At 72.2% G+C, this 227,009-nt stretch carries 215 protein-coding genes, 1 pseudogene and 1 riboswitch (1 of these 217 running past the window's edge); of the genes and pseudogenes, 78 read left to right on the top strand and 138 right to left on the bottom strand.

The window, feature by feature from the left end; genetic code table 11:
- Both ACYVLT_RS39410 and ACYVLT_RS39405 read right to left on the bottom strand, forming a co-directional pair.
- Nucleotides 1–66 carry the 5' end (the start) of a 3-dehydroquinate synthase II gene (locus ACYVLT_RS39410; protein ID WP_360449484.1) on the bottom strand. Its footprint begins 1,008 nt before the window's first position, so only the first 66 of its 1,074 coding nucleotides appear in the window; its start codon is at nt 64–66; its stop codon lies beyond the left edge, outside the window.
- A gap of 91 nt (nt 67–157) precedes the next feature.
- Entirely contained in the window at nt 158–958 is an 801-nt protein-coding gene (locus ACYVLT_RS39405; protein WP_461125259.1) for a 2-amino-3,7-dideoxy-D-threo-hept-6-ulosonate synthase, read from the bottom strand.
- A 212-nt stretch (nt 959–1,170) separates the two neighbouring features.
- Here ACYVLT_RS39405 and ACYVLT_RS39400 point away from each other — a divergent pair, with 212 nt between their 5' ends.
- Entirely contained in the window at nt 1,171–2,127 is a 957-nt protein-coding gene (locus ACYVLT_RS39400; protein ID WP_461125412.1) for a LysR family transcriptional regulator, read from the top strand.
- Between the two features lie 155 nt (nt 2,128–2,282).
- Here the strand turns inward: ACYVLT_RS39400 and ACYVLT_RS39395 are convergent, their stop codons facing one another.
- The 5 genes from ACYVLT_RS39395 to ACYVLT_RS39375 all read right to left on the bottom strand — a co-directional run bounded on the left by ACYVLT_RS39395 (nt 2,283) and on the right by ACYVLT_RS39375 (nt 5,803).
- Nucleotides 2,283–2,999 (bottom strand): AfsR/SARP family transcriptional regulator, encoded by a 717-nt coding sequence (locus ACYVLT_RS39395; RefSeq protein WP_461125258.1) that lies wholly within the window; start codon nt 2,997–2,999, stop codon nt 2,283–2,285.
- Nucleotides 3,000–3,085: 86 nt separating this feature from the next.
- A complete protein-coding gene (locus ACYVLT_RS39390) occupies nt 3,086–3,451 on the bottom strand; it encodes a cupin domain-containing protein (protein WP_461125257.1) in 366 nt (121 codons plus the stop codon).
- A gap of 169 nt (nt 3,452–3,620) precedes the next feature.
- Nucleotides 3,621–3,962, bottom strand: coding sequence for an MmcQ/YjbR family DNA-binding protein (locus ACYVLT_RS39385; RefSeq protein ID WP_461125256.1), 342 nt, complete (start codon nt 3,960–3,962; stop codon nt 3,621–3,623).
- 6 nt (nt 3,963–3,968) lie between these two features.
- Nucleotides 3,969–4,436, bottom strand: coding sequence for a hypothetical protein (locus tag ACYVLT_RS39380; RefSeq protein ID WP_461125255.1), 468 nt, complete (start codon nt 4,434–4,436; stop codon nt 3,969–3,971).
- The gene (locus ACYVLT_RS39375; protein WP_461125254.1) at nt 4,433–5,803 is read right to left on the bottom strand and encodes a hypothetical protein; all 1,371 of its coding nucleotides are present in this window, start codon (nt 5,801–5,803) and stop codon (nt 4,433–4,435) included. Before ACYVLT_RS39375 ends, ACYVLT_RS39380 begins: the two co-directional genes overlap by 4 nt.
- A gap of 76 nt (nt 5,804–5,879) precedes the next feature.
- On the opposite strand from ACYVLT_RS39375, the gene ACYVLT_RS39370 reads away from it, so the two are divergent.
- The 3 genes from ACYVLT_RS39370 to ACYVLT_RS39360 all read left to right on the top strand — a co-directional run bounded on the left by ACYVLT_RS39370 (nt 5,880) and on the right by ACYVLT_RS39360 (nt 10,743).
- Entirely contained in the window at nt 5,880–7,283 is a 1,404-nt protein-coding gene (locus ACYVLT_RS39370; RefSeq protein WP_461125253.1) for an SDR family NAD(P)-dependent oxidoreductase, read from the top strand.
- Nucleotides 7,284–7,606: 323 nt separating this feature from the next.
- Nucleotides 7,607–8,446: a hypothetical protein gene (locus ACYVLT_RS39365; RefSeq protein ID WP_461125252.1), complete on the top strand. Its 840-nt coding sequence runs from the start codon at nt 7,607–7,609 to the stop codon at nt 8,444–8,446.
- The gene (locus ACYVLT_RS39360) at nt 8,443–10,743 is read left to right on the top strand and encodes a hypothetical protein (protein WP_461125251.1); all 2,301 of its coding nucleotides are present in this window, start codon (nt 8,443–8,445) and stop codon (nt 10,741–10,743) included. The genes ACYVLT_RS39365 and ACYVLT_RS39360 overlap by 4 nt, the downstream gene beginning before the upstream one ends.
- 138 nt (nt 10,744–10,881) lie before the next feature.
- Here the strand turns inward: ACYVLT_RS39360 and ACYVLT_RS39355 are convergent, their stop codons facing one another.
- The 4 genes from ACYVLT_RS39355 to fxsA form a co-directional block, all read right to left on the bottom strand.
- On the bottom strand, nt 10,882–12,075 hold the full coding sequence (locus ACYVLT_RS39355; RefSeq protein WP_461125250.1) for a hypothetical protein: 1,194 nt from the start codon (nt 12,073–12,075) through the stop codon (nt 10,882–10,884).
- A 31-nt stretch (nt 12,076–12,106) separates the two neighbouring features.
- Nucleotides 12,107–13,072 (bottom strand): hypothetical protein, encoded by a 966-nt coding sequence (locus tag ACYVLT_RS39350; RefSeq protein WP_461125249.1) that lies wholly within the window; start codon nt 13,070–13,072, stop codon nt 12,107–12,109.
- Nucleotides 13,073–13,091: 19 nt separating this feature from the next.
- Nucleotides 13,092–16,826, bottom strand: a complete 3,735-nt coding sequence (gene fxsT, locus ACYVLT_RS39345; RefSeq protein WP_461125248.1) for an FxSxx-COOH system tetratricopeptide repeat protein — start codon at nt 16,824–16,826, stop codon at nt 13,092–13,094.
- Nucleotides 16,827–16,917: 91 nt separating this feature from the next.
- Complete coding sequence (fxsA, locus tag ACYVLT_RS39340; RefSeq protein WP_158851598.1) at nt 16,918–17,085, bottom strand: FxSxx-COOH cyclophane-containing RiPP peptide; 168 nt, start codon at nt 17,083–17,085, stop codon at nt 16,918–16,920.
- A gap of 232 nt (nt 17,086–17,317) precedes the next feature.
- Here fxsA and ACYVLT_RS39335 point away from each other — a divergent pair, with 232 nt between their 5' ends.
- The 6 genes from ACYVLT_RS39335 (at nt 17,318) to ACYVLT_RS39310 (ending at nt 25,505) form a co-directional block, all read left to right on the top strand.
- Nucleotides 17,318–18,448: an FxsB family cyclophane-forming radical SAM/SPASM peptide maturase gene (locus tag ACYVLT_RS39335; RefSeq protein ID WP_461125247.1), complete on the top strand. Its 1,131-nt coding sequence runs from the start codon at nt 17,318–17,320 to the stop codon at nt 18,446–18,448.
- Complete coding sequence (locus ACYVLT_RS39330; RefSeq protein ID WP_461125246.1) at nt 18,445–19,581, top strand: aKG-HExxH-type peptide beta-hydroxylase; 1,137 nt, start codon at nt 18,445–18,447, stop codon at nt 19,579–19,581. Before ACYVLT_RS39335 ends, ACYVLT_RS39330 begins: the two co-directional genes overlap by 4 nt.
- A 280-nt stretch (nt 19,582–19,861) precedes the next feature.
- A complete protein-coding gene (locus ACYVLT_RS39325; protein WP_461125245.1) occupies nt 19,862–23,314 on the top strand; it encodes a TM0106 family RecB-like putative nuclease in 3,453 nt (1,150 codons plus the stop codon).
- A 71-nt stretch (nt 23,315–23,385) separates the two neighbouring features.
- A complete protein-coding gene (locus ACYVLT_RS39320) occupies nt 23,386–23,934 on the top strand; it encodes a snapalysin family zinc-dependent metalloprotease (protein WP_461125244.1) in 549 nt (182 codons plus the stop codon).
- A gap of 155 nt (nt 23,935–24,089) precedes the next feature.
- Complete coding sequence (locus ACYVLT_RS39315) at nt 24,090–24,755, top strand: LPXTG cell wall anchor domain-containing protein (protein WP_461125243.1); 666 nt, start codon at nt 24,090–24,092, stop codon at nt 24,753–24,755.
- Nucleotides 24,756–24,860: 105 nt separating this feature from the next.
- Complete coding sequence (locus tag ACYVLT_RS39310; protein WP_461125242.1) at nt 24,861–25,505, top strand: LPXTG cell wall anchor domain-containing protein; 645 nt, start codon at nt 24,861–24,863, stop codon at nt 25,503–25,505.
- Between the two features lie 51 nt (nt 25,506–25,556).
- Here the strand turns inward: ACYVLT_RS39310 and ACYVLT_RS39305 are convergent, their stop codons facing one another.
- From ACYVLT_RS39305 to ACYVLT_RS39280, 6 genes are all read right to left on the bottom strand, one after another.
- On the bottom strand, nt 25,557–26,546 hold the full coding sequence (locus tag ACYVLT_RS39305; protein WP_461125241.1) for a zinc-dependent alcohol dehydrogenase family protein: 990 nt from the start codon (nt 26,544–26,546) through the stop codon (nt 25,557–25,559).
- Nucleotides 26,543–27,343: a carbohydrate ABC transporter permease gene (locus tag ACYVLT_RS39300; RefSeq protein WP_461125240.1), complete on the bottom strand. Its 801-nt coding sequence runs from the start codon at nt 27,341–27,343 to the stop codon at nt 26,543–26,545. Before ACYVLT_RS39300 ends, ACYVLT_RS39305 begins: the two co-directional genes overlap by 4 nt.
- A complete protein-coding gene (locus tag ACYVLT_RS39295) occupies nt 27,340–28,302 on the bottom strand; it encodes a carbohydrate ABC transporter permease (RefSeq protein ID WP_461125239.1) in 963 nt (320 codons plus the stop codon). Before ACYVLT_RS39295 ends, ACYVLT_RS39300 begins: the two co-directional genes overlap by 4 nt.
- A gap of 31 nt (nt 28,303–28,333) precedes the next feature.
- Nucleotides 28,334–29,677: an ABC transporter substrate-binding protein gene (locus ACYVLT_RS39290; RefSeq protein WP_461125238.1), complete on the bottom strand. Its 1,344-nt coding sequence runs from the start codon at nt 29,675–29,677 to the stop codon at nt 28,334–28,336.
- A 73-nt stretch (nt 29,678–29,750) separates the two neighbouring features.
- Nucleotides 29,751–30,512, bottom strand: a complete 762-nt coding sequence (locus tag ACYVLT_RS39285) for a DeoR/GlpR family DNA-binding transcription regulator (RefSeq protein WP_461125237.1) — start codon at nt 30,510–30,512, stop codon at nt 29,751–29,753.
- Nucleotides 30,513–30,908: 396 nt separating this feature from the next.
- A complete protein-coding gene (locus tag ACYVLT_RS39280; protein WP_461125236.1) occupies nt 30,909–31,973 on the bottom strand; it encodes an alkene reductase in 1,065 nt (354 codons plus the stop codon).
- Between the two features lie 108 nt (nt 31,974–32,081).
- Here ACYVLT_RS39280 and ACYVLT_RS39275 point away from each other — a divergent pair, with 108 nt between their 5' ends.
- A complete protein-coding gene (locus ACYVLT_RS39275; protein ID WP_461125235.1) occupies nt 32,082–32,594 on the top strand; it encodes a MarR family winged helix-turn-helix transcriptional regulator in 513 nt (170 codons plus the stop codon).
- On the opposite strand, the gene ACYVLT_RS39270 is transcribed toward ACYVLT_RS39275, so the two are convergent.
- The 6 genes from ACYVLT_RS39270 to ACYVLT_RS39245 all read right to left on the bottom strand — a co-directional run bounded on the left by ACYVLT_RS39270 (nt 32,578) and on the right by ACYVLT_RS39245 (nt 38,910).
- A complete protein-coding gene (locus ACYVLT_RS39270) occupies nt 32,578–34,098 on the bottom strand; it encodes a glycoside hydrolase family 13 protein (protein ID WP_461125234.1) in 1,521 nt (506 codons plus the stop codon). The genes ACYVLT_RS39275 and ACYVLT_RS39270 overlap by 17 nt on opposite strands.
- 24 nt (nt 34,099–34,122) lie before the next feature.
- Nucleotides 34,123–34,962, bottom strand: coding sequence for a carbohydrate ABC transporter permease (locus ACYVLT_RS39265; protein ID WP_461125233.1), 840 nt, complete (start codon nt 34,960–34,962; stop codon nt 34,123–34,125).
- Complete coding sequence (locus ACYVLT_RS39260; protein ID WP_461125232.1) at nt 34,959–35,828, bottom strand: carbohydrate ABC transporter permease; 870 nt, start codon at nt 35,826–35,828, stop codon at nt 34,959–34,961. The genes ACYVLT_RS39265 and ACYVLT_RS39260 overlap by 4 nt, the downstream gene beginning before the upstream one ends.
- Complete coding sequence (locus ACYVLT_RS39255) at nt 35,828–37,183, bottom strand: ABC transporter substrate-binding protein (RefSeq protein ID WP_461125231.1); 1,356 nt, start codon at nt 37,181–37,183, stop codon at nt 35,828–35,830. Before ACYVLT_RS39255 ends, ACYVLT_RS39260 begins: the two co-directional genes overlap by 1 nt.
- Before the next feature lie 186 nt (nt 37,184–37,369).
- Nucleotides 37,370–38,371 (bottom strand): LacI family DNA-binding transcriptional regulator, encoded by a 1,002-nt coding sequence (locus ACYVLT_RS39250; RefSeq protein ID WP_360449415.1) that lies wholly within the window; start codon nt 38,369–38,371, stop codon nt 37,370–37,372.
- Entirely contained in the window at nt 38,368–38,910 is a 543-nt protein-coding gene (locus tag ACYVLT_RS39245; protein ID WP_461125230.1) for an enoyl-CoA hydratase/isomerase family protein, read from the bottom strand. Before ACYVLT_RS39245 ends, ACYVLT_RS39250 begins: the two co-directional genes overlap by 4 nt.
- Nucleotides 38,911–38,991: 81 nt before the next feature.
- Between ACYVLT_RS39245 and ACYVLT_RS39240 the strand changes: the two genes are divergently transcribed.
- The gene (locus ACYVLT_RS39240; protein ID WP_461125229.1) at nt 38,992–39,537 is read left to right on the top strand and encodes a hypothetical protein; all 546 of its coding nucleotides are present in this window, start codon (nt 38,992–38,994) and stop codon (nt 39,535–39,537) included.
- 27 nt (nt 39,538–39,564) lie between these two features.
- On the opposite strand, the gene ACYVLT_RS39235 is transcribed toward ACYVLT_RS39240, so the two are convergent.
- On the bottom strand, nt 39,565–40,482 hold the full coding sequence (locus ACYVLT_RS39235) for a helix-turn-helix transcriptional regulator (protein ID WP_461125228.1): 918 nt from the start codon (nt 40,480–40,482) through the stop codon (nt 39,565–39,567).
- 216 nt (nt 40,483–40,698) lie between these two features.
- Here ACYVLT_RS39235 and ACYVLT_RS39230 point away from each other — a divergent pair, with 216 nt between their 5' ends.
- From ACYVLT_RS39230 to ACYVLT_RS39210, 5 genes are all read left to right on the top strand, one after another.
- The gene (locus ACYVLT_RS39230; RefSeq protein ID WP_461125227.1) at nt 40,699–42,525 is read left to right on the top strand and encodes a S8 family serine peptidase; all 1,827 of its coding nucleotides are present in this window, start codon (nt 40,699–40,701) and stop codon (nt 42,523–42,525) included.
- Between the two features lie 313 nt (nt 42,526–42,838).
- Nucleotides 42,839–45,631, top strand: coding sequence for a type 2 lanthipeptide synthetase LanM family protein (locus tag ACYVLT_RS39225; protein ID WP_461125226.1), 2,793 nt, complete (start codon nt 42,839–42,841; stop codon nt 45,629–45,631).
- Nucleotides 45,628–45,840: a hypothetical protein gene (locus ACYVLT_RS39220; RefSeq protein WP_461125225.1), complete on the top strand. Its 213-nt coding sequence runs from the start codon at nt 45,628–45,630 to the stop codon at nt 45,838–45,840. The genes ACYVLT_RS39225 and ACYVLT_RS39220 overlap by 4 nt, the downstream gene beginning before the upstream one ends.
- A gap of 84 nt (nt 45,841–45,924) precedes the next feature.
- A complete protein-coding gene (locus ACYVLT_RS39215) occupies nt 45,925–48,864 on the top strand; it encodes an ATP-binding protein (protein WP_461125224.1) in 2,940 nt (979 codons plus the stop codon).
- A gap of 63 nt (nt 48,865–48,927) precedes the next feature.
- Nucleotides 48,928–49,665 carry a peptidylprolyl isomerase gene (locus tag ACYVLT_RS39210; protein WP_461125411.1) on the top strand — a complete coding sequence of 246 codons (738 nt, stop codon included), beginning with the start codon at nt 48,928–48,930 and terminating at the stop codon, nt 49,663–49,665.
- 18 nt (nt 49,666–49,683) lie between these two features.
- Here the strand turns inward: ACYVLT_RS39210 and ACYVLT_RS39205 are convergent, their stop codons facing one another.
- Nucleotides 49,684–50,409, bottom strand: a complete 726-nt coding sequence (locus ACYVLT_RS39205) for a hypothetical protein (RefSeq protein WP_461125223.1) — start codon at nt 50,407–50,409, stop codon at nt 49,684–49,686.
- Nucleotides 50,410–50,502: 93 nt separating this feature from the next.
- On the opposite strand from ACYVLT_RS39205, the gene ACYVLT_RS39200 reads away from it, so the two are divergent.
- Entirely contained in the window at nt 50,503–51,162 is a 660-nt protein-coding gene (locus ACYVLT_RS39200) for an MOSC domain-containing protein (protein ID WP_461125222.1), read from the top strand.
- Between the two features lie 13 nt (nt 51,163–51,175).
- On the opposite strand, the gene ACYVLT_RS39195 is transcribed toward ACYVLT_RS39200, so the two are convergent.
- Together ACYVLT_RS39195 and paaZ are read right to left on the bottom strand one after the other, a co-directional pair.
- The gene (locus ACYVLT_RS39195; protein WP_461125221.1) at nt 51,176–52,015 is read right to left on the bottom strand and encodes an aldo/keto reductase; all 840 of its coding nucleotides are present in this window, start codon (nt 52,013–52,015) and stop codon (nt 51,176–51,178) included.
- Nucleotides 52,016–52,135: 120 nt separating this feature from the next.
- A complete protein-coding gene (gene paaZ, locus ACYVLT_RS39190) occupies nt 52,136–54,160 on the bottom strand; it encodes a phenylacetic acid degradation bifunctional protein PaaZ (protein WP_461125220.1) in 2,025 nt (674 codons plus the stop codon).
- A 137-nt stretch (nt 54,161–54,297) separates the two neighbouring features.
- Between paaZ and ACYVLT_RS39185 the strand changes: the two genes are divergently transcribed.
- The gene (locus tag ACYVLT_RS39185; RefSeq protein ID WP_461125219.1) at nt 54,298–55,533 is read left to right on the top strand and encodes a family 16 glycosylhydrolase; all 1,236 of its coding nucleotides are present in this window, start codon (nt 54,298–54,300) and stop codon (nt 55,531–55,533) included.
- 227 nt (nt 55,534–55,760) lie between these two features.
- The gene (locus tag ACYVLT_RS39180; RefSeq protein ID WP_461125218.1) at nt 55,761–56,729 is read left to right on the top strand and encodes an MsnO8 family LLM class oxidoreductase; all 969 of its coding nucleotides are present in this window, start codon (nt 55,761–55,763) and stop codon (nt 56,727–56,729) included.
- Nucleotides 56,730–56,766: 37 nt separating this feature from the next.
- On the opposite strand, the gene ACYVLT_RS39175 is transcribed toward ACYVLT_RS39180, so the two are convergent.
- The 3 genes from ACYVLT_RS39175 to ACYVLT_RS39165 all read right to left on the bottom strand — a co-directional run bounded on the left by ACYVLT_RS39175 (nt 56,767) and on the right by ACYVLT_RS39165 (nt 59,159).
- Entirely contained in the window at nt 56,767–57,111 is a 345-nt protein-coding gene (locus tag ACYVLT_RS39175) for a chorismate mutase (RefSeq protein WP_461125217.1), read from the bottom strand.
- 169 nt (nt 57,112–57,280) lie between these two features.
- On the bottom strand, nt 57,281–58,180 hold the full coding sequence (locus ACYVLT_RS39170; protein ID WP_461125216.1) for a proteasome assembly chaperone family protein: 900 nt from the start codon (nt 58,178–58,180) through the stop codon (nt 57,281–57,283).
- Between the two features lie 19 nt (nt 58,181–58,199).
- A complete protein-coding gene (locus tag ACYVLT_RS39165; protein WP_461125215.1) occupies nt 58,200–59,159 on the bottom strand; it encodes a TetR/AcrR family transcriptional regulator C-terminal domain-containing protein in 960 nt (319 codons plus the stop codon).
- Nucleotides 59,160–59,432: 273 nt separating this feature from the next.
- Between ACYVLT_RS39165 and ACYVLT_RS39160 the strand changes: the two genes are divergently transcribed.
- The 4 genes from ACYVLT_RS39160 (at nt 59,433) to ACYVLT_RS39145 (ending at nt 62,840) form a co-directional block, all read left to right on the top strand.
- A complete protein-coding gene (locus ACYVLT_RS39160) occupies nt 59,433–61,283 on the top strand; it encodes an ABC transporter ATP-binding protein (protein WP_461125410.1) in 1,851 nt (616 codons plus the stop codon).
- A 67-nt stretch (nt 61,284–61,350) separates the two neighbouring features.
- A complete protein-coding gene (locus ACYVLT_RS39155) occupies nt 61,351–61,473 on the top strand; it encodes a hypothetical protein (RefSeq protein ID WP_461125214.1) in 123 nt (40 codons plus the stop codon).
- Nucleotides 61,474–61,514: 41 nt separating this feature from the next.
- Nucleotides 61,515–62,198: an aspartate/glutamate racemase family protein gene (locus ACYVLT_RS39150; protein WP_461125213.1), complete on the top strand. Its 684-nt coding sequence runs from the start codon at nt 61,515–61,517 to the stop codon at nt 62,196–62,198.
- Nucleotides 62,199–62,297: 99 nt separating this feature from the next.
- A complete protein-coding gene (locus ACYVLT_RS39145) occupies nt 62,298–62,840 on the top strand; it encodes a hypothetical protein (RefSeq protein ID WP_461125212.1) in 543 nt (180 codons plus the stop codon).
- On the opposite strand, the gene ACYVLT_RS39140 is transcribed toward ACYVLT_RS39145, so the two are convergent.
- Nucleotides 62,837–63,580 carry an SDR family oxidoreductase gene (locus tag ACYVLT_RS39140; RefSeq protein WP_461125211.1) on the bottom strand — a complete coding sequence of 248 codons (744 nt, stop codon included), beginning with the start codon at nt 63,578–63,580 and terminating at the stop codon, nt 62,837–62,839. The genes ACYVLT_RS39145 and ACYVLT_RS39140 overlap by 4 nt on opposite strands.
- Before the next feature lie 491 nt (nt 63,581–64,071).
- Here ACYVLT_RS39140 and ACYVLT_RS39135 point away from each other — a divergent pair, with 491 nt between their 5' ends.
- Nucleotides 64,072–65,280, top strand: coding sequence for a DUF6801 domain-containing protein (locus ACYVLT_RS39135; protein WP_461125210.1), 1,209 nt, complete (start codon nt 64,072–64,074; stop codon nt 65,278–65,280).
- Between the two features lie 128 nt (nt 65,281–65,408).
- On the opposite strand, the gene ACYVLT_RS39130 is transcribed toward ACYVLT_RS39135, so the two are convergent.
- Complete coding sequence (locus ACYVLT_RS39130) at nt 65,409–66,569, bottom strand: lipase family protein (RefSeq protein WP_461125409.1); 1,161 nt, start codon at nt 66,567–66,569, stop codon at nt 65,409–65,411.
- Between the two features lie 269 nt (nt 66,570–66,838).
- Here ACYVLT_RS39130 and ACYVLT_RS39125 point away from each other — a divergent pair, with 269 nt between their 5' ends.
- Nucleotides 66,839–68,167, top strand: coding sequence for a PucR family transcriptional regulator (locus tag ACYVLT_RS39125; RefSeq protein ID WP_461125209.1), 1,329 nt, complete (start codon nt 66,839–66,841; stop codon nt 68,165–68,167).
- 61 nt (nt 68,168–68,228) lie between these two features.
- Here ACYVLT_RS39125 and ACYVLT_RS39120 read toward each other — a convergent pair whose 3' ends face one another.
- The gene (locus ACYVLT_RS39120) at nt 68,229–69,419 is read right to left on the bottom strand and encodes a lipase family protein (RefSeq protein WP_461125208.1); all 1,191 of its coding nucleotides are present in this window, start codon (nt 69,417–69,419) and stop codon (nt 68,229–68,231) included.
- A 128-nt stretch (nt 69,420–69,547) separates the two neighbouring features.
- On the bottom strand, nt 69,548–70,072 hold the full coding sequence (locus ACYVLT_RS39115) for a hypothetical protein (RefSeq protein WP_461125207.1): 525 nt from the start codon (nt 70,070–70,072) through the stop codon (nt 69,548–69,550).
- Nucleotides 70,073–70,159: 87 nt separating this feature from the next.
- Between ACYVLT_RS39115 and ACYVLT_RS39110 the strand changes: the two genes are divergently transcribed.
- Both ACYVLT_RS39110 and ACYVLT_RS39105 read left to right on the top strand, forming a co-directional pair.
- The gene (locus tag ACYVLT_RS39110; protein ID WP_360449355.1) at nt 70,160–70,480 is read left to right on the top strand and encodes a YciI family protein; all 321 of its coding nucleotides are present in this window, start codon (nt 70,160–70,162) and stop codon (nt 70,478–70,480) included.
- Nucleotides 70,477–71,736 carry an RNA polymerase sigma factor gene (locus ACYVLT_RS39105; protein ID WP_461125206.1) on the top strand — a complete coding sequence of 420 codons (1,260 nt, stop codon included), beginning with the start codon at nt 70,477–70,479 and terminating at the stop codon, nt 71,734–71,736. The genes ACYVLT_RS39110 and ACYVLT_RS39105 overlap by 4 nt, the downstream gene beginning before the upstream one ends.
- A gap of 3 nt (nt 71,737–71,739) precedes the next feature.
- Here the strand turns inward: ACYVLT_RS39105 and ACYVLT_RS39100 are convergent, their stop codons facing one another.
- A complete protein-coding gene (locus ACYVLT_RS39100; RefSeq protein WP_461125205.1) occupies nt 71,740–72,558 on the bottom strand; it encodes a TIM barrel protein in 819 nt (272 codons plus the stop codon).
- 274 nt (nt 72,559–72,832) lie between these two features.
- Between ACYVLT_RS39100 and ACYVLT_RS39095 the strand changes: the two genes are divergently transcribed.
- Nucleotides 72,833–73,423, top strand: a complete 591-nt coding sequence (locus ACYVLT_RS39095) for a TetR/AcrR family transcriptional regulator (RefSeq protein WP_461125204.1) — start codon at nt 72,833–72,835, stop codon at nt 73,421–73,423.
- A gap of 6 nt (nt 73,424–73,429) precedes the next feature.
- On the opposite strand, the gene ACYVLT_RS39090 is transcribed toward ACYVLT_RS39095, so the two are convergent.
- Nucleotides 73,430–74,515 (bottom strand): Gfo/Idh/MocA family protein, encoded by a 1,086-nt coding sequence (locus ACYVLT_RS39090; RefSeq protein ID WP_461125203.1) that lies wholly within the window; start codon nt 74,513–74,515, stop codon nt 73,430–73,432.
- Nucleotides 74,512–75,246 carry a sugar phosphate isomerase/epimerase family protein gene (locus tag ACYVLT_RS39085; protein WP_461125202.1) on the bottom strand — a complete coding sequence of 245 codons (735 nt, stop codon included), beginning with the start codon at nt 75,244–75,246 and terminating at the stop codon, nt 74,512–74,514. The genes ACYVLT_RS39090 and ACYVLT_RS39085 overlap by 4 nt, the downstream gene beginning before the upstream one ends.
- Nucleotides 75,247–75,395: 149 nt before the next feature.
- On the opposite strand from ACYVLT_RS39085, the gene ACYVLT_RS39080 reads away from it, so the two are divergent.
- Together ACYVLT_RS39080 and ACYVLT_RS39075 are read left to right on the top strand one after the other, a co-directional pair.
- A complete protein-coding gene (locus ACYVLT_RS39080; protein WP_461125201.1) occupies nt 75,396–76,178 on the top strand; it encodes a MerR family transcriptional regulator in 783 nt (260 codons plus the stop codon).
- Nucleotides 76,179–76,196: 18 nt separating this feature from the next.
- Entirely contained in the window at nt 76,197–77,378 is a 1,182-nt protein-coding gene (locus ACYVLT_RS39075; protein WP_461125200.1) for an alpha/beta hydrolase, read from the top strand.
- On the opposite strand, the gene ACYVLT_RS39070 is transcribed toward ACYVLT_RS39075, so the two are convergent.
- From ACYVLT_RS39070 to ACYVLT_RS39035, 8 genes are all read right to left on the bottom strand, one after another.
- Nucleotides 77,286–77,876 (bottom strand): HAD domain-containing protein, encoded by a 591-nt coding sequence (locus tag ACYVLT_RS39070; protein ID WP_461125199.1) that lies wholly within the window; start codon nt 77,874–77,876, stop codon nt 77,286–77,288. The genes ACYVLT_RS39075 and ACYVLT_RS39070 overlap by 93 nt on opposite strands.
- Before the next feature lie 63 nt (nt 77,877–77,939).
- Nucleotides 77,940–79,040 (bottom strand): polyprenyl synthetase family protein, encoded by a 1,101-nt coding sequence (locus tag ACYVLT_RS39065; protein WP_461125198.1) that lies wholly within the window; start codon nt 79,038–79,040, stop codon nt 77,940–77,942.
- 99 nt (nt 79,041–79,139) lie between these two features.
- A complete protein-coding gene (gene lipB / locus ACYVLT_RS39060; RefSeq protein WP_461125197.1) occupies nt 79,140–79,835 on the bottom strand; it encodes a lipoyl(octanoyl) transferase LipB in 696 nt (231 codons plus the stop codon).
- A complete protein-coding gene (locus ACYVLT_RS39055; protein WP_461125196.1) occupies nt 79,832–80,275 on the bottom strand; it encodes a 3-hydroxyacyl-ACP dehydratase FabZ family protein in 444 nt (147 codons plus the stop codon). The genes lipB and ACYVLT_RS39055 overlap by 4 nt, the downstream gene beginning before the upstream one ends.
- Nucleotides 80,269–80,607 (bottom strand): hypothetical protein, encoded by a 339-nt coding sequence (locus ACYVLT_RS39050; protein WP_461125195.1) that lies wholly within the window; start codon nt 80,605–80,607, stop codon nt 80,269–80,271. Before ACYVLT_RS39050 ends, ACYVLT_RS39055 begins: the two co-directional genes overlap by 7 nt.
- On the bottom strand, nt 80,597–81,577 hold the full coding sequence (locus ACYVLT_RS39045) for a beta-ketoacyl-ACP synthase III (RefSeq protein WP_461125194.1): 981 nt from the start codon (nt 81,575–81,577) through the stop codon (nt 80,597–80,599). The genes ACYVLT_RS39050 and ACYVLT_RS39045 overlap by 11 nt, the downstream gene beginning before the upstream one ends.
- A gap of 13 nt (nt 81,578–81,590) precedes the next feature.
- Entirely contained in the window at nt 81,591–82,802 is a 1,212-nt protein-coding gene (locus ACYVLT_RS39040; RefSeq protein WP_461125193.1) for a beta-ketoacyl-[acyl-carrier-protein] synthase family protein, read from the bottom strand.
- Nucleotides 82,799–83,032, bottom strand: a complete 234-nt coding sequence (locus ACYVLT_RS39035; RefSeq protein WP_461125192.1) for an acyl carrier protein — start codon at nt 83,030–83,032, stop codon at nt 82,799–82,801. Before ACYVLT_RS39035 ends, ACYVLT_RS39040 begins: the two co-directional genes overlap by 4 nt.
- Before the next feature lie 199 nt (nt 83,033–83,231).
- On the opposite strand from ACYVLT_RS39035, the gene ACYVLT_RS39030 reads away from it, so the two are divergent.
- Nucleotides 83,232–83,855 (top strand): DUF4230 domain-containing protein, encoded by a 624-nt coding sequence (locus ACYVLT_RS39030; RefSeq protein WP_461125191.1) that lies wholly within the window; start codon nt 83,232–83,234, stop codon nt 83,853–83,855.
- Here ACYVLT_RS39030 and ACYVLT_RS39025 read toward each other — a convergent pair.
- Nucleotides 83,839–84,495, bottom strand: coding sequence for a TetR/AcrR family transcriptional regulator (locus tag ACYVLT_RS39025; protein ID WP_461125190.1), 657 nt, complete (start codon nt 84,493–84,495; stop codon nt 83,839–83,841). The genes ACYVLT_RS39030 and ACYVLT_RS39025 overlap by 17 nt on opposite strands.
- A 90-nt stretch (nt 84,496–84,585) precedes the next feature.
- Between ACYVLT_RS39025 and ACYVLT_RS39020 the strand changes: the two genes are divergently transcribed.
- Complete coding sequence (locus ACYVLT_RS39020) at nt 84,586–85,158, top strand: DUF4386 domain-containing protein (protein ID WP_461125189.1); 573 nt, start codon at nt 84,586–84,588, stop codon at nt 85,156–85,158.
- A gap of 346 nt (nt 85,159–85,504) precedes the next feature.
- Complete coding sequence (locus tag ACYVLT_RS39015; protein WP_461125188.1) at nt 85,505–86,407, top strand: pseudouridine synthase; 903 nt, start codon at nt 85,505–85,507, stop codon at nt 86,405–86,407.
- Here ACYVLT_RS39015 and ACYVLT_RS39010 read toward each other — a convergent pair.
- A complete protein-coding gene (locus ACYVLT_RS39010; protein ID WP_461125187.1) occupies nt 86,404–86,976 on the bottom strand; it encodes a DUF305 domain-containing protein in 573 nt (190 codons plus the stop codon). The two genes, ACYVLT_RS39015 and ACYVLT_RS39010, sit on opposite strands and share 4 nt — an antisense overlap.
- 89 nt (nt 86,977–87,065) lie before the next feature.
- Complete coding sequence (locus ACYVLT_RS39005; protein WP_461125186.1) at nt 87,066–87,806, bottom strand: lytic polysaccharide monooxygenase; 741 nt, start codon at nt 87,804–87,806, stop codon at nt 87,066–87,068.
- A gap of 134 nt (nt 87,807–87,940) precedes the next feature.
- Between ACYVLT_RS39005 and ACYVLT_RS39000 the strand changes: the two genes are divergently transcribed.
- Together ACYVLT_RS39000 and ACYVLT_RS38995 are read left to right on the top strand one after the other, a co-directional pair.
- Entirely contained in the window at nt 87,941–89,017 is a 1,077-nt protein-coding gene (locus ACYVLT_RS39000; RefSeq protein ID WP_461125185.1) for a C40 family peptidase, read from the top strand.
- Nucleotides 89,018–89,028: 11 nt separating this feature from the next.
- A complete protein-coding gene (locus ACYVLT_RS38995) occupies nt 89,029–89,826 on the top strand; it encodes an alpha/beta fold hydrolase (protein ID WP_461125184.1) in 798 nt (265 codons plus the stop codon).
- A gap of 79 nt (nt 89,827–89,905) precedes the next feature.
- Here ACYVLT_RS38995 and ACYVLT_RS38990 read toward each other — a convergent pair whose 3' ends face one another.
- Together ACYVLT_RS38990 and ACYVLT_RS38985 are read right to left on the bottom strand one after the other, a co-directional pair.
- A complete protein-coding gene (locus ACYVLT_RS38990; RefSeq protein WP_461125183.1) occupies nt 89,906–90,145 on the bottom strand; it encodes a hypothetical protein in 240 nt (79 codons plus the stop codon).
- A 266-nt stretch (nt 90,146–90,411) separates the two neighbouring features.
- A complete protein-coding gene (locus ACYVLT_RS38985) occupies nt 90,412–91,479 on the bottom strand; it encodes a glycoside hydrolase family 19 protein (protein ID WP_461125182.1) in 1,068 nt (355 codons plus the stop codon).
- A gap of 165 nt (nt 91,480–91,644) precedes the next feature.
- Here ACYVLT_RS38985 and ACYVLT_RS38980 point away from each other — a divergent pair, with 165 nt between their 5' ends.
- The 4 genes from ACYVLT_RS38980 (at nt 91,645) to ACYVLT_RS38965 (ending at nt 97,288) form a co-directional block, all read left to right on the top strand.
- Entirely contained in the window at nt 91,645–92,430 is a 786-nt protein-coding gene (locus ACYVLT_RS38980; RefSeq protein WP_461125181.1) for an AraC family transcriptional regulator, read from the top strand.
- Between the two features lie 117 nt (nt 92,431–92,547).
- Nucleotides 92,548–93,174, top strand: a complete 627-nt coding sequence (locus ACYVLT_RS38975; RefSeq protein ID WP_461125180.1) for a hypothetical protein — start codon at nt 92,548–92,550, stop codon at nt 93,172–93,174.
- Nucleotides 93,175–93,293: 119 nt separating this feature from the next.
- On the top strand, nt 93,294–93,803 hold the full coding sequence (locus tag ACYVLT_RS38970) for a carboxymuconolactone decarboxylase family protein (protein WP_461125179.1): 510 nt from the start codon (nt 93,294–93,296) through the stop codon (nt 93,801–93,803).
- 593 nt (nt 93,804–94,396) lie between these two features.
- Nucleotides 94,397–97,288 (top strand): glycoside hydrolase family 9 protein, encoded by a 2,892-nt coding sequence (locus ACYVLT_RS38965; protein WP_461125178.1) that lies wholly within the window; start codon nt 94,397–94,399, stop codon nt 97,286–97,288.
- A gap of 127 nt (nt 97,289–97,415) precedes the next feature.
- On the opposite strand, the gene ACYVLT_RS38960 is transcribed toward ACYVLT_RS38965, so the two are convergent.
- Together ACYVLT_RS38960 and ACYVLT_RS38955 are read right to left on the bottom strand one after the other, a co-directional pair.
- On the bottom strand, nt 97,416–98,147 hold the full coding sequence (locus tag ACYVLT_RS38960; protein WP_461125177.1) for a maleylpyruvate isomerase family mycothiol-dependent enzyme: 732 nt from the start codon (nt 98,145–98,147) through the stop codon (nt 97,416–97,418).
- Nucleotides 98,148–98,199: 52 nt separating this feature from the next.
- Nucleotides 98,200–98,835, bottom strand: coding sequence for an alpha/beta fold hydrolase (locus ACYVLT_RS38955; protein WP_461125176.1), 636 nt, complete (start codon nt 98,833–98,835; stop codon nt 98,200–98,202).
- A gap of 42 nt (nt 98,836–98,877) precedes the next feature.
- Here ACYVLT_RS38955 and ACYVLT_RS38950 point away from each other — a divergent pair, with 42 nt between their 5' ends.
- Complete coding sequence (locus tag ACYVLT_RS38950) at nt 98,878–99,834, top strand: helix-turn-helix transcriptional regulator (protein WP_461125175.1); 957 nt, start codon at nt 98,878–98,880, stop codon at nt 99,832–99,834.
- Here the strand turns inward: ACYVLT_RS38950 and ACYVLT_RS38945 are convergent.
- On the bottom strand, nt 99,788–100,495 hold the full coding sequence (locus tag ACYVLT_RS38945) for an SDR family oxidoreductase (protein ID WP_461125174.1): 708 nt from the start codon (nt 100,493–100,495) through the stop codon (nt 99,788–99,790). The two genes, ACYVLT_RS38950 and ACYVLT_RS38945, sit on opposite strands and share 47 nt — an antisense overlap.
- A gap of 98 nt (nt 100,496–100,593) precedes the next feature.
- Here ACYVLT_RS38945 and ACYVLT_RS38940 point away from each other — a divergent pair, with 98 nt between their 5' ends.
- Nucleotides 100,594–101,634, top strand: coding sequence for a serine hydrolase (locus ACYVLT_RS38940; protein ID WP_461125173.1), 1,041 nt, complete (start codon nt 100,594–100,596; stop codon nt 101,632–101,634).
- Between the two features lie 79 nt (nt 101,635–101,713).
- Nucleotides 101,714–102,295 (top strand): DinB family protein, encoded by a 582-nt coding sequence (locus ACYVLT_RS38935; protein WP_461125172.1) that lies wholly within the window; start codon nt 101,714–101,716, stop codon nt 102,293–102,295.
- On the opposite strand, the gene ACYVLT_RS38930 is transcribed toward ACYVLT_RS38935, so the two are convergent.
- The gene (locus tag ACYVLT_RS38930; RefSeq protein WP_461125171.1) at nt 102,285–102,479 is read right to left on the bottom strand and encodes a DUF397 domain-containing protein; all 195 of its coding nucleotides are present in this window, start codon (nt 102,477–102,479) and stop codon (nt 102,285–102,287) included. The two genes, ACYVLT_RS38935 and ACYVLT_RS38930, sit on opposite strands and share 11 nt — an antisense overlap.
- Before the next feature lie 23 nt (nt 102,480–102,502).
- Nucleotides 102,503–103,357 (bottom strand): helix-turn-helix domain-containing protein, encoded by an 855-nt coding sequence (locus ACYVLT_RS38925; protein WP_461125170.1) that lies wholly within the window; start codon nt 103,355–103,357, stop codon nt 102,503–102,505.
- Between the two features lie 178 nt (nt 103,358–103,535).
- Here ACYVLT_RS38925 and ACYVLT_RS38920 point away from each other — a divergent pair, with 178 nt between their 5' ends.
- The gene (locus ACYVLT_RS38920; RefSeq protein WP_461125169.1) at nt 103,536–103,805 is read left to right on the top strand and encodes a hypothetical protein; all 270 of its coding nucleotides are present in this window, start codon (nt 103,536–103,538) and stop codon (nt 103,803–103,805) included.
- Here the strand turns inward: ACYVLT_RS38920 and ACYVLT_RS38915 are convergent.
- A complete protein-coding gene (locus ACYVLT_RS38915; protein WP_461125168.1) occupies nt 103,750–104,934 on the bottom strand; it encodes a sugar efflux transporter in 1,185 nt (394 codons plus the stop codon). The two genes, ACYVLT_RS38920 and ACYVLT_RS38915, sit on opposite strands and share 56 nt — an antisense overlap.
- 106 nt (nt 104,935–105,040) lie before the next feature.
- Entirely contained in the window at nt 105,041–105,844 is an 804-nt protein-coding gene (locus ACYVLT_RS38910; protein WP_461125167.1) for a PP2C family protein-serine/threonine phosphatase, read from the bottom strand.
- 181 nt (nt 105,845–106,025) lie between these two features.
- Between ACYVLT_RS38910 and ACYVLT_RS38905 the strand changes: the two genes are divergently transcribed.
- On the top strand, nt 106,026–107,354 hold the full coding sequence (locus tag ACYVLT_RS38905; protein WP_461125166.1) for a Dyp-type peroxidase: 1,329 nt from the start codon (nt 106,026–106,028) through the stop codon (nt 107,352–107,354).
- Here the strand turns inward: ACYVLT_RS38905 and ACYVLT_RS38900 are convergent.
- Genes ACYVLT_RS38900 through ACYVLT_RS38890 form a run of 3 tightly spaced genes read right to left on the bottom strand, consistent with a single transcriptional unit; the run spans nt 107,351 to nt 110,451 of the window.
- Nucleotides 107,351–108,184, bottom strand: coding sequence for a sugar phosphate isomerase/epimerase family protein (locus tag ACYVLT_RS38900; RefSeq protein ID WP_461125165.1), 834 nt, complete (start codon nt 108,182–108,184; stop codon nt 107,351–107,353). The two genes, ACYVLT_RS38905 and ACYVLT_RS38900, sit on opposite strands and share 4 nt — an antisense overlap.
- Nucleotides 108,185–108,196: 12 nt before the next feature.
- Nucleotides 108,197–109,315: a dihydrodipicolinate synthase family protein gene (locus ACYVLT_RS38895; RefSeq protein WP_461125164.1), complete on the bottom strand. Its 1,119-nt coding sequence runs from the start codon at nt 109,313–109,315 to the stop codon at nt 108,197–108,199.
- Nucleotides 109,312–110,451 carry a Gfo/Idh/MocA family protein gene (locus ACYVLT_RS38890; RefSeq protein ID WP_461125163.1) on the bottom strand — a complete coding sequence of 380 codons (1,140 nt, stop codon included), beginning with the start codon at nt 110,449–110,451 and terminating at the stop codon, nt 109,312–109,314. The genes ACYVLT_RS38895 and ACYVLT_RS38890 overlap by 4 nt, the downstream gene beginning before the upstream one ends.
- Nucleotides 110,452–110,570: 119 nt before the next feature.
- Between ACYVLT_RS38890 and ACYVLT_RS38885 the strand changes: the two genes are divergently transcribed.
- The 3 genes from ACYVLT_RS38885 (at nt 110,571) to ACYVLT_RS38875 (ending at nt 114,240) form a co-directional block, all read left to right on the top strand.
- Nucleotides 110,571–111,611: a LacI family DNA-binding transcriptional regulator gene (locus ACYVLT_RS38885; protein ID WP_461125162.1), complete on the top strand. Its 1,041-nt coding sequence runs from the start codon at nt 110,571–110,573 to the stop codon at nt 111,609–111,611.
- A 167-nt stretch (nt 111,612–111,778) separates the two neighbouring features.
- Complete coding sequence (locus tag ACYVLT_RS38880; protein WP_461125161.1) at nt 111,779–113,209, top strand: hemolysin family protein; 1,431 nt, start codon at nt 111,779–111,781, stop codon at nt 113,207–113,209.
- Complete coding sequence (locus tag ACYVLT_RS38875; protein WP_461125160.1) at nt 113,206–114,240, top strand: hemolysin family protein; 1,035 nt, start codon at nt 113,206–113,208, stop codon at nt 114,238–114,240. The genes ACYVLT_RS38880 and ACYVLT_RS38875 overlap by 4 nt, the downstream gene beginning before the upstream one ends.
- A 77-nt stretch (nt 114,241–114,317) precedes the next feature.
- Here ACYVLT_RS38875 and ACYVLT_RS38870 read toward each other — a convergent pair whose 3' ends face one another.
- Nucleotides 114,318–114,992 carry an LmbU family transcriptional regulator gene (locus tag ACYVLT_RS38870; RefSeq protein ID WP_461125159.1) on the bottom strand — a complete coding sequence of 225 codons (675 nt, stop codon included), beginning with the start codon at nt 114,990–114,992 and terminating at the stop codon, nt 114,318–114,320.
- 155 nt (nt 114,993–115,147) lie between these two features.
- Between ACYVLT_RS38870 and ACYVLT_RS38865 the strand changes: the two genes are divergently transcribed.
- From ACYVLT_RS38865 to ACYVLT_RS38855, 3 genes are all read left to right on the top strand, one after another.
- Nucleotides 115,148–115,726, top strand: a complete 579-nt coding sequence (locus ACYVLT_RS38865) for an RNA polymerase sigma factor (protein ID WP_461125158.1) — start codon at nt 115,148–115,150, stop codon at nt 115,724–115,726.
- A complete protein-coding gene (locus ACYVLT_RS38860; protein WP_461125157.1) occupies nt 115,719–116,657 on the top strand; it encodes a CU044_5270 family protein in 939 nt (312 codons plus the stop codon). The genes ACYVLT_RS38865 and ACYVLT_RS38860 overlap by 8 nt, the downstream gene beginning before the upstream one ends.
- 61 nt (nt 116,658–116,718) lie before the next feature.
- A complete protein-coding gene (locus ACYVLT_RS38855; RefSeq protein WP_461125156.1) occupies nt 116,719–116,991 on the top strand; it encodes a hypothetical protein in 273 nt (90 codons plus the stop codon).
- A 15-nt stretch (nt 116,992–117,006) separates the two neighbouring features.
- On the opposite strand, the gene ACYVLT_RS38850 is transcribed toward ACYVLT_RS38855, so the two are convergent.
- Together ACYVLT_RS38850 and ACYVLT_RS38845 are read right to left on the bottom strand one after the other, a co-directional pair.
- Nucleotides 117,007–118,224: an MFS transporter gene (locus ACYVLT_RS38850; RefSeq protein ID WP_461125155.1), complete on the bottom strand. Its 1,218-nt coding sequence runs from the start codon at nt 118,222–118,224 to the stop codon at nt 117,007–117,009.
- An 83-nt stretch (nt 118,225–118,307) separates the two neighbouring features.
- Complete coding sequence (locus tag ACYVLT_RS38845) at nt 118,308–119,513, bottom strand: MFS transporter (protein WP_461125154.1); 1,206 nt, start codon at nt 119,511–119,513, stop codon at nt 118,308–118,310.
- 114 nt (nt 119,514–119,627) lie between these two features.
- On the opposite strand from ACYVLT_RS38845, the gene ACYVLT_RS38840 reads away from it, so the two are divergent.
- Nucleotides 119,628–120,512: a 3-methyladenine DNA glycosylase gene (locus ACYVLT_RS38840; protein WP_461125153.1), complete on the top strand. Its 885-nt coding sequence runs from the start codon at nt 119,628–119,630 to the stop codon at nt 120,510–120,512.
- A gap of 96 nt (nt 120,513–120,608) precedes the next feature.
- Nucleotides 120,609–122,390, top strand: a complete 1,782-nt coding sequence (locus tag ACYVLT_RS38835) for a substrate-binding domain-containing protein (protein WP_461125152.1) — start codon at nt 120,609–120,611, stop codon at nt 122,388–122,390.
- Here ACYVLT_RS38835 and ACYVLT_RS38830 read toward each other — a convergent pair.
- From ACYVLT_RS38830 to ACYVLT_RS38815, 4 genes are read right to left on the bottom strand one after another with little or no spacing between them, the layout of a single operon-like run.
- Nucleotides 122,387–123,355: an NAD(P)-dependent alcohol dehydrogenase gene (locus tag ACYVLT_RS38830; RefSeq protein ID WP_461125151.1), complete on the bottom strand. Its 969-nt coding sequence runs from the start codon at nt 123,353–123,355 to the stop codon at nt 122,387–122,389. The two genes, ACYVLT_RS38835 and ACYVLT_RS38830, sit on opposite strands and share 4 nt — an antisense overlap.
- A gap of 2 nt (nt 123,356–123,357) precedes the next feature.
- The gene (locus ACYVLT_RS38825) at nt 123,358–123,633 is read right to left on the bottom strand and encodes a hypothetical protein (RefSeq protein ID WP_360449211.1); all 276 of its coding nucleotides are present in this window, start codon (nt 123,631–123,633) and stop codon (nt 123,358–123,360) included.
- A complete protein-coding gene (locus ACYVLT_RS38820; protein ID WP_461125150.1) occupies nt 123,630–123,983 on the bottom strand; it encodes an ArsR/SmtB family transcription factor in 354 nt (117 codons plus the stop codon). Before ACYVLT_RS38820 ends, ACYVLT_RS38825 begins: the two co-directional genes overlap by 4 nt.
- Nucleotides 123,984–124,032: 49 nt before the next feature.
- Entirely contained in the window at nt 124,033–124,992 is a 960-nt protein-coding gene (locus tag ACYVLT_RS38815) for a helix-turn-helix transcriptional regulator (RefSeq protein ID WP_461125149.1), read from the bottom strand.
- 50 nt (nt 124,993–125,042) lie between these two features.
- On the opposite strand from ACYVLT_RS38815, the gene ACYVLT_RS38810 reads away from it, so the two are divergent.
- Nucleotides 125,043–125,480 carry a DUF3224 domain-containing protein gene (locus tag ACYVLT_RS38810; RefSeq protein ID WP_461125148.1) on the top strand — a complete coding sequence of 146 codons (438 nt, stop codon included), beginning with the start codon at nt 125,043–125,045 and terminating at the stop codon, nt 125,478–125,480.
- An 85-nt stretch (nt 125,481–125,565) separates the two neighbouring features.
- On the opposite strand, the gene gcvP is transcribed toward ACYVLT_RS38810, so the two are convergent.
- The 8 genes from gcvP to ACYVLT_RS38770 form a co-directional block, all read right to left on the bottom strand.
- Nucleotides 125,566–128,454: an aminomethyl-transferring glycine dehydrogenase gene (gene gcvP, locus ACYVLT_RS38805; RefSeq protein WP_461125147.1), complete on the bottom strand. Its 2,889-nt coding sequence runs from the start codon at nt 128,452–128,454 to the stop codon at nt 125,566–125,568.
- A 153-nt stretch (nt 128,455–128,607) separates the two neighbouring features.
- Nucleotides 128,608–128,698: riboswitch (glycine riboswitch) on the bottom strand.
- 130 nt (nt 128,699–128,828) lie between these two features.
- Nucleotides 128,829–129,395 (bottom strand): MerR family transcriptional regulator, encoded by a 567-nt coding sequence (locus ACYVLT_RS38800; RefSeq protein WP_360449198.1) that lies wholly within the window; start codon nt 129,393–129,395, stop codon nt 128,829–128,831.
- Between the two features lie 712 nt (nt 129,396–130,107).
- Complete coding sequence (locus ACYVLT_RS38795) at nt 130,108–130,581, bottom strand: bifunctional nuclease family protein (protein ID WP_053720858.1); 474 nt, start codon at nt 130,579–130,581, stop codon at nt 130,108–130,110.
- A 145-nt stretch (nt 130,582–130,726) separates the two neighbouring features.
- Entirely contained in the window at nt 130,727–131,410 is a 684-nt protein-coding gene (ftsR, locus tag ACYVLT_RS38790; RefSeq protein WP_461125146.1) for a transcriptional regulator FtsR, read from the bottom strand.
- 14 nt (nt 131,411–131,424) lie between these two features.
- Nucleotides 131,425–131,886, bottom strand: a complete 462-nt coding sequence (gene garA / locus ACYVLT_RS38785) for a glycogen accumulation regulator GarA (RefSeq protein ID WP_360449193.1) — start codon at nt 131,884–131,886, stop codon at nt 131,425–131,427.
- A 116-nt stretch (nt 131,887–132,002) separates the two neighbouring features.
- Nucleotides 132,003–132,386 carry a glycine cleavage system protein GcvH gene (gene gcvH / locus ACYVLT_RS38780; protein ID WP_360449191.1) on the bottom strand — a complete coding sequence of 128 codons (384 nt, stop codon included), beginning with the start codon at nt 132,384–132,386 and terminating at the stop codon, nt 132,003–132,005.
- A gap of 59 nt (nt 132,387–132,445) precedes the next feature.
- Complete coding sequence (locus tag ACYVLT_RS38775; protein WP_461125145.1) at nt 132,446–133,033, bottom strand: CDP-alcohol phosphatidyltransferase family protein; 588 nt, start codon at nt 133,031–133,033, stop codon at nt 132,446–132,448.
- 74 nt (nt 133,034–133,107) lie between these two features.
- Nucleotides 133,108–133,350 (bottom strand): hypothetical protein, encoded by a 243-nt coding sequence (locus ACYVLT_RS38770; protein WP_461125144.1) that lies wholly within the window; start codon nt 133,348–133,350, stop codon nt 133,108–133,110.
- Between the two features lie 442 nt (nt 133,351–133,792).
- Between ACYVLT_RS38770 and ACYVLT_RS38765 the strand changes: the two genes are divergently transcribed.
- Nucleotides 133,793–134,212, top strand: coding sequence for an STAS domain-containing protein (locus tag ACYVLT_RS38765; protein WP_461125143.1), 420 nt, complete (start codon nt 133,793–133,795; stop codon nt 134,210–134,212).
- 25 nt (nt 134,213–134,237) lie between these two features.
- Here the strand turns inward: ACYVLT_RS38765 and ACYVLT_RS38760 are convergent, their stop codons facing one another.
- Complete coding sequence (locus ACYVLT_RS38760) at nt 134,238–134,993, bottom strand: ATP-binding protein (RefSeq protein WP_461125142.1); 756 nt, start codon at nt 134,991–134,993, stop codon at nt 134,238–134,240.
- Nucleotides 134,994–135,118: 125 nt separating this feature from the next.
- On the opposite strand from ACYVLT_RS38760, the gene ACYVLT_RS38755 reads away from it, so the two are divergent.
- Nucleotides 135,119–135,550 (top strand): ATP-binding protein, encoded by a 432-nt coding sequence (locus tag ACYVLT_RS38755; protein ID WP_461125141.1) that lies wholly within the window; start codon nt 135,119–135,121, stop codon nt 135,548–135,550.
- Entirely contained in the window at nt 135,547–136,338 is a 792-nt protein-coding gene (locus tag ACYVLT_RS38750; protein ID WP_461125140.1) for a SigB/SigF/SigG family RNA polymerase sigma factor, read from the top strand. The genes ACYVLT_RS38755 and ACYVLT_RS38750 overlap by 4 nt, the downstream gene beginning before the upstream one ends.
- Nucleotides 136,339–136,631: 293 nt before the next feature.
- Here the strand turns inward: ACYVLT_RS38750 and ACYVLT_RS38745 are convergent, their stop codons facing one another.
- The 5 genes from ACYVLT_RS38745 to ACYVLT_RS38725 form a co-directional block, all read right to left on the bottom strand.
- Complete coding sequence (locus ACYVLT_RS38745) at nt 136,632–136,922, bottom strand: WhiB family transcriptional regulator (protein WP_461125139.1); 291 nt, start codon at nt 136,920–136,922, stop codon at nt 136,632–136,634.
- Nucleotides 136,923–137,067: 145 nt separating this feature from the next.
- Nucleotides 137,068–137,262: a hypothetical protein gene (locus tag ACYVLT_RS38740; RefSeq protein WP_461125138.1), complete on the bottom strand. Its 195-nt coding sequence runs from the start codon at nt 137,260–137,262 to the stop codon at nt 137,068–137,070.
- Entirely contained in the window at nt 137,259–138,242 is a 984-nt protein-coding gene (locus tag ACYVLT_RS38735; RefSeq protein WP_461125137.1) for a TIGR03557 family F420-dependent LLM class oxidoreductase, read from the bottom strand. Before ACYVLT_RS38735 ends, ACYVLT_RS38740 begins: the two co-directional genes overlap by 4 nt.
- A 9-nt stretch (nt 138,243–138,251) precedes the next feature.
- On the bottom strand, nt 138,252–140,036 hold the full coding sequence (locus ACYVLT_RS38730; RefSeq protein ID WP_461125136.1) for a thiamine pyrophosphate-requiring protein: 1,785 nt from the start codon (nt 140,034–140,036) through the stop codon (nt 138,252–138,254).
- 45 nt (nt 140,037–140,081) lie between these two features.
- Complete coding sequence (locus tag ACYVLT_RS38725; RefSeq protein WP_461125135.1) at nt 140,082–140,738, bottom strand: M50 family metallopeptidase; 657 nt, start codon at nt 140,736–140,738, stop codon at nt 140,082–140,084.
- A 62-nt stretch (nt 140,739–140,800) separates the two neighbouring features.
- Here ACYVLT_RS38725 and ACYVLT_RS38720 point away from each other — a divergent pair, with 62 nt between their 5' ends.
- Nucleotides 140,801–141,745 (top strand): aldo/keto reductase, encoded by a 945-nt coding sequence (locus ACYVLT_RS38720; protein ID WP_461125134.1) that lies wholly within the window; start codon nt 140,801–140,803, stop codon nt 141,743–141,745.
- 109 nt (nt 141,746–141,854) lie between these two features.
- Here ACYVLT_RS38720 and ACYVLT_RS38715 read toward each other — a convergent pair whose 3' ends face one another.
- Together ACYVLT_RS38715 and ACYVLT_RS38710 are read right to left on the bottom strand one after the other, a co-directional pair.
- Entirely contained in the window at nt 141,855–142,607 is a 753-nt protein-coding gene (locus ACYVLT_RS38715) for a DUF4383 domain-containing protein (RefSeq protein WP_461125133.1), read from the bottom strand.
- Between the two features lie 494 nt (nt 142,608–143,101).
- The gene (locus ACYVLT_RS38710) at nt 143,102–143,668 is read right to left on the bottom strand and encodes a class I SAM-dependent methyltransferase (protein ID WP_461125132.1); all 567 of its coding nucleotides are present in this window, start codon (nt 143,666–143,668) and stop codon (nt 143,102–143,104) included.
- A 112-nt stretch (nt 143,669–143,780) separates the two neighbouring features.
- Here ACYVLT_RS38710 and ACYVLT_RS38705 point away from each other — a divergent pair, with 112 nt between their 5' ends.
- Nucleotides 143,781–144,737: a zinc-binding dehydrogenase gene (locus ACYVLT_RS38705; protein ID WP_461125131.1), complete on the top strand. Its 957-nt coding sequence runs from the start codon at nt 143,781–143,783 to the stop codon at nt 144,735–144,737.
- Nucleotides 144,738–144,782: 45 nt separating this feature from the next.
- On the opposite strand, the gene ACYVLT_RS38700 is transcribed toward ACYVLT_RS38705, so the two are convergent.
- Nucleotides 144,783–145,484: an anti-sigma factor family protein gene (locus tag ACYVLT_RS38700; protein ID WP_461125130.1), complete on the bottom strand. Its 702-nt coding sequence runs from the start codon at nt 145,482–145,484 to the stop codon at nt 144,783–144,785.
- The gene (locus tag ACYVLT_RS38695) at nt 145,481–146,032 is read right to left on the bottom strand and encodes a sigma-70 family RNA polymerase sigma factor (RefSeq protein WP_461125129.1); all 552 of its coding nucleotides are present in this window, start codon (nt 146,030–146,032) and stop codon (nt 145,481–145,483) included. Before ACYVLT_RS38695 ends, ACYVLT_RS38700 begins: the two co-directional genes overlap by 4 nt.
- Nucleotides 146,033–146,543: 511 nt before the next feature.
- Between ACYVLT_RS38695 and ACYVLT_RS38690 the strand changes: the two genes are divergently transcribed.
- The gene (locus tag ACYVLT_RS38690) at nt 146,544–146,939 is read left to right on the top strand and encodes a hypothetical protein (RefSeq protein ID WP_461125128.1); all 396 of its coding nucleotides are present in this window, start codon (nt 146,544–146,546) and stop codon (nt 146,937–146,939) included.
- 13 nt (nt 146,940–146,952) lie between these two features.
- On the opposite strand, the gene ACYVLT_RS38685 is transcribed toward ACYVLT_RS38690, so the two are convergent.
- The 3 genes from ACYVLT_RS38685 to ACYVLT_RS38675 form a co-directional block, all read right to left on the bottom strand.
- Entirely contained in the window at nt 146,953–147,861 is a 909-nt protein-coding gene (locus ACYVLT_RS38685) for a DUF1996 domain-containing protein (RefSeq protein ID WP_461125127.1), read from the bottom strand.
- Between the two features lie 101 nt (nt 147,862–147,962).
- A complete protein-coding gene (locus tag ACYVLT_RS38680) occupies nt 147,963–148,469 on the bottom strand; it encodes a hypothetical protein (RefSeq protein ID WP_461125126.1) in 507 nt (168 codons plus the stop codon).
- A 227-nt stretch (nt 148,470–148,696) separates the two neighbouring features.
- Nucleotides 148,697–150,757, bottom strand: coding sequence for a PQQ-dependent sugar dehydrogenase (locus ACYVLT_RS38675; protein WP_461125125.1), 2,061 nt, complete (start codon nt 150,755–150,757; stop codon nt 148,697–148,699).
- Nucleotides 150,758–151,074: 317 nt separating this feature from the next.
- Between ACYVLT_RS38675 and ACYVLT_RS38670 the strand changes: the two genes are divergently transcribed.
- Nucleotides 151,075–152,133: an ABC transporter ATP-binding protein gene (locus tag ACYVLT_RS38670; protein WP_461125124.1), complete on the top strand. Its 1,059-nt coding sequence runs from the start codon at nt 151,075–151,077 to the stop codon at nt 152,131–152,133.
- Between the two features lie 23 nt (nt 152,134–152,156).
- On the opposite strand, the gene ACYVLT_RS38665 is transcribed toward ACYVLT_RS38670, so the two are convergent.
- The 6 genes from ACYVLT_RS38665 to ACYVLT_RS38640 form a co-directional block, all read right to left on the bottom strand.
- Nucleotides 152,157–153,542, bottom strand: coding sequence for an alpha/beta hydrolase family protein (locus ACYVLT_RS38665; RefSeq protein ID WP_461125123.1), 1,386 nt, complete (start codon nt 153,540–153,542; stop codon nt 152,157–152,159).
- A gap of 122 nt (nt 153,543–153,664) precedes the next feature.
- On the bottom strand, nt 153,665–154,243 hold the full coding sequence (locus ACYVLT_RS38660) for an ArsR/SmtB family transcription factor (protein ID WP_461125122.1): 579 nt from the start codon (nt 154,241–154,243) through the stop codon (nt 153,665–153,667).
- Nucleotides 154,244–154,283: 40 nt separating this feature from the next.
- A complete protein-coding gene (locus tag ACYVLT_RS38655) occupies nt 154,284–156,326 on the bottom strand; it encodes a PhoX family protein (protein ID WP_461125121.1) in 2,043 nt (680 codons plus the stop codon).
- Nucleotides 156,327–156,372: 46 nt separating this feature from the next.
- The gene (locus ACYVLT_RS38650) at nt 156,373–158,103 is read right to left on the bottom strand and encodes an AMP-dependent synthetase/ligase (protein WP_461125120.1); all 1,731 of its coding nucleotides are present in this window, start codon (nt 158,101–158,103) and stop codon (nt 156,373–156,375) included.
- A gap of 11 nt (nt 158,104–158,114) precedes the next feature.
- A complete protein-coding gene (locus ACYVLT_RS38645) occupies nt 158,115–160,217 on the bottom strand; it encodes a molybdopterin-dependent oxidoreductase (RefSeq protein ID WP_461125119.1) in 2,103 nt (700 codons plus the stop codon).
- A gap of 305 nt (nt 160,218–160,522) precedes the next feature.
- Nucleotides 160,523–163,309: a helix-turn-helix transcriptional regulator gene (locus ACYVLT_RS38640; protein WP_461125118.1), complete on the bottom strand. Its 2,787-nt coding sequence runs from the start codon at nt 163,307–163,309 to the stop codon at nt 160,523–160,525.
- A 114-nt stretch (nt 163,310–163,423) separates the two neighbouring features.
- Between ACYVLT_RS38640 and ACYVLT_RS38635 the strand changes: the two genes are divergently transcribed.
- Nucleotides 163,424–164,617: a serine hydrolase domain-containing protein gene (locus ACYVLT_RS38635; RefSeq protein ID WP_461125117.1), complete on the top strand. Its 1,194-nt coding sequence runs from the start codon at nt 163,424–163,426 to the stop codon at nt 164,615–164,617.
- A gap of 33 nt (nt 164,618–164,650) precedes the next feature.
- Here the strand turns inward: ACYVLT_RS38635 and ACYVLT_RS38630 are convergent, their stop codons facing one another.
- Nucleotides 164,651–165,283, bottom strand: a complete 633-nt coding sequence (locus tag ACYVLT_RS38630; protein WP_461125116.1) for a TetR/AcrR family transcriptional regulator — start codon at nt 165,281–165,283, stop codon at nt 164,651–164,653.
- A 115-nt stretch (nt 165,284–165,398) separates the two neighbouring features.
- Here ACYVLT_RS38630 and ACYVLT_RS38625 point away from each other — a divergent pair, with 115 nt between their 5' ends.
- A complete protein-coding gene (locus ACYVLT_RS38625; protein ID WP_461125115.1) occupies nt 165,399–166,382 on the top strand; it encodes a PHP domain-containing protein in 984 nt (327 codons plus the stop codon).
- A 64-nt stretch (nt 166,383–166,446) separates the two neighbouring features.
- Here the strand turns inward: ACYVLT_RS38625 and ACYVLT_RS38620 are convergent, their stop codons facing one another.
- Nucleotides 166,447–167,451 (bottom strand): radical SAM protein, encoded by a 1,005-nt coding sequence (locus ACYVLT_RS38620; protein WP_461125114.1) that lies wholly within the window; start codon nt 167,449–167,451, stop codon nt 166,447–166,449.
- Between the two features lie 175 nt (nt 167,452–167,626).
- Here ACYVLT_RS38620 and ACYVLT_RS38615 point away from each other — a divergent pair, with 175 nt between their 5' ends.
- Nucleotides 167,627–168,250: a helix-turn-helix transcriptional regulator gene (locus ACYVLT_RS38615; protein WP_461125113.1), complete on the top strand. Its 624-nt coding sequence runs from the start codon at nt 167,627–167,629 to the stop codon at nt 168,248–168,250.
- 218 nt (nt 168,251–168,468) lie between these two features.
- The gene (locus ACYVLT_RS38610; protein ID WP_461125112.1) at nt 168,469–169,140 is read left to right on the top strand and encodes an NPCBM/NEW2 domain-containing protein; all 672 of its coding nucleotides are present in this window, start codon (nt 168,469–168,471) and stop codon (nt 169,138–169,140) included.
- 41 nt (nt 169,141–169,181) lie between these two features.
- On the opposite strand, the gene ACYVLT_RS38605 is transcribed toward ACYVLT_RS38610, so the two are convergent.
- The 7 genes from ACYVLT_RS38605 to ACYVLT_RS38575 form a co-directional block, all read right to left on the bottom strand.
- Nucleotides 169,182–169,979 carry a caspase, EACC1-associated type gene (locus ACYVLT_RS38605; protein WP_461125111.1) on the bottom strand — a complete coding sequence of 266 codons (798 nt, stop codon included), beginning with the start codon at nt 169,977–169,979 and terminating at the stop codon, nt 169,182–169,184.
- Between the two features lie 103 nt (nt 169,980–170,082).
- Complete coding sequence (locus ACYVLT_RS38600) at nt 170,083–171,375, bottom strand: ABC transporter substrate-binding protein (RefSeq protein WP_461125110.1); 1,293 nt, start codon at nt 171,373–171,375, stop codon at nt 170,083–170,085.
- 13 nt (nt 171,376–171,388) lie between these two features.
- Nucleotides 171,389–172,489 carry a branched-chain amino acid ABC transporter permease gene (locus ACYVLT_RS38595; RefSeq protein WP_461125109.1) on the bottom strand — a complete coding sequence of 367 codons (1,101 nt, stop codon included), beginning with the start codon at nt 172,487–172,489 and terminating at the stop codon, nt 171,389–171,391.
- Complete coding sequence (locus ACYVLT_RS38590) at nt 172,486–173,373, bottom strand: branched-chain amino acid ABC transporter permease (RefSeq protein ID WP_461125108.1); 888 nt, start codon at nt 173,371–173,373, stop codon at nt 172,486–172,488. Before ACYVLT_RS38590 ends, ACYVLT_RS38595 begins: the two co-directional genes overlap by 4 nt.
- Nucleotides 173,370–175,223 (bottom strand): AMP-dependent synthetase/ligase, encoded by a 1,854-nt coding sequence (locus ACYVLT_RS38585; protein ID WP_461125107.1) that lies wholly within the window; start codon nt 175,221–175,223, stop codon nt 173,370–173,372. Before ACYVLT_RS38585 ends, ACYVLT_RS38590 begins: the two co-directional genes overlap by 4 nt.
- Nucleotides 175,220–176,038 (bottom strand): ABC transporter ATP-binding protein, encoded by an 819-nt coding sequence (locus tag ACYVLT_RS38580; protein WP_461125106.1) that lies wholly within the window; start codon nt 176,036–176,038, stop codon nt 175,220–175,222. Before ACYVLT_RS38580 ends, ACYVLT_RS38585 begins: the two co-directional genes overlap by 4 nt.
- Entirely contained in the window at nt 176,035–176,820 is a 786-nt protein-coding gene (locus ACYVLT_RS38575; protein WP_461125105.1) for an ABC transporter ATP-binding protein, read from the bottom strand. Before ACYVLT_RS38575 ends, ACYVLT_RS38580 begins: the two co-directional genes overlap by 4 nt.
- A gap of 190 nt (nt 176,821–177,010) precedes the next feature.
- Between ACYVLT_RS38575 and ACYVLT_RS38570 the strand changes: the two genes are divergently transcribed.
- The 4 genes from ACYVLT_RS38570 (at nt 177,011) to ACYVLT_RS38555 (ending at nt 179,764) form a co-directional block, all read left to right on the top strand.
- Nucleotides 177,011–177,394 carry an ATP-binding protein gene (locus ACYVLT_RS38570; RefSeq protein ID WP_461125104.1) on the top strand — a complete coding sequence of 128 codons (384 nt, stop codon included), beginning with the start codon at nt 177,011–177,013 and terminating at the stop codon, nt 177,392–177,394.
- Between the two features lie 79 nt (nt 177,395–177,473).
- Entirely contained in the window at nt 177,474–178,220 is a 747-nt protein-coding gene (locus tag ACYVLT_RS38565; RefSeq protein ID WP_360460389.1) for a SigB/SigF/SigG family RNA polymerase sigma factor, read from the top strand.
- Nucleotides 178,221–178,277: 57 nt separating this feature from the next.
- Nucleotides 178,278–178,655 (top strand): hypothetical protein, encoded by a 378-nt coding sequence (locus ACYVLT_RS38560; protein ID WP_461125103.1) that lies wholly within the window; start codon nt 178,278–178,280, stop codon nt 178,653–178,655.
- Nucleotides 178,656–178,840: 185 nt separating this feature from the next.
- The gene (locus tag ACYVLT_RS38555; protein WP_461125102.1) at nt 178,841–179,764 is read left to right on the top strand and encodes a baeRF2 domain-containing protein; all 924 of its coding nucleotides are present in this window, start codon (nt 178,841–178,843) and stop codon (nt 179,762–179,764) included.
- Nucleotides 179,765–180,197: 433 nt separating this feature from the next.
- On the opposite strand, the gene ACYVLT_RS38550 is transcribed toward ACYVLT_RS38555, so the two are convergent.
- Nucleotides 180,198–181,160: a DNA topoisomerase IB gene (locus tag ACYVLT_RS38550; RefSeq protein WP_461125101.1), complete on the bottom strand. Its 963-nt coding sequence runs from the start codon at nt 181,158–181,160 to the stop codon at nt 180,198–180,200.
- Nucleotides 181,161–181,304: 144 nt separating this feature from the next.
- Between ACYVLT_RS38550 and ACYVLT_RS38545 the strand changes: the two genes are divergently transcribed.
- A complete protein-coding gene (locus ACYVLT_RS38545) occupies nt 181,305–182,393 on the top strand; it encodes a carboxylate-amine ligase (protein ID WP_461125100.1) in 1,089 nt (362 codons plus the stop codon).
- A gap of 87 nt (nt 182,394–182,480) precedes the next feature.
- Nucleotides 182,481–182,810: an STAS domain-containing protein gene (locus ACYVLT_RS38540; RefSeq protein WP_461125099.1), complete on the top strand. Its 330-nt coding sequence runs from the start codon at nt 182,481–182,483 to the stop codon at nt 182,808–182,810.
- Nucleotides 182,811–182,842: 32 nt separating this feature from the next.
- On the opposite strand, the gene ACYVLT_RS38535 is transcribed toward ACYVLT_RS38540, so the two are convergent.
- The 3 genes from ACYVLT_RS38535 to ACYVLT_RS38525 all read right to left on the bottom strand — a co-directional run bounded on the left by ACYVLT_RS38535 (nt 182,843) and on the right by ACYVLT_RS38525 (nt 186,412).
- Nucleotides 182,843–183,193 carry a hypothetical protein gene (locus tag ACYVLT_RS38535; RefSeq protein WP_461125098.1) on the bottom strand — a complete coding sequence of 117 codons (351 nt, stop codon included), beginning with the start codon at nt 183,191–183,193 and terminating at the stop codon, nt 182,843–182,845.
- Between the two features lie 74 nt (nt 183,194–183,267).
- A complete protein-coding gene (locus ACYVLT_RS38530) occupies nt 183,268–183,696 on the bottom strand; it encodes a nucleoside deaminase (protein ID WP_461125408.1) in 429 nt (142 codons plus the stop codon).
- A gap of 100 nt (nt 183,697–183,796) precedes the next feature.
- Entirely contained in the window at nt 183,797–186,412 is a 2,616-nt protein-coding gene (locus ACYVLT_RS38525; protein WP_461125097.1) for a CHAT domain-containing protein, read from the bottom strand.
- A 76-nt stretch (nt 186,413–186,488) separates the two neighbouring features.
- Here ACYVLT_RS38525 and ACYVLT_RS38520 point away from each other — a divergent pair, with 76 nt between their 5' ends.
- The 4 genes from ACYVLT_RS38520 to ACYVLT_RS38505 all read left to right on the top strand — a co-directional run bounded on the left by ACYVLT_RS38520 (nt 186,489) and on the right by ACYVLT_RS38505 (nt 190,621).
- Entirely contained in the window at nt 186,489–187,691 is a 1,203-nt protein-coding gene (locus ACYVLT_RS38520; RefSeq protein WP_461125096.1) for a S8 family peptidase, read from the top strand.
- A 214-nt stretch (nt 187,692–187,905) separates the two neighbouring features.
- On the top strand, nt 187,906–188,538 hold the full coding sequence (locus tag ACYVLT_RS38515; protein ID WP_461125095.1) for an RNA polymerase sigma factor: 633 nt from the start codon (nt 187,906–187,908) through the stop codon (nt 188,536–188,538).
- Nucleotides 188,504–188,968: a hypothetical protein gene (locus ACYVLT_RS38510; RefSeq protein WP_461125094.1), complete on the top strand. Its 465-nt coding sequence runs from the start codon at nt 188,504–188,506 to the stop codon at nt 188,966–188,968. Before ACYVLT_RS38515 ends, ACYVLT_RS38510 begins: the two co-directional genes overlap by 35 nt.
- An 84-nt stretch (nt 188,969–189,052) precedes the next feature.
- Nucleotides 189,053–190,621 carry a diguanylate cyclase domain-containing protein gene (locus tag ACYVLT_RS38505; RefSeq protein ID WP_461125093.1) on the top strand — a complete coding sequence of 523 codons (1,569 nt, stop codon included), beginning with the start codon at nt 189,053–189,055 and terminating at the stop codon, nt 190,619–190,621.
- On the opposite strand, the gene ACYVLT_RS38500 is transcribed toward ACYVLT_RS38505, so the two are convergent.
- From ACYVLT_RS38500 to ACYVLT_RS38480, 5 genes are all read right to left on the bottom strand, one after another.
- The gene (locus ACYVLT_RS38500) at nt 190,575–191,327 is read right to left on the bottom strand and encodes a class I SAM-dependent methyltransferase (protein WP_461125092.1); all 753 of its coding nucleotides are present in this window, start codon (nt 191,325–191,327) and stop codon (nt 190,575–190,577) included. The two genes, ACYVLT_RS38505 and ACYVLT_RS38500, sit on opposite strands and share 47 nt — an antisense overlap.
- A gap of 100 nt (nt 191,328–191,427) precedes the next feature.
- Entirely contained in the window at nt 191,428–192,024 is a 597-nt protein-coding gene (locus ACYVLT_RS38495; protein WP_461125091.1) for a GTP-binding protein, read from the bottom strand.
- Between the two features lie 46 nt (nt 192,025–192,070).
- Entirely contained in the window at nt 192,071–192,493 is a 423-nt protein-coding gene (locus ACYVLT_RS38490) for a roadblock/LC7 domain-containing protein (RefSeq protein ID WP_461125090.1), read from the bottom strand.
- Nucleotides 192,490–195,585: a sensor histidine kinase gene (locus ACYVLT_RS38485; protein ID WP_461125089.1), complete on the bottom strand. Its 3,096-nt coding sequence runs from the start codon at nt 195,583–195,585 to the stop codon at nt 192,490–192,492. The genes ACYVLT_RS38490 and ACYVLT_RS38485 overlap by 4 nt, the downstream gene beginning before the upstream one ends.
- A gap of 360 nt (nt 195,586–195,945) precedes the next feature.
- Nucleotides 195,946–196,923, bottom strand: a complete 978-nt coding sequence (locus ACYVLT_RS38480) for an ABC transporter substrate-binding protein (protein WP_461125088.1) — start codon at nt 196,921–196,923, stop codon at nt 195,946–195,948.
- A 231-nt stretch (nt 196,924–197,154) separates the two neighbouring features.
- On the opposite strand from ACYVLT_RS38480, the gene ACYVLT_RS38475 reads away from it, so the two are divergent.
- On the top strand, nt 197,155–198,360 hold the full coding sequence (locus tag ACYVLT_RS38475) for a 4-hydroxybenzoate 3-monooxygenase (protein WP_461125087.1): 1,206 nt from the start codon (nt 197,155–197,157) through the stop codon (nt 198,358–198,360).
- 545 nt (nt 198,361–198,905) lie between these two features.
- Here the strand turns inward: ACYVLT_RS38475 and ACYVLT_RS38470 are convergent.
- The 13 genes and pseudogenes from ACYVLT_RS38470 to ald form a co-directional block, all read right to left on the bottom strand.
- Nucleotides 198,906–199,787, bottom strand: coding sequence for an ABC transporter ATP-binding protein (locus ACYVLT_RS38470; RefSeq protein ID WP_461125086.1), 882 nt, complete (start codon nt 199,785–199,787; stop codon nt 198,906–198,908).
- Entirely contained in the window at nt 199,784–200,587 is an 804-nt protein-coding gene (locus ACYVLT_RS38465; protein WP_461125085.1) for an ABC transporter permease, read from the bottom strand. Before ACYVLT_RS38465 ends, ACYVLT_RS38470 begins: the two co-directional genes overlap by 4 nt.
- Entirely contained in the window at nt 200,584–201,351 is a 768-nt protein-coding gene (locus ACYVLT_RS38460) for an ABC transporter permease (protein WP_461125084.1), read from the bottom strand. Before ACYVLT_RS38460 ends, ACYVLT_RS38465 begins: the two co-directional genes overlap by 4 nt.
- Before the next feature lie 160 nt (nt 201,352–201,511).
- On the bottom strand, nt 201,512–202,219 hold the full coding sequence (locus ACYVLT_RS38455; protein ID WP_461125407.1) for a WD40 repeat domain-containing protein: 708 nt from the start codon (nt 202,217–202,219) through the stop codon (nt 201,512–201,514).
- Between the two features lie 481 nt (nt 202,220–202,700).
- Nucleotides 202,701–205,301: pseudogene (locus ACYVLT_RS38450) on the bottom strand (nSTAND1 domain-containing NTPase); the annotation flags it as partial.
- 193 nt (nt 205,302–205,494) lie between these two features.
- Nucleotides 205,495–206,256: a pseudouridine synthase gene (locus ACYVLT_RS38445; RefSeq protein ID WP_360460435.1), complete on the bottom strand. Its 762-nt coding sequence runs from the start codon at nt 206,254–206,256 to the stop codon at nt 205,495–205,497.
- Nucleotides 206,249–207,133: an SMC-Scp complex subunit ScpB gene (gene scpB / locus ACYVLT_RS38440; protein WP_461125083.1), complete on the bottom strand. Its 885-nt coding sequence runs from the start codon at nt 207,131–207,133 to the stop codon at nt 206,249–206,251. Before scpB ends, ACYVLT_RS38445 begins: the two co-directional genes overlap by 8 nt.
- Nucleotides 207,130–207,963, bottom strand: coding sequence for a segregation and condensation protein A (locus tag ACYVLT_RS38435; RefSeq protein WP_461125406.1), 834 nt, complete (start codon nt 207,961–207,963; stop codon nt 207,130–207,132). Before ACYVLT_RS38435 ends, scpB begins: the two co-directional genes overlap by 4 nt.
- A 56-nt stretch (nt 207,964–208,019) precedes the next feature.
- The gene (locus tag ACYVLT_RS38430) at nt 208,020–208,346 is read right to left on the bottom strand and encodes a hypothetical protein (RefSeq protein WP_461125082.1); all 327 of its coding nucleotides are present in this window, start codon (nt 208,344–208,346) and stop codon (nt 208,020–208,022) included.
- The gene (locus tag ACYVLT_RS38425; protein ID WP_461125081.1) at nt 208,343–209,317 is read right to left on the bottom strand and encodes a ParA family protein; all 975 of its coding nucleotides are present in this window, start codon (nt 209,315–209,317) and stop codon (nt 208,343–208,345) included. Before ACYVLT_RS38425 ends, ACYVLT_RS38430 begins: the two co-directional genes overlap by 4 nt.
- A gap of 103 nt (nt 209,318–209,420) precedes the next feature.
- Complete coding sequence (locus tag ACYVLT_RS38420; protein ID WP_461125080.1) at nt 209,421–209,798, bottom strand: ArsR/SmtB family transcription factor; 378 nt, start codon at nt 209,796–209,798, stop codon at nt 209,421–209,423.
- Between the two features lie 84 nt (nt 209,799–209,882).
- A complete protein-coding gene (xerD, locus tag ACYVLT_RS38415; RefSeq protein ID WP_461125079.1) occupies nt 209,883–210,764 on the bottom strand; it encodes a site-specific tyrosine recombinase XerD in 882 nt (293 codons plus the stop codon).
- A gap of 215 nt (nt 210,765–210,979) precedes the next feature.
- Nucleotides 210,980–212,089, bottom strand: a complete 1,110-nt coding sequence (ald, locus tag ACYVLT_RS38410; RefSeq protein ID WP_461125078.1) for an alanine dehydrogenase — start codon at nt 212,087–212,089, stop codon at nt 210,980–210,982.
- 67 nt (nt 212,090–212,156) lie between these two features.
- On the opposite strand from ald, the gene ACYVLT_RS38405 reads away from it, so the two are divergent.
- Complete coding sequence (locus tag ACYVLT_RS38405) at nt 212,157–212,756, top strand: DUF1707 domain-containing protein (protein WP_461125077.1); 600 nt, start codon at nt 212,157–212,159, stop codon at nt 212,754–212,756.
- Here the strand turns inward: ACYVLT_RS38405 and ACYVLT_RS38400 are convergent.
- The 13 genes from ACYVLT_RS38400 to ACYVLT_RS38340 all read right to left on the bottom strand — a co-directional run bounded on the left by ACYVLT_RS38400 (nt 212,745) and on the right by ACYVLT_RS38340 (nt 225,347).
- Nucleotides 212,745–213,116, bottom strand: coding sequence for a DUF2752 domain-containing protein (locus tag ACYVLT_RS38400; protein ID WP_461125076.1), 372 nt, complete (start codon nt 213,114–213,116; stop codon nt 212,745–212,747). The genes ACYVLT_RS38405 and ACYVLT_RS38400 overlap by 12 nt on opposite strands.
- A 184-nt stretch (nt 213,117–213,300) precedes the next feature.
- A complete protein-coding gene (locus ACYVLT_RS38395) occupies nt 213,301–213,879 on the bottom strand; it encodes an NUDIX domain-containing protein (protein WP_461125075.1) in 579 nt (192 codons plus the stop codon).
- A 38-nt stretch (nt 213,880–213,917) separates the two neighbouring features.
- Nucleotides 213,918–215,609, bottom strand: coding sequence for a CTP synthase (locus ACYVLT_RS38390; protein ID WP_461125074.1), 1,692 nt, complete (start codon nt 215,607–215,609; stop codon nt 213,918–213,920).
- A gap of 388 nt (nt 215,610–215,997) precedes the next feature.
- Nucleotides 215,998–216,936, bottom strand: a complete 939-nt coding sequence (locus tag ACYVLT_RS38385; RefSeq protein WP_461125073.1) for a copper transporter — start codon at nt 216,934–216,936, stop codon at nt 215,998–216,000.
- Entirely contained in the window at nt 216,933–218,117 is a 1,185-nt protein-coding gene (gene steA, locus ACYVLT_RS38380) for a putative cytokinetic ring protein SteA (protein WP_461125072.1), read from the bottom strand. The genes ACYVLT_RS38385 and steA overlap by 4 nt, the downstream gene beginning before the upstream one ends.
- A 94-nt stretch (nt 218,118–218,211) precedes the next feature.
- Complete coding sequence (locus ACYVLT_RS38375) at nt 218,212–218,952, bottom strand: hypothetical protein (RefSeq protein ID WP_461125071.1); 741 nt, start codon at nt 218,950–218,952, stop codon at nt 218,212–218,214.
- 140 nt (nt 218,953–219,092) lie between these two features.
- Nucleotides 219,093–219,767: a hypothetical protein gene (locus ACYVLT_RS38370; RefSeq protein ID WP_461125070.1), complete on the bottom strand. Its 675-nt coding sequence runs from the start codon at nt 219,765–219,767 to the stop codon at nt 219,093–219,095.
- A complete protein-coding gene (gene recN, locus ACYVLT_RS38365; RefSeq protein WP_461125069.1) occupies nt 219,764–221,545 on the bottom strand; it encodes a DNA repair protein RecN in 1,782 nt (593 codons plus the stop codon). Before recN ends, ACYVLT_RS38370 begins: the two co-directional genes overlap by 4 nt.
- 65 nt (nt 221,546–221,610) lie before the next feature.
- On the bottom strand, nt 221,611–222,513 hold the full coding sequence (locus ACYVLT_RS38360) for an NAD kinase (RefSeq protein ID WP_461125068.1): 903 nt from the start codon (nt 222,511–222,513) through the stop codon (nt 221,611–221,613).
- A gap of 71 nt (nt 222,514–222,584) precedes the next feature.
- Complete coding sequence (locus ACYVLT_RS38355) at nt 222,585–223,391, bottom strand: TlyA family RNA methyltransferase (RefSeq protein WP_461125067.1); 807 nt, start codon at nt 223,389–223,391, stop codon at nt 222,585–222,587.
- A gap of 3 nt (nt 223,392–223,394) precedes the next feature.
- On the bottom strand, nt 223,395–223,568 hold the full coding sequence (locus ACYVLT_RS38350) for a hypothetical protein (protein WP_360466744.1): 174 nt from the start codon (nt 223,566–223,568) through the stop codon (nt 223,395–223,397).
- A 5-nt stretch (nt 223,569–223,573) separates the two neighbouring features.
- Entirely contained in the window at nt 223,574–224,368 is a 795-nt protein-coding gene (locus ACYVLT_RS38345; protein WP_461125066.1) for an HAD-IIA family hydrolase, read from the bottom strand.
- Between the two features lie 115 nt (nt 224,369–224,483).
- Nucleotides 224,484–225,347 (bottom strand): hypothetical protein, encoded by an 864-nt coding sequence (locus tag ACYVLT_RS38340; RefSeq protein WP_461125065.1) that lies wholly within the window; start codon nt 225,345–225,347, stop codon nt 224,484–224,486.
- Here ACYVLT_RS38340 and ACYVLT_RS38335 point away from each other — a divergent pair.
- Entirely contained in the window at nt 225,288–226,862 is a 1,575-nt protein-coding gene (locus ACYVLT_RS38335; protein WP_461125064.1) for a hypothetical protein, read from the top strand. The two genes, ACYVLT_RS38340 and ACYVLT_RS38335, sit on opposite strands and share 60 nt — an antisense overlap.
- Nucleotides 226,863–227,009 lie beyond the last annotated feature (147 nt).

The following is a 227,009-nucleotide window of genomic DNA, read 5'->3' as shown; positions in this document are numbered from 1 at the left end:
GGCGTCCACGACGGCCTCGCGGTGCGCCTCGGTGACGGTTCGGAGGTCGATCCAGGCGAACTTCAACGGTTCTCCAAGGGGTGGTGAGTGCCCGATCGGCAGGCGACGGCCGAGGCCCGGCCGGTCCGGTGGCCGACGGCGGACGTCGGCGGCGTGGTCATGACGAGGCCACGACACCCGTCATCGCGCGGACCAGGTCCGATCCGGTGTGGTGGTGGACGATCGACGCCAGTTCCGCGACCAGCGGCATCGGCGCGGGCGCGGTGAACACGCGGCGGCCGACGGCCAGGCCCGCGCAGCCCACCGCCATCGCGGTGCGGGCGTGGTCGACCACGCTGCCGCCGCCGGTCGCCGGACCGCCCGCGACCAGCACCGGGATCGGGCAGCTGGCGATGACCTCGGCCATCCGCTCGGCGGGCAGGGCGAGGTTGGTCTTGACGATGTCGGCGCCCAGGTCGACCGCGATGTTGACCACGTGCGCGAGCAGCGCGGGGTCGTTGGGGTCGGCGATGCGCGGGCCGCGCGGGTAGACCATGGCGATCAGCGGCACGTTCCACTCGTCGCACGCCTTGGCGACCACGCCGAAGTCGGTGAGCTGGCGCTCCTCGGTGTCCGACCCGATGTTGACGTGCACGCTCACCGCGTCGGCGCCCAGCCGCAGGGCCTCGTCCACCTCGCCGACCAGCACCTTGGCGTTGGTGTCGGCGGCGTGCGCGGTGCCCGCGCTGAGGTGGACGACCAGCCCGCAGCCCGCCAGCACGTCCGGGTCGATCGTGCGCACCCGTCCTTTGTGGACGATGATGGCGTCGGCGCCGCCCACGACGACCGCGTCGATGAGCTCGTGCCACCGGTCGCGCGGCACCACCGGACCGTCCGAGACGCTGTGGTCGAGCGGGACGAAGAGGTACCTGTCGTCGCGCGGACGGGAAAGGCGTCGCAGCCGCAACGCTTTCCTCATGTCGCTCACTCCTCCTCGGCATTCGGCGATGGCCAGTCAGCAGAGTGGTCGAACCAGCGAGCGCGGCGGGAGGTGTGAGGTGGCGATAACTCGCCAGTTATGCACCTGTTGGAGCAACGGGACCCCGCGGCCCGGCGACGCGGCGTAGCCTCCTACTCCACACGCACGGAGACGCTCGGTTCGTTCGGTTGCCCTAGGCTGCCGCAGTGAACATGGAGCTCAGGCACCTCCACGTCGTGCTGACCGTGGCGGAAGCGGGCAGCATCAGCCGAGCCGCGTCACTGCTGAAGATCGCGCAGGCCGGTCTGACCGCTCAGCTGCGCCGCATCGAACGAGGGTTCGGAGGCCCGTTGTTCGTGCGGCGCACCGACGGCGTCGAACTGACCGAACTCGGCCGCCACGTCGTGCTGCGATCCCGTGACCTGGTGGAACGGTTCGACGACCTGCTGGTCACCGCGCGCAAGCTGGCCGCGGAGAGCGACGTGACGGGCATCCGGCTCGGCGGTGTCGCCGGATCGCTGACCCCGCTGCTGGTCGGCGTGGTGCGCTCGTTGCTGCCCACGCACCCGCAGACCACGCACATCGAACGCACCAGCGACGCGGTGCTCGACCTGGTCCGCACCGGGAAGCTCGACCTCGCGCTGGTGACGGAGTTCCCGCAGAGTCCACTGCGGATTCCCGAACAGGTGGACTGCCGCACCGTGGTGACCGAACCGATGTTGGTCGGGATCGCCGCCGGGCACCGGTTGTCCACGCGCGGTGAGATTCGGCTGTCCGAACTGGCCGACGAGGAGTGGGCCGTGCCCGACGAGAGCTACGGCGGCGGGCGGCTCAACCTGCACCTGGCCTGCGAGGCGGCCGGGTTCACGCCGCGGTGCGCGCACTTCGGCGTCGACCCGGCGTCGGCCGCGGAGCTGGTGCGCTCGGCGCGCACGGTGGCGTGCTTCTTCCCGACCGGGCACGACCTGCCGGGCGTGGTGCTGAAGCCGATCGTGGGCAACCCCGTGCACCGGCGCGTCACCGTGGTCTGGCGGCGCGACGGCACCGCGGCCGAGTACGTCGACGACGTCCACGCGGCGCTGCTGCGCGCCTACCAGGAACGGACCTGGGGTCACGGCGCGCGGACGGCGAAGCTCGCCGCCACCGGGTTGACCGTGGCGGCCAGCTGACCGTGCTCGTCGGCTGACCGTGCCCGCCGGGTGACCTTGCTCGTCGCGAGGTCCGGGCCGTGGGCCTTGTGCCGCCCAGCACCGACCCACGACCCGGGTCCTCGTTCACCGGGCATCCGGCGGCGCGAAGCTAACGACCTGCGGTAAAGCGGCGCCTAAACGCCCAGCGCATCGCGGTAGAGCTCGCGCAGCTGCGGCCCCGGCGGCACGCCGAGCTCGGCGGCCAACGTGCGGCGGGTGTCCTGGAAGACGCGCAGCGCCTCGGTCCGCCTGCCGCAGGCCAGCAGCGCCGTCATGAGCTGGTGGCGCAGGTTCTCCGAGAACGGGTGCTCGGCCACCAGCGGGGTCAGCGCCTCCACCGCCTGGGCGTACCTGCCCAGCGCCAGGTCGGTGTCGATGGCCGCTTCGAGGGTGGCCAGGTGGTGGGCCTCCAGCGGCGCGCAGAGCCAGGCCCGCAGCGGTTCGGACTCCGCGCCCGCCAGCGGCGTGCCGCGCCACAGGGCCAGGGCGCGGGTGTAGAGCTCGCGCCGGTGTTCGAGGTCCGCGGTGCCGGCGGCTCGTGCGGTCAGGTCGCGGAACCGGACGGCGTCGACCTGGTCCGGCTCGGCGCGCAGCACGTAACCCGCGTCCTGGTGCGTCACGGGCACGCCCGCGCCGCGCAGCGCGGAGATGTGCACCTGGAGCGACTTGCGCGCACGGGGCGGCAGGCCGTCGCCCCACACCAGGTCGAGCAGCCGGTCCACCGGCACCCGCTTACCGCAGTGCACCGCCAGCACGGCCAGGACCTGGCTCGGCTTGCGGCGCAACGGCAACGCCTGCCGCTGCGCGCCACCCGGCCGGACCTCGACCGGGCCCAGGATCCGGAACTCCACTCCGCCCCCAGCCGCGTTGAAGCTTCACCAACACTGACGCGACTGTGACGACACTTCCCTTGCCGTGGTTCCGCCGGACGGGCGATTCAGGACGCGTCCTCGTCGCGGGCGCTGAAGCGCTCGGCCATCTCCACGTCCCACCAGGCGGCGAAGAACTGGAAGTCGGCCTCGCCGTCGTTGACCAGCCGGTGCCGCTCGTACGGCCGGAAGTGCACGATGTCGCCGGCCGCGAACGGCACCCGGCCGTCGTCGGTGACGATCTCCGCCGCACCGGACACGGCCACCCAGACCTCGTGCTCGCGGTGGGCGTGCGTGCTCGACGCCGCGCCCGGCTGCACCACGCACCACGAGCCGTCGAACGGCGCGTTGACCAGCGGCCACGGCATCAGCCTGCGGGCCACCAGCCCGCTGTCCCGGACCAGTTCCGCGGGATCGAGTCGGCGGATCTCCACGGCTATCGCCCCACCTCGGCGGCAGGCTCCACGTGTTCCACGGCGCTCCCCCGGCGTCGACCGATTCCGACGTTGCAATTGGCGAACGCTCGGGCGTGGCCGCCGGAGATTATCGCCACGGCACGTCGGGGCGGGAAACCACTGCCACCGAACGGCCCATCGCCAGAACCTATAGACCGAGGTGCTCGGCGGCCACACGCTTGGGCACGCACATTCGCCAAGCGTCCACCACGAGTTCGGTCAGCTCGTCCGACCCGATCTCCGCCAGGGTGCACTCGACCCAGTTGTAGCGCAGGTCGGACGCGGCGGGCAGGTGGAACTTGGCCGGTTCGGCGGCCACCAGCGCGGCCCGCTCGTCCTTCGGGAACGCGAAACCCAGCGTCCGCTCGTCGCGCGACAGCGCCAGGTACACGATCCGCCCGATCCGGAACTTCACCCGGTCCCGGACGACCGCCTCCTCGGTGCGCGGCAGGGACCGCGCGATGCGGCGCACCTCGTCGACGGTCGCCACCACCGACTACCGCCCCGAGTGCCGGAGCACGCTCTCCACCTCGGTGCGGAACGCGTTGACGCCGTCCTCGCCCTCCGGCGCGCCGTGCGCCTGGAGCAGGTGCAGCAGCGCCACCCCGTTCGCGGAACGGCGGGAGAGCGACCGGAACGAGAACGCGGACTCGTAGCCGGTGATCGCCGTCGCCAGGGCGGCCGCGACCGTGGCCAGGAACGCCCAGAGCGCGCGCTGCCGATCGTCGGCCACGGCGACCGCGCCGAGCGCCGCGGCGGCCGTGAACAGCAGCACGGTGAGGCCGGTGGTCCAGCGGCGGGCGGCCGTGTAGCGGGCCTGGGCCTGCTCGAACCCGGCGAGCCGTTCACCGATCCGGTGGCGCAGGTAGGCGCGGAGGAACTGCTCGCGGTGGTCGTCGACCACCGTCGGCGGAGCCGACGATCCGACCACCGTCGGCGGAGCGGGGGATCCGACGCGGGTCATGAGCGGCTCACCGATTCGTGGCGGTACCGCGCCACGGCCGTCGCCAACTCCCGCGAGCGCTCCTCGCGCTCGGCGTCGTCGGCGGCGGGTGGTGCGGCGAGGTGGTCGAAGTACAAGGCGCGCAACTGCTCGGCGCGGACCTGCGCGTCCGGGTCCTCACCGCCGCGGGCCACGACCGCGAGCACCGCCGCGGCCGCGCCGGACACCGCGAGCAGCACGCCGGGCCACGGCGCGTCCCGCAGCCAGACCTGCAACGCGGCGAACACCGTGGTGCCGAACCCGGCGGCCAGGGCGAGCACCACCAGCAGGCGCGCGCGTTCCCGTGACCTGAGGGCGGCGACCTCGCACTCGTGCAGCACGGGCGCGACCACCTGGTTGGCCTCGTGGATCGCGTCCGCGAGCAGCGGGTAGTCCAGCACGTAGCCGGGGTCGATCACGGGGTGCGGCTCGGGTGCCCGGAACCGCACCCTCGGCCACACCGCCGGCGGCGGCACGTCGGCGTGCAGCTTGGCGCCGGGCCGGTTGCCCAGCACCCGCCGCAGCACCGCGACCACCTTGTCCGCGCCCTCGTCCAGGTGGACCACGGCCACCTGACCGCTCCGGACCAGCACGGCGAGGTCGTCGTCGCGCGCCGCGGCCGCGGTGTGCTGCGCGGTCGCGACGGCGGTGTCCACCGTGACGTCGGCGGCCGGGTCGACGACCTCGGTGGCGGCGCTGCCGGCGTCGGTCCGCACGACCGCGCCGACCTCGGTGTCGCCGACCTGGGTGTCGCGGGCCTCGCCCAGCGCGATCTCGTCGGCGAGCGCCCCGGTGCCGGCGAGCACGAGCAGCGGCCGGTCGCGGCCGAGGTGGTCCACCAGGGCCGCCCGCGCCACGTCGCCACCGCCGATCAGCAGCGCGAGCGCCGGCCGCTTCGAACCGGTCACGGCGTCCACCGCGCGGAACAGAGCGGGCAGTTCCTCGCCCCACTTCGAGCCGGGCACGACCACCGCCGTGTCGTGGTTCACGTTGAGCCGTACCTCACCCTCCGCCGGCTCCGCGTCCTCCGCGGCGACCCGGCCGGACGGGGCGACGCCCACGAGCCGGGGCCACCGGCCGTCCAGCGACTCGGCGGCCAGGCCGACCAGGTGGGTGACGCCGACGTCGGCGCCCGCCGTGACCACGACCGCGTCCGCCCTGGCGGCCGCGGCGAGCACCGCACGCAGCACCGGGAGCACGGTGGCGGCCAGTCCGGTGTCCAGGGCGTCGGCCGAGCCGAACACCGCGAGGACCGGGCGGCCGCGGGGCAGGCCGAGGGCACGCGCCCGGATGTCGGCGTCCGGGTGGGCCAGTCGCCGCACCCGTGGGCCGGTACCCGCTGTAGGCATGCCGGGCACCCTAGCGGTGCCTCACGTGAATTTCACCCGTCCGGGGGCGAATTTCGTCGCAGGTAGAGTGCTGGGCGTGTCGATTGACCCCGCCGAACTGGAAATCGCCCTAAGGGTGCTCGCCCAAGTGGACGAACTGGACACCGAGCACCCCGACGCGGTAGCCGTCCGCCGGGCCACCGCCGGCATCTGGAAGAGCCTGCGCAAGCGCCGCAAGGCCGACCGCCGAGCCTCGGTCAGCGCCGCCGACCGCGCCGTCATCGAGGCGACCGCGACCGGCTCGCCGTCCCGCATCGACGACGAGACCCGCGGCCTGCTGCTGCGCGAGCCGGAGCCCGGCGCGATGGCGGGCACGCTGCTGCGCGCCCGGTCCTGCTACACGTGCAAGAAGCGGTACACCGAGGTGGACGCGTTCTACCACCAGCTGTGCCCGGACTGCGCGGCGCTGAACCGGGCCAAGCGCGACCAGAGCGCGGACCTGACCGGCAAGCGCGCCCTGCTCACCGGCGGCCGCGCCAAGATCGGCATGTACATCGCGCTGCGGCTGCTGCGCGACGGCGCGCACACCACCATCACCACCCGGTTCCCGCGCGACGCGGTGCGCCGGTTCGCCTCCATGCCCGACAGCGCCGACTGGCTGCACCGGCTGCGCGTGGTCGGCATCGACCTGCGCGACCCGGCCCAGGTCGTGCAGCTGGCCGACTCGGTGGCCGCCGCCGGGCCGCTGGACATCCTGATCAACAACGCCGCGCAGACCGTGCGCCGGTCGGCGGGCGCCTACGCGCCGCTGGTCGCGGCCGAGTCCGAGCCGTTGACCGCGGGGCACCTGCCGTCCGGCGCCCTGCCCGAGCTGGTCACGTTCGGGCACACCATGTCCGCGCACCCGGTGGCGTTGGCGGGCACGTTGGCCGAGACCATCCCGGCGGTGACGGCGCTGGCGCTGACCGCCGGGTCCCGGGAGATCGACGCGGGCGGCCTGGTGCCCGACGAGGCGGCGGTCAACAGCTGGGTGCAGCGGGTGGAGGAGGTCGACCCGGTGGAGCTGCTGGAGGTGCAGCTCTGCAACAGCACCGCGCCGTTCATCCTGATCTCCCGGCTGCGCCCGGCGATGGCCGCCGCGCCCGCGCGCCGCAAGTACGTGGTCAACGTCTCGGCGATGGAAGGCCAGTTCAGCCGCGCCTACAAGGGGCCGGGCCACCCGCACACGAACATGGCCAAGGCCGCGTTGAACATGCTGACCCGCACCAGCGCCGAGGAGATGCTGACCACCGACGGCATCCTGATGACCGCCGTCGACACCGGCTGGATCACCGACGAGCGGCCGCACCCGACCAAGATGCGGCTGGCCGCGGAGGGTTTCCACGCGCCGCTGGACCTGGTCGACGGCGCGGCCAGGGTGTACGACCCCATCGTGCGCGGTGAACTGGGCGAAGACCTGTACGGCTGCTTCCTGAAGGACTACGCACCCGCGGCTTGGTGAGGCGATCACCCGACTATTCCGTCCATTCCCGACAGTAGTAATGCGAATGGGCCGATCGGGTATCAGGGCTCACGGAATCGCGCCGGTGTGCGACTCTGCGTCGGTAAGGTGAAGCTTTCGGTGTGCCGCCGCGAGGCGACGGGGGTGGGCATGGACCGCGGGCGGGCCGGTCGAGCCGCCGCGCTGCCGCGCGTGACCGGGACGGGGGCGTCGTGGTGACCGGGTCGCGCGTCAACCCCTTCCCGCTGCCCGGGTGGGAAAGCACGCCGATGCGCCCGTTACGCCCTTGGCACCGGCCATCGCACCGCGACTACTACGTGGCCGTGGACGGCGCCGAAGAGGCGTTCCAGCAGTTCCGGCAGGACATGGGCGACCTGGCCGTGCTGCTGGAGTATGGCCGCCTGGTACTCGTCACCGGCGAGTCGGGCTGCGGCAAGACCGCGCTGGTCAACCGGTGCGCGGACTGGGTCGCCGGCGAGCTCGCGCGGCGCGGGATGCGCGGCGTCGTGCTCGACCTGACCGGCTGCCTGCCGACCGACCAGGAGCTCTCCATCGACGAGCGCACGGTCGAGGTCTGCGACCAGATGTTCGACCTGCTCGTCGACCACGACGCGCTGCGGCCCGAGGCGGCCGACCGGCTGGCCGACGACCGCAACGTGCCGCGCCGCGTCTTCCCCCGGCTGGGCCGGGCGTTGCGCGCGGAAGTCGCGCTGATCGTGCTGCTGCCCAGTCCGAACGAGCTGGTGGACGAGGTGATCCGCTATGCGCGGGTGCTCAGCAACGCGAAAGTGTTGTTCCTGACCGAATCCGCGTACCTGGGCACGGACGAAGTGGCGGACGTCGTGCGCCAACTGGAAACCTGGGTGCCACCGATCACGCTGCACGTGGGTCCGCTCGATCCCGGTGACGCACAGCGATTCGCCGAAGACCGGCTGTCACGTCACGCGGCAGCGGGAACTTATCCACGGATGAGTGATGACGCGATCGAATTGGTGGCCAAGCACTGCCAATCGGTCGCGATGCTGCAAAGGTTCCTGCACGGCACCTACGAGCACAAACTCGAAACGGGGCTAGGCTACACCGAAGCCGATCTGGTGACCGTCGAGGACATCAGAGCGTTCTTGAACACGAAGTCCCGGAATGGACTGGGGAATGGGCCATGAGCGGTAGCAGCGATCTCCCGCCCCCGCGGAAGAACCCCTTCTCGCCGATGGCGGTCGCCCGGATCACGGACTTCGACGCCGACCCCGACGCGGTCGACGTGGCGATCACCACCGACGCGACGCGGCAGGCGCTGGCGCACCTCACCTCCTACCTCGACGCGCCACCCGCGCGCGGCGGGCGCGACCGCACCGGGACCGTGGTGGCCGTGCTCGGCGACTACGGCACCGGCAAGACGCACCTCGCCGTGCGGCTGGTCCGGCACGCCAGGCAGGTGCTGGCCGACCCGACGCACGCGCTGTACCTCGACGCGACGGCGGAGAGCTTCATCGAGCTGTACCGGCGGTTCATGCAGAAGCTCGGCCGCGAGGGGGTGCGCGCGCAGGTCAGCGAGTACTACGCGGACATCGTCGCCGACTCGCTCCAGAGCAGCGGGCTGACCAGCGACATGCTGGAGTGGCTCGGCAGCAGGCAGCTGGAGCCGCAGGAGGTCGTCGAGCGGCTTGGCCTGATGGAGAGCGCGCTGCTGCGCAAGGTCCAGGACACGCTGCGCGAGGTCACCAACAACAAGGACTTCGGCACCGCGCTCACCCTGCTGCTGCGGCCGGGGTTCGAGCACTCGGTGTGGTCGTGGCTGCTCGGCGGCGCGCCGGACCAGGTGCTGGTGGAGCGGGGCATCGCCACGCCGATCGACACCGAGGTGGCCGCGCTGGAGGCGATGGGCGTGTTCGCCCTGCTGTTCGGCGGCAGGCAGCGGCGGTTCGTGCTGGCCGTCGACGAGCTGGACAAGATCTTCTCCGCGGACAGCCGCCCGCAGGCCCGCACCATGGCCGCGTTCCAGACGTTGCTGCAGGTGTTCGCCAAGGCCGGGGCGTGCCTGGTGCTGTGCGGACTGCCGGACTTCACGTCCGTGCTGCCGCCCGCCGTGCGGCAGCGCATCCCGTACACGGTGGTGATGTCCGGGCTGAGCCAGGGCGAGGTGCGCGAGTTCGTCAGGCTGGCGCAGGAGCAGGTGTTCGGCGCACCGCAGCTCACGCCGTTCACCGTGGACACCACGCGGTACCTGCGGGACATCGCGCGGGGCAACGCGCGCAACGTGATCCGGTTGTGCCACCGGGTGTTCCGGATGGCCGACGACCTGTCCCGCGCGCCGGGGCACGAGTTCGCGGTCACCGAGGACATGGTGCGGCAGGCGGCGCGCGACCTGTTCGGCTCGTTGAGCGCGGACGACATCGACGGCGTGGTGCGCAGGCTGCTCGACGCCAACGGCTGGGACTACCTGCACCGGCACCTGCTCGGCGTGGCCGCGGAGTCGCTGGTGGACTTCTGGGTCACCTTCCCCGAGCACACCGGCGGGTGCGCCGTGCTGATCACCCGGTCGTTGCTGGACAACACCGACCTGGGCGTCGTGCTGCGGCGGGTCTCGGCGGTGCGCGAGGCCGACCCGGACGCCGAGCTCATCCTGGTGGTCAACGGCGTGGTGGCGGACGGCGTGGCGATCCAGCTGCGGGAGCTGCTCGGCCGTGAGCCGCTGGTGTACGTCGACCGGACGTTCGCCGACGACTTCAAGGCGCTGGTGGGCGCGACGAGCAGGCGGTTGGGCGGGGAGGCGGACCCGTTGACCGCGCTGCGGTTGCGGATGGAGCAGTTGGCCAAGCAGCAGTCGAGCATCTACGGGTTCATCGAGCACCTGACCGAGCACGTGGACGGGGTGCGGGCGTCGTCGGACCGGCAGCTCGGCGCGATCCAGCGGCAGCTCGGGGTGCTGGTGAGCGGCACGTCGACGCGGGAGGGGTCGTCGGCGGCCTCGTCGTCGACGAGCAGGCTGCCGGGTGAGGTGGAGCGGCTGTTCCGGGACGCGGTGGACGCGTTGGAGGACCTGACGCAGGCCGACGCGATGTTCCAGGAGGCGTTCGACCACGGGCCGTCCGACACGCAGGAGGCGGTGCACCGGCGGCTGCGGACGCCGGAGTTCACGCTGGCCGCGACGCAGGCGGTGTTCCTGCAGAAGGCCGTGCAGGCGTTCCGGGCGGCGGTGTCGCAGTGGTACCAGTCGCCCGGGGACACCGACGCGGAGGACCGGCTGGAGGAGCTGTGCGGCATCTACGACGGGATCGTGGAGTTCCTGCCGCTGTTCCTGCTGGAACCGCTGTTCAAGCTGCCGCCGTGGTCCGCGCGGGTGGGCGGCCTGGTGGCCGAGGTGAGCCAGGGTTCCCGCCGGACCCGCGTGCAGCAGGCGTTGCGCGACCTGAGCCCCCGCGTCCGCCGCGCGGTCTTCCGCTCGTCCCGCCTGACCTGAACGTTGAACTCGGGGTACCTGAACGTAGGACACGCGCGTTCCGAACGTAGGACACGCGCGGCGTGAACGTAGGACTCTCGCGAGAGTCCTACGTTCGGGGGGCGAGAGTCCTGCGTTCGGGATAGGTGAGTTCGACGTTCAGGGCGTGGGTTTGACCTGGTAGGGCGCGGCGATCTGCGGTGCGGGAGCCGGGTTGAGCGGCACGCGGGGTACCGGCCTCGACCGGCGGACGGCGGGCGTGGCCGAGACGTCGAAGTCCCGCTGGGCGACCGCGGGCGGGAAGGGCAGGCGGTCGTAGGCGCCGTTGGCCAAGGCGTGCAGCAGGTTCACCACGACGACGGCGGGCGCGACCACGGCGATGGCGCCCGGGAACGTCGGTTCCAGCAGCAACGCCAGGATGATCGCGGTCAGCCCGTTCTGCTGGCCCAGCGCCAACCGCACCCGGTCGCCGCGCCACCGCTTCGGCACCGTCAGCCCGAACGCCACCACGGCCTGCGCGCCGAACGCCGCCACGCCCAGCACCGCGCCCACCCCGGCCAGCACCCAGCTGAACTCGGCGGCCAGCACCAGCCCGACCGCGGCGATGGCCAGGAACATGCCCGCCTCCGCCAGCCCGTCGACCCACCGCCCCAGGTTCGGCCGGAAGAACAGCCCCAGCAGCGCCAACGCCAGCAGCAACGCGTACTGCACCGCGACGAAACCGACGGCCAACACCGCCACCACCATCACCGCGCGCACCGCGTACCGGACCGCCCGACCGCCCGCCTCGGCCCGCCGCACCCGCCCGCGCACCAGCGTCCACAGCATGAACGCCACCCCGGCCAACGCCAGGTTCAGCACCAGGTTGACCGCGAACGACCCCGCGCCGCCCACCGCCCCGCCCCGCAACGCGAACGCGGTGATGTACACGGTCAGCAGCACGGTGATCGGGTCGTCGAACGACGCCCACGCCGACAGCAGCGCCTTCGCCGAGTCCGACATCCGCGACTTGGCCCGCATCGCGGCCACCGACAGCGGGTCGATCTGCGCCACCGCCACGGCCAGGATCAGGTGGTTCGGCTCGCGGAACACGAAGAACATCACGCCGAAGATCAGCGCCACTTTCGCGAGCACCCCGAGCGTGACCGCGATGACCACCGTGCGCAGTTGTCTGCGGAATTCCGCGATCACAATACCGCTGGTGCTCGCGTACAAACCGAAACCGAGCAGCGCGGTGATGAAAAACCCGTACACCGGTGACTGGTCGACCTCGTGGAGTCCGAACTGCCACGCGGCGAGCCACCCCGCGCCAAGGGCCGAGAGGAGCGCGGCCGAACGGATCACGGGCGTCACCATTCCACGGTAGGCAGGCGTGTGCGGGCGTTCAAGGACCGATTGGAGTGAGTTCGACGGCCAACGCGGACATTCGATCATCCGCCGCCCGCACCCGTGCCTGGTCGATCGTCACGCCTACCAGGTATTCCCCGGCGCGCAACCGGTAGTAGTAGATCGCGCCCATCTCGACGTCCAGCACGAACCGTTCCATCAACCCGCCGACCACGGGCTTCACCGCCCGGTTCAGCTTGGTCGTCAACGCGCCCAGCTCCTGCACGAACCCGTGGTAGAACCGGCGCCGCGCGTCCACGGTGATCTGCTTGAAGAACGGCGCCAGCGACGGGTCGGCCAGGCAGTCGACCATCGCCCGCACCTCGCCGTCGACGACGTGCGCGACCAGGTGCAGGTCCTGCGGCCGCACGGCGGCCAGGCACGCGGTCAGCGGCCCGTCGCCCGCCGTCACGTGCGGGTGCACGTCCTCGTCGGTGGTCGACACCGGCACGACGTCCACCGCGCTCTCCCACCCGCCCGGGTTGAGCGAACCGAGGCTGAGCTGGGCGCGCAGCCGGGTGGCCAGTCCGGCCACGGCGCGGTCCGCCTCGTCCACCGCCGGGTGCCCGAACAGCGGCCCCGCGCCGGCGTGGTCGAGCACCAGGCCGACGACGTGCTCGGTCGGCACCACGGAGTCGCAGAACAGCGCGCCCTCCTCGGTGTGCAGCACGGCGCGGATGAGCCGGCCCGTGCGCACCTCCTGCAACGTCCGGTCCACCGTGGCGACCTGGAACGTCAGGTGCCTGCCGAGCCGCTTGAGCTCCTCGCGGCGGGTGCCGCCGGGCAACGCGTCCGGCGCGGGCGCCGGGTCGCCGAGGGCGTCGACGCCGAAGTCGAACACGCCGCTGCTGTAGTGCGCGAGGTAGTGCAGCGCCGGGCTGTCGGTGATCGTCTCCCGGCACGCCTGCCTGGCCAGGTCGAACTCGGGGCCGACGTGCTCGGCCTGGTCCTCGTGCAGCTCCACGCCGGTCCCTCCTGCGCGCTCAGGTGTGCGGGATGTCGACATCGCACTCCCGCCAGTCCTGGTCGGTCGGGTGCGCCGCGAGCCGCGCGTCGTGCGCCGCCACGGCGGTGTGCGGGTGATCCTGCCCCAGGAACTCCAGGCAGTCGGTGTGGGCTTCGGCGATCAGCTCGGCGGCCCGGTCCGCCTCGCCGGCCGCGGCGAGCACCCGTGCCTCGTCGACGGCCGCCGCCAGCGTCCACGGGTGCGTGTCGCCGAGCCGCGCGCGCAAGGTCCGCGCCGCGGCCTCCACCTGGTCGACCGCGCCGGTGACGTCGCCCGCCGCGCGCATCGCCAGGCCGAGGCCCAGCTTGCACAGCGCCACGAACGGGTGGTCGTCGCGCAGCCCGACGTGCTGCTGGAACCCGTTCAACGCGGTGCGCGCGAGCTCGACCGCCAGCTCGGGGTCGACGCCGACCCGGCGGTGGTCGGCGGCGAAGCTCAGCGCGCAGCCCAGCGTGTACGGGTGGTGCGGGCCGAGGAGCTCGCGGTAGTCCCGCAACGCCTTGCCGGTGCGTTCCTTGGCCTCCTTGGCCCGGCCCACCAGCCGCAACGCGATCGCGCGGTTCCACTGCACGCCGATCTGGACCTGGTTCAGCTCGTGCCGCAGCGCCTGCAACTGCTGCGACGCGAACAGCAGCGAGTCCAACGCCTCCGGGTAGCGGCCCAGTTCCCGCTGGTACAGGCCGATCTGCGCGAGCGTGGCCCACGTACGCACGTCACCCGTGCCGAACAGGCGGCGGCGCCTGCGGTAGTTGTCCTCCTCCAGCGCGAGCGCACCCGCCGCGTCACCGGACAGGAACATCGAGGACGCCAGGTTGTTCGCGGCGCGGCGGGTGTCCGGGTGGTCCTCGCCGAGCACCGAGCGCAGACCCTCCCAGGTGGCCTGGTCCTCGGCCAGCGCCTCGGCGAACAGGCCGAGCCCGCGCAGGTCGCCACCGCGGCCGCGGGCGGTGATCAGCGGACGCGGGTGGGTCAGGTCCAGCGCGCGCCGCTGCTGGGCCAGCGCCAGGTCGTCCAGCCTCAACGCCTCGGCCGGGTCGCCGAGCACGCGGTGCACGTTGGCCAGTTCGGTGGCCAGCCGGTTGCGCAGCGGGTCGGCGGTGCCGAACTTCCCGGTCCACTCCTCCAGCAGGTCGCGCGCCGGCCCCAGCGCGGCCCGGCGCACGCCCGCGCCGCCGTCGGTGAACAGGAACCGCACCTGGTTGACCAGCCAGCGACGCACCTTCGGGTCGTCGCTGCCCAGCGCGCCGGACGGGATGACGTGCTTCTGCAGCTCGGTGAACCGGGCCTTCCTGGTCGGCGAGGTGTCCTCCACCTCGGTCGGCGCCAGCGCGGCCAGCGCGCCGAGCACGTCGGCCCGCCGCTCCTCCCGTTCGGCCGGGGTCATCCGGCCGCGCAGCGCGCGCTGCACGACACGGTGCGGGCGCAGCGAGTACTGGTCGCCCCAGTCGACCCGGAACAGCCCGTACCGCGCGCCGTACCAGAGCACGCGGTCGATCTCGGCGGCGTCGAGCTCCAACGGCTCGGCGTCCACGCCGCCCGCCGCGATCACCCGGGCGAGGAACGCGGGCGAGCGCACCAGCGCCAGGTCCGCGCCCTCCGGTGACAGGAACGCGCACAGCTGGGCGACCAGCACCGCCAGCCGGCCGGTGGCGTTGGCGCGCAACGCGTCCACGGCGACGTCGACGACCCGCGCCACACCGTCCACTTCGGACCGACCGAGGCGTTCGAACAGGGTGCGGGTGGCCCAGGTCGCGGCGTCGGCGTCCCGGGAGCCCGCGCCCACCTCGGCCCGCGCCGTGCCGGCGAGCCAGGACGACACCAGGTCCAGCGCCAGCGGCAGGTGGTCGACGGCGTCCGCGACCCGTCGCGCGTCTTGCGCGGTCAACCCCGACACGCGGTCCAGCAGCAGGCGCACGCTGTCGTCGGCGCGCATCGGCACCAGTTCGACGGCCGGCCCGGTCGCCGGCCCGGAGGTGATCAGCACGTGCCCGGTGGCGCCCGTCGGCAGCAGGTCCGCGATCAGGTCGGGGTCGTCGGCGTTGTCGTAGACGAGCAGGAACCGCGCGTACGCCGGGTCGTCGGACAGGCGTTCCAGCGCGGACAGGGTGCCGTAGTCGGTCGAGCCGGGTTGGCGCAGCCGGACCGCCAGCTCGGCCAGGCCGCTCAGCACGGACTGCCGGTCGTGCGCGGACAACCACCACACCGCGGCGTAGTCCGACGAGAACCGGTAGGCGTACTCCAGCGCCAGCTCGCTCTTGCCGACGCCGGGCACGCCGTTGACCGTCACCACCGCCCGCGCGTCGCCCGCCCGGGCGAACCGGTCGCGCAACGCCTCCAACTCCTCGTCACGGCCGACGAAACCGGGGTGGCGCGGTGGCAGGTCGAACACGGTCGGGTCGCTGCCGGGCACCCTCATACCGGGCTCGTGCACCGTGCCGGGCCGGTCGATCAGGCCGAAGTGGCTGAGCAGCCGGGCGCTCAACGTGTCCGGGGTGTGGTCGTGCACGGCCAGCGCGCCCGCCGCGGGCTCGTCCTCCGACAGCTGCAACCGCAGCACCGTCAGCGGCACGGCGGGCAGCTCCACCGGGCCCAGGTGCGGCGAGGACAGCACCACCACGCCCGGCGGCACGTCGGCCTCGAACCACTCCCCCGCGTCGGGCAGGCGGCGGACCTGCGCGCCCGCGCGTTCCAGCTGGCCGCGCACCCAGTCCGCCCAGGGCCGGTCACGCGGGGCGTGCACGACGACCACGCGGTCCGGCTCGGTCGTCGACGTCAGCCCGAACACCCGCCGGTAGCGGGCGCGCAGCACCGGTGACACCGGGACGACCTCGGTGACCGCGCCGTCGGTCACCGCCGCGGCGAGCCGGCCGTACTGGGCTTCCAGCGCGCCGCCGCTCGTCGGCTCCTCGACCAGGATCGCCAGCAGCGGGTCGAACGCGTCGAAGGGCCGGTACGGGATCTCGATCGTGCCGCCGTCCGGCACCCGTTTCGCCTGGCCCGCGAGCAGTTCGGCGAACGCGGCGTGGATCGCCGACCGGATGCGCTGCGCCCGTGACAGCTCGTCGGCGTCGTCGAACAGCGTGGCCACCGGCACCACGTCGATCCGGATCGGCGCGCGCTTGCGCAGCCGTGCGGCCAGGTCCGCCGCGTCGGCGATGGCCCGGGGACGCGGGCGGAAGCACACCACGGCCAGCTCGCACAGCGTCGCGATCAGCGTCAGCGACTCGTCCCCCGCGCCCGTCGGCGCGTCGATCAGCACCTGGTCGTACTCGGACTCGGCCAACCGCGCGCGCAGTTCGGCGATCACGCCCGCGTCACCGTGCCTGCTCTCCGGCTGCGGGCGGCCCGCCGCGTCGGTCGGCATCGGCGACACCACGTCGACGTGACCCGGCTCGGCGACGTCGCCCGCGGGCGGCGCGAACCGCTCGACCGCGGGCACCGACTCCTCCTCGCGCAACGGCTCCGCCCGGTACGCGGCGAGCAGGCCGCGACCTAACGCGTCCGGCAGTCCCCGCCGTGCCACCAGGAACGGCTCCAGGTACTCGCGCACCCGCGGCACCTCCGAGCCCCAGTCCACCACCAGGACCCGTTGCCCGGCCGCGGCCAACGCCCACGCCAGGTTCGCCACCGCGCTGGTCCGGCCGGTTCCCCCGGTCGCGGACAGGAAGGCGGTGACCCCGGTGTGGCCCGAGGTGGTGCGCGGGGTGCTCATCTGCTGCTCCAAGGCGGCGGGGGACTCGGGAATACCGGGAACGCGGGTCGCGCGTCCGCGACTCAGCCGCGTTTCACCCGATCGGCAGCAGTCACAGGGAACTCTCGAACGCGGCGAACCGGTTGGGCAGTTCGGCGTTCTCCGCGAGGATCCGGTGCAGCGCGGCGCGCAGCGCGGTGTCCGGCAGATCCGCCAGTCGGGCCAGGTCCACGCCCGTGACGTCCAGCAGTTCGGACTCCAGGACGGGTTCGGAAGCCATGTGCGACGTACCCCCTCACCGCAATGCTGCGGGTTTCCCCGCTCCTCGCCTGATTGCCGGCCGACACCGGTGGCGCACTTCCATCGTAGTGAACGACAACGGTCACCGTCGGGAATCCTCCGATCGGCGGAGGCAGCGGGCGGCGGGCCGTGTTTGATTGCAGGTGGGTCTTGATTGCCGGCGGATCTCGATTGCCGGTGGCGTGGCCGGAAAACGCGGGGGGTTGCCGACTGTGAACCCGGGGAATGGGTTGCCGTTCCGCCAGTTCGTCCTGAAGGTGCACGGCAGGTGCAACCTGGCGTGCGACTACTGCTACGTCTACGAACTGGCCGACCAGCGGTGGCGTTCCCGGCCGAGGGCGATGTCGCCCCGGATCGTCGCGCACACCGCCGAACGGGTGGCCGAACACGTGCGCGGGCACGGGTTGTCCGAGGTGGAAGTGGTGTTGCACGGCGGTGAGCCGCTGCTCGCCGGACGTGCCGCGATCGAATCGCTGGTCGGGGCGTTCCGCTCGGTGGTGCCCGCGCGGGTCCGGTTCACCGTGCAGACGAACGGGACGCTGCTGGACCGCGAATTCCTGGACTTGTTCTCCGCGCTCGACGTTCGGGTCGGGGTGAGCGTGGACGGCACGCCCGAAGCGCACGACCGGCACCGCGTGCGGCCGGACGGCACCGGGAGTTGGGCGTCGGTGCGCGCGGCGTTGACGTCGTTGCGTTCGTTCCCGGAGGTGTACGGCGGTTTGCTGTGCGTGGTCGACGTGCGGGACGACCCGGTGCGCGTCTACGAGTCGTTGCTGGAATTCTCGCCGCCCGCGGTGGATTTCCTGCTGCCGCACGGCAACTGGTCGGCACCGCCGCCGGGCCGGGTCGCGGGTGCCGGCTCGACGCCGTACGCGGAGTGGCTGATCGCCGTGTTCGACGTCTGGTACGGCCGGCCGCGGACCCGCGTTCGGCTGTTCGAGGAGTTGTTGGCGGTGCTGCTGGGCGGGCGTTCCGGGGTGGAGGGCATCGGGTTGACCCCGTCGGCGCAGGTCGTGGTGGAGACCGACGGCACGATCGAGGCGTCGGACATCCTGGCGTCGTCGTCACCCGAGGCGTCGGCGACGGGGCTGCACGTGGCGCGCGATCCGTTCGACGCGGCGTTGGACCTGCCGGACGTGCGCGCCGGTCGTTCGGGGTTGGCCGGGTTGTCCGACGAGTGCCGGCGGTGCCCGGTGGTGTCGGCGTGCGGCGGCGGGTTGCGGGCGCACCGGTTCCTGGAGGGGGCCGGGTTCGACCGGCCCTCGGTGTACTGCGCGGACCTGGCGCGGCTGATCGGGCACGTGCGGTCGCGGGTGGCCGCGGACCTGGCGGCGCTGGCGTGACGGTCGCGCCGTTCCGGGTCTCCGCCGCGGACTTCGCCGCCCTCGCCCGCGGCGGGGGTGGGCCGTCGGTGGTGCGCACGTTGCGGCTGGCGCGGCGCAGCCGGACGTTGCTGCTGATCCGGTCCATCGCGGCGGATCCGGCGGCACGGCCCGCGTTCTCGCTGTTGCGCGAGGTGGCGCGGGTGGCGCCGGGTGCGGTGGACCGGGTGCTGGACCACCCGTCAGTCGGTGCCTGGGCGACGCGGACGGCGTTGGCGGGTGCCGCGGCCCGTCCGGCGGAGTTGGCGTTCACGGCGGCCGCGGCGGCGGTGCGGGCCGGGGTGGCGGTGGAGCTGGAGTTCCCGCCGGTGGAGGTGTTCTCGCTGCCGTCGTTGGGCGTGGTGGTGGGGCCCGGGTTGGCTTACGAGCCGTTGCCGGAGATCGACCTGGGCGGTGTGGCGCTCCAGGTGGACCTGTGGGCGGGCGGCGGGGTGCCGGACGGGCTGCCGGTGGCCGCTTCGGTGGACCTGCCGTGGTGGCGTGACGCGGTCGGTTCGGCGTGGGGGTTGCTGCGGCGCGACCACCCGGCCCTGGCCGCGGAGTTCGCGGAGGTCGTGTCGGTGCTGACGCCGATGCCGTCGTCGCCGACGGGTACGAGCAGCGCGACGTTGGCCGACGCGTTCGGGTGCGTGTTCCTGTCGCCGATGCCGGACGCGGAGACGTTGGCCGTGACGCTCGTGCACGAGGCGCAGCACAGCAAGCTGGTGGCGTTGATGGACCTGTTCGCGCTGGTCGAGCCGGGTCGGGAGGCGTTGTTCTACGCGCCGTGGCGGGAAGACCCCCGGCCGGCGGCGGGCCTGCTGCACGGCACGTACGCGCACCTGGGCGTGGCCCGGTTCTGGCGCTCCCGGCCCGGTGCGGCCGCGCGGGTCGAGTACGCGCGCTGGCGCTCGGCCGCCCTGATCGCCGCCGAGACGCTCCTGGCCAGCGGCCGGCTGACCCCGACCGGCACCGCGTTCGTCACCGAGATGGCCACCGTCCTGCGCGCCTGGTGCGCCGAACCCCTGCCACCGGCGGCCCTGGCCGTCGCCGAAGCCGAGGCCACCGCCCACCACACCCGCTGGCAAGCCGCCCACGGCCACACCCGAACGTAGAACTCGGGGTACGCGAACGTAGGACTCTCGCGTTCCGAACGTAGGACACGCCCGACCTGAACGTACGACTCACCCCCGCCGAACGTAGGACTCTCGCGCGTGTCCTACGTTGGGAACGCGCGTGTCCTACGTTCAGGACGCGAGAGTCCTACGTTCAGGACGGGTGAGTTCTGCGTTCGGGGTGGGTGGGTTCTGCGTTTGGGGTGGTGGGGGTCGCAGTCGGGCGACTCGCCGGGTGTGGTCCGCCGGGTTGGCGGGGTCGGCCGCGATACTGCCCGCCATGCTCAACGCCGACGGCCACAAGGTGCACTCCCCGGCCGACCTGGTGGACCTGTTGGAGTGCGAACACCGCACCCGGTTGGCGCTGGCCCTGGCGGCCGGGTTGCCCGGCGCACCCGTGCCGGACGAGCGGACGAACGGCCTGGCCACCCGGCACGGCATCGCGCACGAGCAAGCCGTCCTGGCACGGTTGCGCGCCGAGCACCACGTGGTCGAGATCCCGCAGCCCGCGCCGACGCACGAAGCGCTCACCCGGGCCGCCGAGCAGACGAACGAAGCCATCACCGCCCGGGCACCGGTCATCTACCAGGCCGTCTTCTACGCCGACGGCTTCCACGGCCGCGCCGACTTCCTGGTCGCCACCGACCGCGGCTACGAGCCGCACGACGCCAAGCTCGCCCGGCACGCCACCCCGGCCGCCGTCGTCCAGCTCACCGCCTACGCCAACGCGCTCAAGCACCACGCGGGCCCCGCCATGCACCTGCTGCTCGGCGACGGCACCACCAAGACGTTCCAGGTCGCCGACTTCCTCCCGCTGGTCCGCGACCTCCAGACCCGCCTCACCGCCCGCCTCGCCGCACCCGCCACCCTGCCCGAACGCCTGTGGGACGACGAACGCCCCGCCTGCGCCACGTGCCGGTTCGGCAGGCACTGCGCCACCGGCCGGGACACCGACCGCGACCTGTCCCTGGTCGCCGGCATCCGCACCGACCAGCGCCGCAAGCTCGTCGCCGCCGGCCTGGGCACGATCGACGCCCTGGCCAACGCCACCCGCGCCGACCGCCCCGCCACGATGTCCGCCGCCACGTTCACCGGCCTGCGCGCCCAGGCCGCGCTCCAGGTCATCCAGGACGACTCGCGCACCGAGGACGACCCGATCGGCAAGGTCGCCTACGAGGTCGTCGCCCCGGAAGCCCTGGCCGCGCTGCCCGTGCCGAGCCCGGGCGACCTGTTCTTCGACATGGAGGGCGACCCGTTCGCGCTGGGTGGCGAGGGCCTGGAGTACCTGTTCGGCGTGGTCGACGCGGACGAGAGGTTCACACCGTTCTGGGCGCACACCCGGCCGCAGGAGAAGGCGGCGTTCGAGCGGTTCGTCGACCTCGCCACGACGACCCTGGAACAACACCCGGAAGCGCACGTCTACCACTACGCGCCTTACGAGGTGAACGCGCTCAAGAAGCTCGCGGCCCTGCACGGCACCCGTGAGGACGCCGTCGACCACCTGCTGCGGTCCGGCGCGCTGGTCGACCTCTACTCCGTCGTGCGCAAGGCGCTGCGCGTGTCCCAGCGGTCGTACTCGATCAAGTACCTGGAACCGCTGTACATGCCGCGGGCACGGGCGGGCGAGGTCACCAACGCCGTCTCCAGCATCGAGGCGTACGAGGAGTTCCTGGCGTTGCGCGACGTCGACCCGGCGCGCGCCGAGGAGGTCCTCACCGGCATCGCCGACTACAACACCTACGACTGCGCCTCCACGCTGCGGCTCTACCGGTTCCTGCTGGAGGTGCGCGCCGAAGCGGGCATCGAGCCGCACGTGCCGGAGCCCTCGTTCACCGAGGAGATCGAGGACGAGATCGCCGCGCAACGCCGCGCCGAACGCGCCGAACGCCTCGCCGCCGTGGTCGACCCGCTGCTGGCGGGCCTGCCCGACAACCCGGCGGAGGCGACCGACGACGAACGGGCGCGGGCGTTGCTGGCCGCCGCCGTCGGCTACCACCGGCGGGAGACGAACCCGGCGTGGTGGGACTTCTTCCGGCAGATGGCTGCCCCGTTGAGCGAGCTGGAGTCCGACAGCGCGTGCGCGGTGCCGGTGTCGGTCCGGGCGCAGGACTGGGCGATGCCGTCCGGGCGGGTCCGCAAGGCCAAGCGCGAGGTGCGCTTGTGGTGCGACCCGGACCGGCCGCACCCGTTCGCGGCGGGTGACCAGGTCCGGCTGCTCTACCCCGGCACGCCCGCGAACGTGACCCGTGACGCGGTGGTGCTCGCCGAGTCGGCCGAGGACATGGTGGTGCTGGAGAGCGTCGCCACCGACGAGGTGCACGGCGAACGGCCCGTCGCGGTGCTGCCGGGCAGCCCGGTCCGGCCCACGCCGAAGGACGAGGCGGTCTACGACCTGGCGCGCGACGTGGTGGACGGGTTGCCCGAGCTGCCGCCGCACCCCGGCATCGACCTCGTCCGCCGCACGCCGCCGCGCCTGAAGACCGGTGCGCTGCCCCGTGGCGACGACCTGATCGCGGACGTGATCGCGGCGGTGGACGCCCTGGACGGCTCCACGCTGGCCGTGCAGGGTCCGCCGGGCGCGGGCAAGACCTACCTGGCGGGACGGCTGATCGCGCACCTGATCCGCGGCGGGCGCAGCGTCGGCGTGACGTCGACCAGCCACAAAGCCGTGGAGAACGTGCTGAGCGCGGCGTTGGCGGCCGGTCGTGAGCTGGGCGTGCCGATCCCGACGGCCAAGCGCGCGAAGGGCACGCCCGCGAAGGACTGCGCGTGGGAGCAGCCGCGCGACAACCCGGCCCTGGTGCGCTGGCGCAACGACCAGGGCGGCGGGCACCTGGTCGGCGGCACCGCGTGGACGTTCGCCAACACGGCGTTGCGCGAGCAGCCGTTCGACGTGCTGATCGTGGACGAGGCCGGGCAGTTCGCGCTGGCCGACGCGCTGGCCGTGTCGACGTGCGCGCGCAACCTGGTGCTCCTGGGCGACCCGCAGCAGCTGCCGCAGGTGGTGCAGGGCACGCACCCGGCCGGTGCGGAGGCCTCGGCGCTGGGGCACCTGATCGGTGACGCCGACGTGATCCCGGCGGAGCTGGGCTACTTCCTCGACCAGACGCGGCGCATGCACCCGGCGGTGTGCGCGCCGGTGTCGAACCTGTCGTACGCCGGGCTGCTGCACGCGCACCCCAGTGCCGCCGAGCGCGGGATCGCCGGTGTGCCGTCGGGTGTGTACCTGCACTCGGTGCCCCACTCGCACAACACCACGTCGTCGATCGAGGAGGCGACGGCGGTGGTGGGCGTGGTGCGGTCGCTGTTGGGTCGCATGTGGACGGACGGGCCGAACGCGCGGGCGCTGGACGACTCGGACGTCCTGGTGGTGGCGCCGTACAACCTCCAGGTGCGCCTGGTGCGGCGTGAGCTGGAGAAGCACGGCTACGAGCACGTGCGGGTCGGCACCGTGGACCGGTTCCAGGGCCAGGAGGCGCCCGTGGTGATCACCACGATGACGTCCTCGGCGGCGGTGGACCTGCCGCGCGGGCTGGACTTCCTGTTGTCCCGCAACCGGTTGAACGTGGCGCTGTCGCGGGCGCAGGCCGTGGCGGTCGTGGTGTGCTCGCCGCGGTTGGTGGAGGCCGACATCCGCGACGTCGACCAGCTGCGCCTGGTCTCGGGGATGATCGGCCTGATGGCCGACGCCGATCGGTGGGACATCGACGGCGTCTATGCCCAAACCCTATGACCCCGGAGGTTCATCCGCTCTTAATGTCGTAGCACACGAGAACCTTCCTACCCTGCACCGAAGGAGATCGTGTGACCAGAAAGGTGCCGCGCCTCGTCCTCGGGGCGTTGATCACGACCCTCGCACTGGTGGCGACCGTCCTGGTCGGTCCGGCGTCGGCAGCTCCCGCGCCGCCGTCGGCCCTGGCCAGGACCGTCTACTACAGCGCCTCCGGCTACTCGGCGGAAGCCGACCAGGCCGCGCAGATCTGGAACTCCAGGGTGCCGAACCTGCGGATGGTCCGCAGCGGCAGCGCCACCATCCGGATCTACGCGACCACCGGCGGCGGTTCCCGGGCCTATCCCTGCGGGCTCGGGTGCGCGACGATCTACATCGACTCGCGTGACGTCGCGGCGGGTCACTCGTCGCTGCGGATCGTGGCGCACGAGATCGGGCACGGCCTCGGCCTGCCCGACACCTACAACGGCATCTGCTCGTACCTGATGTCGGGCGGCAGCGCGGGCACGTCCTGCCGCAACCCGTACCCGAACGCCCAGGAGGCGAACCGGGTGAACCAGCTCTTCGCGGGCGGCTTCGGCACCTCGACGCCGATGACGACCGACGTCTACGCGAAGGGCTGACGACGGCGGGCGGTGTGGTGCCCGGTCGCACTCCCGGCCACCACACCGCCCGGTGTCACCCGAATTGACCAAGCTCCGGTGTGAACACTTGGTCCGTGGCGTCCGTATAGGGGGATGCGTTCCCCGCCGCGCCACCGCCGTTCACAGGAGCAACCATGCAGTTCGCACGGTCCGTCCGGGCACCCCTCTGCGTCGCGGCGGTCGTCGCGGCGGTGGGCCTGCTGGCCGCCGTCCCCGCCGCCGCCCACACCCCGTCGCTCAAGACGGGCTGCCTGGACGGCAACGCCGTGCTCACCGTCGGGCTGACCCGGTACGACGGTCGCCGGCCCAATTCGGTCACCGTCGAAGACAACGGGCAGATCATCGACAACCTGAGGTTCGGCGGGTCGTTCCACAAGTCCTACAGCAAGCCCGGGACCGCGGAGCACGCCTTCACCGTCACCGTGTGGGCGTGGGACGACCCGCGCTGGGAGCGCGGCTGGTCGTTCAGGAGGACGCTGACCGTCCCGGCGTGCGTGAGACCGACGACCACCACCACTGTCCCGACGACGACAACGACCACTCCGGTCCCCGTCACGACCACCACGACCGTCACGACGACTCCCGTGGAGACCACCACCACGACGACCACGACCACCACCACGCCGTTGACGTTCGACTGGCCCACCACGCGGCCGAAGGCGGTCGTGGTGCCCGCGGCGAACGACAGCGACCTGCCGGACACGGGCGCGGACGTGACCGTCCCCCTGGTGCTCGGCGTGCTGCTGCTCAGCGGCGGTGTCGTGGTGCTCGTGGTGTTGCGCCGAAGGCTGCGGCGCTAGGTAACGGATCTACGGAAAGTAGTTACCGAACCCCGGATCGTGTTGTTACAAACCCCCCGATATGGTGGCGCGGTTCTCCTCAGCCCTTCCCTCAGGAGTCTTCACATGCAGTTCGCCAGAGTCGGTGCCCTGGTCGGCGCCGCAGTCGCCGCCGTCGCCGCGACTGTCTTCGCCGCTGTTCCCGCCTCCGCACACACCCCCGTGCTCATCGCGAAGTGCGAGGACGGCAAGACCAGCCTCAGCGTGAAGCTCACGGCCTACGCCCAGAGCACCGAGCAGAAGTCCAACCACGTCAAGGTCACCCTTGACGGCACGGACGAGTTGGAGAACAAGGACTTCGGCCGGACCTTCGAGGGTTCCTACTCCGCCAGCGGCGACGTCAAGCGCGTGTTCGTGGTCGAGGTGACCGCGCACGACGACTCCAAGTACTCCTTCAAGGAGACGAAGACCGTCGAGGCGTGCGTCGTGCCGACGACCACGACCACCACGACGACGACTACCACCACCACGACCACCACGACCGTCGGCACGCCGACGACCGGCGTCACGACCGAACTCCCGTCGGAGACGACCGACGCCCCGGCGCCGACCACCACCACCACGACCGTCGCGGTGGTGCCGGTCGGTGACACGAGCCCGCTGGCCAACACGGGTGCGAGCATCGCGGTCCCGCTGGTGATCGGCGTCGTCCTGCTCGGCGGTGGCGCTGCCCTGCTGGTCGTGCTGCGCCGGCGCGCGGCCAAGGACTAGCACCGACCGACTCGGCCCCGGTCGCGACCACGCGACCGGGGCCGAGTCGTGCTACGGCACCACTTGGATCTTGCGCCCCTGCCCCGCCCGGAACCGCGCCAGGGCGGGCGCGTAGTCCGCCAGCGGCAGGCGGTCGCTGATGAACACCTCGGGGTCGAGCACACCGTTGGCGAACAGGTCGGCCGCCCGTTCGAACGAGTGCAGCACCGCCATCGACCCGGTGATGGTGATCTCCTGGTTGTAGATGCGGTACGGGTCGATGGTCACGCGCGCCGCGTAGTCGGAGACGCCGAACTGCAGGAACGTGCCGCCCTTCGCGACCCGGCCGAGCCCGTCCTGGATGGCCTCGGCGTTGCCGGTGGCGTCGATGACCACGTCCCACCCCTGCGGCCGGTCCAGCTCGTCGGGCGACGTCGCGGTGGCCGTGACACCCAGCCGCGCGGCGGTGGCCAGGCGGTCCGGGTTGAGGTCGACCACCTCGATGGACGACGCGCCGGTCAGCTTGCCGAGCTGGAGCATCATCAGGCCCATCGTGCCCGAGCCGTAGATCAGCACCCGGCTGGCCAGCCGCGAGCGCAGCACGTCGTACCCGCGCACCGCGCACGACAGCGGCTCGATCAGCGCGGCGTCCTCCGTGCGCACGTGGTCGGGCAGCCGCACGCAGTTCGCCACCGGCGCCACCGCGTACTCGGCCGCCCCGCCACCGGTCGTGACGCCGATCGCGGCCCACCGCTCGCACAGGTTGCTCCGCCCCGACCGGCACATCCGGCACTCGTGGCAGTACAGCGACGGGTCCACCGCGACCCGGTCGCCGACCACGACCTCGGTGACCCCGGACCCCACCTCGACGACCACGCCCGCGAACTCGTGCCCCGGCACGACCGGCAGCGTCGGCGCGAACTCGCCCTGCAGGATGTGCAGGTCGGTGCCGCACAGCCCGCACGCCGCGACGTCCACGACGACCTCGCGCGGGCCGGGCGCCGGGTCCGGCACCTCGGCGACCTCCACCGCGCCGACCCCGGTGATCACGGCTGCTCTCACTTCACGGCTCCCAGCGAAAGGCCCTGGACCAGCTTGTCCTGGGCGGCGAACCCGGCGACGAGCACCGGCAGCGACACCACCACGGCGGCGGCGCACACCTTGGCCAGGAACAACCCCTGGCTGGTGACGAACCCGGTGAGGTGGACCGGCGCGGTGCCCGCGACCACGCCGGTGAGCACCCGGGCGAACAGCAGCTCGTTCCAGCTGAAGATGAAGCAGATCAACGACGTCGCCGCGATGCCGGGCAGGGCGACCGGCGCGACCACCCGGCGCAGCGTGGTGACCAGGCCCGCGCCGTCCAGCGCGGCGGCCTCCAGGATCTCGCCCGGCACCTCGGCCAGGAACGACCTCATCAGCCACACCGCGATCGGCAGGTTCATCGACGTGTAGAGCACGACCAGGAACGAGATGTTGTCCAGCAGCCCGGTGTGCTGCGCGACCAGGTAGATCGGCAGCAGACCGGCCACCACCGGCAGCATCTTGGTGGACAGGAAGAAGAACAGCACGTCCGACCACTTCTCGACCTTCTTGATCGAGAGCGCGTACGCCGCCGGGATCGCCAGCAGCAGCACGAGCAGGGTCGAGCCGATCGACGCGCTCAGCGAGTTGATCAGCGGCGGCCACGGTTGCGAGTCGAAGAACTCGGCGTAGCCGTCGAACGTGATGGGCGCGGCCAGGGACGGCGGGTTCGTCGCCGCGTCCGGCTCGCTGTGCAGGGAGGTGAGCACCATCCACGCCACCGGCGCGAAGAACAGCAGGCCCGCGGCCCACGCGGCCAGGCCGAGCAACCGCCTCATCCCCGCACCCCCGTCCGATTGACGGCTCGGCCGCCGTCCTCTCTCAGCAGCGACGACACCACGCGCAACGCGAACGTGGCGATCACGATCGACCCGACCACCACGACCACACCGGCGGCGGACGCCTGGCCGTAGTCGTGCGCCTGGTAGAAGGTCTGGTAGATGGTGTAGGGCAGGTTCGCCGTGCCCAGGCCGCCGGAGGTGATGGTGAAGACGGCGTCGAAGTTCTGCACCACGTAGATCGAGCCGAGCAGCGCGCCCAGCTCCAGGTACTGCCGCAGGTGCGGCAGCGTCAGGTAGCGGAAGACCTGCCACGCCGTGGCGCCGTCGATGCGCGCGGCCTCGACCGCGTCCTGCGGGCGGCTTTGCAAGCCGGCCAACAGGATCAGCATCATGAACGGCGTCCACTGCCACACCAGCGACGCCTCGACCGCGAGCAGCGGCATGCCGCTGATCCACTCCGGCTGCGGCGCGCCGTCGCCGAACAACCACGTCAGCACACCGTTGAGCAGGCCGTACTCGGGGTTGTAGAGCGCGTGCTTCCACAGCAGCGCGGCGGCGACCGGCACCACCAGGAACGGCGCGATGAGCATCGTGCGCACGACACCGCGCCCGGCGAACTCCCGGTCCAGCAGCAGCGCCAGCCCCAGCCCGAGGGCCAGGCTGACCAGCACCACGGTGGCGGTGAGCACGACCGTGGTGCCGATGGCGCCGCGCAGGTCCGGGTCGGTGAACACGGCGGTGTAGTTGTCGATGCCCGCGAACCCCCGGTTGGCCGGGTCCAGGGAGTTCCACCGCAGCAGCGAGATCACCAACGTGGCGACGAACGGCAGCTGGGTGACCACGATGGTGAAGACGAGGGCCGGCAGGAGCGGGGCGCGCCGTGCCCAGCGCGCCGCCGCCGACAACCGTGCGGCCCGCGCCGGGGGCCTGACCGGCGCCTCCCGCACCGCGGTCACCGGGTGCTCCCGAGGGGGGTGGGGTTGCCCATCAGTTGCCCCGGTACTTCTTGGCGACCACCTCGGCCAACGCCTGGCTCTCCGCCAGCGCGGCGTCCACCGTGGTGGCGCCGGCGATGGCCGCGCTGATCTTCTGCGACACCTGCGTGCCCAGGTCGGTGAACTCCGGGATGCCGACGAACTGGATGCCGCTCGCGGGCCGTGCCTGCACACCCGGGTCGGTGGGCCGGGCGCCCGCGATGGCCGCCTCCGCCTGCTCGGCGAACGAGCCGCCCGCGGCCAGGTACTCGGGCCGCTGGTAGGTCGACTTCCGCTTGCCGTCGGGCAGCTTGGACCAGCCCAGCGTCTTGCCGACCAGCTCCTCGTAGCCCTTGCCGGACGCCCAGGACACGAACTTCCACGCGTTGTCGGCCTTCTTGCTCGCCTTCTGGATCCCGAACGCCCACGTGTACAGCCACGCCGAGCTCTCCGTCTTGACCACCGGCGCCTGGGCGAAGCCCAGCTTGCCCTTCACCGGCGAGTCGTCGGCCTCCAGCAGACCGGCCGCGACCGTGGCGTCGTACCACATGGCGACCTTGCCCTGGGTCATGTTGTTCAGGCACTCGGCGAACCCGGCCTGCGGCGCGCCCGCCTCGCCGTGCGCGCGGACGAGGTCCACGTAGAACTGCGTGGCCTCCTTGAACTCCGGCGCGTTCAGCCGGGCCTGCCAGTCCTCGGTGAACCACGTGCCGCCGAACGTGTTGACCACCGTGGTCAGCGGCGCCATCAGCTGGCCCCAGCCGGGCTGGCCGCGCAGGCAGATGCCCTTCATGCCGGGCCGTGCGCCGTCGACCTGCGCCGCGATCTCGGCGACCTGCGGCCACGTCGGCCTGTCCGGCATGGTCAGGCCCTTGGCGTCCAGCACGTCCTTGCGGTACATGAGGAACGACGACTCGCCGTAGAACGGCTGGGCGTACACCTTGCCGTCGGCGGCGGTCAGCGACTGGCGGATCGGGTCGAGCACGTCGTCCTGGTCGAAACCGGTGTCCTCGGCGACGTGGTCGTCCAGCGGGGTGAGCCAGCCGTTCCCGGCGTAGATCGGCGTCTCGTAGTTGCTGATCGTGGCCACGTCGTACTGGCCGGCCTGGCTGGAGAAGTCCTGGCTGATCTTGTCGCGGACGTCGTTCTCGGGCAGCACGGTGAAGTTGACCGTGATGCCGGTGTCCTTGGTGAAGTGGGCCGCGGTGAGCTTCTGCAGGTCCTGCATCTGCGGGTTGTTCACCATCAGGACGTTGACCGAGTTCCCGGCGCCGCCGCCCCCGCCTCCCGCGCCGGCGCACGCGGTCGTGGCCAGGAGCACCGCGGCCAGCAGGCCGCCATACCGCAATGACTTCATCGTCTTGCCTTCCTACGCGCGAGCGGAACCAGACCCCTGGTGCGTCGGGGCCTTCGGGTTGGCAGGTGTGCGGTTAGGTCCGGACCACCTTGGGTCCGAGCAGGGCGTAGCGGTGCGCCTCGCCCGCGGGCAGCACGGAGTCGGTGACGACCGCTTCGAGGTCGGCGATGCCACCGAACCGGTGGAAGCTCGCCACGCCGAACTTCGTGTGCACGCCGACGAAGATCCGCCTGCGGGCCGAGGCCAGGGCCTGCGCCTTGACCGCGCCCACCGCCGGGTCGGGCGTGGTGAGGCCGTACTCGCGGGAGATGCCGTTCGCCCCGATGTAGGCCAGGTCGATCACCATCTCCGACAGCATCCGGGTGGCCCAGTGATCCACCGTCGCGAGCGTCCGGCCACGCACCCGACCGCCGAGCAGCAGCACGGTCGCGGACGGCACCTCGGACAGCACGGCGGCGGTCGGCAACGACGCCGTGATCACGGTCAGCGGCCGGCCGACGGGCAGGGACTCGGCGACGAGCTGGGGCGTGTAGCCCTCGTCGATGAACACCGTCTCCGCGTCACCGAGCCGGTCGGCCGCGGCGCGGGCGATCCGCCGCTTCTCCGGCACCATCGAGGCGGACCGGAACTTCAACCCGGTCTCGTACCCGGCGCTCTCCACCGGGAACGCGCCACCGTGCGTGCGGTGGACCAGGCCGTGCTCGTCCAGCAGGCGAAGGTCACGCCGCACGGTCTCCGGCGCGACCTCCAACTCGGCCGCGATCTCGGCCACGTCGACCCGGCCGTCCGCCCGAGCCCTGGCCAGGATGCGACGCTTGCGCTCGTCCGCCCGCACATCGCCTCCCTGCCCACTCGGACCACCACTGCCCGTTCGGGCCGCGCTTAAGGTCTAACACCGCGCAATTGGTGTGGCCACCACCACAGCCGGCCAACCGATGCCCGACTTCCGCCCGCTTCCCCTGACCGAACGCACACGCCCGGTCCCGAACGTGCCCGAACCACCCCTGATCGCTGCCCGATCGCACTCGCTCATGCACACGAAACGGCCCCCGAGTCGCGTGACTCGGGGGGCCGTTTCGCCGTTCTGAACGTTCAACTCGGGTGTTCCGAACGTAGGACACGCCTGACCTGAACGTAGGACACGCGCGAGAGTCCTACGTTCGCGCCGCGCGTGTCCTACGTTCGGAACGCGCGTGTCCTACGTTCAGGTACCCCGAGTTCAACGCTCGGGTCAGCCGGTGAGGGCCGGGTAGTCGGTGTAGCCCTTCTCGGTGCCGCCGTAGAACGTGGCACGGTCCGGGGTGTTGAACGGGCCGCCGGTGGACAGCCGGGTGGGCAGGTCCGGGTTCGCCAGGAACATCGAGCCGAAGCTCAACGCGTCCGCGGTGCCGTCGTCCAGCAGTTCCAGGTGCTCGGGGCCGGTGACGCCGTCGGGCGTGAACGGGTTCAGGATCAGCGTGCCGGAGAAGCGCTCGCGCAGCCGCAGCGTCAACGACCGCGGGCCGACCTCGCCGATGTGCAGGTACGCCAGGCCGACCGGGTCGATCGCGTCCACCAGGGTCGGGTAGAGCTCGTGGTGGGACTCCTCGGCGATGTCGTTGTACGGGTTGGCCGGGGAGATCCGCAGGCCGACGCGGTGCGCGCCGATCGCCTCGGCCGTCGCCCGCACGACCTCGACCACGAACCGGATGCGGTTGTCCACCGAGCCGCCCCACTCGTCGGTGCGCAGGTTGGTGTTGTCGGCGAGGAACTGGTGCAGCAGGTAGCCGTTGGCGCCGTGCAGCTCGATCCCGTCGAACCCGGCGTCGACCGCGTTGCGCGCGGCGGTGGCGAAGTCGGCGATGGTGGCCTCGATGTCCGCCGGGCTCAGCTCCACCGGCGTGACGAAGTCCTCCATCCCCTCACCCGTGAAGACCTTGCCCTGCGCGCGCACCGCGGACGCGCCCACCGGCTGCAACCCGTCGGGCAGCAGGGTGGGGTGCCCGACCCGGCCGGTGTGCATGAGCTGCGCGAAGATCCGCCCGCCCTCGGCGTGCACCGCGTCCGTGACACCGCGCCAGGCCTCGACCTGCTCGTCGCTGTGCAGGCCCGGCGTGTGCGGGTAGCCCTGGCCCACGACAGACGGCTGCGTGCCCTCGGTGATGATCAGCCCGGCACCGGCCCGCTGGCGGTAGTACTCGGCCATGGCGGGCGTCGGCACCGTGCCGTACGCACGGCTGCGGGTCATCGGCGACATCACGATCCGGTTGGGCAGCTTGGTGCCGGCCAGGTCCAACGGCTCGAAGGCGGTGCTCATGACTTCCTCCAGATGGCTGTTTACCTGTTCGAACAGCTATCTGGCCCGAGTTCATTCCAACCTGCCGATGTGACCGCGCTCACGATGCCGGGCAGCTAGACTGGAACCATGGCCACGACTCGACAAAACCCCACGTCACTGCCGGTTCCCCAGACCGCCGAGCACGGTCGGGTCAGCCACACGATCTTCCGCATCGCCCGGCTGCACCGCCTGCTGGCCGCACAGCTGCTCAGGCAGGCAGGTCTGCACCCCGGGCAGGAACTGGTGATGATGCACCTCTGGGACTGCGGCCCCCAGCGGCTGGCCGACCTGTGCGGCGTGCTCGGCACGGACTCGCCGACCATGACCAGGACCGTGCAGCGCCTGGAACGCGCGGGCTTCGTGCGCCGCTCGCCCGACCCGACCGACGGCCGTGCCGTGCTGGTCGAGCCGACCGCCGCCAGCCAGGCGCTGCGCCACGAGGTCGAGCGCATGTGGCGTGAGCTGGAGGAGGCCACGCTCGGGGACATGGACGAGGACCAGCAGGCCGAGACCATGAGGGTGCTCGGCCTGCTGGAGTGCAACCTGGCGGTCCGGACGAACCGGTACGCACCGCCCGACGGCGCTACCGGGCCTGCCTGATCCAGGCCGCGGTGTCCGGCGGCACGGCGCCGTCGACCAAGGGCCCGCTGGTCAGCAGCACGGCATCGTGCGCGGGCAGGGCGACGGGCCGCGCGGACAGGTTGAGCACGCAGGCGAAGTCGTCACCGCGGCGGAACGCGATCACGTCCGGCCCCAGGTCCAGCCACTCCATCGGGCCGTCGCCCAACGACCGCTCCGACCGCCGCAGCTGCAGCACGGTGCGGTAGTGCGCGAGCATCGAGTCCGGGTCACCGGTCTGCGCGGCCACCGACAGCGAACGCCAGTGCGCCGGCCGCGGCAACCACGACGGCCCGTCGTCACCCCACGGGATCGGCACCCGGCACCCGTCGCGTCCCCGGTCGGTGTGGCCGGAACGCACCCACACCGGGTCCTCGCGCAGCTCGTCGGGCAGGTCGTCGACCTCCTCCAGCCCCAGCTCCTCCCCCTGGTAGACGTACACGCAGCCGGGCAGCGCGGTGGTCAGCATGATCGCCGCACGGGCCCGCTTCGCGCCCAGCTCCAGGTCCGTCGGCGTGAGGTGCTGCCGCCGGCCGAAGTCGAACGACGTGTCCTCCCGCCCCATCCGCGACACGTGCCGCGTCACGTCGTGGTTGGACAGCACCCACGTGGGCGGCGCGCCGACCGGTGCGTGCGCGGCGAGCGTGCCGTCGATGACCCGCCGCAGCTCGCCGGGCTCCCACGGGCAGCACAGGAAGTCGAAGTTGAACGCCGAGTGCAGCTCGTCCGCGCGCAGGTAGCGGGCGAACCGCTCCGGGTCGGGCAACCACATCTCGCCGACGAACACCCGCTCGTCCGGGTACTCGTCCAGCACCTCCCGCCAGGACCGGTAGATGTCGTGCACGCCGTCCTGGTCGGAGTACGGCAGCTCGGCGTCCGGCTTGGCGAAGTCCTTGACGAGGCCGTCGGCGACGTCGATGCGGAACCCGTCCACGCCCCGGTCCAGCCAGAACCGCAGGATCGACTCGAACTCGGCCCGCACCCGCGGGTTGGTCCAGTTCAGGTCCGGCTGCTCGGGGCTGTACAGGTGCAGGTACCACGAGCCGTCCGGGGCCTGGCTCCACGCGGGTCCGCCGAACCGCGACTGCCAGTCGTTCGGCGGCTCGTCGCCCTCGTGGAACCAGAACCGGTCGCGCCCGTGGCCGGCCAACGCCTCCTGGAACCAGGGGTGCCGGTCGGAGCAGTGGTTGGGCACGATGTCGATGATCACCCGCAGGCCGACCGCGTGCGCCTCGCCGATCAGCTTCTCCGCCTCCACGAGCGTGCCGAACACCGGCTCGATGTCGCGGTAGTCGGCGACGTCGTAGCCGCCGTCCGCCAGCGGCGACGGGTACCAGGGGCTGAGCCAGATCGCGTCCACACCCAACTCGGCGAGGTAGGGGAGCTTCTGGCGAAGTCCCGCCAGGTCCCCGATCCCGTCGCCGTTGCCGTCGGCGAAGCTGCGCGGGTACACCTGGTAGATGGCCGCACCGCGCCACCAGTTCATGTGGATCCTCCCTCGGTTGTGGCGTCAGCCCTTCACGCTGCCGGCGGTGAGCCCCGCCAGGACGTGCCGCTGGAACACCAGGAACAGGCCGATCACGGGCACGCTGGACAGCACCAGACCGGCCAGCAGCAGGTTGACCGGTGTGTCGGGGGCGAAGCGCTGCAACGCGACGCTGAGCGTCTGCCGCGCCGGGTCGGAGAACACCAGCAGCGGCCAGATGAAGTCCTTCCACGCGGCCACGACCGCGAAGATGGACACCACCGCCAGGATCGGCCGGGACAGCGGCAGCACGATCCGCCACAGCATGGTGAGCTGACCGGCGCCGTCGATCCGCGCCGCCTCCAGCACCTCGACCGGCAGCTGGTCGAAGAACCGCTTGAGCAGGAACACCGTGAACGCGTTCGCCGCGCCCAACAGCCACAGCGCCACCGGGTTGTTGAGCAACCCGAGGTCGGCGATGGTCAGGTAGGTGGGCACCAGCAGCACCGCGGCGGGCATCATCAGGGTCAGCAGCATCATGCCGAGGATCCCCTTGCCCAGCACGGGTCTGAGCCGCGACAGCGCGTACGCCGCGGGCACGTCCACCGCGAGCTGCACCGCCCACACGCCCACCGCCACGACGATCGTGTTGAGGAAGTACCGACCGAGGTCCATCAGGTCCCACGCCTCGGCGTACGTGCCCGGCGTCCACGTCCGCGGCAGGATCGTCGGCGGCACGCGCGCCAGCTCCGCCGCCGGTTTCATGGCCGACAGCACCACCCACACCAGAGGCACCACGAAGACCGCGGTGAGCACGACGGTGGTGAGCACGAGCGCGACCTTGTAGCCGACACCGGCCCGTCCCGGCGCGATCAACGTCCTCACGCGTCCGCCTTCCGCGTCACCCGCAGGTACAGCGCGGTGAACGCGCCGAGCACCAGCAGCAGCAACAGGCTCAGGGCACTCGCGGTGCCGAAGTCGTTGTAGTAGAAGGCGTACCGGTACAGCAGGAGCAGCACGGTGACCGTGGAGTCCTCCGGACCGCCGCCGGTCATCACGTACGGTTCGGTGAACACCTGCATGGTCGCCACGACCTGCAACAGCAGCAGCACCAGCAGCACGAACCGGGTCTGCGGGACGGTGACGTGCCACAGCCTGCGCAGCACGCCCGCGCCGTCCAACTCCGCCGCCTCGTACAAATCGCCCGAGATGCCCTGCAACGCGGCCAGGTAGATCAACGTGGCGGTGCCCAGGTTGGCCCAGGTCGACACGATCACCAGCGACAACATCGAGGTGTCGGAGCTGTCCAGCCACGGCGCCCCCGCCAGCCCGAGCCCGCGCAACGCGGTGTTGAGCAGGCCCGGACCGGGGTCGTACATCCACTTCCAGATCAGCGCCGCCACCACCGGCGGCAGCATCACGGGCAGGTACACCACGAGCCGGAAGTACGCCTTGAAGTGCCGCAGCTCGTTGAGCACGACCGCGAGCAGGAACGGGACCACGAAGCCGAACACCAGCGCCAACGCGGTGAACAGCAGGGTGTTGCGCCACGCCGTGGCGAACAGGGGGTCGGCGAAGAGGCGTTCGAAGTTCTCCCAGCCGACCCACGTGGGGTCGGTGACGAAGTCGACCTGCTGGAAGCCCAGCACGGCCCCACGCGCGATGGGGTACCAGGAGAACACCGCGAAGCAGATCAGCGCGGCGGACAGGAACCCGTACGCGGTCAGGTTCTCCGCGACGCGGCGGCGCATCACTTGACCTGGGCCAGGACGGGGTTCACCTTGGCTTCCGCGTCGGCCAGGAGCCGGCTGACGTCCGCGTCGCGGTCGGTGAGCACGGCCTGCATGACGTTGTCGAGGATCGCGTACACCTGCTGGGCGTTCGGCGGCTCGATCCGCCCCTTCGGCGTGGCGTCCACGTAGGACTGGAAGTTGGCGACCGGCACCGTGGCCAGTTCTTCCTTCAGCTCGGACTGCCTGGCCGCGATGTCACCGGTCCAGAGGTCGGCGACCGGGGGCACGGGCAGGCCGATCGGCTGGCCCTGTTCCTTGTACCGCTTGAGGTTCTTCTCGAACCGGTCCGGGTTGAGGTACTTCCACTGGATCCACCTCAAGCCCGCCTTGATCTTCTCCGGCGTGGCCTTCGGGTTGATCATGTAGCCCTCGCCGCCGATGAGGGTGCCCTCGCCGTCGGGGATGCCGGTCAGGCCGTAGTTCGCGTAGTCGCCCTTGAACTGGTTGACCAGGGTCGGCACGTTGTCCGGCGCGGCCAGGTACATGCCGAGCTGGCCCGCGCCCATCATCTGCTGGACGTCCTCGATGACGAGCAGCTGCTTCTCGCCCATCGTGTTGTCGGTCCAGCGCATGTCCTTGAGGTGCTGCAGCGCCTCGCGGCCCTTGTCGTTGTTGAAGTCCGCGACCCACTTGTCGCCGTCCTGGCGGGCGACCTGCCCGCCGACGGAGTACATCCACGCGGTGAAGTGCCAGCCGCCCTGGTTGTTCTTGCTGTACTCGGCGAAGCCGACCTTGCCGTCGCCCAGCGCGGCGATCTTCCTGGCCGCCTCGCGGACCTCGGCCCACGTCTTCGGCGGCTGGTCCGGATTCAGGCCCGCCTGGGTGAACAGCGCGCGGTTGTAGAGCAGGCCCATCGAGTAGTTGGCCGTGGGCACGCCGTAGACCTTGCCGTCCTTGCTGAAGACGTCACGCAGCTCCGGCCGGATGGCGTCGTAGTGCGGCACGTCCTTGACGTGCTCGGTGATGTCCGCGGCCTGCCTGCGGGCGATGAGGTTCGCCGGGTCGGTGAAGTAGGCGTAGAAGACGTCCTCCAGCTGACCGCCGGCGAGCTTCGCGGAGAACGTCTTGGGGTCCATGAACCCCTCGTGCGGCTCGATGTCGACGTCGGGGTTGGCGGCCTCGAACTCGGCCACGTCCTCGTCGAAGATCTTGCGCTCGAACGCCTGGGTCTGCGGCGGCTGGCCGTTGACCGAGATCGTGACCTTGCCGCCGGGGGCGGCGCCGTCGTCGGCCTGCGAGCACGCGACGGCGGTCAGGCTCAGGCTGCCTGCCAGCAGCAACCCCGCCGCTCTGCGGAGGCTGAATGAGTTCATGGGGGCGGACCCTCCTCGGCTGTGGTGTGGCGCACACGGTAAGTCGCCCCACCACGGGTGCGCAAGATGTCTACTAAACCTCGCAACTTGTCGACATCAGTTTGTAAGCTCCGCGGGCACGACCCGAATCCACGCAGGCGAAAGCTGCCGCCCACCGAACGGTGGACGGCAGCCGAGGAGTGCGGACTAGCGCGGAGCGGGCGCGGTGGAGGAGCGGACGACCAGCTCCGGCTCGAAGAGCAGTTCCTCGTCCGGGACGGGGGTGCCCGCGATCTGGTTCGCCAGCAGCTCGACCGCGGCGCGGCCCATGGCCTCGATCGGCTGGCGGACCGTGGTCAACGGCGGCTCGGTGCACGTCATGAGCGGCGAGTCGTCGTAGCCGACGACCGAGACGTCGTGCGGCACCTTCAGGCCGTGCCGCCGCACGGCGCGCACCGCGCCCAACGCCAACGGGTCCGACGCGCAGACGACCGCCGTGACGCCGCGGTGCAACAGGCGGGTGGCCGCGGCCTGCCCGCCCTCCAGCGAGAACATCGCGTGCTCCTCGAACAGCTCCACGCCCGCGGCCGCCGCGCACGAGGTCAACGCGGTGAGCTTGCGCCGCGAGGGCATGTGGTCCGACGGCCCGAGCACCGCGCCGATCCGCACGTGCCCCAACGCCACCAGGTGGCCGAACGCCTGCTCCACGGCCACCGCGTCGTCGCACGACACGCGGGGGAAGCCGAGGTCGTCGATGGCGGCGTTGACCAGCACCGCGGGCAGCTTGCGCCGCGTCATCTGCCGGTAGTGGTCGTGCGAGGCGTCCGCCTGGGCGTACTGCCCGCCGGCGAACACGACCCCGGACACGTGCTGCTCGAACAGCAGCTCCAGGTAGTCCGCCTCGGTCACGCCGCCGGCCGTGCGGGTGCACAGCACCGGCGTGAAGCCGCGCTGGGCCAGGGCGTTGCCGACCACGTCGGCGAACGCCGGGAAGATCGGGTTCTGCAGCTCCGGCAGCACCAGCCCGACCAGCCGGGCCCGTTCGCCGCGCAGCTGCGTCGGCCGTTCGTACCCGAGCACGTCCAGCGCGGTGAGCACGGCCGACCGCGTCGCGTCGGACACCCCGGGCTTGCCGTTCAGCACCCGGCTGACCGTCGCCTCGCTCACCCCGACCTTCGCGGCCACCTCGGCCAACCGCCGTTGCGTCATGGAGCAACTATACGGCAGGACTTACGTTCCGCTTGCGTTGATTTGCACTCGTTTGCGAGCTGGACGGCGGTCGGCACCACCGCGGCCGGCGGCACGACCCGGTCCACGAGCCCGGTGCGCAACGCCTCGTCAGCGGTCACTCGGCGTGCCACCAGCACCCGACCGCCGGTCACCCGCCCGTCTGTCACCCATCCGAGCCCGCCGTTCGCGGCCAACACCCGGCGGTCGCACGCCATCGCCAACTCCGCCGCCTCGCCGAACGGGCTGCCGTCGATCGCCGCGACCACCGGCACGGGCAGGTTCGCCACCTCGTCGCGCACGCCCCGCACCGCCGCCGCGAACGCCTCGCGCTGCGCCGTCGACACCCGGACCAGCCGTTTGATGTCGACGGCGCACAGGTGCGGTCCGACCAGGAGCACGACGGCGCGTGCGTCGGCCACCGCGGGCAGCAGCGCTCGCACCGCGGGCAGGACGGTGTCCGACGGCTCGTCGATCCGGATGACCGCGATCCCGTCGCAGCTGTCGAGTGAGACGGTCATGAGGCGGTAATCGTGGCCGAGGGTTACCCCGTTTGTCATGTTCCGCCCCCCTATCGAGTGACGGCGGGGTACAAATCCCCTGTGAAGCGGTGGTGGGTGGCGGTGGCGTTGGTCGGCCTGACCGGGTGCGCGGTGCCGGTGGCGGGGCAGCCGACGCCCGGCCCGACGTCGTCGGTCGCCGCGGCGGAGCCCGAGGTCGTGCGCTGGTTGAACAACTTCTGCGGCGTGGCGAAGTACATGGTCGCCTCAGGCGGGGTGCAGCTCGACGAGACGCAGACCGACCCGGCCGCGGCGAAGAAGTCCGTCAGCGACTCCCTCGGTCGCGTGGTCGACGTGCTCAACGTCGTGCTGCACGACCTCGACGGCCTGACCCCCGCACCCTCGCCCGCCGCCGACACCGCGGTCGAGGTCATCAGCGAGCCGCTGACCAGGGCGAGGGACAAGTTCGTCAAGGCCAAGGCGAGCGTCGACGCCGCACCGGAGATGACCGTCGACACCTTCTCCGCCGTGATCCAGGACATGACCGAGGCCGTCACGGTGATGAACGAGGCCGTGGAGAAGATGGCCGTGGTCTCCCTGCCGGACGACTTCCGCGCCGCCGCCGCCCAAGCGGAGAACTGCGCCTGATCGCCGCCGGTGGTCGCCGGCCGTCGGCTACAACCAGCCCTTGCGCATCGCTTGCACGCCGGCCTGGAACCTCGTCCGCGCGCCGCACCGGTCCATCAGCTGCCGCACCCGCCGCTGCACGGTGCGCGGGCCCAGGCCGAGGTGGCGGGCGATGCTCTCGTCGGTCAACCCCGCCGCGAGCAGCGCCGGCAACCGCGTGTCGACCTCGCCCCCGGACCCGTGCGGGCTGAACGGGATCGCGTTGTCCCAGTACAGCTCGAACATCGACACCAGCACGTCCAGCAGCGGTGACGGGCGGATCAGCAGCACCTGGTCCACCAAGCCGCGCACGGCCACCGGCAGCACGGCCACCCGCGCGTCCACCACGCCCAGCTTGAACGTCAGCGTCGGCGTGACCCTGGCCCGCTCCCCCGACGCGACCAGCTCACCGATCTCCGCCGGCCGTCCCGGCAGCTCCACGCTCGACCGGTCGTAGATGACCCGCCACTGGACGTGCCGCCGACGGGTGTCGACCTCCATCGCGGTGTGCTCCTCCACCGGCGACAGGTACGGCGGCTGGTCGAGCACGCACACCTCGGACCGCGCACCGGCCAGCAGCGCCTGCCACACGTCCCGCACCGCGCCGGCGCCGTTGACCACCTCGACCATCGACGTGTCGTGGTGCTGCTCGGCGCGGTTGCGCAGGTAGACCTCCATCAGCGGGGCCGCGGACGCCCGCGCCCGCCGGTGCCCGTCCTCGCGCGCGGCGATCAGCACCTCCACCGCCAGGTCGGGCGGCACGGCCTGCCACACGTCGTCGCCCAGGCGCCGCACCACGCCCAGCCGCACCAGCTCGTCGAGCACGTCGGGTGACGCGCCGGCCTCCCTCGCGGTGCACGAGCCCGTGCGGACCAATCGCTCGTAGACGCGCGCCTGCTCGGCGGAGGCACCCAGGTGTTCGAACACCACCGCATTGTCCCCGATACCCCCGACAGCCCAGTCACCGTAGGCCGTCCGGCCCAGTGCGATGACGGAAACACGTCAGTGACGCGAAACTGCCGCGTTCCGGCCCTGGGCCGGGCCCCGTCCGCGTGCCTACCTTTCACGCACTTCGCAGCCGGTTCAGACCCCTGACTCCCTCGACGGCAGGCGAAGTCCCTGTAGTCGGAAGGAACCACCCCCGTGAACGGATTGCGACGCACCGCGCTGTGCGCGGCGGCCGTCTCGGTCACGCTGCTGTCCGGCGTGACGACGGCCGCCGCCGCACCCGCGACGTCCCCGGTCGACCCGTTGGCGCAACCCGCCGCCGGCGACGCCCGCCCCTACGAGCGGCTGATCGTCGGTTACCGGGCGACCGCCGCGGAGGCGAGCTCGGACACCGCCGCCGCCCAGGACGCCGAGGCCAAGGGCGACAAGGTCGGCCGGGACCTCACCCTGCGCCGCCGCCTGGGCACCGGCGCCACCGTGGTCGACCTCGGCGGCACGGACGGCTCGGCCGCGGCCGCGGCGATCGAGGAGTTCAGGGCCGACCCCGACGTGGCCTACGTCGAGCCGGACCTGATGATGCAGCCGCTGGCGGACCCGAACGACACCGACTACGCCAAGCAGTGGGACCTGTTCGAGCCGACCGCGGGCATGAACGTGCCCGGTGCGTGGGGCACGGCCACCGGCCAGGGCGTCACCGTCGCGGTCATCGACACCGGCTACGTCGCGCACTCCGACCTGGCGAACAAGGTCGTGGCGGGCTACGACTTCGTCTCCGACGCACCCCGGGCGCGCGACGGCAACGGCCGCGACGCGAACCCGGCCGACAACGGCGACTGGGTGAAGGCGGGCGACTGCGGCACCGACCTGTTCGGCAACCCCGTGCCGCCGAAGGACCAGAACTCCAGCTGGCACGGCACGCACGTGGCGGGCACGATCGGCGCCGCCACCGGCAACGCCAAGGGCATCGCGGGCATCGCCCACGACGCGAAGGTCCAGCCGATCCGGGTGCTGGCCCAGTGCGGCGGCAGCACGTCCGACATCGCCGACGCGATCGTGTGGGCCTCCGGCGGCGCGGTGTCCGGCGTGCCCGCCAACGCGACCCCGGCCAAGGTGATCAACATGAGCCTGGGCGGCCAGTCCGCGTGCTCCTCCACCTACCAGAACGCGATCGACTCGGCGGTCGGCCGGGGCTCGACGGTCGTCGTCGCGGCGGGCAACTCCAACGCCGACGTCGCCGGCTTCACCCCGGCGAGCTGCAACAACGTGATCGCGGTCGCGGCGAGCAGCCGCGAGGGCAACCGCGCGTTCTACTCGAACTACGGCACCAAGGTCGACATCGCCGCACCCGGCGGCGAGACCCGGCGCGGCACCGACACGCCCGGCACCATCACCACGCCGCAGAACGGCATCCTCTCCACGGTGAACGCGGGCACCACCACGCCGGGCGCGGAGAGCTACGCGCCGTACCAGGGCACCAGCATGGCCGCGCCGCACATCGCCGGCCTGGCCGCGCTGCTCGCGCAGGCCAACCCCGCGTTGACCCCGGCGCAGGTGGAGGCGCTCATCAAGAACAACGCCCGCCCGCTCGCCGGCACCTGCACCGGCGGTTGCGGCGCGGGGCTGGCCGACGCGGCGAAGACGGTCGCGGCGGCGGGCGGCGGCACCACGCCACCGCCCGGCGGCACGTTCGAGAACACCACCGACGTGCGGATCGTCGACCGGGGCACGGTGACGTCGTCGATCGCGGTGACGGGCCGGACCGGGAACGCGCCGTCGACGCTGAAGGTCGGCGTCGACATCAAGCACACCTACCGCGGTGACCTGGTCCTCGACCTGCTCGCCCCGGACGGCACGGCGTACCGGCTGAAGAACTCGTCCTCCGGCGACGGCGCGGACGACGTGGTGGCCACCTACACCGTGAACGCCTCCACCGAGGTCGCGAACGGCACGTGGCGGCTGCGCGTGCAGGACGTGTACTCCGGCGACACCGGCCACGTCGACGCCTGGAACCTGACCTTCTAGACCGGCCGAGGGGGTGTGGTGCCCGGTCCCGCCTGCACGGGGCCGGGCACCGCGCCGTCGAGACCCGTTCACCGCCCGGCCGTGCGCCGGTGACCTGCGGTCCGACGATCTCCGCACATGTGCGGTCCGCGCGCCCGTCCGCCCGCAAATCTGGGGGCGGTGCCCCCATGTGCGCCACCGGACGCCATGACACGTTGTGCGCGTGTTCCCCTCCGCCGTAGACCGGCCCCCGGCAACGTGGTGGCACAGCGGTGTGCACGGGAACGCCCGAGAGCTGGTCGTCCCCCGTGGACGGCCCTCATGGGCCGCGTTCGTGGAACGCGCCACCACGACCGCGGCCCGTGCAGACTTACCCGGCGACAGCTGGGACGCCGACGACCCGACCGAGGCGTTCGCGTTCGCGCTGAGACCGCTGGTGCACGCGGCCGCGGCCCTCGACCCCCGGCTGGACGCGGACTTCGCCCGCGCGCTGGGCAGGCGGCTGGCCCGGATCGCCGCACGCACCCTCGTGCTGGAGCTGAACCTCGAACGGGTCGGCGGGCGGCTCGCCGGTGACACGCCGCGGGAGCGGTTCGCCGACTTCGTCCGCCAGGTCGACCTGCCCGCGCTGTTCGCCAGGTACCCGGTGCTGGCCCGGCTGCTCGGCCAGACCTGCCTGCACGCCGTGGACGCGCACCGCGAGCTGCTGGACCGGTTCGCGCTGGACCGGCCGGAGATCGTGCGGACCCTGCTCGACGGCCGCGACCCCGGCCCGGTCGCGCACGTGGAGACCGGTCGGGGCGACCCGCACGCGCGGGGCCGTTCGGTGGCCGTGCTGACCTTCGCCGACGGGCGCCGGGTCGTCTACAAGCCCCGGCCGGTGGCCCTGCACCAGGCGTTCGCGGACCTGGTGACGTGGTTCGACGGGCACACCGGCCTTGGCCTGCGGCTGCCGCGGGCGCTGGCCCGACCCGGGCACGGGTGGCTGGAGTTCGTGGCGCACCGCCCGTGCGCCGACGTCACCGAGGTCGGCCGGTTCTACCAGCGGCTCGGCGCGCTGATCGCGCTGCTGTACGCGGTGGACGGCACCGACATGCACTACGAGAACCTGATCGCGGCGGGCGACCAGCCGGTGCTGGTCGACGTGGAGACGTTGTTCCACCCCACGGTCGACGTCCCGGCGGACCCGGCGGTCCGCGCGCTGGCCCGGTCCGTGCACCGCACCGCCGTGCTGCCGCGCGTGCTGCTGGGCGAGCACGGCGCGCTGGACGTCGGCGGCATGGGCGGCGACCACGGCGAGCGGCCGCCGTCCGACGGGGTGGCGTGGCTGCACCCCGGCACCGACCGGATGCGGCTGGTGCGCAGGCCCGCGCCGCTGCCGCCGGCGCACAACCGTCCCGTGGTGGACGGTCGCGAGGCCGAGCCCGCCGACTACCAGGGCGCGCTGCTGGCCGGGTTCCGGATCGGCTACGACGCGCTGTACGACCACCGCGCCGAACTGCTCGGCCCGGACGGCCTGCTGCACGCCTTCGCGGACCTGCCGGTGCGGTTCGTGCCGCGGATGACCCAGCTGTACGCGACGTTGCTGGACGAGTCGACCCACCCGGACGCGCTGGGCTGTGCGTCGGCCCGCCAGGACGTGCTCGACCTGCTGTGGGACGGCGTGGTGGCCGACGAGGTGCTGCACGCCCTGGTGCCGCACGAGATGCGCGACGTGTGGGCGGGCGACGTGCCGCTGTTCACCAGCCGGCCGGGCAGTCGCGACGTGTGGACCTCCGCCGGGCAGCGGCTGCCCGACCTGCTGCCCGCGTCCGCGCTGGACGCGGTCACGGCCAAGGTCGCCGCGCTGGACGAGGTGGACAAGCACGACCAGCAGTGGCTGATCAGCGCCGGGCTGGCGAGCAGGCCGCGCCCCGTGGACCACCGCACCGGCCGGGGCGTGTCCGCGCCGGTCGAGGCGGGCGTCCCCGACCCGCAGCGGCTGCTGGTGGCCGCGTGCGGCATCGCCGACGAGGTGCTGGCGCACGCCACGACCTCCGACGGCCGGGTCAACTGGGTCGGTTTGGAACTGGTGGACGACCGGCACTGGGCGGTGGCCCCGATGGGCGCCGGGCTGTCCAACGGCTACACCGGCGTCGCGTTGTTCCTGGCGCAGCTGGGCGAGCTCACCGGTGCCGCCCGCTACACCGGGTTCGCGCGGGACGCGCTCGCGCCGATCCCCGGTCTGCTGGCCGCGTTCGCGCGGGACGCCGAGATGGCGGCGGCCGTGGGCAGCGGCGCGTTCCACGGGCTCGGCGGCATCTGCTACGCGCTGGCCCGGCTGGCGAACCTGCTGGGCGACGCCGAGATCACCGACTGGCTTGGCGCCGCGCTGGACGTCGCGACCGCCGTGTCGGCCGCGGGCGACGAGCCGGCCAACGTGGTCGAGGGCTGGGCGGGCGGCCTGGCCGCGATGCGGGCGGTGCGGGCGGAGAGCGGATTGCCCGCCGCCTCGGCGTTGGCCCGCGCCTACGCCGACCGGCTGCTCACGGCCGCTCCCGGCGGTGACGGCTTCGCCCGCGGCCGCGCGGGTGTCGGCTGGTCGCTGCTGCGGTACGCGCGAGCCGTGGGCGACGACCGCTACGGTGTGGCGGGCCGCGCGCACCTGCGCTCGGACCACGCGCTGCGGCAACGCCTGCTCGACGTGACCGAGGCCGACCACAGCTGGTGCTCCGGGTTGTCCGGCGCCGTGCTCGCGCACTGCGCCCACCCGGGCCAACCGGTCGACGCGCACACGCTGCACCTCGACCGGTGCCTGAACGCCCTGGCGGTGCACGAACCGCTGCGCGACCTGAGCCTGTGCCACGGTGAGCTGGGCGTGGTCGAGGCGCTGACCGTCGTCGCGGAACGCGGGCACGGCATGGCGGCGGCCATGCGCAACCGGCGCGCCGGGTTGGTCCTCGGCGCGCTGGACCAGTACGGGGCGCGCTGCGGCACGCCCGGTGGCGTGCCGTCGGCCGGTCTGCTGACCGGGCTGTCCGGCATCGGCTACGGCTTGCTCCGCCTCGGTTTCCCCGAGCAGGTTCCCTCCGTGCTCCTGCTCGGATCAACGCACGACATCCACCCCCGCGAGGAGAACACCCGATGATCGACGCCAACCACGACGAGGTCCCCACCTGGCGCGAAGACCAGGACGGCGACCACCCCGCCGGTGAGATGGCGCTGTCCCGCAAGGCGAAGGCGGGCGCCCGCGCCCGCGCGCTGGCGGGGCTGACCATGGCCGTCGGCGCGTACGCCGCGGTTGCCGTCAGCGAGAGCACGATGACCACCGTGAGCGCGCCGGGGCTGCCCCTGTAACGAGCCGCGCCCACCGCCGAACTGCCCGCACTGGGGGTGTGGGCAGTTTGGCATGCGGCCGATCGGCTTGACTAAGGTCGGCGCATGCACACCCGCGCGCCGGTCGTGGTCGGCCGCGACGAAGAACTCCGCGTGCTCGAGCGAATGCTGGCCGACGCAGGCCGCCACCGCGGCCGCGCCGTGTTCCTCGTCGGCGAGCCGGGCATCGGGAAGACCCGGTTGGCGCGCTTCGCCGCCGGCGCCGCGTTCGACCGCGGCATGCGGGTGCTGCGCGGTCGCGGCAGCACCATCGGGCCGATCGTGCCGTTCCGGCCGCTGGCCGAGGCCCTGATGTCGTTGCTGCGCTCCAGTGACGGCATCGACCTGCGCGAACTCGGCCCCTACCAGCCCGCGCTCGGCCGGTTGGTGCCCGAGTGGAGCCCGGAGACGGGGTCACCGGAGGACCAGCGGCCAGCGCAGTCGGTGCTGGTGCTGGCCGAGGCGGTGCTGCGGCTGCTGGCCGTGGTGGGCCGGTCCCAGCCGTGCCTGGTGGTGCTGGAGGACCTGCACGACGCGGACGCCGAGACGCTGGCGGTCGTCGACTACGTGGTGGACAACCTCGACCAGGCGCCCGCCGCGCTGCTGGTGACCACCCGTGCCGACCCCGGCCCCACCCTGGACGTGGTCCGGCTGGCCGCCCAACGGCAGGCGGGCGTGCTGCTGGAGCTGCGCCGGTTGGACGAGCGGCAGGTGCGCCGGATGGTGGGGCTGTGCCTGGAGGCGGAGGACCACGAGGTGCCCGCCGAGGTCGTGCAACGGCTGTGGGCCGACAGCGCGGGCAATCCGTTCGTGGTCGAGGAGATGGTGCACGGCCTGGTCAACGGCGGTCTGCTGGTGCGCGGGCCGGGCGGCTGGCAGGTGCTCGGCGAACTGCGCATCGACGTGCCGTCGGCCGTGGTGCGGTCGATCGCGCACCGCACCGACCGGCTGGGGCCGCAGGGCCGCGAGGTGCTGTCGGTGGCCGCCGTGCTGGGCCACCGGTTCCCGCTGTCGGTGCTGCGGCGGGTGACCGGCATGGACGACCGGGGCCTGCTGTCGCACCTGCACGCGGGCGTCGCCGCGCAGCTCGTGACGCCGGACGAGCCGGTGCCCGACTGGTACGCGTTCCGGCACCCGCTGACCGCCGAGGCCCTGCTGGCGCAGATGCCGCCGCCGCACCGGGCGGAGCTGGCGCGGCGGACCGCCGACGCCGTGCACCAGCTGCACCCCGACCTGTCGGGTGAGTGGTGCGCGTTGGTGGCGTCGCTGCGCCTGGACGCCGGGCAGACCGCCGAGGCGGGCGCGCTGCTGGCCGAGGCGGGACGGCGGGCGCTCGCCGGTGGCGCGGCCGGGTCGGCGGTGCGGCTGCTCGACCACGCGCACCGGCTGCTGGCCAGCGAGGTCGACGTGTCGATCCGCGCCGACGTGCTGGACTCGCTGCTGCCCGCGCTGGCCGAGGCGGGCCAGTTCGAGCGGGCGTTCGCGCTGGTCGACGCGGTGACCGAGCTGAGCGCCGCAGGGCTGAGCCGGGTCCGGCGGGCCGAGCTGCACACCAAGCTGGCGCAGGTGGCCAACACCGCGGGCCGGTGGACCGACGGCATGGCGCACGTGGAGACGGCACGCGCGCTGCTCGGCGCGGACGCGGCCGACGAGCACACCGCGCGGCTCGACGCGGTGGCGGCGTTCCTGACGTTGAACCTGGAGGCGCCGGACCGGATCTCCTCGGCCGAGTTCCTGGCCCGTCGCGCGGCCGACGCGGCCAAGCGGGTGCCGCTGCCCGAGGTGGGCTGCGAGACGTGGCAGCTGCTGGGCGTGCTGGCCCGGGACCGCGACCTGGACGAGGCGGCCGAGTGCTTCAGCCGGGCGCGGGCGCTGGCCGAGGAGCACGGGCTGCCGATCCAGCGGGTGTACGCGGTGATCCGGCAGGCCGGGCTGGACTGGCTGGCCGAGGGGAAGTCGGTGGAGCTGGCCGAGGCGCGTGAGGAGGCGTTGCTGATCGGCGCGATCAGCGTGGCCTACAACGTGGACGCGATCCTCGGGCTGGACGCCGTGCTGCGCGGTCAGTACGCGGTCGCGGCGGAGCGGCTGGTGCACACCGTCGCGGACACCCGGCGGTTGCAGCTCAAGCACCTGACCCTGTACGGGTTGATGGCGCAGGCGACGGCGGCCGCGCACCAGGGCAGGCGGGCCGAGATGGACGCCGCGATCGAGGCGTTCGACCAGGTGGGCGGGGTCGGCTCGCAGGAGCGACCGCTGTGCTTCGGGTTGGCCCGGGCGTTCTGCGCGCTGCTGGAGGAGGACCGCGCGGCGGCCGGGCACGACCTGGCGCGGGCGATGGCGCACGAGTCGGAGACGCCCACGGTGTACCACCTGTCCGGCAGGCACGGGCTGCGGTTGCTGCTGGACGCGCTGTCCGGGGCGTTGGACCTGGACGGCTACCTCGCGGTGACGCGGTCGGCGGCGGCCCGGATGCGCTGGAACCGGGGGTTCGCGCAGTTCGCGCTGGCCGTGCTGCTGGGCAGGCTCGGCCGGGAGGCGGAGGCGGCGCAGGCCGTGCGCGCGGCCCGCGAGGCGGCGGCGATCCACCCGCTGGCCCGCAACCTCGGGCTGCGGCTGGTGGCCGAGGCGGCCGTGGCCGACGGGTGGGGCGAGCCGGTGGCCTGGTTGCGCAGCGCCGAGGAGTACTTCCACCAGGCCGGTCAGCCCGCGGTGGCCAGCGCGTGCCGCGGGCTGCTGCGGCAGGTGGGCGCGTCGGTGCCGCAGCGGCGGACCGGGTCCGACCAGGTGCCGCGCGAGCTGCGGGCGCTGGGCGTGACCGTGCGCGAGTTCGAGGTGTTCCGGCTGCTGGCGGGGCGGTTGGGGAACAAGGCGATCGCCACCCGGCTGCACATCTCGCCGCGGACGGTGGAGAAGCACGTGGCCAGCCTGATCACCAAGACGGCCCAGCCGGACCGGGAGTCGCTCAGCGCGTTCGCGGCGTCGCTCGGACCCGCCGACCGGCCCTAGCAAGGCGGTCGCGGGTCCGTTAGACCTGGTGCGGTGAGAATCCTGGTGGCAGTGGCGCTGACGATGGTCCTCGGCGGCGGGGTGGCGCAGGCGTCGCCGGCCGCTCCGGAGGCGACGGGCACTGAGACGACGAGCACCGAGACGACGGAGACGGAGGCGGTGGGGACGGATGCGACGGGCACGACTCGCGGTCCGTGCGCGTACACCGTGACGCCGGACGAGCCCGCCGCACGCCCCGTGCCGCTGCCGCCGGACCCCCGGCACACGCCGGACCGCGGCCACCCCGAGGTGCTGCTGAAGACCAACCAGGGCCCCGTGCCGCTGGTGCTGGACCGCGCGAAGGCGCCGTGCACGGTGCAGAGCTTCCTGCACCTGGTGCGCAAGAAGTTCTACGACGACACGACGTGCCACCGGCTCACGGCGTACCCGACGCTGAAGGTGCTCCAGTGCGGCGACCCGTCCGGCACCGGTGAGGGCGGTCCCGGTTACCGGTACAAGGACGAGCTGCCGACCGACCTCGCGCCGGCCCCGAACGACCCCACCGGCCTGCGGCGCATCTACCCGCGCGGCACCCTGGCCATGGCCAACGCGGGCCCCGACACCAACGGCAGCCAGTTCTTCCTGGTCACGTCGGATTCCGTGCTGCGGCCCAACTACACCGTGTTCGGCCGCGTCACCGCCGCCGGGCTCGCCACCCTGGACCGGGTCGCCGCGGGCGGCATCGCGCCGAACCCGGACAGCGAGGTCGACGGTCGACCGGCCCTGACCACGGACATCCAGCGCGCCAAGCGCACCTGCTGAGCCTCGGCGGACCGCGCCTCAGGAGACGGGCGCGGTCACGCGGATGTCGGCGTTCCAGTCGGTGAAGCGGTGCAGGCTGCTATGGAAGACGTTGTCATCCAACGTCTTCAGCACCTGCTCCACCCGCACCGGCAGGTCGCCCGGGCCCACCCACACGGTGGCGGAGGCGGTGAACCCCTTCTCGTAGGCCGCCAGCAGTTGGGCGCGCCGCGAGCTGTCGGCGGTCCGCTCGGCCTGCTGCCTCAGGTCGACGAGCATGGTGTAGCGGTGCGTCGGCACGCCGTCGAGCTCCTCGTCGCCCTTGGCCACGACCAGGCCGCCGGCGAGGGACTCCACCACCGACACCGGGTCCACCTCGTCGGCCAGGCCCGCCACCGTGGTGTCCGCCCGCACGGGCACGCGTTGGGTCAGGGCGAGCCTGGTCCACGCGCCGCCCTCGGTGCGCGAGTAGCCGGCGTCGGCCAGCACGACGACGTCGGTGGACGAGCCCTGCCGCAGCGACAGCAGCCGGCCCTCGCGGGCGCGCAATAGGCCGCCGGAGAGCGTCACCCGCAACCCCGACGTGGTCGTCTCGGCGTCGAACCGGACCGACCGCTGCTCGTCGGCGCGGGCGGCCAGCGAGGTGATCAGCGTGGCGCTGTCGTCCACCGCCGGGCCCAGGGTGGGCGTCGGCAGGGCCGTCCGCTCCGCGCAGCCCGCCAGTGCCACCGCGGCCAGCACCAACGCGACGACGGACCTGCGCATGACTCCCCCCACGGATGGTGAACCCACATCTTCCCGCACCCGCGACCGATAAGGAGTACGAACCCCGAAAGTGCCTCGGCTACCGTCGGGGCCATGCCCCACGTGCTCTCCGTCAACGTCGGCTCCCGCACCGAGTTCGACCAGGCCGACGTCGGCCACACCGGCATCGGCAAGCGCCCCGTGCCCGGTCCCGTGGACGTCCGCGCACCGGGCCCGCGCGGCACGGGCGGCAGCGGCGTCGTCGGCGACCACATCTCCGACCTGCGCCACCACGGCGGCGCGGACCAGGCCGTCTACGCCTACGCGCGGGAGGAGCTGGACGAGTGGTCGGTGGAGCTCGGCCGCGACCTGCCGCCCGGCCTGTTCGGCGAGAACCTCACCACGGTCGGTCTGGACGTGTCCGGCACGCGCATCGGCGAGCGGTGGCGGATCGGTGCCCTGCTGCTCCAGGCGACCAGCCCGCGGGTGCCGTGCCGGACGTTCGCCGGCGTGATGGAGGAACGCGGGTGGGTGAAGACGTTCACCCGACGAGGGCTTCCCGGGGCGTACTTCCGGGTCTTGGAGCCCGGCACGATCACCACCGGTGACGAGATCACGGTCGAGCACCGGCCCGACCACGACGTCACGGTGGCCCTCGCGTTCCGCGCCCTGACCCTGGAGCCCGCGCTGCTGCCGGACCTGCTGCTGGTCGGTGACGACCTGCCCGAGGACCTGCGACGCCGGGTCGAGCGGCGGACGTTCGACCCGGCGTAGCGGTCGGCGGCGCTCAGGCCAGCGCGGACAGCTTCTCGAACTCCTCGTCGGTCAGCTCGATCCCGGCCGCCGCCACGTTCTCCTCCAGGTGCGCGACGGAGGACGTGCCGGGGATCGGCAGCACGACCGGCGACCGGCGCAGCAGCCACGCCAGCGCCAGCTGCGCGGGCGTGGCGCCGTGCTCCTTGGCCGCCGCGTCGAGCACCCCGCCCGGTCGGGCCAGCTCGCCGGTCGCCACCGGGAACCACGGGATGAACGCGATGCCCTGCTCCGCGGTGCGCTCCAGCACGGCCTCGTGCCCGCGGTTGGCCAGGTTGTACAGGTTCTGCACGCTCGCGATCGGCGCGACCGCCTGGGCGGCCTCCAGCTGGGCGACGTCCACCTCGGACAGCCCGATGTGCCGGATCTTGCCCTCCTCCTGGAGCTTGCGCAGCTCGCCGACCTGGTCCTCCAGCGGGTAGTCCGGGTCGATGCGGTGCAGCTGGTAGAGGTCGATGCGCTCGACGCCCAGCCGGACGAGGCTGGTCTCGACGGCCTGGCGCAGGTAGGCGGGCTTGCCCAGGACCGGCCACTCGTTCGGGCCGGTGCGCAGCAGGCCGCCCTTGGTCGCGATGACCAGGTCGTCGGCGTACGGGTGCAGCGCCTGCCGGATCAGCTCCTCGTTGACGTGCGGGCCGTAGGCGTCCGCGGTGTCGATGAAGTTGACGCCCAGCTCGACCACGCGGCGCAGCACGGCGATCGCGTTGTCGCGGTCGGCGGGGTATCCCCAGATGCCCTCACCGGTCAGCCGCATCGCGCCGTAGCCGAGGCGGTTGACGGTCAGGTCCCCGCCCAGCGAGAAGGTCTCAGACACCTCTGGTGCTCCTTGGAACTCGGGTGACGCTCGGATCTCCTCTCGCGCCAACCCGGCGGAGCGCGTCGGTTGTTCCCGGTCGGGCGAACCGACCGACGCGCGTCCACCTGGTGGAACCCGCTACTGCTTGGCGACCAGCGTGAGCACGTCGTACTTGGCCACCGACTCGCCCTTCTGGTTGACCAGGTCGGCGTCCCAGCGGACCTCGCCGTAGTCCTGGTCCTCACGCGGCGTGATCTGCTTCGCGGTCAACGTCACGGTCAGCTCGTCGCCGGGGAACGTGGGCGTGAGGAACCGCAGGTTCTCCAGCCCGTAGTTGGCCAGCACCGGCCCCGGCTCGGGCGAGACGAACAGGCCCGCCGCGAACGACACCACCAGATAGCCGTGCGCGACCCGGCCGCCGAAGAACGGGTTCGCCGCGGCGGCCTCTTCGTCCATGTGCGCGTAGAACGTGTCGCCGGTGAACTCCGCGAAGTGCTCGATGTCGGCCAGCGTCACGGCCCGCGGCCCGGCCACGACCGTGTCGCCGATCCTCAGCTCCCGCAGCGACTTGCGGAACGGGTGCACGTCCGACTCGGTGCGCGGCGCGCCCGCCACCCACCGCCCGGTGACCGCGCTCAGGATCCTCGGGCTCGCCTGCACGGCCGTGCGCTGCATGTGGTGCAGCACACCGCGGATGCCGCCCATCTCCTCGCCACCGCCCGCGCGGCCCGGCCCGCCGTGCACCAGCATCGGCAGCGGTGAGCCGTGGCCGGTGGACTCCTTGGCGTCGTCGCGGTCGAGCACCAGGACGCGGCCGTGCCACGGCGCCACGCCCAGCACGACGTCCCGCGCGAAGTCCTCGTCGTGCGTGACGACGGAGCCGACGAGGCTCCCCGCACCCCGTGCCGCCAGCTCGACCGCGTGGTCGGCGTCGCGGTAGGCCATCAGGGTCGACACCGGCCCGAACGCCTCCACCTCGTGCGGCTGGGCGTGGTCCGGGTCGGCCTTGAGCAGCACCGGCGACAGGAACGCGCCGCGCTCGGCGTCGGCGTCCACCACGTCGACCCGGTCGAGCGAGCCGTACACGACGTCACCGACCTCCAGCAGCGCCTTCAGCGACCGCCGGACCTCCTCGCGCTGCTCCAACCCGGCCAGCGCGCCCATCCGCACGCCCTCGTTCGCGGGGTTGCCGATGACGACCTTGGCGAGGCGCGCGCTCGCCGCGTCGGCGACGGCGTCCAGCAGGGAGGCGGGGACCAGGGCGCGCCGGATCGCGGTGCACTTCTGGCCGGCCTTGGCCGTCATCTCGCTGACGAGCTGCTTGACGAACAGGTCGAACTCGGGTGTGCCCTCGACCGCGTCCGGGCCGAGGATCGAGCAGTTCAGCGAGTCGGCCTCGGCGTTGAACCGCACGCTGTTGCGCACCACGGTGGGGTGGGTGCGCAGCACCTGGGCGGTGGACGCGGAGCCGGTGAAGCCGACCAGGTCCTGCCCGGTCAGGTGGTCGAGCAGGTCGCCCGCGCTGCCGGTGACCAGCTGCAACGAGCCCTCCGGCAGCAGGTCCGAGGCCAGCATCAGCTCGACCAGCTTCTCGGTGACGTAGGCCGTCTGGGAGGCGGGCTTGATCAGCGACGGCACGCCCGCGATGAACGCGGGGGCGAACTTCTCCAGCGGGCCCCACATGGGGAAGTTGAAGGCGTTGATCTGGACCGCGACACCGCGCAAGGGGGTGGCGATGTGCTGGCCGACGAACGTGCCGCCCTTGCTCAGCGGCTCGACGTTGCCGTCCACGTGCACCTTGGCGTTGGGCAGCTCGCGCTTGGCCTTGCTCGCGTAGCCGAACAGCACGCCGATGCCGCCGTCGACGTCGATCAGCGAGTCGGTCCTGGTGGCGCCCGATCGGGCGGACAGGGCGTACAGCTCGTCGCGGTGTTCCCGCAGGTTCGAGGCGAGGGCCTTGAGCAGGGCCGCGCGCTGGTGGAACGTCAGCTCCCGCAGCGCGGGTCCGCCGACGCGCCTGCCGTGGTCCAGCGCCGCCGCCATGTCGATGCCGTGCGACGAGATGCGGGTGATCTCCTCGCCGGTCACCGCGTCGTGCAGCGGCACGCCTTCGACGGACGGAACGTGCCAGCGACCGGACACGTAGCTGCGCAGCATGGCCATCGGGGGTCGACCTCCTCGTCGGGCCGGTGGGTGTCCCGGCATGACCCGACAGTAGAGCCTCCCTACTTTCATCGTGACTTGATTCAACCCATGCAGTAACTTCTGCCTGGCCGCCGCCTCCAGTGAAGGGAGTGTCGATGAAGACACGAACCGTGGTGGGCGCGATCGTGCTCGCCTTCAGCGGGCTGGTCGTGCCTGCCGCACAAGCCGCCCCGGCACCGGCCGCCGACGTGGGCACGATGGCGGTGACGTTCGCCGAGGAGTTCAACGGCCCGGCGGGCACGCGGGTCGACGGTGCCAAGTGGAACACCGAGGTCGGCGACAACAACGGCAACAACCGCGAGCACCAGTACTACACGACGTCGGCGAGCAACGCGGCCATGGACGGCGCGGGCAACCTCGTCATCACCGCCCGCCGCGAGAACCCCGGCAACTACAACTGCTGGTACGGCCGCTGCCAGTACACCTCGGCCCGGATCAACACCGCGGGCAAGTTCACCACGACCTACGGCAAGGTCGAGGCTCGGATGAAGATGCCGCGCGGCAAGGGCATCTGGCCCGCGTTCTGGATGCTCGGCCAGGACATCAACTCCGGCAACCCGTGGCCGGGCAGCGGCGAGATCGACATCATGGAGTTCTTGGGCCACGACCAGGACACCGTGTACGGCACCATCCACGGTCCGGGGTACTCCGGTGCCGGCGGTATCGGCATGGCGTACAACGGGCCGAACTTCGCCGACGGCTTCCACACGTTCGCCATCGAGTGGTCGCCGAGCGGTATCGCGTGGTCCGTGGACGGCAACGTCTACCAACGCCGCACGCCCGCCGACGTCGGCGGCAACCAGTGGGTGTTCAACAAGCCGTTCTTCATCATCCTCAACCTGGCGGTCGGTGGCGAGTGGCCGGGCTACCCGGACGCGAGCACCACGTTCCCGCAGCAGTTCGTGATCGACTACGTGCGCGTGTCGACGCTCGACGGCAACCCGCCCGCAGGCGGTGGCCGGATCACCGGCATCGGCGGCAAGTGCGTGGACGTGGCCGGCGCGAACTCGGCCAACGGCACGCCCGTGCAGCTGTGGGACTGCAACGGCACGGCCGCCCAGCAGTGGTCGCGCCCCGGTGACGGCACGATCCGCGCGTTGGGCAAGTGCCTGGACGCGACGTCGGGCGGCACGGCGGACGGCACGTTGGTGCAGTTGTGGGACTGCAACGGGACCGGCGCGCAGCGGTGGGCGGTGAGCGGTGCGAACGACATCGTGAACATCCAGGCCAACAAGTGCCTGGACGCCCAGAACAGCAGCTCCGCCAACGGCACGAGGCTGCAACTGTGGACCTGCTTCGGGACCGCGAACCAGAAGTGGACCGTCGCGTGAGCAGCGCGGCGTGAGCGGGGTATGCGGACCCTGAACGGGCCGGAAGCGACCGAAGCCGACCACGACCGCCGACTCTCCCCGGCGATTGTGACGGCCGCAGGTCGAGGCGGGCGCGACGCGACTGCTCGCGCCCGCCTCCTTCTACGGCGGTACCCCGACGACCGTGATCCCGGCCCGGCGCACCCCTCAGTCGGAATGTCACGCCGCCCCTGGCGGTTGACCTCGTCGTGAGGCTTTCCGTGCTGGACCGGTCGCGAGTGCGGGCCGGGCACAGCCATGCCGAGGCGCTGCGCGACACGGTCGCGTTCGCCCGCCAAGCGGAGCAGCTCGGCTACCACCGCTTCTGGGTGTCCGAGCACCACGGCGTGCCCGGCGTGGCGGGCTCCGCGCCCACCGTCCTGGCCGCCGCCGTTGCCGCCGCGACGTCCCGGATCAGGGTCGGCACCGGCGGCGTGATGCTGCCCAACCACCAGCCGCTCGTCGTGGCCGAGCAGTTCGGTGTGCTGGAGTCGCTGTTCCCGGGCCGGATCGACATGGGCCTGGGCCGTTCGGTCGGCTTCATCGAGGCGGTCCGCCGGGCGTTGGGGCACGACAAGGAGGACGCCGCCGAGTTCGGCCCACGGCTCACCGAGCTGCTGGGCTACTTCACCGGCGACCAGGCGGTGCGTGGCTACCCGGCCGACGGCCTGCGCGTGTCCCCGTTCGTCCTGGCCACCGGCGCCGGTGCCCGCGTGGCGGCGGCACACGGCGTCCCACTCGTCATCGGCGCGTTCCGCGGCGAGGACGCCATGATCGACGCCATCACCACCTACCGCGCCGAGTTCCGCCCCTCGACCTGGGCGGCGGACCCGTACGTGGTGGTCTCGTCGACGGTCGCCGTCGCGGACACCACCGAGGACGCCTGGCGACTCCTCGTGCCGGAGGCGTGGTCGATGGCCTACTCACGCACGCGGGGCGAGTTCCCACCCCTGAGCGCGCCGCACGACATCCTCGCCCAGCCCATGACGGACCGTGAGAGGACGCTGTTCGAGCAGTCGTTGCAGGGACAGATCTACGGCACACCGTCGGAGGTGGCCAAGGCCCTGGACACCCTGATCGACCACACCGCCGCCGACGAGGTCCTGGTCACCACCAGCACCCACGACCGCGCCGCGATGCTCGACTCGTACCGCCGACTGGCCGAGCTGTACCCCTGACCGATCCACCCCCGACCGATCCACCCCTGACCGAGATCTACCCCTGGCCGCGCTCGACCAGCCCTGGCCTCGCCGGCGCCGAACCTTGAGCGTGTTGAGCCAGCTCGACCTCGATGAACGCGCCGATCATCGCCCGCCACACCGCTTCCGCGACCGCGGGCTCCAACCCGGCGTCCAACGCCCGCTCCCGCACGGAAGCGATCACCTGGGCGACCCGGTCGGGCGCCCGGACCGCCTTGTCGTCCGCCTTGAACGACGCCGCGGCCCGCACCAGCCCTTGCCGTTGGGCCAGCAGGCGCACCAACTCCGAGTCGATCAGGTCGATGCGCGCACGGACCTCCGCCAGCGACGTGGGTGGTGAGGACGATGCGGGTTCGGACACGCCCGCCATCATCCACGACCCACACCACAGGCGGCCACCACAGGCAGGCACCAGCAGCGATCGCCACCGGTAACCATCGCCGGCGACGCACCCAGGTCAGTGGTCGCTCAGTGGTCGCGCTGCCGTTCGACGCGCCCGAGTCGGTGGTCGCGTCGCAGTGGTCGCGTTGTCAGTGGTCGCGTTGCTGTTCGGCGAGGAATCGCTCGAACTCCGCGCCGAGCTCATCCGCGCTGGGCAACGGCTCGTCGTCGGCCACCAGCAGGTTCTCCGACGCCTCGGTGAACGCGTCGTACTGCCGCTCCAGCGCCTCGACCACCTGCCCGACCTCCGCCGACTCCGCCACCTGGCGGGTGATCTCGGCGTCCGTCCGCCGAGCCGCCTCGTTCAGGGCGGCGGCCTGGATGACCAGCCCGGTCGACTTCGTCAGAGCCTGGAGCAGGCCCAACGCCGCCGCCGGGTAGGTGCCCTGCGCGAGGTAGTGCGGGACGTACGCGGCGAAGCCCATCGCGTCCAGACCCGCCTGCCCCAGCCGGAACTCCAGCAGCGCCGACAGGTTGCCCGGCACCTGCACCCGGCTGAACGGCGAGCCGTCCACGACCAGTTCCGGCCTGGTCGCGTGCGAGATCACCGACAACTTCCGGGTGTGCGGAACGCCCATCGGGATGCCGTGGAAGCTGACGGCAAGACGCAGACCCCACCGCTCGATGAGCGACTTGACCGCCGCCACCACCGCTTCCCACCGGCGATCCGGCTCAGGGCCGGTCATCAGCAGGAACGGCGTGCCCACCGCGTCGTGCAGCAGGTAGACCACCAACTCCGGGGTGTCGTAGGACTCCCACCGGTCGGTTGCGTAGGTCATCGTCGGCCGCCGGGCGCGGTAGTCGATCAGATCGTCGACGTCGAACCGGGCGATCACCCGATGCTCGTGCACTTCGAGCAGGTGGGCGACGAGCGCCCCGCCCGCCGCACCGGCGTCCATGAAGCCGTCGAAGTGGTGCAACAACACCGCTCCGGTCAGGTCCGGGACGTCGGAGTCGACCTCGTACAGATCCTCCGGGTCCAGCGCCACCGCATGCCTCCCCAAGTGCTCACATGACAGTCCTCCCCTCCTCCAACGTCGAGTGACCACTGATCCATTCCCCGATCCCGTCGAGCATCCGGGCGAGACCGAATTCGAAGAGCGTGTCCAACTCCATGTCCAGCTCAGCGCCCACGGCCCGGCTGAACCTCGGGAACCTCCCGGAGGCGGCGATGTCCAGCAGGGCCGGCGCCTGCCAACTCACCCACTCGCCCCCGGTGATCCCGGTGTCCCGCCGCTGTTCGGCTCCGCGCCCGACGGGCTCGACGGGCCCGACGGGCTCGATGTTCACCGCGACACCTCGCACGAAGCCGAACACCGTCACCGCGGCGCGCATCATCTCCTCCAGGCTCAACCCCTTCCCGTCGAGCGCACTCAACATCCACTCGGTGTGCGCGACCGCGCTGGGCAGCAGTTGCGGCCTCGTCATCGACATGGCCGGCGCCAGCCACGCGTGCTTCCGGAACAACTCCCACTGCACCCTCGCGCACACCTCCAGCCGCTCCCGCCAGGTCTCGGGCGCGGGGTCGGGCAACTCCTCCTCCCGCAACACGTGGTCGATCATCCGAAGGACCAGTTCGTCCTTGTTCTCGACGTGCCGGTACAGCGACATGGTCGCCACGTCCAGCTGTGACGCCACCCTCCGCATCGACACCCCGTCGAGCCCGTCCGCGTCCGCGACGCGGATGGCGGTGAGGACCAGCCGCTCGCCGGTGAGGTCGGTCTCCTGCGCGCGCGGCCGCGCAGCTTCCCCACCCTCCGGCGACACGACCGTGCCCACACCGGCCACGGGACGCACGAGGCCCTCGGTGCGCAAGGTGACCAAGACCTTGGTCGCCGTGGCCATCGCGACGTTCCACTCCACGGTGATCTCGCGCGTCGACGGCACCCGATCACCGGGGCGCAGTTGGCCCGACTCGATCCGATCGCGGATCTCGCGCGCTATCCGCTGGTAGATCGCGTCAGTCATGCCCGCCTCCTCGAAGGTAGTGCACCAGAGCCTAGCGCACTAGTGCACCATCGGGTGATTGCCGAGATCAGCCCGCAATGTACGGTGTACATGTGAACAGCGTACAAATCAGCCGCCAAGCATGCCCGGCCCCTCACGACCAGAGCAGTGGGCGTCCGCGGCCCGATGCCGAAGTCGTGGACGAACGGAGCGAGGACCGCCGCCCGCGGAGCTTGACCTCCAGCTCACTGCAGGTCTTACGTTCCCGGCATGGACATGGAAACCACCGCCTGGATGTCGCTGTACCACGTGACGAACGCGCAGGACGACAAGCGGCCGTTCTCCGTCGCCACCTTCCGCCGGATCTGGCTGTTCGCCCGCCCCCACCGGGCGCGGCTGGCCCGGTACCTCGGGTTGAGCGTCGTCGTGGCGGTGCTGGCGGTGGTGACGCCGGTCCTCGCGGGCCGGATCGTGGACGCGATCGTCAACGGCTCGACCTACCAGGTGGTGCTCGGGCTCGCGGCCGTGATCGCGGGCATCGCGATCGCCGAGGCGGGGTTGGGCCTGGTGACGCGGTGGTTGTCGGCCGGCATCGGCGAAGACCTGATCCTCGACCTGCGGACCACGGTGTTCGACCACGTGCAACGGATGCCGATCGCGTTCTTCACCCGCACCCGGACCGGGGCGCTGGTGAGCCGGCTCAACAACGACGTGATCGGCGCGCAGCGGGCGTTCAGCGACACCCTGTCCAGCGTGGTCGGCAACCTGGTCACGCTGGCGCTGACGCTGGCCGTGATGATCAGCCTGTCCTGGCAGATCACGCTGCTCGCGCTGGTGCTGCTGCCGGTGTTCGTGGTGCCCGCACGGCGGATGGGCACGCGGCTGGCGCGGCTGGAACGTGAGGCGGCCAACCACAACGCGGCCATGGGCACCCAGATGACCGAGCGGTTCTCGGCGCCGGGCGCGACGCTGGTGAAGCTGTTCGGCCGGCCCGCGCACGAGTCGGCGGAGTTCGCGAACCGGGCGCGGCGGGTGCGGGACATCGGTGTGCGCACGGCCATGGTGCAGACCGTGTTCCTCACCGCGCTGACGCTGGTGTCGGCGCTGGCGTTGGCCGTGGTGTACGGGTTGGGCGGGTTCTACGCGCTGCGCGGCGAGTTGGACCCGGGTTCGGTGGTGGCGCTGGCGTTGCTGCTGACCAGGTTGTACGCGCCGCTCACGGCGCTGGCCAGCGCGCGCGTCGAGGTGATGAGCGCGTTGGTGAGCTTCGAGCGGGTCTTCGAGGTGCTCGACCTGAAGCCGTTGATCGCCGAGAAGCCCGACGCGCGGTCGGCGCCGGACGGGCCGGTGTCGGTGGAGTTCGACCACGTCCGGTTCGCCTACCCCGCCGCGGACAAGGTGTCCCTGGCGTCGTTGGAAGAGGTCGCGGTGCTCGACAACCGCGGCGGGGTGGAGGTGCTGCACGACGTCTCGTTCCGGGCCGAGCCGGGCCAGGTGGTGGCGCTGGTCGGCTCGTCGGGAGCCGGGAAGTCCACGATCGCGTCCCTGCTGCCCCGGCTGTACGACGCGGACTCGGGTGCGGTGCGGCTGGCGGGGGTGGACGTGCGCGACCTGACGGCCGACTCGATCCGCGACGTGCTGGGCATGGTCACCCAGGACGGCCACCTGTTCCACGAGTCGATCCGGTCGAACCTGCTGCTCGCGCAGCCGTCGGCGACGGAGGAGGACCTGTGGGACGTGCTGCGCCGGGCACGGCTGGCCGACCTGGTGGAGTCGCTGCCGGACGGGCTGGACACCGTGGTCGGCGAGCGCGGCTACCGGCTGTCCGGTGGTGAGCGGCAGCGGTTGACGATCGCCCGGCTGCTGCTGGCGAAGCCGCGCGTGGTGATCCTGGACGAGGCCACCGCGCACCTGGACTCCACCTCCGAGGCCGCGGTGCAGGCCGCGTTGGGTGAGGCGCTGCACGGGCGGACGGCGGTGGTCATCGCGCACCGGCTGTCGACGATCCGGGCGGCCGACCTGATCCTCGTGGTGGAGGGCGGTCGGGTGGTGGAACGCGGCACGCACGCCGAACTGCTCGCCGCGGGCGGGCGTTACGAGGAGCTGTACCGGACCCAGTTCGCGGAGGAGGCACAGATGTCGTAGTGCGAGCAGTCCACGACGAGGCCGCGTGCACAGCTCGCGGGGCGTGCCATGCGGCACGGTGCGGCCGGTGTCCGGGTCGACGGCCTCGACCTCCACGACCGCCCGCAACGTGGCGGCGGGCTCGAACGCCGGGGCGGGGAGCACGACGCACGCGCCGAACAGCTTGCCGACGAAGAAGACGTGGTCGTAATTCCGGTTGCCCGGGCACGGCGGTCGTCGACAATCGTCGCCATGCGGACCATCGGGTTGATCGGCGGGATGAGCTGGGAGTCGTCGGCCGAGTACTACCGACTGCTCAACGAGGAGACGCGGCGGCGGCTCGGTGGCCACCACTGCGCGCCCAGCCTGCTGCTGACCGTCGACTTCGCCGAGATCGAGCAGTTGCAGCGGACCGGGCAGTGGCGGCTGTCGGGCGAGCTGCTGGCCGAGGCCGCGCGCAAGCTCGAAGGCGCGGGCGCCGAGCTGGTGCTCTTGTGCACCAACACCATGCACAAGGTGGCCGACGCCATCACCGACGCCATCAAGGTGCCGTTCGTGCACATCGTGGACGCCACCGCGGCCAAGCTGACCGACTACCGCAAGGTCGGCCTGCTCGGCACCCGGTTCACCATGGAGCAGGACTTCTACCGCGACCGGATGCGCGAGCACGGCATCGAGCTGATCGTCCCCGACGAGCCGGACCGCACGCTCGTGCACGACGTGATCTACCAGGAGTTGACCAGGAACCGGGTGGAGCCCGCTTCCCGCGCCGCGTACCGGGAGGTGATGGCACGCCTGGTCGACCGCGGCGCGGAGGCGGTGATCCTGGGCTGCACCGAGATCACGTTGCTGGTCGACCGGTCCGACAGCACCGTGCCGCTGGTCGACTCCACCCGGCTGCACGTGGAGGCGGGCGTCGACCTCGCGTTGACCTGACCGTCGTCACCGGGATCCCGTTCACCGGCCCGGACGGGGATCGGTCCGTCAGGGATGTCCCTGAGGTCTGGAACGGCCGCATGCGGCAGAGTGGACGGCATGGAGCTGACCCCGCGCGCCCTGTTCGGTCTGGCCAGGACCACCGTCGAGACCGCCGTGTCCGTGCCCGGCCGGGTGCTCGACCTGTTGGGCGCGGCCGAAGCCGTCGTGCGCCGCGCGGACGAGCTGGTCACCCGCACCGAACGCGTGCTGGGCGAGACGGAGGCGCTGGTCGGGCGGGCCAAGGCGGTCACCGCGGTGGCCGAGGGCGTGACGACCGACGTGGGCCGCACCGCCCGCATGTCGCGCGAGCTGCTCGACGACTACGCGCCGATCGCGCGCAAGGCGCAGCCGTTGGCCCAGCGGTTCGTGGACGACCTGTCGCCGCACGAGGTGGACGCCGCGGTGCAGCTGGTCGACCAGCTGCCGGTGCTGACCAAGCACTTGATCGACGACGTGCTGCCCATCCTGGCCACGCTGGACCGCGTGGGACCGGACATCCACCAGCTGCTGGAGGTCACCAACGACGTCCGGCAGGCGATCCTGGGCATCCCCGGCTTCACGTTCATGCGCCGTCGCGGTGAGGCCAAGCAGGAGGACTAGAGCGCGCGCTTGATCAGCCGCAGGGGTGCGTGGCTGATGATCGGCGCGAGGAGTCGCCACGGCCACGCGGGCACGCACGCGCTCGTCACCTCGCGTTCGACGGCGCGCACCATCGCCCGCACGCCCGCCGCCGTGTCCACCAGCAGCGGCGCGCGTTGTTCGGGGTTCATCTCCGACCTGATGTAGCCGGGCAGGATCGCGCTGACCTTGATCGGCGTGCCCAGGGTGTCCGCCCGGATGCCCTCGGCCAGCGCCGACACCGCCGCTTTCGACGCCGCGTACGCGGTCATGGACCTCGGCATTCCACGCACCGCGCTCACCGACGAGATCAGCACCAGGTGGCCGTGCCGCTGGCGGTAGAACAGTTCCATCGCGGCCTCGCACTGGGCGAGTGCGGCGACGAAGTTGGTCTCGGCGGTGCGCCGGTTGGCGTGGAAGCCGCCCGTGCCGATGGGGCGGCCCTTGCCGATCCCGGCGTTGACCACGACCCGGTCCAGCGCGCCGAACTCCTCGGCGAACGACCGGAACACGTCGAACACCGCGTCGTGGTCGGTCACGTCCAGCCGGCGGGTCGAGACCTTGACGCCGGGGTTGGCGGCGGTGAGTTCGTCGCGCAGGGCGTCCAGCCGGTCGGTGCGCCGGGCGCACAGGGCCAGGTCACGGCCCATGGCGGCGAACTGGCGGGCCATCTCCGCACCCAGGCCCGCGCTCGCGCCGGTGATGAGGATCGTTGCGCGCACGCCGGCCAGCCTAGCAACGCGGCGAACCCGTTGTGCGGCAGCGGGAACCGGTGACCGTCCACTTGGTACCCCGATCGCGTCAAGCTGCTTGTGCCCCGACGAACTCCGCCGCCGCGGGCACCCGGAGGCGTGGACCGGTGACGAGGCGTCCAGCACGACAGCGGCCACGGCGGCGGTGCGCGGTCGCCGGGACCGAGGGCGAGCGCGCCCCGCCGCACGACGTGATTTCGCGTGTTCCGCACCGGACCGCGCCGAAGTCGTGGGGGTTCTTCGGAGAGGGCGGGGTCGCCGGGAAAATTCGCTTGTCCACGAGTGGCGCGCGCCGCGTTCTTGTCACATCGTGAGTGTCGCGACCAGCACCGGCTCAATGTCCGACACGGCGTTTAGCGGATTTCGAAGGTTTTTCGGAGAACCCTTGCCCGCTCTCCGCGCACCTCGTTAACTTCCGCCGGGTCGGCATATTTCCGGCTGATTTCGAGGAAGGAACACCCGTGAGGCTGAAGACAATACTGGGCGCGGGCGTGACGACCGGGCTCGTCGTGGCCGGTCTGCTGGCGGGCGTCGGCAACGGCGCCGCGGCGCCCGTGCGGGTCGACAAGACGCTGACGTTCACCTGCCCGTTCCCGCTGATCGGCAACCAGGTGCTGTCGACCCGGATCCGGGCCACGATCGACGCGCCGACCACGGTCGGCGGCGAGTTGAAGACCACGGACTTCTCCGCGACGGTCACCGTGCCGCCGACCGCGACCCAGGGCCTGACCCTGGTCGGGGCCGCGACGGTGGAGGGCTCCGCCGAGGCGGGCGTGACGCTGGACAACGCCGGCAGCAAGCTCGACATCAAGATCCCCGGCCTGACCGTGCCGAAGACCCCCGTGCCCGCCGAGGGCGCGTTCGACGTGGTCGCGAGCGGTCCGGTGCCCACCGCGGTGATCCCGAAGGCGGGCACGACGACCGTGACGGTCGGCAACTACGCCACGACGCTGACGCCGAAGAAGGCCGACGGCACCGACACCGGCCTGGGCACCTTCACGTCCAACTGCACCCTCGACCCGGGCCAGAACCCCGAGCTCATCCGGTTCGACGTGACGGGCGGCGGTCCGACCACAACGACCACGACGACCACCACCACCGCCACTACGACCACCACCACCGTGCCCACAACCACGACCACCACGCAGCCTCCCGGCGGCATCAAGTACGCCTACGCGCTCAACGGCACCTCGATGATCAAGAAGCTGGGCGGTTCGGTGGCGCTCGGCCCGGGCAGCCTGAACGCCGACCTGGAGCTGGCCACCGGCAAGTTCACCGGTGATCTGGTGCTGCCGCCGACCTCGGGCAAGTTCACCCTGTTCGGCATCGTGCCGGTGGAGTCCAAGATCGAGTTCGTGCCGGAGGGCAAGACGACCGGCACGCTCGCCGCGGGCGCGGTGAGGTCGACCTCGAAGGTCACCATCAAGCTGCCGTCGGTCACCGCGTTCGGCATCCCCATCAGCAACGACCCGAACTGCAAGACGACCACGCCCGCGGACATCGCCCTGGCCTCGGCGGCGGGCTTCGACCCGCTCAAGGGCGGCAAGCTGGCGGGCACGTACACGATCCCGCCGTTGGCCGGCTGCGGTCCGCTCAACGACTTGGTCAGCGGGTTCGCCGCGGGTCCCGACAACACGATCGACCTGACGCTCACCGCGAAGTCCGCGTAGACCCGACGCGAACCCCGGAACATGAACCCCGGAACGTGAACCCCGGAGGAGGGGAACGCCCCGCCACAACGGGCTGAGCACCGGAGACCGCCGCGTCCGACCGCGGCGGTCTCCTCGTGCACCGGGCATCAGCAGTCGGACGGCACCGGCCGGCCCGCGATCCGGTCCGCGGTGAACGCCTGCGCCGCCGCGTTGCCCACGTACACGGCGGTGATGTGGTCGGTGGCGTAGGTCTTCCACTCCACCGGCACGCCCAGCCCGCAGTACGCGTCGCGCAACGCCTTGGCCTGGGCGAAGTCCACCAGGTCGTCCCCGGTGGCGTGGTAGGCGTGCACCGGCACGCGGATGGCCGTGCCGCCGAGCTTGTTCTCCGCGACCCGGGCCAACCACGGCGGGGTGAGCACCGGGCTGGACGTGGTGTAGTCGGCCAGCCTGCGGCCCTGGTAGTCGACCAGCAGCTCCAGCGTGCAGGCCTCGCGCTGGATGCGGGCGAACTCGGCGCGACCCGCGTCGTTGAGGTAGTCCTCCAGGTCGAGCTCCGGGTAGGCGTTGTCCAACCCGATCAACGAGTAGGCGAGCAGGCCGAAGCCCTTGCGGCCGTCCAGCGGCAGCGCGACCTGCACCAGGTCCGCGGGCACGCCGCCGCCGACCACGCCGACCAGGTCGAGCTCCGGCGCGTACTCCGGCTGGAGCTGGCCCGCCCACATCGCCGCGCCGCCGCCCTGCGAGTAGCCGCGGAACACGACCTTCGCGGCGCGGGACAGCCCGGTGTCCGGCAGCCGTTGCGCGGCGCGGACCACGTCGATCACCGCGCGGCCCTCGGACCGGCCGGTGACGTAGGTGGTCCTCGGGTCGGGCCGGTAGCCCTCGTAGTCGGTGATGGCCACGGCGTAGCCCGCGCGCAGCAGGTCGTTGACCGCGGGCTGCTCGTAGAGCGCTCCGATGCGCACCATCTCCGACGGCGTGCACTTGAACGCAGGCCCGTGCGTGCCCACGGCGAACGCCACCACCGGCGCGGTGGCCGGGTCGACGGACCGGGGCACGAGCACCGTGCCGGTCACCGCGTTGGGCTGCCCCAACGCGTCGGTCGACCGGTACATCACCTGCCACGCGCGCACGGCGGAACCCAGGGCTCCCGCCTGTGACGCGCGGAAGCGGATGACGTCGCCGGGCGCGCCCGCGGGCAGCGGGCTCGGCGGCACGTAGAACGACTCGTCCGCCGCCGCCGAGGGCGCGAGACTCGTGAGGCCGGCGGCCAGCACGACCCAGACCGCCGATAATGAGAACATCTTTCGCAAACCGACACCTCCCAGATAAATACGACCGCAGACAATGCACAGTGCATTAGCCCGGACCGGCCGGTCCAGGCCGATCGACCGACTTGTCACCGAGGTGCGCATTTCCGAAACCGAAGTTGTAAAGCTCGTACAACAAGCATCATCACTCGAAAGAGTGAACGCATCAGGATGGCGCGAATAATATTTGACACACCATCGCGGATGATTTTATGGTCAGCCGGGCGAAGTCCCAGGGCGGTACTTCGCGCGGCGGAGGCAGCATGACGATCCCACTGAACGGCGGGTTGGTGCGGCAGCGGACGTACAGCGCGGCGCGGCAGCTGTGGTCCACCATCCCGGGCGACCTGGCCGAGAAGATGGCACCGCTGTCCGGCGTCCTGGTGCGGGACGTGGTGCGGGAGATCCGCCGGACCGTGCCGGCCTACGCGCAACCGTTGGAGGGCAAGTTCCGCGAGGTGCTGGTCGGCGCGGTCGAGATGGCGATCGTCAAGTGCTTCGACAACATCTGCAACCCGGACGCGGCGCAGGCCGACTGGCAGGCCGTGCTGCGCTACAGCGGGCGGATGGAGTACCTCGAAGGCCGCACGATGGACTCCCTCCAGACCGCGGTGCGGGTCGGCGCACGGGTCGTGTGGCGGCACCTGAGCGAGCACGGCCGCGAGATGAACGTGCCCACCGACACCCTGTTCGTGGTCGCCGACGCGATCTTCGCGTGGGTGGACGAGCTGTGCCGGGTCGCGATCGAGGGCTACTCGGAGGCGCGGGCCAACGCCAGCGGCGCGTTGGAGCGCAGGCGGCGCCAGCTGCTCAAGCTGGTGCTGGCCGAGCAGCCGCCGTCACCGAGGTCGCTCGCCGACCTGGCCGGGACCACGGACTGGCCGTTGCCGGAACGGGTCGCGGTGGTGGCGCTGGAGTACCGCGAGGACCAGCACCAGTTGCCGTCGGTGACGCTGGCCCGTGACGTGCTGGTCGACCTGGAGAGCTCCACGCCGTGCCTGGTCGTGGCCAACCCGCCGGCCCGGCTGGAGCTGGAGCTGCGCGGGCGGCGTGCCGCGGTGGGGCCGACGGTGCCGTTGGCCGAGGCGCGGCAGTCGTTGGCGTGCGCGCGGCGGGCGCTGGGGTTCGTGCGGCGCGGTCTGCTGCCCGCCGTCCCGGTGACGTGGTGCGACGACCACCTGGCCACGTTGGCGCTGCTGTCCGACGAGTTCCTGGTGGGCGAGCTCAGCAGGCGTGCGCTGGCGGCGTTCGCCGGGTTGACGGTGAAGCAGCGGGAACGGCTGGAGACGACGTTGCTGGCGTGGTTGGAGACGCGCGGCGGCATCGGCGAGATCGCCAACCGGCTCGACGTGCACCCGCAGACCGTGCGGTACCGGATGCACCAGCTGGAGGAGTTGCTCGGCGACCGGCTCGCGGACCCGGACGAGCGGCTGACGCTGGAGATCGCGTTGCGCGCCCGCCGGCTGCTCGGCCGGGCCCGCGACGCCCAACCCCAGCAGGGCCAGTCCCAGCACGGCCAATCCCAGCAGGGCCGGCCCCAACCCGCACAGCCGCAACCCGCACCGCCCCAGCCCTCGGTCAAGCGGGCCTGACCGGGCGAACGCCCGCTCGCGGTGTCCGGGCGGAAGACACCGCGAGCGGGCGTTCGAGCGGTCAGCAGGTGCCGCGTGCGGGCACGCCGGTGAAGCGGGCCTCCAGCCAGGCGAACGCCTCCGCGTAGGCCGCGACCATCGCGGCCGCGTGCGTCGGCACGAACGACGTGCTGAACCTGACGTTCGCGCCCAGCGCGCACCACCGCCGCACCATCTCCGCGCCCTGCGCGTAGGGCACGATGTCGTCCAAGGCGCTGTGCACCACGAGCACCGGCGCGCCGGGCCTGCGCACACCGATCCGCTGCTCCTCCACGCGCGAGGCGTACGGCTCCTCGTCCAGGTACGCGGCCAGCGGCCGACCGTCCGCGGTGAGGTCGACCGACCTGCGGAACGCGTGCGCGAGGAGCGCTTCACCGGTGCACTGGTGCGCCACCCGGGCCAACATCTCCCGTCCCGCGTCGTTCAGCAGGCCGGGGATGTCCAGCTCCGGGTACGCCGCGTCGAGGCTCAGCAGCGAGTACCCCAGGAACCCGGCCGCGTAGTGGCCGTCGAGGTGGCGTGCCACCACGCCGAGGTCGGCGGGCACCGCGCCCGCGTACGAGCCCTTCAGCGCCAACTCCGGCGCGTAGGTCGGGTGCAGTTCGGCGGCCGCCGCGGACGCGCCGCCGCCCTGCGAGTAGCCGGCGGTCGCCACCGGCCCGTCGTCCGGCAGGTCCGCCTCGGGCAGCCGTTGCGCGGCCCGGATCGCGTCCAACACCGCGTGCCCCTCGGCCGCGCGGTTGACGTAGGTGTGCGTGCCGGGCGTGCCGAGGCCCTCGTAGTCGGTGATCACCACGCCGAAGCCGCGGGCCAGCAGACCGGCCAGGAACGGGCCCTCGTACTCGGTGCCCATCGCCATCAGCCGGGACGGCGCGCACTCGTCGCCGACGCCCTGCGTGCCCGGCGCGTAGCCCACGACCGGCCTCGGCCCGGGACCGGACCACCGCGCGTGCGGGGTGAGCACGGTGCCGCTGACGTCGATCGGCCGGTCGTGCGTGTCCGTGCTGCGGTACAGGACGCGGCGCGCGGTGGCGGGTGCGCGCAGCAGCTTGGCCGGGTCGAGGAAGAAGTCGGTGGCCTCGGACCGCAGCACGTCGCCGTTGGCCGGCGCGGAGCGTTGTGCCGAGTGGGACATCTGGGCGGTGGCGACGGCCGTGCCGGACGCCATCAGGGCGGCGCTGAGCGCGACGGCCCACCCGCGGTGCAATCGCATCGGTTGCTCCTCGTCGAGCTCGGGCGAATACCGCCGAACCATTGCGCGAGCGGTTCGCGCAGGTCAAGCGGCCTGTGAATTCTTGTCACCCGAGCGCAAAAAGGAGAGCCAACAATTGCACCGTGGTGCTATTCCGGCCCGGCTTCCGCCAGCAGGAGCGCCCGCATCGACCCCATGCCGTACCGGTCGACGTCGCTGGACATCGCCGCGACCTCGCGCAGGATCGGGCCGATGTCCACGCCCGCTCGGCGCGCCTCGTCGCAGACGTCCCGCAACCGCAGGATCTCGTCCCGGGTGTCCCGGCCGTGGTCGCGGACGGAGAGGTGCAGCAGGTCGGTGCGGCCCCCTTCGGGCGTCGCGGCGGACGGGAGGTGGACTCCCCAGGCGAACGAGCCGTACCGGTCGAACATCGCGCGCAGCGCCGGCCGCGCGGCCTCGTCCTCGGCGTACCGGGCGAGGATCTCGGTCAGCACCGCCTCCGCCTCGGCGCGGACACCCGCCTGGTCCATCGCGCTCGGCTCGGCCCGCATCTCGGCGACCCACCGGTCGAAGTCGTCGAGGCGGCTGATGTCCACCGGGGCCTGGGCGATGGGCTCCAACGCGGCGTCGAGGTGCGCGACGTCCTCCTCGATCGCGGCCAGGTCTCTCGTCATGGCGCGAAGGTTATGCCGCGCGGGTGTCCTCCGGGGGCGGTTCCGTTCGTCGTAGTGGTGGAATGCACCGGAGGACAGGAGTCACCCATGAAGTACATGCTGCTGATCTGCGTCGACGACGCCATCGAGCCCACCGAGGGCGACCCGACGATCGAGCAGTGGCTGGCCGAGGTCGAGGGCAAGCGGCTGGACGGGTCGCAGCTGCGGTCGGTCCAGGACGCCACGACCGTGCGCACGCGCGGTGACGAGGTGCTGCTCAGCGACGGGCCGTTCGCCGAGACCAAGGAGCAGATCGTCGGCTACGACGTGGTCGACTGCGCCGACCTGGACGAGGCGATCCGGATCGCGTCGCGGCACCCGTGCGCGCGGTACGGCTCGGTCGAGGTCCGGCCCTTCTACCCGGGATGACGGTCGACGCCGAGGTCGCGGAGCTGTTCCGGGCCGAGCGGGGGCGGATCGTGGCCACGTTGATCCGCCTCACCCGCGACTGGGACCTCGCCGAGGAGTGCGTTCAAGACGCTTTCGCGCGGGCGCTGGAGTGCTGGCCACGCGAGGGCGTGCCGCGCCGACCGGGCGCGTGGCTCACCACGACCGCGCGCAACCGGGCGCTGGACCGGTTGCGGCGGTCGGGCGTGGAGGCGGCGAAGCTGCGGGAGGTGGCGGCGGTGCCCGACGACGAGCCCGCGGAGATCGACGGCTTCCGGGTCGACGGCTCCGGCGACCGCTCCGGCGAGGAGGGCTTCGGGGACGACCTGCTGCGGCTGATCTTCACGTGCTGCCACCCGGCGCTGACGTTGGAGGCCAGGGTCGCGCTGACCCTGCACACCGTCACCGGTCTGACCACGGCCGAGATCGCGCGGGCGTTCCTGGTGCCGGAGGCGACGATGGCCAAGCGGCTGGTGCGGGCGCGGCGGAAGATCCGCAACGCCCGCATCCCCTACCGGGTGCCGCCCGCGCACCTGCTGCCCGAACGCACCGGTGGCGTGCTGGGCGTGCTGTACCTGCTGTTCAACGAGGGGTACGCGGCCGGCGGTGGCGCCGACCTGGTGCGCCGCGAGCTGTGCGCGGAGGCGATCCGGCTCGCCCGCACGCTGGTCGACCTGATGCCCGACGAGCCGGAGGCGGTGGGGCTGCTCGCGTTGACGCTGTTGCAGGACTCGCGGCGGGAGGCGCGGTTCGACGGCGCGGGCGATCTGGTGCCGCTGGACGAGCAGGACCGGTCGCGCTGGGACGGCGGGCAGGTCGAGGAAGGCGTGGTGCTGCTCGACGCGGCGTTGCGGCGGGGCCGGCCGGGGCCCTACCAGGTGCAGGCCGCGATCGCCGCGTGCCACGCCACGGCCGCGCGGGCGGCGGACACGGACTGGCCGCAGATCGCGCTGCTCTACGGCGAGCTGGTCAAGCTGGTGCCGTCACCGGTGGTGCGGCTCAACCGGGCGGTCGCGGTGGCGATGGCGGACGGCCCCGCGGCGGGTCTGGCCCTGGTCGAGGACCTGGCGGGCGAGCCGACCGGCCACCTGCTCCCGGCCACCCGGGCGGACCTGCTGCGCCGCCTGGGCCGGACCACCGAGGCGCGGGCCGCCTACGAGCAGGCCCTCGCCTCGGCCCCGACCGACGTCGAACGCCGCCACCTCGCCCGCCGGATCAGTCGCCTCGACCGGGCGTGAAGCTCAGAACCGGAGGTTCCTCAGGTAGTCGTAGCCGATCCGCGCCGTCGCGAGGGCGTCACGCGGTTGGTCGTTCTCCACGATGTACTCGGACACGTTCGCGGCCCGGAAGATGGCCGCGAAGTCGATCGTGCCCGTGCCGGGGTCGGCGAACGACCCGTCCGCCGCGCGGTCCTTGACGTGGAACTGCCGGACCCGGGGGAAGTTCGCCCGGTACACCGCCACCGGGTCGACGCCGCCGGCCACCGCCCAGTACAGGTCCAGCTCCAGGTGCACGTTGCGCCGCGTCGTCCCGGCCGTGATCACGTCGAACGGCCGCTCGCCCTCCACGAGCGCGAACTCGTGCGCGTGGTTGTGGTAGCCGAGGCTCAGCCCGGCCCGCCGCAGCCGGTCCCCCGCCGCCTCCAGCCGGGTGGCGAACGCCCGCCACTCGGCCAAGGTCGGGTAGTCCACCCACGGCACCACGACGTACTTGTTGCCGAGCGTGCGCGCGTCCGCGATCACCTTGTCGAGGTCGCCGTCGATGCCGGTGTGGCTCGACGTCGCCCGCAGCCCGCACCGCCGCAGCACGGTCGCGAACTCCGCGGCGCTGCGGCCGTACGTGCCGGCCAGCTCGACCTTGCGGTAACCGATGTCGGCCAACGCCGACAGCACGGGCTCCGGGTCGTCGCCGATGATGCCGCGCAACGTGTAGAGCTGGATGCTGATCGACTCCCTCGGCACCCGGCGGCACGGGCGCCCGGAGGCGGACGCGGTGGCGGGCAGGGCGACGGCCGCGCCGGTGGCGAGGGCGCTGCTCAGGAACGTGCGGCGGGACGGCATGGGTGGCTCCTCGGTCAGCCGGCCCCGGTCATCTGGCCCCGGTCATCCGGCCTGGGGTGTCTGGACGGTTCCTCGGCACCGCCGGAACGCCTGCTGCCCGGTGTCGTCGAGGAGTCGCCGACTGCGGAAGCGCAATTCTGTTCAGGCCTGACCGAAGATGGCAAGACTTCTGCCGATTTTCGACAAAAGTCGAGCTGACCCGCGCCGGACGACGGGCGGCCGCGGTCGACGCCGTGCGGCATGATGTCCGCGTGCGCGAGACGACGGCGGGCCGGTGACCGGCGGTTACCTGAAGGGCCGGATCCGCCGCGAGGACATCATCACGGCGGCGGTCGCGGTCTACGGCGAGGCCGGGTATCACGGGTCGTCGCTGCGCGAGATCGCCAAGCGCGCCGGCATCACGCACGCCGGGCTGCTCTACTACTTCCCGACCAAGGAAGCGCTGCTCGCGGCCGTGCTGGAGCGCCGTGACGCGGAGGACGCCGAGCGCGAGCAGCTGCAAGCCACCCCCGGCCTCGACGTCCTGCGCCACTTCCTGGCCCTGGCCGAGCACAACGTCCGCCACCCCGGCATCGTCGACCTCTACTCGCGGCTGGCCGCGGAGGCCGTCGCGGCGGACCACCCGGCGCACGACTACTTCGTCCGCCACTACCGCGGGGCGCGCGACGGCGTGGTCGGCTCGTTCCAGGCCCTCGCGGACCGCGGCCAGTTGCGGCCGGACGTCGACCCGGCGGCCGCGGCGCTGGCGTTCATCGCGTTGATGGACGGCTTGCAGGTCCAGTGGTTGACCACGCCGGACGAGGTGGACCTGGTCGGCTCACTGCGGTTCTACCTGCGCACCCTGCTCACCGTCCCGCTCGACTGAGCGTCGTCACGCGTACGGGTCCCAGTCCGCCGGCAACGGGGGCGGCGGCTCGACCGTGCTGCCGACGTCCACCGGACGTCCCGCCTCGATGGACTCCTGCACCGCCAGCATCGCGTCGAGCACGTGGTAGGCGAGCTCGCCGGACGCGCGTTCCGGCTCACCGGCCCGGATCGCCCGCGCCAGCTCCAGCACGCCCGTGCCGCGCGTCGCGGAATGGCCCTGCGGCGCAAGCGTTTGCACGCCGTCGAACAGGTGCAGCGCGGTCTCGCCGTCGAACCGGTTGGGGTCGGGCGGCACGACCGTGCCGAGCGTGCCGGCGACCTCCACGAAACCCGTCCGCGGCAACGCCGAGTCGAAGCTGAACACCGCCTGCGCGGACCCGCCGCGCTCGAACTCCACCAACGCGCTCACCGTGGTCGGCACGGTCACCTCGAACTCGACGCCCGCACGCGGTCCGGACCCGATCACCCGTGTGTCCCGCGACCGGCCGCCGGTGGCGGTGACCCGGCTGATCGGGCCGAGCAGGTGCACCAGCCCGGTCAGGTAGTACGGCCCCATGTCCAGCAACGGCCCGCCGCCCGCCTGGAACAGGAACTCCGGCGCCGGGTGCCAGCGCTCCGGCCCCGGCGTCTGGAAGAGCGCCAGCGCGGTGCGCGGCGCACCGATCCGACCGGCGTCGACGGCCCGCCGCGCGGTCTGCCAGCCGGCGCCGAGCAGGGTGTCCGGGGCGCACGCGACCCGCAGACCCCGTTGCGCGGCACGGTCGAGCAGGTCCCGGGCACCACGCCGGTCCAGCGCCAGCGGCTTCTCCACCCACACGTGCTTGCCCGCCTCGATCGCGGCCGTGCTCACCGCGACGTGCGCCGCCGGCACGGTCAGGTTGACCACGATCCCGATGCCCGGGTCGGCCAACAGCTCGTCCACAGTGGACGATCGGGGCACGCCGTGCCGTGCCGCCCGTTCGGCCGCGCGCGCCGCGTCGAGGTCCGCGACCGCCAGCACCCGCACGTCCGGGAACGCGGTGAGGTTGCGCAGGTACTCCTCGCTGATGACGCCGGTGCCGACGACACCGACCCCGGTCGGCGCGCTCACGCCCCGACCTCGCCGAGGAACGCGTGGCTCGCGGCCAGACCGGCGAACACGTCGCCGTCGTAGGCGTCGAACTCGACCACGCGCAACGCGTCCGGCGCGGCGGCCAGCACCTCCGCCACCGGCACGCGCCCCTGACCGGCCGGCACCTGGCCCGAGCCGTCCCGCGCGAGACCGCCGTCCTTGACGTGGATCGCGTGCACCCGCGAGCCGAGGCGGCGCAGCAACGAGGGCGCGTCCTCGCCGCCGACCGTCGCCCAGTAGGTGTCGACCTCCAGCACCACCTCGGGGTCGAGCCGGTCGGCCAGCACCTCGAACGCGCTGCGGCCGTCGACCCGGGACGCCAACTCCCACCAGTGGTTGTGGTAGCCGACGCGGACGCCGTGCCCGGCGGCGAGCGCGGCGGCGGCGTTGAGCGCGGCCGCGGTGGCGGCGATGTCCGCGGGGTCGTGCCACTTCTCCGCGCCCACGTGGGGGTCGATGACGACCTCGATGCCGCAGTCGGCCGCGGCGGCGAAGACGGCGTGCTGGTCGGCGCCGATGAGCTGCGCGTGCGCGGTCGGCGCGGTGAGGCCGTGCTCGGGCAACGCGGTGCGCAGCACGTCCGCGTGCTCCACGACCCCGTAGGGCTCGACGTGGGTGAAGCCGATGGCGGCGAGTCGCCGCAGGGTGTCGGTCGGATCGGCCGCGAACGCGTCGCGGACGGAGTAGAGCTGGACGGACGTTCCGCTCATCACGGGCTCCTGACGTCGGCGTCGGCGTGCATGGAAGCGCTCCCATAAATCTCTACCAGGTGGTAGAAATTCACGCCAGAGCCTAGGCGCTCACTCGTCGGGGGAACAGACTTGAACCTGACGTCGCGTGAGGTTCTAGGGTCCGTCCCATGAGCGCTGAGGGGGGCTTGGACCAGCCGCGGTGGAGCGTCGGGGCGCTCGCCAAGGTCGCCGGGATGACGGTGCGGACGCTGCACCACTACGACGAACTCGGCCTGTTGCGGCCGAGCGAGCGCACGCCCTCCGGCCACCGCCGCTACACCGAGGCCGACCTGCACCGGCTCTACCAGGTCCGGCTGCTGCGGCGGCTCGGCATGTCGTTGGACGAGATCGGCGGCGTGCTGGCCGACGTGGCCGACCCCGGACCGCTCGCCCGGGTGCTCGCCGGGCACCTGGAACAGCTGGACGAGCAGGTGTGGCGGCTCAACGCGCTGCGTCGCCAGACGAGGGGTCTGCTCGTCCAGCTGAACGGGCCGACCCGACCGGATTCCGACCGGCTCCTCGCGCTGCTGGGCAGCACCACGCTCTTCGACCGGCACCTCACCCGGGACCAACGCGACTTCCTCGACCAGCACGCGTTCGACATCGGCCCGCAAGCCCGGGAGCGACTGGACGAGGAGTGGCCCGAGGTGCTCGCGAAGGTCGTCGAGCACTACCGCGCGGGCGACCCGGTCGACGGTCCGGAGGTCCGCCGCACCGCGCGGCGCCTGGTCCACGTCGGCGAGACGTTCGCCGCCGGCGACCGGGAGATCCTGCGCTCGATGGGCGCGTTCTTCCGCGAGCACGGCCGGGGCGTGCTGCGCGACGTGCTGCCGGGTCAGCCGCTGGACGACCTCGGCGACGGCCTGTGGGACTACGTGGCCCGGATGTACGGCGCGCTGTCAGCCGAATAGATCAATTGGGGGGAAGAGATGTCCCATCGGACGACCGCCGCACTGGCGGCCCTGGTCCTCACCGCCGGCCTGACCGGCGGCCCGACCGGCGTGGCCGAGGCCGAACCCGACCTCACCCTGCGCCTGCCCGCGCCGACCGGCCCGCACCGCGTCGGCGTCACCACGCTGCACCTGGTGGACGGCGCTCGCCCGGACCCGTGGCCGGCTCCCGTGAGTCGGCCGCGTGAGGTGGTGGTCTCGGTGCACTACCCGGCGCTGGACGTCCGCGACCACCCGGTCGCACCGCAGCTGACGCCGGGTGCGGCGGCGGCGCTGCCGGCGGTCGTGCCGTGGGTGTACCCGAACCTGCCGCCGAGCGGCGTGGACTGGGGCGCCACCCTCACCCACTCGCACGTGGACGCCCCCGCGCGCCCCGTGCGACGACCGGTCGTGCTCTACAGCCCCGGTCTGGTCGACCCGCGGGCCTTCGGCACCACCACCGTCGAGGAGCTGGCGAGCCGCGGGTACGTCGTGGTGACGATCGACCACCCCGGCGAGACCTTCACCGTCGACCTGCCCGCCGGGCCGCGGCCGATCGGGTTGCCCGGCCTCCCCCACACGGATCCGCAGCTGTACCGGGCCGTGATCGCCACCAGGCTCGCGGACACCGACTTCGTGCTCGACCGGCTGGAGTTCCTGGCGGCGGGCGGCAACCCCGACGCCGAGGGCCGCCCCCTGCCGACGAACCTCGCCCGTGCCCTGGACCTGCGCCGGGTCGGCGTCTACGGCCACGGCTTGGGCGGCACGATCGCGGCCGAGGCGATGTACGAGGACCGGGACCGCATCGACGCCGCGATCAACCTGGAGGGCTTCCTGGACTACCACCCGGATGAGCCGGGCCAGGACGGCGAACTGCTCCCCGTGGCCCGCTACGGCGCCGACCGACCGTTGCTGCTGCTGGGCACGGAGGGCTTCCAGAACGACCGCTACCGGCGCGCGTGGTCGGCGGCGCTCTCGCACGGCCGCGTCCGCCACCACGTGATCGCCGGCGCGAACCACTGGGCGCTGACCGACTTCGCCGCCATGGCGCCGCAACTGCACGCGGCCGGGCTGATGGACGACGCCGGACTAGCCGCCATGGTCGGTGCCCTCGACCAGACCGCCTCGGTGCGGGCCGTGCGCCGGCACGTGGTCGCCTTCTTCGACCGCCACCTGCGCTGACCGGTCAGGACCCAGCGCCGCCTCCACGGCGGCCAGGTGGTCGGCCGTGATGCCGGTGGCCGGGTCGACCGCGATCAGCGCGGTGAGGTCGCGGCGGCGGTCGAGGAACGCTCGGCGCGCGGTCGGGAACAGGTCGAAGTCGTCGTCCAGCCAGGCCAGCGGCCTACCCCTGGCGAACCGGCCGACCGCGCCGAACTTCCAGTCCGCCTTGCCCTCGTAGGCACGCACCCCGACCACCGGCAGCGGTGGCAGGCCGAGCGCCGGTCCGACCGTCGTGTTGGCCCGGTGCTCCCACGTGGTGGCCCAGGCCAGCTCGGCGCCGGTCCGCCGGGCCAGGGCGAGCAGCGCCGGTCCGTGCGCGGGGTTCAGCCAGGCCCGCTGCACCGACCGCCCCCACCGGGACAGCCGCCACCGGTGCTCCGCGTAACCGGGCGGCGGGGTGCGGGCGGCGAACGGGTGCAGCGGCCCGTCGATGTCCACCAACAGCAACGGCCTCACCCGATCGACGTTACCCCGGCGGTGGCCCCGCGCGGCCGTCGAAGTCCGGTGTGGACATGTCGTTCACGCGGCGCGACGGGTCGCGTGGGCGACCAGCTCCGCCAACGGGGCCTTGGCGGCCGGGTCCATCGACGACGCGCGCAACGCGCTCAACGCCCGGTCCACGCGGATGGCGATCAGCCGCTCCACCCGTTCGGCGGCCCCGGTCGCGATCACCACCTCCCGCAGGCGTGCGGCCGCGTCCTCGTCCAGGTCGGGATCGCCGTGCCGGGACGAGATCAGCTCCCGCTGCTCCGGGGTCGCGTGCTGCCACGCCAACGCCATCAGCACGGTCGGCCGGCCGCCGCGCAGGTCGTCCGGGGCCGGCTCGCCGGTCACCCCCGGGTCGCCGAACACGCCGAGCAGGTCGTCGCGCAGCCGGAACGCCTCGCCGACCGGCCGGCCGTAGGCGCCGCACGCCCGCATCAGCGCCGCGTCGGCCCCGCCCAGCGCCGCGCCGATGCGCAACGGCAGCTCCACCGTGTACCGGGCGGTCCTGAGCCGGATCACCCGCCACGCCGACCGCACCGGGTCCGCCGTGGACCGCGGGTCGCCGCCCAGGTCCAGGTACTGCCCGGCGATGAGCTCGGTGCGCATGGTGTGCAGCAGCGACCGCACCTCGCGCCACCGCGCCCGGTCCGCCACCTCCGCCCGGTCCAGCATCTCGTCGGTCCAGGCGAAGCACAGGTCGCCCACCAGGATGGCCAGGTTCACGCCGAACCGCTCGGCCGCACCGCCGCCGCCGTCGTCGCCGTGGTCGCGGAAGCCGCCGGCGAACCGCTCGGCGAGCACCCGGTGCACGGTGGGACGGCCGCGACGCGACGCGCGGCGGTCCATGATGTCGTCGTGCACCAACGCGAAGGTGTGGAACATCTCCAGCGCGGCACCGGTCCACCCCACCGCGCGATCGTCGGGCGAGCCGCCCGCGGCGAGGAAGCCGCAGTGGCAGAACAACGGCCGCAATCGCTTGCCACCGGCCATGAACTCGCGCAGCACGTCGACCAGCGGCGGCAGGCACGGGTCCGGCGCGGTGCGCGCCTTGCCCGCCAGGAACCGGTCGAGCGTCGCGTCCACCTCGGTGCGGACCCCGGCGAGGTCGCCGCGCACGGTGTCGATGGCTGTCATGGTGCTCACCTCCCGGCGATCCGAAGCTAACACCGGTGGGCGCGACCGGCGGTCCACGACCGGTGGCACTCGGTTGCCCGATCGGGTGGAACGCGGCGGTCACCGGTGATCGGTCGCGAACACCCTCGTCAGGTGGCGCTCCACCACCGGCACCACCTCGGCCACCCCGACCGGGCGGCCGAGCTCGGCGGACAGGGAGGTCACGCCCGCGTCCTCGATGCCGCACGGCACGATCCGGTCGAACGCGGTCAGGTCCGCGTCGCAGTTGAGGCCGAACCCGTGCAGGCTGGTGCACCGCTCGACGCGGACGCCGATCGCGGCGATCTTGCGGTGCTGCCCGTGCTCGCGGGCGGCCGACGGCGGCACGTCCGGCGCGGGCGGGCGGTCGCCGAGCACCCACACGCCGCTGCGCCCGGCCAACCGGGCCGCCTCGACGCCGAACTCGGCGCACGTCCCGATCAGCGCGTCCTCCAGCTTGCGGACGTGGCCGACCACGTCCAGCGGCACCGGCAGCCGCACCACCGGGTAGCCGACGAGCTGACCGGGGCCGTGCCAGGTGATCTCACCGCCGCGGTCCACGGTCAGCACCGGGACGTCGTCGGCCGGGAACGCGGTGGGCTTGGTGCGCTTGCCCGCGGTGTAGACCGGGAGGTGTTCCTGGAGCACGCACACGTCCTGGATCTCGTCCGCGACGCGCAACGCGTGCAGCCGCCGTTGTTCGGCGTACCCCTGCTCGTACGACACGGCGTCCGGGCCGAACCCGGCGTGCACGAAGCGCAGCGCGGCACCGGTCACGAGTCCGCGCCCCCGGGCCGGAGGTCGGCGGCGGCACGTGCGGTGGTCACGACCCGGCCGACCGTCATCACCACCTGCCCGTTCGCCTCCGACCGCCCGGTGAACGCCACCACGTCGCCGCGGGCGTCCAGGACCCGCACCGAGTGCCGCACCACGCAGCCCGGCGCGACGGGCCGGAGGAACTCCACGTCCGTGATCGCACCCAGCAGCACCACGCGGTCGCGGTCGGGCTCCTCCCACGACGAGAGCAGCACGGCGGCCTGGCACCACGACTCCACCAGCAACGTCGACGGGAAGTCACCGGGTTCCGCGCACCAGGGCTCGTTGGCGCTGACCGCCTTGAGCGCGGTCAACGACTCCCCCGGCACCACGTCCACCACCCGGTCCACCAACAACATCGGGTAGCGGTGCGGCAAGCGGCGCAGGACGTCGGTCAGCACGCCGCGTCCTCGTACCGGAGCCCGACCCGGGCCACCACGCCGTCGGCGTCGCTCACCACCGCGGCACACCGCCCGCCCTCCAGGGTCAACCGGACGGTCAGCTCGGCGCCGGGGAACGCGGGGCGCAGGAAGCGGGCCGACTCGATCGCGGCCAGTCGCGCCGTGCCCCGTGCCGCGACCCGGTGCGCGAGCTCCACCACCGACAGGCCCGGCAGGATCGGCAAGCCCGGGAAGTGGCCCGTGAACACGGGGTCGTCGGCGGCGACCACCACCCGGGCCACGACGGTGGTGTCGGATCGCTCCAGCACCTCGACTCGCGCCTCACGCGTCACCCCGCACCCCCAGCGTGCCGAAGTCGGCCGTCACGTCCGGCCACACCAGTGTGGCCGCACCCCAGGTCAGCCCGCCGCCGAAGGCGACCGTCAGCACCCGGTCGCCGGCCTTGAGCCGACCCTGCGCGGCGGCGTCGGCGAGCAGCACGGGGATCGACGCGGCGGCCGTGTTGCCGACCGCTTCCAGGTCCGACAGCACCCTCGCCCCGTCGATCCCGAGGTCGCGCGCGACCGCGTCGCAGATGCGCCGGTTCGCCTGGTGCGGCGCGAGGTGGTCCACGTCGTCGGGTCCGAGGCCGGTGCGCGCGAGCGCCTCCAGCGCGACCTCCGACATCCGTTCGACCGCCTGCCGGAACACCTCCTTGCCGTTCATCCGGAAGTGGTCCTCGCCGGCCGGGACCTGGATGAGGTCGGCGCCGGTGCCGTCGCTGCCCAGCACGCACGGACCGATCCCGCCCACGCCCTCACCGACGACCACCGCCCCCGCACCGTCGCCGAAGATCACCGCCGTGCCGCGGTCGGCCGGGTCGAGGATGGTGGAGAACGTCTCGGCGGCGATCAGCAGCACGGTCCGCGCCGCGCCGCTCGCGATCAGGCCCACGGCGTTGGCCAGGCCGTACAGGAAACCGGTGCACACGGCGGCCACGTCGTGCGCGGGCACGCCGATCATGCCGAGCCGGGCGGCCACGGCGGGCGCGACCGCCGGGCACGACCGGTCCGGTGTGGTCGTGGCCACGATCACCGCGTCCACCGCCGCGCGCCCGGCGGAACGCAGTGCCCGCGCACCGGCGTCCGCGGCCAGATCGGAGGTGGTCGTGCCGGGGTCGACCCACCTGCGGGCGCCGATACCGGTGCGCGACCGGATCCACTCGTCGGAGGTGTCCAGGCCGGTGGCCAGGTCGTCGTTGGTGACGACCCGTGCCGGCAGGCTCGCGCCCACCCCGAGGATCACCGCACCGCGGTAGGTCATCGTCCCTCCCCGCTCACGCCCTGGCGATGGCGAGCACCGCGTTCTGCCCGCCGAACCCGAACGAGTTGCTCAACGCCAGGTCGACCTCACGCGGCACGGCGGCGGTGGCCACGTCGAGGTCCAGCCGCGGGTCCGGCGTCTCCAGGTTCGCCGTCGGCGGCACCACACCACGCTCGACCGCGAGCACCGTGAACACCGCCTCCGCCGCGCCGGCCGCGCCCATCATGTGCCCGGTCACGCCCTTGGTCGAGGTGACCAACGGCCGCGACGGCAGCAGGTCCGCCAGTACCCGCCCCTCCGCCAGGTCGTTGAGCTGCGTCGAGGTGCCGTGCGCGTTGACGTGGTCGACTTCCTCGGGCATCGCGCCGGCGTCCGCCAACGCCGCACGCACCGCCGCGCGCACGCCTCGTCCTTCGGGGTCGGGATTGGTGATGTGGTGGGCGTCGGCGCTCGCGCCGTACCCGACGACCCGCGCCCGGACCCGCCGCCCGTCGGCTCGCGCGTCCTGCGCGCGCCGCAGCACGAGCACCGCCGCGCCCTCCCCCGCGACGAACCCGTCCCGGTCGGCGTCGAACGGCCGCGACGCCGTCGCCGGGTCGTCCCGCCGCGACAACGCGCCCATGCGGGCGAAACCCGCCATGGTCAACGGGGTGAGCAGCGCGTCGACGCCGCCCGCCACCACCACGTCGCAACGCCGTGCGGCGAGCAGGTCGCAGGCCACGCCGATCGCGGTGGCGCCGGACGCGCAGGCGGTCGACACCACCAGGTTCGGGCCGTGGAAACCGAACTCCATCGCGATCTGGCCGGCGACCATGTTCGGCAGGTGCATCGGCAGCAGCAGGGGCGACACCCCGGTCGGACCGTCGGCCAGCAGCACGCCGTGCTGCCGCTCGACCGTCTCGCCGCCGCCTGCGGAGGTGCCGATCACCACGCCGACCCGCGCCGGGTCCCAGCCGGCGCGGTCCTCCTCGGCGAGCGCCTCCCGTGCCGCGACCAGGGCCAACCGGGTGAACCGGTCGAGCCGGACCGCGCGGCGCGCACCGAGCAGCGCGTCGGCGTCGAAGTCGGGGACGCGGCAGGAGATCGTCACCTCGTGGCCAGCCAGCACCGGGTCGTGCGCGGCGGTCGAACGGCCCGCGAGTACCGCCGACCACCCGGCCTCCACGCCCACGCCGCCCGGTGTGACCAGGCCCAGCCCGGTGACCGCGACGTCGAGGCCGGTCACCGGTCGGTCCCGGCCCGCTCCTCCATCAGCGCCACGATGTCGCCGACGGTCTCCATGTCGAACAGCTCGTCGTCGCTGATGTGCAGGTCGTGCTCCTTGCCCAGCACCATCGACAGCTCCACCAAGGCGAGCGAGTCCAGGTCCAGGTCGTCCTTCGTGGCCTCCGGGGTGATCTGCTCCGGCGCGACCTTCAGCGTGTCCACGAGGATCTGCTTCAACGTCTCGTACACGGTCTCTCCTCGCTCACCCGGTCCTCCCGCCATCGAACCTCATCGGTGGGACCGGCGGCCAACCAGGTGCGCCCGTCACTACGGCACCTGGCGGCGGGCGTCGTCGGCCGATCCGGGTCGTGCTGGGCCGTGGGGACCAACGGGATCTTCCGCGACGGCGAGCGGGTTCCCCGGTGGCGCCGCTGGGTATCCCGCCGGCATGAAGTGGCGCATCGGTGTGGCGGCGGCGGTGCTGGTGGTGGTCGGCGTGCTGGTCGCGGCGGTGGTGGTGGTGCCGCGGTTCTTCGCGGGCACCGACACGATCGACCGCAGCCAGCCCGCGTTGTTGCAGTCGTTGCGGGACTTGAGCCAGTACCACGCATCGGCGGGCGAGTTCCAGGTAGTGCTCGACATCGAGCGCGACGTCCGGTACGTGCCGTCGGCGTTGGCCGGACAGCGGACGTTGTTCGTCGCGGCCGGGACGGTGAACGCCTACGTCGACTTCGGCGGGATGGCCGAGGACGCGTTGCAGGTGTCGCCGACGAACGCCTCGGGCGAGGCGCGCAAGGTGCGGTTGGCGTTGCCGGGGGCGGTGCTGGACAAGCCGAACCTCGACCAGGAGCGGTGCTACGTGTTCGCGCAGGAGCGCGGGTTGTTCGACCGGCTGGCGTCGTTGGTCGAGACGCAGGACCAGCAGCCGTTCTACGTCGCGGCGGAGCAGAAGATCGCGGACGCGGCGCGGGAGTCCGGGCTGGCGCGGCGGGCCGACGACAACACGCGCAAGATGCTGACCGGCATGTTCGGCGCGCTCGGGTACCAGGTGGAGTTCACGAACCTGGACTGATCCAGCCGGCCACGGCGTCGAGGATCACGTCGAGCCCGAACCCGAACTCGTCGGCGAAGTCGTTGCCGGGTCGCAGGACGTGCTCGGTGGCCATCTCCACCAGGTACGGGTAGTCGTCCCGCGCGAGGTGCGCCAGGATGTCCTCGGTCACCTCGGTGGCGGAATCGGGGCCGTTGAAGGGAAGCGCGGCCTCTTGCAGCGCGAACCCGTACACGTAGCTGTCCAGCAGGGCGTAGGCGTGGGCGGTCATGGCGACGGAGAAGCCCGCGCGGCGCAACGTGCCGATGGTCGCGTCGTGGTGGCGCAACGTCGCCGGGCCGGGCGCGGTCCGCGACTCCAGCAGGCCGATCGCCCAGGGGTGGCGCTTGAGCACGTCACGCGCGGAGTGCGCCCGCTTGACCATCTCGTGCCGCCAGTCGCCGCCCGGGGTCGGCAGTGCGATGCGGCTGAAGACCAGGTCCACGATGCCGTCGAGGATCTCGTCCTTGTTCGCGACGTGGTGGTAGACCGACATCGGCTTGACCCCGAGCGCGTCGGCGAGCGACCGCATGGTCAACCCCCCGATCCCGCCCGCGTCGGCGATCGCGACGGCGGCGCGCAGCACGCGTTCCCGGCTCAGTGGCGCACCCGACTTCGACATCCGACCTCCGGCGGTGACAGCTTCGTACTTAGTACGGTACCGTTCGCCTTACTTAGTAAGGCTGGCGCGTCGCGGTCGAAGGGAAGACCCATGTCATCGAGAGCCACCGGACGGTCCGTGGGGGCGCTGTTCCTCCTCGCGTTCGTCGTTTACGGCGGCGGCAGCGCCCTGGTCGACGCGGGGTCCAACGCGGCGGGAGGCCTGCTCATGCTGGTGAACTCGGGCATGGTCGCGGGCATCGGCGTGCTGGTGTTCCCCGTGCTGAGGCCGCACAGCGAGCTGACCGCGCACGCGTACCTGGTCGGCCGGGCGGTGGAGGCGGCGCTGCTGGCCGTCGGCGTCGTGTTCGTGCTGCTGCCGGAACCGGTGGCGGCGGGCAACCACTACAGCTACCAGGTCGCGATGATGGCCGTGGCGACCGCGGGCGTGCTGTTCTGCCGGGTCCTGCTGCGAGCCGGCCTGGTCCCCCGCGCCCTCGCGGTGTGGGGCGTGATCGGCTACGCCGTGTTCCTGGTGGGCGCGGCGCTGGAGGTCCTCGGCCACGGCGTCGGCGTGCTGCTCTCCGTCCCGGGCGGCCTGTTCGAGCTCGTCCTGGGCGTGCTGCTGATCGTCAAGGGCTTCGCCGCGCCCGCCACCCACCCCGAGGTGGCCGTGGCGCGCTAGCGGATCGTCGCGCCGCCCGCCCTGGCCGCGACGAGGACGGCCTCGTCGGCCCGGAACAGCAGTGCGACCAGAGTCCGTCGGCAGCAGCCGGTGGGCGGCCTGATGAGCGGCGGCGCCGGGGATCCCGCCTTCGAGCAGGCTCAGGTGCTCCATCAGCGCGGCACGCGGCGAGACCGCGCGCCGGGCGGTCAGCCGCTCCTCGTCGGTCGCCGAGCGCGGTTCCCGGTCGGCACCCGGTTCCCCGGTCATGGCGCCGCTCCCCGTCCGGACGCCCCGACCGCGTCGAGGACCAGGGTGCCAGAGAACACCGGGGCGCCCGCGCGGCTCGGGCGTATGCTGCCCGACGATGAGGCGCAAGCTCCGGCCGCCGCTCGACCAGCGCCACGGCCTCGACCCGGCACGTCTGCGGTTGCCCGACGAAGGGCCGTGGACGACCGTGCGCGACCACCTGGTCGAGCGGTTGCCCCGGGTGGCGCCCGAGCGGATCGACCTGATGCTCGCCGAGGGCCGCGTCTACGACCTCGCCGGACCGATCGCGCCGGACGCCGCGTTCACGCCCGGCGGCTCGGTGTGGTTCCACCGCGACCTGCCCGACGAGGTGGCGGTGCCGTTCGAGATCCGGGTCGTGCACCGCGACGACGCCATCGTCGTGGTCGACAAGCCGCACTTCCTGGCCACCATCCCGCGCGGCAAGCACGTGGTGGAGACCGCGCTCGTCCGGCTGCGCCGCGACCTCGGGCTGCCGCACCTGAGCCCGGCGCACCGGCTGGACCGGGTGACCGCCGGGCTGGTCATGTTCGTGGTCGAACCGACCCTGCGCGGCCGGTACCAGACGCTGTTCGCCGACCGCGCGGTGCACAAGGAGTACGAGGCGATCGCGCCGCACGACCCCGCGCTGACCCTGCCGACCCGCGTGAGCAGCCGGATCGTCAAGGTCAAGGGCGTCATCACGGCCCAGGAGGTACCGGGTCCCCCGAACGCCGAGACGCTGGTCGATCTGGTCGAGCACCGCGCCGGGTGGGGCCGGTACCGGCTCGTGCCCGCCACCGGCCGCACGCACCAGCTCCGCCTGCACATGGCCTCGCTCGGCGTGCCGATCCGCCACGACGACTTCTACCCGGTCCTGCGGGAGAAGCCGTTGGACGACTTCACCGACCCGTTGCAACTGCTGGCGAAGGTGCTCGCGTTCACCGACCCGGTGACGGGCGAGCACCGCCGCTTCACCAGCAACCTCCGACTCGACCTCTAGTCGAGGTAGCCGAGCATCTGCGCGATCTGCGCGGTGCGGGAGTCGAAGATCCGCGCCGCCAGGTCTTTCGCCTGCGGGTTGATCCCGCCCTCCTTCTCCAGCTTCGCCATCGCCACCGCGTTGTGCTGGTGGGCGATGAGCAGGTTCAGGAACGCCTTCTCGAACTCGCCGGACCCGGTCGCGGCCAGTTCCGCGACGGCCTCCGGGCTGGTCGAGTGGTCACCACCGTGACCGGCGTGCAGCTGCGGGTTGTCGCCAGCCGACTCCGGCTGCCCCCAGTCCGCCAACCACTTGGTCATCGAGTCCACTTCGGACAGCTGGGTGACCTCGATGGCCGCGGCCAACGTCTTCACCTCCGCGCGCACGGCCCGGTCCTCGGCCAGGCGCACGATCTCCAGGCCCGCCCGGTGGTGCGGCACGGACATCTGGAGGAACATCACGTCGGTCTCGTTGAACTCGTTGCTCTCCACCGGGGTCGACGCCGGCGGCGGGGTCGTCGCGGCGGGTGAAGGGCCGCCGCATCCGGCGAGTACGAGCAATCCGGCCACCAGGGCCGCCAGACGTCGCAAGGTCGTCCTCCTTCGCCGAGGCGGCCCGCCCGCGCCGTCACAGGGTCGGCGCGGACGGGCCGCGGTCACATCGGCTCCACGTCAGGGTTTCAGAGCCGCTGCCACAGCGACGCGGTGTTCGGCGGTTCCCAGCCCACGAGGGACGTGTGGGCCTGGATGCAGCGGTAGTTGACGCCGCCGTAGCTCACCTGCGAACCGACCGAGTACGCGGTGTTGGGCGCCCACGTGCCGCCCACCGGGGGTGCGGTCGTGGTCGTCGTGGGCCGCGTGGTGGTCGTCGGCGTGGTCGTGCTGGTCGGTGTGCCGCCACCGGAACCCACCTGGAGGTCGACGCACGAGTAGAACGCCATGGGCGTGTCGGCGATGTTCCAGACGGCCAGCAGCTTGATCCGGCCGGTGCGACCGCCCAGGCTCACGTTGTGCGTCACGGTGGCCGCGGGCTGGCGACCGCCGTCGTTGAACTCGGCGATCTTCGAGCCGCCGACGAAGTACTGCCACGTCGAGGTGGAGTGCCGGGCGGTGAGCGTCCAGTTGAACGTCACGCTGTTGCCCACCGAGGTGGTGGGCCACGGCCGGCTGTCGTCGTTGAGCTGGGCGAACTGGCTCAACCCGGCGTGGCAGTTGGACTGCCCCTTCGGGCCTTCCACGCTCTGCGGCTCGTAGACGATGGGGCCGCAGTTCGAGACTCGGCCCTGCGCGCACATCGCTTGCCTGCTGGGCGGCGACGAGATGTAGCCGTGCGCGCTCGCCGTTCCCGCCGACACCACGACGATGAACGGGGCGATGCCCACGCCGGCGAGAACCGCCGCGAGCTTGCGTTTCAGGCTCATGTGTCCAGCTCCTTCGGAGGAGACCCGGAGGGGGTCTCCAAGGCAGGGTCCATTTCCGCGGCGGCCGGATCACGCGGTGCGTGACGCACGGAGAGCAGTGCGTCACGCCTCGCGATGTGGTCTAGACCATAATCGTGAACGTCATCCGGGTCAAGGATCTGAACCGACTGGTCCAGCCACCCGTAGCCCTCACCGTGAACGGACATCCCGGTAGGCGTGCCGCCGCACTGGCCGCGGCCGTCGTCGCGGTGCTGACCGTGCCGACGCCCGCCGTCGCGCAGCCGAACGCCTCGGACGCGCTGGCGAGGTACGAAGAGCTGTCGCGCGAAGCCGAACGGCTGCACGAGGAGCACCTCAGAGCGCAGGACGACCTCAAGGCCAAGCAGGGCGAACTCGACCGGGCCAACGCCGACCTCGCCGAGGCCACCCGGCTCGGCGACCAGGCCCGGGCCGACCAGGAGGCGTTGCGCGGCCAGGTCGACCTGCTCACCGAGGCCTCGTTCGAGGGCGCCCGGTTCACCCAGCTGTCCGCGCTGCTCGTCAGCGACTCACAGCAGGACTTCCTGAACCGGATGAGCGCGTTGGGCGTGCTCGCGGCGGACAACGACGAGGCGTTGGACCGGATGTCGGTCGCCGTCGACACCGCCGAGCGCGCCACGGCGGGCGCGCGGGACGCGCAGGAACGCGCCGCCTCCGCGGCGGGCGAGGCGGACCGGCTGGTCACCGACCTCGCCGACCGCGGGACGGCGGCGGACCGGCAGGTCGCGGACGCGCGGGCGCAGTACCGCTCGCTCAGCGCGGCCGACAAGGCGGTGCTCGCGGCGCCCGGCGACACGTCGAACGTCGCCGTGCCGTCGGGCGCCGCCGGCGTGGCGCTGAACTTCGCCCTCGCCCAACGCGGCGAGCGGTACGTGTTCGGCTCCAACGGGCCCGACACGTGGGACTGCTCCAGCCTCACGCAGGCCGCCTACCGCGAGGCGGGCGTGACCATCGGGCGCACCACCTACGTGCAGGCCACCGCCGGTCGAGCGGTGACGAGGGCGCAGGTCCAGGCCGGTGACCTGATCATCTACTACGCCGGCCAGTCGCACGTGGCGATGGCCGTGGACAACGTGCGGGCGGTGCACGCGTCGACCGAGGGCGTGCCCGTGAAGATCGCCGACATCGACTCGATCGGCCCGATCAGTGTGATCCGACGCCTGGTTGGCTGACACTGGTCCGCATGGAGGAGCACAAGGTCATCGCGGACGACGGCCGCGTGTTGTGGGCGGCCGAATCGGGGCGCGGCGTGCCGCTGGTGCTGTGCCACGGCGGCCCCGGGTTGTGGGACATGTTCGACGGGCTCGCCGCACTGCTCGCCGACCGGGTGCGGGTGATCCGCTGGGACCAGCGCGGCGGCGGCCGGTCCGCTCACGGCGGTCCGTACACGATGGACCGCACGCTGGCCGACCTGGACGCCGTGCGAGTCCACTTCGGACTGTCCAGGATGGCGCTGCTCGGCCACTCCTGGGGTGCGGAGGTGGCGCTGCACTACGCGTTGGACCACCCCGACCGGGTCTCGTCGCTGGTCTACGTCTCCGGCACCGGCTTGGGCCGGGACTGGCACGAGGAGTACCGGCGCAACCTCGCCGACCGGCTGGGCGACCAGCCGCCGGGCGTGGGCCGGGACGCGGCGATCCGACTGTGGACCGCGGACTTCGCCGACCCCTCGACGGCCCGACAGCACGCCGAAGACCTGGCCACGCCGTGGTTCGGCGTGAACGAGGACGCCAACGCCGCGCTGAACGCCGAGTCGCACGCGCGGGACGAGGCGGAGCTGATCGCACGCTGCCGCGCGCTGGCCGTGCCGACGCTGATCGTGGACGGCGCGGCGGACATCCGGCCCCGCTGGGCGGTCGACTCGCTGGCCGAGGCCCTGCCGGACGTGGCACGGGTGGTGCTGCCCGGCGCGGGCCACGTGCCGTGGGTCGAGTCGCCGGGGTCGTTCGGGTGGGCCGTGCTCGCGCACCTGACCCGGTGACGGGGAGGGGACGGGAGCCGCGCGGCGGACGTGGACCTGACCGGGAGGGCGTCGGATCCGACTCGTGGTGCCGGTTCGGTCAAGCGGAGCGGCGAGTTCTCCTCGATCCCGACTCCGCCGGTTCGACCGCGACGGATCGGTTGTCGCCCGCCTCGGCCACGGTCCGGATCTCGATCTTCGGCGGCAGCAGGTGGACCTTGACCTCGGTACCCGCGCGCCTGGCGTGCACCACCAGCCCGACCAGCAACAACGCGAACAGCATCACCAGCACGGCGAAGGCCAGGAACCCCCAGACCGGTAGACCGGTAAGTGCGCTCATGCCACGAGCGTAAGGCTCGAAATCGGCCGACCAGCCCGGGCACAAAACATGAAAGATATTTCCTGTACCGGCCCGCGGTCGCCCTGACTGAGGGATACGACCACTCCCGGATCATGACGCGTTATCAAACTACTGCCCGCTGCTTTCACCCGACGGGACGAACCACCGATGTCGGTCGCACGACCGCACAGGGCCAGACCGTTACCGAAACGTTCCCTTCACCGAGGACGGGGACGGGAGCCGCGGGCGCCCGTCCCCCGCCACCGTCAGCAGTACAGGTTGTTGCCCGCCGGCACGCCGAGGATGCCGACGAACCGCTGGTAGGCGTTCACCCGGCTCTGGACCTGCGCCGGGTTGCGCCCGCCACACTCCAGCGATCCGTTGATGCTGCGGATCGTCTCACCGAACCCGTGCCCGTTGACCATCGCGTTGTGCGGGGTCATCGTGCCGGGGCCGGACTGGGTGTTCCAGTACCAGAGGGCGGTCTTCCAGGCCACCGAGGCGTCGTTCTGCACCAGCCACGGGTTGGTCAGCAGCGGCAGGCCCAGCGCGTCGCCCGCCGCCTTGTAGTTGAAGTTCCAGCTGAGCTGGATGGGACCGCGGCCGTAGTAGGCCGCCTGACCCGCGGGGCACCCGTAGGGCTGGCCCGGGTCGCAGTAGTGCGGGTAGTTCGCCTGGTTCTGCTCGACGACGTGCACCAGGCCGCCGGTCTCGTGGTTGGCGTTGGCCAGGAACGCCGCCGCCTCCTGCTTGCGGACGGTGTCCGTGCCGGTCTTGGCGAACCCGGGGTACGCGCCGAGCGCGGCCGTGAGGCCGGCGTAGGTGTAGAAGGGGTTGCGGTTCGGGAACATCTGCCGGAACTGCGCCTCGCTCACCACGAACCCGCCCGGCGCGGGTGTGCTGGTCGTGGTGGTCGGAGTGGAGCCGCAGTCGTGGGGGTTCCAGTACCAGGTGCTGATGATCGGGTCGTAGCCCGGGTTGTCGTGCTCGGCGATGTAGTACCTGCCGTCGGTGTAGCGCACGATGCTGCCGGCGGTGTACCACTGGCCCTGCACCCACGCGGGGTAGTCGCAGGCCGGCGGCGGCGTGGTGCCACCGCCGCAGACCCCTTGATCGGCCCAGACCGCGGCCGAGCCGGGTGTCTCGTTCTGGGTCCACCACTTGGCCTGCCAGTTGTGCCCGCCGTGCGAGGCCGTCGTGCCGCCGGTGTAGACGGCCGACGGGCTCCAGGCGGCCGCACAGGCGGCCGCCGCGGCGGTGTTGGCCACCACGACGGTCAGTGCCGCCCCGACCACGAAAGCGGCGATCGCCGCCACTACGCGGAATCTCGACACAAAGATCACTCTTTTCCGTTCGAGCGCCCTCGGACGTGTGACGGGGCCCACTCAACCGGAAATGGTCTATACCAGTCAAGACTGAAGGTGGAATTCCTCTCACGTTCCGCCGGCATGCCGTCGATTACGCGTGGCAGGTCTTGAACACCAGTGGGCGGTGTTTGAATGGCAGGCGTGCAGTGGACGCGGTACTGGCGCGCGGCCGATCGACCGGTCGAGGCGATGCACGCCCACTTCACCTCCCACCGGTACCACCGGCACAGCCACGACGCGTACTCGTTCGGCGTGACCGAGCAGGGGGCGCAGGCGTTCCGGTGCCGGGGCGGCACGCACACCAGCGCGGCGGGCATGGTGCTCGCGTTCAACCCCGACGAGGTGCACGACGGCCGCACCGCGACCGAGGACGGCTTCACCTACCGGATCGTCCACATCGGACCGTCGCTGGTCGCCGAACTGCTACCGCGCCTGCCGCTGTTCCGCGACCCGGTGGTGCACTCACCGCGCCTGGCCGACGCCCTGCGCCACCTGCACACCGCGTTGCAGGACGGCACCAGCCTCGCCCGCGACGAGCACTTGATGCACACCGTGCGCGCGATGGCCGCCCACGTCACGCCCCTGCCCACCACGACCAGGGCCCCGGCCGACCCCACCGCCGCCCGCGACCTGATCGAGGCGCACCACGCCGACGACGTCACCACCGAGGAGCTGACCGCCGCGACCGGCCTGAGCCGCTTCGCGCTCTACCGGGCCTTCCGCGCCGAGTACGGCCTGTCCCCCAGCGACTACCAGCGCCAACGCCGGTTGCGCTCGGCCAGGCGACTGCTCGCCACCGGCCACTCGGCGGCCGAGACGGCCGCGCTGACCGGCTTCGCCGACCAGGCCCACCTGACCCGCTGGTTCCGCCGCTGCTACGGCATCACCCCGGCCGCATACGCCCGCGCTGTGACCTGAGCCACAGCAAGGAACGCCAACCGCGACCGCCCGTCTCCTTGTTGTTGACGCGATCGCGTCGGGGGGAACCGGTGCCACGAGGTGTCTTCGTGGTGCCCGAAATCAGGGGGATCCATCGTGTTGAAGGCATTTGCGCCCGCGTTCGCACTCGTCGCCGCGGTCCCGGCACTGTGGGGCGCGCCGCCCGCGGCGGGCGACCAGTCCGTCACCGCGGACCTCGACGGCGACGGCCGGGCGGACCGGGCCTGGGTCCGCGTGGTCGAGGGCGACCCGGACAGGCAGGAACTCGTCGCCGCCATCCGCCACTACCGGATCACCGCCCGCATGCCGCTGTACAGCAGGACCGGCGTGCTGCCGCTGCGCGTGGTGGACCTGGACGACGACGGCCGCGACGAGGTGGTGGTGACCGAGTCCGCCGGGGCCAACACCGACCTCTTCACGGTGTGGGGCGTGCGCGGGATGCGCCTGCGGACCGTCACCACACCCGAAGGCGGTCCGCTCGCGCTCGCCGAGGGCGGCGGTGTGAACGCGATCAACCGGTACGGGTGCGAGGTCGTCGACGGCGCGCGCCACCTGGTGACCGTCACGGGCCAACTGGTGTGGCCGAGCGATCCGATGGTCTACGAGGGCACTCGGGTCACCTACGCCGTCCACGAAGGAGTCGCCACGGCGACCTCCACCACCCCTGTGCTCGGCGAGCGGATCGACCCCGTCTACCAGGTCGATCCGCAGGCGTGCGCCTGATCCATGGGCCGTACGGGTGAGTCGAGTCGGCGATTCGGGCGAGCACGTCGCATAACTGTGTTGTGTATTCGTCCGATCGCCGCTCGACCAGCGGTTCTCCGGTCGGGACACTGATCACTATGCCGCACATCGAGTTGGACAACACCCTGCCCGGGATCGCCGGGCTGATGAACTACCGCCCCGAGACGGGCCGACCGCTGACCGAGATCGTCGAGGTGCTGCTGCGCGGCCCGAGCGACCTGTCCCGCGGTGAGCGCGAACTGATCGCCACCCACGTCTCCGAGTTGAACAAGTGCAAGTTCTGCGCGGGCTCGCACGCCGCCTTCGCCGCCGCGCAACTGCCCGAGGACTACACGCACACGCCGAAGCTGCTGGCGCTGATCGACATCGCCACCGCCGTCACCGACAGCGGGCGCTCGGTGACCGCCGAGCTGATCGCGAAGGCCAAGGAGCAGGGCGCCACCGACGTCGAGGTGCACGACACCGTGCTCATCGCGGCGGTGTTCTGCGCCGCCAACCGCTACGTCGACGGACTGGCCACGTGGGCACCGGACGAGCCCGAGGCCTACGAGCGGATGGCCGACCGGATCGTGCCCAACGGCTACCCCTCGATCATCGGCATCAGCTGATCACAACGCACCGACGTCACCAGCAAGCGCACCGAAGCCGCCGCGGGCCAACGCCCGTCCCGCGCACCCCGCGTTTAATCCACCAACTACCACTCGACCACGGTCTCTCCCCTCGCACCCCCCTTGCCGCCTGCGGACCTGTGGACGCTTCCGTTCACCGCACGCCCTCTCGATGAGGGTTTCGTGTCATCCCGCCGACCTGGCCCCGCCCAACCGCGCGTGTCAAGGGGGCACTCGCGACCAGACCGCACCTGACGCTGGTACGGCCCCCTTGACACGTGTGGTTGCCCTTGTGGAGGTCGGCGGGATGACACGGAACCCGACCCACGACGCAGCCGCACCGACGGTGCCATCCCCGTCATCCTGCTGATCTGCCCGTCCGGCGAGGACTCTTTAAATCCTTTCAGCCTCAAATCCCTTCACGCCCTTGTTAGCGCTCACACCACTAACAGCGCGTCACCTCCGCCTAACTGGAGGTCAAAGTCACCCTTGTGAATGTGCGCGGAGTCACCCTAGAGTCCCTGGGAGCGCTCCCAGGGAGCGCTCCCAGAAGCGTCGTCAACCGTCAGAGCAGACGGAGGAGACCCAAGTCCATGAGATCGCTTCCTTCTCCCCGGTGGCGCCGCCAGGCCACCGCGGCACTCGCAGTCGTGGCGGTGAGCGGCGCGCTTGCGTCCGGAACGGCTCACGCAGCCGACTACCAACGTCTGGTCAACGGCACCTTCAGCAACGGCTCCGCCGACCCGTGGTGGGCCAGCGCGGGCGTGTCCAACCGGGTCACGAACGGCGAGTTGTGCGCCACCGTCACCGGCGGCACGGTCAACCCGTGGGACGCCCTCATCGGGCAGAACGGCGTGCCGTTCGAGGCGGGCCAGTCCTACACGATGACCTTCGACGCCTACGCCTCGGTCGCCCGGCCGGCGGCGGCGGTGGCCGGTGAGGGCGTCAGCCCGTACCGGCAGATCGCCAAGCACGACGTCGCGCTGACCACGACGAAGCAGCGCTTCACCTTCACGTTCACGTCGGAACTCGACTTCCCGGACGCGGGGCCCGGGCAGGTGACGTTCCACCTGGGCGCCCAGGCGGCCGACACGACGGTCTGCGTGGACAACATCACGCTCATCGGCGGTGTGAAGCCGCCGGGCGGCGACACGGGCCCGCCGGCGAAGAAGATCAACGTGGACCAGGTGGCCTACGTCCCCGGCCTGCCCAAGCAGGCGACGCTGACCTCCGACGCGACGGTCGCGCAGACGTGGACGTTGAAGAACTCCGCCGGCACCACCGTGGCCACCGGCCAGACCGTGCCCAAGGGCTCCGTCGACCCCGATTCGGGCGACTCCACGCACCTGATCGACTTCTCGTCGTTCGACACCGCGGGCACCGGGTACACGCTGACGGTCGGCGCGGAGACGAGCTTCCCGTTCGACATCGCCACCGACGAGATCAAGCAGCTGCGGTACGACTCGCTGGCGTACTTCTACCACAACCGCAGCGGCATCGAGATCGAGGCGCAGTACGTGGGCGCCCAGTACGCGCGCCCGGCCGGCCACCTCAACGTCGCGCCGAACCAGGGTGACAACAACGTCCCCTGCCTCGCGACCGTCCCCTGCGGTTACACGCTGGACGTGCGCGGCGGCTGGTACGACGCGGGCGACCACGGCAAGTACGTGGTCAACGGCGGCATCTCGGCGTGGCAGGTGCTCAACACCTACGAGCGGGCGAAGCTGATCGGCGACGCCGCCGCGCTGGGTGACGGCAAGCTGGCCATCCCGGAGAAGGCCAACGGCGTGCCGGACATCCTGGACGAGGCGCGCTGGGAGGTCGAGTTCCTGCTGAAGATGCAGGCGCCCGACGGCATGGTGCACCACAAGATCCACGACCAGAACTGGACCGGGCTGCCCCTGCTGCCCCACCAGGACCCGCAGGCCCGGCGGCTGTCCGCGACCAGCACGGCCGCGACGCTGAACACGGCCGCGGTGGCCGCGCAGGCGGCCCGCATCTGGAAGACGATCGACCCGGCGTTCTCGGCGAAGGCGCTCGCGGCGGCCACCAAGGCGTACGCGGCGGCGAAGGCCAACCCGAACAAGATCGCCGACCCGAACGACGGCACCGGCGGCGGCGCGTACAGCGACCCGACGTTGACCGACGAGTTCTACTGGGCCGCGGCGGAGATGTTCACCACCACCGGTGAGGCCGCCTACCGGACCGACCTGACCTCGTCGACGCACTTCAAGGGCGCGAGCCTGACCGCCCGCGGCTACGACTGGGGCTCCACGGGCCCGCTGGGCGACATCACGCTGGCGCTCGTGCCCAACGGTTTGCCCGCCGCGGACATCGCGGCGATCAAGTCGGCGTTCACCGCCGTGGCCGACCAGCACCTGTCGCAGATGGCGGGCCAGGCCTACCCCGCGCCGTACCGCCCGACCCAGGGCTACGAGTGGGGTTCCAACGGCCTGATCGCGAACAACATCTCGGTGCTCGCGCTGGCGCACGACTTCACCGGCGCGGCGAAGTACCGGCAGGGCGTGTTCCAGGGCCTGCACTACCTGCTGGGCCGCAACCCGCTGTCGTACTCCTACGTCACCGGGCACGGCGACCAGGCGGTGAAGAACGTGCACCACCGGCACTGGGCGAACCAGCTGGAGCCGACCCTGCCGAACGCGCCCGCGGGTGCGCTCTCGGGTGGTCCGAACAGCTCGTTGCAGGACCCGATCGCGGCGCGGCTGCTCGAAGGCTGCGTGTCGCAGAAGTGCTTCGTGGACCACATCGAGGCGTACTCGCTCAACGAGGTCACGGTCAACTGGAACTCCGCGTTCGCGTGGATCGCCAGCTGGGCGGCCGAGAAGGTCACGACCGCGCCGCCGGTCGACACCACGCCGCCGTCGACACCGGGCGCCCCGCTGGCGTCCGACGTCACCACGACCGGCATGAAGCTGTCGTGGACGGCGTCCACCGACCCGGAGAGCGCCATCAAGGAGTACGACGTCATCGCCGTCGAGGGTGACGCGCTGCGCGTGGTCGCCACGGTCACCTCCCCGTCGGCGACGCTGACCGGGCTGCGGCCGGACACCGCGTACAACTTCGCCGTGGTGGCGAAGAACGTCGCGAACCTGCGGTCGGCGATGTCGCCGCAGACGACCGTGCGGACCAAGCCGGTCGTGGTGGCCAACTACTGCAAGGTGGTGTGGCGGGCCTCGACCTGGCCTGACGGCATGTCGGTGAACATCACCTTGACGAACACGAGCAACCAGACGTGGAACGGCTGGAAGCTGGAGTTCACCATGCCGGGCACGCAGAAGATCTCGCAAGGCTGGTCGGCCACGTGGACCCAGTCGGGTCAGGCGGTGACGGCGACGAACGCGTCGTGGAACGGCACCGTGCCGCCGAACGGCTCGGTCGGCATCGGGTTCAACTCGTGGGGTTCGGGTTCGAAGGCGCAGCCGACCGACTTCCGGGTGAACGGGAACCCCTGCACGGTGGGGTGACCTCGTGATCGGGCGGCCCACGGGCTGACCCACGCCACCGGTGGCGCGCTCCCCACGGAGCCCGCCACCGGTGGCTTTTTCGTGGCTTCAGCGCTTCCCGGGCCCCACACCCGGTTCACGCACCGGTTCACGAACCGCCGACGGCGTTCCTGGAGCGGCGGTCGGCCGAGATCGGGTCCACCACGACCTTGACCACCGTCATCAGCCGCTCCAGCGCGCCGCGCGGCGGCGGTGCGGCGACGCGTTCCCGCAGCAGCGGCAGGCCGTCACCCTCCAGCGCGTCGAGCCCGACCGCCCGGCCGCTCATCGCCAGCACCAGCGACTCCGCGTTGCCGCGCACCACCGCGCCGTTGCCCGAGGTCCACCCCGTGTCCACGGCCTCCAGCCGCAGGCCCGCCAGCCGGGAGCCCACCGCGTAGCCCGGCGACGGCTTGGCCGCCAGGTGCTGGAACGCCACCCACAGCCGGTCCTCGGGCATGTCGCGTTCGATGCCCAGCGGCACGCGCACGTCGTAGTCGTGCAACAGGATGTCGGTCAGGAGCGGGTCGTAGCCCGACCTCGGGATGGTGGTCTTCGAGGTCGCCCAGCGCCGCAACCGGGAGGTGAGCTCCGCGGTGGACTTCCGGGCCGCACGCGCGGTCATCTCCCGGTTGAGCCGGTCGAAGTCGGCCGTCTTGGTGGCGATGCCCCAGTAGATCTTGGCCTGACCGAACTTGAGGTACGTGGTCAGATGCGCGCCGACGTCGTGCACCGTCCACCCCCGGGACAGGCTGGGGGTGGCCAGTTGGCCCTCGTCCAACCCGTCGAGGAGATCCGCCATCCGCCGCCGCTCTTCGACGAGCATGTCGTGGACCTTCATCCGTTCACGCTATGAGCCGCCCTTCACCCGGTGCTACTCCCGACTTGCGGACTCAACAGGACAGCAGCACGCCGAGGAACCGCTCCTTCGCGTCGCGCACCACGTTGTGCCCGGCGGACCACGCCTCGACCCGCCAACCGGGCTCGTCGCGCAGCCGTTCGTACGTCCTCGCCAGCGGGCTGTCCGGGAAGTCGGCCATGAACAGGTACCGGCGGTCGGCCACCCGGTCCACCGCGCCGGTGATCGACGCCCGCTGGAGCAGGGTGGCCAGCGGGTGGGACGTGGCGCGCTCGTCGAAGATCGGCAGCGGCGCCATGGAGAACCCGTCGCCCATCGCGCCCTCGACGTACCACTTGCGCCAGTCCCCGTGCACGATGTCGTACGCCGACTCACCGTCACGCGGCACGAACGCGTCCACGTACACCAGCGACCTGACCCGATCGGGCACGCGGTCGGCCGCTGTGGTGATCACCATGCCGCCGTAGCTGTGCCCGACGAGCACGACGTCGCGCAGGTCCAGCCGTTCGAGCAGGCCCAGCACCTCGGCCACGTGGTCCTCCAGGTTGACCCGCCCGGTGCTCAACGTGACCGCGTGCACCTCGTGGCCCTCGGCGCGCAGCGGTTCGGAGATCGGGTCGAAGTACCAGCCGCCGTGGCAGGCGCCGGGGATGAGCACGTAGGTCGTCATGAGAACCACGCTAGGAGGCCTTTAGGACATAGGATGTCCGTGATGACGATGCCCGGGAGGATGCTCCGCCTGCTGTCCCTGATGCAGGGCAGGCGTGACTGGACCGGACCTGAGCTGGCCGAGCGGTTGGGCGTGACGGACCGGACGGTGCGGCGCGACATCGACCGGTTGCGCGAGCTGGGCTACCCGGTGGACGGCACGACCGGCACCGCCGGTGGTTACCGGCTCGCGTCGGGCCGCAACCTGCCACCGCTGCTGCTGGACGACGACGAGGCGGTGGCGGTGGCGGTCGGCCTGCGCACGGCGGCGGGCGTGCACGGCATCGAGGAGTCCTCCACCAGGGCGTTGGCGAAGCTGGAGCAGGTGCTGCCGTCCCGGCTGCGGCAGCGGATCGCGGCGGTGCGGGACGCCATCGCGGTGATGTCGGTGGACGGACCGGTGTCCGACCCGGCCGCGCTGGGCGTGCTGGCGGCGGCGTGCCGGGACCACGAGGTGGTGGCGTTCACGCACCGCGGGCAGGAGCGGCGGGTGGAGCCGCGCAGCCTGGTGACCGCCTACCGGCGCTGGTACCTGCTGGCCTACGACCCGGCGCGGGAGGACTGGCGGACGTTCCGGGTGGACCGGCTGGACTCGCCGCGCGCCACCGGCCGCCGCTTCACGCCGCGCGACCTGCCCGCCGACCCGGCCGAGTACGTCGCGCGATCCCTGACCACCGCCCCCTACCGGTACACGTGCACCGCGGTCGTCGCCGCGCCCGCACCCGTCGTCCGGTCACGGCTGGTGGTGGCCCTGCCGGGCCGGGTGGAACCGGTCGACGACCGGACGTGCCTCGTTCGACTGGGCGCGAACGCCATCGAGCACGTGGCCGCGGACCTGCTGCTGCTCGGCGCGGACTACACGCTCGACGCCCCGCCCGAGGTGCTCGCCGCGTTGCGGGACGTCGCATCGGGGCTCACCGGTAGGCGTCCTGACCCACCGGCCGCACCAGGATCTCGTTGACGTCCACCGTGGGCGGCTGGCCCACCGCGTACATCACCGCGCGGGCCACGTCCTCCGGCGCGAGCTTCGGGTCGGCCTTCCGCGACGGCGGGATGCCGCCGGTGTCGGTCAGGCCGGGCTGCACCAGCGTGACGCGGACGCCCGTGCCGACGCACTCCGCGCGGATCGCCTGCGCGAGCCCCGTCACCGCCCACTTGGTGGCCGCGTAGAGGTTCCCCGGCCGCACACCGCGCCCGGCGGCCGACCCGGTCAGCACCAGGTGCCCGCCGTGGCGCGTCAACGCGGGCATCGCCGCCCGTGCCGTGAACGCGGGGCCGCACACGTTGGTCAGCACCATGTCGCTCCACTCGGCGGGCGGCGCGCCGTCGGTCGTCGTGAACGAGGTGACCACGCTCGTGCCCGCGTTGGCGAACACCACGTCGAGGCTCCCCCACTCCTCCTCGACCCGGCCCACGAGCGCCGCGACCTGCTCGTACGCCCGCACGTCGCACGACGCCACCCACACCCGGTCCGGACCGCCCAGCCGCGCGGCGAGCTCGGCGAGGGACGACGCGTCCCGCGACGCCAGGACCAGCCGGTACCCGGCCTCGGCGGCCAGTCGCGCGGTCGCCGCGCCGATGCCGCGGCCAGCCCCCGTGATCAGGAATACCCCTCGTCGCATGGCCGCAGATTACCGCTGGTTAGATCGGATTCACTGGATCGGAGCAACGCCAGAGCTCGCTGTGGCGTCGTAAAGGCGTATCCACTGATTGGGGGCACATGAACATCAACCGCAGGTTCGCGCTGGGGCTGGGCTCGGTCGCGGCGGCGAGCGCCGTGCTCGGGTCGACGGCCGGGACGGCTCAGGCGCAGACCACCGAGGCGGAGTGGGACGCGTTGATCCCGACGACGGCCGACCAGGCCCGGCGCAAGATCGCGTGGAAGTACTCGGCGCTGACCTCCCGGGCGGGCGGCACGTGGTCGTCCTACATCGGCGTGGCCGACCCGGACGGCACCGTGAAGCCCGCCGTGGAGGCCGAGGCCGACCGCGTGGTCGAGGCGTACAGCGTGAACAAGATCGCGGTCGCGGTGGCCGTGCTGGACAAGGTCGACCGCGGTCTGATCACGCTGGACCAGCGGGTCGAGGTGACGCAGTCGATCGTCATCCAGGACACCGACGGGATCTTCGGGCTCGACGGCGCGTACCCGAGTTCGGTCACCGTGGGGCACGCGCTGGCGGCGTTGCTGACGGTGTCGGACAACACGGCGGTGCGGCTGTCCGGCCTGGTCGTGCCCGCGTTGGAGCTCAACGAGATCCTGCGCTCGAAGGGTTTCGTGCACACGCAGGTCGTGCCGGTGGCCAACCCGAACCGGTTCTTCCTGGGCACCACCACGCCTCGGGAGACGTTCACGCTGCTCCAGAAGCTCGCCGCGGGTCAGCTGCTGTCGCCCGCGTCGACCGCGCACCTGCTGAAGGTGCTGCGGTCGTTGACGTCGTTCACCGACGGGATCCGGCTCAACCTGTCGTCGGCGGAGCGGCTGAACGTGGCGACCAAGGCGGGCTGGTTCAACGACGGCCGCAACGAGGCGGGCATCGTCTTCGACGCGGCGGGCAAGCCGGTGATCACGTTCGCGCTGTTCGCGTCGGGCCAGTTCAGCGGCGACCAGGCGGCGAACGCGGACAACTACAGCGCCACCCACCCGGCGCTGCGCGCCCGCGCCTCCCTCGGCCGCACGCTGTACGACTCGGTGCTCCGCATCACCGCGAACACCCCGCGCACCTACCGCGCACAGCAGTACAAGCCGAGCAACGGCGGCTGATCGCGTCTCCGGCGCCCGCCCTCTTCCGGGGGCGGGCGCCGGAGATGCCGGTCGACCACACCGAACCGGGGGCTGATCCGTGATCGACGTGAAGACGTACCTGCACGACGACCTGCGCTGGATCCGCGAAGCGCTCCTCGCGAAGCTCGACGGCCTTTCCGAGTACGACGTCCGTCGTCCGCTGACACCGACCGGGACCAACCTGCTCGGCCTGGTCAAACACCTGTCGACCTCGGAGGCCAGGTACTTCGGCGAGGTCTTCGACCGCCCGTTCCCCGAACCGCTGCCCCGCTGGGACGACCAGGCCGAGCGCCGTGCCGACATGTGGGCCACCGAGCACGAGACCCGCACCGCCATCGTGGACCGCTACCGACGTGCGTGGGCACACGCCGATGCGACGATCGCCGCCCTCGACGCCGACTCCCCCGGCCACGTGCCGTGGTGGCCGCGTCCGAACGTGCTCCTGTTCAACGTCCTGGTGCACATGCTCACCGAGACGAGCCGGCACGCCGGGCACGCCGACATCCTGCGTGAGCAGATCGACGGCGCGGTGGGCACGGACGCCGACGGCATGGCCCTGCCGCAGGATGCCGCGTACTGGGAGGACCGCCGGGCGACGATCGAACGAGCCGCCAGGGCGGCCGACCCGCTCAGACCTTGACCTTCCGCCCGGCGAGGAAGCTCCGCCACTGCTTGGTGGTGAACGACAGCGTCGGCCCAGCCGGGTTCTTGGAGTCCCGCATGGCGAAGCCCTCACCCACCGGCGCCACCTCCACGCAGGATTGCCCCTCGTCGCTGTAGCTGCTCGTACGCCAAGCCGCGCCCGACAGATCCCCATGCTGCATGGTTGCCCGAACCTCCTTTGTCCCTAGCCGGCGGCGATCTCGGCGATCAACGCCACCGAGTCGTCAGGACTCTTCGCCACCGCTACCAGGTGATCGAAACGATCCCGGAAGCGCTTGACGTCGGCGTCCGACTCCAAGAATGTCTCACCTGCCTGGCTGTCGATGTAGATCAGGTCGGTGTCCATGGGGTCCTCGAAGTCCATGACGAGCATCTCGCCCGCCATCCCGGGGTGAGCGCCCGAGCCGAACGTGATGACCTGGATCGTGATGTTCTGGGCCTTGGCCGCATCGAGCAGGTGCTCAAGCTGGCGCCGCATGACGGCGGGGCCGCCGACCTCGCGGCGTAGCGCGGCCTCGTCGATGACCGCCCAGAACTCCAGCGGCTCCTCCTTGGTGAGGAGCGCCTGTCGCTCCAGTCGGGTGCGAACGCGGTCCTCCACCCACTCTTCGGTCATTTCGTGGACGATCCCGCGGATCACCGCACGTGCGTAGTCCTCGGTCTGGAGCAAGCCCGGGACAAACATCCCCGCGTAGTTGCGGACCCGCTGCGCCTCGGCTTCGAAGCTGATGTAGGTGGTGTAGCCCTCGCGGAGCGTCTCGTGCCACGGACGGATCCACCCCTCCCCCGCCGACTGCTTGTAGAGCGCCTTCAAGCGCATCTGCTCGTCCGTCGGCACTCCGTACAGCTTGAGGAGCATGTCGAAGGTCCGGTACTGGGGCCGGGACCGCGCCGTCTCGATGCGGTAGAGCGTGGTGGCGTGGAGCCCGGTCCGCTCTTCCACGTCCTCCCGGCGCAGACCGGTCCCGTCGCGAAGTCGTCTGAGCTGACCGGCCAACCTGCGCAGTCGGATGGTCGGCGTGCTCTTCTTCGCGGCCACGATGTCCGTCCTCCTCAGTGCTCCACCGCAATGCACGGCAATGCTGCACGGCAAATGCAAGGCACCTCTTTGCGTTTTTTGCAATCCATCCCGGATGTGTGGAGCCTTGCGGGCAGTCACGGTATCGGCGACGCAGCGTAACCACCACCGCCTGGACCGGTGGGGCGAGAGGAGCAACATGACCGAGCAGGAGTTCGCCACCTTGGTGCACGAGGTGGCGCACGAGGAAGCACCGAGGCTGTTCGCCATCGTGGAGGAGCACGGGCAGCAGGAAAGCGTTCGCGTGGCGGGTTACGGCGTCGCCTTCGAGGACCGGGCCGAGGTCAGCGCCGTGGAAGGCGGCTTCCGCCTCAGCTCGCAGAGCCCGGAGAACGCACGCGCCCTGTTCGAGCTCAGCTCGCGGTCGGCGGGCACGCGACGGGCCCACCTCGTGTGGCTCGACCGGTGACGAGCAGCAGCACCAGCCCGAACACCGTCAGCACGAACGCGATGGCGAACGCACTGCGGTACCCCAGGGCCTGCGCCAACCCCACCAGCGGCCCCGACACCATCGCACTCGCCGTCGTCGCGTTCGTGTACATCGTCGTCGCGTACCCGGGCCGGTCGGGGGCGAGGCCTTGGAAGTACGAGATGCCCACGCCCATCACCGCCGCGATGACGATCGCGTGCAACACCTGCGCGGCGGCCACCTGCCAGGTCGCGGTGGTCACCAGCAGCGCCGCGTAGTACACCAGCGCCACGACACCGCCGGTCAGCACGAGCAGCCCGTGGTCGACGCGCAGCGCCAGTGCGCCGAACCCCAGCATCAACGGGATCTCGACGGCGGCGCACAGGCCCATGATCAGCCCCGCGTCGGACGTCGTGCCGGACAGCACCTCGGTCACGTGCAGCGGCAGCACCAGGAAGCCCAGCATGTCCCCGCTGAGCAGCAACGCGAAAGCGACCGCCGCAGGCACGAGGGTCCGACGCGGTGCGGCGGTGCGTGACGGCGGCGGGGACGTGCCGCCCAACTCCGGCAGCACCACGACCGTCACCAGCGCCGCCACCAGGTACAGCCCCGCCGCCACGCCGAACAGGCCGGCGAACCCGCTGGTGTCGATCAGCACCGCACCGGCCGGCGGACCGACCACCCACGACACCGACATCACCGTGCGCAGCGCGCTGATCGCCAAGGGCGCCCTGGCCGCACCACCGCGCTCCATCGCCTGGCGCGCGTACGCGAAGGTCTGCGGCACCAGCGACGACGCGACCGCGGCCGACGTCAGCGACACGACGAGCAGCAGCCAGTAGTCACGTGTCACCGAGAACAGGCCGTAGGTCGCCGTCGCCGCCACCGCGCCCCACACGATCACCGTGCGCCGCACCGCCCGCGCGTCCGACAGCCGCCCGATCGCGGTGCCGGCCACCAGCGCCGCCACCGAGCCCGACAGCAGGAACGCGCCCACCGCCACCGGACCCGCCGCCACCTCCTTGATCAGGAACGCCGACAGGAAGGGCCCCGCCAACGCGTACCCCACGCCGGTCAACAGGCTCACCGCCAGCAGGGGGACGAACGGTCGTGGGCTCGCGAGGCGCACGGCTCGATCCTCGCGTGCCCGCCGGGTCGCGCACGGGAGCCGTTCGACGGAAAGCCGCTCGGCGGTCGGCGTCGGACGGCGTGGCGCGGGCACGCCGTCCGACGAGTCAGGCGACTACTTCGACGGCACCGTGGGCAAGGTCTGCGTCGGGCTCTCGTCCGGCGGCGGGTTCCGCGGGTCCGAGGGGTTCTTCTGGTCCGCGTTCGCCATGGCTGTTCCTCTCGTCGGTGATATGAGTGGTCGCAGGGCGGTCGGGGTGGGGGATGATCAGGACCGTGACGTCGTCACGGCTGCCGCGCTCTCGTGCTGCGGCGAGCAACGCGTCGGCGCACCGTTGCGGGTCGTCGCCGTGTTCGAGGAGCAGCCCTCGCAACTCCTCGCGGGGCAGCTTGAGACCGTCGGACGCGAGGACCAACAGCCGGGCTGTCGCCTCGAAGCCTTCGACGCCGTAGAGCGAGACGCGGCCCAGGCTGTGCCGCAACTTGTGGTCGTGGGCGGCGGCTTCCGCTTCGGGGGCTCCTTGGCTCCGCAGTTCCTCGCCGAGGGTGTGCGGGGTCGTGAAGCGGTGCAGGGTGCCGTCGTCCTTGAGGCCGTAGGCGGAGCTGTCGCCGGCGTAGGCGACGCGCCAGTGCCCGCCCACCCGCACCGAGGCCACGACGATCGCGCCGTTGGGCTGGACGTGGTCGGCCTCGTGGTCGGCATAGGGGGTCGCGGCCGCCACGACGCCGAGCACGGGTGTCTCGCGGGCGGCCATCCGCGCGGCGACGGAGGCGGCGACACCGGCGAACTCCGCGACCTCCGGTGTCGAACCGATCCCGTCCACCACCGCCGCCGCGAACGTGCCGCGGTACCAGTGCCAGGCATGGGCATCGGCGTTGAGCGGGCGGTTCGGGCCCCGGGAGGTCGCCACCCCCACCTGAACGCGCGCAGAGGTGTCAGCCGGCTCCGTCATGGTCGGATCATCTCGCGGTCGGCACTACTCGTGGGGTGCACCCGTATTACACAGCCGGGTGATTCCAACCCGGTGATTCCAACTCAGTGCGACGTATCCACCGCGCACCGTGACACTCCTTCAGGCAGGGGGTGATTCGATGTCCGACCTGCTGCACCTGCGCGCGCAACGGCCGGGGGCGCGTCCGCCGCTGCGCGAGTCCCACGAGATCCAGGGCAACGTGCTGGCCGCGTTCAACAAGGACCACCAGCTGTTCCGGTTCGTCCGCTTCACCGACGACGGGCTCGGCCGCACGTGGTTGGCCGCCATGCTCGGCCACCTCGCGACCACCGCCGACGTCGAGGACTTCAACGAGGTCTTCTCGCTCGGCCGCACGCTGTTCGGCGGCGACCCGGCCGGCCTCAAGGCCACCTGGGCGAACGTGTCCCTCACACCGGAGGGCCTGGTCGAGCTGAGCATCAACCCGGACGCCACGGCACAGGACCTCGAAGCCCACTTCCCGCACACCGCCGAACAAGCGGCGCGGGCCAACGGCGACACGGGCGACTCGTCGCCCGCCCACTGGCTGTTCGGACGCACGGACCAGCACGTGCACGCCGTGGTCACGGTCGCGTCCGACGACCCGGACCGCCTGGCCGTCGCCGCACGCGACCTCGACGTGCTCGACACCCTGCTCGGCGTCACCACCGTCCACGAGCAGCACGCCGCCACGCTGCCCGGTGAACGGCGCGGGCGCGAGCACTTCGGCTACAAGGACGGCATCTCGCAGCCCGGCGTGCGCGGCTTCCACCACGAGGACCCCGACCGTCCCGGGCACCGCTCCGGCCGGCCGGGAACGCTGCTGGTGAACGCGGGCGAGTTCGTCTTCGGCCACCCGACCGAGTCCGACCGGCCACCGGCCGCCGCGTGGCTGACCGACGGCTCGATCCAGGTCGTCCGCCGCCTCACCCAGGACGTCGACGGCTGGCTGGAAGCCGTCGAGGCCAGCGGGAGGGGCCCGGCGCTGATCGGCAGGCACCCCGACGGCCGCCCGCTGGCCGCCGCCCGGGGCAACGACTTCGACTACTCCGACGACCCGGCCGGCGCGACCACCCCATGCCCCGCGCACATCCGCAAGGCCAACCCGCGGTCGTTCACCCACCGGACGCCCCGGCAGCACCGGATCCTGCGCCGGGGCATCCCGTTCGGCCCGGCCCACAGCGGCTCAACCCACACCGGGTCCGCCGACGACAACGAGCGCGGCCTGGTGTTCGTGGCCCACTGCACGTCGCTGGAGGAGCAGTTCGAGCGGATCCAGCAGACGTGGGCGCGCAACCCGGACTTCGCACCGGGCGAGCGCGGCGCGCCCACCGGCGTCGACCCCGTCATCGGCGGCCGGTTCGTGCGGACCACCGGGGCGCTGTACGCGCTGGTGCCGTCGGTGAGCACGCTGCGACTGCTCGCCGCCGGCCGCGAACTGCCCCGTTAAGGGGTGACCGGGAGCCGGTCGTGGCCGCCGTCCACGACCGGCTCCCACCCCGTCGCGTGCCGGCGCACCAACTCCGCCGCGACGGCGTCGAACGGCCGCCCCCACACCTGTTCGTTGAACACCTCGACCTCCACGAACCCGTCGTACCCGGCGTCGGCGACGAGCGCGGTCAACCCGACCAGGTCGATGTGCCCGTCACCGGGCAGCCCGCGCCCCAGCAGCACGTCGGCGGGCAGCGGCGTCACCCAGTCGCACACCTGGTAGGAGTGGATGCGCGGACCGGCCCGCCGCACGTCGGCCGGCAACGCCGGGTCCCACCACACGTGCAGGGCGTCCACGACCACCCCGACCACCGACGCCGGGTACGGCGCGGCCAGTGCCAACGCCTGCCCCAACGTCGACACCACACCCCGGTCGGCGCAGAACATCGGGTGCATCGGCTCCAACGCCAACCGCACCCCCGCCGCCTCCGCGTACGGCGCCAGCACCTCCAACGCCGACGCGACGCGCCCCCGTGCCGCCACCAGGTCCCGGTCGGGCACCCCACCAGGCACCAGCACCAGGCACTCGGCGCCCAACGCCGCGGTCTCGTCGATCGCCCGCCGGTTGTCGTCCAACCGCTGGTCGAAACCGGTGAAGAACCCGCCCCGGCACAGCGACGACACCGCCAACCCGGCCGACGCCACCAGCGCCGCCGTCCGCTCCAGCCCGTGCTCGGCCACCGGGTCGCGCCACAGCCCGACCGCGCCGATCCCGTTGCGCACGCACACGTCGACCACCTCGGGCACGGACGCCCGCTTCACCGTGGCCTGGTTCAACGACAGCCTCACGTCAGCACGCCCTCACGTCAGCACGTCCAGCAGTCGTCCCCACCGCGCCGCCGCGAGGTCCGGGTCGGGCAGCAGCCCGGCCAGGTCCGCCAACCGCAACGCCTCCCCGAGGTGCACCACGTCCCGGGCCGACTGCAACCCGCCGACCATGCCGAACGCGTCCTGGAAACCGCCCAGCCACGCCAGGAACACCACACCGGTCTTGTAGTGGTACGTGGGCGCGCCGAACAGGTGCCGCGACAACGCCACCGTCGGCTCCAGCACCTCGTCGTACCGGGCGCGGTCACCCGCGTCCAACGCCCGCAGCGCGGTGGACGCGGCCGGCGCGATGGCGTCGAAGATCCCCAGCAGCGCGTCGCTGTGCCCGGCGGAGTCGCCCGCGATCAGCTCCGGGTAGTTGAAGTCGTCGCCGGTGTAGCACCGCACGCCCTCGGGCAACGCCCGCCGCAACCCCACCTCGTGCGCGGCGTCCAGCAGCGACACCTTCACCCCGTCCACCTTGTCCGGGTAGGACTTGACCAGGTCCAGGAAGTGCCCGGTCGCCTCGGGCACGTCCGGGGAACCCCAGTAGCCCGCCAGGGCCGGGTCGAACGCCGTGCCCAACCAGTGCAGGATCACCGGCTGGTCGACCTCCTCCAGCAGCGCCCCGTACACCTCCTGGTAGTCCTCGGGTCCGCGCGCCGCGGCGGCCAGCTTCCGGCTGCACATCAGGATCGGCTGCGCGCCCGCCTCCACCACGGCCGCCAGCTGCTCCCGGTACGCGGTCAGCGGGTCGGCCGTGTCGTGGTCCGTGCCGACGCCCGCCGCCAGCCGCCCGGACGCGATCGACGCGCTGCGCCGGATCAGCTCCAGCGCCGTGCCCCAGTCCAGGCCCATGCCGCGCTGCGCGGTGTCCATCGCCTCGGCCACGCCGAAACCGTGCTCCCACAACCGCACCCGGTAGGCCAGCGTGGCGTCCCAGTCCAGCACCGCGGGCGCGCCGGGAACGTTGCCGCCGAACGGGTCCGCCACGACGTGCGCCGCCGCGAACGCGACCCGCGACTCGAACGGCCCCGCCTGCCACGTCCTCGGCGCGCCCAGCCGGTGCCGCCGCAACGCGCCGTCCCGGCCGGGCAGCAGCACGGAGGTCATGCGGGCACCTCGATCCGCCGACCGGTGCGGGAGGACTCCAGGCCCAGCGCGGCCAGCCGCACCGTGCGCACGCCGGAGTGGAAGTCGTGCGCGTACGGCGCCCCGACGGCGACGTGCTTGAGGAACTCCTCCCACTGCACCAGGAACCCGTTGTCGAACACCTCGTTGTCCGGCACCTCCTGCCACAGCGACCGGAAGTCGATCGACTGCGGCACGTCCGGGTCCCACACCGGCTTGGGCGTGATCTCCCGCGACTGCACCTTGCAGTTGCGCAGCCCGGCCACCGCGCTGCCCAGCGTGCCGTCCACGTGGAACTCGACCAGCTCGTCGCGGTTCACCCGCGTCGTCCACGACGAGTTCACCTGCGCCACCACGCCACCGGTCAGCTCGAAGATCGCGTACGCCGCGTCGTCGGCCGTCGCCGGGTAGGGCTCGCCCTGCTCGTCCCACCTCGTCGGGATGTGCGTGACGGCGCGCGCGGTCACCGCCTCGACCGGGCCGAGCAGCCCTTCCAGCAGGTAGCTCCAGTGGCAGAACATGTCCACGACGATCCCGCCGCCGTCCTCGGCGCGGTAGTTCCACGACGGCCGCTGCGCGCTCTGCCAGTCGCCCTCGAACACCCAGTAGCCGAACTCGCCGCGCACCGACAGCACGCGGCCGAAGAACCCGCCGTCCAGCAGCCGCTTCAGCTTCCGGATGCCCGGCAGGTACAGCTTGTCGGCCACCACGCCGTGCCGCACGCCCGCCGCGTCGGCGTGCCGGGCCAGCCCCAGCACCTCCTCCGGCGTGGCCGCGACCGGCTTCTCGCTGTACACGTGCTTGCCCGCGTCGATCGCCGCGGTCAACGCGGACACGTGCGCCGACGTCACCTGCGCGTCGAAGTAGACCGACACGTCCGGGTCGCCGAGCGCCGCGTCGAGGTCGGTGGTCCAGCGCGGCAGGTCGTGCCGCTCGGCGATCTCCTTGAGCTTGGCGGGGTTGCGGCCGACCAGCAGCGGCTCGGGGACCAGCACGTCGTCACCGACCCGGACCCCGCCGCGCTCGCGGATGGCCAGGATCGACCGGACGAGGTGCTGCCGGTACCCCATCCGCCCCGTGACCCCGTTCAACGCGACGCCGATCGTGCGCACCGCCATGCGTACACCCCGCTCACAGTCCGTGGAAAGCGCTTTCCAACACGCTACGGTCGGCTCCTCGCGGACGTCAACCTCTCCGCGGGCTAGTCTCGGCCGATCAGAACGCTGAAGGAGGCGGCTTGACGTCGCGGCAGGTCACGCTGGCGGAAGTGGCGAAGCACGCGGGCGTGTCGCTCGCCACCGCGTCGCGCGTGCTCAACGGCAGCACCCGGCAGGTGAGCGAGGAGCTGCGCGAACGGGTGCTCGGCACCGCGCGCCGCCTCGGCTACCTGCCCAACGCCTCGGCGCAGGCGCTGGCGCGCAACTCCAGCGTGCTGGTCGGCCTGGTGGTGCACGACATCGCCGACCCGTACTTCTCCAGCATCGCCGCCGGTGTGACCAGGATCGCCGAGGACGCGGGCCTGGTCGTCGTGCTCGGCACCACCGGTCGCGACGCGCGCCGCGAGGTGGAGCTGGTCAACACGCTGCGCGCGCACCGGGCCCGGGCCGTGGTGATCGCGGGCAGCCGCACCACCGACCGGTCGGCGTCGCGGCAGCTGGCCGAGGAGATCACCGCGTTCACCGCGCAGGGCGGCCGGGTGGCGTGCGTCTCCCAGGCCAAGCTCGGCACGGACACCGTGGTGCCCGCGAACCGGTCCGGCGCCCGGGCGCTGGCCCGCCGGCTCGCCGCGCTCGGGCACCGCCGGTTCGCCGTCCTGGCCGGTCCGCCGGACCTGCTGGTGGCGCGCGACCGGCTGGCCGGGTTCAAGGCCGGCCTGGCCGACGCGGGCCTCGACCTGCCCGACGCGAACGTGATCGCCAGCGGCTTCACCCGCGACGGCGGGCACGCCGCGGTGGCCGACCTGATCGCCGCCCGCACCGGCGCGACCTGCGTGTTCGCCGTGAACGACGTGATGGCGCTCGGCGCGATGGCGGCGCTGCGCGACCACGGGCTGCGGGTGCCGCAGGACGTGTCGGTGGCCGGGTTCGACGACATCCCCACCCTGCGCGACCTGGTGCCGGCGCTGAGCACGGTGCGGCTGCCGCTGGAGGAGATGGGCGAGCGGGCGGCCCGGCTGGTGCTGGACGACGTGGCGGCCGGACCGCGCACGGTCCGGGTGGCCGGCGAGGTCGTGCTGCGGGCGAGCACGTCCGCCCCCGGCGGTATCGGCCTGCGCTGACCGGCGGTTACGCTCTATTCTGGACACCGTTCGACCACCCCTCACGAGGAGTGATCCCTTACCGTGCGCGACGCGCAGTCCCCGGGCTGCAGTACCGAGCCGGGTCCGATACCCGGCTGCCAGCCCCGCCAGTCCCAGTCCGACCCGTCCCCAAGCGGGCGGGTCCGATGACCGTCCTGCTCAGCGTGCTCGGCATCGCCGCCGTGGTGCTCCTCACCATCGGCACGTTCATCGCGGTCGCCGCCGAGTTCTCCCTGACCGCCCTGGAACGCAGCACCGTCGAGTCGCACGTCGCCCAGGTGGGTGACGCCAAGGCGCGGACGGTGGAGAAGGCCCACCGGTCCCTGTCGTTCCAGCTCTCCGGTTCCCAGCTGGCGATCACCATCACCACCCTGATCACCGGCTACATCGCCGAACCCACCATCGCCCGGCTGGTCTCCCCCGTGCTGACCGGCGTCGGCGTGCCCGCGACGGCGGCCGGCCCGATCGCGTTGACGTTCGCGTTGGCGCTGGCCACGGCGTTGTCGATGGTGTTCGGCGAGCTGGTGCCGAAGAACCTGGCCATCGCCAAGCCGCTGGAGACCGCACGTGCCGTCGCGGGTGTGCAGGCCAGGTTCTCCGCGGTGTTCCGCTGGCTGATCACCGCCCTGAACGGCACCGCGAACTGGCTGGTGCGCAGGCTCGGCGTGGAGCCCGCGGAGGAGCTGGCCTCGGCCCGCTCGCCGCAGGAGCTGGGCGCGTTGATCCGCTCCAGCGCCGAGCAGGGCACCCTCGACCCGGGCACGGCGACCCTGCTGGACCGGTCGCTGCGGTTCGGCGACCGCACGGCGGACGAGCTGATGACGCCGCGCGTGCGGGTCGAGTCGCTGCCGTCGGACGCGACCGTGCTGGACCTGGTGGCGAAGGCGCGGGAGACGGGCTTCTCCCGGTTCCCGGTCCACCACGGCGACCTGGACGAGGTGCGCGGGATCGTGCACGTCAAGCAGGCGTTCGGGGTGCCCCGGTCGCAGCGGGCGACCACGCCGGTGTCGGCGCTGACCAGGCCGGTGCAGACGGTGCCCGCGACGTTGGAGGGCGACGCGCTGCTGGACCGGCTGCGCGCCTCGGGGTTGCAGACGGCGCTGGTGGTGGACGAGTACGGCGGCACGGCGGGCCTGGTCACGCTGGAGGACCTGGTCGAGGAGATCGTCGGCGACGTGCGCGACGAGCACGACCGGCGGGAGACCTCGCCGGTGCGGCGGTTGGGCGGCGACGCGTGGCTGGTGTCCGGCCTGCTGCGCGACGACGAGGTCGTCGAGGCGACCGGGTTCCGGATGCCCGAGGGCGACTACGAGACCGTGGCCGGCCTGGTGCTGGCGCGGTTGGGCCGCATCCCGGACACCGGTGACGAGATCCGGGTGGACGACTGGCGGATCACCGTGGTGCAGATGGACCGGCACCGGGTGGCCGAGCTGCGGGTGGCCCGCGTCGACCCGGCGGCGACCGACTCGGCGGCGACCGATCCCTCCCCGCCCGACCCGTCCCCGCCCAAGCCCTCCCTGCCCGACCCGGCGGCGACCGATCCGTCCGTGCCCGACCGATCGGGGTTGTCGCGATGAGCGTCCTGGTGATCCTGTTGCTGTTGGCGGGCAACGCGTTCTTCGTCGGTGCCGAGTTCGCCATCATCACGGCCCGCCGCGACCGGTTGGAGGCGTTGGCCGAGCAGGGCAGCAGCCGGGCCCGCACGGTGATCAAGGCGGGCCGCGAGCTGCCGCTGCTGATCGCCGGCGCGCAGCTCGGCATCACGCTGTGCTCGCTGGGCCTGGGTGCGCTGGGCGAGCCCGCGGTGGCGGCCGTGCTGGAGGCGCCGTTCCACGGCGTCGGCATCCCGGACGCGGTGCGGCACGGTGTGGCGTTCGCGCTGGCGCTGATCATCGTGGTGGCGCTGCACACCGTGCTGGGCGAGATGGTGCCGAAGAACCTGGCCATCGCCGGTCCCGAGCGCACCGCGCTGCTGCTGGTGCCGGCGCACCTGTGGTTCTGCCGGCTGGTGGCGCCGCTGCTGCGCGGGTTCACCGTGGTGTCGACGGCGGTGCTCAAGCTGGTGGGCGTGACGCCGAGGGACGAGCTGGAGTCCGCCTACACCCGTGACGAGCTGGCCCTGCTGATCGGGCAGTCGCGGCAGGAGGGGCTGCTGGAGGACTCCGAGCACCGGCGGCTGGCGCAGACCCTGTCGTCGGCGGAACGGACCGTGGCCGACGTCCTGGTGCCGCTGGACCGCATCACGTCGGTGCCGGCGGGGCCGACCATGGAGGAGGTGGAGGCCGCCGTGTCGGCCACCGGCTTCTCCCGGTTCCCGGTGCGCGAGGACGACCGGTTGATCGGCTACCTGCACGTCAAGGACGTGCTGGACCTGGCGGACGCCGACCCGTCGACGCGGGTGCCGCCGGGCCGGGTGCGCCGCCTGCCGCGGGTGCCGGTGGACGCGAGCCTGGACGACGCGGTGGCGGCGCTGCGGCGCTCGCAGAGCCACCTGGCCCAGGCCGTGTCGGTCGAGGGCGTCGTGCGGGGCCTGGTGGCGTTGGAGGACCTGGTCGAGGAGTACGTCGGCACCGTCCGCGACGGCACGCACGTGCGCCGCGAGCTCTGAACGCCGACGGGGCGGGACCGGAGGATCCCGGTCCCGCCCCGCGTTCGGCCGCCCTGAGGGGCGCCGTGCTCAGCGCGTCACGACGCGGGCCGCACAGCGGGCAGGCTGAGCAGCTCCCGGTCCAGCTCCCGTGCCGCGGGCAGCTCCTCCAGCGGCGGCACGCTGACCAGCTCCAGGTCCTGGTCGGCAGCGCGGTCGAGGGCCGTCACGATCCACGCCTCGAAGTCGGTGTTGGCGGCCGTCGCGGCCCGCCGCCACCGGTCCACCGCGTCGCTGCCCGCGCTGACCCTCGGGATCACCGCGCGCCGCGACTTCGAGCCGGGGTCCCGGCTCTCCCGCAACGCCCGCCGCAGCGCCGTGCGCGACCAACCCTCGCGCTCGGCCCGGTCGAGCCACTCGTCCTGCTCGGCCGGCGGCAGCGCGGCCACCTCGGCGTGGTGCTGGAACGGCAGTCCCTGGCGGCGGCGCGACGGCTCGAACTTGCGCACGATCCACGCGTAGTTGCGCAGGGTCTGGTAGTCGAGCCCGACGGCCTCGACCGCCCGGCGGTACCGATCGGTGTACTTGTCCTGGCCGAAGACGAGCCAGTCGCCCAGGTACCACGCCGACGAGCTGGCGATGCGGGAGATCCGCTGCCCGGCCTGCTCCCAGGACTCGAACGTGACGTCCCGCGGGAACGCCAACCCCACCGGCGTGGTGAGGATCCGGCCTTCGACCGCGCCGACGGGACGACGGCGCGGCACTGCGTTCACCTTGTCCACTTGCTCCCCCTGATCCGCTTTGGTTCTCATTGCACCCAAGGGGCCTCACACACCGGTCAACTTCCGCTCACACCGTGAACCCGATCCGGCCCGTCGGTGGATAACAGGTGACCGCCCTTCACCCGGGAACAGCCGGAAAGGCCACCATGACACCCACCGACGCCGAGATCATCGAACGGTCGCGGCACGAGCCGGACGCCTTCGCGGCGATCTTCGACCGGCACGCGCCGCACATCCAGCGGTACCTCGCGCGCAGGCTCGGTCCTCAGGTCGCGGACGACCTCGTGGCCGAGACGTTCCTCACCGCGTTCGACAAGCGGCGGCGCTACGACCCGGCCCGACCGGACGCCCGGCCGTGGCTGTACGGCATCGCGACCAACCTCGTCGGGCAGCACCGCAGGCAGGAGGCGCGCCGCTACCGGCACGGTCCCGCCGAGCACGCCGACCACGCCGAGCAGGACCACGCGGACCGGGTCGCCGCCGAGGTGACCGCGCACGCCATGCGGTCGTTGCTGGCCGGCGCGCTGGACGGGTTGTCCGCCGAGGACCGGGACGTGCTGCTGCTCGTGGCGTGGGAACAGCTGAGCTACGAGGAGGTCGCGACGGCGTTGGCGATCCCCGTCGGCACGGTGCGGTCCCGGTTGCACCGGGCCCGTCGCAAGGTCAGGCAGGCGCTGAGCGGGCAGAACCCCACCGAGGTCGAGGAGTTGCTGAACAATGGATGAGCTGCAGTTGGTGCGCGAACTGGGCGACGAAACGCCGCTGCCGGACGAGGCGGCGCTGGCGCCCGCGCGGGCGGCGTTCCTGGCCGGTGTGGCCGAACGGGGGTCGGTGCGGCTGCGCCGGAAGCGGTCCCGGTTCACGCTGGTCGGCGCGTCCGCGATCGGGTTGGCGGCGGCCGTGGCCGCCACCATCACCCTGCTCCCGGCCGGGCAGCCGATCCCGGGCGGCCAGGCGGCGGCCACCTCCGCCACGTCCACCACCTCGGCCGCGGCCGAACCGGTGACCGACGCCGTGCGGCTGCTGAACTTCGCCGCCACGGCGGCCCGCGCCGACCCCACCGCGGCACCCCGCCCGGACCAGTTCGTCTACACCCGCAGCAGCGGCACCTCCGGTGCCCCGAGGGAGATCTGGCTGTCGGTCGACGGCACCCGGGACGGCGTGCTGCACGACCACGGCGAGCAGACCCCCATGCCGGGGTGCGCGAACGGGCAGCGGGACGTGTTCAAGGTGCCCGGCCAGGTCCTCGGCACCGAGCCGTGCGAGCCGAGGCCCGCCTACCGGTCCGACCTGCCGACCGACGTGGACGGGATGCTGGCCTACCTGGACGCCAACGCCAGCGGCGCGCCGGGCAGCGTCAACGCGCGCGGCAAGGACGTGTTGAGCCTGATCAACGAGTCGATGCTGCCGCCGCTGAGCAGGGCGGCGCTGTACGAGGCGGCGGCCCGGGTGCCGGGTCTGTCGGTGGTGCCGGACGCCCGTGACGCGGCCGGCCGGCCGGGCGTGGGCATCAGCTGGCCCGTGCCGCCCGGGTCGTCGCCGGAGGCCGAGCCGGTGGTGATCGTGTTCGACCAGGGGACCTACGAGCTGCTCGGCACGAACTTCCACTCGATCACCGCGCAGGCCGTGGTGGACCAGGCCGGGCAACGGCCCTGAGGGCCCGGGTGGGACCGGTCCGCCGGGGCGCGGCCGGTCCCACCCGACTACGGTTGGTCACGTGGATCCGCGTGAGGATGACGACGAAGAGGACGACTTCGACCCGGAAGAGGACGAGGACGGGTTCGACGACGATGACGTCGAGGACGAGGACGACCTGTTCGGCGTGACCTCCGAGCCCCGCACCATCTGCCACCTGTGCGGAGGGGCGGGGTTCATCGCCAACCCCACGTCCGCGGTGATCGGCGGCGCGCCGCGCACCGTCGACAACGGCCGCGAGTGCCCGCACTGCACCGGCGCCCGCAAGTTCCCGGGCCTCATCCCACCGCTCTGACCCCCGAAGTCCGGGTCAGTCACCGACCACGGCCGGCAGCCGCCGGACCGAGCGCACGGCCAGTGCCAGTGGCACGCTCAGCACGGCCACCAGCGCACCGGTGAGGAGCACGGTCCCCGCGCCGGTGCGCTCGGCCGCGGGCCCCGCCAGCGCCATGCCCACGGGTGCCGCGGCCAGGCCGACGACGGTGGCGAACCCCGTGGCCCTGGCGACCAGGTCGGCGGGCACGTGGACCTGCCGGGTGGTGTCGATGAGCACGGCGTAGAGGGCGGACTGCACCCCTGCCGGGACGGCGGCCGCGACCAGCAACTGGACCGGCGCGCCGACGGCGAACAGCACCAGCAGCGGTGCCAGGGCGGCGGGGATGACGACGGCGACCCGCAGCGGGTGCCGAGGCCGCCAGCGCAGGGCGAGCGCGCTGCCCAGCAGCGCCCCGACGGCGTAGCCGTTGCCGATGAACGCCCAGGCCGGCGGGCCGCCCAGGCGCTGGTCGGCGATGACCGGGCCGAGGACCAGGAACGGGGAGATGCAGACGCCGTTGATCACGGCGACCTGGACCGTGGTGGCCTGCAACCAGGGGCGGGAGCGGAAGTCGCGCCACCCGTGCCGCACGGCCTCCAGGAGCCCCGGCCGTCGTGGCACGCGCCGGTCCGGGACCGTCAGCGCGACCAGCGCGGCCGCGCTGACGGCGAACGTGGCCGCGTCCAGGGCGAAGGACACCCCGGCGCCGACGGTGGCCACCAGCGTCGCCGACACCACCGGGGCGATCAGCGTCGCGGCGTTCTGGGCCGCGTTGACCAGGGAGTTGGCCTGACCCCGCTGCGCCTCGGGCACCACGTCGACGACCAGACCCGCCGCGGCCGGGGCGAAGAACGCGGTGGCCGCGCCCGCCACCGCCTGCAACGCGGCCAGGTGCCACAGGTCGGCGTTGCCGGTGATCAGCAGGGCGGCGGTCAAGCCTTGGGAGGCGCAGCGGACGACGTCGGCGGCGAGCATGACGGCGCGTCGCGACCACAGGTCGCCCACCACCCCGCCGAGCAGCGTGAACACGACCACCGGCAACCGACCGGCCAGCAGGACGAGCCCCACGTCGGTCGGCGACGCACCCAGCCTCAGCGCGCCGAACAGCAGCGCGATGGAGATCAGGCCGTCACCGAGGTGGGAGGAGGTCCGGGCCACGAAGTACCAGCGGAAGGCCGGGTTCCGCAGCAGCGAGGGGACGAGGCGGGTCACGGGGCGCAACCTGCCGGCCGCCACCGACACTCGGCGGTCCCAACACCGTCAGCCAGCCAACACCGTCCGTCGACCCAGCGCCATCAGCGGCTCGCGGCGGCCAACTCCGCCTCGCGGAACGCCTGCGACGACAGGCCGCGCCAGGCCACGACCAGGGCGCCGACCTGGATCAACGCCTCCATCACCCACACCGCGCGCAGGCCGAACCCGGCCGCCACGAAACCGCCGGCCAGCGCACCCAACGGGTTCAGGCCCCACGCCAGCGCGCGGTGGCCGGTGAGGACTCGGCCCAGCAGCGCGGGCGGGGTGAAGCGCTGGCGGCTGGACTGCGAGCAGACGTTCCACACCATCACGATCGCGGACTGGGCGAACAGCACGACCCCGATCGCCCACGCCCAGGGCGGCAGCACGGCGATCAGCGCCATGGTGATCACCATCCCGACCTGGCCGAGCCGCATCGACCACGCGTACCCGAGCCGGCCCACCACCCGACTCACCACGAACGACGACACCACCCACCCGGCGGCCGCGGAGGCCAGCATCACGCCGTAGCCGACGGCGCCGAGCCCGAGCACCTCCTTGGCGTACAGCACGAACATCGCCATCGCCCCGCTCGCCGCGAACGACCCGAGCGCCACCGCCACCGTGATCGACAGCAGCAGGCGCGACCCGACCAGGTACCTCAGCCCCTCGCCGATGTCGCGGAACGGGTGCTTGGCCGACGGCGTCGCCGGGGCCGAGCGCAAGCCCCACACCAGCGCCAACGCCCCCAGAGCGGCCACGCAGGCAACCCACGCGGGCGTGCCGAGGCCGAACGCGACCAGGAAACCGGCGACCGGCGGCACGACGAACTGGACCACGCCCCGGTCGATCACGATCAGCCGCGTGTTCGCCGTCGCCAACCCGCCCGGCTCGACGACCTCGGGCACCAGAGCGCCGGTCGCGCCGTCACCGAGCACCTGCGCCGAGGTCACCACGAACGCCACGACCACCAGCAGCGGCAGGCTCAACGCGTCCGTCACCCCCGCCACGGCGAGCGCCAGCGCCGCGCACCCCTGCACCGCGTACGCCGACGCGAGCACCGTGCTGCGCCGCACCCGGTCGATCAGCACGCCCGCGAACAGCGAGAACAGCAGCCACGGCGACTGACCCACCACGTTGACCAGCGACAGCTGCCGCGGGTCCGAGGTGATCGTGGCCGCGATCCACGGCAGCACCGCCAACATCAGGCCTTCGGCCACCGAACCGGACACCGCGACGGCCTGCAGCCGCACCCACCCCCTGGACATGGTCCACACCCTGCCAACCCGGTCCCGCACCGACGAACGTTTTAGCGTGGGGTGAACCCGCGCAGGGGCGTGGCCGCGGACCGACCGACGTGAGGGGCGAAGTACCCTGGTGACGTGGGGGTCGTCCTGTCCGAAGCGGAGTGGACCGCGCGCCGGGACGCGCACGCGGACCGCGTGCGCCGCTGGACCGGCCCGCACCACGAGCGCAAGGCCGCCGGCCGCAAGCACCCGGTGCTGGACTTCCTGTTCTCCTACTACTCGCACCGCCCGTCGCGGCTGGAGCGCTGGCACCCCGGCCCCGGCGTGGTCCTCGAAGGCGACGCGGCGCGCGCCTACCTCAAGTGGCCGGTCTACCGGCGCACCCCCGACGGCGTGGCGCTGGACGTGGCGGCGTTCGCCCGGGAACGGGCCAACACGATCGGGTTCGCCGGCCGGTTGCTCGCCGCGACGGCGGGCCGCGCGCCCCGGCTCGGCTGCTTCGGCTTGCACGAGTGGGCGATGGTCTACCGGCAGCGGCCGGAGCAGGTGCGGCACGACGCGTGGCCGTTGCGGCTGGGCAGCGAGGGCACCGACCGGGTGGTCGAGTCGCAGCGGGTGCAGTGCGGGCACTTCGACGCGTTCCGCTTCTTCACCCCCGACGCCCGGCCGCGCAACGCGGTGCAGCCGACCCGGGAGACCCAGGTCGAGCTGGAGCAGCCCGGCTGCCTGCACGCGAACATGGACCTGTTCAAGTGGGCCTACAAGCTCGACCCGGCCACGCCGTCGGAGCTGGTGGCGGACTGCTTCGAGCTGGCGTTGCGCATCCGCGAGCTCGACATGCGGGCCAGCCCGTACGACCTCACCGGGCTGGGCTACGGGCCGGTGCGGATCGAGACGGCCGAGGGACGCTCGGAGTACGCGCGGCAGCAGGGCGCGTTCGCCGAGGCCGCCGCGCCGCTGAGAGCCCGGCTGATCGGGCTCACCGAGGCGCTGGCCGCGGCTCTCGTCACAGCCCGATAACCCTCCGTCACTTCACTCCCTCCCAAGTCATCACCTGTTAGCGTGACGCCGGTCGGGATTCGCCAGCCATATCCGGTGGACGCTGAGAGGAAGACGATGTCTCGACACCGCGCGCTGCGGACGAAGGTGCGGCGCGGCATCGCGACGTGGCCCGTGGCCATCGTCGGCCTGGTCGTCCTGCTGGTGCTCGGGTGGCTCGGTTGGAGCTGGGTCGGCGGCATCGTGGAACGCCGGGCCGCGGCCCAGGCGGGTGACTGCAACGAGGGCGAGGCGCTGCTCCGGGTCGCCGCGACGCCCAGCGTCGCCGAGGCTGTCAAGCAGGTCGCCGAGGCGTGGAGCAGGCAGCGGCCCGTCGTCTACGACCACTGCATCCGGGTCGAGGTCGGGTCCATCGACTCCGAGGTCGTGCTCCAGGGCCTCACCCAGGGCTGGAACACCGCCGACATCGGCGAACGCCCGCACGCGTGGATCACCGACTCGATGCTGTGGGCCAACCGGCTCGGCGCGCAGAACGCGACCCTGCTCGGCGCGGCGCCCGAGTCGATCGCGGCCAGCCCCGTGCTGCTCGCCCTGCACCAGGACGCGGCGCAGGCGGTGCAGGCCGGCGCCGGGTTCCGCTGGACCGACCTGCCCGACCTGACCGGCGCGGCGGACGGCTGGAGCCGGTTCGGGCACCCCGAGTGGGGCCGGTTCAAGGTCGCCATGCCCGACCCGGCGACGAACGCGGCCACCGCGATGGCCGTGCAGTCGGCCCTGGCCGGCGCGAGCCCCGAGGGCAAGGGCCCGGTCACCACCGAGATGCTCGCGCTGGAACCGGTGAAGAGCACGATGAGCAGGCTGGCGTCGTCCAAGCCGGAGCAGACCCCCGCGAGCACGTGGGAGGCGCTGAACCTGCTCGCCGACGACGGCGCGGTGAACGCGGCCGGGTTCAGCGCGGTGCCGGTGTTCGAGGTGGACCTGTACCGGCACAACACCGGCAAGGACAGCGGCGCGCCGCTCGCGCAGCCCCTGTACGGGGTCGCGGCGGGTGGGCCGACGCCGATCGCGGACTTCCCGTTCGTGCCGCTGGCGGGCGACTGGGTCGGCGAGGCCCAGGTGCGCGCGTCGCAGGCGTTCCGGGAGTTCCTCCGCGAGGCCGACCAGCAGAAGATCCTGGCCGGCGCGGGCCTGCGGGTCGACGCCACCAGCGAGCGGCCCAAGCCGTCGCCCGGCCTGCGCTGGCCCGCCGTGACCGACACGCTCACGCCCGCCGACGCCAACACCACCCAGCAGATCTCCGCCGCCTGGGCGACCGCCGATGACGGCCAGGTCGTCACCGTGCTGGTGGACACGTCGAAGTCGATGGAGGAACCCGGCGGCGACGGTCGCAGCCGGATGGACTGGGTGAAGCAGGCGCTGTCCGGGCAGGTCAACCGGTCGGTGTCGGGGTCGCTCGGGCTGTGGGAGTTCTCCCGCCAGCTCGACGGCGACAAGCCGTACCGGCAGCTCGTGGCCACCGGCCCGGTCGCCGCGCAGCGGCAGGCGCTGCTGGACGGCGTGGCCGAGCTGGAACCGCGGAGCGCGACCCAGCTCTACACTAGCGTGCTCGCGCTGTACGAGCGGATGCTGGCCGACCACCAGGACGGCAAGCGCAACCGGATCGTGGTGCTCACCGACGGCGTGAACGACGGCGGGCTCACGTTCCAGGAGCTCACCTCCCGGCTGGCGTCGGTCAAGCAGGCCGGCAAGGACATCGCGATCAGCGTCATCGCGATCGGCCCCGACCCGGAACGCGCGCCGCTGTCCGAGCTGGCCCGCTCCACCGGCGGCACGCTGTCGGTGGTCGAGGACGGTCGCGGCGTGGACGCCGCCCTCGGCCAGCTGCTGTCGGCCGACTAGACCGTCACCACGACCTTGCCGCGCGCGTGGCCGGCCGCCACGTGCTCGACCGCGCGCGCCGCGTCGCTCAACGGGTACGTGTGGCCGACCACGGTCCGCAGCTGCCCGGACTCCGCCAGGCGGGCCAGCTCCTCCAGGTCGGCGCGCGTGGTGCGGGCGAGCAGCGGCGCCATCCGGCGGCGGGTGAACGGCCGGATCACCTCGGCCTTGAGCCGGTGCCTGCCGCCGCCCAGCCACCGGCCGCCGTTGCCGCTGTTCGGCATGAGCACACCGGTGGGCGTGAGCAGGCGCAGCAGCGCGGCGAACGGGTGGTTCATGACGTGGTCGAGGATCGCGTCGTACCGCTCGGTGGTGCGGGTGAAGTCCTCCTGGGAGTAGTCCACGACGTGGTCCGCGCCCAGTTCCCGCACCAGGTCGACGTTGGTCGGGCCGCACACCGCGGTCACCTCGGCGCCGGTCGCCTTCGCGATCTGCACGGCGTACGTGCCGATCCCGCCGGACGAGCCGTTGATCAGCAGCCGCTGCCCCGCGGTGAGCCGTGCGGCGTCGCGCAGCATCTGCACCGCGGTGATCCCGGCCAGCGGCAGGCCCGCGGCCTCCTCGAACGTCATGCCGGCCGGCTTGGCGGCCAGCCGGTCCTCGTCGGCGCACGCGTACTCGGCGAACGTGGCCCGGCCCTCGCCGAACACCTCGTCACCGGGCTTGAACCGGGTGACCGCGCCGCCGACGGCCTCCACCACACCGGCCACGTCCGTGCCGGGGGTGGTGCGCTTGGGCGTGCGCAGCCCGAAACCCGCCAGCCGCAGCACGTACGGGGTGCCGGTCGAGATGAACCAGTCGGCGATGTTCACCCCCGCCGCGCGCACCCGCACCAGCACCTGCCGCTCACCGGGCTCCGGGCGGTCGAGCTCCCGGAACTCCAGCACGCCCGGGTCGCCGTACCTGTCCTGCACGATCGCCTTCATGGTCACTCCACCGTTCTGAGGATGTGTTCGACGGACGCGGTGCGGGTGCGCAGGTCGGCCAGGTCCGCGGCGGTGCGCTGCTGCACGTCCAGGGTGTTCTCGGCCAGCTGCTCGTAGCGGCGCACGAGTTGGCGCAACCCCTCGGCGCGCTCCGCGTCGAGCTTGGACTTGCGGGTCTCCAGGTAGCCGTTGATCAGGAACATCACGAACACCAGGGTCAGGAACAGCACGCCGACCGCGAACACCGCGGACGGCCAGGTCATCTGGTCGAGGTTCATCGCGAACCCTCCTCTCGGGCCGGACCGCGTGACGAGTCCGTTGTGGTCAGGGTGGCGGCGGCCGCGGCGAGCACCGCCGGGGTCAACCGCAGGTCGAAGTCCGCGACCTCGAAGTACTTCATGGCCTTGCCGTCCTCCGACAGCTCCAGGCTGCCGACGACCAGCCCGGCCGCCTCCAGCCGTTGCAGGTGCATGTGCAGCAGCGGCCTGCTCACCCCGATGACGCGGGCGAGGTGGCTCACGTAGTCGCGACCGCCCGCCAGCGTCGCCACGATGCGCAGCCGCAGGGGGTTGGACAGCGCGGCCAGCACCTCGACCAGCTCGTCGCCGGTCGGCGAGGTGCCTGTCATGGCGCTCCTTCATGTGTAAGAACTTTCTTACACGTGTAACCGTAGCACATCACCGCTGGTAGACCGCGGCCATGGCGGCGATCCGGGCGATGACCCGTTCGCGCAGCTCCGGCGGCTCCAGCACGTCGACCTCGGGACCGAGGCGGAGCAGGTCGACCTCCGCGTGCTCCAGGGACTCGACCGGAACCCGGACGGTCGTCCACTCGCCCTCCGGCTCGACGTCCTTGAGCTCGCGGGCGGCGACGAGACCGAGCAGGACCTGAGCGCCGCGCAGCCCGTTCGGCGTCATCCGGACCGTCACCCGCATCGGGTACATCCGCTGCTCGAACCGCTCCGACCAGCCGGCCCAGTACTCGGCCAGGTCGAACCCGTCGGGCCGGTCGAACGACTCGTCCAACGCGGTCAGCTCCACCACCCGGGAGACCCGGTAGGTGCGCAGGCCGTCCGTGCGGGCGACGAGGTACCAGGTGCCCGCCTTGAGCACGAGCCCGAGCGGCTCGACCGTCCGCTCCACCTCGACCTGCGCCCACCGCACGTACCGCACGCGCAGGCGTCGTTGCTGCCACACGGCCTCCGCGATCGCGGCCACGTGCGGCGTGCCCTCGTTGCCGCGGAACCAGCCCGGCGCGTCCAGGTGGAACCTCTCCCGCACCCGCGCGGCCCGCGACCGCAGCTCCGGCGGGAGGGCGGCGAGCACCTTGAGCTGGGCCGCCGCCACCACCGCGCCCAGCCCGAGCTCGGCCGCCGGGCCCGGCATCCCGGCCAGGAACAGCGAGTCGGCCTCCTCGGTGGTCAGCCCGGTGAGCCGGGTGCGGTACCCGTCGACCAGCCGGTAGCCGCCCGCCGGGCCGCGGTCGGCGTACACCGGGACGCCCGACGCGCCGAGCGCCTCGACGTCGCGGTAGACGGTGCGGACGGAGACCTCCAGCTCGTCGGCCAACTCCTGCGCCGTCATCCGGCCGCGCGACTGGAGCAGGAGGAGCAGGGACAACAACCGGCTGGCGCGCATGACGCCATCCTGACAGGAGCTGTCAGGTACGCACGGCAAGCTCCTGGTCCATGACCACCGCACATGCCATCGCCGAGATGAAGAGCTGGGACGAGCACACGTGGGAAGGCCGGCGCTACGACGAGGTCACCGGTCCGAAGCAGACGGTGGGCGGCATGACGACCGCCTACACCGGTGAGCTGGAGGCGTTGGGCGACATGCGTTTCGTCATGTCCTACCCGGACGACGACTCCTGCGTCTCCACGGGCTACGAGGTCGTGACCGGCACCCTGGAGGGCCGCGAGGGCGGCTTCGTCCTGCACCACACCGGCGGTTTCCGCGACGGTGTCGCGGACGCCACCTTCACCGTCGTCTCGGCGACCGGTGACCTGGCGGGCCTCACCGGCCACGGCCGCATCACGTGGGCGCAGGGCGAACCGGGGCGATTCGAGCTGGACTACGAGCTGCCCCGACCCGGCACCGCCCCACGATCGGGTGACGAAGGGTGATCGTCCCGCGGCTCGTGCCGGGCTGACCCACCCCGACGCGGAGCGCCGGCCGCGACACGCGCGGCCGGCGCCCGGTGCCGTGCTATCAGCCGCCGTAAGCGGAGATCGGCGGGCAGGAGCAGACCAGGTTGCGGTCGCCCTTGGCGCCGTCGATCCGGCGCACCGGCGGCCAGATCTTCGGCGCCGCCGTGCCCGCCGGGAACACCGCCACCTCGCGGCTGTACGGGTGGTTCCACTCCGTCGCGATCGACGCCGCCGTGTGCGGCGCGTTGCGCAGCGGGTTGTCGTCCGCCGGCCACTCGCCCGAACCGACGCGGTCGATCTCGTGCCGGATCGCGATCATCGCGTCGATGAACCGGTCGATCTCCGCCAGGTCCTCGCTCTCCGTCGGCTCCACCATGAGCGTGCCCGCCACCGGGAACGACATGGTCGGCGCGTGCAAGCCGTAGTCGGCCAACCGCTTCGCCACGTCGTCCACCGTCACACCGGTCGCCTTGGTGATCGGCCGCAGGTCGAGGATGCACTCGTGGGCCACGAAACCGCCCTCGCCGGTGTAGAGCACAGGGAAGTGCTCGTCCAGCCGCCGCGCCACGTAGTTCGCCGCCGCCACCGCCGTCAACGTCGCCCGCCGCAGGCCGTCCGCGCCCATCATCCGCACGTACGCCCACGAGATCGGCAGGATCGACGCCGAACCCCACGGCGCGGCGCTGATCGGCCCGACACCGGTCGCCGGGCCGGCCGCCGGCTGCAACGGGTGGTTGGGCAGGAACGGCGCCAGGTGCGACCGCACGCCGATCGGCCCGACACCGGGACCACCGCCGCCGTGCGGGATGCAGAACGTCTTGTGCAGGTTCAGGTGCGACACGTCCGACCCGAACTTGCCGTACTGCGCGAGCCCGATCAACGCGTTGAGGTTCGCGCCGTCGACGTACACCTGGCCGCCCGCGTCGTGCACCAACCCGCACACCTCGCGCACGGTGTCCTCGTACACCCCGTGCGTGGACGGGTAGGTGATCATGATCGCGGCCAGCGAGTCGCGGTGCGCGTCGATGGTCGACCGCAGGTGCTCGACGTCCACGTTGCCGTGGTCGTCGCACTTGACGACCACGACGCGCATCCCGGCCATCACGGCGGACGCGGCGTTGGTGCCGTGCGCGCTGGACGGGATCAGGCACACGTCGCGGTGCGCGTCGCCGTTGGCGCGGTGGTAGGCGCGGATCGCGAGCAGGCCCGCGAACTCGCCCTGGCTGCCCGCGTTGGGCTGCAACGACACCGCGTCGTACCCGGTGATCTCGGCCATCCACCGCTCCAGGTCACCGACGATCTCCAGCAGCCCCTCGGCGTCGGACGAGGGCGCGAACGGGTGCAGGTCGGCGAACTCCGGCCACGTGATCGGCTCCATCTCGGCCGTGGCGTTGAGCTTCATCGTGCACGAGCCCAGCGGGATCATGCTGCGGTCCAGCGCCACGTCCTTGTCCGACAGTGCCCGCAGGTAGCGCAGCAACGCGGTCTCGGAGCGGTGCGCGTGGAACACCGGGTGGGTCAGGTAGTCGCTGGTGCGGCGCAGGTCGGCGGGGATGCCGTCGGCGGTGTCGGCGTCCAGCCCGTCCACGTCGGAGACGGTCACGCCGAACGCCTTCCACACCAGTTCCAGGTGGTCGCGCGTGGTGGTCTCGTCGCACGCGATCGACACCACGTCGGCGTCGACCTGCCAGAGGTTCACGCCGAGGTCGCGCGCGGCGGACACGACGTCGGCGGCCCGGCCCTCGACCCGCGCGCGCACGGTGTCGAAGAACTCGCCGTGCACGATCTCGACGCCGCCCTCCAACAGGCCCGCGGCCAGCACGGTCGCCATCCGGTGGGCGCGGGTCGCGATCGCCTTCAGCCCCTCCGGACCGTGGTACACCGCGTACATCGAGGCGATCACCGCGAGCAGCACCTGCGCGGTGCAGATGTTGCTGGTCGCCTTCTCCCGGCGGATGTGCTGCTCGCGCGTCTGCAACGCGAGGCGGTAGGCCAGGGAGCCGTCCGCGTCGACGGACACGCCGACGAGCCGTCCGGGCAGCTGCCGCTCCAGGCCCTGGCGCACCGCCATGTAACCGGCGTGCGGCCCGCCGAACCCGATCGGCACGCCGAACCGCTGGGTCGTGCCCACGACGACGTCCGCGCCGATCTCGCCGGGCGGGCGCAGCAGCGTCAACGACAGCAGGTCGGCCGCGACCACGGCCATCGCGCCGGCCTTGTGGATCTCCTCGATCACGGCCTCGTGGTCGCGGACCACGCCGGACGCGCCGGGGTAGGACAGCAGCACGCCGAAGAAGTCGCCGCCGAGCCCGAGCCCCTCGATGCCCTGCGACAGGTCGGCGGTGACGATCTCGATGCCCAGCGGCTCGGCGCGGGTCTCGATGACGGCCAGCGTCTGCGGCAGCGTGTCCGCGTCCACCACGAACTTGCCCGACTTGGCCCGGCCCGCGCGGCGGACCAGCGTCATGGCCTCCGCGGCGGCGGTGGACTCGTCCAGCATCGAGGCGTTGGCCAGCGGCAGGCCGGTCAGGTCGCCGACCATCGTCTGGAAGTTGAGCAGGGCTTCGAGGCGGCCCTGGGAGATCTCCGGCTGGTACGGCGTGTACGCGGTGTACCAGGCGGGGCTCTCCAGCACGTTGCGGCGGATCACCGGCGGCGTGGTGGTGCCGTAGTAGCCGAGCCCGATCATCTGCGTCATCGGGCGGTTGCGCGCGGCCAGGGCGCGCAGCTCGGCCAGCGACTCGGTCTCGGTGGCGGGCGCGGGCAGGTCCAGCACCAGGTCGCGCTCGCGGATCGACCCGGGGACGGCGTGCTGCGCCAGTTCCTCCAGGGAGCCGACACCGATGACGTCGAGGATGCGGGCCAGCTCCGCGGGCCGCGGGCCCACGTGCCGGTCGGCGAACGGGGTGCCGTGCTCGAGTGCGGCGAGGGGGATGCGGTCCTGCGTCATCGGGGCTGCCTCCAGGGCTCCGGACAGACTTCTGCCGTTGCCCTCCCCCTCTGTCTTCTGCCCGTCGGCGGGCGCCTGAGAGCTTCACCCGGCTGTCGGGCTTGCACCGTCGGCGGGGTCGGCCGGTGTGCCCGACCCGCTTTCCAGAGGCGTCTCACCCGCACGGTCCTTGCGCCTGAGAGGTTCCGGGGAGGATTTGCTCCTTCGGCGCCGAGACGGGCTCGGACTCTCCCGCACGGGATAAAGCGACTACGCGCGAAATCCTACCCGGCGGACGTGCCCTCGGTACCGCCGGCGCGACGTGGATCTCAGTGCGTCGCAGCCGGTCAGCCGGTCGTCGCGCTCAGCCGTCGCGCCCGGCCGTCGCGCCCGGGTCAGCCGATGGCCCGGGTGCGGCGGCGGCGGGACAGCTCGTCGTCGGCCGGTTCCACGATCTCGCCGCCATCGGCGCGTTCGGCGGGGAAGTCGTGGATCGTGCCGCTGATCTCCCGCATCGCACCGCTGACCGCGATGCCGAACACCCCCTGGCCGCCTTGCAGCAGGTCGACGACCTCCTCCGGCGAGGTGCACTCGTAGACCGTGGTGCCGTCGCTGAACAGCGTGATCCGGGCCAGGTCCTGCACGCCGCGACGGCGCAGGTGGTCGACCGCGGCCCGGATGTTCTGCAGCGAGACGCCGGTGTCCAGCAGTCTCTTGACGACCTTGAGGACCAGGATGTCCTTGAACGAGTAGAGCCGCTGGCTGCCTGAGCCGTGGGCACTCCTTATGGTCGGGTTGACCAACCCGGTGCGCGCCCAGTAGTCCAGCTGGCGGTAGGTGATGCCCGCGATCTGGCACGCGGCGGGGCCGCGGTACCCGACCAGCTCGTCCGGCAGCGAGGAGTCCGGGAACAGTTCACCCTGTTCTCCGGATCCGGCCCGGATGGGCGCTTCCTCGACCACGCCTGCCTCCCCTCGGTCCGGTCACGACGACCGGCGACCAACGTGAAGCCGCCGCGGTGTCCGAATCACACCGTGGCAATTCACCTGAGTTCGACGGTAAGACCGCCTAGGGGGCAGGTCAACGCGACGCGCTGGGCGTGTCTGACCTCAAGGTGAGGTTGAGGTTGAGAGAGTCGCCCGTTGTAAGCCATTCGGGTGACGTTTAGTGATCGTTTAGCTCAGCAACGTTGACGTTGTGTAACCCGAACACGCGACGCCTGAAAGTGGCATGCGGGGTTGATCCACAACGCACCGCACACGCCTACGGGAAGCCGTTCCCGGCCCGCGGCCGACGTCGCGACCCATCCCGGGTGTCGGGTCTTGTCAAGCACCCGACCCGCTTGTCCACCCTCGGCCGGCCGAAATTGTCGGTGCGTGCCGGCAAGATGAAAAACAGGGATCCCCTGGGCGGGGACCCCTGCGAAAGCACGGACGGGCCGAACGAACGGCCGAACGGGAACCGGCAGACCAGGACGAGCGGGAACCAGCGGCACCAGGCGCGGACGACGGCGGGGGCCAGGACGCGGACGACGGAGAGGTCAGGACGCGGACGACGGCAGGGGCCAAGACGCGGACGACGGCGCGACCCGCACCGCGCCGGGTAACGAACGTCGCCGGACCGCTGACTCGGGCGGGCACCGGCGAACGTGGGGGAACGACGAGACGGCCCGGACTACGTGTCCGCGCCGCGGAAGTCCTCCGGCGACACGGAGTCGAGGAACTCGCGGAACTTCTCGACCTCGTCCTCCTGCTCGTCCGGGATGATGAGACCGGCCTCCGCCAGCACCGACTCCTCGGCGTGGATCGGCACACCGATCCGCAACGCCAGCGCCACCGAGTCGCTCGGCCGCGCCGACACCCGGATGTCACCGTCGAACACGAGTTCCGCGAAGTACGTGCCCTCTTGCAGGTCGGTGATCCGCACCTGCTCCAACTGCCGGCCGAGCGCCCCGATGACGTCCTTGAGCAGGTCGTGCGTCAACGGCCGGGCAGGACGGACACCTTGCTGCTCCAACGCGATCGCCGTGGCCTCGACCGATCCGATCCAGATCGGCAGGTACCGTTCGCCCTCGGTTTCGCGCAGCAGCAGGATCGGCTGGTTGGCGGGCAGTTCCACCCGCACGCCGACGACGCGCATTTCGCTCATCGGGTCTCGCCTCCCTCAGCGCGCTGAAATTCTGGCGTCCCCGCTACCTAACGAGGATCCCCCACGTACAGTTTCGACGCTACCCGCCAAGCGGGCTCAGTGCGCAACCGCCCACCCGCTCTGCGATCACGATGCGGACACGCGTTCACCTCGGCGAAACGGGACGACCTGCGACGTCGCGCAGGCCCACCTTCACCAGCAGTGTGTGCAGGGTTACCGAGAGCGCCGCCAGCTCGCGCACGGCTTCGTCCACTCCGGCCCGGTCGCGCTGCCGGTGCCGCGCGCCGACGACCTGCTCGACGAGCCCGACCTCGCGGTCGGCGGCGACCCGGAACGGGCGCAGGTGACGCGGTTCCAACCCGTGCTCCGCCATGGCCCGCACGGTCGACGCGATCTGCACGGCCTCGTGGTCGTAGAACCCGCCCGCGCCGGCCCTGACCAGACCGTGCTGCTCCAGGTCCGCCAGCACACCGGGCTCGATGCCCGCCCGCGCCAGCAGGTCCTCGCGGGTGACCCGGTGCCCGGCGGCCGGGGCGAGGTCGACCGCGCGCAACGCCCTGGGCGCGCCCTGGTCGGCCGCGTCCAGCTGCTCCTTGATGACCTTCAGCGGCAGGTACCTGTCCCGCTGTGCGGACAGGACGTACCGCAGGCGGTCCACGTCGGCGGACGTGAACTGCCGGTACCCCGAGGCCGTGCGCGCCGGGCGGACCAGCCCCTCCGACTCCAGGAACCGGATCTTGGAGATGGTGACGTCGGGGAAGTCGGGTCGCAGCTGCGCCAGCACCGCCCCGATGCTCAACCCCCCGCGTGGCCGCCCGGCCGCCGTCACCGGAGCCCCATCGCTCAGGCCCCCTGGCCCCCGGCGCCCGGACCGGTCAGGAACACGAGGCGGAACTTGCCGATCTGCACCTCGTCGCCGTTGGCCAGGACCGCCTGGTCGACGGGCTCGCGGTTGACGTAGGTGCCGTTGAGGCTGCCCACGTCGATGACCACGAACTCGCCGCCCTCGCGGCGGAACTCGGCATGGCGGCGGGAGACCGTCACGTCGTCGAGGAAGATGTCGCTGTCGGGGTGCCGCCCCGCGCTGGTCGTGTCGCGGTCCAGCAGGAACCTCGACCCCGCGTTGGGGCCGCGCTTGACCACGAGCAGAGCCGACCCGGAGGGCAGCGCGTCGACACCCGCGACGGCCGGCTCCTGGGCGGGCGCCTCGGCACCCTCGACCTCGGCGAGGAAGTCGGCCCGGAAAACGGAGGTCCGCTCCGGGGACTGCTCGGGCGGAACGCCTGGCCCGTCGTTCGTGCTCACCTGAGCTCTCCTCCTGCTGCTGGAACTCTCGTCGAGACCACTAGAACCTATCGTGCCCGAACCCTGGTCTGAGGAGCGGCTCCCCCACCGACCGAAGAGCCGCCGGAAGATCGACGTCACTCCTGCGCCGCCAGCTCCTGGTACGCGGCGGCGTCGAGCAGGTCGTCGACCGCGGTCGGGTCCTCCAGCCGCAATTCCACCATCCACCCCTCGCCGTACGGGTCCGAGTTCACCAGGTCGGGCTGCTGGTCGAGCGAGTCGTTGCGCGCGACGACCTCACCGGCGAGCGGCGCGTAGATGTCCGACACGCTCTTGGTGGACTCCACCTCGCCGAGCGTCTGACCGGCCGCGACCTGCTCGCCGAGCTCGGGCAGCTGGACGAACACGACGTCGCCGAGCTGCTCCTGGGCGTAGTCGGTGATGCCCACGCGCACGGTGTCCTCACCTGTGCGCAGCACCCACTCATGTTCCTCGGTGTACTTGAGCTCCTCGGGAATCACCGCGGTGTGCTCCTTCAATGACGGTGGATCTTCGCTGCCGGATCTTCCCACGTCGGCGTTCAGGCCGGCGCGACACCCGGCGTTCGCCGCATCGCGAGGGTGAACTGGTAGACGTACAGCACTCCCGACCACAGGTACAAGGCCCCGCCCCAGACCATGAACGCGTAGGCCACCGGTCGGGCGACCTGGGCGGCGGTGGAGGTGCCCTGGGCGAGCAGGAGCATGGGGAACGCGTAGAGCAGGTTGAACGTGGCGGCCTTGCCCAGGTAGTTGACCTCGAACGGGCCGTAGCCGCGGGCCCGCAGCACGGGCAGGCAGACGCCGACGACGAGTTCGCGGCCGACCAGCACCGCCGCCACCCACCAGGGCACGATGCCGCGCACCACGAACGCGACCAGCGTGGCGAGGATGTAGAGCCGGTCGGCGGCCGGGTCGAGCAGCGCGCCGAGCTTGCTCGCCTGGTCGAGCCAGCGGGCGATCTTGCCGTCGAGCCAGTCGGACAGGCCCGCCGCGACCAACACCACCAGCGCCCAGCCGTCGGCGTGCGGGCCGAGCAGCAGGTACAGGAACAGGGGCACGCCGAGCAGCCGCAACACGCTCAGCGCGTTCGGGATGGTCAGCAGCCGGTCGGCTGGATCGTGCGACACGTCCGCACTGTAGAGGGCCGCCCGGCGTGCCCCGGTGGCCGACTCGCGCGGACTCGCCGGGAACGGCTCGTGGCTCAGTTGTTCGAGCGGGTGCGGCTCCAGCCGCGGCGTTGCAGTTCGTCACCGCTGAGCGCTTGCGGACGACCCCGGTCGTCGACGCCGACCCAGCGGGCTCGGAAACCTTCGAGCACGTAGGCGTGGCCCTTGCTCCAGACCACGCTGCACGGGGCTGTGGGCAGCGCTGCCGCTCCGGTGGCGCCGGCACGCGCTGCCCTGTGCTTCGCGGGCTCGGACTCGGTTTCCGTTCTGGTGCTCATCTGAAAATCCCTCCACCAGGGTTGTCGCTCACGGCTCTCGTGGCGTTATCCCTGTCACCCGATTCTGCGCGACTGTGGCGGACGCCACCTCCTCGTGCGTGCCCAATCGCGGCCGGCGGGCGGTTGGGTCGCCGAGTTGCGCGGAACCCGGGAGAACGCTTCTACCGGGGTGTAACCCGCACCGGTGGGACCAAACCGTTCACCGTCCGTCATCCGCCGCACACCGAATGGCGCACTACACTGGGGCTGATCACGTGTCACCCGCGCGCTTGTGGTGCCGCCACGGGCTACGTACGGTGGGTGGCGCAGCGGTTGAGCCAACAGCCGCGCCGGGAAGTCCGGCTAGCGGGCACGTTCCGCCACGCTGCTTTTTTGTTGCTGCGCGCACGTCGAGTGCGTCCGGGCTTCCCACCCAGCGGTACCAGCTGAAGAGGAGTGCCTCGTGACGGTTCAGGATCCGAACGTCGTGGCGACGAGCGGAGCCGAGTCCGCCGCGGTCGACAGCCCGCGGGCCGGGCAGCTCGGGCTCGACGTCCGCACCGCGGCGGAGGGTGTCGTCGTGGTCGCGGTGAGCGGTGAGGTCGACATGCTCACCGCACCCCAGTTGCGGGCCGAGGGGCTCAGGCACCTCGACGCCGGCAGCACGTTGGTGCTGGACCTGTCCGGGGTGAGCTTCCTCGGTTCGGCCGGTCTGGCGGTGCTGGTGGAGGCGTCGCAGCACGCCAAGCGCCGGGGCGCGGCGTTCCGCGTCGTGGCGGTCGAACGCGCCGTGACCCGCCCGTTGGCCGCGACCGGCCTGGGCGAGGTGTTCAGCGTGTTCGAGTCGGTGGGGCAGGCGTTGGAGGCCGACGAGGCCCGCTGAGGTCCGGCCGGGTGACGGAACGGGTCTAGACGTGCGGCACCAGGTCCACTACTTGGTCCACGCCCGCCGCGACGAGTGCGCGGCGGGCGTGGCCGTCCTCGGGCGCGCGCACGACCAGCCGGTTGCCCGCCGCGGCGGCCGCGTCGGCGACCGCGCGCAGGCTGCGGACCATGCCTTCGTTGCGCTCACCCAGGGCACCCAGGTCCACCACCACCGGCACGGACCCGCCGCGCGCCGCGGTGAGGATGCGCCGGCGGACGGCGGGCGCGGCGGTCGCCGGGACGTCACCGCGCACGACCACCTCCACCCAGCCCTCGCGGGCGGTGACGAGCACGGGGTCGCCCGGTGGCGCGGCGGCGAGGTACGTGCCGCGAGACGCGTGCCTCGGCGCGAGGACCAGGGTGACGGTCGTGCCGCCCGCACCGCGGTCGACCAGCACCTCGTCGACGTTCTCGCGCATCAGCAGCAGCCCGCGGCCGCGGGCGGAGAGGGTGGGCGGCGGCACGCGCCAGCCACCGTGGTCGGTCACCACGACGCGGACGCCGCCGTCGGGTCTGGTCGCGGCCTCGATGTGCACGACACCCTGCTCATCGGGCCCGTACGCGTGCTCCACGGCGTTGCTGGCCGCCTCGTTCACCGCCAGGAGCAGGTCGTAGCGGTCGTCCTCGGACAGCCCTTCGGCAGCCAGCCAGGCGTCGAGCCGGGCGCGGACCCCCGCGAGCTGCCCGGCCTGGGCCGGGAACTCCACTCCCCAGTGGTGGTCCGCGAGTTGATCGGTCAAAAGGCCTCCCCGTCGCACCAGTCAGTCTTCCCAGCCCGCGCGTCGCCTACACGTGTGAGCGACGATCAATTCGGGTACCGATAGCTTCAGCAGCACAACGAGACAGAACGGACGACGAGGTGAGCGTGTCGCACACTGAGCCGCGAAGCGGTGAGTCGGAGAACGCCCTGGCCGGGGTCGAGTTGCGGATGGCGGCCGACCCCACGCAGCTGTCGATCGTCCGTGCCGTGGCGGCGGACATCGCCATGAGGCAGGACTTCGACCTTGATTCCATCGAGGACCTGAAGCTGGCGGTGGACGAGGCGTGCTCGACGCTCATCTCGCTGGCCGCGGGGGGTGCTGTGCTCAGCGCCCGGTTCGTCGTGGTGGACGGATCCGTGCAGGTGTTCACCCAGGTGGGATCGCAACGGTCGGCGCCTCCTGACCGGGACAGCTTCGGGTGGCGCGTGCTGAGCGCGCTGGTCGACTCGGTCACGACGTGGGTCGCGCCGCAGGCGGACGCGTTCGAGGTGCACATCGACCTGGTCAAGCGGTCGTTGGGGACGGTGGATGCGTGACGGGGTCGGACGGGGGCACGACGCGGTCCGGCACCCAGGGGGACTACGACCACCTGGCGCCGCTGTTCGTCCGGCTCGCCGCCACCGCGAAGGACGACCCGGCGCGGGAGCGGCTGCGCGACGAGCTGGTGACCGAGCACCTGCCGGTGGCCAAGCACATCGCCAGGCGGTTCGGCCACCGCGGTGAGCCGCACGACGACCTGGTGCAGGTCGCCACGGTCGGCCTGATCAACGCGGTGGACCGGTTCGACCCGGAGCGGGGCAGCGACTTCCTGTCGTTCGCCGTGCCCACGATCATGGGCGAGGTCCGGAAGTACTTCCGGGACTCCAGCTGGTCGGTGCGGATGCCGCGGCGGCTCAAGGAGCTGCACCTGGCCATCAACGCCGGGTCGGCGCGGTTGTCGCAGGAACTGGGCCGGGCGCCGACGCCGAGCGAGCTGGCGCAGCACCTCGGGCTGAGCCGGGAGGAGATCCACGAGGGCCTGGCGGCGGGCAACGCCTACCACAGCGCGTCGCTGGACGACCTGCTGGTGGCCGACGACAGCTCCATCTCGCTGGGCAGCACGCTCGGCGAGGAGGACCCGGAGCTGGAGGCGATCGAGCAGCGGGAGGCGTTGCACCCGTTGCTGGAGAAGCTGCCGGAGCGGGAGCGCAAGATCGTGGTCATGCGGTTCTTCGGGAACATGACGCAGACCCAGATCGCGCAGAAGGTGGGCATCTCGCAGATGCACGTGTCGCGGCTGCTGGCCAAGACGCTGCGGCAGTTGCGCGAGGGGCTGACCGAGTAGGACGGTCCGGACAGGACCGGTCCGGACAGGACGACGCCGGCGTGACCGGCGTAGTGGGACGCGCCGAGGCCGCCCGACATCCGTGTCGGGCGGCCTCGGCGCGTTCGGGGGTTCGGGTGGGGGCGGGCTGCGGTGCCGACGGTTCGGGCTGGGTTCGGCGGGGACCGGTGGGTCTGGTTCGGCGGGGACCGGTGGTGGGGACGGGTGCGGACGGCGACGGTGGGGTGCTTCGCCGGCCTCGGTGGGGGTCGGAGGTGGGTCGGGCCGGGGGCCGGGGAGAGGGGTCGGGCCGGTCAGGCGGCGGAACGGCGGCGGTTGGAGATGATGCGGCGGCGCTCGTCCTCGCCCATGCCACCCCACACGCCGTACGGCTCCTGGACCGCCAGCGCGTGCTCGCGGCACGGGTCGACCACCGGGCAGCGGGCGCACAGCTGCTTCGCCTTGTCCTCCCGGGCGGCCCGGGCGGAGCCCCGCTCGTTGTCCGGGTGGAAGAAGACCGCGCTGTCACGGCCTCGGCACAACCCCTCCTTCTGCCAATCCCATACGTCGGTCACGGGCTTGGGCAGGCGCGCGGTGCTGGTCATCGGTTGAACCCCCTTGCGGTGTCACAGGTGCTTGATCACGGCTTACCCGCTGGTCCCCCGTGGGCAAACGTCTGTGCGCCACATCGGGTGGATTACCGGGTCGGGTGGATTGGACCGCCGACCCGGCACCCGGTCGTCGTGCGACCTATTCCGGCTCCTCCTGCGCGAGCCGCTGGTCGAGGGTCTCGCCCTCGCGCTGCTCGCGCGGTGTGGTGCCGTGCCGGTCGGCGCCGCTCCAGTGCTCGGGCGGGTCGACGCCCTCCTCCAGCGGGTCGACGCCGAGCTCGTCCTCGTCGAGCTGCTCGATCTCGTCCAGCGGTCGTTCGTTCGGGTCGGTCATCGCGCGCCTCCCGCGGTGGACATGGCGGCGTCCAGCTCCGGCGCCACCGACTCGGCCCAGAAGGAGAAGAACTGCTCCTGGTCGGGCCCGATCTGGTTCACGTACACCTCGTCGTAGCCGGCCTCGGCGTACTCGCGGACCGCTTCCACGTACGGCCGCGGGTCGGGGCCCACGGGCAGCGCCGAGCCCACCATCTCCTCGGTGACCAGCGTCGACGCCTGCTCGAAGTGCCGCGGCGTCGGCAGCACCTGCGCCAGTTCACCGGGCAGCTGCTCGTTGGCCCACAGCCGGTGGGCCGTCTTCACGCCCGCCTCGGCCGACGGCGCGTGGCACACCTTGAACCCGGCCTGGGTGGGCTTGCCCCCGCCGCCCGCGGCGCGGAACCGCTCCAGCAGCGACGGGTCGGGGATGGTGGAGCACAGCCCGTCGCCGATCCGGCCCGCGACCTCCGCCGCCTTCGGCCCGAACGCCGACACGTACACCGGCACGGGTGCCGGCGGCAGCGTGTAGAGCCGGGCGTTCTCGACCGTGTAGTGCTTGCCGCGGTGGCTGACCTCCTCGCCGGTCCACAGCGCGCGCATCACCTCGACGGCCTCCTCCAGCATCTCCAGCCGTTCGGGCGCGGAGGGCCACGGGTCGCCGAAGATGTGCTCGTTCAGCGCCTCACCGCTGCCCACCCCGAGGGTGAACCCGCCGCGGCACTGGACGGCGGCCGTCGCGGCGGCCTGAGCCACCACGGCGGGGTGAATTCGTACCGTCGGACAGGTGACGGCGGTGGTGATGGGCAACGACGTGGCCTCCGACAGCGCCCCGATCACGGACCACACGAACGGGCTGTTGCCCTGCTCGCGGTTCCACGGGTGGTAGTGGTCGGAGATCCACAGGCGCTCGAACCCCGCCTGCTCCGCCCACCGCGCCTGCCTGACCAGCTCACGCGGCCCGCTCTCCTCGCTGGAGAGGAAATAACCGATGCTGACCATGGCCACCGGTTACCCGCGCAGGAATTCCTGAACCTTGGTCCGCACGCCCCGCTTCACGACGTCCCACGCGTCCGGGTCGCCCCTGAGCATCGCCTCGGCGGTGGCCTTGGTCTGCTCGAACGTGGTGTGCGGCGGGATCGGCGGCGTGTTCGGGTCGCACCGCACGTCGAGCACCACGGGCCGGGACGCCGACAGCGCGTGCTCCCACGCCGGGCCCAGGTCGGCGGGGTCGTCCACGTCGACGCCGTCCAGCCCGAGGGACCGGGCGAAGGCGGCGTACCCGACGTCGGGCAGCACCTGGGACTGCTCGAACTTCGGCGCGCCACCCATCGCCCGCAGCTCCCACGTCACCTGGTTGAGGTCGTTGTTGTGCAGCACGCACACCACGCACCGCGGGTCGGACCACTCCTGGTGGTAGCGGGCGATGGTGATCAGCTCGGCGAGCCCGTTCATCTGCATCGCGCCGTCGCCGACGAGCGCCACGACGGGCCGGTCGGGGTGGGCGAACTTCGCGCCGATCGCGTAGGGCACACCGGCGCCCATGGTGGCGAGCGTGCCCGAGAGGGAACCGCGCATCCGGCCGCGCAGCCGCACCAGCCGCGCGTACCAGTTCGCCGCCGAGCCCGAGTCGGCGGTGACGATCGCGTCCTCGGGCAGCCGGGGCGACAGCTCCCACGTGATCCGCATCGGGTTCACCGGCTCGGCGTCCACGAAGGACTGGCGGCGCAGCGTCCCCCACCACTCGTCGACGTTGCGCTCGACCTGCTCGCGCCACGACCGGTCCTCCTTGCGCCGCAACGAGGGCAGCATCGCCCGCAACGTCGCGCCGGCGTCACCCACGAGGTTGACCTCGGTCGGGTAGCGCATGCCGATGAGCCCACCGTCGATGTCGACCTGCACCGCCCGCGCGTGGCCGAACTCCGGCAGGAACTGCGAGTACGGGAAGCTGGAGCCGACGATCAGCAGGGTGTCGCAGTCGCGCATCAGCTCGTAGCTGGGCCGGGTGCCGAGCAGTCCGATCGAGCCGGTCACCCACGGCTCGTCGTCGGGCAGCACGTCCTTGCCCAGCAACGCCTTCGCCACGCCCGCGCCGAGCACGTCGGCGACCTGGCGCACCTCGTCGGCGGCGCCGCGGGCGCCCTGGCCGATCAGGATCGCGACCCGCTCCCCCGCGTTCAGCACCTCCACCGCGCGCTCGACGTCGTCCGACGACGGCACGGCGGTCGCCCACGACCGGCTCGGCGCGCTGGACGGGACGTGCTTGAACGCGTGCTCGGGCGGCGAGTACGCCAGCTCCTGCACGTCCGCCGGGATGATCAACGCGGTCGGCGCGCGCCGCGCCTCGGCGGTGCGGATGGCCCGGTCCAGCGCGTTGGGCAGCTGCTCCGGCACCGTCACGTCCACCAGGTACTCCGACGCGACGTCCTTGAACAACGCGTGCAGGTCGACTTCCTGCTGGTAGTTGCCGCCCATCGCGGTGCGGGCGGTCTGCCCGACGATCGCGACCACCGGCACGCGGTCGAGCTTGGCGTCGTAGAGGCCGTTGAGCAGGTGGATCGCGCCGGGACCGGACGTGGCCAGGCACACGCCGACCCGGCCGCCGAACTTCGCGTACCCGACGGCTTCGAGCGCGGACATCTCCTCGTGCCGCGACTGGATGAACCGCGGCCGGTCGTCGCTGCGCCCGAAAGCCGCGACCAGCCCGTTGATGCCGTCACCCGGATAGGCGAACACGTGCTCGACGCCCCAGTCGCGCAGTCGGCGGAGCACGAAGTCGGCGACGGTGTCGGTCATGGCGGCCTCCCTGGAAAGGGAGGGGTTACCCGGTCCCGTCGCCGGCTAAAGCGGGAGCAGCAGGCGTCCGCCCAGCAGGAGGGTGCCGACGGTCACGGCGGCGAACAGGGTCACCCAGACCAGGCCGGGCACCCGGGTGATCCGGGCCAGTTGGTCGGCGTCGGACTGGCGGGCGAGCCCGCGCATCCGCCTGCGTTGCAGCTCGCCGACCGGGCGCACGCCGCCGAGCAGCAGGAACCACGTCACGAACAGCGCGAACGCGGCCTGCCACTCGGTCGTGGCGTACCACGACACGGTGAACATCACCGCGCCGGTCAGCACCACCGACAGCACGCCGAACGCGTTGCGGATCATGATCAGCATCCCGGCGAGCAGCCCCACCGTGGCCCACAGCAGCGGGCGGACGTGCCCGGCGGTCACGAGGGCCGCCGCGCCCAGCCCGAGCAGGGACGGCGTCACGTACCCGGCGAAGTACATGAGCACCACGGCGAACCCGGTGGGCCGGCCACGTGACACGGTGACCCCGGAGGTGTCCGAGTTCAGCTTGATGCCCTCCAGCCTGCGGCCGGTGAGCAGCGCGACGAGGGCGTGACCCGCCTCGTGCGCGATGGTGACCACGTGCCTGCTGTACCGCCACACGCCGGGGCTCGCCACCAGCACCAGCGCCAGCGCGACGGGCGCCCACTTCATCAGAGTCGACATTGCCGCCCAGCATAGGCAAGGGGCTTGACCTGGAGTGCGCTCCAGCAGCCAGGCTGATCGCCATGCGACGACAGCGAATCGGTTCACTGGAGGTCAGCGCCCTCGCCCTGGGCGCGCTGCCGTTCGGCAAGTGGGTGGACGAGCGGACCTCGTTCGCGATCATGGATCGCTTCGTCGAGGCCGGTGGCACGTTCCTGGACACGTCGAACAACTACGTGTTCTGGGACGGCGGGACGGGCGACGAGAGCGAGGAGGCGGTCGGCCGCTGGCTGGCCGCGCGGGGCAACCGCGACGAGGTGGTGGTCGCCACGAAGGTGGGCGCGCGGCCGTTGACGCCCGGCACCGGCCTGGAGAACGCCGAGGGCCTGGCCGCGGACACGATCCGCGGTGCCGCGCGGGACAGCCTGCGGCGGCTGGGCACCGACCGCATCGACCTCTACTACAGCCACATCGAGGACCGCGGCGTCACGTTGGAGGACACGCTCGGCGGGTTCGCGTCCCTGGTGGAGACCGGTGTGGTGCGGGAGATCGGGGCCAGCAACCACGCCACGTGGCGGCTGGAGCGGGCGCGGGCGGTGTCGCGGGCCAACGGGTGGCCCCTCTACACCGCGGTGCAGGAGCGGTACAGCTACCTGAGGCCGCGGCCGGGGGTGAAGCTGCCGGAGGGCGGTCACGTGCACATGACCGACGAGCTGTTCGACTACGCGGCGGCCGAGGGTGACGTGGCGCTGGTGGCGTACTCGGCGCTGCTGTCGGGCCGGTACCGGGACAAGCCGCTGGGCGAGCACTACGACCACCCCGGCACCGCGCGGCGGCTGGCGGTGCTGCACGAGGTGGCGGCGGAACTGGGTGCGACGGTCAACCAGGTCGTGCTGGCGTGGCTGCTGCGCCAGGACATCATCCCGCTGGTGGGGGCCAGCAGCGTGGCGCAGCTGGACGAGTCGCTGGGTGCGCTGGAGATCAAGCTGGACGACGACCAGGTCCGGCGGATGGACTCGGCGGTCTGACCGGGGGTGCCGCAGACGACAGCGGTGCACGGCCCGCTCGGGACCGTGCACCGCTGTCGGCTTGCCGTTCCGCGCGCGTCGCGCTCGGCGCGGCGTTGTCAGCGCGTCGTCACCGGCTGAACCGCGACTTGTGCTGCTCGGCGATGGCCGGGTCGATCGGCTGCACCGGCCGCGGGCTCACGGTCGGGTCCATCGACTCGATCCGCTCGTCGCGGTGCGCTCCGGGACGACTCGGGTCGCCGTGCCGGGAGTCGACCCGCTGGGTGGGCATCTGCTGCGTCACCGGGTCGGTCTCGGGGTCGCGGATGCTCGCCGCCCGCCCGTGCGGCGCCTGGTCGTGCCGCCGGTCCGCGACCGGGTCGCCGGGGCCGACGACCGGTTCACCGGTCCGCTCGTCCACCGGCTCCTCCGTCACGATCTTGCGCCGCGCCGGCAGCACCGCGATCAGCAGACCCACCGCGGCCAGGCCGAGGTGCAGCCAGTTGTCGTTGACGTTGAGCGCCAGCGGGTTGCCCAGGCGTTCGACCGGGTTGGTGGAGAACACACCGGCCAGCGCCAGGCCCCACAGCAGCACGGCGCCGTAACCGAGGAACAGGATCCAGCCGTAGAGCCGGGCCAGGCCGGACGTGCTCGCCATGAGCAGGCCGAGCACACCGAACGCCAGGTGGACGACGTTGTGCAGCGGGTTCAGCGTGAACCCGAGCAGCATCGCGTGCTGGTCACCCGCGAAGTCGCCGAAGCCGGTGCGCACGAAGCCCAGCACACCCAACGCGAGGAAGACCAGGCCGACCAGGCCGGCCAGCACCTGGGCGGGTTGCAGGCCCGCGACCTTGACGCGACCGACCGTCGAGTGGTGGGTCATCTCGCCCTCCAACTGAGGACCACGAGCCCGTCTACCGGGCTCCGGACGACCACCGACTACCCGGACCGTTCGCACCGCAAACAGGCCCGCCCGGCGTTGGGCCGAATGGCGCAGGGCACCGTCGCGGGGAACGGGCGCACGAACCCGTCCCCCCTTTCTTCGACAGGAGTCGAACACCCCGCCGTGCCGGGGTTCTTCCGCCCCGACCCACCCCATGAAGGCCGGGCCGCCAGGCCGCGCCGAATGCGCGGTCGATCATCGCGGCCAATAGGCCGATTCGATTTCCGAATAATGTGCGCCGTTTGGCCGGATTCGTCGTACGAGCAGGTCAGGAGAGCTGGCCGCGGTCACCGGACGTGCGCGTCGCGGAGCCGTTCCACTCGGTCTCCTTGCTGTTCACGAAGGTCCCCTTTGTAGTCGTCGAACACCACTGCCGGTGTCGGTAGGACTATCTCCGAGGGGACCGCCGGTCGTCAAAGTGATTATGTCGATCGCTAATTGGCGGCAGTGGCCTTCCAGATCATCGAGTACCGCCAGTAGAGGTGCCTGCGCAACCGCGCGCCGGGCAGCACCGAGTCCGCCTCGGCCTTGATCTCGCGCACCGACAGCGACCAGTCCCGCACCGGCGCGTCGTCGCGCGGGTCGTCGCGGACCAGCCGCACGGCGAAGTTCAGCGGCACCGAGGCGAGGCTCACCGCGAAGTCCCACGCGCTCTCCTCGCGGGCCAACCCGAGCACCGCCACCACCCCGCCCGGCCGCACCAGCGACCGGAACCGCTCCAGCGCCGGCCGCAGCGGCAGGTGGTGCAACGCGGCGATGCAGGAGACGAAGTCGTACGGACCGCCGAGGTCGGTCGCCAGCGCGTCACCGCGCCGGAAGTCGACACCGGGCACCTCGGCGTCGACGTGCCGGTCCACCGCCGTCACCGCGAGCCCGCGCGCGGCCAGCTTGCCCGCGAACACCCCGTGCCCGCAGCCCACGTCCAACGCCGTGCGCGCACCCGCGGGCACCTGCCGGAGCAGGAACGAGTGGTAATGCGCGTTGTGGTCGAAGTGCTTCACACCCCTGCCGACGCGCGGGCGGCCACCGGGTTGCCTCCCGCGCAAGATCGCTTGACCTCGACTTAACTCGAACTCCTAGCGTGGCGGACAGCAACCTAGAGGGGATCAGGACATGCACGCCATCCGTCAGCACGAGTTCGGCCCGGCCGAGAACCTCCACTACGAACGGACCGCCGACCCGGAACCGGGGCCCGGCCAGGTGCGGATCACGGTGACCGCGGCGGGGGTGCACCTGCTCGACACGTCGATCCGCCGCGGCGAGCACGGTGGGCCGTTCCCGCTGCCCGAGCTGCCCATGACGCCGGGCCGGGAGGTCGCCGGCGTCGTCACCGCGCTGGGCGACGGTGTCGAGGCGCACTGGCTGGGCAAGCGGGTCGTCGCCCACCTGGGCCAGGCCAGTGGTGGGTACGCGGAACTGGCCGTGGCGAACGCCGCCTCGCTGCACGAGCTGCCCGACCACGTGTCCGACGACGCCGCGGTGGCCATGATCGGCACCGGGCGCACCGCCGTGGGCGTGCTGCGGATCGCCGAGCTCACCGCCGACGACGTGGTGCTGGTGACGTCGGCCGCAGGTGGTCTGGGCGCGTTGTTCGTCCAGCAGGCCAAGGCGGTCGGGGCGAAGGTCGTCGGCGTGGCGAGCACCGCCAAGCTCGACCTGGTCCGCCGGTTGGGCGCGGACGTGGTGGCCGACTACACCCGGCCGGACTGGTCGGAGGGGATCGGGGAGGTCACGGTGGTGCTCGACGGCGTCGGCGGCGAGCCGGGCCGCCAGGCCCTGGAGCTGCTGGGCGTCGGCGGCCGGATCCTGCTGTTCGGCTGGTCCGCGGGCGAGCCCACCCGCATCGAGACCGCCGACCTGTACCGCCTCGGCATCACCGCGGCGGTCGTGGTCGGACCGCGGATGATGAAGGGCACCAACCTGCGCGGGCTGGAGGAGATGGCCCTGGACGCCCTGGCCGAGGGCCGCCTCGTCCCGCTCACCACGACGTTCCCGCTCAGCGAGGCTGCCAAGGCGCACGCCGCGCTGGAGGGCCGCGCCACCGTGGGCAAGGTCGTGCTCAAGCCTTGAGGCGGGTGGCCCCGTGCGCGGCGAACGCGCACGGGGCCACACCGGCTACACCGGCACGGTGACGATCTGCTCGTCATCGAAGTTGCGCACCTCGATCGCCGCGACGTCCTCGGGCGCGATGAGCGCCGAGCCGTCGAGGTTGGTGCCGTCCTTCTCCCCCGCCGCCGAGACCAGCCAGCTGCCCGCCTCCTGCCTGCTGCCGTCCTTGGCGACGACGAACAGCCTGCACTTCTCGTTCTCCGCGATGCCGGCCACGGACGCGTTCACCCGGACCCACCCGGCGGCGGGCTTGACCTGCACGGTCATCCGCGCGCCGGTGCGCGGGTCGGTCGCCGACCCGAGCCTGGTCCCGGCGGGCGGCACGGGCTGGGTCGTGGCCTGCTGCGTGGCGGCCACGTCGGGCGCGGTGCTCCGGCCGACCGCGAAACCGCCGCCGAGCACGACCGCGGCCACGGCCGCCGCGACCAGCCCGAGGCCGATCTGACGACGGCGCAGCTGCGCGCCGCGCTCGGACCGCACCTGCCGCAACGTCCGCTGCAACAGCAGGTCACCGCCCTCGGGCGGACCGTCGAGCAACGCCTCGGGGGGCACGTCGCCCATGACGTCGGCCATCGACCTCAGCTCGGCCAACTCGGCGCGGCACCGCGGGCAGGACGCCAGGTGGGCCTCCACGGCACGTGCCTCCCGCTCGTCGAGCACGCCCAGCACGTACGCGCCGAGCAGCTGCGGATCGTGGTTCGTGGTCATCCGGCCACCCCCTTCAGCGCCACCTGTTGCCCGACGAACGTCTCTCTCAACGCCCGCAGCGCGTAATGCGATCTCGACTTCACCGTTCCCGGGGGCACCCCCAACGCCTCGGCCGCCTCGGTCACGCTGCGGCCCCGGAAGTAGATCTCCATCAGCACGTCGCGGTGGTCCGACGACAACCGGTCCAGGGCTTCGAGCACGACCATCGAGTCCACCACGGAGTCGGCGTGGTCGCGCTGCACCGGCGGGGTCATCGGCGTCTCGGCCACCTCCTGGGGCCGGGCCGCCCTCGCCCTGATCCGGTCCGTGACGATGTTGCGCGTCACCGTGAGCAACCAGCCGCGGACCGATCCCTTGCCGTTCACCAGGGCGTCCGGGTGCCGCCAAGCGCGCACGAGGGTTTCCTGGACGACGTCCTCGGCCGCCGCCCGATCCCCGGTCAACCGCGTCGCGTAGGCGAGCAGCGCCCGACCGTGCTCCTCGTAGAGGGACCGGATCAGTGCCTCGTCGGCCGCGGCCTCCCGTTTCCGGGACCACAGAGCCGCCATCCACCCACTCCTCTCGTCAACCCACGCCACGGACACGGACGCCGGAGGGGTTCGGTTCACCGCGGGCGGAGGAAGTTTCGCGGGTGCGCCCGGGACCTCCCCCACCGAGCCCGCGCCACCACGCCGGCCGGCGCCCTCCGACCAGCGGCCACCGCGACGTCCGCGCGTGCGGGACGCTCGCGCGAACCGCGGCGATCCACCGATTCCGAGCGGGTCGGAATCCTTTCGATCCCGCAGTCGCGACGCTTCGGCAAATTCCGCCGATCGGGTGGGTCGGATTTCGTCGCGGGTGCTCTCCGGCGCGGTCCCGGAGATGTCGCCGAAGCGCCGCTGAACAGGCGATCACGGTGCCGGCGCGAGCGAGAGCACAATGACCGCCGGCGCGCGATTCGGCGACCGTGACCTGGTGGCAGGGGTGGCGGTGGAGCACTGGACAAGCCCGGAACAGCTGGTAACTTCCGCCGTGAACGTCGATCGGAAATCGTCGACGAATTCACGAAAAGGAGTACCGATGAAGTTCAGGAACGTCATGGCGACACTTTTAATGGCGCTCGGATTGGTGCTGTCGACCGCACCCGGCGCGATGGCGCAGAGCGACTCCTGGTCACACCCGGACGGTGTCGGCAGGGCGAGCTACGACGACGGCGGTGACATCTACTGGGTGTGCGACACCAAGACCGACGACATCGGTGTCGCCGGCCGGCTCAACGTCCGGCAGGCGGACGGCAGTTACCACCACTTCGCCTGGGTTCGGGACGGCAACGGCAACAACGGCGAGTGCAGCACTCCCAACAACGTGGACGTGCTCCGCGAGACGGCCCTCTACACGCTGACGATCTGCCAGCAGAACACCAGCGAGGGCGTTCGGTACAACTGCCGCACCTCGCCGAACATCCCCGGCGCCTGACCCCGGTCGAGGGCTAGGCGCAGGTCTTCCCGGTGTTCACGCAGCTCGTGACGTGGTCGATCAGCTCGTCCGGCATGACGTTGACGAACATGGCGTGGTCGGTGCGCGGGTCGCGCCGCTGGTCGGGGAAGCTGTCGATGGCGTACGGCCGCCCGGCGGGGACGTCGTAGGCGACCCGCACGCGCAGCTTCGGCACCGGGAACGTGCCCGGCCGGCACACCCCGTTCGACCCCGGGAACTCGACGTGCGCCCGGTGGCTCGGGCTGTCGGTGGTGCGACCGTCCCAGCAGCTGGGGAAGTCGAACGTGCGCAGCACCCTGCTGCCCGGGTCGCACTCCGGGTACCGGTCGGTGTGCCGGTCCTCGAAGCCGGTGCAGCTCCACCGCGCCCGCCCGCGACCGGTGTTCAGCGCGGCCGGGTCGCCGGTGATCATGCGCAGGAACCTCGGCATCGGCACGACCTCGCTGACCGGGCTGCCGGTGAACGCGATCTCCACGCTCGACGGCGGCAGCACCTGGCCGGTGTTGCCGTGCACGCCGCCACCGGGCGCGTGCTCGTCGTGGCCGGTCCGGTCGGTCAGCCGCAGCACCGGCCAGTAGTAGGTCGACCGGTCGCCGGACCCGCAGGTGGTGCCGGCGGCGGCCAGCGACTCGTCGGTGGAACCGGCGTGCGTGCTCACGTTGCCGACGTACTCGTGGGTGTGGTGCGCGCCGAACGGCTGACCGGGCGCGATGACCATGTTGTCGGCGTTGAGGTGGCGGGACTCGTTGCGCCCGCAGTCGACGCGGAACGTGCCGGTGGAGGCGTCCTGGGTGGTGGTGGCCGACTCGACCGCCACCGGCACGTCTCCGATGGCCACGGTGCGGCTGTCCGCGCAGCCGGCGGCCAGCACGAGGACCAGCAGCAGTGGCGACCACCTCACGTCGACAGCTTATTAGGACGCGCACGACCCGACGCGGGTCGACCGGCCGACTGAGACGGCGAGGCGGCGAACGCGCGGCGCGCCGGCACCGAGTGGGCGACTCAGGGTGACCGGGTGGCGGAGCCGGTGACCAGGACGCGGCCGTCGACCGTGACGACGGCGACCGTGGCGAGCTCGTCGGGGTCGACCATCGCGGCCCCGGCCAGCGCGGTGTCGCCCGGCCCGGGATCGACCGGCCGGGAACCGTCGGGCCGGGCATCGGTGGGCCGGGCGGCGACCCAACCGCCCGCCACGTAACGCCGTCCGCGCACGTCGGTGACCACCAGCTGGCACCGCTCACCCGCGTCGACGCCGTCGACCACCGCCCGCAGCCGCACCCAGCCGTCCGCGGGCGTGATCGTGGCGGTCATCCGCACGCCGTCGGTCGTGGTGGCGACCAGGACCCGCTCCCCCGGCACGCTGTGCCGGCCGAGGTACGCGCCACCGGCCAGCGCCGCGGCGGCGAGCGCGGTGCTCACCACCACGACGACACCGCCGCGGCGCTTGCGGTCGCGCGTCCGCTCGGTGCGGACCTGGCGCAGCGTGCGTTCGAGGATCGGATCGTGCATCTCTTCTCGTTCAGCTCGTGCTCGGACGTGCCCCGAGCGGCGACGGGTTGCGGCGGGTGGCGTGCATCGGCGGGCCTTCCTCACTGGCGACCAACACCCCTGACACGGACCCGTGGGACGTTCGGTTCAACCGCCGGGGGGACCGACGCCGGGGAATGGACGCCGACGTGCCGCGAGGCGGCCCCGGGTCGGGACCGCCTCGCGCGGGTGCCGCCGTGCCGACCGGGTCAGTTCAGCTGGACCCGGAGGATGCGGCTGTTCGAGTTGTTGGGCACGCTGTCCCGGTCGTCGCTGGTGGTCAGCCACAGGCTGCCGTCCGGCGCGGCCTCGACCGTGCGCAGCCGGCCGTAGGTGCCCTGGAAGTGGGTCGTCTCCGAGCCGACCGACGTGCCGCTGATCTGGAGCCGGTAGAGCCTGCTGCCGCGCAGCGCGGCGACGTAGACGGCGTTGTTGACGATGGCGATGCCGCTGGGCGAGGCGTTGGCGGTGCTCCACGTCCGCTTCGGCGCGATGTAGCCGGAGCAGCTGCCGGACGTGCCCTCGCACGCGGGCCAGCCGTAGTTGCCGCCGCGCTCGGCCAGGTTCAGCTCGTCCATGATCGTGTTGCCCAGCTCGGCCTGCCACAGCCTGCCCTGGCCGTCGAACGCCAGGCCCTGCACGTTGCGGTGGCCGTAGGTCCACACGTACCGGGCGTTGCCGCCGTTGCCGTAGAACGGGTTGTCGCTCGGCGGTGAGCCGTCGGCGTTGAGCCGCAACACCTTGCCGCCCAGGTTGGCCAGGTCCTGCGCCCAGTTCGCGTTCTGGCCGTCGCCGGTGCCCGCGTACAGCTTGCCGTCCGGCCCGAACTCCAGCCGGCCGCCGTTGTGGTAGCGGTTGCGCGGGATCCCGGTGAGCAGCACCTGCACCGAACTCGGCACCAGCGCGTTGTTCTGCACCTTGATCCGCACGATCCGGTTGTCGTTCGCGGCCGTGTGGTAGATGTACAGGTAGTTGTCGGACGCGAAGTTCGGCGACACCTCCAGGCCGAGCAGGCCGCCCTCGCCGTTCGTGGTGACGACGTTCGGCACCGTGCCCAGGGTGGTCTTCACCCCGGACGGCGACAGCTTGACGACGTCGAACGCGTCGCGGCGGGTGTAGACGCCGGAGCCGTCGGGCAGGAAGTCGAGGCCCCACGGCACGTCGGTGTCGGTGGCCAGCTGCGTCACCGCGCCGACCTGGTCGCCGCCCGCGGACGTGGTGGCGCTGACCCCGGTGCTCCAGTCGGAGACGTTGCCCACCGCGTCGTACGCCCGCACGGTGAACAGGTAGGTGGTGTTCGGGGTGCGCCCGCCGATGGTGGCCGACGTGCCGGTCGACTCACCGACCCTCGATCCGCCCGCGAGGATCTCGTAGCGGGTCACGCCGACGTTGTCGGTCGACGCGTTCCACGCCAGCGACACCGAGTTCGCCGTGACACCCGTGACGCGCAGGCCCATCGGCGGCGTCGGCGGCTGCGTGTCGGCCTGCGCCGGCGGCGTGGTCACCTCGGTGTTGTTGCTGGCCTGGGAGATGTTGCCGGCGGCGTCCTTGGCGTTGACGTAGTAGACGTAGGAGCCGTTGGGGCTCAGGCCGGTGATCGTGGTGGAGGTGCCGGTGACGGACTTGACGAACTGGCCCCGCTGGTAGACCTCGTAGGACGTCACGCCGACGTTGTCGGTGGCCGGGTCCCAGGCCAGGTCGACCGAGGTGGGCGTCACGTTGGCCGAGCGCAGGCCGCTCGGCGGCGAGGGCGGCGTGGTGTCCGCCTGCCCGGTCTCGCCGAACACCTGGAACTCCTGCAACGAGTAGCCGTTGTAGGTCGTCGTGCGGCACCGCGTGGTGCCGTACATGCGGACGTACCGACCGCTCCCGCTCACCACGAGGTCCTCCACGCCGCCCTGGCCGTTGGCGGTGGCGTAGACGCTCGTCCACGTATTCGCGTCCGACGAGACCTCGACGCGGTAGGCGCGGGCGCAGGACAGGTCCCACTGGAGCCGGACCCGGGTGATGGCGGCGGTGACGCCGAGGTCGACGTAGATCCACGACGGGTCGACACCGCCCCGGCTGGCCCACCGGGTGGACGAGTTCCCGTCCACGGCCATGGACGGCGCGTAGCCGGTGGTGCCGGAGGACGAGGCGACCGCCGGTTTTCCTTGGGACAGCAGGACGGGCGCCGCGCTCGCGGGCGCGGCGGACACCAGGCCGGACGCCACTACGGCGAGCGCGGTGGCGAGCGGGATCGGCCAGGCGCGCCGGGTACGGGGTGCCACAGAAGCCTCCACGGTCGTTGGCGACTCCCCCGGAACACCAGGGGATTGATGCGGCGGCGGAGTGCGGCGGGATGGCGGCGCGGTGGTGGCGGAGAAGGACGTCAGCGTGCCCGGGGTCTGAGTTTTCGCAACTGTTTGACCCCCGAGTCGGTCGCGTGTAGTCATCGAGCTGTCACCAAACGGTAAGGGCTTTCCCCAGCAGCGTCCAGTGGTGCCTCGTGGAGAAGGGGGCGAATGCGCCCGATGTCGCGGTCGCGCCGGTCCACCGCGGTCCCACCCGCCGTGCCGGCGGTGATCGGCGGCGGGAAGACCCGCGGATGAGCGACCGGTTCACCGAACTGCACGTCGACGGCGTGCGCCGGGTCTTCGGCGACCACGTCGCGCTGGAGGGCTTGGACCTGACCATCAAGGCCGGCGAGTTCGTGGCGCTGCTCGGGCCGTCCGGCTGCGGCAAGTCGACCGCGCTGCGCTGCCTGGCCGGGCTGCTGCCGCTGTCCGGCGGGCGGATCGTGCTCGACGGCAGGCGCATCGACCGGCTGTCACCGGACGAGCGCGGCTTCGGGATGGTGTTCCAGGACTACGCGTTGTTCCCGCACATGACCGCGCGGCGCAACGTCGCGTTCGGCCTGGCGATGCGGAACGTCGCGCGGGCCGAGCAGGCGCGGCGGGTGGACGAGGTGCTGCGGGTGGTGCGGTTGACCGACCAGGCGGACAAGTACCCGGCGCAGCTGTCGGGCGGGCAGCGGCAACGGGTGGCGATCGCGCGGGCCGTCGTGCCCGAGCCGCCGCTGGTGCTGATGGACGGGCCGCTGTCCAACCTGGACGCCTCGCTGCGGCTGGAGATGCGGTCGGAGATCCGCGGGCTGCACCAGTCGCTCGGGCTGACCACCGTGTACGTCACGCACGACCAGGAGGAGGCGTTGGCGCTGGCCGACCGGCTCGTGGTGCTGCGCGACGGCGCGGTGCAGCAGGTCGGGTCGCCCGAAGAGGTCTACACGCACCCGCGCAACCACCACGTGGCCGGGTTCATGGGCTACCGCAACCTGCTGTCGGCGACGGTGACGTCGGTGTCCGGCGAGCGCACGACGGTGTCGCTGGGCGGTGTGCCGTTGACCGGGGTGCACCGCGGCGGCCCGCCGTCGGGCGACGCGGTGGTGGCGATCCGGCCGGAGGACTTCAGCGTGGCGCTGCGCCGGACCCACAACGTGCTGGAGGTCGTGGCGGAGGTCGTCGAGTACCACGGCCGCGAGCAGGCGGTGCGGGCGCGGCTGCCCGACGGGCAACCGCTGCACCTGCGCACCACGAGCAGGCCGGTGCCGGGTGACGCGGTGCGGCTGCGCGTGCCGGTCGAGCGGGTCCTGGTGTTCCCGCCGTGAGCACCGGGAACACCAGGACCCGCTCACGGCAGCAGCAGCCCCCAGTGGACGGCCCACGGCACGAACACCGCGCCACCGGCGACCAGCAGGCCGAGGCGCACGTCCGACCTGGCCCGCCACCACGCCGGGACCGTCGCGACGGTCGCGACCACGGTCGCGACCGCCAGCAGCTGGAGCCCCAGCCACGGCAGCGGTCGGCCCGCCACCACCGGGCCGAGGCTCTTCGCGCCGCTGGAGGCGAGGTGGGCCAGGTACCCGAGCAGCCCGAGGACGCTCAGCAGCCCGGTGGTGGCCGACCAACGCGCCGCGCGTCGGCCGGGTCCCGCCCCACCACGTCCCCGCAGCCGGCGCATGGCCGCGCCGACCCCGTAGCCGGCGAACGCCACCAGCAGCAGCACGACCGCGCCGAGCTGCATCCACGGTGACCCGGCCTCGACCGGCGTGCTCCGCCGCTCCTGGTGCGGCGCGGGGCCGACCTCGGTGGTCGGCGGCGCCGCACCGAGCCCGTCGACCCACGTGGCGACCTGCTCCAGGTAGGCCGGCGACACCTCGTCACCCCGCTGGAACCCGTCCGCCGACAACCGCATCGTGTGATCGGCGCCGGGGACGGCCCGCAGCGCGTAGTGCCCGTTGCCGCCCCGGTCGAACGACTCCTGGAAGACGCGCATGCTCTCCGCCGAGGGGATCACCCGGTCGAGGTCACCCCACAGGCCGAGCACCGGCTGGGTGATCCGCTCCAGCACCGGCACCGGGTCGTAGCCGGACTCGGGGAACACGCCCGCGCCGACGAGCAGGCCCAGGGTGGTCCGCGAGACGGTCCGCACCAGCGAGCCGGTCACCCCGGCGGCGGCGAGCCGGTTGACGAGGTTCCACGACTGCTGCCGCTCGGGCGCCACGCCGGGCGCGCCCACCGTGACCACGAACGCCACGTCGGTCGAGCCGGACGCGGCCAGCGGCGCCACCCAACCGCCCTCGCTGACCCCCCACAGGCCGGTTCGGGCCGGGTCGACGCCCGGGTGCGTCCGCAGGGCCCGCAACGCCGCCAGCGCGTCGTCGGCCAACAGCCGGAAGTCGACGTCGGACTTCGACCGCTTGGGCCGCTTGTCGTAGATCAACGTCACGACGCCCGCCTGCGCGAAAGCCTCGGCTTCTTGGCGGTAGCCGTCCCGGGTCACCCGGCCCGAGCCGTGCACCATCACCATCGCGGGTCGGGGCGTGCCCGACTCCGGTGCGATCACCGTGCCGTGCAGCGTCAGGTCACCGCTCGAGAAGGTGATGTCCTGCTCGACCAGCCCGGCGGGCGCGGCCCGGGCCGGCGACGCGGGTGCGACCAGGGCCGCGATCACGGCCGTGGTCGCGACCAGCCGTCCGAGGGCACGCCGAAACGGCGAGTTGCGTCCGGGGAGCACAGGTGCTCTCCTTCCAGTGGAGGTCCGTGCGTACGAGGAACACGCCGAATCGGCGTGGTGCTGCGGCTTCCGCCTTCCTGGGCCGTCGAGTGCCAGCTCGACGGCCCAGGGTTTCTCCGCGGTCAGGGTTGGTCGTCCGGCTCCGGTGCGCCGGGGAGGGGGAACCCGAAGAAGCGGACGGCCACGGGTCGCGCGTCGGCGGGCGTTCGCGCCGCCGGCCGTTGGTAGCGCTTGAGCAGCGCCATGTACTCGTCGAAGAACTCGTGCAGCTCGGGCAGCGTCACCCGGATCGTGCCCCGCGAGTACGGCAGCGCGTCCGCCCACTCGCCCAGCTCCGCCCGCCCGGCCAGGTAGCTCGCGAACAGCTCCTGGTCCGCGGCGAGCTTGAGCTGGTTGAGCTGCTCCACGAGGGACCGCACCTCGGGGTCGTCCGGCGCGCGGGGGTAGCGCAGGTCCACCGCAGGCGTGCGCCACCACCGCTCCCGACCGCGGGCGCGCTCGGGCACCTCCTCCACGAACGCGTGCCTGGCCAGCATCCTCAGGTGGTAGCTGGTCGCGCCGCTGCTCTCGCCCAGTGCCTGGCCCAGGATGCTGGCCGTCGCCGGCCCGTGCTGCCCGAGGTGCCGCACGATGCGCTGGCGCAGCGGGTGCGCGAGCGCGCGCAACTCGTCCACGTCGGTGATCTCGCGCGGTTCGACCATGATGCAAAGCTACCTTTGCAAAGGTGGCTTTGCAACAAGCTCAGCCGATCTCGTCGAGGTGCCGCCCACCCGGCTTCCACACCGCCACGACGGACGGGCGCGGTTGGCTCGTCCCGCCATCCGGCCAGTGGGACGCGGGGTCGTCCGCGCTCGCGCCGTCCACCTCGCCGGGGTGCTGGACGCACACCGTGATCACCCGCTCGCCGATGACCGGGCCGCAGGTCTCCCCGCCGCGCGGCACGGTGAGGAACAGCTTCACCCGTCCTCGCTCCGGCCCTTCGGTGGCGACCGCGTACAGGCCGTCGTTCAAGCCGCCGAGGGCGCCGCCGGAATCGGTCGAGATCCACAGGTTGCCGTGCCGGTCGAACGCCACGTTGTCCGGGCTGGAGATCGGCGACACCCGGTCCTTCGGGAAACCGGCGAAGTAGGTGTCCGGCGAGTTCGGGTCACCGCAGACGAGCATGAGGTTCCAGCCGAACGTCAGCGACCGCGGGTCGCCGTGGCGCTCGGTGAGCTCCAGCACCTGGCCGTGCTTGTTGTCCACCCGCGGGTTGGGCTCGGTCGCGCCTTCCTTGCCCACCCGGCCCCGCTCGACGTTGTTGCTCAGGGCGCAGTAGATCCGACCGGTGTGCGGGTGGGCCTCGATGTCCTCCGGGCGGTCCATCTTGGTCGCGGCCACCCGGTCGGCGGCCAGGCGGGTGAAGACGTAGACCTCCTCGGCGGTCATGCCGGGCACGAACGAGCGGTCGCCGGCGGCCAGCGGGATCCACTCGCCGCCGCCGTCGAACCGGCCGTCGGAGGGAAGGGTGCCGGAGCCGTCGATCTCGGCGGGCGGGCTGTCGCCGGTGAAGCGGCCCACGTAGAGGGTGCCGTCGTCGAGCAGGGTCATGTTGTGCCTGCGTGCGGCCTTGCTGTCGCCCTTGCGCATCCGGCCGGTGGAGACGAACTTGTAGATGTACTCGAACCGCTCGTCGTCGCCCGAGTAGGCCACCACCCGGCCGTCGGGAGCGAGGCGGACGTTGGCGCACTCGTGCTTGAAGCGGCCCAGCGCGGTGTGCTTGACCGGCGTGGAGTCGGGGTCGTCCGGGTCCAGCTCCACCACCCAGCCGAACCGGTTGGGCTCGTTCGGTTCCCGGGCCAGGTCGAACCGCCGGTCGAACCGCTCCCACTTGCGCTCACTGGCGCCACCGGTGATGCGGTAGCGGGCGAGCCGCGTCCGCGCCTCGGCGTCGGGCACCTGGTCGGCGTTGGCGAAGTACTGGTTGAAGTTCTCCTCGCCGGACAGGATCGTGCCCCACGGCGTGACGCCGCCCGCGCAGTTGTTCAGCGTGCCCAGCACCCGCGTGCCGGTGGGGTCGGCCGAGGTCTTGAGGTACGCCGAGCCCGCGGCCGGACCGGTGAGCCGGAACGGGGTGTGCAGCGTGATGCGGCGGTTGTGCCGGGAGAACTCCGGGACGAACCTGCCCGTCGACGGCTTGCGCCGGACCTGGACGACCGACAACCCGTGTGCCGCCCAGGCGATCCGGACCTGCTCCTCGGTCGGGTTGTCCGGGTCGTAGCGGTGGAACATGAACTGCTCGCTGGAGTACTCGTGGTTGGTCACCAGCAGGTTCACCAGCCCAAGCGGGTCACGGGGCAGCAGGGCGGCGAAGTCGCAGTTGTAACCGAATTGTCGGGCCTGCGCGGCGGCGGTCTGGTGCTCGAAGTCGAACGCCGGCGCGTCGGGGAACAGCGGGTCGCCCCACCGGATCACCACGGCCGTCTCGTAGCCGTCGGGCACGACCACCCGGTCCAGCTGGTTGGGCGTGACCGGGGTGAAGTCGATGCCCCTGGTCGGCCCGGCGGCGTCGGCGTGCGCCGGCGCGGCGGTCGAGGCAGCCAGGGCGACGACCGCACCGGCCTTGAACACCGTGCGGCGGCTGATCACCTCGCTGATGACGTCGCCGAGGTAGGGGTTGTCGGTCGGGTTGGGCGGCTCGTGGAAGCACGCGTCACCGCAGCGGTACGTGCAGGTGACCCTGGCCCGGCCGGGTGAGTGGTTGGCGAGCAGCGGCAGGTGAATCCGTTGTGACGGCAACGTCATCGCCTCCTGTGAAGGTGGGTTCCGAGTACCGTACGACGCCCGGCGCTCAGCGGTAGAGCTCCCCGTACAGCTCGGCGTGGGTCGAGTGCACCACCTTGCGCTTGACCTTCAACGTCGGGGTCAGCTCGCCGTCGTCCTGGCTCAGGTCGCGGTCCAGCACGGCGAAGCGCTTGACCTGCGAGACGGGCGCGAAGTGGGAGTTGGCCTCGTCCACCACGCCCTGGACCAGCGACCGCACCTCGGGCGTGCGGGCCAGGGTCGGCAGGTCCGTCGGCAGGCCCTGCGCCCGTGCCCAGGGGACGACCTCGTCCTGGTCCAGGGTGATCAACGCGACCAGGTACGGCTTGAGGTCGCCGTACACCACCGCGTGCGAGATCCAGCGGGACTGGCGGAGCTGGTTCTCGACGTTGGCGGGCGCGATGTTCTTCCCGCCCGCGGTGATGATGATGTCCTTCTTGCGGCCTGTGATGGTGACGAAGCCGTCGTCGTCGACCTCGCCCAGGTCGCCCGTGTGCAGCCACCCGTCGGTCAGCACCTCGGCGGTGGCGGCGGGGTTGTTCCAGTAGCCCGCGAACACGTGCGGTCCGCTCATCAGGATCTCGCCGTCCTCGGCCAGCTTCAGCCGCAGACCCGCGATCCCGTGCGCGCCGACCGACCCCAGCTTGTGCCGCGCCACCGTGTTCACTGTGCCGACGCCGGTCGACTCGCTCATGCCGTAGCCCTCCAGCACCGGCACGCCGGCCGCGGCGAAGAACTCCAGCACCTCGACCGAGATGGGCGCCGCGCCGGACAACGCCTGCCGGAGCCGGCCGCCGAAGATCGCCCGCACCTTGGCGAACACCGGGTCCACCCGCTCGAACGCGGCGGCCAGGTCCGCCGGCACCGGCCGGCCGGCGGCCCGGAGTTCCCGCACCGCCAACCCGACCCGGACCGCCTGCCGCAACTGCTCCTCCGGCACGCCGGCCGTGGCCGCGGTGTAGACCTTCTCGAAGATCCGGGGCACCGACGGCAGGAACGTCGGCCGTACCTGCGACAGCTCGGCCACCACCTTGCCGGTGTCGCCGCCGTAGAACGCGACCGTGGCGCCGATGTACAGCGCCGACAGGTGCACGATCTGCGCGAACACGTGCGCCAGCGGCAGGAACAGGTACGACACGTCGTCCGGCGTGATGTAGGACAGCTCCTCGGTGAGCCGGCACATGGTCAGCCAGTTGCGGTTGGTCAGCACGCAGCCCTTGGGCGGGCCCGTGGTGCCCGAGGTGTAGATGATCACGGTCGGGTCGTCGGGGTCGATCGCGGCACGGCGGTCGTCCAGCTCACCCGGCACCGGCGACGTGCGGCCCTGCGACCGCAACTCGGCCAACCCGCCGTCCTCGATCACGACGACGTCCCGCAACGCGGGCACCTGGTCCCGGATCGAGTCCACCTTGTCCCGTTGCGCGGCGGACTCGGCGACCAGCAGGACCGCACCCGAGTCACCGATGATCCACGCGCACTCCTCCGCCGCGCTGGACGGGTAGATCGGCACCACGATCCCGCCCGCCGCGAGCACCGCCAACTCCACCGCCGACCACTCGGGCCTGGTGTCGGACAGCACGCACACCCGGTCGCCCGGCTCCACACCCAGGTGCACCAGCCCGGAGGCCAGGTCCATCACCCACTCGGCCACCTCGGTGAACGTCAGGTCGTGCCACTGCCCATCCCGCAGGTGGCGCCACGCCACCCGGTCGTCGTGCGCCCGGGCGGCCGCGAAGGGCAGGTCGGCGATGACGCGCATGGAAGTGCTCCTCACTGAGCTGAGACGTGCACGGGGACGCCGTTGAGCACGGCGGTGCCGGAGAGCGGGTCGACGGCCAGGTCGTCGGTGAGCAGGTTGACGTTGACGCCGGGGTGGGCCGTGGCGGTGGCGAGGCGGGTGCCGGGCCGGTCGTGGCCCCAGCCGTGCGGCAGGCTGACCACACCGGCGGCCAGGTCGGCGCTGACCTCGACGGTCACCTCGACCTCGCCGACCCGTGACGTCACCCGGGCCGGGCCGCCGTCCACCAGCCCGAGCCTCTCCGCGTCGGCCGGGTTCACCAGCAACGTGCACAGCGGTTTGCCCTTCACCAGCGCGGGCACGTTGTGCAGCCACGAGTTGTTCGACCGCAGGTGCCGCCGACCGACCAGCACCAGACCGCCCACCGGCGCGTGCAACGCCTCCAGCACCCGCGGCACGTCGGCCGCGATCGGTTCCGGGCACAGCTCGATCCGCCCCGACGGCGTGCGCAGGACCTCCGGGACGCGGCTCGTCAACGGTCCCAGGTCCACCCCGTGGGGCCGGTCGAGCAGGTCGGCCAACGACAGCCCGTACGGACCGGATCGCAGGCGCGCGTCCAACAGCCGTTCCTCGCGGGTGTACTCCGAGTCCCCGCTCAGACCGACCAACGCGTCCAGATCCGCATCGGGCCCCAGCCCCGCGAAGATCCCGGTCAGCCGCAGCAGGATGTCGCCCTCGTCCAGCTCGCCGGGCCCCAACGGCACGGCGGGACGCGAGTACTTGGCCACGTTGCGCACCGACAACGACAGGAACGCCAGGTCGTAGTGGGCGCGCCGACTCGGCGGCGGTGGCGGCAACACCACGTCCGCGTGCCGCGTGGTCTCGTTCAAGTAGGGATCCACCGACACCATGAAGTCCACAGTGGACAACGCCGCGTCCAACCGCCCCGAGTTGGGCACGGACAGCGCCGGGTTCCCCGCCACCGTGACCAACGCCCGCACGTGCCCGGCCTCGATCTCCTCGGCCAGGGTCACCACCGGCAACTCCCCCGCCACCTCGGGCAACCCCCGCACCCGACTGCGCCACCGCCCGGTGACGAACCCCTTCCCGGTCCCACTTCCCCGCCGCCCGTGCGCGGGCAACGGGAACATCGCACCCCCGGCCCGGTCCAGGTTGCCGGTCAGCACGTTCAGCACGTCGACCAACCAACTGGCCACCGTGCCGAACTCCACCGTCGTCGTCCCGATCCGCCCGTACACCGCCGCCCGGGACGCCGACGCCAACCGGTGCGCCAGGTCCCGGATCTCCTCCGCCCCGATGCCACACCGCGACGCCACCGCCTCAGGCGTGAACGGCTCACTCAGCCGCCGCACCTCCGCCACCCCCGCCACGTGCGGCGCGAGTTCTCCAAGATCCACCAACGAGGCCGCGAACAACTCGTTCACCATGGCCAACAACAGGAACACATCCGTACCCGGCACGATCGGCAAGTGCCGATCGGCCGCCGCCGCCGTGCGACTGCGCCGCGGATCGACCACCACGAACGCCCCACCACGCGCACGCAACGCCTTCAGCCGACCGGGCGCGTCGGGAACGGTCCACAGACTGCCGTTGGACGAGAACGGATCCGCACCGAGCAGCAGCAGGAAGTCCGTGCGATCAATGTCGGGCACCGGGATCGAGTACATGCCACCGAAGAGCAGCCCGCACGACACGTGCTTCGGCATCTGGTCGACGGTCGCCGCCGTGAACACGTTCCGCGACCCAACCGCCTTCCGCAACCCACCCGCGTACAACCCACCGGCCAACGAGTGCACCGTCGGATTCCCGAGGTACATCCCCACCGCATCCCGCCCGTGCTCCGCGATGACCGCGTTCAACCGCCCATCCACCAGCGCGAACGCCTCACCCCACGACACCGCCTCGAACTCCCCACCCCGCCGCACCACCGGCCCCCGCAACCGATCCGGATCCGCGTCCAACGCACCGAGCGAGGCCCCCTTCGGACAGAGGAACCCACCACTGAACACATCCCGCCGATCACCACGAACCGCCGTGACCCTGTCCCCCTCGATCGTCAACTCCACCCCACAGGTGGCCTCACACAACGGACAGGTCGTATAAGCAATACCCACGCCCAACCCCTCACCCCGAGGCCCCCGACCGACCCCCAACGGACCCGCAGCCGACCCACCGAGGCTCGATTTGACATGGGTTCGGGTGCCTTAGGCTGGACGAAGCCGGGCAGGCACGGCGGGACGCTTTTCCCCGCCGTGCCTGCCCGGCTTTGGCCAGCCTGGGGTGCCCGTAAGGGCCCCATGTCAAATCGAGCCGGACTTGGGAGCACACAACCTCACCGGCTACCACCTCAGCTAGTACGGAGACCACGACAACTAAGCGCGCCCCCTCCCTACTCCCGCCCCCTACCCCCTCCCGCCCCCTACCCCCGCCCGTCCAACACCCTCGCCAACTCCAACCTCGACGACACCCCCAACTTGACGTACACCCGCGACAGGTACACCTCGATCGTGCGCGGGCTGTAGTGCAACGCCGCCGCGATGTCCCGATTGCGCATCCCCTGCTGCACCAATCGGGCGACGTTCTCCTCCGCCGCCGTCAACACCCCCGGCGCCTTCGCCCGAGCCCGCGGCACCTTCGCCCCCAACTCCCGCAACCGCCCACCAGCCTGCCGCCGCAACCCGTGCGCCCCCAACCGCTGGAACACCGCGTACGCATCCAGCAACTCCGGCACCACCGCGCCCTCCACTGCGCCGACTGCGCCCTCCACCACCCCCAAAGCCAACTGCGACCGCGCCTTCTCGAACACCAACCCACCGGCCTCCGCCTCGACCACCGCCTCACGCAGCACCCCGGCGTCCTGCTCGGTCATCCCGATCACCCGCCGCACGGTCACCCGCGTCCACGGCGACACCCGATCTGCCGACACGGCCCGCAGCTGCTTCACCGTCTGCCGAGCCTCTTCCACCCGACCGTGCGCCAGGTCCAACTCGATCAGGCGCCCCAGCAGCACGCAGCTGTACGCCGTCATCCCGTCGTCGTCCACGGCCTCGACCAACGTCGTCCGGGCGCCCTCCACGTCACCGCGCGCCGCCAGGTAACCGGCCATCGCCAGCGCGTGCAGGCGGGCCATGTTCGGGCTGGTCGGCGGGTCGAGTGCGGCCAACCGGGCGGCCACGTCCAGCTCGCCCCGCCACGTCCGCACCTCCAACTCGATCGCGCGCAGGCCGTGCAACATCATCAGCTCCTGCCGCGACTCCAGCTCGGCGGCGGCGCGGCCGACCCGCTCCAGGCACGCGCCCCACTCACCGCCGAACCAGTCCAGCGCCGCCCGGGCCACCTCCAGCTCGCCGCGGAAGGCGTGCCCACCCGCCCGTTCCCGCAGCTCTTCCGCCCGACCCAGCCGCCACGACGCGTCGTGCACCAGACCGGCCAACGCCCCGGTGGACGCGCCGACGGCCAACGCCTGCAACTCCAACGCGGGCTGACCGTCCGCCGAAACCAACGCCCGGTCGGCGTACTCGACCGTCTTGTCGTGCCGGAACAGCATCGACGTGATCACCGCCAGCCGGTCGAACACCACCACACCCTCCGCCGGGGACGTGAACGGCATGGCCTCGATCCGGTCCGCGGCCTCCAACGCCTCCTCGTGCCGCCCGCTGAACACCAACAACAGCGCACGCTGCGCGTGCAACGCGGCCGGCGCATCGCCCGCCCGCACCTCCGCGTCGGCCAGCCGCAACGCCTCGGCCAACCTCCCCACCAGGAACAAGCTGCTCAGCACCACCACCGCGCACCGCGACCGCTCCACCCCGGGCGGCAGGGCCTCCAGCGCCGCCAGACCGGGTGCGATGGCGGCCGCGGGTCGCGACGCGTGCGCCAGCGCCCGGCACTGCGAGGCGAGCAGCCCGGCCCGTTCCGGCGCGGTCACGGGTAGCAGCTCCAACGCCCGCGCGCACAACGCCGCCGCCGTCTCCGGCGCGGTGGTGCGGTTCGCGGCGGCGGCCTGCGCCATCACCCGGACCGCACGCAGGTCGCCGGGCGGCGCGGACTCCGCCAGGTGCCAGGCCAGCTCCATCTCGTCCACGGCCAACCCGCGCGCCCGGTCGTCCAGCAGCCGGGCGCTGATGAGGCTGTGCAGGTGCCGCCGTTGCGCCGGCCCGATCTCCTGGTACAACGCCTCACCGACCAAGGCGTGCGAGAACCGGTAACCCCGGTCCTCGTCCCGCACCACGATGTGCGCGCGCAGGAGCCCGTCGAACGCGTCCACCACCACGTCCTCGGGCAGTGACGACACCCTGGCCAGCAGCCCGATCTGGTCCAGCCGCACCCGCCGGAAGATCGACACCGCGCGGGCGACCGCCCGGGTGTCCCGGTCCAGCGGCGCGACCCGCCGCAACACCGCCTCCCGCCTGGTCAGCCGGATCGCGGACGGTGACACGGTCAACCTGGCCCGGTCGCCGTCGACCGCGACCAGGTCGAGCTCGCGCAGCGACCGGGCGATCTCCACCGCGAAGAACGGGTTGCCGTCCGCCCGCCGGCACACCTCGTGCGCCAGGCCGTCGTCCACCGGGGTGCCCAGCACGGTCTCCACGATCCGCGCCACGTCGCCGCCGCTCAACGGCTCCAGCCGCACCCGCACCACCTCGGCGTGCCGTTCGAGCCGGTCCAGCAGTTCCTCGACGCCGGGGTTGCGGTGGTGCTCGCGCACAGCCGTGATCAGCACCAGCGGCGCGGCGGTGACCCGGCGCAGCACCACGGCCAGCATGGCCAGCGAATCGTCGTCCACGTGGTCCAGGTCGTCCAGCACGAGCGCGGCGGGCCGATCGGCACCGAGGCCGGTGAGCACGCGAGCGACCAGCTCACAGGACCGACCGAACCAGGTGGCGTCCGCTTCCACACTGAGATCCAGCGCGTCCAACGCGGCCCGCACCACCCCCGCCCCCGACCTGACCCCCACCCCCGCCAACGAACGCAACGCCGTCGCCACCGCCGCGTACGGGATGCGCCTGCTCACGTCGTCCGACTCGGCCGCGGCCACCGCGCAACCCCGGTCCCGCAGCCGCCGGCACACCTCCGCCAGCAGGCTGCTCTTGCCGATACCCGGCTCGCCCGACACCACGACGGCCACCAACCCGGCCGCGGGCACGCGCTCGACCACGTCGAACACCGCCGTCAGCTCGATTTCCCGGCCGAAGAAAGGCGACAAGGGCGACCTCCCTCGTTGGGCACACCACCCTACCGATTGAGGAATCCCTACTCACGTGGCGTGGCTCACGGTGGTGGCATGGCCGTGCACACCACTGCCGCACCTGGAGGGCCGATGACGGTCGAGGGCACCTGCGTCGACGAGTTCGCCGAGGTCCGCACCGAGTTCGAACGCAACTTCACCGAGCGCGGCGAGCGCGGCGGTGGCGTGCACGTGACGGTGGACGGCGAGACCGTCGTCGACCTGTGGGGCGGTGACGCCGGCGGGCGGCCGTGGACGGAGGACACGATCACGCACGTCTGGTCGTGCACCAAGGGCGCGACCGCGTTGTGCGCGCACGTCCTGGCGTCGCGCGGTGAGCTGGACCTGGACGCGCCGGTGGTCCGGTACTGGCCGGAGTTCGGGGCCAACGGCAAGGCCGACACGCTGGTGCGGCACCTGCTGGCGCACCAGGCCGGGTTGAGCGCGGTGCGGGAGCCGCTGGCCCCGGGCGGGATGTTCGACTGGGAGCTGATGACCGGCCTGCTGGCGCGGCAGGAGCCGTTCTGGGCGCCCGGCACGCGGCACGGCTACCACGCGTTGACGTTCGGGCACCTGATCGGCGAGGTGGTCCGGCGGGTGGCCGGGATGCCGTTGGCCGACTTCTTCGAGAAGGAGGTGTCCGGTCCGCTGGGGCTGGACTTCTGGCTGACGTTGCCGGAGGACCTGGAGCCGCTGGTCGCGCCGACCGTGCCGGCCGACCGCGGCGAGGCGGTGCCCGCCATGTACGTGGCCGCGATGACGCGGCCCGGGTCGATGCAGGCGCTGCTGGTGGCCAACAGCGCCGGGTACGTCGCCGCGTCGAACAGCCGTGAGGCGCACGCGGCGCAGTACGGGGCGGTCGGCGGGATGAGCAACGCGCGTGGCCTGGCTCAGATGTACCGGCCGCTGGCGCTGGGCGGCGAGTACAACGGGGTGCGGCTGGTGGACGAGACGCAGGTCCCGGTCATGTCCGGGGTGGTGTCGGCCGGGTTCGACGAGATGCTGCTCGGGCCGACCCGGTTCTCGCTGGGGTTCCTCAAGGCGGTGGGCAACCTCCACCTGCCCGCCGTCGAGCGCGGCGTGCTGATGTCGGAGGACGCGTTCGGGCACTCGGGGATGGGCGGCTCGCTGGGGTTCGCCGACCCCGCCGCACGGATGTCGTTCGGTTACGCGATGAACCGCATGGGGCCGGGCGTGGGCGTCAACGCGCGCGGTCAGTCCCTTGTGGACGCCGCCTACCGCGCTCTCGGCCACCGCCAGGCCCCGAGCGGGATCTGGTTCCGCTGAGGACGACCACGGAACCCTGCCGCCGCCACCCCGCTACGCCGAAATCCCGTAGACCGACCGCAGCCAGACGCAGGTCAGGGTGTCGACCAGCTCCCGGTCCTTGACCGTCGACCGGCGGGACCGGGAGCGGGCGAGGAAGGCCTGTTCGTTCATCGCCACCAGGACCGCCGCCAACGACTTGGCGTCCGGGCCCGCCGGTGCGACACCCGCCTCCCGCTCGATGTCGATCTGCGAGGCGGTCGCGTCGATGAAGCGGCGCGCGACACCGGTCCAGAACTCGCGCATCAGCGGGTCGGTGTCCCGGGCCCGGACGGCGGCGCGCAGCACCGTGCCGTGCTTGCGCCACAGGGCGAGGCTCGCGCCCAACGCGCGCCGGATCGAGTCCTCGGGCGGCTCGCTGCCGCGCCGCAGCCAGGACGACGCCGACTCGTAGAGCGCGTCGAGGATGCCGCCGGCCAGCGCGTGCAGCACCGCTTCCCGCGACGCGAAGTGGAAGTAGAAGGTGGACCGCGAGATGCCCGCGCCCGACGCGAGCTCGTCGACCGCGATGTCGTCCAGGGAGCGCGTCTGCAACAGCCGCTCGGCGGTGTCCAGTATCGCCTGGGACGTCAGGTCGCCCTTGCTGGGCCTGCGCCGCGACCCGACCGTGCCGGCACGTGGGGACATGGCGCACATCCTCGGTTCAGCGCACCGGCAGCCGCAAGGCTTCCGCACGCACCGCCACCAAGTCGCAAACTCCGGTTGGCGCGCGTCACCGCGCCGGGCGGGGTAGACAGGAGGCGTGGATCCCCTCTGGGCATTGCGACAGGTGGCGTTCCAACTGGAGCGCGCCGGTGAACCCACCTACCGGGTCCGGGCGTTCCGCAAGGCCGCGGAGGTGGTGGCGGCGTTGCCGGACGGCGAGGTGGGGCGGCGGGTCGCGGCGGGCACGTTGACCGACCTGCCCGGCATCGGCAAGGCCACCGCGGGCGTGATCACCGACGCCGTGGCGGGACGTGAGCCGACCTACCTGAGCCGGTTCCGCGAGCCGGTGGTGGGCGGGCAGGCGATGCGGGCGTTGCTGAAGGGGGATTGCCACACCCACTCCGACTGGTCCGACGGCGGCAGCCCGATCCGCGAGATGGCGGAGGCGGCGCGCGACCTCGGGCACTCGTGGATGGTGCTGACCGACCACTCGCCCCGGCTCACGGTGGCCAACGGGCTGTCCGCCGACCGGCTGCTCAGGCAGCTGGACGTGGTCGCGGAGCTGAACACCGAGCTGGCGCCGTTCCTGATCCTGACCGGCATCGAGGTCGACATCCTGGACGACGGCTCGCTCGACCAGCGGCCCGAGCTGCTGGAGCGGCTGGACGTGGTGGTCGCCAGCGTGCACTCGAAGCTGCGGATGCCCGCGCCGGAGATGACCCGGCGCATGGTGGCCGCCGTGTCCAACCCGCACGTCGACGTGCTCGGCCACTGCACGGGGCGGTTGGTGGTCGGGAAGGGCAGGCCGGAGTCGACGTTCGACGCGGAGGCGGTGTTCTCGGCTTGCGTCGAGCACGGCACCGCGGTGGAGATCAACTCACGGCCGGAGCGCCGCGACCCGCCGGGGCGGCTGCTGCGGTTGGCGGTGGAGCTGGGGTGCTCCTTCTCGATCGACAGCGACGCCCACGCGCCGGGGCAGCTGGACTGGCTGTCGTTCGGGTGCGAGCGGGCCGAGGAGTGCGGCGTCACCCCCGACCGGGTGATCAACACCCTGGACGCCGCAGACCTCTTGGCTCGCTGACCCCGCCGCCCCCCGCCCACCAAACGCGACCGTCAGCCACCGCCCCCGCCCACCAACGCGACGATCAGCGGCCGGCGGTGGCGGGCCGGTGCGTCCTCGACGCCCGGACCAGGTGCCCGTACCACGGGACCAGCGGCCCGGTCCGGCCGTCGACCAGTCGTTGCCACGTGGACCGGCACAGGGCGAGGAACGGCGCCGCGTCCCAGTACCGCGCCAGTTCCGCCAACGGCCGGTTCTGCACGTTGCCCAGGCCGTAGCGGCGGTCGAACCCGTACGACACCGGGACCGCCGCGCCGTTGGCCTCGATCACCAACGGGGTCAGCCACCGGCCGAGCGGCTGCTCGTCGTCCACCGGCACGGCCATGAACGCCTCCGGTTTGCGCGCCAGCATCGTCCGCGGCACGGCGTCGAGCTGCACGGCGAGACCGTGCTCCTCGGAGATGCGGCCGAGCTCCACCGCCGCGTAGGCCAGCTCGACCGCGTCCGGCCGCTCGCCGGCCATCGACCGGTTCGCCGCGCCTTCGGGTTCGAGCGGGTGGACCTGGAGCAGCAGCGCCCCGGACTGCGCCGCCGCCATCGCGATTTCACCCAGTTGGGTGGCATTCCCCTGGGTCAACGTGGTGATCACCCCGACCGGGATCCCCACCTCGGTGAGCCTGCGGATACCTGCCAGGGCCTTCTCGAAGCACCCTTCCTGGTCCCGGATCCGGTCGTGCGTGGCGCGGTCGCCGTCCAACGACACCGCCACCAGGTCGACCAACCCCCGCACCAGGCCGATCCGGCGCTGGGTCAGCGCCACCCCGTTGGTCGTCACGGTCGTCCGCATCCCCGCCGCGCGGGCGGCACGCAGGAGAGCAGGCAGTTCCGGGTAGAGGAACGGCTCGCCGCCGGAGACGTTCAGCACGTCGTAGCCGAGCCCGGCCGCGTCACCCACCACGGTCGACAGCACGGAGACGGGGATCGACTCGGCGACGTCCGGTCCCGAACTGGAGTAGCAGTGCAGGCAGCGCAGGTTGCACAGCCTGGTCGGGTGGACTTGCAGGACCGCCCGCCCACTCGTCTGCCCCATTCCACCCTCCCGTGATGCTCGCTATCCGTATGGAGCACGCAGGGCACGCCGTGATACGTCGATCCGTCACCACTCTTCGGATTCGTTCCCTCCAACGTGGGAACCTCACCGCTCGCTGAAACGGCATGTGACGGCTTGACGACTCTCCATACAGGCGGCGAGGCGGGAGCACGAGATGAACGCACACCAGATCGCGGTCGTCCTGCACGCGACCGACTCCATCACCAGGGCCGGGGTCACCGCGGCGCTGCGGTCGCGGCCGGAGATCCGGTTGGTCGAGCCGGACGAGCCGGCGCCCGTGGCGCTGGTCGTGCTGGACCGGCTCGACGGTGTCGCGCGGCAGCTGCTGCGCAGGCTCCAGGTGCCGGGCGGCGCGGGCATCGTGCTGGTGGCGGGCGACATCGCCGACCCGGAGCTGCTCAACGTGGTCAGCAACGGCGTGTCCGCGGTGATCCGCCGGTGCGACGCGACGGCCGACACGCTGGTGCGCCTGGTGAAGGCCACCGCGGCGGGCCAGGGCGCGTTGCCGGCGGACCTGCTCGGCAGGCTGCTGGACCGGGTGTCGCGGTTGCAGCGCAACGTGCTCAACCCCAACGGCTGGACCATGGCGGGCATGTCCGACCGGGAGACCGAGGTGCTGCGGCTGATCGCGGACGGCTTCGAGACCCGCGAGATCGCCGAGAAGCTGTGCTACTCGCAGCGCACGGTCAAGTCGATCCTGCACGACGTGACCAACCGGTTCCAGCTGCGCAACCGGGCGCACGCGGTGGCGTTCGCGCTGCGCGAGGGCCTGATCTGACCCACCGCCGCACGGCTCGAACGACCCCGCCCGGGCGACCCGGACCGCACACTTCCCGATTCACCGCCGCAATTGTGCGGACAACTCGTGAAACTACTCGGATTGACGCTTTTCCGCCGGGACCCGACCGGCCGGTGCTAACGTGCTGCGCCAGTCGAGGCATTACCCGGCATTCCCCCGAGTTCGGCTCACGTCTTGGACCTGAAGGGGTCGGCGACATGGATGACCAGGACTTGACCACCGCGCGGGTGCGTCGCAAAACCCGATCGGTGGTGTGGTTGTCGGCCGCGGGTGTGGCGGTGCTGGCGTTGGGCATCGTCATCGGCGGTGCGCTCGACGCCGACCCGGCCACTCCGGCCGACGCGCGCTCGGCCCCGTTATCGCAGGTGGAGACCACCACAGCGACCACCACCGCGACGGTGGAGAGCATCGCCGCGGCCAGACCGGGCACCACCTGGCTCTCCGACCTGCCGCCGGTCGACAGCAGTTCGATCGACGACACGTACGTGGAGAGCCCGTGGACCGTCGCCGCCGCGAAAGTGCGGGAAGTGACGTACAGCAAATCCATTTCGGCCACCGGCGCCTGGTGCGCGTCGGCCCGGCTCACATTCGCGGTGGACGGAAAATACGACCGCTTCACCGCCCAGGTCGCGATCGCGGACGATTCATTGGAGACGAAGGAGCTCGACTTCTACGTGCTGGTCGACGACCAACGCGTGGTCGAGGTCCCGGCGGGCACCACGCCCCAGCCGGTCGACGTCCCCCTCACCGGCGCACGCCTGCTGACCATCGGCGTCGAGCCGCCGACGGCGGACCTGAGCGGCTGCCCGGGACCGGAACGCGTGGGCGTCTGGGCCGACCCGGCCCTGACCCCCGCCCCGCCCGGGTGAACACCGCGCGGGTGACGCGAGGGACACCACCGCGGCGATGATCACCGCGGTGTTGGAGCCCTCGACTCGGCTAAGCGCCGGAACACCCCGGTGAACGCCGCTCCCGGTCCGGTGCCCGCGACGTTGCGCACGACCGGGCGGATACCGCCATCGTCCGGCACGTACAGGCTCGGCGGCGGTACCGGGCGGTTGGCCAGCTTCGCGCGGATCGCGAGGTGGATCGTCCCGACGTCGAGCAGGCCGCCCCCGCCGACCACACCGAGGCGCAGCACTTCGAGCAGGGCGTCGGTGAAGGCCGTCTGGGGCGAGCCGTCGGTGTAGGTCGCCAGCCGGCGGTCGTGACCGGTCGCGCCCAGGATCGCCGCGCCGCCGAGGGTCGAGAGCCGGCCCGCGCTCGCCGCGTAGGAGCAGTCGAGGATGACGATGTCGTCCGCGGCGGCCATCGGTAACCCGATCGAGTCAACCCGCAGGGCCGACGAACGCAGGGCCGACGAACGCAGGTCGTCCGGGTCGGTACCCCTCACCCCCAGGTGGAGCACCCCCTGGTCGTCCCGGTGACCGTGACCGGCGAAGTAGACCAGCAGTCGGCCCGCGTCGCCCACGGCGCGCGCGGCCGACCTGATCGCGCCGAGGACCTCCTCGACGGTGTCGGGGTCCTCCAGCACCGTGCAGTTCCGCGCGGGGAGTCCCCACAGCCGCTCGTCGCGCAGCAGCGCGGCCAGGTCCCGCGCGCCCGCGGCGACCTTGGGCAGCCCCCGCTGGACCCGGTAGTGGGCAGCGATCAGCACTGCCCGGGATGCGGTGGGATCCGGTAACCCGGCGGCGGTCGGCGTGGACATGGGGGCATCGAACACCATCCTCGCCGCCGCCACCTTCCGAACAGCTCGCGGGGTCGCCCGACGGTGGAGCACCGCCGGGCGGCCCCGCGACCTACCGTGAGACCTACTGGTAGCAGGGCTTCTCGAACTTGAAGTCCTTCGCCGTCGGTCCGGTGAAGAAGTCCTCCACCAGGCCGACACCGGTCGCCGCCTGCTCGTCCGGCTTGTAGATCAACGTCTGCCGGAACGCCGAGTCGTTCGGGTTGCCGGCGAAGTTGCCCGCGCCCTCCGGCAGCATGCCCTCGTAGTCGACCGACTTCAGCTGCCGCACGGCCGCCAGCACACCGGCCCGGGTCAGGTCCTTGTTCTCGGCCGCCTTGGCCAGCGCCGCCCGCAACGGGTACGACCACACCCACCCGGCCGTGTAACCGTCGTTCGGGGTCACGCTCGGCAACGCCTCACGCAGCGCCTTGTGCCCGGGCGAGTCCGTCGCCCACGACTTCCACGGCGCGGACTGCAGGTACAGCGCCTTGATGGCGGGCGCCGCCGGGCTCTGCATCAGACCCTGGTTCCACGTCGGCGAGGTGCCGATGAACTTGCCCTTGAACCCGCGCGCCGCGGTCTGGCCGATGATCACCGCCGCGTCGGTCGGCCCGGTGGTCAGCACGACCACGTCCGGCTTGTTCGCCAGCACCGCGTCGATCGCGCCGCCCTGGTTGTCCTGGCCCGTCTGGGTGACCGCGTTGGAGAACGTCACGCCGCGCTTCTCGGCCGCGATCTTCGCGCCCGCCGCCGCGTCGTCGCCGTAGTCACCCGGCAGGTGCACGGCCATCACGCTCTTCGCGCCCAGCTCGTCCACCGCGTAGTCCACCGAGTTCATCGACTCGACGCAGTAGTTCGCGCCGGACTCCAGCACGACCTCCTCCACGCCCCACAGCGACGTCCACGACGCGGGCACGCTCACCATCTGCGTGCTCTCCAGGTCCGGCAGGATCGCCGCGGTCGTCGGCGAGCCCAACGTCTGGGCCAGGGCCAGCACCTTGCCCTTGATCTCCTGGTACACCTGGTTGTGGATCTGCGGGTTGTACTTGTTGTCCTTGACGTACGTGGTGACGTCCACGTCGTAGCCGCCGACGCCGCCCTGGTCGTTGACGCGCTTCCAGAACGCCTTCTGCGACTCCGTGATCGGCACCGCGAGCGTCTTGAACGGCCCTTCGGTCAGGTCCGAGATCGACCCGAGGTAGATGCAGCCCCGGTCACTGTGGCCGGTGTCCGGGCACGGCTCGCTGGTCACGCCGAAATCGACCTTGATACCGCCCTTGCCCTCCTGGGGGGCCGCGCCGTCGCCACCGCGACAGGCGACGGTTGCCAGCGCCACCACGGAGAGCACCGCGAGCACCGCTCTGTGACTTGCCATCCCATCCACCCTTTCAGTACGAGAAAGGCCAAGTGCGCCAGTAGTTGCGGACGCGCACCCAGATACCGAACAGGCCACGTGGCTCGACGATGAGGAACACCACGATCAGCAGCCCGTAGAGGACCGCCTCGACCTGGAACACCGTGACCGCACCGGTCGCGTCTGCGCTGATGAACGGCAGCACCGTCGGGAGTTCCCGGGTGATGCGCGGCAGCAGCGTGATGAACAGCGCGCCCATGATCGCGCCGGAGATGGTGCCCGCGCCGCCGATGAGCACCATGGCGATGTACTGCACCGACAGCAGCAGGCCGAACGAGCCGGGGTCGAAGAACCCGTTGACCACGAACAACAACGAGCCCGCCACACCGGCGTAGAACGACGACACCGCGAACGCCAGCGCCTTGTACCGGGTCAGGTCGACGCCGATCACCGCCGCCGCGAGGTCCCGGTCCCGCACCGCGGCGAACGCACGCCCGATCCGCGACCGCACCAGGTTGCGCGCCAGCACCGCGAAGATCACCAGCAGCACGAACATCAGCAGGTACAGCTGCTGCGGCCCGCTGAAGAACTCCGACGGGCGGTCCAGCCGCACGCCGAACAGCTCGGGCACGGCCGCCGGCCGACCCACGCCGGGGCCGCCGGTCAGCGACGTCCACTCGCGGAACACGTGCTCGCCGAGGAACACCAGCCCCAACGTCACGATCGCCAGGTACAGGCCGCGCAGGCGGGCCGCGATCGGCGCCACGACCAACCCCGCGAGCCCCGCCACCAGCCCGGACGCCAGCAACCACACCGGCAGCGACGTGACGCCGAACCCGAGCACCCGCCCGTCCGGGTCACCGGACAGCGCCGCGCCGGTGTACGCGCCGATGGCCAGGAAGAACGCGTGCCCCAACGACACCTGACCCGCGTACCCGGTCACGATGTTCAATCCGATCGCGCCGATCGCCGCGACGAACCCCGTGGCCAGCAACATGAGCAGGTCGTCGGTGATGGCGAACGGCACCAGCAGCGCCACCACCACCAACGCCCCCGTCCACGCCCGCTTGGGCCGCGTGTTGAGGAACGCCATGTCCTGCGCATAAGAGGTGTAGAGCTCCGGACGACCCTTCACAAGCGCTCAACCTCCTTGCTGCCGAACAGCCCGTAGGGCCGCACCAGCAGCACCAGCAGCATCAGCACGTACGGCGCGACCAGCGCGAAGTTCGGTCCGAGCCACGGCGCGACGCCACCCTGGTAGGTGCCGACCAGCGACTCCACGACCCCGACCGCGAGCCCGCCGACGACCGCGCCGCCCAGCGAGTCCAGGCCGCCGAGGATGATCGCCGGCAACGCCTTCAGGGCGATCACCCACAGCTGCTGGTCCACGCCGGCGCCGGTGGCCACGAACACGCCCGCCAGCGCGGCCAGCCCACCGGCGATCGCCCACGACAGCGCGAACACCGAGCCGACCGAGATGCCCTGCGCCAGCGCGACCTCCTGGTCGTAGGCGACCGCCCGCATGGCCAACCCGACCCGGGAGAACCGGAAGAACGCGAACAGCACCGCGACCACGGCCACCGTCGTCCCGAACATCACCAGGTACCGCTGCTGCACCTCGACGCCGAGCAGCGTCACCGTGGACAACCCCCACGGGTCGCCGACCTGGCGCACGTCCAGCCCGATGAACGCGTTGGTCACCACCCGCACCACCACGTCCACGCCGATGGTGATGATCGCGACCACGAACACCGGCTTGCCGATCATCGGCCGCAGCACGGTCCGCTCCACGCCCAGCGCCAGCACCGCGATCAGCACCGCCGCGATCGGCACGGCCGCGAAGAACCCGACCTCCGCCGCCAGGTAGCTGACCAGCACCGCGCCCGCCAGCATGAACGCCGGCTGGGCGAAGCTGATCACCCTGGTCGACTTGTAGATGATGACGAAGCCCAGCGCCAGCAGCGCGTAGATCGACCCGGAGCCCAGGCCCCGGATCAGCGATTGCAGGAACTCGGTCATCCGCGCCCCCCGAGGTACATGTCCTCCACGAGCTCGCCGAACACCTTGGCCAGCGCCGACCGCTTCACCTTCTGCGTCGCGGTCAGCTCGCCGTCCTCGTGGTCGAGCTCCTTGGGCAGCATGCGGAACTTCTTGACCTGCTCCACGGTGGCGAACCGCTCGTTGACCTTCGTCACGATGCCCTGCACCAACTCGCGCACCTCGTCCTTCTCCGCCAGGTCGCGGTAGGTGGTGTAGGTGATCCGGCGCTGCCTGGCCCAGTGGCCGACGGTGTCCTGCTCGATGCCGATCAACGCCACCAGGTACGGGCGCTGGTCGCCGAGCACGATCGCTTCCTTGATGTACGGCGAGGTCTTCAGCGCGTTCTCGACCTCCGACGGCGCCACGTTCTTGCCGCCCGCGGTGATGATGATGTCCTTCATCCGGTCGGTGATCCGCACGTGCGTGCCGTCGACCCACTCGCCCACGTCACCGGTGCGCAACCAGCCGTCCGGGGTCATCGCCCGCCGGGTGGCGTCCTCGTCGCGCCAGTAGCCCGCGAACACGCCCGCGTGCCGGGTCTGGATCTCGCCGTCCTCGGCGATCCGCAGCTCCACGCCGGGGTGCGGCTCGCCGACCGTGCCGACCTTCACCCGGCCGGGCCGGTTGCCGGTGGCGACGGCGCTGTTCTCGGTCATCCCGTACACCTCGTGCATCGGCACGCCGATGCCCATGAAGAACCGCAGCACCTGCGGCGAGATGGGCGCGGCGCCGGACGACGCGTACCGGACGTGCCGCATGCCGATCCGGGCCTTCAACGCGCGGAAGCAGAACAGCCAGCCCACGCCGTACTTGAGCCGGGTGCCGACCGTGTGCCTGCCGCCGTTGCGCACCAGCCGCTCGCCGAGCCCGTCGGCCACGCGCAGCCAGAACCGGGTGGACGCCCGCTTGAGCCAGGTGGCACTGGACGCGCTGATCGTGATGGCGGCCAACACCTTCTCCCAGATGCGGGGCACGCCGAACAGGATCGTCGGCTGCACCTCGCGCAGGTTCGCCTGCACGGTCTCGATGGACTCCGCGAAGTGCACCTGCACCCCGGCCGACGCGCTGAACCAGGTGGTGAAGATGCGTTCGGCGACGTGGCACAGCGGGAGGTAGGACAGCGTGATGTCCTTGGGCGACGGTGGCGGGTCGGTGAACCCGCCGCCCTCGACCAGGGAGTCGATGGCGAACTCGACGTTGGCCACGGTGAGCATCGCGCCCTTGGGCGGCCCGGTGGTGCCCGAGGTGTAGATCAACGTCATCACGTCGTCCGGTTCGACCTCGCGCATCCGCCGGGCGACCGCGTCCGGTTGGCCGTCCCGGTGCTCCGCGCCCAGGGCCAGGAAGTCGTCCCAGGACAGCAGCTTCGGGTTGTCGTAGCGGTGCCGGATGCCGCGCGGCTCCAGGTAGACGATGCGTTCCAGCTCGGGCAGGGCGTCCAGCACCGCCAGCGCCTTGTCGACCTGCTCCTGGTCCTCGGCGATGAGCACCCGCGCACCGGAGTGCGACAGCAGGTAGGCGACCTCACTGGCCGGGTTGGTCGGGTACAGGCCGACGGTGATCGCGCGCACGGCCACCGCGCCGATGTCGGCGTAGAGCCACTCGCGGCGGTTCTCCGAGTGGATGGCGACCCGGTCGCCGGGGTCGACGCCGAGCGCCAGCAGGGCGTGCCCGACCAGCTCGGCCTGCGCCCAGTACCGCGACCAGGTCACCTCCCGCCAGATGCCGAAGTCCTTGGCCCGCAGCGCCACCGCGTCCGGGGTCCTGAGGGCCCGGTCCCGGACGCGGGTGGCGACGGTGGTGAGCCCCGCGGCGGTCGCCGTGGTCATGCCCCACCTCCCACGGTCTGGTGCGCCTCGCCCAGGTAGGCGCGCACGACGTCCGGGTCCTGCTGCACCTCGGCGGGCGAGCCGGTGCGGATCGGCTTGCCGAAGTCCAGCACCATCACCCGGTCCGCGAGATCCATCACCAGGCCCATGTCGTGCTCGACCATGACCATCGCGATGCCGAGCTCGTCGCGGACGTCGAGCACGAACCGCGCCATGTCCTCGGTCTCCTCGACGTTCATGCCCGCGACCGGCTCGTCCAGCAGCAGCACCTTCGGCTCCATCGCCAACGCCCGGCCCAGCTCCACCCGCTTCTGCACGCCGTACGGCAGCAGGCCCACCGGCAGCCGGCGCCACTGCTCCAGTTCGAGGAAGTCGACGACCTCCTCGACGGCCTCCCGGTTGGCCAGCTCCTCGCGCCGGGCCCGGCCGACCCACGCGAACGCGGACAGCGCCCCGTACCGCATGTGGTTGTGCCGGCCCAACATCAGGTTCTCCACCACGGTGAGGTGGGCGAACAGCTCGATGTTCTGGAACGTCCGGGCGATGCCCATGGCGGCGATCCGGTGCGGGCGCCTGCCCAGCACCTCCTCGCCCCGGAACCGGACCGAGCCCCGCTGCGGCCGGTACACGCCGGACAGCACGTTGAAGATCGACGTCTTGCCCGCGCCGTTGGGGCCGATGATGGCGAACAGCTCGCCCGCGGCCACGTGGAAGGACACGCCGTCCACCGCGGTGACACCGTCGAACGACAGCGTCACGTCACGCACTTCCAGCACGTTGCCCATCGCTTCGGGCACCTCGTCGGGGAGGCTCACGACAACCACCGCTTCCGCCGCTTGTAGTGCTTCACGTCGCGGAACGACTGCGCGGTGGCCTCACCGCGCAGGCCCAGGTAGAACTCGCGCACGTCCTCGTCGGCCAGCAGCGCGGCGGCCGGCTTGTCCATCACGACCTTGCCGGTCTCCAGCACGTAGCCGTGATCGGCGATGGACAGCGCCATGGTCGCGTTCTGCTCGACCAGCAGCACGGTCGTGCCCGCTTCGTTGATCTTCACGATGAGGTCGCGGATCTGCTGCACCATGAGCGGCGCCAGGCCCAGGCTCGGCTCGTCCAGCAGCAGGTAGCGCGGCTCGGACATCAGCGCCCGGCCGATGGACAGCATCTGCTGCTCGCCGCCGGACAGGTAGCCGGCGCTCTGCCGCCGCCGTTCCCGCAGCCTGGGGAACAACTCGTACATCCGTTCCAGGTTCTGCTTGATGCCGCGCGGCCTGCTGTGCCCGCCGATGCGCAGGTTCTCCTCGACCGAGAGCTCGGCCAGGATGCGCCTGCCCTCCAGCGCCTGCTTCACGCCGAGCGTCGCGATGCGCGTCGGCGACGAGCGGTGGATCGGTTCGCCGTCCAGGGTGATCCGGCCGCGGGTGACCTTCCCGTCGTGCACGTCGAGCAGACCGGAAAGCGCTCGCAGCAGCGTCGTCTTGCCCGCTCCGTTCGCGCCGAGCAGGGCGACGATCCGCCCCTCCGGAACCCTCAGGCTCACGCCGCGCAGCACCAGCATCACGTCGTCGTAGACCACCTCAAGGTTGTTCGCCTCGAGCACCAGGCGCCTCCGGGGATGTCGGGGAGGCGATCAGTATGACTCCGATCACAGGGTTACCTACCACCGTTCGCAAACCGTGATGAACCAGCCCACGGCATGTTCGGCTTTCACGATTCTGTTGCTCAGTCCTGTGTGGACTGGTGTAGCGGGCGGGGTGCGCGGGTATGCCCCCGGCGACTACGACGAGGGTGTGAAGGAGCGGTCGCCGCACATGGATGGCTCGGAGGTGGAGCTCAGGGTGGCGGCGAGGCCGGCCCACCTTTCAACGGTTCGCGCGGTGGCGGGGGCCATCGCCCGATCCACCCCGGAACTGGCCATCGACCTGGTCATCGCCGTCGACGAGGCGTGCAGCGCGTTGATCGCCCGGACCCTCAACCCCTCGGCCGTCCTGCTGTGCCGGTTCGCCCGGGAAGGTGATTCCGTGCGCTTCCAGGCGGAGGTCCGGTCATCGGCCGTCACCGTCCCCGATCATGACTCGTTGTACTGGCGGGTTGTCAGCTCCGTGACCGACGCGGTGGCCACCTGGGTTGACGGGGAGGGCCGGTTGCGGGTCGAGCTGAGGTGTCGCGCATGAGGTTTCGGGCATGAGGTTTCCGGCATGAGGTGGCGGGGATGGTGTGGCGGGCGGAGGTGTCGGGCGTGAGGTGTCGGACATGAGCGCCGTGGACTACCAACCGCTGTTCCACGCGCTGGCGGAGGCCGAGCGGGACGGCGAGCACTACCAGCGGCTGCGGGACCGGCTGGTCACCGAGCACCTGCCGATGGCCAGGCACATCGCCGACCGGTTCGCCGAGCGCGGCGAGTCCGTCGAAGACCTGCGCCAGGTGGCGGCGGTCGGGTTGATCAACGCCGTCGACCGGTTCGACGTGTCGCGCGGGATCGACTTCCTGGCGTTCGCCGTGCCCACGATCACCGGCGAGGTGCGGCGGTACCTGCGCGACCAGGGGTGGGCGGTGCGCGTGCCGCGGCGGTTGAAGGAGCTGTGCGTGGCCATCGACACCGCGCGGGTCGAGCTGTCCAGGCACACCGGGCGCACGCCGACGCCCAGCGAGGTGGCCCGGCACCTCGGCATCGGGGTGGACGAGGTCTACGAGGGGCTGCACGCGACCTCGGCGTACCACCTGCTGTCGTTGGACGAGCAGTCGATCAGCGAGGAGCTGAACCACGCCGACCGCCTGATCAGCGACGATCCGGCGCTGGAGGTGGTCGAGCTGCAACACGCGTTGGATCCGATGCTGCGCGGGCTACCCAAGAGGGAGCGGCGGATCGTCGTGCTGCGGTTCTTCCGGGGCATGACGCAGAGCCAGATCGCGGACTCGGTCGGCGTGTCGCAGATGCACGTCTCGCGGCTTCTGAGCCGATCGCTGGCCCGGTTGCGGTCGCTGCTCGATGATGAGTAGCGCTCGGACTCGACGGGTGCGCCCGGTGACCACTGGTCAGCCGGCGGGGTGAAAGGGGTGGTCGCAGTGGTGACAAGCCTGGCGAGGCTCGCGTGGCCGCAGCGGACCGCCCTGGTGTTGGGTGGGGTGCTCGTGGTGTGGGGTGCGGCCGACTTCTTGCGCGCCGAATCGCCGCTGGCGGTGCTGCACGTGGTGACCGGTGCGGTGATCGGGGCGGCGGCGCTGCGGACCCGGGTGGCCCGGTTGGTCGGCACGTTGATGGGCGTGGTGTTCCTGGTCGTGTTCGCGTTCGGCGTGGGCGAGCCGGGCGGGGCGATGGACGCCGGGATCGTGGGGAACGCGGTGCACCTGCTGATCGGCTTCGCGTCCGTGGCCGTCGCCGAGAGCTGCGCGTGGTGCGAACAACGAGCCCGCCGCACCGCCCGCTCGAACTGACCCCCGCTGCTCGACTGACCCCGCCGCCACACTTTCGGGTGCACTTCGCGATTCCGATTCTACCGAAACCGCTTGCCACCGCAACCGCTTACCGCCGCAACCGCTTGCGACCGAAGCGTCGAAGGCGGTTGCACCACCCCCCTTTCGGGTACCACCCGTATGACCCGAATGGGGAGGACCGATCAATGCACACGGCGAGCTTGGCGAATCTGGCCGATGTCGAAGGACCGTTCATCTCCGTGTTCCTCGACGTCGGCGATCACGTGGACCTGCGGTGGCGGGCGATGCGCGACCAGCTCCAGGCCATGGCCGCCGACCCGTACCTCGTGGCATTGGCGCACAACGCGATCATGTCCGGGGTGACACCCCGCGGCCTCGCCGGGCGCGGCCTGGTGGTGGGCGGCGGACGGGTTCTGGTGGACCAGTACGTGCCAGTCCCACCTTCCGGCTACACCGCCCGCTTCGGGCCGCTGCCCTACATCCTGCCGCTGGTCGACCTGTCGGAACCCCTCCTGCCGCACGTGGTCGTGCAGGTCGGTGAACACGGCGCGGACCTGCGCGGCGTGGACTCGACCGGGCGACCGGTGGCCGTGGCGACCGTGGGCGCGCGGCGCCCGGGACGGCGCCTGGACGCGGCCGAGCTGGCCGACGTCGCCGAGGAGACGACCGCGCTGGTCGACCGCCTGGACGCACCGCTGCTGGTGCTGGCCGGCCCGTTGGCCGGACGGCGATCACTGCGCGTCGCCTTGCCGACCCGCTACCACCACCTGGTGGTCGAGGTGGAGGGCTCACCCGACCGGGCGGTGTTGCACCTGGCCGGGCGAGCGAATCAGGACGCCCGCCGGGCGGTGGTCGAACGGTTCCGCGACGAGTCCGCGCGGCTGACCGGGCAGGCGGTGCACGGGCTGGAGGCGGTCGGGCAGGCGCTGGCGGACGGCCGGGTCGACACCCTGCTGCTCACCGACACGCTGGTCGGATCGCGCGAGTTCGACGGCCGGCGGGCCGACGAGGTCCTGCCGTTGCGCGCGGTCGAGTGCGGGGCCGAGATCGCGCTCGTCGGCGGGGCGGTCCGGCTGCACGAGGACGTCGGGGCGTTGCTTCACGCGTGATCCGGCACGGGCGATCCAGGTGCGGTCGCTCCGGGTAGGCATGCTTCGAGTGCGGGCGACCCCGCGCGGCGATCCGGGTGGGCGTGACCCGGGTCGGCCGGGTTCGGCGGATTGCCGGGTCCGGCGGAGGTCGGGTGAGGCGGTTCCCGCGTGATCTCCCGCGTGATCCGGGTTCCCCGCGTGCTGCGGTGATCCGGGTGGGAGCGGCGGGGTGGTTGTGGCGGCGGGGTGGTTGTGGCAAGTGGCGGGGTGGTCGGAGCGGGTGGCGGTGGGTGGTTGTGGCCGGTGGGTGTGAGGCTGGTGATTGTCGGGGGCTCCTCTTCGTTTTAACCGAGGATCGGGAACAGTGTTTCCGTACATTTTCGGCCGATGATCACCCGATTGTGTGACCTCACGACCCGCTGGGCTGGGGAAATGTGGAAATGAAAAGGGCTCACTTCCGCAGCATCCGCAGCACGGCGCGCTCCACCGTCTCACGATCGGCCGACTTCGGCTTGATCACCGTCCCCCGGTGGAACAGCTCGACGACCCGCGGGTCGACGTAGGACTTGCGGGCCACCGCCGGCGTGTTGCCCAGGTGCTCGGAGACCTCGCGCATCACCGCCGCCTCCACCCGCTTGCGCCCGCGCTGCGACTCCGGCCGCCCCTCCCGCGCGAACGCCGCCGCCGCCAGCACCGTCGCGTGCCACGTCCGCAGGTCCTTCACCGAGAACTCCGACCCCACCAACTCCTTGAACCGCTCGTTCACGTCATCCGACCCGACCACGCACCCCCGCGCGTCGACCAGCAGCCGCTCGTCGCCGGCCCGCCCCCGCAGCAACCCCCGCACCGCCCGCGCCAGCGACTCGTCGGACACCGCGGTGACGAACTCGATCCCACCCTTGGCCGGGTAGCGGAAGTCCACAGTGGACCGACGCACGGTCACGTGCGAGCACAGCAGCGTGGCCACGCCGTGCGTGCCGTTGTCCGCCGCGTACGTCTCGCCCCCGACCCGGAACACGCCCCGCTCCAACACCGACAACGCCACCGCGAGCACCCGCTCCCGCGACCGCCCCCGCCCGCCGAGCTCCCGCGCCACCTCGGCCCGGAACCCCGGCAGCAGGGGCGCGAGCGCCAGCACCCGTTCGTGCTTCTCCTCGTCCCGGTCCTGCCGCCACCGCTCGTGGTACAGGTACTGGCGGCGCCCGGCCGCGTCCGTGCCGACCGCCTGGATGTGGCCGTTCGGGTGCGGGCACACCCACACGTCGCGCCACGCGGGCGGGATGACGAGGGACTTGATCCGCGCCACCGACCCGGGGTCGAGCGGTGCGCCGTCGGCGTCGTGGTAGCTGAACCCGCGGCCGCGGGCGCGGCGGCACCAGCCGGGGGTGGACGGATCGCTGCGGCGCAGTCTCACAGCGGGCAGGTTCCCTGCCGGGCCTGCCTGAAACACCACCTGGAACACCGCCGGGAACACCGCCTCGACGCCACCGCGAACACCGTCCGGCGCACGAGCGCAACACCGTGGTTAAACCTCCCGGCCAGTGGGTATGGGACCGGCATGACCGAGCCGTGGACCGTGGGAGTCGAACAGGAGTTCCTCCTCGTCGACCCCGAATCGCGCCGACCCGTGCCGCTCGCCGACGCGGTCGCGCAGCACGCCGGAGCCGGCCATGACGTGCAACGGGAGCTCACGCCGTTCCAGATCGAGGTCGCCACCCCGGTGTGCTCGACCGCCGAGGAGCTGGCCGAGCAGGTGCTCGCCGGCCGCCTCCACCTGGCCAAGGCCGCGCACGCGGCGGGCTGCCGGCTGCTGGCCTCGGCGATCCCACCGGTCGGCACGCTGGGGCCGCCGCCGGGCACCGACGACCGCCGCTACCGGATGATGGAACGCACCCACCGCGCGATCGTCGGCGGTCAGGGTGTGTGCGGCATGCACGTCCACGTGGGCGTGCCGGACAACGAAGTCGCGATCCGCGTCTCGAACGCCCTGCGGCCGTGGCTGCCGACGCTGCTGGCGTTGAGCGCGAACTCCCCGATCGAGCAGGCCGAGGACACCGGCTACGCCAGTTGGCGCTCGATCGTGTGGTCGCGGTGGCCGATCAGCGGCCCGCCGCCGCACTTCGCGTCGGCCGACGAGTACGCCCGGACGGTGCGCGCCCTGGAGTCGACGGAGGTGCTGCTCGACCGCGGGATGGTCTACTGGGACGTGCGGCCGTCCGAGCAGCACCCGACCGTCGAGGTGCGGGTGTCGGACATCCCGATGACGGCGCGCGAGGCGGTCGTCATCGCCGAGGTCATCCGGGCGTTCGCCCGCACGGCCGCCGAGTCGGCCGACGCCGAACGGGTGGACGACGTGCTGCTGCGCGCCGCTTATTGGCGGGCCGCGCGCGACGGCGTGGACGGCTTGGCCGTCGACCCGCGCACGGGCAACCTCGTGCCGGCCCGCGATCGCGCCGCCGAACTGGTGTCCTGGTGCGCGGACGCCCTCGCCGACGCCTCCGCGCTGTCCACTGTGGAGGATCACTTGGCCTGGCTCGGCACGCACGGCAGCGGCGCGGCGCGCCAGCGCCGGGCGTTCGGGGCGTCACCCGACGCCCGCGAGCTGGTCGATCTCGTCTTGGCCGAAACGGTCGAAGGTGCCGAGTGAGGTCTACCGTGAGGTTTCGACGCCGCGCCGGCGTCGATGAGTGAAAGGAGTACCGGCGTGCCAGAACCCGCGGCGACGCTCGCTTCCGTGCGGGTCGAAAGACCCTCGGACGGCGTGGTGGTGCTGCACGTGTCGGGCGAGTTGGACACGAGCAGCGCGGACGAGTTGACCAGGCCGCTCAAGGAGCACCTGGTCGAGAACGTGCGGGGTGTGGTGGTGGACCTCGGCGGGGTGCGCTTCCTCGGCTCGGCCGGGTTGGAGTCGCTGGTCGTCGGCAGTCAGCGGGCGGGTGGCCTCGGCATCCCGCTGGTGCTGGTCGCGACCAGCCGGGCGACCCAGCGGCCGATCGAGGCGACGGGGCTGAGCTCGGTGTTCACCGTCGTCGGTTCCGTGGAAGAGGCGTTGAGCCGCTTCTGATACCCGTCCCGCCGGGACCTCGTCCTATCGGACTACAGGGACCGCCGGACCGTCCTGATGGCGCAGCGCACCGCCCCCAACGGGGGCAGTGCGCCCGCCGGGGGCACCACCCACCGCGACGCGGTCGCCGGGATGCGGCGCGGGCCGTGCCAGTAGCGGACGTCGGGTGGCGGCACGTGGCGCGGCTCGGTCTCGGGGTCGGGTCTGGCCAGGAACAGCCAGCGCAGCCGGCGGCCGGGGATGGCGAGGATCGGGCCGAGCGGTCCGGCGGAGATGAGCTGGGTGCTGACCTCGGCGCCCCAGCTGGCGGGTACCTCCACCGCCACCGCGCCCTCGTCCAGCACCAGGGAATCCAGGGGTTCGTCGACGTGCCACGGTTCCATGCCCGCTGATGGTGGCGTCGGCCCGTGTCGGAATTGTGTCCGCTTGCGGTGCGGCGCGTTAATCCTCTCCGAGGTCAATCCTCGCCGATGTCCTCGAACCACAGTTCCGGCTTGGCGGCGATGAAGTCGGTCATCATCCGAACGCAGGTGGGATCGTCCAGCAGGGTGATTTCGACACCGTGTTCGGCGAGCCATTCGTGACCGCCCTGGAACGTTCTCGCCTCACCGACCACCACGTGGGGTATCCCGAACTGGCGAACGAGTCCGCTGCAATACCAGCAGGGTGACAACGTGGTGACCATGACGGTGCCGCGGTAGCTCGCCCGGCGGCCCGCGTTGCGGAACGCGGCGGTCTCGGCGTGGGTGGAGGGGTCGTCGTCCTGCACCCGCCGGTTGTGGCCGCGGCCGAGGAGCGTGCCGTCGGCGGTGAACAGCGCCGCGCCGATCGGGATGCCGCCCTCGGCGAGCCCGGCCCGGGCTTCGGCGACCGCCACCGCCAACATGTCCCGCGGGTCCGCGCTCTCGTCCACGCCGGTCAACCTACTGGTGCGGCGGCGTCCGCACGAACCCCCGGTTGATCGGGAAGGAGCGGTCCGGGTCCGCTCACGCCCCGAAGCACAGGAACCCGGTGCTCGCGGCGAACGCGGCGTCGCCGTGGTCGCGGTGCGCCTCCTGCGCGCCCGCCAGCGCCACCGCGGGCGACTGCCCCGCGCCGAGCCGGCGGTGCAGGTCGACCATCAGCGGTGTGGTCACCTCGGCGGGCACCGGCACGACCGGCGCGACCAGCGTCCGGGTGCCCAGCCCGAGCAGCGCCGCGGTGAACCCCATCACCTCGTCGCCCGGCCGCACCGCCGACAGGCCCGAGTCGCACGCCGACAGCACGACCAGCGCGGGTGGTGTGCGCAACCGCTCCAGGTCGTAGACGGTCAGCGGCCCGTCGGCCAGTTCCAGGGCGGAGAACAGCGGGTTGTCCGCGCGGAACGAGCCGTGCGCGGCCACGTGGGCCAGTGGCGCGCCGTCCATCGCGGACGCCACCGCGTCCACCGTCGCCGCGGCGCCGACCAGCACCGCGGCCGACACCGAGCCCAGCGACGAGATCGCCGCGATCTCCGTCGGAGCGGCCGGCAACCGCGGACCCGCCGCCAAGACCGCCCGATCGTGTGAGACCAGGGTGGACGTCGCCGCACGCAGCCACACCGTCGCCGACGGCACCACGGTCACCGCACGGCCGCGGCACGCGGGCAGCGCCGACCACGGCAGGCCGCCGAGCCGCCCGGTGGGCGCGAGCACCAGCGCCCGGCCGTCGATCCGCCGCCGCAACGGCTCCAGCAGCCTGTTCTGCAGCAACCGCGCCGCGTGCTCCGCGCCGGCGCGCACCGCCGTCCGGTCGACGTGCTCGGGCAGCGTCACCAGCCGGTGCAGGGCGAACCGCAGCAGCCGCAGCTCGCGCAGCGCGCCGTCGAGCGGGCCGAGCCGGTGCAGCGACGCCCGACCTCCCGCCACCACCACGGCCAGCAACGCGCCCTCGTGGTCGATGTACTCCACCAGCGCCGACGCGCCCAGCGCCCGCGCCAGCTCCCCCACCTCCGGCGGCTTGAACACCGCCCCGCCACCACCGGTCTGACGGGTCAGCTCGCGCACGCGCTGCTCGCCGCGCACCTGCCGCTGCCGCAACGCCGCCACCGGTCGGCCCGCGGTGGACGCGGCCTCCAGGTCGGCCGTCACCGCGCGCAGCTCCGCCAGCGCGTCGGCCAGCCCGGAGTCCTCCGGCGGCCGGGCCGGCGTCATCCGCAGCGCCCCGGCCCGCCACGCCTCCGCCCAGCTCAGCACCCGTCCCGCCCGGCCGCCCGCGACCGCCGTGCGCAGGCCTTCCGACGCCAGCGCCGCGCCTTGCGCGCCGCTCAACGCCCGCAGCTCGGTGGCGCCCAGCGACACCCGGTACTCGTCCAGCAGCGCCAACCCCCGCCGCAACGCGATCTGCGCGCCGCGGGCGTTGCCGAGCAGGTCGCGTCGCAACGCCTCGGCGTACCAGCCCCGCACGCGGTGCGCCGCCGGGCCGCCCAGCCGGGCCGCGCCCGCCGTGGTCAGCTCCGCCACCGCGCGCGAGCGGTCGCCGAGGTCGCGGGCGACCAGGGCCGCGTCGACCCGCGCCTCCAGGCCCGCCATCCGCTGGCCGAGCGCCTCCAGCCGGGACGCCACCCTGGTCAACGCCGTCACCAGCGCCCTGGTCCGCTGCCCGCTCAGGTACGCGGCGCGCAGCTCCACGTGCCGCGCGCCCTCGGCCCACACCTCGCGCTTCTCCCGGCGGAAACCCCTGCGCGCGGCGACCGCCATCTCCACGGCCCGCTCCAGGTCGCCCTCCAGCAGGGCGATCCGGGCCCGGTAGAACAACGCCTCCGAGCGGGCCAGCACCAGGTCGCCGCCCAGCTCCTCCAGCGCCCGGTCGGCCGCCGCCCGCGCCTCCTCCAGCAGCGGCACGGACACCAGCAGCTCCAGCCGGTTGATCAGCAGCGCGGGCCGCGGCACCTCCAGCCGCCGGTACTCGCGCTCCGCCTCGGCGAACATCGTCAACGCCCGCGGCACGTCGCCCGCGCGTGACGCGGAGATCCCCGCGTTCCAGCGCACGTCGGCCACGGCCAGCCCCTGGTCCAGGTCCCGGTAGAGCAGGGCCGCGCGGTCGAAGTCCTCGTCCGCCGCGCGCAGGCCGCCGGTGTAGGCGCGCAGCAGCCCCCGGTTGTTCAGCGCCCGGGCCTCCACCAGCCGCTCGCCGAACCGGCGGACCACCTCGATCGCGCCGTTGTACTCGCGCAACGCCTCGTCGTACCGGCACAGGTAGTGCAGCACCAGCCCCCGCTGCATCCGCCCGCTGCCCGCGTCGACGCCGCGCAGGTGCGGCAGCGCCGCGTTGATCGCGCGCAACGCCTGCGCGTGCCGCCCGGTGTTCGAGAGCACGAACGCGAGGCTCATCCGGGCCAACGCCGCCGATCGCGTCGAACCCGCCCGTTCGGCGATCCGCACGGACCGCCGCAAGTGGCGCAGCGCCGCGTCGAAGTCGTGCAGCTCCCGCCACGCGAGACCGATCGCGCGTTCGGCGGTGGACGCCTCTTCGTCGTCCCCCGACGCCCGCGCCGCCCGCAGCGCGGACCGACCCATCTCGATCGCCGCGCGCGGATCCCGTTGCCGGGCTTCCAGCGCTGCGGCGGCGGAAACCCCTGCCACGAGCCCACCTTATGCCCAGGACCACTGTGGTAGCTTGCAAACGCCCAGCACCCGTCGACGCTGCTGTGAGGCCTCGGTGTCCGAACCATCGAATCGCTCCGAGCTCTACCAAGAGGCCTTCCAACAGGCCATCCGCCGGCACAAGAGCTACCGCCTGTACGCCGAACGGGGCCGGGAATTCCTCTTCGTCGCCGGTGAGCTGCTGACCATTCCCGAGGACCTCGACCGGGTCAGCCGCAAACTCGTGCAGAACAACATCGGCAACGACCGCGGCCGGGATTTCGCCGGAATGAACCGGCTGGTCCTGTCCCGCAATTCCGACGACATCCCGGGGATCGTGCGCCTGCTGCGCGACCCGGAGCAGTGGCCGGGCGAGCGCACCCCGTACGTGCAGCCGCACCACGTGCTGGTCGGCCACGGCGGCAACATGCACGGCAACCCGGGCCAGCCGCCACGCGTGGGCTCACCGCTGGCGGACCCGGACCCGAGCACCACCGACCTCGGCAAGGACGTCGTCGTGGGCGTCGTGGACACGGGCATCTCCGCCGCCGCCGCGACCGACCACCCGCTGTGGTTGGGCGGCGCGTTCACGCCCAAGGCCAACGAGGTGGACGTGGCCTACACGCACGAGGACGTGTTCGCCCTGGAGGGCGGGCACGGGACGTTCGTCGCCGGCGTGATCCGGCAGGCCGCTCCCGGCGTCCGGGTCGACCCGGAGAAGGCGCTGGAACCGACCGGGCTCGGCACCGAGGAGGACTTCGTCCGGGCGCTGTCGTCGTTCGACGAGAAGGTGCAGATCGTCAACATCTCGATGGGCTGCTTCACCCAGGACGACGTGGCGTCCGAGCCGGTCCGCCGGGCGGTCGACGCGCTGCCCCGCGAGGTGGTGGTCGTCGCGTCCGCGGGCAACCAGGGCACGAACCGGCCCAGCTGGCCCGCCGCCCTGCCCCGCGTGGTCGCGGTGGCCGCGGTCGCCGAGGAGCGCGACGGCAGCCGGTCCCCCGCGTGCTACTCCAACCACGGGCACTGGGTCGACGCGTGCGCGGTCGGCAACCGGACCAGCACCTTCCTCAAGGGCCGGTGGCAGCTGGCCGGCCTGGAGGTGGACGTCTACGACCGGTTCGCCTACTGGCTGGGCACCTCGTTCGCCGCGCCCCACGTGGCCGGCCGGATCGCCGCCACCATGACCGAACGCCACCTGACCGCCACCCAAGCCCGCGACCACCTGCTGGTCGGCCAACCGCACTTCTTCCCCGGCTACGGCGTCCTGATCGAGTAACCACCGACACCACCCGCGAGGTCGCGTCGATCGACTTCCAGGCGACCGAGCCCGCCGCCTGCGGAGCAGCGGCAATCAGACTCTGTATCTGAGGGGTGTGTCGGCGCTCCGTAGTGTGTGGCAGCGAAGAATCCGAAGTCCGTGACCCGGCTGGGGTCCGCGTCGGCGCAGACCGGGGCGGAGGCGCAGCATCCCCTGGACAAGAGGAGGGGACGTGACCCCTGCATCCCCGAACGCCGAGCTCGTGAGCGCGGCGGCGGAGGGCGATCAGCGCGCGTGGCACGAGATCGTGGAGCGCTACACGCCGCTGGTGCTGGCGGTGGTGCACCGGCACCGGTTGCGGCCGGCGGACGTCGCGGACGTCAACCAGACGGTCTGGCTGCGGCTGGTGGAGCAGCTGCGCAGGCTCCGCGACGCGGACGCGCTGCCCGGTTGGATCGCCACGACCACCCGCAACGAGTGCCTGCGGATGCTGCGGATGCAGCAGCGCACCCAACCGTTCGACCCGCAGTCCGAGGACGAGCCGGTGAGCCCGGACGACGCGGTGGCGGACCTGGACGAGGAGATGGAGGCCGCGCAGCGGCGGCAGGCGTTGCGCGAGGGCTTCCGGATGTTGTCCGAGCAGTGCCGGACGTTGCTGGCCAAGCTCATGGCCGACCCGCCGCCGAGCTACGCGGCGGTCAGCGAGCAGTTGGCCATCCCGGTGGGCAGCATCGGGCCCACCCGGATCAGGTGCCTGGACAAGTTGCGCAAGACTCCCGCGGTGCTAAGGCTGGTCGATCCGCGGCCGGTGGGCGAAGGAGGTGTGGTCGGTGTTGAGAGGCGATCCGGGGTGGGAAAGCGATGAGGTGCTCCTGCGGGAGCTGAGCGCGGCGCTCGCCGAGGAGCGCGACGTGCCCGAGCACATCCTCCAGGCGGCGCGTGCGGCGTACACGTGGCGCACGATCGACGCCGAGTTGCTGGCCCTGACCAGCTACGACTCCGTGCTGGACGCGGAGCTGGCGGTGCGGGCGCGGGCGGCGCACACGGCGCGGCAGCTCGTGTTCGACGCCGAGGGCGTGTCCGTGCAGGTCGAGGTCACCGAGGCCGGTGTCGCGGGCCAGGTGCTGCCCGCAGGGCCGGGTCGGGTCGCGCTGGTGACCGCGGCCGGGCCGGTGGAGGAGGCGGAGCTGGACGAGCTGGGCATGTTCCTGCTCGGCCCGCCGCCGTCGGGTCCGGTCCGGTTCCGCTGCGAGGTGGGCGGCACGACCGTGCTGACCGACTGGGTGCTCGTGTAACCCGATCGGGTAGACCTTGACGGCGGTGGCCACTGGTCCGGAAGATGCAGGCGACTGCTCTCCCCCCACCGCCGCACACCACACATGACCGAGCCCGTCCGCGTCACCCACGCCGAGGAAAGCGCTCCTGCGGCGATCGAGGCGTGGGCGCTGCCGGAGCTGTTCCGGCAGGTCTTCGTCGGGTCCACGGCGGGCATCGCGATCTTCGACGCGCGTGGCGCGCTGGTCGGCGCCAACCCGGCGCTGGAGGCGATGCTGTCGCCCGCGGACCTCACGGCCCTGGTCGCCGACGCACCGTTCACCTCGACGCCGTCCTGCCCGGACGAGGTGCGGGTGCGGCGGGAGTTCACCGACCCTTCGGGCGATCCCGTGTGGACGGACGTGGCGCTGTCCGTGGTCCGCGACGCCGACCGGCGGCCCCGCTGGCACGTCGCCGTGGTCGAGGACACCACCGAGCAACGGGTGCTGCACGACTACCTGCGCCACCAGGCCCTGCACGACGTGCTGACCGGCCTGCCGAACCGGCAGAGCTTCCTGCCGAAGCTGGAGCAGGTGCTGAGCCGACCCGGCTCGATCACGTTGATCTACCTGGACGTGGACGGCGTCGCCATCGTCAACGACGGCCTCGGCTACGAGGCGGGCGACGAGCTGCTCAAGGTGGTGGCACGGCGGCTGACCGAGGTGGTGGCCGGCGAGCGCGCCACGGTGGCGCGCATCGGCGGCGACGAGTTCGTGGTGCTGATCGAGGACTCCCCGACCACGCCGGGCATCTCCGCGCTGGCCGAGGCGATCGAGGCCGCGCTGGCCGAGCCGGTGCGGCTGGCCGGGCACGGCGTCGGCGTGTCGGCGGGCATGGGTTTCGTGCGCACGTCGGCGCGCGGGTCGGACGCGATGGGGCTGCTGCGCCAGGCGCACAGCACGCTGCGCCGCGCGGAGAGCGGCGGCAAGGGCCAGTGGGGCATCTACGACGCCGGGCGGGACGCCCGCGACCGCACCAGGTTGTCGCTGCTCGCCACCATGCCGAGCGCGTTGCGCAACGGCGGGATCGCACTGGACTACGTGCCGGTGGACCGCCGCGGCGAGCCGGTCGCGGTGGCGGTCCGGCTGCGGTGGCACGAGGCGGGGTACGGACCGGTGTCGCACCGGGAGTGCCTGCGGTTCGCCGACGAGCTGGGGCTCGGCGGCCGGCTGGCCGAGTGGGTGCTGGACGAGGCGTGCGCCTTCGCGGCGGCGGAGGGGCTGCCGGTGCTGGTGCGGCTCTCACCGGACCAGTCGCGCGACCCGGACCTGACCGCGCTGGTCGCCGAGGCGCTGCGCTCCTCCGGCCTGCCGCCGGACATGCTGTGGCTGAGCCTGTCCGCGCGGTGCTCGTCCGCACCGGGCCTGGCCGAGGACGGGGAGGCGGTCGACGACAACCTGATCGCGTTGGGTGACATGGGCGTCCGCCGCCTGCTGCACGACGTCACGTTCGCCCTGCCGGAGCTGTCCACTGTGGAGCGTCACGGGCTGTACGGCGTGGAACCGGCCGTGCCGCCCGGGGAGGCGTTGGCGCGCAACGCGTTGGCCGCCGTGCTGCCGCTCGTGCGGGCGACCGGCGCGCTGATCGTCAGCGACTGCCCGCTGCCGGGCGCCGACCTGGTCGAGCGATCGTGATGATCTCGCGGCTGGTGGCGGTGAGCGGGGTCCGGTCCCAGAAGCCGTAGCGCTCGGCCACCTCGAACCCGGTCTCCCGCAGCAGCGCGTCGAGGTGGTCGGCCTCGGTGAACCGCAGCGTCGCCCAGTCGACCACCGGCTCGGGCCAGTCGGGGCTGCTGTGCGTCTCGTTGAACCGCACCAGGCCGTTCTCGACGCTCGCCACGTGGTGCTCGACGCGCACGTGCTCGCCGTTCTCGCCGACGATGTCCACGCCGTGCTCGGGCGACCACCGCTCCCACGCCCGCGCGCCGGGGTTGCGGGTCTCGAACGCGAACCGGCCGCCCGGCCCGAGCGCCTTGCCGATCGCGGTGAACTGCTCCCGCACTTCGTCGTCGGTGAGGAAGATCTGGAACACGTGCCCGGTCATCACGACCAGGTCGAACTCGCCGTCGAACGCGGTGACGCCGAGGTGCCCCTCGACCCGGTCCACGCCGGTCGACCGGCGGGCCACGGCCAGCATCGCCGGGTCGGGGTCGAGGCCGACCAGCCGGCCCGCGTGCCCGCGCGTGCGCGCCACGTGGAGCAACATGCCGGTGCCGCAGCCCACGTCCAGGACGGCGTCCGCGGACATCACCAGGTCGAGGTAGAAGTCGTCGCTCGGACCCCACTCGTTGACCAGGTCGTAGTAGGCCGCCACGTCGGGGGTCGCCGGTTGCTCGGTCATCCGCCCGAGTGTGGCCCGCACGGCGGGGGGCCGCGACCGAATTTCCGGTCGCGGCCCCCTGCGCCGATCAGGATTTCGACTTCGGCAAGCCGAACGCCGGCTAGGCGAACGTCGGCTGGCGCATCGCGTGCTGCACCAGCGTGATCAGCGTCTGCTTGGTCGACTGCCGGTTGCGCGCGTCGCAGGGCACGATCGGCACCGACTGGTCGATCGTCAGCGCCTCCCGGATGTCCTCGATGCGGTGGTGCAGCAGGCCGTCGAAGCAGTTCACGCCCACCACGTACGGCAGCTCGCGGTCCTCGAAGAAGTCGATCGAGGCGAACGCGTCCGACAGCCGGCGGGTGTCGACCAGCACGACCGCGCCGATCGCGCCGCGCACCAGGTCGTCCCACATGAACCAGAAGCGGTGCTGGCCGGGTGTGCCGAACAGGTAGAGGATCAGGTCGCTGTCCAGCGACACCCTGCCGAAGTCCATGGCCACCGTGGTGGTCATCTTGTTGGGCGTGGCCGACAGGTCGTCCACGCCGACGCTGGCCTCGGTCATGACGGCCTCGGTGGTCAGCGGCACGATTTCCGACACCGACCCGACGAAGGTCGTCTTGCCGACACCGAACCCGCCGGCCACCACGATCTTCGTCGACGTGACGGTCAGGCTCGCCGCGGGTGACCCCGCCCGTCCGGGAGCGCCACCGCTCATGTTGCTCTGCTTTCCCTAGTAGTAGGACCTCGCCGGGTGGTGGGACCTAGCCGCGCATGGCGACGTGCAGCTGCGACCGGATCTCCGGGGTGAGCTGGACGCCGACCCGCTCGACCAGCCTGGTCATCGCGTAGCCGATGAGACCGATGTCGCAGTTGGGCGCGGCCAGCACGGCCAGGCACGAACCGTCGCTGATGGACATCAGGAACAGGTAGCCCCGTTCCATCTCCACCACCGTCTGCTTGACCTCGCCCGCCTCGAAGCAGCGCGCCGCGCCGAGGTTGAGGCTCACCAAGCCCGACGAGACGGCCGCGAGCTGCTCGGCTCGGTCGATCGGCAACCGCTCCGAGGACGCGAGCAACAGGCCGTCCGCGGAGACCACGATCGCGTGCGCGACGCCCGCGACCCGGGCGACGAAGTCATCGACCAGCCAACTGAAGTTGTCGAGTTCCTCGGTTGCGGTGGTCACTTCTGCTCCTTGGTCTGATTGCCGCCCCTGGCGGCGGAGGTCCGATTACCGCCTCCGGCGGCAGCGGTCCGACCACCGCCTTCGGCGGAGGTGTTGTCCTCGTTCCCGAACGACAAACCTTCCCACGGCATTCCGGCGTCGTCACCCGCCTGGCGCCCGAGTTGCACGCCGCGCTGGTAGGTGGCGAAGCGCTGCCGCAACCGGTCGGCGGACCGACGCGGCGGCGCGGCCGTCGCCAGACCGGCCGACGGGGAGCCGTTGCCCCCGGACGGCGGGGTCGTCGGCGCCGAACCGCGTGGCGCGGGCGCGGACAGCGAGCCCGGCATCAGGCGCGCCTTGGGGACGCGCTTGGGCAGACCCGCGGTGGTGGTGTCGTCCACCGGGGCCTTGAGCGCGCTGGACGCCACGGTCCAGCTGTCGTCCGCGGCCGCGCCCCAGCCGGGCGTCGACGCGCCGGACGACGGGATCGCCGACGGCGCGGGCTCGCGCTTGGGCAGACCGGCCGGGGTGGCGCCGCGCGGCGCGGGCGGGGTCGTCCGGCTCGGCGCGGGCGGTGGCGTGATCAGGTCGGACCGGTCGGTGTAGGCGGTCTGCTCCGACGCGGTGCCCTGGTGGCGGGTGGCGCCGTCGCCGCCGTCGGTGCCCATCAGCTCGGCCCGGTCGGCGAACATCGTCTTCTCCGACGCCGTCTCCGGCGGCACGGCGGACGGCTGGTGCTCGCCCAGCTCGCCGCGCACGGCACCCTCGGCCTCGCCGCCCTGGAACCAGCGCGACAGCACGTCCTCGTATATCGGCAGCCGCTGGGTGGAGGCGTCGTCCTCCTCCTCGACCACGACCGGCGCGGGCCTCGCGGCCGACGGCGGGTAGGAGTAGTCCGGCACCTCGTCGCCGGGCGGCGGCACGGTCTCGGCCACGGTGGCGGTGAACAGGTCCGACGCCGAGGTCTGCTCGACCTCGAAGTACCCGCCGGGCTCCGCCTCGTGCGTGTGCACGACCTGCGGCCCGGTCGTGGCCGGCAGGTCCAGCGGCGCGTAGCCGCCGGGCGCGATCTCCGGCGTCCACTTGGGCACGCCGGCCAGCACGCCGACACCGCTGTCCTCCAGCTGCGGCACGGCCTGGCGCTGCGGCAGCGCCGCGGGCACGGGCCGGGGCTGCAACGGCTCGGGGCCGCGGTGCAGCAGGTCCATGGGGAGCACGACCTGGGCCGTGACGCCACCCTCTATGTCGTCGTTGTTGCTCAACGTGACCCGGATGTTGTGCCGCTTGGCGAGCTGGCCGACCACGTACAGGCCCATCTCGCGGGCCACCGACACGTCGACCTCGGGCGGGTCGGCGAGCTTGGTGTTGGCCTCGACGACGTCCTGCTCCTGCATGCCGACACCGCGGTCGTGGATGCGGATGGACACCTCGCCGCGCCGGGTCTCGATCGCCCGCACGGTCACCTTGGTGGTGGGCTTGGAGAACGCGGTCGCGTTGTCCAGCAGCTCGGCGATGAGGTGCGCGAGGTCGTTGACCACGCGGCCCTGGACCTTGAGCTCCGGCGCGGGCGCGATCTGGATCCGCGCGTACTTCTCCACCTCGGACACCGCGGCGCCGAGCACCTCGGAGATCGGCACCGGCCGGGTGACCCGGCGGTTGACCGTGGTGCCGGACAGCACCAGCAGGTTCTCGCTGTTGCGGCGCATCTGGGTGGCCAGGTGGTCCAGCTCGAACAGGCTGGCCAGCTGGTCGGGGTCCTGCTCGTCCTGCTCCAGCCGGTCGATGACGGTGATCTGCCGCTCGACCAGCGCCTGCGAGCGCCGGGACAGGTTGATGAACATGTCGTTGACGTTCGCGCGCAGCGCCACCTGCTCGACCGCGAGGCGGACGGCTTCGCGCTGCACGGCGTCGAACGCCCGCGCCACCTGGCCGACCTCCTCGGTGGTGTTGATCGGCACCGGCACGAGCGCCTCCTCCGCGGCACGGGCCGGGTCGCGGTGCGTCCGGATCCGGCGGATCGCGTCGGGCAGGCGGTTGCGGGCCACGTCCAACGCGGTTCGGCGCAGCACGCGCAGCGGCGTCAGCATCGAGCGGGCGACGAAGGCCATGAGGGCGAACGCGATCACCAGCGCCACGGCGACCAGCGCCGCGTCACGCCACGCGGACGCGCGGGCCGCCTCGGTCTCGTCGATCGCCGCCTGGTTGGCCTGCCGCTCGATGTCCTGCGACACCTGGCGCAGCAGCCCGGCGGTCTCCTCGCCGACGGCCATGACGTCGCGGTCGGAGATGGACACCTCGCCGGTGTCCTCCTGCTGCACCAGCGCCAGCTGCACCAACCGGTTGCGACCGTCCACCGGCGCGCCGGACACGGTGTCCGACAGCAGCTGGCGGTTCTCCTGGCTCGCGGTGTTGGCGAAGTCGGTGAGCGCGGCGTCCAGTCGGGACTGCGCCGAGCGCAGCGCGTTGACCTGGCCGGGCGCGAACTCGCCGCGCTTGGCCGTGGACAGCAGGATCGAGTTCTGCTGGGACAGCTGCTCCTTCGCGGTGTAGAGCGCGAGGTTGGCGCCGGCCAGCGGGGTGATCGTCTCGTTGCTCAGGCTGCTCGCCGTGGCGCGGTGCACCTGTGCGAGCGCGGCCAGCACCTGGCCGTAGGCGCTGTGCACCGAGATGTCGGGGTACTTGGTGGTGGTCACCGTGTTCCGCAGCGCGTTGAGGCCGTCCAGCGACTGCAACGACTTCTGGAACGACTCGCGCACCGCGTCGTCCACACCGGTCGTGGCGGCCGCGACGTCGCGCAGCCTGCCGACCTCGGCGTCGACCTTGCTGGCGCGCGTCTGGAACTCGGGCCCGTTCTCCTGCCGGCCGCCCGCCACGAACCAGACCGCGGCGTCGCGTTCCAGTTGCAGCGCGTCGGAGACCGCCGCCACCTGGGCGGACAGCTGGAGCTCACGCTGGATCTGGCCGAACAGCTCCACGTCGTCCAGCTGGGTGTTCAACCTCAGCCCGGCGAGCGTCAGCGTGCTCAGCGCGGGCACCAGGAGCACCACGGCCAGCTTGCTGCGCAGGCGCCAGTTCCGCAGACGCCACCGGGAGACTCCCCGGTCGGCGGGCACGGCGCCTGTGCTGGGACCCGAGTCGGGTGGACCGCTCCCAGCGACACCCGCATCGAGTTGATTCCGCTCCGGATCTCTCCCGGAGGCGTGGTCGTCGTGACCGCGCACCGTCAGCACACTCCCCAGCCCGGAGAAACGACACATCCCTACAAACCCGGTGGATCTTGGTGGAAAAATCCGCCGAGTCATACCGCCGTTCGGACGAGGTAGCCGGTACTTTGCAAATCAACCATTGTCGCGCGCACCTGGGCGGGACGCGCTAAACGATCGCTAACCGGCGTTCATGGTTTTTTCATGCCCTCGACCCGAACGGGAAACACCGCGCGGGGGGAGCCCGGCGACGAGCTCCCCCCGGTCGGTTCAGCTACCCGGCGTGCCGACCAACATCGGCTTGACGTCGAAGTCCTTCTCCAGCAAGCCGTAGGTTCGCATCAGCCCGGCGACGCGCTGCAAGCGGGTGGCGTCCAGGGTGGTCGGGAACTCGCCGAAGTGCACGAGGCTGGCGGTTTCCTTGTCGACCTTGGCGTACTCCACCAGCAGCGGCTCGACCGTGGGGCGGTCCGCCGCGTCGCGCTGGCCCTTCGCCATCGCGCGCTGGAACGCGGCGACGGTGTTCGGGTTCTCCTTCACGAACTTGCCGGTCGTGGCGTAGCCCGCGATCGGGATGTCGGCCGTGGGGCCGGACGCCGCGTCCAGCACGGTGATCTGGCCGCTCGCGCGCTGGGCGCGGCTGATGAACGGCTCCACCATGAAGGCCGCGTCGACCGCGCCGTTCTGGACCGCGGCTTCCATGTCCGGGAACGGCAGCTCCTTGAAGTTCACCTTGGACGGGTCCACGTCGTTGGCTTCCAACGTGGCCTTCGCGGTGAGCTCGGCGATGTTCTTGAACGTGTTGATCGCGATGGTCTTGCCCTCGAGGTCCTTCGGCGACTTGATCGGGGAGTCCGCCTTGGCGAGGATCAGGAACATCTCCGGCTTGGCCTGGTACCCGTCGCTGACCAGCTTGAGGCCGTCGACGGCCTTGGCCGCCTCCTTCGCCTCGGCCGCGAAGAACGAGACCCAGTTGCCGAAGGAGATGTCGAGGCTGCCGTTGATCAGGCCCGGGATGGCCATGGCGCCACCCTGGATGATCTCGGCCTTGACCTCCAGACCCTCCTCCTCAAAGTAACCCTTCTTCTTCGCGACGTGGACGGACGCGACGTCGAGGATGTTCAGCAGGCCGACCGTGATCGTGGCCTTCTCGACCTTGCCCGGTGCGGCGGCTTCGGTGGGCTTGGCCTCGGAACCACCGAGGGCACCGCAACCGGCGACCACGGCGAGCATCGCGACTGCGGACACTACGCCGAAGATCCTTCGAGCCGAGAGGCCGACTCTTCGAGTCATGGGGGGCATCTCCTGTTGGAGTGGCGACTTTGCGGGGGCAGGATGCACGGGCGACCGAGGCACTGCGGAGCCCACTCAAAGTGACACGAGTGGATCGGCAAGACCCCAGTCGACCGACACTCGAAGGCTGATCCACTACCTTCGGTGAGCATCTTTGCACAGGCTGTCCAGAGGTTGGGGTATGCGGTGAGCGATCTTGACGCGGAATGGGCCGTACAGAGCAACCGGCGCCCGGTGGGCATCGTCGGCGCGGGCCCCGCGGGATTGACCTTGGGGAACCTGCTCCGCGAAGCCGGAATCCCCTGCGTGGTGCTGGAAAAAGGCACTCGCGAGCACATCGAGACCCGGCCGCGCGCCGGGGTGCTGGAGCACCGCGCGGTGCAAATGTTGACCGAGCACGGGCTCGCGGACCGGTTGCTCCAAGAGGCGGACAGGCATGGCGCGTGCGAATTCCGGGTGAACGGACAGGCGCACGAGGTGGACTACGCCACCCTGTACGACGGCCAGACGCACTACATCTACCCGCAGCAGGAGGTCGTCCAGGACCTCGTGCGGCACTACGTGGACGTGCGCGGCGGCGCCGTGCGGTGGTCGGTCACGGACGTCGAACTGCACGACATCGAGTCCACCGAACCGGCTCTGACCTGGACCAACGCCGACGGCAGCCGGGAGCGGCTCGACTGCTCGTTCATCGCGGGCGCGGACGGGTTCCACGGCGTGACGCGGCGCAGCATCCCGGCGGGCGCGGTGCAGGAGTTCAGCCACCAGCACGGCATCGAGTGGCTGAGCATCCTGGCCGAGGCCCCGCCATCCACCCACAAGGTGATTTACGCGCTTCACCCGGATGGATTCGCGGGTCATATGCTCCGCAGTTCTACGGTCTCGCGCTACTACCTCCAGGTTCCGGTGGACGACACCGTGGACAACTGGCCCGACGAGCGGGTGTGGGCGGAGCTGCACAAGCGGTTGGCGCTTCGGGACTCGGACTGGAAGCTCACCGAGGGGCGCATCGTCGAGAAGCGCATCCTGGACATGCGCAGCCACGTGGTCGAACCAATGAACCACGGCAACCTGTACCTGCTGGGCGACGCGGCCCACATCATCACCCCGGTGGGGGCAAAGGGAATGAACCTCGCGTTGCACGACGCCGAGGTGCTCGCCGACGCCCTGGCGCGCTACCACCGAACGGGTGATGAGACGGGCCTGCGGAGCTACTCCGAGATCTGCCTGCGCCGCGTCTGGCGTGCGCAGGAGTTCTCGCAGTGGATGGTGTTCATGATCCACCGGTCGCCGGAACCGTTCCTGAGCCGGTTGGGTCAAGCCCGACTCGAACACCTCATCGCCTCCGGGTCGTCGGCGGGCTATTTCGCCCAAAACTACGTGGGGCCCTGAGACGAACACCTCACGATTAGTCGGGCCGCACTTCGGGGAATCGGCCCGCAATGAGACTGGATTACCGGCGCCTTGTTCTCCGCCAGGGCATTCGGGGGTGCTCGACCCGGAGAACAAGGCGAGGGCCGGCCGAGCAGTCGAATACATTCCGATTCCGCCGGCCGCGACACCGCGCGGCGCCGGCCCGGCGGCGGCCCGATGCATTCGTCGCCGATTCCACCCGATGGACGACCGGAGCGGACCGCGCTATCGCCGCCAGGACCGCCGGAACCCATACGAATAACCGATGCAATAGCCCGAGGGGACGCCCCCGAAAACTTTCGGACCCCACGGGCGGTAAGCACGTGACGACGGCGCGCTGATCATTTCGCGCGGCCGCGCCCGGCCCACCGACGGGAATGATGTCGAATCGTTGCGAACGACCTCCGTCGAAACCGCGCCCACCACCCCGGAACACAACGACGGGCGACCCGCGGCACCGGCCCCGAGAGGGCCGACGAGCCGCGAATCGCCCGTCGAGCGATTCCCTTGCCGGACAACCGCGATCAGGTCGTGGCGCGCTCCTCGGCCTCGGCCCGCGAGGCCTCCGCCCGCTCCGCCTCGGCCCACTTCGCCGCCTGCTGCTCGTTGGCCAACCGCCGCGCCCGGACCTGCTCGGAGGTCTTGCCGACGTTGAGCAACCGCGCCACCTCGGCCCGCAGCGCGACGAACGCCTCGGACTCGCGGGTGGTGATCTGGTCGCGCTCGGCGGGCAGGTCGACCTTCAGGTCCGCCACCACCGACGCGGGCGAGGTGGAGAGCACCAGGATGCGGTCTCCCAGGTAGACGCTCTCGTCGATGTCGTGCGTCACCACGAGCACCGTGGTGTCCTGCTCGGTGCGCACCTTCAGCAGCAGGTCCTCCAGCTCGAACCGGGTCTGCGCGTCCACTGACGCGAACGGCTCGTCCATCAGCAGCAACGCGGGCCGGTACGCCAGCGCCCGGGCGATCGCGACGCGCTGCTGCATGCCGCCCGACAGCTGCCACGGGTACTTGCGGCCGGCCGCCGACAGGCCGACCCACTCCAACGCCTCGGCCGCGCGGGCACGGCGCTCGGCGCGGCGCAGCGAGCGGCGCAGCGGGAACTCGACGTTCTTCTGCACCGTCAGCCAGGGGAACAGCGAGCGGCTGTAGTCCTGGAACACCACGGCCAGGTCGTCGGGCACGCCGCGGACCTCGTTGCCGTGCAGGCTGATCTCACCGCGGGTCGGGCGGATCAGGCCGGAGATGGTGCGCAGCAGCGTGGACTTGCCGCAGCCGGACGGACCGACCACGCAGACCAACTCGCCGGTGCCGACGGTGAACGACAGGTCGGCGATCGCGGTGTGCGCGCCGTCCTTCGCCTGGTAGGTGTGGCCGAGGTCGGCCACTTCGAGCATCGCGGTCATACTTTTTCCTCCACCGTCGCGGGGGTGCGCTCCTGCTTCGGTTGCCACGCAAGGGCTTTGCGCTCGAAGGCGAGGAGCACGGTGTTGAGGGCGTAGCCGAGGACACCCAGCAGGATGATCCCGGCCCACATGTCGGGGAAGTCGAACTCCCGCTGTGCGACGAGGAGTTGCGACCCGATCCCGTTGTCGGTTCCGACCAGTTCGGAGACGACCATGAGCACCAGCGACAGCGACAGGGAGACCCGCAACCCGGCGAAGATCTTCGGCGCCGCGGAGGGCAGCACGACACCGAGGATCCACTGTGGCTTGGGGATGCGGAACACCGCCGAGGTCTCGAACTTCGTGGCGTCGACGGAGCGTGCGCCGTCGACGCTGTTGAGCAGGATGGGCCACAGCACGCCGAAGATGATCGTGGCGAGCTGCATGGTGGTGCCGATGCTGAACACGAGCAGGAACACCGGCACCAGCAGGGGCGGCGGGATGGAGCGCATGAACGTCAGCAGCGGCCCGGCGTACTCGGCGGCCGTCGCGGAACGGCCGAGCGCCACGCCGAGCGAGATGCCGACGACGGCCGCGACGCCCCAGCCGGTGAGCAGCCGACCGATGCTCGGGAGCACGTGCTCGAACACCGTCTCGGTGAGGAAGAGGTCGCCGGCCGGGCCGGAGAACCACAGGCCCTGCGCCGCCACGGCGATCTCGGTCGGGCGCGGGAAGAACGTGTCGTCGGCGTACCAGGTGAGCAGTTCCCAGACCACGACGAGGCCCGCGAACACCGCCCACCGCTGGACGAATCGGCTCACGACCGACCTCCGGTGACCGAGCTCCAGCCGACCCAGCGGCGCTGGGCGCGTTCCAGCCCTTCGTTGAGCAGGTAGCCGATCACGCCCGCGACCGCGGTGCCGGCCAGGACGATGTCCATCCGCCCTCCGCCGCTGCGGGCGTCCGCGATGAACTGCCCGATGCCGCCGGAGCCGCCTTCCAGCAGCTCCACGCTGACCACCACGACCAGGCTCGTCGTGGCGGCCAGCCGGATGCCGGTCAGCACGAACGGCAACGCGCTGGGCAGCGCCACCGAGGACAGCACGCGCACCCGGCCCGTGCCGAACGCGCGCGCCGTCTCGACCAGCAGGGGGTCGAGCTCGTCGAGCGCGTAGATGGTGTTGAACAGGATGGGCCAGATGGCCGCGTACACCGCGAGGGTGATCTTGGTTTCCGGCCCGATGCCGAGCAGCAGCACCGCCAGCGGGATGAGCGCCACCGACGGGATGGGCCGCAGGAACTCGACCACCGCGCGGGTGGCGTGCCGGACGGACGCCACGCTGCCCAGGACGAGGCCGAGCGGGACGGCGATCCCGGTCGACAGCCCCACGGCGATGAGCACGGCGAGGACCGTCGCGACGACGTCCCGCAGGAAAGCCTCGTCCCCCAACAACTTCACGAGTTCCACCGCTACGACGGACGGCGGTGGCAGGTACTCCGGGGGAACCAGCCGGGACCGGCCGAACAGCTCCCAGATGACGAGGAACCCGGCCACACCGAGCAGTCCTCGGGTGAGCGCACGCACGCGCAAACGCCTCTTCCCAGTTGATCAACCCCAGCCAACCCGGCTCAATCTAGAGAGTGAAGTCCTTCGCCACAATGAGTGGCGGGAAAACTTCGGGATGTGATCTTGCAAATTGCCGTCAGCGGACGCTGAAGCGAGGCAACCCTTCCGCTCAGTGGGATCAGGGGTTGGCGCACGGCGGTTCGTAGGGCACGTCGGGGAAGTAGCCGGCCCACTGCTGACCGGTGATCCCGGGGTGCGCGGTGGCGCAGATCCGCTCCACCACCCGGTCCAGGTCGGTCTCCCAGAACCGCAGCACCGAGTCGCCCGCGCTGACCAGCGTGTGCCCGTCGGGCGCGAACGCCACCGAGGTGGCGCCCGAGGGGTGCGCGGCGAACACGGCCGACTGCCGCACCGGCCCCGAGCCCGGCACCTCGTACAGGCGCAGGTTCCCGTCACCGCCCGCCACCACGGCCAGGTCGTCGCCGACCGCGACCGCGCGCACCGCCGACCCCAGCGGCTCGGAGGAGGTGAGCCACGCGGGCGACTCGGTGCCGTCGTCCCACTTAGGTCGGGGCTGCCGCCACAACTCGGCCTTGCCGTACGGCGGCTGCACCGTGACCACCCAGCCGCCGGGCGCCACCGCCACCGCACTGGGGTACCCGCTGTCCAAGCTGTTGCGGCGCAGGCGCTCGGGCCGCGCCGGCACGGTCGTGTCCCACTCCTCGACCACCCCGTCGACGCCGGCGACCACCAGCCGGTCCCCGGTGCCGTCGAACGCCAGCGTGCTGATCGGGACGTCACGGTTGTCCTGGTCGGCGAACTCGGCGGTCTGCGCCATGGCCTTCACGTCCCACAGCCTGGTCCACCCGTCGGTGATCCCGGCCACGGCGAAGTACCTGCCCTTCGGGCTGAACGCCACCACGCCGCCCCGTCCCGCCTCGCCCACCAGGTCGGGCGAGGCCGGGTTGGCGGTGCGCCACACCCGGACCACCCCGTCGTCGGCCGAGGTGACCAGGTGCTCGCCGTCCGGGCTGAGCGCAGCGGAGTGCACCCGGCCCGGGTGCGCGGTCAGGGGCCAGGCGGTGCGCGGACCGCGCGGCTCGGAGATGTCGATCAGCCTGAGCACGCCCTCCACGTCCACGGTGGCGGCCAGGCCGAGGTAGGCGGCGACCGCGACCGACCGCAACGACGACGGGTGCGCGATCGGCAGGTCGGTCAGGTCGGTGATCCGGGCGGACCGGTCGGCGCTGGAGGTGACCAGGGCGCGCCCCCCCGGCGGCGAAGGCCACGGAGGCGACCGCGCCGAGGTGGCCGTCCAGCGTGGCTGCCTCGACCGGCGCGTGCCGGTCGGTGACGTCCCACAGCCGGGTGGTCCGGTCGTCCCCCGCCGTGGCGAGCACGCGTGCGTCCGCGTTCAACGCCAGGGCACGCACGACGCCGCCGTGCCGCAGCGTGACGGTCTGCCGGGCCGGACCTCGTGGGTCGGCGACCTCCCACAGCCGCACCACCCGGTCCTCCCCCGCCGTGACGAGCACCCGGCCGCCCGCGCCGACCGCGAGCTCGGTGACCGGCCCGACACCGTCGACCAGGACGGTGGACGCGCCGGTCGTCACGTCGACCGCGTGCACCCGGTCGGCCAGCGGGATCACCACCACGCGCTCGGAGAGGAACGCCACCTCGCCCGGCACCTCGTCGGTCTTCCGCGGGGGCAGCGGCGGCGGCAGCTCCCTACCGCCGTCGGCCAGGTCCCACACGTGCGCGGCCCGGCCGTTCACGGAGTTCGCCACGAGGTAGCGGGCGTCGGGTGAGAACGCCAAGGACCACGCCGAGTCGGACACCCGGTCGCCGAACCGGTGCACGAGTTGGGGCCGGCGCGGGTCCACCACCCGCCACACCACGACTGAGCCCCCGGCCGTGCCGGCGATCAGCGTGCCGTCGGCGCTGAACTCCAACCTCCAGGAGTCGGTCACCCCCGGCAGCACGCCCAGGTGCGCGGGGCGGTGCGGGTCGGAGATGTCCACCAGCCGCACCTCGTTGGTGCCGTTGTCGTCGGCCACGGCGAGCACCGTGCCGTTCGGGCTGACCGCCGTCGCGCGCACCGGGCCGATCCGGGTCGCGTACGGCTCGGTGAACGCGCCGAACAACGCGTCCCGCGTCTCGGGCATCGGCACCAGCCGGTGCGCGGCGAGGGTGAGCTGCATCGACAGCGCCGGGTCGGTGTCGCGCAGGGCGGCGGCCTGGGTGATCACCTTGTGCGCGAGCGCGATGTTGCGCTGCTCGGTCGCGGACCGCTCGGCGCGGTAGGCGAACACGATCGCGCCGGAGGCCAGCACCAGCAGCACGGCCATCACCGACACCAGCTGCCGCAGCCTGCGGGTGCGCCGGGTCTCGGCGACGCGCACCGCGTCGGCGGCGGCGACGCTGGCCTCCAGGAACCGGATCTCGCCCGGCGTGAGCCGCGGCCCACGCGTGCCGTCGACCCATTCGCGCGCCAGCGCCAGCCGGGTGCCCCGGTACAGCGCGCCGGGGTCGTGGTCCAGCGACTCCCAGGTGTGCGCGGCCTCGGTCAGCATCCGCTGCACCCGCAGCCCCGCCCGGTCCTCGGCGATCCACCCGCGCAGCCGCGGCCAGTTGCGGATCAGCGCCTCGTGCGCCAGCTCCACCGTGTCGCGGTCCAGCACGACCAGCCGGGCCTGCGCCAACGCGGCCAGCACCTCACGGCCCTCGCCCTCGGCGTGGTGGTCGACCTCGGCGCGGTCGACGCGGCGCTTGGTGTCCTCGGTGCCCTCGCCGACCGCGATCAGCCGGAGGAACACCTGCTTGGCGACCAGCTGCCGGGCCGGACCCATGCCCGTGTAGACGTGCTCGGCGCTGCGCGCGATCGAGTGCTCGATCCCGCCGACCTCCTCGTACGCGGCGAGGGTCAGCGCCACACCGCGCCGCCTGCGCCAGGTCTCCAGCAGCGCGTGCGACACCAGCGGCAGCACCGCGGGTTGGCCCGCCGCGTCCGCGACCAGGCGCGTCACCAGCGCGGTCTCCACCTTGCAGCCGACCGCGACGGCGGGCGACACGATCGCCTCGCGCAGTTCGTCCGCGGACATGGGGCCGATCAGGACGTGCCCGCCGCGCAGCGCCTCCACCAGCTCCGGGTACTGCCCGCAGTGGCCCAGGAAGTCGGCGCGCACACCTAGCATGACCCGCGTGCGGCTGGTCGGGGTGGTCGCGGCGGTGGTCAGCGCGGAGATGAACGCGGCCCGTTCGGCGGGCTCCCGGCACAGCGTGAAGACCTCTTCGAACTGGTCGACCACGATCAGCAGGTCGTCGTCACCGCCGACGAGCGCCTGCCGGACGCGCAGGTGGAGGTTCTCCGGGTAGGCGGCGAACTCGGCGGCCAGCGCCGTCGCGTCCTTGCCGGTGACCGCGGCGATCCGCACCGCGAGCTCCTCCACCGGCCGCGAGCCCGGCGTGAGCACGACCGCGGGCCGGCCGGAGGTCGCCACCAGGCCCGCCCGCAGCACCGACGACTTGCCCGAACCGGACGCGCCGAACACACCGGCGAACCGGCGTTGCGCGACCAGGCCCACCAGCTCGCGCACCACCCGGTCGCGGCCGAAGAACCGGTCCGCGTCCCGCACCTGGAACGCCGCCAATCCCGTGTACGGGGCTTCGGTCTGGTCGGGCGGGGTGCGCGGGTTGGCGTCGGCGAGCCGGCCGGCCACCGCCCGCCAGCGCGACTCCCACGTCACGACATCGCCGCCGCAGGCCCGCACGTACGCCAACGTCACCGCGAGGCTGGGCAGCCGCCGCCCGTTGGCCGCCTCCGACAGGGCCGCCGCCGAGTAGTGCGCGTCCCGGGCCAGCTGCCGGTAGGTGGGGCTGCCCGCCTGCTCGCGCAGGGTCCGCAGGCCGGCGGCGAACTCGCCGAGGTCACGGCTGTCGGCCCGTAACGGGCCTTCCGGTCTGGCCATCGTCGCCCTCCCCCTTCGACGAGGGCGATTGTTCAGAGAAGCCTGTTCAGCGTCCACGCGCTGACACTGAACAACCCTTCTGCCGTAGGAATGGCGGTGAGACCGGTGGGGGGTGTCTCGGCAAGGGGGGAAGGGCGCTTGGTGGTGAAGGGGGACTCCGCCAAGCGCCTTCCCCTGCTAGAGCCCGACGGTGTTACAGCCCGACGGCCTTGTAGAGGGAACCGACTTCCTGGCGGTTGAGCACCCGCATCGAACCGGGGCGCTGGTTGCCCAGGCGCACGTCGCCGACGGCGGTGCGGACCAGGTGCTCCACGGGGTGGCCGACGTGGTCGAGCAGGCGGCGCACGATGTGCTTGCGGCCCTCGTGCAGGACCACCTCGACCAGGGCCTTGCCCGGCATGGACGAGATCAGCTTGAACGAGTCGACCGCGATCGGGCCGTCCTCCAGCTCGACGCCCGCGCGCAGGCGCTTGCCGAGGTCCTTCGGGATCGGGCCGGGCACCTCGGCCAGGTAGGTCTTGGTGATCTCGTAGGACGGGTGCATCAGCCGGTGGGCGAGGTCGCCGTCGTTGGTCAGCAGCAGCAGGCCCTCGGTGTCGGCGTCCAGCCTGCCGACGTGGAACAGGCGTTCCTTGCGGTTGTGCAGGTAGTCGCCGACGCACGGGCGGTGCGCGTCGTCGTGCATGGTGGACAGCACACCGCGCGGCTTGTTGAACGCGATGGTCACCACGTCTTCCTTGAGCACCACGCGCACGCCGTCGACGTGCACGACCGCGGTGTCCGGGTCGACGCGGCGGCCCTGCTCGCGGACCACCTCGCCGTCGACCTGGACGCGGCCGAGTTCGATCAGCTCCTCGGCCACCCGCCGCGAGGCGATGCCCGCCTTGGCGAGCACCTTCTGGAGCCGGATCCCCTCGGGTTGACCTGAGGGGTTCGGCACGGCTCGGTCAGACATCGTCGATCGCATCCACTTCGGGCAACAGGGGGGCGATCGGCGGCAAGTCGCTCAACGACGACAGCCCCAACCGCTCCAGGAACAGTTCGGTCGTGCGGTAAAGGATGCCACCCGTGTCGGAGTCCGTGCCCGTCTCGGCGATCAGGCCGCGCGCGACGAGCGTGCGGATGACCCCGTCGACGTTCACGCCGCGCACCGCCGCGATCCGGGCCCTGGTCACGGGCTGCCGGTAGGCGATGACCGCGAGTGTCTCCAACGCGGCCCGGGTGAGCTTGGCGCGCTGCCCGTCGAGCAGCAGTTTTTCCACGAATGGCGCAAAGCGGTCCCGCGTGTAGAACCGCCAGCCGTCGCCGATTCTACGCAGGTCGATGCCGCTGTTCCGCTCGGTGTACCGGGCGGCCAGCCGGTGCAGGGCGGTGGTGACGCGCTTCACCGACTGTTCCAGGACGGCGGCGAGCTGTTCCTCGGCGATCGGGGTGTCGACCACGAGCAGGATCGACTCCAACGCGCCCTCGAACTCGGACTCGTCGGACAGGTCGGGCAACCCACCGGCCTCGTCGTCCGCCGCGACCTCGTCCGCGCCCGCCGCCGGCTCGGGGACCAGCGCCAACACGGGCGAGCCGACCTCACCGGGCCCGGCCACTTCCGGTTCCGCCACCTCGGGTCCGGCTGCCTCGGGTCGGGCTACCTCAGGTTCGGCCACCTCGGGTTCGGCTGCTTCCGGTTCGGCTGCTTCCGGTTCGGCTGCTTCCGGCTCGGCGCCCGCCGCGACCGACTCCACCGCGGCATCGGGCCCGGACACCGGCTCGGCGCGCTCGTCCCGTCCCGCCTCCTCGGTGGGCCCGGACCCGGGGCCGGTCGGTCGGTCGTCGCTCACCCGTACTCCTCGTCCTCGTCGCGGGCCTGCGCCTGCGCCTCCTCGATCGTCCCGCCGACCCACGTGATGCGCAGCTCGCCCAGCGGGTCCGGCTGCTCGAAGGCCAGCGCCCGCTCCCGGTACAGCTCCAGCAGCGCCAAGAACCGCGCGACGACCTCCATCGTCTCCGTGCACTCGGCGATCAGCTCGGCGAACGTCGCCGTGCCCGCCTCCGCCAGCCGCGCGCGCAACATCTCGGCGTGCTCGCGCACCGACACCCGGTGCTGGTGGATGTGCGACGTCGACACCGTCGGCGGCGGCTTGGGCCGGAACACGACCGCGGCGATCTCGCTGAACCGCCGGGCGTCCACCCCCAGCATCACCTCGGGCAACAGCCCCTCGTACCGCTGCTCCAACGCCACCGACCGCGGGTAGCGCCGGTACGCGCCCCGCTCCAGCTCCGCGAACAGCGCCGCGACCTGCTTGTACGCCCGGTACTGCAGCAGCCGCGCGAACAGCAGGTCCCGCGCCTCCAGCAGCGCCAGGTCCTCCTCGTCCTCCACGTCACCCGAGGGCAGCAGGCGAGCCGCCTTGAGGTCGAGCAGGGTCGCCGCGATGACCAGGAACTCGGTCGTCTCGTCCAGGTCCCACCCGTCGCCCAACGCCCGGATGTAGGCGATGAAGTCGTCGGTGACGGTGTGCAGCGCCACCTCGGTCACGTCGAGCGTGTGCTGCGAGATCAGCTGGAGCAGCAGGTCGAAGGGGCCCTCGAAGTTGGTCAGCTTGACCTTGAACCGACCGTCGTCCGGCGCCGCGGGCCCGACCGGCTCGACCTCGACCGGCTCGGCCACCCCAACCGGCTCGACCGGCGCGGCCACTCCGGGTTCGGTCCGGGGTGCGTCCCCGCTCACCGCTCGCGCAACCTACGCACGAGCAGCGAGTCCTCGCCGTGCCCTTCGAGGTCGTCCAGCACGATCGCGATGGCCTCGCGCACCACGCGTCCCCGGTCGACGGCCAGGCCGTGCTCGCCGCGCAACGCCAGCCGCGCGTGCTCCAGCGCCAGCAGCTCCTCGTCGGACACGTACACGGTGATCTTCGTCGAGTGCTTCTGCCGTCCGGTCCCGCGCCGCTGCGCCGGCGGCCCGGGCTCGGTCGCGGGCGCGTCGGCGGACGCGGCACCGGTCGTGAGGCGGAACAGCTCGGACGCGCCCGGCAGTGATGGGCGTCGGGTCACCGGGCGATCACCTCGCGCGCCAGCGCGCGGTACGCCTTCGCCCCCGCCGAGCGCGGTGCCCAGCTGGTGATCGGCTCGCCGGCGACGGTCGTCTCCGGGAACCGGACGGTGCGGTTGATCACCGTGTCGAACACGACGTCGCCGAACGCCTCGACCACGCGCGCCATCACCTCGCGGGAGTGCAGCGTGCGCGGGTCGTACATGGTGGCGAGGATCCCGGTGATCTCCAGCTTCGGGTTCAACCGCTCCCTGACCTTCTCGATGGTGTCTATCAACAGGGCGACCCCGCGCAGGCTGAAGAACTCGCACTCCAGCGGGATGAGGACGCCGTCGGCCGCCGCCAGGGCGTTGACCGTGAGCAGGCCGAGCGACGGCTGGCAGTCGACCAGCACGTAGTCGTAGTGCTCGATCACCGGCCGCAACGTGCGGACCAGCGTGTGCTCCCGCCCCACCTCGGACACCAGCTGGATCTCCGCGGCGGACAGGTCGATGTTGCTGGGCAGCAGGTCCATGCCCTCGACCGGGGTCTGCATGATCACGTCGCCGACGCCGACGTCGCGTTCCATGATCACGTTGTAGATCGTCTGGTCGAGCTGGTGCGGGTGCACGCCGAGGCCGACCGACAGCGCGCCCTGCGGGTCGAAGTCGACCAGCAGCACCTTCCGCCCGTACTCGGTCAGCGCGGCGCCCAGGTTGATGGTGGACGTGGTCTTGCCGACCCCGCCCTTCTGGTTGCACACCGCGAGGATCTTCGCCGGTCCGTGCCGGGCGACCAGCGGTGGGTCGGCGACGTAGCGCAACGGTCGGCCGGTCGGTCCCATGTCGCCGGCGACCTGCTCGGTGTGGTCCTCGTCCGCGGGTGCGGCGTGCGGGGCGAGGCTCAGCTCGACCGAGGCGCGCGGCACACCGGACGGTGGCGGGGGTGGTGGGGGTGCGCCCCACGCCTGACCCGCGTGCTCCGGTGTCGACATCGCCTTCCCGATTCCTAGTCCTCTGCCTGGGCGCAGCCTAGGCACACCGCGGTCCACCAGCAACGCGCCCCGCCGAAGCGGGACCAATCGTTCTCAGTGCGTTTCAGCGCGTCGCGTCCACCGGGTCGGCCGCCGGCGCCGCCCGCCCGTCGGTCTGGTCAGCGGTCTCGCGGCACGTCCGGTCGACCGCGCGGAGCACGACGTCGAGCAGTCCGGGGAACAGCTCGTCGAGGTCGTCCCGCCGCAGCGACACCCACCGCTGGTTGCCGCGCGCCCTGGTCCGGGTGATGCCCGCCTCCCGCAGCACCCGCAGGTGCTGCGACAACGTGGACTTGGCGACCTCCACCGCCAGCGCGCCGCACAGGCGCTCGCCGTCGGCCTCGATCTGCCGCACCACCGCCAGCCGGGTGGCGTCGCTCAACGCGTGCAACACCGCGCCCAGCTCGATCGCACTGCGCTCGGGCTCGTCCAAGTTCGGCACCTGCTCGGCACCTCCAGCTCGTCGGGCTCATCGGGAGTGGGTGGTTACCCGGTCAGGTGTGCGACCACGGTACCCGTGGACCGCTCATGTTCCACCCGATGCGCGAGGATGAGCGGTCGCGTAGACCTCGCGCAAGGTGTTGACCGTGACCAACGTGTAGACCTGCGTCGTCGTCACGGAGGCGTGGCCCAGCAGCTCCTGGACCACGCGCACGTCCGCGCCTCCTTCGAGCAGGTGGGTGGCGAACGAGTGGCGCAGCGTGTGCGGCGAGACCTCGGCTCGGATGCCCGCCCGTTCGGCCGCCGTCTTGAGCACGTGCCAGGCGGTCTGCCGGGACAACCGCCCGCCTCGGGCGTTGAGGAACAGCGCGGGCGTGCCGCGCTTGGCCAGGACGGGGCGGGCGCGCACGAGGTAGGCCTCCAGGGCCCGCAGCGCGGGGCGGCCGACGGGCACGATGCGCTGCTTGCCGCCCTTGCCGTCGAGCAGCACGGTGCGCTCGGCGGCGTCGACGTCGTCCACGTCCAGGCCGACGACCTCGGAGATCCGCGCGCCGCTGGAGTACAGCAGTTCGAGCAGGGCGCGGTCGCGCAGGTGCGCCGGGGTCTCGGTGGGGCCTTCGAGGAGCTTCAGCACGTCGTCCACGGGCAGGGCCTTGGGCAGCCGGCGCGGCGGTGTCGGGGGGCGGACGGCGCGGGCCGGGTCGTGCGCGGTGATGCCTTCGAGGTGGGCGAACCGGTGCAGGCCGCGCACGGCGACCACCGTGCGCGCGGCGGACGAGGCGGCCAGCCCGGCTTCGCGCAGCACCGCCAGGAAGTCGCCGACCAGGGCCTCGGAGACGTCGGCCAGGTCGTCGACGCCCTCGGCCGCCAGGTGCTCGGCGTAGCGGCGCAGGTCGCGGCCGTAGGAGTCGAGCGTGTTGCGCGCCGTGCCCCGCTCCACCGCCAGGTGGTCCAGGTACGCCCTCATCGCACGCCCCGCAGGGGTACCCGCCAAGGGGACCCCTGCTTTTACCTTACCGGCGGGGTCCGACAATTCCGGCCCTCCACCGCCCGCGACCTGGTCACTGGCGGCGGCCGGGTCACCGGTGACGGCCCGGTCACCCGCGGCCCGGTCACCGACGGAGGCCAGCTCGCCGGTGGCCTGCTCGCCCGCAGCGGCCGGGGCGTTCCCCTCCCGGCGGCTCACAGCTGGGCCAGCGGAACGTGCCGCATCCCGTGCGCCTTGGCCACCTCGGCCTGCACGACGGTGCCGCGCACCGCGTTCACGCCCTTCGCCAGCGCCGGATCCTCGCTGATTGCCCGCCGGAAACCCTTGTCCGCCAACGCCGTCACGTAGGGCAGTGTGACGTTCGTGAGCGCCCACGTCGAGGTATGCGGCACCGCGCCCGGCATGTTGGCCACGCAGTAGAAGACCGAGTCGTGCACCCGGTACGTCGGGTCGTCGTGCGTCGTCGGCCGCGAGTCGGCGAAGCACCCGCCCTGGTCGATGGCGATGTCCACCAGCACCGAGCCGGACCGCATGGTCGCCACGAGGTCGTTGCCCACCAGCGTCGGCGCCTTCGCGCCCGGCACCAGCACGGCGCCGATCACCAGGTCCGCCCACCGGCACGCCTTCTCCACCTCGTAGGAGTTGCTGGCCACCGTCTGCAGGTGCCCCCGGTAGGTGAAGTCGATCTGGCGCAGCCGGTTGACGTTGGTGTCCAGCACGACCACCTCCGCCTGCATCCCGAGCGCGACCGCGGCGGCGTTCATGCCCGCCACCCCCGCGCCGAGCACCACCACCTTGCCGGCGGGCACACCCGGCACGCCGCCGAGCAGCACGCCGCGCCCGCCCTGGTTGCGTTCCAGGCAGTGCGCCCCGACCTGCGCGGCCATCCGCCCGGCAACCTCGCTCATCGGCGCGAGCAGCGGCAACGAGCCGTCAGGCAGCTGCACGGTCTCGTAGGCGACGGCGTCGATCCCGGCGGCGACGATCGCGCGCGTGCACTCGGCATCGGCGGCCAGGTGCAGGTACGTGAACAGGGTCTGACCCGGCCGCATCCGGTGGAACTCCGCGGCGACCGGCTCCTTGACCTTGAGCACCAGCTCGGCCGCGCCCCACACGTCGTCGGCGTCCGGCGCGATCTCCGCACCGGCCGCGACGAACTCGTCGTCCGGGATCGAGGAACCACCGCCCGCGCCGGCCTCGATCAGCACGCGGTGCCCCCGGCGCACCAGCTCCACCACACCCGCGGGGGTGATGGCGACCCGGTACTCGTGGTTCTTCACCTCTCGCGGCACTCCGACCAGCACCCTTGAAGCGTAGGTCGACCAGCGGGTTCCGGCTCGATCAGCGCCGGTCGGCTGTTAGCGTTGACCTGTGTCGGAACCACACCAGGTGCGCATCGGCGACCAGCAGCGTGAAGAGGCGATCAGCGCCCTGAACGACCACTTCGCGTCCGGTCGCCTGGAGATCGGCGAGTACGAGCAGCGCGTGGGCTACGCGTCCGCGGCCCAGTCCGCGCAGGAGCTGGCCGCGCTGTTCCACGACCTGCCGCAGCCGCACCCGGTGTTCCTGCCGCCCGCGTACCCGCAGCCCGCCGCGTACCCGCCGCCACCGCCGCCGCCCGGCTACCAGACGCCCGGCCAGGGCATCCCCGGCTACCCGCCGCCGGGCTACGCCGACCCGTCCCAGACCTACGGGACCGCGTACGGCTACCAGCCCGGTTTCAACCCGAACGCGCCGTACGGGCTGGACCCGCTCACCGGGCAGCCGCTGTCGGACAAGTCGCGCATCGCGGCGGGCGTGCTCCAGCTGGCGCTGCCGTTCGGCATCGGCCGGTTCTACATCGGTGACACCGCGATCGGCATCGCACAGCTGCTGACCTGCGGCGGGTGCGGCATCTGGTCCCTGATCGACGGGATCATCCTGCTGGTCAACGGCGGCACGGACAGCCAGGGCCGCAAGCTACGCGACTAGGTTGCGCACGAGCATCCACGTGACGGCCAGCGCCACCACCGGCACGCCCACCCGCCGCGGCACCGGTGGCGTCGGCCTGCCGTGCTTCGCCGCCCGGAACCACCGCAGCCACAGCCAGGCCAGCAGCGGCAGCCCGGCCAGCAGCATGACGGCGTTGAACTCCCAGGCGCCGACGAGGTCGCCGTGCAGCAGGGCGTGCACCATCCGCGTCGACCCGCAGGCCGGGCACTGGATGCCGGTCAACGCGTAGATCGGGCACGGCGGCAGCAGCGACCCCGGCTGGTTGGGGTCGACGAACAGCAGCACCCCGCACCCGGCCACCGCCGCCGCGGCCACCGCCAACGGACCTCGCACACCCACGACAGCCATTATCCGCCGACCTGGACGTAGAACTCGCCGGTCCTGAACGTAGGACACGGCCGTTCCGAACGTAGGACACGCGCGACCTGAACGTAGGACACGCGCGTGCTGAAGGTACGACTCACGCGTGCTGAACGTAGGACTCTCGCGAGAGTCCTACGTTCAGGTGGCGAGAGTCCTACGGTCAGGTGGAGCGGGAGGCGAAGCGGGTCGGGCGGTCCCGGAACGGGGCGTCGGAGGGACGGCCCTCGGCACCCGAGGTGACCACGGCGTGCGCGGCGAGCAGGCCGGACACGGCGGGGCCGTTGACGATCTCCCCGGCCAGGACCATGTCCACCGCCTCGGCCAGCGGGAAGCTCTTCGCCTCCAGGTCGGCCTCCTCCTCGCCCTGCACGTCGCGGTCCACCGCGGTGAGCCCGCGCGCCAGGAACACCCGCACCACCTCGTCGGTGAACCCCGGCGACACGGCGACGTCCACCAACGTCACCCACTCCGACGCCGCCAGCCCGACCTCTTCGGCCAGCTCCCGCCGTGCGGCGGCCAGCGGTGTCTCGTCACCGGAGTCCAACAGCCCGGCCGGCAGCTCCCAGAGCCGCCGGCCGAGCGGGTGCCGGTACTGGTCGATCAACGTGACCGCACCGGCATCGTCCAAGGCCACCACCGCCACCGCACCGAGGTGTTCCACCACCTCGCGCGACGCGGTTCCGCCACCAGGCATGGCGACCTCGTCCACCCGCAACGCGACGACGCGCCCGACGTGCACGTCCCGCGACGAAACGGTTCCGAACTCGTGCCGACCGGTCACTGCGCGACCCCCGCGGTCTCGGGCAGCGGCAGCCGGTCGGCCAGCCGGTAGTCCAACGCCGCCTTCACGAACGCCGCGAACAGCGGGTGCGGGCGGGTCGGACGGGACTTCAGCTCCGGGTGCGCCTGCGTGGCCACGAAGAACGGGTGCACGTCGGCGGGCAGCTCGACGAACTCCACCAGCCGCCCGTCCGGCGACGTCCCGGAGAACACCAGCCCGGCCGAGCTCAACCGCGACCGGTAGGCGTTGTTCACCTCGTAGCGGTGCCGGTGCCGCTCGGACACCTCCACCGACCCGTAGGCCGACGCCACCTGCGACCCCGGCAGCAGCTTGGCCGGGTACGCGCCGAGCCGCATGGTGCCGCCCATGTCCCGCTGCCCGGAGACGACGTCCTCCTGGTCGGCCATGGTGCTGATCACCGGCGACCCGGTGTCCTCGAACTCCGAGGAGTTCGCGTCGGCGATGCCCGCGAGGTTCCGCGCGGCCTCGATGACCAGGCACTGCAATCCCAGGCACAGGCCGAGCAGCGGGATGCCGCGGGTCCGCGCGTAGGTGATGGCGCCGATCTTGCCCTCGATGCCGCGCACCCCGAACCCGCCGGGGATGAGGACCGCGTCGAGCCCGCTCAGGGCGTGCGACGCGCCGGACGGCGTCTGGCACTCGTCGGACGGCACCCACACGATCTCGACCTTGGTGCGGTGCGCGAACCCGCCGGCCCGCAACGCCTCGGTCACCGACAGGTAGGCGTCGGGCAGGTCGACGTACTTGCCGACCAGACCGATGCGGACCTTCTCGGACGGGTTGTGCACCCGGTCGAGCAGGTCGCCCCACACGGTCCAGTCGACGTCGCGGAACGGCAGGTCCAGCCGCCGCACCACGTACGCGTCCAGCCCTTCGCCGTGCAGCACCTTCGGGATGTCGTAGATGGACCGCGCGTCCACCGCCGCCACCACGGCCTCGGTGTCCACGTCGCACATCAGGCCGATCTTGCGCTTCAACGCGTCCGGGATCTCCCGGTCCGCCCGGCACACGATGGCGTCGGGCTGGATGCCGATGTTGCGCAGCGCGGCGACCGAGTGCTGCGTCGGCTTGGTCTTCAGCTCACCCGACGGCGCGAGGTAGGGCACCAGCGACACGTGCAGGAAGAACACGTTGTCCCTGCCCACGTCGTGGCGCACCTGCCGGCACGCCTCCAGGAACGGCAGCGACTCGATGTCGCCGACCGTGCCGCCGACCTCGGTGATCACCACGTCCGGGATGACGCCGTCGGGCCCCGGCTCGGCCATGGCCCGGATGCGCCGCTTGATCTCGTCGGTGATGTGCGGGATCACCTGGACGGTGTCGCCCAGGTACTCGCCGCGCCGCTCCTTGGCGATGACCTCGGAGTACACCTGCCCGGTGGTCACGTTCGCGTCACCGGAGAGGTCACGCGCCAGGAACCGCTCGTAGTGGCCGATGTCGAGGTCGGTCTCCGCGCCGTCGTCGGTGACGAACACCTCGCCGTGCTGGAACGGGTTCATCGTGCCCGGGTCCACGTTCAGGTACGGGTCCAGCTTCTGCATGGTCACCCGCAGACCACGAGAGGTGAGCAGCTGTCCGAGGCTCGACGCGGTCAACCCCTTGCCGAGGGACGACGCCACACCCCCGGTGACGAAAACGTGCTTGGTCGTACGTGCCTGCTGCACCAAGGAGGCTCCCCGTGGTCTGGATTTCCGCTAGGGCCAGGCTGCGGTGGTTCCGCACAGCTCAGCGCCCTGTCCACGGGCCCTAACGCTAACACGCCGCCGGTCACCCAGCGCGCTGGTGGGTCCGGAGGCGTGTCACTCGGATGGCCTAGGGCCGTGCGACAGAGGACGACGGACCCGCGAACCGGGCGCGAACCAGGCGCGAATCAGGCGCGAACACCCGGTTCCGGCCCGGCGATCCCGACACCCGACCCGCCGTTCCCGATGCCTCTGCCGCTCCCGCTGCCGGGCGTTGCCCGACACCCGGGCCTGCCGCCCCGACGCTCCAGCCTGCCGTTCCCGGTGCCGCGGCCTGCCGGTCCTGGTACCGCAGCCTCCCAGTCCCGGTGCCTCAGCCGGCCGTGCCCGGTGCGGGGCCCTCGGCGTTGCCCGCCACCCCGTACCGACCGGCCTTGCCCTCCAGCTGGTCACGCAGCGCGAGCACCACCACCACGCGACCGGCCGCGGTGTCGGCGTTGTCCACGGTGGACAGCACGGACGTCGCCGCCGTGTCGGCACGCACGACACCGACCGCGCCGGTGCCGTCGGCCGAACCCGCACCGCCCGCCAGCACCGCGCCCGCGCCGGACCGGTCCAGCTGGGTGGCGAACCGCGCCACCACCGCCGCCCGGTCGGCCGCCGAGTCGCCCTCGACCGCGCCGCCGGTGAGCACCACGGCCAGCTGCGCCGGCCGCAGGCCCTGGCCGGGCTTGACGAAACCGGCGCTGGACAGCCCGCCCAGGGCCGCCGCCAGCTCGTCCGGCGTGGCCCGCGGCTGGTTGGTGTCCTTGTCGATCAGCAGCGCGGCGCCGAACAGGCCGCCCGCCCTGGTGCCGGGGTCGCCGCCGGTGGGCAGCTGGGTGCCGGCGGGTTGCAGCCGGGCGACCAGGTCGAGCAGCTGGTCGGCCTTGTCCGGGTCGGTGAACGACTCGGTGAGCTGGAGCTCGCCGGTGACCTCCGCACCGGCGGCGCGCAGCAGGTCGGTCAACGCGTCGCGGTCGTCCGGCTTCGCGTCGGCGGTGGTGACCAGCACGACGGTCCGCTCGGCCAGCTGCCCCTTCGCCGCCAGCGGGCCGACGGATCCCGCGAACCGCTCCGCGTCGGCGAGCCGCGCGTCCAGGCCGTTGCGCTCCGCCTGCAACGCGGCGACCTCCCGGCCCAACGCGCCGTTGTCGTCGTTGAGCCCGGACAGCAGCCGGCCGCTGATCGCGGTCGAGCCCAGCACCACCCCGACGGCCAGGGCGAGGAACACCGCGGTGATGGAGACGATATGGTAGCGCAGCGAGATCACGCGAACAACCCCTTGAACCAGTCGGCGACGGATCGGCACGCGTCGGCGGCGATGTCGAGGTAGACCTGGCCGACGCCGGACACCGCGAGCGCGGCCGTCATCGCCACGACCGCGGCCAGCACCAGCAGGGCGATCAGGCCCGTCGACACCCGGCCGCGGTGCAGGGTCGCGACGGCGTGCGAGTCCACGAGCTTGTTGCCGAGCTTGAGCCGGGTGAGGAACGTCGAGGGGTTGGACCCGGAGTTGCCGCGGTCCAGGAACTCCCGCAGCCCGGCCTGCACGCCCACCGTCACCACCAGCGACGCGCCGTGCGCCTCGGCCAGCAGCAGCGCCAGGTCCTCCGCGTTGCCGGTCGCCGGGAACGTCACCGCGCCGATGCCCAGGTCCTGGATGCGCTCCAGGCCCGGCGCGTGGCCGTCGACCTGCGCCGGCACCACGACCTCGGAGCCCGACCGCAACGTCGCGGTGCCGATCAGGTCCGGGTCGCCGACGATCACGTCCGGGGCGAACCCGGCGTCGTGCAGGGTGTCCGCGCCCGCGTCCACGCCGATCAGCACCGGCCGGTGCTCGCGGATGTACTTGCGCAGCCCGCGCAGCTCCTCGGCGTGCGTGGGGCCGCCCGCGACGACCAGCACCTGCCGGTCCCGGATCGGCACGTACAGCTCGGGCACGCCGACACCGTCGAGCAGCAGCGCCCGTTCCCGGCGCAGGAACTCGATCGTGTTGGCGGAGAACGCCTCCAGCTGCGCGGCCATGCCCGCCTTGGCCTCGATCATCGCGTCGGCGATCGACTCGGCGGTCTGCCGCACGCCGCGCGCGACCTCCTTGTCGCCGACGAGCACCGCGCCGTCGTGCAACCGCAGCCTGGTGCCGTCCTTGACCTCGCGCAGCACCGCCGTGCCGACGCCGTCGACCAGCGGGATACCCGCCTCGACCAGCAGTTCCGGGCCGAGGTTCGGGAACCGGCCGGAGATGGACGGCGAGGCGTTCACCACGCCCGCCACCTCGGCGTGCACCAGGGCCTCGGCGGTGCGGCGGTCGATGTCGACGTGGTCGAGCACCGCGATGTCCCCCGGACTCAGCCGGCGCAGCAGGTCACCCGAGCGGCGATCGACCCGCGCCACGCCGGTGACGCCTGGCAGTTCGCGGTTCGTGCGGCCGAGCAACCCGGAGAGCTTCATGGACCGATGGTGACTCACGTCGCGCGCGGTCGGCGGCCAACACGCCGAGCCGATCCCGGCTGGTCAATGACACCATCAATCCACAGTGGACGGATTACCCCCGGTCGGGTGACGACGGTCGGTCCGGTGACGGGTCCGCCGCCGCGCCGCCCCCTGGCGGGTCGGCCACCGCCGGCCACGCGGTGCCAGTCGGCCGCGCGGTGCCGGAAGGCGACGTGGTGTCGGCCGGTGGCACGTCCAGCTCGTCGACGGGGATGGCGATGCCGAACGGCGGCGTGTCGTCGTCGTCCACCTGGTAGACCGACACCCCGGCGGGCCGCGGCACGCGCGCGGGCCAGTCGTGCGCGAGCACCGCGCCGACCAGCAGCGCCAGCGCCGCGCCGCCCGCCAACCACGTGCCCGTGCCGACGAACTCGTCCGACGTGACGGCGGCCCCGGCGTTGCCACTGCCGAACAGCGTCCCCAACGTCTCCAGCGCCGCCCACAGCACGCCGACGACCAGCCCGCAGCCCACGAGCACGGCGAACCGGCCGATCGCGGCGAGCAGCGGCGACCGCAGTTGCAGCAGCGCGCCGACACCGGCCAGGACGGCGGCGAGCACCAGGCCGTGCCCGTACACGGGGAACCCGTAGGTCAACGACTCACCGGACGGCAGGGGTTCCTGCACGTACTCCCACCCGGTGAGCGCCACCAGCCGGCGCGAGCTCTCCTGCGCCTCGCCGCCGGGCCCGAACCGCGCCACGGCCTCCATCCCGTACAGCGGGAACAGCGAGCCCAGCACCACGAACAGCGCGCCCGCGCCGATGGTGATGACGGCGATCGCGCGCCGGGTCATGGGGCGTTCTCCTCGGTGTTCGGGGACGTGCCGCGGCCCGGCGGACCGGCCGACCCACCCCTACCAGCAAAGCCGCGCCGGACGCCGCCGCCATCGGCCGACCGGGTGACGGGTGCGCCGCCGACCCGACCTCGTGCTCGTCACAGGCCTTCGGCGCGGCGATCGTCGGCACGGCGGTCATCGGCGCGGGGATCGTCGTACTCCGACGCCGGGAGCTGCGCGACCTCGACCACCGGGATCCCGAACGGCGGGGTGTCGGTGTCGTCGGTGTCGTCGCCCTCACCGCCGTCCACCACCCGGTAGACCACCGGCCCCTCGGGCCGCGGCTCGGGCCGACGGGCGTGCAGCAGCACCACGCCGACCACCGCCAGCAGCACCGACGCCCCCAACACCGGAACGCTCTCACCGACCTTCACGGTGAAGCCCTCGGACCCGCCGCGCGACGCGTTGCCGTCCATGGACACGACGACCGCCACCACCGCCCAGACCGAGCCGATGAGCACACCCGTCCCGCCGATCGCGAGGTACCGGGCGGCCAGGCGCTGAGCCTCCGGCAGGAACACCAGCGCCGCCGCGATCGCCAGCAGCACCGCCGACACCACGATCGGCACCCCGTACTGGGGGCTCTGCACGGGAGGGAAGTCCGCGTCGCCGCCGGGGAAGTTGGTGAAGACGTACTCCCACGAGGTGACGGTGACCAGGGGCATGATGCCGACGCCCGCGGAGCCCTCCGAGTACAGCGGCAGGAACGTGCCGACCACGGCCGTCGCGCCGGCCGCCACCAGCGAGGCCGCGCCGAACAGCCGTCGGCTCACCTCTTCTTCGCCTTGCGCCGCACCACGGGCACGCTCTCCTTGTCCGCCTTCGCCGCCGCCAACAACTCCTCGGCGTGCGCCCGGCCCGTGTCGGTGGAGTCCATGCCCGCGAGCATCCGCGCGAGCTCGACCACCCGCTGCGACTCGTCCAACCGGCGCACACCGCTGCGGGTCAGCACGCCGTCCGCGGTCTTGTCCACCACCAGGTGCCGGTCGGCGAACGCGGCGACCTGCGGCAGGTGCGTGACCACGATGACCTGGTGGCTGCGCGCCAACCGGGCGAGCCTGCGGCCGACCTCGACCGCCGCCCGACCGCCGACACCGGCGTCGACCTCGTCGAACACCAGCGTGGGCACCGGGTCGGAGTGCGACAGCACGACCTCCAGCGCCAGCATCACCCGCGACAGCTCACCGCCGGACGCGCCCTTGTGCACCGGCAGCGCGGGCGCGCCGGGGTGCGCGATCAGCCGCAGCTCCACGTCGTCCACACCGCTGGCGCCCGCGTGCAGCAGCTGCCCGCCGACGTTCAACGCCTGCGCGTCGCCCTGCTCGGCCACCCTGGGCCGCACCGCGACCTCGACCGTGGCGTGCGGCATGGCCAGGCCCGTCAGCTCGTCCGACACCGCCTTGCCCAGCTCCTCGGCCGCGGCGACCCGTTCCGCGGTCACCTGCCGCGCGTGCCCGGCCAGCTCCACCGCCAGCTCGTCGCGCCTGGCCGCCAACGCAGCCAACGCCTCGTCGGACGTGTCGAGCCCGGACAGCCGCGCCGACGCGTCCTGCGCCCACGCGATCACACCGTCGACGTCTGCGGCGTACTTGCGGGTCAACGACTTCAGCTCGGCCTGGCGGGCGAGCACCTGTTCCAACCGCGCCGGGTCGGCGTCCAGGTGCTCCAGGTACGACGCGATCTCCGCGCCCACGTCGGCCAGCAGCGTCTCCGCCTCCACCAGCCGGGGCTCCAGGTCGCGCAGCTTCGGGTCGTCCGACGCCGTCAGCCGCCGTCGCGCCTCGCCGATCAGCCCCAGCGCGCCGGGCACGTCCGGGTCGCCGTCGGGCGAGCCCGCCACCGCGTACTGCGCGCCGGATGCGGCCTCCCGCAACTGGTCGGCGTCGGCCAGCCGGCGCGCCTCGGCGACCAGCTCCTCGTCCTCGCCCGGCTTCGGGTCGACCGAGTTGATCTCGGTCAGACCGTGCCGCAGCATCTCGGCCTCACGGGCCAGCTCGTGCGACCGCGCGGTGCGCTCCGACAGCTCCGTGGCGACCCGCAACCACTCGTCGCGGACCTTCCGGTAGGACCGCAACGGCTCGGCGACCTCGTCACCGGCGAACCGGTCGAGCACCGACCGCTGCTCGGCGGGCCGCAGCAACCGCAGCTGGTCGTTCTGCCCGTGCACCGCCAGCAACTGCTCGGCCAGCTCCGCCAGCACGCCGACCGGCACGGACCGGCCGCCCAGGTGCGCCCGGGAACGCCCGTCGGCGCCGACGGTGCGGATCGCGATCACGCTGCCGTCGTCGTCGGGTTGGCCGCCGACCTCCTCGGCGACCTTGGCCGCCGGGCTGCCCGCGGGCGCGGCGAACCGCCCCTCGACCACCGCCTTGTCCGCGCCGTTGCGCACGCGGGACGCCTCGGCCCGACCACCGCCCAGCAGGTGGAGCCCGGTGACGACCATCGTCTTGCCCGCGCCGGTCTCGCCCGTCACCACGGTGAAACCGGCATCGAGCTCAAGGGTGGCCTCGTCGATCACACCGAGGCCCTGGATGCGCATCTCGGCCAGCACGACGGGAACACTACTGGGCGACGCCGACAAAGCGTGTGTTCGGGGGCGGGTGTTCGCTTGTTGATCTACCCCTGTTGCTTGGCGGACGGACCGCGCCACCCCTGCACCGGCAGCTCGAACTTCTCCACCAGCCGGTCGGTGAACGGACCCGGCCGCAGCCGGATCAGCCGCAGCGGGGTGCGGCCGCCGACGACCTCGACCCGCGCGCCCGGCGGCAGGTTCACCGTGCGGCGGCCGTCCGCGCACAACACCGCCGGATGACCCTCCGGGTCGACCTCCAGCGCCACCACGGACGCCGGCGACACCACCAGTGGCCGCGCGAACAGGGCGTGCGCGTTGCTCGGCACCACCAGCAGCGCCTGCACGTCCGGCCACACCACCGGCCCGCCCGCGGAGAACGCGTACGCCGTCGACCCGGTCGGGGTCGCCACCAGCACGCCGTCACAGCCGAACGCCGACACCGGCCGGCCGTCCACCTCCACCACGACGTCCAGGATCCGTTCCCGGGTGCTCTTCTCCACGCTGGCCTCGTTGAGCGCCCACGTGCCTTCGAGCACCTCGCCGTCGACCGACGCGGTGATGTCGAGCGTCATCCGCTCCTCGACCTCGTAGTCACGCTCGATGACGTGCGCGATCGCCTCGTACAGCGCGTCGGAGTCGGCCTCGGCCAGGAACCCGACCCGGCCCAGGTTCACCCCGAGCACCGGCACACCCGCCGCCCGCGCCAACTCGGCCGCTCGCAGCAGCGTGCCGTCACCGCCGAGCACGAACACCAACTCGGTGCCCTCGGCGGCCTTCTCGTCGGCCGGCACGACCTGCGCGTAGCACGACGGGTCCAGCTCGGGCGCCTCGTCCTCCAGCACCCGCAACCCCACCCCGCCCGCCGCGAACCGCGCCGCGACCTCCTGGGCCACCAGCACGTTGCTGCGCCGTCCGGTGTGGACGACCAGCAGGATCTCCCTCGCCACCGGATCCCCGCCCACCGGACCGCCGCTCACCGGACTCCCGCTCATCGGACCGCCGCCCACCGGGTCCCTTCTCACTGGGGACCCGCCGCCACGGCGGCGCGCACGAGCGCGGCGGCGTCCGCCGCGTCGAGGGGTTCACCCCGGCGCAGCCAGACGAAGAACTCGACGTTGCCCGAAGGTCCCGGCAGCGGGCTCGCGGTGACGCCGTGCAGGCGCAGGCCGAGCCCGGCGGCGGACCCGACGACGTCCAGCACCGCCTCCGCGCGCAGCTCCGGATCCCGCACCACACCACCCGACCCGAGCCGTTCCTTCCCCACCTCGAACTGGGGTTTCACCATCGGCAGCAAGTCGCCCTCCTCGTCGAGGCACGCGGCCAGCGCGGGCAGCACCAGCCTCAACGAGATGAACGAGAGATCGGCCACCACCAGTTCAACCGGACCGCCGATGTCCTCGGGCGTCAACGACCGCACGTTCGTCCGGTCCTTCACCACGACCCGGTCGTCGGTGCGCAACCGCCAGTCCAGCAGGCCGCGGCCGACGTCGGCCGCGACGACCTGCCGGGCGCCCGCCCGCAGCAGCACGTCGGTGAACCCGCCGGTGGACGCGCCCGCGTCCAGGCACCGCCTGCCCTCGACCGCCACCCCGTCGAACGCCTCCAGCGCGCCGACCAGCTTGTGCGCGCCCCGTGAGGCGTAGTTCGGGCCGTCGGTCTCGCGGACCACGACCGCGGTGTCCAGCTCGACCGCGGTGGCGGGTTTCGTGGCCACGGTGCCGCGCACGCTCACCCGACCCTCGGCGACCAGCTGGCTCGCGTGCTCCCGTGACCTGGCCAGCCCGCGGCGGACCAGTTCGGCGTCCAGCCGAGCCCTGCGCGGCACCGGTCAGACCTTGTCGATGCTGGACAACGCGACCGTCAACGCGGTGTGCGCGTCGTCGAACCGGGCCACGTGCTCGACCACGTCGAGCGCGTCCAGCCCGTCGAGACCGGCCAGGGCGTCGTCGATCCCGGCCACGGGATCGCGCGGCGGGCCGGGGAGGGGAACCTCGAAGCTCACAGGATTCAAGGTAGCCGATGGAGCACGGACAGGTCGGCAGCCACGTAGGTGGGGCGCCGGTCCTCCGGCAGGCCCATCGCCTCGGCCTCGGTGGACACGCCGGTGAGCACCAGCAGTGAGTCCATGCCCGCGTTGACCGCGCCCGCGATGTCGGTGTCCAGCCGGTCGCCCACGACCAGCGGCCGTTGCGCACCCGCCGACTTCGCGGCCTGCTCCAGCAGCGGCGTCGCCGGCTTGCCCGCCACCAGCGGTTCCACGCCCGTCGCGGTTCGCAGCGCGGCGACCAGCGCGCCGTTGCCGGGCAGCAGACCCCGTTCGGTGGGCAGCGTCGCGTCCACGTTGCACGCGATCCAGTGCGCGCCGCCCTGGCGGATCGCGACGCACGCCTCGGCCAGCTGACGCCAACCCAGCTCCTGCGACAGGCCCTGGACGACCGCCTGGGCGTGCTCGGCGCTGTCGGTCGGCCGGTACCCGCGCAGCCGCACCTGCTCGGCCAGCGCGTCCGTGCCGAGGACCAGCACGTGCGCGCCCTGCGGCACCAGGTCCGACAGCATCGCCGCGCCCGCCTGGGCGCTCGTGCTCACCTCGTCCAGCGCGGCGTTGAAGCCCAGCTCGGTGAGGTGCTCGGCCACCGCCTCGGGCGAGCGGGAGGCGTTGTTGGTGACGAACCGGATGCCGGTGCCGTGCGCGCGGGCCGCGGCGACCGCCTCGACCGCGCCGGGCACGGCTTCCCGCCCCCGGTAGACCGTGCCGTCGAGGTCCAGCAGCAGGGCGTCGTAACGGGCCAGCAGCACAGGCATCTCCGTTCGGGAGTTTCTCCGGGAGGGCTTCTCCGGCTGCGCACAGTCTGAAGGCTCGGCACCGGGTGGTGCCGAGCCTTCAGGTGTGCGATCCGTCATGCGACCGCGGTGTCGGTCAGTCCTGCGGGCTGATGTCGAACGCCCGCTCGGCCGCGTCGGTCTCGTTGTCGTCGTCGGCCTGCGCGGCGTTGAGGAACCACTTCACGGCTTCCTCGGTGCGGCCGGCCGCCTCCAGGTTGTCCGCGTAGGCGTAGAACAGGCGGGCGCTCCACGGGTCACGCCGCTTCTCGTCCAGGTCGTCGCCCTGCAACGCCACCACGGCCGCCTCCAGCTGCCCCATGTCCCGCCGGGCGCCGGCCGCGACGATCCGCAGCTCCACCGCCTCGTCCGGGGACAGCAGCGACACCTGCGCCTCACGGGCCAGCTCGATGGCCCGCTCCGGACGCCCCAGCGCCCGCTCGCAGTCGGCCATCACCGCGACGTGCCCGGTGCCGTGCGACATGCGCCGTGCGGCCCGCAGCTCCGACAGCGCCTCGGCCCACTCGCCCGCGTGGTAGGCGGCCAGCCCGGCTGCCTCGCGGACCACCGCGACCCGCGCCGCCTTCGACCGCGCGTACCGGGCGTGCTCCAGCGCCAGTTCGGGCTCGCTGTCGATGAGCATGCCCGCCGCCGCCAGGTGCCGGCCCACGATGTCGGCCAGCCCCTTGGGCAGGCCGCGCAGCTCCTGCTTCACCTCGGGGTCGAGGATCGAGATGTCGGCGTCGTCGGGCAGTTCGGGCGTGCGCGCCCGGGTGAACACCCGTTCGTCTGAGTCGACCGGTTGCGCCGCGACACTCTCGTCAACGGCGTCAACGGCTTCGGGCAGCACGCCCTCCGCCTCCGCGTCGTCGTCCTCGTCGTTCTTGTCGTCCTCGTCGTCTTGGTCGCTCTGGACGGCGTCCGGCTCGGCCGCGGTTTCGGCCTCGACCTCCGGCGTCACCGACTCCTCGGCGACGACCACGGCCTCGACCGCGTCACCCTGGACGGCGTCGACAGCGGACGCCTCGACGTCAGCCGTGGCGCCCTCGACGTCCTGCGGGGTCTCGGTCTGGGTGACCCGCTCCTGGAACCGCGCGGCCCGATCACGGCTGCGCTCGTCCCGCCGATCGCCCACGGGCTTGTCGGACCGCGGCTTGTCGACCCGGGGCTTGTCGAACCTGGGCTTGTCAGTCCGGGGCTTGTCAGTCCGGGGCTTGTCGTAACGCGGCCGGTCATCGCGGCGCTGGTACCCACCGCGGTCGCCACTGGGACGGTCACTGCCCGACCGGTCGTCGCGACGCGGGTAGCTGCTCCGCTCGCCACCCCGGTCGCCACTGGGTCGGTCGTCCCGGCGCTGGTACCCACCACGGTCACCGCCGCTGCTACCCCGGTCATCGCGACGCTGGTAGCCGCCACGATCCCCACCCCGGTCGCCACTCGGCCGATCATCCCGGCGCTGGTAGCCACCGCGATCACCACTGGGCCGATCACCACTGGGCCGGTCATCGCGACGCGGGTAACCGCCGCGTTCGCCACCACGGTCGTCGCGACGCGGGTAGCTGCTCCGCTCGCCACTGCGGTCACCGCTGGGCCGGTCGTCCCGGCGCTGGTACCCACCACGGTCACCACCGCTGCTACCCCGGTCATCCCGGCGCTGGTAGCCGCCACGATCCCCACCCCGGTCGCCACCGGGCCGGTCGTCGCGGCGCTGGTACCCACCGCGATCACTGCTGCCCCGGTCGTCTCGACGCGGATAACCGCCGCGGTCGCCACTGGGACGGTCACTGCTCGACCGGTCATCGCGACGCGGGTAGCTGCTCCGCTCGCCACCGCGGTCACCGCTGGGCCGGTCGTCCCGACGCTGGTACCCGCCACGGTCACTGCCCGGCCGGTCACTGCCGGAGCGGTCGTCGCGACGCGGATAGCCGCCGCGGTCACCACTGGGCCGGTCGCTGCCCGAGCGGTCATCGCGACGGGGATAGCCGCCGCGGTCGTCCCGCCGGTCGTAACGGGGACGCTCACCACGGCTGTCATCGCGCCTGTCATCGCGCCGGAACCCGCCCCGGTCACCGGTGCGGTCGTCGCGACGTGGTGCGCCACCGCGGTCATCGCGGCGCGGGTAGCTGGGTCGGTCACCGGAATCCCGGCGGAAGCCGCCACTCCGGTTGTCATCCCGTCGTGGAGCTGCGCCACGGTCATCACGGGGCTTGTCGTAGCGAGGCCGCTCGCCTCGGTTGTCATCCCGCCGGTCGCCACCGCGCGGCTTGTCGCCACTGGTGTACCGGTCGTTGCCAGGCCGGTCGTCCCGGCGCGGATAGCCGCCGCTCGACCGCCCACCCGTGCTGCGGGCGTCACGGCCACCGCTGCTGTTGGGCTTGCGGCTTCCCTGGGCACGGCCACCGTCGTCGGATCGGCGCGGTCGGTCTCCCTGGCCACGCTGACGGTCGCCGGGTCGATCCCCGAACCTGGACACTAACTCCTCCTACTGTGGACACGCCGAAAGGGCTTGCGGTTTGGAGCACAAATCAATGTGCCCCCACCACAAGCCCTTTCAGGGAAGAATGTTCGGCGGCGTCCTACTCTCCCACACCCTCACGAGTGCAGTACCATCGGCGCTGGAAGG

The sequence above is a fragment of the Saccharothrix stipae genome (genome assembly GCF_054781895.1).
The sequence above is the reverse complement of the archived record's forward strand: the minus strand, read 5'-3'. Positions and strand labels throughout refer to the sequence as shown.

What these genes read in the sequence shown, in the direction of transcription:
- ACYVLT_RS39405 (WP_461125259.1), bottom strand. Translation starts at nt 958, where the DNA reads ATGAGGAAAGCGTTGCGGCTGCGACGCCTTTCCCGTCCGCGCGACGAC.
- ACYVLT_RS39400 (WP_461125412.1), top strand. Translation starts at nt 1,171, where the DNA reads ATGGAGCTCAGGCACCTCCACGTCGTGCTGACCGTGGCGGAAGCGGGC.
- ACYVLT_RS39380 (WP_461125255.1), bottom strand. Translation starts at nt 4,436, where the DNA reads ATGACCCGCGTCGGATCCCCCGCTCCGCCGACGGTGGTCGGATCGTCG.
- ACYVLT_RS39375 (WP_461125254.1), bottom strand. Translation starts at nt 5,803, where the DNA reads ATGCCTACAGCGGGTACCGGCCCACGGGTGCGGCGACTGGCCCACCCG.
- ACYVLT_RS39360 (WP_461125251.1), top strand. Translation starts at nt 8,443, where the DNA reads ATGAGCGGTAGCAGCGATCTCCCGCCCCCGCGGAAGAACCCCTTCTCG.
- fxsT (WP_461125248.1), bottom strand. Translation starts at nt 16,826, where the DNA reads ATGAGCACCCCGCGCACCACCTCGGGCCACACCGGGGTCACCGCCTTC.
- fxsA (WP_158851598.1), bottom strand. Translation starts at nt 17,085, where the DNA reads ATGGCTTCCGAACCCGTCCTGGAGTCCGAACTGCTGGACGTCACGGGC.
- ACYVLT_RS39325 (WP_461125245.1), top strand. Translation starts at nt 19,862, where the DNA reads ATGCTCAACGCCGACGGCCACAAGGTGCACTCCCCGGCCGACCTGGTG.
- ACYVLT_RS39315 (WP_461125243.1), top strand. Translation starts at nt 24,090, where the DNA reads ATGCAGTTCGCACGGTCCGTCCGGGCACCCCTCTGCGTCGCGGCGGTC.
- ACYVLT_RS39310 (WP_461125242.1), top strand. Translation starts at nt 24,861, where the DNA reads ATGCAGTTCGCCAGAGTCGGTGCCCTGGTCGGCGCCGCAGTCGCCGCC.
- ACYVLT_RS39300 (WP_461125240.1), bottom strand. Translation starts at nt 27,343, where the DNA reads ATGAGGCGGTTGCTCGGCCTGGCCGCGTGGGCCGCGGGCCTGCTGTTC.
- ACYVLT_RS39290 (WP_461125238.1), bottom strand. Translation starts at nt 29,677, where the DNA reads ATGAAGTCATTGCGGTATGGCGGCCTGCTGGCCGCGGTGCTCCTGGCC.
- ACYVLT_RS39280 (WP_461125236.1), bottom strand. Translation starts at nt 31,973, where the DNA reads ATGAGCACCGCCTTCGAGCCGTTGGACCTGGCCGGCACCAAGCTGCCC.
- ACYVLT_RS39275 (WP_461125235.1), top strand. Translation starts at nt 32,082, where the DNA reads ATGGCCACGACTCGACAAAACCCCACGTCACTGCCGGTTCCCCAGACC.
- ACYVLT_RS39270 (WP_461125234.1), bottom strand. Translation starts at nt 34,098, where the DNA reads ATGAACTGGTGGCGCGGTGCGGCCATCTACCAGGTGTACCCGCGCAGC.
- ACYVLT_RS39260 (WP_461125232.1), bottom strand. Translation starts at nt 35,828, where the DNA reads ATGCGCCGCCGCGTCGCGGAGAACCTGACCGCGTACGGGTTCCTGTCC.
- ACYVLT_RS39255 (WP_461125231.1), bottom strand. Translation starts at nt 37,183, where the DNA reads ATGAACTCATTCAGCCTCCGCAGAGCGGCGGGGTTGCTGCTGGCAGGC.
- ACYVLT_RS39250 (WP_360449415.1), bottom strand. Translation starts at nt 38,371, where the DNA reads ATGACGCAACGGCGGTTGGCCGAGGTGGCCGCGAAGGTCGGGGTGAGC.
- ACYVLT_RS39245 (WP_461125230.1), bottom strand. Translation starts at nt 38,910, where the DNA reads ATGACCGTCTCACTCGACAGCTGCGACGGGATCGCGGTCATCCGGATC.
- ACYVLT_RS39220 (WP_461125225.1), top strand. Translation starts at nt 45,628, where the DNA reads ATGATCGACGCCAACCACGACGAGGTCCCCACCTGGCGCGAAGACCAG.
- ACYVLT_RS39215 (WP_461125224.1), top strand. Translation starts at nt 45,925, where the DNA reads ATGCACACCCGCGCGCCGGTCGTGGTCGGCCGCGACGAAGAACTCCGC.
- ACYVLT_RS39210 (WP_461125411.1), top strand. Translation starts at nt 48,928, where the DNA reads ATGGTCCTCGGCGGCGGGGTGGCGCAGGCGTCGCCGGCCGCTCCGGAG.
- ACYVLT_RS39205 (WP_461125223.1), bottom strand. Translation starts at nt 50,409, where the DNA reads ATGCGCAGGTCCGTCGTCGCGTTGGTGCTGGCCGCGGTGGCACTGGCG.
- ACYVLT_RS39200 (WP_461125222.1), top strand. Translation starts at nt 50,503, where the DNA reads ATGCCCCACGTGCTCTCCGTCAACGTCGGCTCCCGCACCGAGTTCGAC.
- paaZ (WP_461125220.1), bottom strand. Translation starts at nt 54,160, where the DNA reads ATGGCCATGCTGCGCAGCTACGTGTCCGGTCGCTGGCACGTTCCGTCC.
- ACYVLT_RS39185 (WP_461125219.1), top strand. Translation starts at nt 54,298, where the DNA reads ATGAAGACACGAACCGTGGTGGGCGCGATCGTGCTCGCCTTCAGCGGG.
- ACYVLT_RS39165 (WP_461125215.1), bottom strand. Translation starts at nt 59,159, where the DNA reads ATGACTGACGCGATCTACCAGCGGATAGCGCGCGAGATCCGCGATCGG.
- ACYVLT_RS39160 (WP_461125410.1), top strand. Translation starts at nt 59,433, where the DNA reads ATGTCGCTGTACCACGTGACGAACGCGCAGGACGACAAGCGGCCGTTC.
- ACYVLT_RS39150 (WP_461125213.1), top strand. Translation starts at nt 61,515, where the DNA reads ATGCGGACCATCGGGTTGATCGGCGGGATGAGCTGGGAGTCGTCGGCC.
- ACYVLT_RS39145 (WP_461125212.1), top strand. Translation starts at nt 62,298, where the DNA reads ATGGAGCTGACCCCGCGCGCCCTGTTCGGTCTGGCCAGGACCACCGTC.
- ACYVLT_RS39130 (WP_461125409.1), bottom strand. Translation starts at nt 66,569, where the DNA reads ATGTTCTCATTATCGGCGGTCTGGGTCGTGCTGGCCGCCGGCCTCACG.
- ACYVLT_RS39125 (WP_461125209.1), top strand. Translation starts at nt 66,839, where the DNA reads ATGACGATCCCACTGAACGGCGGGTTGGTGCGGCAGCGGACGTACAGC.
- ACYVLT_RS39120 (WP_461125208.1), bottom strand. Translation starts at nt 69,419, where the DNA reads ATGCGATTGCACCGCGGGTGGGCCGTCGCGCTCAGCGCCGCCCTGATG.
- ACYVLT_RS39115 (WP_461125207.1), bottom strand. Translation starts at nt 70,072, where the DNA reads ATGACGAGAGACCTGGCCGCGATCGAGGAGGACGTCGCGCACCTCGAC.
- ACYVLT_RS39110 (WP_360449355.1), top strand. Translation starts at nt 70,160, where the DNA reads ATGAAGTACATGCTGCTGATCTGCGTCGACGACGCCATCGAGCCCACC.
- ACYVLT_RS39105 (WP_461125206.1), top strand. Translation starts at nt 70,477, where the DNA reads ATGACGGTCGACGCCGAGGTCGCGGAGCTGTTCCGGGCCGAGCGGGGG.
- ACYVLT_RS39100 (WP_461125205.1), bottom strand. Translation starts at nt 72,558, where the DNA reads ATGCCGTCCCGCCGCACGTTCCTGAGCAGCGCCCTCGCCACCGGCGCG.
- ACYVLT_RS39085 (WP_461125202.1), bottom strand. Translation starts at nt 75,246, where the DNA reads ATGAGCGGAACGTCCGTCCAGCTCTACTCCGTCCGCGACGCGTTCGCG.
- ACYVLT_RS39080 (WP_461125201.1), top strand. Translation starts at nt 75,396, where the DNA reads ATGAGCGCTGAGGGGGGCTTGGACCAGCCGCGGTGGAGCGTCGGGGCG.
- ACYVLT_RS39075 (WP_461125200.1), top strand. Translation starts at nt 76,197, where the DNA reads ATGTCCCATCGGACGACCGCCGCACTGGCGGCCCTGGTCCTCACCGCC.
- ACYVLT_RS39065 (WP_461125198.1), bottom strand. Translation starts at nt 79,040, where the DNA reads ATGACAGCCATCGACACCGTGCGCGGCGACCTCGCCGGGGTCCGCACC.
- ACYVLT_RS39045 (WP_461125194.1), bottom strand. Translation starts at nt 81,577, where the DNA reads ATGACCTACCGCGGTGCGGTGATCCTCGGGGTGGGCGCGAGCCTGCCG.
- ACYVLT_RS39030 (WP_461125191.1), top strand. Translation starts at nt 83,232, where the DNA reads ATGAAGTGGCGCATCGGTGTGGCGGCGGCGGTGCTGGTGGTGGTCGGC.
- ACYVLT_RS39025 (WP_461125190.1), bottom strand. Translation starts at nt 84,495, where the DNA reads ATGTCGAAGTCGGGTGCGCCACTGAGCCGGGAACGCGTGCTGCGCGCC.
- ACYVLT_RS39020 (WP_461125189.1), top strand. Translation starts at nt 84,586, where the DNA reads ATGTCATCGAGAGCCACCGGACGGTCCGTGGGGGCGCTGTTCCTCCTC.
- ACYVLT_RS39015 (WP_461125188.1), top strand. Translation starts at nt 85,505, where the DNA reads ATGAGGCGCAAGCTCCGGCCGCCGCTCGACCAGCGCCACGGCCTCGAC.
- ACYVLT_RS39005 (WP_461125186.1), bottom strand. Translation starts at nt 87,806, where the DNA reads ATGAGCCTGAAACGCAAGCTCGCGGCGGTTCTCGCCGGCGTGGGCATC.
- ACYVLT_RS38995 (WP_461125184.1), top strand. Translation starts at nt 89,029, where the DNA reads ATGGAGGAGCACAAGGTCATCGCGGACGACGGCCGCGTGTTGTGGGCG.
- ACYVLT_RS38990 (WP_461125183.1), bottom strand. Translation starts at nt 90,145, where the DNA reads ATGAGCGCACTTACCGGTCTACCGGTCTGGGGGTTCCTGGCCTTCGCC.
- ACYVLT_RS38980 (WP_461125181.1), top strand. Translation starts at nt 91,645, where the DNA reads ATGGCAGGCGTGCAGTGGACGCGGTACTGGCGCGCGGCCGATCGACCG.
- ACYVLT_RS38970 (WP_461125179.1), top strand. Translation starts at nt 93,294, where the DNA reads ATGCCGCACATCGAGTTGGACAACACCCTGCCCGGGATCGCCGGGCTG.
- ACYVLT_RS38965 (WP_461125178.1), top strand. Translation starts at nt 94,397, where the DNA reads ATGAGATCGCTTCCTTCTCCCCGGTGGCGCCGCCAGGCCACCGCGGCA.
- ACYVLT_RS38960 (WP_461125177.1), bottom strand. Translation starts at nt 98,147, where the DNA reads ATGAAGGTCCACGACATGCTCGTCGAAGAGCGGCGGCGGATGGCGGAT.
- ACYVLT_RS38955 (WP_461125176.1), bottom strand. Translation starts at nt 98,835, where the DNA reads ATGACGACCTACGTGCTCATCCCCGGCGCCTGCCACGGCGGCTGGTAC.
- ACYVLT_RS38950 (WP_461125175.1), top strand. Translation starts at nt 98,878, where the DNA reads ATGACGATGCCCGGGAGGATGCTCCGCCTGCTGTCCCTGATGCAGGGC.
- ACYVLT_RS38945 (WP_461125174.1), bottom strand. Translation starts at nt 100,495, where the DNA reads ATGCGACGAGGGGTATTCCTGATCACGGGGGCTGGCCGCGGCATCGGC.
- ACYVLT_RS38940 (WP_461125173.1), top strand. Translation starts at nt 100,594, where the DNA reads ATGAACATCAACCGCAGGTTCGCGCTGGGGCTGGGCTCGGTCGCGGCG.
- ACYVLT_RS38930 (WP_461125171.1), bottom strand. Translation starts at nt 102,479, where the DNA reads ATGCAGCATGGGGATCTGTCGGGCGCGGCTTGGCGTACGAGCAGCTAC.
- ACYVLT_RS38920 (WP_461125169.1), top strand. Translation starts at nt 103,536, where the DNA reads ATGACCGAGCAGGAGTTCGCCACCTTGGTGCACGAGGTGGCGCACGAG.
- ACYVLT_RS38905 (WP_461125166.1), top strand. Translation starts at nt 106,026, where the DNA reads ATGTCCGACCTGCTGCACCTGCGCGCGCAACGGCCGGGGGCGCGTCCG.
- ACYVLT_RS38895 (WP_461125164.1), bottom strand. Translation starts at nt 109,315, where the DNA reads ATGACCTCCGTGCTGCTGCCCGGCCGGGACGGCGCGTTGCGGCGGCAC.
- ACYVLT_RS38890 (WP_461125163.1), bottom strand. Translation starts at nt 110,451, where the DNA reads ATGGCGGTGCGCACGATCGGCGTCGCGTTGAACGGGGTCACGGGGCGG.
- ACYVLT_RS38880 (WP_461125161.1), top strand. Translation starts at nt 111,779, where the DNA reads ATGACCGTCCTGCTCAGCGTGCTCGGCATCGCCGCCGTGGTGCTCCTC.
- ACYVLT_RS38875 (WP_461125160.1), top strand. Translation starts at nt 113,206, where the DNA reads ATGAGCGTCCTGGTGATCCTGTTGCTGTTGGCGGGCAACGCGTTCTTC.
- ACYVLT_RS38865 (WP_461125158.1), top strand. Translation starts at nt 115,148, where the DNA reads ATGACACCCACCGACGCCGAGATCATCGAACGGTCGCGGCACGAGCCG.
- ACYVLT_RS38860 (WP_461125157.1), top strand. Translation starts at nt 115,719, where the DNA reads ATGGATGAGCTGCAGTTGGTGCGCGAACTGGGCGACGAAACGCCGCTG.
- ACYVLT_RS38845 (WP_461125154.1), bottom strand. Translation starts at nt 119,513, where the DNA reads ATGTCCAGGGGGTGGGTGCGGCTGCAGGCCGTCGCGGTGTCCGGTTCG.
- ACYVLT_RS38835 (WP_461125152.1), top strand. Translation starts at nt 120,609, where the DNA reads ATGTCTCGACACCGCGCGCTGCGGACGAAGGTGCGGCGCGGCATCGCG.
- ACYVLT_RS38830 (WP_461125151.1), bottom strand. Translation starts at nt 123,355, where the DNA reads ATGAAGGCGATCGTGCAGGACAGGTACGGCGACCCGGGCGTGCTGGAG.
- ACYVLT_RS38825 (WP_360449211.1), bottom strand. Translation starts at nt 123,633, where the DNA reads ATGAACCTCGACCAGATGACCTGGCCGTCCGCGGTGTTCGCGGTCGGC.
- ACYVLT_RS38820 (WP_461125150.1), bottom strand. Translation starts at nt 123,983, where the DNA reads ATGACAGGCACCTCGCCGACCGGCGACGAGCTGGTCGAGGTGCTGGCC.
- ACYVLT_RS38815 (WP_461125149.1), bottom strand. Translation starts at nt 124,992, where the DNA reads ATGCGCGCCAGCCGGTTGTTGTCCCTGCTCCTCCTGCTCCAGTCGCGC.
- ACYVLT_RS38810 (WP_461125148.1), top strand. Translation starts at nt 125,043, where the DNA reads ATGACCACCGCACATGCCATCGCCGAGATGAAGAGCTGGGACGAGCAC.
- gcvP (WP_461125147.1), bottom strand. Translation starts at nt 128,454, where the DNA reads ATGACGCAGGACCGCATCCCCCTCGCCGCACTCGAGCACGGCACCCCG.
- ACYVLT_RS38795 (WP_053720858.1), bottom strand. Translation starts at nt 130,581, where the DNA reads ATGAGCGAAATGCGCGTCGTCGGCGTGCGGGTGGAACTGCCCGCCAAC.
- ACYVLT_RS38770 (WP_461125144.1), bottom strand. Translation starts at nt 133,350, where the DNA reads ATGAGCACCAGAACGGAAACCGAGTCCGAGCCCGCGAAGCACAGGGCA.
- ACYVLT_RS38745 (WP_461125139.1), bottom strand. Translation starts at nt 136,922, where the DNA reads ATGACCAGCACCGCGCGCCTGCCCAAGCCCGTGACCGACGTATGGGAT.
- ACYVLT_RS38740 (WP_461125138.1), bottom strand. Translation starts at nt 137,262, where the DNA reads ATGACCGACCCGAACGAACGACCGCTGGACGAGATCGAGCAGCTCGAC.
- ACYVLT_RS38735 (WP_461125137.1), bottom strand. Translation starts at nt 138,242, where the DNA reads ATGGTCAGCATCGGTTATTTCCTCTCCAGCGAGGAGAGCGGGCCGCGT.
- ACYVLT_RS38730 (WP_461125136.1), bottom strand. Translation starts at nt 140,036, where the DNA reads ATGACCGACACCGTCGCCGACTTCGTGCTCCGCCGACTGCGCGACTGG.
- ACYVLT_RS38725 (WP_461125135.1), bottom strand. Translation starts at nt 140,738, where the DNA reads ATGTCGACTCTGATGAAGTGGGCGCCCGTCGCGCTGGCGCTGGTGCTG.
- ACYVLT_RS38720 (WP_461125134.1), top strand. Translation starts at nt 140,801, where the DNA reads ATGCGACGACAGCGAATCGGTTCACTGGAGGTCAGCGCCCTCGCCCTG.
- ACYVLT_RS38715 (WP_461125133.1), bottom strand. Translation starts at nt 142,607, where the DNA reads ATGACCCACCACTCGACGGTCGGTCGCGTCAAGGTCGCGGGCCTGCAA.
- ACYVLT_RS38705 (WP_461125131.1), top strand. Translation starts at nt 143,781, where the DNA reads ATGCACGCCATCCGTCAGCACGAGTTCGGCCCGGCCGAGAACCTCCAC.
- ACYVLT_RS38700 (WP_461125130.1), bottom strand. Translation starts at nt 145,484, where the DNA reads ATGACCACGAACCACGATCCGCAGCTGCTCGGCGCGTACGTGCTGGGC.
- ACYVLT_RS38695 (WP_461125129.1), bottom strand. Translation starts at nt 146,032, where the DNA reads ATGGCGGCTCTGTGGTCCCGGAAACGGGAGGCCGCGGCCGACGAGGCA.
- ACYVLT_RS38690 (WP_461125128.1), top strand. Translation starts at nt 146,544, where the DNA reads ATGAAGTTCAGGAACGTCATGGCGACACTTTTAATGGCGCTCGGATTG.
- ACYVLT_RS38680 (WP_461125126.1), bottom strand. Translation starts at nt 148,469, where the DNA reads ATGCACGATCCGATCCTCGAACGCACGCTGCGCCAGGTCCGCACCGAG.
- ACYVLT_RS38670 (WP_461125124.1), top strand. Translation starts at nt 151,075, where the DNA reads ATGAGCGACCGGTTCACCGAACTGCACGTCGACGGCGTGCGCCGGGTC.
- ACYVLT_RS38660 (WP_461125122.1), bottom strand. Translation starts at nt 154,243, where the DNA reads ATGGTCGAACCGCGCGAGATCACCGACGTGGACGAGTTGCGCGCGCTC.
- ACYVLT_RS38655 (WP_461125121.1), bottom strand. Translation starts at nt 156,326, where the DNA reads ATGACGTTGCCGTCACAACGGATTCACCTGCCGCTGCTCGCCAACCAC.
- ACYVLT_RS38650 (WP_461125120.1), bottom strand. Translation starts at nt 158,103, where the DNA reads ATGCGCGTCATCGCCGACCTGCCCTTCGCGGCCGCCCGGGCGCACGAC.
- ACYVLT_RS38635 (WP_461125117.1), top strand. Translation starts at nt 163,424, where the DNA reads ATGACGGTCGAGGGCACCTGCGTCGACGAGTTCGCCGAGGTCCGCACC.
- ACYVLT_RS38630 (WP_461125116.1), bottom strand. Translation starts at nt 165,283, where the DNA reads ATGTCCCCACGTGCCGGCACGGTCGGGTCGCGGCGCAGGCCCAGCAAG.
- ACYVLT_RS38620 (WP_461125114.1), bottom strand. Translation starts at nt 167,451, where the DNA reads ATGGGGCAGACGAGTGGGCGGGCGGTCCTGCAAGTCCACCCGACCAGG.
- ACYVLT_RS38615 (WP_461125113.1), top strand. Translation starts at nt 167,627, where the DNA reads ATGAACGCACACCAGATCGCGGTCGTCCTGCACGCGACCGACTCCATC.
- ACYVLT_RS38610 (WP_461125112.1), top strand. Translation starts at nt 168,469, where the DNA reads ATGGATGACCAGGACTTGACCACCGCGCGGGTGCGTCGCAAAACCCGA.
- ACYVLT_RS38605 (WP_461125111.1), bottom strand. Translation starts at nt 169,979, where the DNA reads ATGTCCACGCCGACCGCCGCCGGGTTACCGGATCCCACCGCATCCCGG.
- ACYVLT_RS38600 (WP_461125110.1), bottom strand. Translation starts at nt 171,375, where the DNA reads ATGGCAAGTCACAGAGCGGTGCTCGCGGTGCTCTCCGTGGTGGCGCTG.
- ACYVLT_RS38590 (WP_461125108.1), bottom strand. Translation starts at nt 173,373, where the DNA reads ATGACCGAGTTCCTGCAATCGCTGATCCGGGGCCTGGGCTCCGGGTCG.
- ACYVLT_RS38585 (WP_461125107.1), bottom strand. Translation starts at nt 175,223, where the DNA reads ATGACCACGGCGACCGCCGCGGGGCTCACCACCGTCGCCACCCGCGTC.
- ACYVLT_RS38565 (WP_360460389.1), top strand. Translation starts at nt 177,474, where the DNA reads ATGAGCGCCGTGGACTACCAACCGCTGTTCCACGCGCTGGCGGAGGCC.
- ACYVLT_RS38555 (WP_461125102.1), top strand. Translation starts at nt 178,841, where the DNA reads ATGCACACGGCGAGCTTGGCGAATCTGGCCGATGTCGAAGGACCGTTC.
- ACYVLT_RS38545 (WP_461125100.1), top strand. Translation starts at nt 181,305, where the DNA reads ATGACCGAGCCGTGGACCGTGGGAGTCGAACAGGAGTTCCTCCTCGTC.
- ACYVLT_RS38535 (WP_461125098.1), bottom strand. Translation starts at nt 183,193, where the DNA reads ATGGAACCGTGGCACGTCGACGAACCCCTGGATTCCCTGGTGCTGGAC.
- ACYVLT_RS38530 (WP_461125408.1), bottom strand. Translation starts at nt 183,696, where the DNA reads ATGTTGGCGGTGGCGGTCGCCGAAGCCCGGGCCGGGCTCGCCGAGGGC.
- ACYVLT_RS38505 (WP_461125093.1), top strand. Translation starts at nt 189,053, where the DNA reads ATGACCGAGCCCGTCCGCGTCACCCACGCCGAGGAAAGCGCTCCTGCG.
- ACYVLT_RS38500 (WP_461125092.1), bottom strand. Translation starts at nt 191,327, where the DNA reads ATGACCGAGCAACCGGCGACCCCCGACGTGGCGGCCTACTACGACCTG.
- ACYVLT_RS38495 (WP_461125091.1), bottom strand. Translation starts at nt 192,024, where the DNA reads ATGAGCGGTGGCGCTCCCGGACGGGCGGGGTCACCCGCGGCGAGCCTG.
- ACYVLT_RS38470 (WP_461125086.1), bottom strand. Translation starts at nt 199,787, where the DNA reads ATGACCGCGATGCTCGAAGTGGCCGACCTCGGCCACACCTACCAGGCG.
- ACYVLT_RS38445 (WP_360460435.1), bottom strand. Translation starts at nt 206,256, where the DNA reads ATGTCTGACCGAGCCGTGCCGAACCCCTCAGGTCAACCCGAGGGGATC.
- ACYVLT_RS38425 (WP_461125081.1), bottom strand. Translation starts at nt 209,317, where the DNA reads ATGTCGACACCGGAGCACGCGGGTCAGGCGTGGGGCGCACCCCCACCA.
- xerD (WP_461125079.1), bottom strand. Translation starts at nt 210,764, where the DNA reads ATGAGGGCGTACCTGGACCACCTGGCGGTGGAGCGGGGCACGGCGCGC.
- steA (WP_461125072.1), bottom strand. Translation starts at nt 218,117, where the DNA reads ATGAAGCTCTCCGGGTTGCTCGGCCGCACGAACCGCGAACTGCCAGGC.
- ACYVLT_RS38375 (WP_461125071.1), bottom strand. Translation starts at nt 218,952, where the DNA reads ATGACCCGGCGCGCGATCGCCGTCATCACCATCGGCGCGGGCGCGCTG.
- ACYVLT_RS38345 (WP_461125066.1), bottom strand. Translation starts at nt 224,368, where the DNA reads ATGCCTGTGCTGCTGGCCCGTTACGACGCCCTGCTGCTGGACCTCGAC.